The 230,686-nt window shown below is 61.1% G+C and carries 204 protein-coding genes and 1 other RNA gene (1 of these 205 only partly in view); 104 read left to right on the forward strand and 101 right to left on the reverse strand.

Annotation, left to right across the window (positions count from 1 at the left end):
• Positions 1–37: 37 nt before the first annotated feature.
• From NSJP_RS04490 to NSJP_RS04525, 9 genes are all read right to left on the reverse strand, one after another.
• Positions 38–910, reverse strand: coding sequence for an SDR family oxidoreductase (locus tag NSJP_RS04490; protein ID WP_080885734.1), 873 nt, complete (start codon positions 908–910; stop codon positions 38–40).
• Positions 907–1,581, reverse strand: a complete 675-nt coding sequence (locus NSJP_RS04495; RefSeq protein ID WP_080885735.1) for an SDR family oxidoreductase — start codon at positions 1,579–1,581, stop codon at positions 907–909. The genes NSJP_RS04490 and NSJP_RS04495 overlap by 4 nt, the downstream gene beginning before the upstream one ends.
• A gap of 9 nt (positions 1,582–1,590) precedes the next feature.
• On the reverse strand, positions 1,591–3,273 hold the full coding sequence (gene ettA / locus NSJP_RS04500; protein WP_080885736.1) for an energy-dependent translational throttle protein EttA: 1,683 nt from the start codon (positions 3,271–3,273) through the stop codon (positions 1,591–1,593).
• Between the two features lie 84 nt (positions 3,274–3,357).
• A complete protein-coding gene (locus tag NSJP_RS19145) occupies positions 3,358–3,528 on the reverse strand; it encodes a hypothetical protein (protein WP_155969879.1) in 171 nt (56 codons plus the stop codon).
• A gap of 15 nt (positions 3,529–3,543) precedes the next feature.
• Complete coding sequence (locus NSJP_RS04505) at positions 3,544–4,293, reverse strand: alpha/beta hydrolase (RefSeq protein ID WP_080885737.1); 750 nt, start codon at positions 4,291–4,293, stop codon at positions 3,544–3,546.
• Positions 4,290–5,009: an alpha/beta hydrolase gene (locus tag NSJP_RS04510; RefSeq protein WP_080885738.1), complete on the reverse strand. Its 720-nt coding sequence runs from the start codon at positions 5,007–5,009 to the stop codon at positions 4,290–4,292. Before NSJP_RS04510 ends, NSJP_RS04505 begins: the two co-directional genes overlap by 4 nt.
• Before the next feature lie 9 nt (positions 5,010–5,018).
• Complete coding sequence (locus tag NSJP_RS04515) at positions 5,019–8,243, reverse strand: hypothetical protein (RefSeq protein WP_080885739.1); 3,225 nt, start codon at positions 8,241–8,243, stop codon at positions 5,019–5,021.
• Positions 8,244–8,348: 105 nt separating this feature from the next.
• A complete protein-coding gene (locus tag NSJP_RS04520) occupies positions 8,349–9,824 on the reverse strand; it encodes a protein adenylyltransferase SelO (RefSeq protein ID WP_080885740.1) in 1,476 nt (491 codons plus the stop codon).
• A gap of 149 nt (positions 9,825–9,973) precedes the next feature.
• A complete protein-coding gene (locus NSJP_RS04525) occupies positions 9,974–10,318 on the reverse strand; it encodes a DUF2294 domain-containing protein (RefSeq protein WP_080885741.1) in 345 nt (114 codons plus the stop codon).
• Positions 10,319–10,691: 373 nt separating this feature from the next.
• Here NSJP_RS04525 and NSJP_RS04530 point away from each other — a divergent pair, with 373 nt between their 5' ends.
• The 6 genes from NSJP_RS04530 to NSJP_RS04555 all read left to right on the forward strand — a co-directional run bounded on the left by NSJP_RS04530 (position 10,692) and on the right by NSJP_RS04555 (position 19,471).
• Positions 10,692–12,392: an NADH-quinone oxidoreductase subunit 5 family protein gene (locus NSJP_RS04530; RefSeq protein WP_080885742.1), complete on the forward strand. Its 1,701-nt coding sequence runs from the start codon at positions 10,692–10,694 to the stop codon at positions 12,390–12,392.
• 57 nt (positions 12,393–12,449) lie between these two features.
• Positions 12,450–14,150 carry an NADH-quinone oxidoreductase subunit 5 family protein gene (locus NSJP_RS04535; RefSeq protein ID WP_080885743.1) on the forward strand — a complete coding sequence of 567 codons (1,701 nt, stop codon included), beginning with the start codon at positions 12,450–12,452 and terminating at the stop codon, positions 14,148–14,150.
• Between the two features lie 8 nt (positions 14,151–14,158).
• Positions 14,159–15,457, forward strand: coding sequence for a proton-conducting transporter transmembrane domain-containing protein (locus tag NSJP_RS04540; RefSeq protein WP_080888506.1), 1,299 nt, complete (start codon positions 14,159–14,161; stop codon positions 15,455–15,457).
• On the forward strand, positions 15,445–18,645 hold the full coding sequence (locus NSJP_RS04545) for a DUF2309 domain-containing protein (RefSeq protein WP_172834161.1): 3,201 nt from the start codon (positions 15,445–15,447) through the stop codon (positions 18,643–18,645). The genes NSJP_RS04540 and NSJP_RS04545 overlap by 13 nt, the downstream gene beginning before the upstream one ends.
• Before the next feature lie 130 nt (positions 18,646–18,775).
• On the forward strand, positions 18,776–19,117 hold the full coding sequence (locus NSJP_RS04550; RefSeq protein WP_080885745.1) for a P-II family nitrogen regulator: 342 nt from the start codon (positions 18,776–18,778) through the stop codon (positions 19,115–19,117).
• An 84-nt stretch (positions 19,118–19,201) separates the two neighbouring features.
• A complete protein-coding gene (locus NSJP_RS04555) occupies positions 19,202–19,471 on the forward strand; it encodes a hypothetical protein (protein ID WP_080885746.1) in 270 nt (89 codons plus the stop codon).
• 315 nt (positions 19,472–19,786) lie between these two features.
• On the opposite strand, the gene NSJP_RS04560 is transcribed toward NSJP_RS04555, so the two are convergent.
• From NSJP_RS04560 to NSJP_RS04575, 4 genes are all read right to left on the reverse strand, one after another.
• A complete protein-coding gene (locus tag NSJP_RS04560) occupies positions 19,787–20,188 on the reverse strand; it encodes a type II toxin-antitoxin system VapC family toxin (protein WP_080885747.1) in 402 nt (133 codons plus the stop codon).
• Entirely contained in the window at positions 20,185–20,427 is a 243-nt protein-coding gene (locus tag NSJP_RS04565) for a FitA-like ribbon-helix-helix domain-containing protein (protein ID WP_080885748.1), read from the reverse strand. The genes NSJP_RS04560 and NSJP_RS04565 overlap by 4 nt, the downstream gene beginning before the upstream one ends.
• A gap of 178 nt (positions 20,428–20,605) precedes the next feature.
• Positions 20,606–21,643 carry a tetratricopeptide repeat protein gene (locus NSJP_RS04570; RefSeq protein WP_080885749.1) on the reverse strand — a complete coding sequence of 346 codons (1,038 nt, stop codon included), beginning with the start codon at positions 21,641–21,643 and terminating at the stop codon, positions 20,606–20,608.
• Positions 21,644–21,662: 19 nt separating this feature from the next.
• On the reverse strand, positions 21,663–23,150 hold the full coding sequence (locus NSJP_RS04575; protein ID WP_197685478.1) for an FAD-dependent thymidylate synthase: 1,488 nt from the start codon (positions 23,148–23,150) through the stop codon (positions 21,663–21,665).
• 158 nt (positions 23,151–23,308) lie between these two features.
• On the opposite strand from NSJP_RS04575, the gene hisS reads away from it, so the two are divergent.
• The 6 genes from hisS (at position 23,309) to NSJP_RS04605 (ending at position 33,641) form a co-directional block, all read left to right on the forward strand.
• Positions 23,309–24,565: a histidine--tRNA ligase gene (gene hisS, locus NSJP_RS04580; protein WP_080885750.1), complete on the forward strand. Its 1,257-nt coding sequence runs from the start codon at positions 23,309–23,311 to the stop codon at positions 24,563–24,565.
• Between the two features lie 652 nt (positions 24,566–25,217).
• Positions 25,218–26,579 (forward strand): chromosomal replication initiator protein DnaA, encoded by a 1,362-nt coding sequence (gene dnaA / locus NSJP_RS04585; RefSeq protein WP_269457712.1) that lies wholly within the window; start codon positions 25,218–25,220, stop codon positions 26,577–26,579.
• A gap of 33 nt (positions 26,580–26,612) precedes the next feature.
• Positions 26,613–27,740 (forward strand): DNA polymerase III subunit beta, encoded by a 1,128-nt coding sequence (gene dnaN / locus NSJP_RS04590; RefSeq protein WP_080885752.1) that lies wholly within the window; start codon positions 26,613–26,615, stop codon positions 27,738–27,740.
• 54 nt (positions 27,741–27,794) lie between these two features.
• Positions 27,795–30,284, forward strand: a complete 2,490-nt coding sequence (gene gyrB, locus NSJP_RS04595; RefSeq protein ID WP_080885753.1) for a DNA topoisomerase (ATP-hydrolyzing) subunit B — start codon at positions 27,795–27,797, stop codon at positions 30,282–30,284.
• Positions 30,285–30,551: 267 nt separating this feature from the next.
• Positions 30,552–33,029 (forward strand): DNA gyrase subunit A, encoded by a 2,478-nt coding sequence (gyrA, locus tag NSJP_RS04600; RefSeq protein WP_080885754.1) that lies wholly within the window; start codon positions 30,552–30,554, stop codon positions 33,027–33,029.
• Between the two features lie 39 nt (positions 33,030–33,068).
• Positions 33,069–33,641, forward strand: coding sequence for a hypothetical protein (locus tag NSJP_RS04605; protein ID WP_080885755.1), 573 nt, complete (start codon positions 33,069–33,071; stop codon positions 33,639–33,641).
• Here NSJP_RS04605 and NSJP_RS04610 read toward each other — a convergent pair.
• A complete protein-coding gene (locus NSJP_RS04610; RefSeq protein ID WP_080885756.1) occupies positions 33,638–34,105 on the reverse strand; it encodes a DUF721 domain-containing protein in 468 nt (155 codons plus the stop codon). The genes NSJP_RS04605 and NSJP_RS04610 overlap by 4 nt on opposite strands.
• Before the next feature lie 57 nt (positions 34,106–34,162).
• On the opposite strand from NSJP_RS04610, the gene smpB reads away from it, so the two are divergent.
• From smpB to NSJP_RS04805, 40 genes are all read left to right on the forward strand, one after another.
• The gene (gene smpB, locus NSJP_RS04615) at positions 34,163–34,630 is read left to right on the forward strand and encodes an SsrA-binding protein SmpB (RefSeq protein WP_080885757.1); all 468 of its coding nucleotides are present in this window, start codon (positions 34,163–34,165) and stop codon (positions 34,628–34,630) included.
• Positions 34,631–34,856: 226 nt separating this feature from the next.
• A complete protein-coding gene (locus tag NSJP_RS04620; protein WP_080885758.1) occupies positions 34,857–35,300 on the forward strand; it encodes a DoxX family protein in 444 nt (147 codons plus the stop codon).
• Between the two features lie 43 nt (positions 35,301–35,343).
• Positions 35,344–36,093, forward strand: coding sequence for a pirin family protein (locus NSJP_RS04625; RefSeq protein WP_197685479.1), 750 nt, complete (start codon positions 35,344–35,346; stop codon positions 36,091–36,093).
• 28 nt (positions 36,094–36,121) lie between these two features.
• Positions 36,122–36,586 carry a DUF5069 domain-containing protein gene (locus NSJP_RS04630; RefSeq protein WP_080885759.1) on the forward strand — a complete coding sequence of 155 codons (465 nt, stop codon included), beginning with the start codon at positions 36,122–36,124 and terminating at the stop codon, positions 36,584–36,586.
• A 43-nt stretch (positions 36,587–36,629) separates the two neighbouring features.
• Entirely contained in the window at positions 36,630–37,526 is an 897-nt protein-coding gene (locus tag NSJP_RS04635; protein ID WP_080885760.1) for a pirin family protein, read from the forward strand.
• The gene (locus tag NSJP_RS04640) at positions 37,523–38,203 is read left to right on the forward strand and encodes a DsbA family oxidoreductase (RefSeq protein WP_080885761.1); all 681 of its coding nucleotides are present in this window, start codon (positions 37,523–37,525) and stop codon (positions 38,201–38,203) included. The genes NSJP_RS04635 and NSJP_RS04640 overlap by 4 nt, the downstream gene beginning before the upstream one ends.
• A 3-nt stretch (positions 38,204–38,206) precedes the next feature.
• Positions 38,207–38,623, forward strand: a complete 417-nt coding sequence (locus NSJP_RS04645) for a VOC family protein (RefSeq protein ID WP_080885762.1) — start codon at positions 38,207–38,209, stop codon at positions 38,621–38,623.
• A 13-nt stretch (positions 38,624–38,636) separates the two neighbouring features.
• Positions 38,637–39,329, forward strand: a complete 693-nt coding sequence (locus NSJP_RS04650; protein WP_080885763.1) for an SDR family oxidoreductase — start codon at positions 38,637–38,639, stop codon at positions 39,327–39,329.
• Between the two features lie 18 nt (positions 39,330–39,347).
• Positions 39,348–39,770 carry a hypothetical protein gene (locus NSJP_RS04655; RefSeq protein WP_080885764.1) on the forward strand — a complete coding sequence of 141 codons (423 nt, stop codon included), beginning with the start codon at positions 39,348–39,350 and terminating at the stop codon, positions 39,768–39,770.
• Positions 39,767–40,213: a VOC family protein gene (locus NSJP_RS04660; protein ID WP_080885765.1), complete on the forward strand. Its 447-nt coding sequence runs from the start codon at positions 39,767–39,769 to the stop codon at positions 40,211–40,213. The genes NSJP_RS04655 and NSJP_RS04660 overlap by 4 nt, the downstream gene beginning before the upstream one ends.
• Before the next feature lie 51 nt (positions 40,214–40,264).
• A complete protein-coding gene (locus tag NSJP_RS04665) occupies positions 40,265–40,906 on the forward strand; it encodes an NAD(P)-dependent oxidoreductase (protein ID WP_080885766.1) in 642 nt (213 codons plus the stop codon).
• 219 nt (positions 40,907–41,125) lie between these two features.
• Positions 41,126–42,760 carry a YbaL family putative K(+) efflux transporter gene (gene ybaL / locus NSJP_RS04670; RefSeq protein WP_080885767.1) on the forward strand — a complete coding sequence of 545 codons (1,635 nt, stop codon included), beginning with the start codon at positions 41,126–41,128 and terminating at the stop codon, positions 42,758–42,760.
• A gap of 133 nt (positions 42,761–42,893) precedes the next feature.
• Positions 42,894–43,052, forward strand: coding sequence for a hypothetical protein (locus NSJP_RS04675; protein WP_155969881.1), 159 nt, complete (start codon positions 42,894–42,896; stop codon positions 43,050–43,052).
• The gene (gene pqqB, locus NSJP_RS04680; RefSeq protein ID WP_080885769.1) at positions 43,049–43,972 is read left to right on the forward strand and encodes a pyrroloquinoline quinone biosynthesis protein PqqB; all 924 of its coding nucleotides are present in this window, start codon (positions 43,049–43,051) and stop codon (positions 43,970–43,972) included. The genes NSJP_RS04675 and pqqB overlap by 4 nt, the downstream gene beginning before the upstream one ends.
• Positions 43,969–44,730: a pyrroloquinoline-quinone synthase PqqC gene (pqqC, locus tag NSJP_RS04685; RefSeq protein ID WP_080885770.1), complete on the forward strand. Its 762-nt coding sequence runs from the start codon at positions 43,969–43,971 to the stop codon at positions 44,728–44,730. The genes pqqB and pqqC overlap by 4 nt, the downstream gene beginning before the upstream one ends.
• On the forward strand, positions 44,699–44,980 hold the full coding sequence (gene pqqD / locus NSJP_RS04690) for a pyrroloquinoline quinone biosynthesis peptide chaperone PqqD (protein WP_172834162.1): 282 nt from the start codon (positions 44,699–44,701) through the stop codon (positions 44,978–44,980). The genes pqqC and pqqD overlap by 32 nt, the downstream gene beginning before the upstream one ends.
• Positions 44,977–46,077, forward strand: a complete 1,101-nt coding sequence (gene pqqE / locus NSJP_RS04695; RefSeq protein WP_080885772.1) for a pyrroloquinoline quinone biosynthesis protein PqqE — start codon at positions 44,977–44,979, stop codon at positions 46,075–46,077. Before pqqD ends, pqqE begins: the two co-directional genes overlap by 4 nt.
• Before the next feature lie 82 nt (positions 46,078–46,159).
• The gene (locus NSJP_RS04700) at positions 46,160–47,290 is read left to right on the forward strand and encodes a PQQ-dependent sugar dehydrogenase (RefSeq protein WP_080885773.1); all 1,131 of its coding nucleotides are present in this window, start codon (positions 46,160–46,162) and stop codon (positions 47,288–47,290) included.
• A gap of 52 nt (positions 47,291–47,342) precedes the next feature.
• Positions 47,343–47,768 carry an OsmC family protein gene (locus NSJP_RS04705; RefSeq protein WP_080885774.1) on the forward strand — a complete coding sequence of 142 codons (426 nt, stop codon included), beginning with the start codon at positions 47,343–47,345 and terminating at the stop codon, positions 47,766–47,768.
• Between the two features lie 127 nt (positions 47,769–47,895).
• The gene (locus NSJP_RS04710) at positions 47,896–48,813 is read left to right on the forward strand and encodes an MBL fold metallo-hydrolase (protein WP_172834163.1); all 918 of its coding nucleotides are present in this window, start codon (positions 47,896–47,898) and stop codon (positions 48,811–48,813) included.
• A gap of 37 nt (positions 48,814–48,850) precedes the next feature.
• Positions 48,851–49,534, forward strand: coding sequence for an HAD family hydrolase (locus NSJP_RS04715; protein ID WP_080885776.1), 684 nt, complete (start codon positions 48,851–48,853; stop codon positions 49,532–49,534).
• 135 nt (positions 49,535–49,669) lie between these two features.
• On the forward strand, positions 49,670–50,641 hold the full coding sequence (locus NSJP_RS04720) for a hypothetical protein (RefSeq protein ID WP_080885777.1): 972 nt from the start codon (positions 49,670–49,672) through the stop codon (positions 50,639–50,641).
• A 147-nt stretch (positions 50,642–50,788) separates the two neighbouring features.
• On the forward strand, positions 50,789–53,371 hold the full coding sequence (locus NSJP_RS04725) for a sigma 54-interacting transcriptional regulator (protein ID WP_080885778.1): 2,583 nt from the start codon (positions 50,789–50,791) through the stop codon (positions 53,369–53,371).
• A gap of 251 nt (positions 53,372–53,622) precedes the next feature.
• Positions 53,623–54,579 carry a VTT domain-containing protein gene (locus NSJP_RS04730; protein ID WP_080885779.1) on the forward strand — a complete coding sequence of 319 codons (957 nt, stop codon included), beginning with the start codon at positions 53,623–53,625 and terminating at the stop codon, positions 54,577–54,579.
• Between the two features lie 45 nt (positions 54,580–54,624).
• A complete protein-coding gene (locus NSJP_RS04735) occupies positions 54,625–55,587 on the forward strand; it encodes a tellurite resistance TerB family protein (RefSeq protein WP_080885780.1) in 963 nt (320 codons plus the stop codon).
• Positions 55,588–55,823: 236 nt separating this feature from the next.
• Positions 55,824–56,141 (forward strand): hypothetical protein, encoded by a 318-nt coding sequence (locus NSJP_RS04740; RefSeq protein WP_080885781.1) that lies wholly within the window; start codon positions 55,824–55,826, stop codon positions 56,139–56,141.
• 17 nt (positions 56,142–56,158) lie between these two features.
• Positions 56,159–56,293, forward strand: a complete 135-nt coding sequence (locus NSJP_RS19845) for a hypothetical protein (RefSeq protein WP_269457713.1) — start codon at positions 56,159–56,161, stop codon at positions 56,291–56,293.
• Positions 56,294–56,311: 18 nt separating this feature from the next.
• Positions 56,312–57,499 (forward strand): efflux RND transporter periplasmic adaptor subunit, encoded by a 1,188-nt coding sequence (locus tag NSJP_RS04745; RefSeq protein WP_231989491.1) that lies wholly within the window; start codon positions 56,312–56,314, stop codon positions 57,497–57,499.
• 6 nt (positions 57,500–57,505) lie between these two features.
• Positions 57,506–60,676, forward strand: a complete 3,171-nt coding sequence (locus NSJP_RS04750; RefSeq protein WP_080885782.1) for a multidrug efflux RND transporter permease subunit — start codon at positions 57,506–57,508, stop codon at positions 60,674–60,676.
• A 1-nt stretch (position 60,677) separates the two neighbouring features.
• The gene (locus NSJP_RS04755; RefSeq protein ID WP_080885783.1) at positions 60,678–62,105 is read left to right on the forward strand and encodes an efflux transporter outer membrane subunit; all 1,428 of its coding nucleotides are present in this window, start codon (positions 60,678–60,680) and stop codon (positions 62,103–62,105) included.
• 50 nt (positions 62,106–62,155) lie between these two features.
• Entirely contained in the window at positions 62,156–62,359 is a 204-nt protein-coding gene (locus NSJP_RS04760) for a DUF2934 domain-containing protein (protein WP_080885784.1), read from the forward strand.
• A gap of 22 nt (positions 62,360–62,381) precedes the next feature.
• A complete protein-coding gene (locus NSJP_RS04765; protein WP_080885785.1) occupies positions 62,382–62,984 on the forward strand; it encodes a nitroreductase family protein in 603 nt (200 codons plus the stop codon).
• A gap of 6 nt (positions 62,985–62,990) precedes the next feature.
• Positions 62,991–63,620: a DNA-3-methyladenine glycosylase family protein gene (locus NSJP_RS04770; protein WP_080885786.1), complete on the forward strand. Its 630-nt coding sequence runs from the start codon at positions 62,991–62,993 to the stop codon at positions 63,618–63,620.
• 24 nt (positions 63,621–63,644) lie between these two features.
• Entirely contained in the window at positions 63,645–64,523 is an 879-nt protein-coding gene (locus NSJP_RS04775; RefSeq protein WP_080885787.1) for an MBL fold metallo-hydrolase, read from the forward strand.
• Between the two features lie 55 nt (positions 64,524–64,578).
• Positions 64,579–65,310, forward strand: coding sequence for a glucose 1-dehydrogenase (locus NSJP_RS04780; RefSeq protein ID WP_080885788.1), 732 nt, complete (start codon positions 64,579–64,581; stop codon positions 65,308–65,310).
• Positions 65,311–65,320: 10 nt separating this feature from the next.
• Positions 65,321–66,271 carry an NmrA/HSCARG family protein gene (locus NSJP_RS04785; protein ID WP_080885789.1) on the forward strand — a complete coding sequence of 317 codons (951 nt, stop codon included), beginning with the start codon at positions 65,321–65,323 and terminating at the stop codon, positions 66,269–66,271.
• A gap of 18 nt (positions 66,272–66,289) precedes the next feature.
• Positions 66,290–66,676, forward strand: a complete 387-nt coding sequence (locus tag NSJP_RS04790; protein WP_080885790.1) for a RidA family protein — start codon at positions 66,290–66,292, stop codon at positions 66,674–66,676.
• A gap of 13 nt (positions 66,677–66,689) precedes the next feature.
• On the forward strand, positions 66,690–68,321 hold the full coding sequence (locus NSJP_RS04795; RefSeq protein ID WP_080885791.1) for an MFS transporter: 1,632 nt from the start codon (positions 66,690–66,692) through the stop codon (positions 68,319–68,321).
• 276 nt (positions 68,322–68,597) lie between these two features.
• Positions 68,598–68,945: a transfer-messenger RNA gene (gene ssrA, locus NSJP_RS04800) on the forward strand.
• Positions 68,946–69,268: 323 nt separating this feature from the next.
• Complete coding sequence (locus NSJP_RS04805) at positions 69,269–70,300, forward strand: hypothetical protein (RefSeq protein WP_080885792.1); 1,032 nt, start codon at positions 69,269–69,271, stop codon at positions 70,298–70,300.
• A 27-nt stretch (positions 70,301–70,327) separates the two neighbouring features.
• Here NSJP_RS04805 and NSJP_RS04810 read toward each other — a convergent pair whose 3' ends face one another.
• Positions 70,328–70,813 (reverse strand): hypothetical protein, encoded by a 486-nt coding sequence (locus tag NSJP_RS04810; RefSeq protein WP_155969883.1) that lies wholly within the window; start codon positions 70,811–70,813, stop codon positions 70,328–70,330.
• A 225-nt stretch (positions 70,814–71,038) separates the two neighbouring features.
• Between NSJP_RS04810 and NSJP_RS04815 the strand changes: the two genes are divergently transcribed.
• From NSJP_RS04815 to NSJP_RS04830, 4 genes are all read left to right on the forward strand, one after another.
• The gene (locus NSJP_RS04815; RefSeq protein WP_080885794.1) at positions 71,039–72,172 is read left to right on the forward strand and encodes a formylglycine-generating enzyme family protein; all 1,134 of its coding nucleotides are present in this window, start codon (positions 71,039–71,041) and stop codon (positions 72,170–72,172) included.
• A gap of 226 nt (positions 72,173–72,398) precedes the next feature.
• On the forward strand, positions 72,399–73,217 hold the full coding sequence (locus tag NSJP_RS04820; RefSeq protein ID WP_080885795.1) for a polyphosphate kinase 2 family protein: 819 nt from the start codon (positions 72,399–72,401) through the stop codon (positions 73,215–73,217).
• Positions 73,218–73,305: 88 nt separating this feature from the next.
• Positions 73,306–74,130 carry a DUF4412 domain-containing protein gene (locus NSJP_RS04825; RefSeq protein ID WP_172834164.1) on the forward strand — a complete coding sequence of 275 codons (825 nt, stop codon included), beginning with the start codon at positions 73,306–73,308 and terminating at the stop codon, positions 74,128–74,130.
• Positions 74,131–74,172: 42 nt separating this feature from the next.
• Positions 74,173–74,820 (forward strand): DUF4412 domain-containing protein, encoded by a 648-nt coding sequence (locus tag NSJP_RS04830; protein ID WP_172834165.1) that lies wholly within the window; start codon positions 74,173–74,175, stop codon positions 74,818–74,820.
• Positions 74,821–75,428: 608 nt separating this feature from the next.
• Here NSJP_RS04830 and NSJP_RS04835 read toward each other — a convergent pair.
• Positions 75,429–76,787, reverse strand: coding sequence for an APC family permease (locus NSJP_RS04835; protein ID WP_172834166.1), 1,359 nt, complete (start codon positions 76,785–76,787; stop codon positions 75,429–75,431).
• An 85-nt stretch (positions 76,788–76,872) separates the two neighbouring features.
• Here NSJP_RS04835 and NSJP_RS04840 point away from each other — a divergent pair, with 85 nt between their 5' ends.
• The 3 genes from NSJP_RS04840 (at position 76,873) to NSJP_RS04850 (ending at position 80,233) form a co-directional block, all read left to right on the forward strand.
• Entirely contained in the window at positions 76,873–77,871 is a 999-nt protein-coding gene (locus NSJP_RS04840; protein WP_080885799.1) for a ParB N-terminal domain-containing protein, read from the forward strand.
• Between the two features lie 118 nt (positions 77,872–77,989).
• Positions 77,990–78,340: a 4a-hydroxytetrahydrobiopterin dehydratase gene (locus tag NSJP_RS04845; RefSeq protein WP_080885800.1), complete on the forward strand. Its 351-nt coding sequence runs from the start codon at positions 77,990–77,992 to the stop codon at positions 78,338–78,340.
• A 39-nt stretch (positions 78,341–78,379) separates the two neighbouring features.
• Positions 78,380–80,233, forward strand: coding sequence for a RiPP maturation radical SAM C-methyltransferase (locus tag NSJP_RS04850; RefSeq protein ID WP_080885801.1), 1,854 nt, complete (start codon positions 78,380–78,382; stop codon positions 80,231–80,233).
• 118 nt (positions 80,234–80,351) lie between these two features.
• Here the strand turns inward: NSJP_RS04850 and NSJP_RS04855 are convergent, their stop codons facing one another.
• The 10 genes from NSJP_RS04855 to NSJP_RS04900 form a co-directional block, all read right to left on the reverse strand.
• Positions 80,352–80,633: a hypothetical protein gene (locus NSJP_RS04855; protein WP_080885802.1), complete on the reverse strand. Its 282-nt coding sequence runs from the start codon at positions 80,631–80,633 to the stop codon at positions 80,352–80,354.
• Between the two features lie 146 nt (positions 80,634–80,779).
• Positions 80,780–81,559: an inositol monophosphatase family protein gene (locus NSJP_RS04860; protein WP_231989492.1), complete on the reverse strand. Its 780-nt coding sequence runs from the start codon at positions 81,557–81,559 to the stop codon at positions 80,780–80,782.
• Between the two features lie 819 nt (positions 81,560–82,378).
• Positions 82,379–83,329, reverse strand: coding sequence for a UDP-3-O-acyl-N-acetylglucosamine deacetylase (gene lpxC / locus NSJP_RS04865; protein WP_172834167.1), 951 nt, complete (start codon positions 83,327–83,329; stop codon positions 82,379–82,381).
• A gap of 203 nt (positions 83,330–83,532) precedes the next feature.
• Complete coding sequence (locus NSJP_RS04870) at positions 83,533–84,399, reverse strand: universal stress protein (protein ID WP_080885805.1); 867 nt, start codon at positions 84,397–84,399, stop codon at positions 83,533–83,535.
• 25 nt (positions 84,400–84,424) lie between these two features.
• Complete coding sequence (locus NSJP_RS04875; protein WP_080888510.1) at positions 84,425–85,483, reverse strand: zinc-binding dehydrogenase; 1,059 nt, start codon at positions 85,481–85,483, stop codon at positions 84,425–84,427.
• Positions 85,484–85,522: 39 nt separating this feature from the next.
• Positions 85,523–86,911, reverse strand: a complete 1,389-nt coding sequence (locus NSJP_RS04880) for a hypothetical protein (protein ID WP_080885806.1) — start codon at positions 86,909–86,911, stop codon at positions 85,523–85,525.
• Positions 86,912–87,039: 128 nt separating this feature from the next.
• Positions 87,040–87,972: a universal stress protein gene (locus tag NSJP_RS04885; protein ID WP_080885807.1), complete on the reverse strand. Its 933-nt coding sequence runs from the start codon at positions 87,970–87,972 to the stop codon at positions 87,040–87,042.
• Positions 87,973–88,031: 59 nt separating this feature from the next.
• On the reverse strand, positions 88,032–88,451 hold the full coding sequence (locus tag NSJP_RS04890) for a cupredoxin domain-containing protein (protein WP_155969885.1): 420 nt from the start codon (positions 88,449–88,451) through the stop codon (positions 88,032–88,034).
• Between the two features lie 926 nt (positions 88,452–89,377).
• A complete protein-coding gene (locus NSJP_RS04895) occupies positions 89,378–90,010 on the reverse strand; it encodes an adenylyl-sulfate kinase (protein WP_080885808.1) in 633 nt (210 codons plus the stop codon).
• A complete protein-coding gene (locus tag NSJP_RS04900) occupies positions 89,994–91,085 on the reverse strand; it encodes a phosphotransferase family protein (protein ID WP_155969887.1) in 1,092 nt (363 codons plus the stop codon). Before NSJP_RS04900 ends, NSJP_RS04895 begins: the two co-directional genes overlap by 17 nt.
• A gap of 663 nt (positions 91,086–91,748) precedes the next feature.
• Here NSJP_RS04900 and NSJP_RS20035 point away from each other — a divergent pair.
• From NSJP_RS20035 to NSJP_RS04915, 4 genes are all read left to right on the forward strand, one after another.
• Complete coding sequence (locus tag NSJP_RS20035) at positions 91,749–91,889, forward strand: cold-shock protein (protein ID WP_080885809.1); 141 nt, start codon at positions 91,749–91,751, stop codon at positions 91,887–91,889.
• A 40-nt stretch (positions 91,890–91,929) separates the two neighbouring features.
• Positions 91,930–92,088, forward strand: coding sequence for an FmdB family zinc ribbon protein (locus NSJP_RS20040; protein ID WP_407938648.1), 159 nt, complete (start codon positions 91,930–91,932; stop codon positions 92,086–92,088).
• Between the two features lie 70 nt (positions 92,089–92,158).
• Positions 92,159–92,455: a c-type cytochrome gene (locus tag NSJP_RS04910; RefSeq protein WP_231989530.1), complete on the forward strand. Its 297-nt coding sequence runs from the start codon at positions 92,159–92,161 to the stop codon at positions 92,453–92,455.
• A 235-nt stretch (positions 92,456–92,690) separates the two neighbouring features.
• Positions 92,691–94,130 (forward strand): pentapeptide repeat-containing protein, encoded by a 1,440-nt coding sequence (locus tag NSJP_RS04915; RefSeq protein WP_080885811.1) that lies wholly within the window; start codon positions 92,691–92,693, stop codon positions 94,128–94,130.
• Between the two features lie 276 nt (positions 94,131–94,406).
• On the opposite strand, the gene NSJP_RS04920 is transcribed toward NSJP_RS04915, so the two are convergent.
• The 4 genes from NSJP_RS04920 to NSJP_RS04940 form a co-directional block, all read right to left on the reverse strand.
• Positions 94,407–94,919, reverse strand: a complete 513-nt coding sequence (locus NSJP_RS04920) for a hypothetical protein (protein WP_080885812.1) — start codon at positions 94,917–94,919, stop codon at positions 94,407–94,409.
• A gap of 1,197 nt (positions 94,920–96,116) precedes the next feature.
• A complete protein-coding gene (locus NSJP_RS04930; protein ID WP_080885814.1) occupies positions 96,117–96,413 on the reverse strand; it encodes a hypothetical protein in 297 nt (98 codons plus the stop codon).
• Between the two features lie 213 nt (positions 96,414–96,626).
• Complete coding sequence (locus NSJP_RS04935; protein ID WP_080885815.1) at positions 96,627–97,265, reverse strand: response regulator; 639 nt, start codon at positions 97,263–97,265, stop codon at positions 96,627–96,629.
• The gene (locus NSJP_RS04940) at positions 97,258–98,979 is read right to left on the reverse strand and encodes a PAS domain-containing sensor histidine kinase (protein WP_172834169.1); all 1,722 of its coding nucleotides are present in this window, start codon (positions 98,977–98,979) and stop codon (positions 97,258–97,260) included. The genes NSJP_RS04935 and NSJP_RS04940 overlap by 8 nt, the downstream gene beginning before the upstream one ends.
• A gap of 732 nt (positions 98,980–99,711) precedes the next feature.
• Here NSJP_RS04940 and NSJP_RS04950 point away from each other — a divergent pair.
• From NSJP_RS04950 to NSJP_RS04965, 4 genes are all read left to right on the forward strand, one after another.
• The gene (locus NSJP_RS04950) at positions 99,712–100,656 is read left to right on the forward strand and encodes a glutathione S-transferase family protein (RefSeq protein WP_080885818.1); all 945 of its coding nucleotides are present in this window, start codon (positions 99,712–99,714) and stop codon (positions 100,654–100,656) included.
• A 240-nt stretch (positions 100,657–100,896) separates the two neighbouring features.
• Positions 100,897–101,454 carry a response regulator gene (locus NSJP_RS04955; RefSeq protein ID WP_172834170.1) on the forward strand — a complete coding sequence of 186 codons (558 nt, stop codon included), beginning with the start codon at positions 100,897–100,899 and terminating at the stop codon, positions 101,452–101,454.
• Between the two features lie 161 nt (positions 101,455–101,615).
• The gene (locus NSJP_RS04960) at positions 101,616–102,284 is read left to right on the forward strand and encodes a phosphoribosyltransferase (RefSeq protein ID WP_080885820.1); all 669 of its coding nucleotides are present in this window, start codon (positions 101,616–101,618) and stop codon (positions 102,282–102,284) included.
• 42 nt (positions 102,285–102,326) lie between these two features.
• Entirely contained in the window at positions 102,327–103,184 is an 858-nt protein-coding gene (locus NSJP_RS04965) for a universal stress protein (RefSeq protein WP_080885821.1), read from the forward strand.
• Between the two features lie 73 nt (positions 103,185–103,257).
• Here NSJP_RS04965 and NSJP_RS04970 read toward each other — a convergent pair whose 3' ends face one another.
• The 4 genes from NSJP_RS04970 to NSJP_RS04985 form a co-directional block, all read right to left on the reverse strand.
• Positions 103,258–103,635, reverse strand: coding sequence for a c-type cytochrome (locus NSJP_RS04970; protein ID WP_155969890.1), 378 nt, complete (start codon positions 103,633–103,635; stop codon positions 103,258–103,260).
• A gap of 42 nt (positions 103,636–103,677) precedes the next feature.
• The gene (locus NSJP_RS04975) at positions 103,678–104,097 is read right to left on the reverse strand and encodes a c-type cytochrome (protein ID WP_172834171.1); all 420 of its coding nucleotides are present in this window, start codon (positions 104,095–104,097) and stop codon (positions 103,678–103,680) included.
• Positions 104,098–104,402: 305 nt separating this feature from the next.
• A complete protein-coding gene (locus tag NSJP_RS04980; RefSeq protein WP_080885824.1) occupies positions 104,403–104,741 on the reverse strand; it encodes a hypothetical protein in 339 nt (112 codons plus the stop codon).
• Positions 104,742–104,775: 34 nt separating this feature from the next.
• Positions 104,776–105,021, reverse strand: a complete 246-nt coding sequence (locus NSJP_RS04985) for a DUF2934 domain-containing protein (protein WP_080885825.1) — start codon at positions 105,019–105,021, stop codon at positions 104,776–104,778.
• 552 nt (positions 105,022–105,573) lie between these two features.
• On the opposite strand from NSJP_RS04985, the gene NSJP_RS04990 reads away from it, so the two are divergent.
• Positions 105,574–108,204 carry a GNAT family N-acetyltransferase gene (locus NSJP_RS04990; RefSeq protein WP_231989493.1) on the forward strand — a complete coding sequence of 877 codons (2,631 nt, stop codon included), beginning with the start codon at positions 105,574–105,576 and terminating at the stop codon, positions 108,202–108,204.
• Here the strand turns inward: NSJP_RS04990 and NSJP_RS04995 are convergent.
• From NSJP_RS04995 to NSJP_RS05035, 9 genes are all read right to left on the reverse strand, one after another.
• A complete protein-coding gene (locus NSJP_RS04995) occupies positions 108,188–108,769 on the reverse strand; it encodes a superoxide dismutase family protein (protein WP_172834172.1) in 582 nt (193 codons plus the stop codon). The two genes, NSJP_RS04990 and NSJP_RS04995, sit on opposite strands and share 17 nt — an antisense overlap.
• Before the next feature lie 128 nt (positions 108,770–108,897).
• Positions 108,898–110,304: a c-type cytochrome gene (locus tag NSJP_RS05000; protein WP_172834173.1), complete on the reverse strand. Its 1,407-nt coding sequence runs from the start codon at positions 110,302–110,304 to the stop codon at positions 108,898–108,900.
• Positions 110,305–110,336: 32 nt separating this feature from the next.
• A complete protein-coding gene (locus NSJP_RS05005) occupies positions 110,337–110,960 on the reverse strand; it encodes a c-type cytochrome (protein ID WP_080885829.1) in 624 nt (207 codons plus the stop codon).
• A gap of 85 nt (positions 110,961–111,045) precedes the next feature.
• The gene (locus NSJP_RS05010; RefSeq protein WP_080885830.1) at positions 111,046–112,248 is read right to left on the reverse strand and encodes a sulfite oxidase; all 1,203 of its coding nucleotides are present in this window, start codon (positions 112,246–112,248) and stop codon (positions 111,046–111,048) included.
• Entirely contained in the window at positions 112,245–112,661 is a 417-nt protein-coding gene (locus tag NSJP_RS05015; protein ID WP_080885831.1) for an OsmC family protein, read from the reverse strand. The genes NSJP_RS05010 and NSJP_RS05015 overlap by 4 nt, the downstream gene beginning before the upstream one ends.
• A 61-nt stretch (positions 112,662–112,722) precedes the next feature.
• Positions 112,723–112,941, reverse strand: a complete 219-nt coding sequence (locus NSJP_RS05020; RefSeq protein ID WP_080885832.1) for a YgaP family membrane protein — start codon at positions 112,939–112,941, stop codon at positions 112,723–112,725.
• A 208-nt stretch (positions 112,942–113,149) separates the two neighbouring features.
• A complete protein-coding gene (locus tag NSJP_RS05025) occupies positions 113,150–114,355 on the reverse strand; it encodes an acetate/propionate family kinase (protein ID WP_080885833.1) in 1,206 nt (401 codons plus the stop codon).
• Positions 114,356–114,538: 183 nt separating this feature from the next.
• Complete coding sequence (locus NSJP_RS05030) at positions 114,539–115,027, reverse strand: DUF4149 domain-containing protein (protein WP_080885834.1); 489 nt, start codon at positions 115,025–115,027, stop codon at positions 114,539–114,541.
• A 134-nt stretch (positions 115,028–115,161) separates the two neighbouring features.
• The gene (locus NSJP_RS05035) at positions 115,162–115,431 is read right to left on the reverse strand and encodes a hypothetical protein (protein ID WP_080885835.1); all 270 of its coding nucleotides are present in this window, start codon (positions 115,429–115,431) and stop codon (positions 115,162–115,164) included.
• Between the two features lie 619 nt (positions 115,432–116,050).
• Between NSJP_RS05035 and NSJP_RS05040 the strand changes: the two genes are divergently transcribed.
• Positions 116,051–116,425, forward strand: a complete 375-nt coding sequence (locus tag NSJP_RS05040; RefSeq protein WP_155969893.1) for a cupredoxin domain-containing protein — start codon at positions 116,051–116,053, stop codon at positions 116,423–116,425.
• 147 nt (positions 116,426–116,572) lie between these two features.
• Here the strand turns inward: NSJP_RS05040 and NSJP_RS05045 are convergent, their stop codons facing one another.
• From NSJP_RS05045 to NSJP_RS05085, 9 genes are all read right to left on the reverse strand, one after another.
• Positions 116,573–117,742 carry an ABC transporter permease gene (locus tag NSJP_RS05045; protein WP_080885837.1) on the reverse strand — a complete coding sequence of 390 codons (1,170 nt, stop codon included), beginning with the start codon at positions 117,740–117,742 and terminating at the stop codon, positions 116,573–116,575.
• The gene (locus NSJP_RS05050) at positions 117,739–118,893 is read right to left on the reverse strand and encodes an ABC transporter permease (RefSeq protein WP_080885838.1); all 1,155 of its coding nucleotides are present in this window, start codon (positions 118,891–118,893) and stop codon (positions 117,739–117,741) included. Before NSJP_RS05050 ends, NSJP_RS05045 begins: the two co-directional genes overlap by 4 nt.
• 35 nt (positions 118,894–118,928) lie before the next feature.
• Positions 118,929–120,893, reverse strand: a complete 1,965-nt coding sequence (locus NSJP_RS05055; protein WP_080885839.1) for an ATP-binding cassette domain-containing protein — start codon at positions 120,891–120,893, stop codon at positions 118,929–118,931.
• A 46-nt stretch (positions 120,894–120,939) separates the two neighbouring features.
• Complete coding sequence (locus NSJP_RS05060) at positions 120,940–122,043, reverse strand: HlyD family secretion protein (protein ID WP_155969896.1); 1,104 nt, start codon at positions 122,041–122,043, stop codon at positions 120,940–120,942.
• A gap of 308 nt (positions 122,044–122,351) precedes the next feature.
• Complete coding sequence (locus NSJP_RS05065) at positions 122,352–122,825, reverse strand: cytochrome c (RefSeq protein ID WP_080885840.1); 474 nt, start codon at positions 122,823–122,825, stop codon at positions 122,352–122,354.
• A gap of 119 nt (positions 122,826–122,944) precedes the next feature.
• Complete coding sequence (locus NSJP_RS05070; protein WP_080885841.1) at positions 122,945–123,925, reverse strand: formylglycine-generating enzyme family protein; 981 nt, start codon at positions 123,923–123,925, stop codon at positions 122,945–122,947.
• Positions 123,926–123,969: 44 nt separating this feature from the next.
• Positions 123,970–124,908 carry a formylglycine-generating enzyme family protein gene (locus tag NSJP_RS05075; RefSeq protein ID WP_080885842.1) on the reverse strand — a complete coding sequence of 313 codons (939 nt, stop codon included), beginning with the start codon at positions 124,906–124,908 and terminating at the stop codon, positions 123,970–123,972.
• 25 nt (positions 124,909–124,933) lie between these two features.
• Positions 124,934–125,860: a carboxypeptidase regulatory-like domain-containing protein gene (locus tag NSJP_RS05080; RefSeq protein WP_080885843.1), complete on the reverse strand. Its 927-nt coding sequence runs from the start codon at positions 125,858–125,860 to the stop codon at positions 124,934–124,936.
• Positions 125,861–125,979: 119 nt separating this feature from the next.
• Positions 125,980–130,914, reverse strand: a complete 4,935-nt coding sequence (locus tag NSJP_RS05085; RefSeq protein ID WP_080885844.1) for a cupredoxin domain-containing protein — start codon at positions 130,912–130,914, stop codon at positions 125,980–125,982.
• A 506-nt stretch (positions 130,915–131,420) separates the two neighbouring features.
• On the opposite strand from NSJP_RS05085, the gene NSJP_RS05090 reads away from it, so the two are divergent.
• Positions 131,421–131,990 (forward strand): hypothetical protein, encoded by a 570-nt coding sequence (locus NSJP_RS05090; RefSeq protein WP_080885845.1) that lies wholly within the window; start codon positions 131,421–131,423, stop codon positions 131,988–131,990.
• Between the two features lie 9 nt (positions 131,991–131,999).
• On the opposite strand, the gene NSJP_RS05095 is transcribed toward NSJP_RS05090, so the two are convergent.
• The 6 genes from NSJP_RS05095 to NSJP_RS05120 form a co-directional block, all read right to left on the reverse strand.
• Positions 132,000–133,361, reverse strand: coding sequence for a sigma-54 interaction domain-containing protein (locus NSJP_RS05095; RefSeq protein ID WP_080885846.1), 1,362 nt, complete (start codon positions 133,359–133,361; stop codon positions 132,000–132,002).
• A gap of 44 nt (positions 133,362–133,405) precedes the next feature.
• Positions 133,406–133,804, reverse strand: coding sequence for a response regulator transcription factor (locus NSJP_RS19480; RefSeq protein ID WP_172834175.1), 399 nt, complete (start codon positions 133,802–133,804; stop codon positions 133,406–133,408).
• Between the two features lie 205 nt (positions 133,805–134,009).
• Complete coding sequence (locus NSJP_RS05105; protein WP_080885848.1) at positions 134,010–135,587, reverse strand: two-component system sensor histidine kinase NtrB; 1,578 nt, start codon at positions 135,585–135,587, stop codon at positions 134,010–134,012.
• Positions 135,588–135,619: 32 nt separating this feature from the next.
• Entirely contained in the window at positions 135,620–137,032 is a 1,413-nt protein-coding gene (locus tag NSJP_RS05110; protein WP_231989494.1) for a sigma-54-dependent transcriptional regulator, read from the reverse strand.
• 194 nt (positions 137,033–137,226) lie between these two features.
• Complete coding sequence (otsB, locus tag NSJP_RS05115) at positions 137,227–138,057, reverse strand: trehalose-phosphatase (protein ID WP_080885849.1); 831 nt, start codon at positions 138,055–138,057, stop codon at positions 137,227–137,229.
• Positions 138,054–140,306, reverse strand: a complete 2,253-nt coding sequence (locus tag NSJP_RS05120; RefSeq protein WP_080885850.1) for an alpha,alpha-trehalose-phosphate synthase (UDP-forming) — start codon at positions 140,304–140,306, stop codon at positions 138,054–138,056. Before NSJP_RS05120 ends, otsB begins: the two co-directional genes overlap by 4 nt.
• 49 nt (positions 140,307–140,355) lie before the next feature.
• Here NSJP_RS05120 and NSJP_RS05125 point away from each other — a divergent pair, with 49 nt between their 5' ends.
• On the forward strand, positions 140,356–142,140 hold the full coding sequence (locus NSJP_RS05125) for a glycoside hydrolase family 15 protein (RefSeq protein WP_080885851.1): 1,785 nt from the start codon (positions 140,356–140,358) through the stop codon (positions 142,138–142,140).
• 29 nt (positions 142,141–142,169) lie between these two features.
• On the opposite strand, the gene NSJP_RS05130 is transcribed toward NSJP_RS05125, so the two are convergent.
• The 3 genes from NSJP_RS05130 to NSJP_RS05140 all read right to left on the reverse strand — a co-directional run bounded on the left by NSJP_RS05130 (position 142,170) and on the right by NSJP_RS05140 (position 143,588).
• Positions 142,170–142,592, reverse strand: a complete 423-nt coding sequence (locus NSJP_RS05130) for a hypothetical protein (RefSeq protein ID WP_080885852.1) — start codon at positions 142,590–142,592, stop codon at positions 142,170–142,172.
• A gap of 91 nt (positions 142,593–142,683) precedes the next feature.
• Positions 142,684–142,938 carry a hypothetical protein gene (locus NSJP_RS05135; protein ID WP_080885853.1) on the reverse strand — a complete coding sequence of 85 codons (255 nt, stop codon included), beginning with the start codon at positions 142,936–142,938 and terminating at the stop codon, positions 142,684–142,686.
• A complete protein-coding gene (locus tag NSJP_RS05140) occupies positions 142,935–143,588 on the reverse strand; it encodes an OmpA family protein (protein ID WP_080885854.1) in 654 nt (217 codons plus the stop codon). Before NSJP_RS05140 ends, NSJP_RS05135 begins: the two co-directional genes overlap by 4 nt.
• 408 nt (positions 143,589–143,996) lie before the next feature.
• Here NSJP_RS05140 and NSJP_RS05145 point away from each other — a divergent pair, with 408 nt between their 5' ends.
• Positions 143,997–144,662 carry a response regulator gene (locus NSJP_RS05145; RefSeq protein WP_080885855.1) on the forward strand — a complete coding sequence of 222 codons (666 nt, stop codon included), beginning with the start codon at positions 143,997–143,999 and terminating at the stop codon, positions 144,660–144,662.
• Between the two features lie 84 nt (positions 144,663–144,746).
• On the opposite strand, the gene NSJP_RS05150 is transcribed toward NSJP_RS05145, so the two are convergent.
• On the reverse strand, positions 144,747–145,472 hold the full coding sequence (locus tag NSJP_RS05150; RefSeq protein ID WP_080885856.1) for a response regulator: 726 nt from the start codon (positions 145,470–145,472) through the stop codon (positions 144,747–144,749).
• A gap of 139 nt (positions 145,473–145,611) precedes the next feature.
• Here NSJP_RS05150 and NSJP_RS05155 point away from each other — a divergent pair, with 139 nt between their 5' ends.
• The 7 genes from NSJP_RS05155 (at position 145,612) to NSJP_RS05185 (ending at position 151,523) form a co-directional block, all read left to right on the forward strand.
• Positions 145,612–146,187 carry a CBS domain-containing protein gene (locus NSJP_RS05155; RefSeq protein WP_080885857.1) on the forward strand — a complete coding sequence of 192 codons (576 nt, stop codon included), beginning with the start codon at positions 145,612–145,614 and terminating at the stop codon, positions 146,185–146,187.
• Positions 146,156–146,689, forward strand: coding sequence for a ferritin-like domain-containing protein (locus tag NSJP_RS05160; protein WP_080885858.1), 534 nt, complete (start codon positions 146,156–146,158; stop codon positions 146,687–146,689). The genes NSJP_RS05155 and NSJP_RS05160 overlap by 32 nt, the downstream gene beginning before the upstream one ends.
• A gap of 152 nt (positions 146,690–146,841) precedes the next feature.
• Positions 146,842–149,013: a glycogen debranching protein GlgX gene (gene glgX, locus NSJP_RS05165; RefSeq protein WP_080885859.1), complete on the forward strand. Its 2,172-nt coding sequence runs from the start codon at positions 146,842–146,844 to the stop codon at positions 149,011–149,013.
• 192 nt (positions 149,014–149,205) lie between these two features.
• A complete protein-coding gene (locus tag NSJP_RS05170; protein ID WP_080885860.1) occupies positions 149,206–149,436 on the forward strand; it encodes a CsbD family protein in 231 nt (76 codons plus the stop codon).
• A 182-nt stretch (positions 149,437–149,618) separates the two neighbouring features.
• The gene (locus tag NSJP_RS05175) at positions 149,619–150,722 is read left to right on the forward strand and encodes a DUF1207 domain-containing protein (protein ID WP_080885861.1); all 1,104 of its coding nucleotides are present in this window, start codon (positions 149,619–149,621) and stop codon (positions 150,720–150,722) included.
• 167 nt (positions 150,723–150,889) lie between these two features.
• On the forward strand, positions 150,890–151,057 hold the full coding sequence (locus NSJP_RS05180; RefSeq protein ID WP_080885862.1) for a DUF1328 domain-containing protein: 168 nt from the start codon (positions 150,890–150,892) through the stop codon (positions 151,055–151,057).
• Between the two features lie 55 nt (positions 151,058–151,112).
• Positions 151,113–151,523 (forward strand): hypothetical protein, encoded by a 411-nt coding sequence (locus tag NSJP_RS05185; RefSeq protein ID WP_080885863.1) that lies wholly within the window; start codon positions 151,113–151,115, stop codon positions 151,521–151,523.
• Positions 151,524–151,539: 16 nt separating this feature from the next.
• On the opposite strand, the gene NSJP_RS05190 is transcribed toward NSJP_RS05185, so the two are convergent.
• The 4 genes from NSJP_RS05190 to NSJP_RS05205 form a co-directional block, all read right to left on the reverse strand.
• A complete protein-coding gene (locus NSJP_RS05190) occupies positions 151,540–153,903 on the reverse strand; it encodes a PAS domain S-box protein (RefSeq protein ID WP_172834176.1) in 2,364 nt (787 codons plus the stop codon).
• Between the two features lie 116 nt (positions 153,904–154,019).
• Entirely contained in the window at positions 154,020–156,938 is a 2,919-nt protein-coding gene (locus tag NSJP_RS05195; protein WP_080885865.1) for a response regulator, read from the reverse strand.
• 181 nt (positions 156,939–157,119) lie between these two features.
• Positions 157,120–157,524, reverse strand: coding sequence for a hypothetical protein (locus NSJP_RS05200; protein ID WP_155969898.1), 405 nt, complete (start codon positions 157,522–157,524; stop codon positions 157,120–157,122).
• A 29-nt stretch (positions 157,525–157,553) separates the two neighbouring features.
• Positions 157,554–157,826, reverse strand: coding sequence for a hypothetical protein (locus tag NSJP_RS05205; protein ID WP_080885867.1), 273 nt, complete (start codon positions 157,824–157,826; stop codon positions 157,554–157,556).
• 204 nt (positions 157,827–158,030) lie between these two features.
• Between NSJP_RS05205 and NSJP_RS05210 the strand changes: the two genes are divergently transcribed.
• The gene (locus NSJP_RS05210) at positions 158,031–159,134 is read left to right on the forward strand and encodes a class I SAM-dependent methyltransferase (RefSeq protein ID WP_080885868.1); all 1,104 of its coding nucleotides are present in this window, start codon (positions 158,031–158,033) and stop codon (positions 159,132–159,134) included.
• Between the two features lie 201 nt (positions 159,135–159,335).
• On the opposite strand, the gene NSJP_RS05215 is transcribed toward NSJP_RS05210, so the two are convergent.
• A complete protein-coding gene (locus NSJP_RS05215; RefSeq protein ID WP_080885869.1) occupies positions 159,336–159,548 on the reverse strand; it encodes a hypothetical protein in 213 nt (70 codons plus the stop codon).
• Positions 159,549–159,778: 230 nt separating this feature from the next.
• On the opposite strand from NSJP_RS05215, the gene NSJP_RS05220 reads away from it, so the two are divergent.
• The 4 genes from NSJP_RS05220 (at position 159,779) to NSJP_RS05235 (ending at position 163,846) form a co-directional block, all read left to right on the forward strand.
• Positions 159,779–161,377 carry a two-component system sensor histidine kinase NtrB gene (locus tag NSJP_RS05220; protein WP_080885870.1) on the forward strand — a complete coding sequence of 533 codons (1,599 nt, stop codon included), beginning with the start codon at positions 159,779–159,781 and terminating at the stop codon, positions 161,375–161,377.
• On the forward strand, positions 161,377–162,732 hold the full coding sequence (locus tag NSJP_RS05225) for a sigma-54-dependent transcriptional regulator (protein WP_080885871.1): 1,356 nt from the start codon (positions 161,377–161,379) through the stop codon (positions 162,730–162,732). The genes NSJP_RS05220 and NSJP_RS05225 overlap by 1 nt, the downstream gene beginning before the upstream one ends.
• A 150-nt stretch (positions 162,733–162,882) precedes the next feature.
• Positions 162,883–163,329, forward strand: a complete 447-nt coding sequence (locus tag NSJP_RS05230; RefSeq protein ID WP_172834177.1) for a response regulator — start codon at positions 162,883–162,885, stop codon at positions 163,327–163,329.
• 4 nt (positions 163,330–163,333) lie between these two features.
• The gene (locus NSJP_RS05235; RefSeq protein ID WP_080885873.1) at positions 163,334–163,846 is read left to right on the forward strand and encodes a hypothetical protein; all 513 of its coding nucleotides are present in this window, start codon (positions 163,334–163,336) and stop codon (positions 163,844–163,846) included.
• 434 nt (positions 163,847–164,280) lie between these two features.
• Here NSJP_RS05235 and NSJP_RS05240 read toward each other — a convergent pair whose 3' ends face one another.
• The 3 genes from NSJP_RS05240 to NSJP_RS05250 form a co-directional block, all read right to left on the reverse strand.
• The gene (locus NSJP_RS05240; protein WP_080885874.1) at positions 164,281–165,318 is read right to left on the reverse strand and encodes an ATP-binding protein; all 1,038 of its coding nucleotides are present in this window, start codon (positions 165,316–165,318) and stop codon (positions 164,281–164,283) included.
• A 25-nt stretch (positions 165,319–165,343) separates the two neighbouring features.
• The gene (locus NSJP_RS05245; RefSeq protein WP_080885875.1) at positions 165,344–166,000 is read right to left on the reverse strand and encodes an HAD family hydrolase; all 657 of its coding nucleotides are present in this window, start codon (positions 165,998–166,000) and stop codon (positions 165,344–165,346) included.
• 140 nt (positions 166,001–166,140) lie between these two features.
• Positions 166,141–166,836, reverse strand: a complete 696-nt coding sequence (locus NSJP_RS05250; RefSeq protein ID WP_172834178.1) for a PRC-barrel domain-containing protein — start codon at positions 166,834–166,836, stop codon at positions 166,141–166,143.
• A gap of 423 nt (positions 166,837–167,259) precedes the next feature.
• On the opposite strand from NSJP_RS05250, the gene NSJP_RS05255 reads away from it, so the two are divergent.
• From NSJP_RS05255 to NSJP_RS05295, 9 genes are all read left to right on the forward strand, one after another.
• Entirely contained in the window at positions 167,260–167,637 is a 378-nt protein-coding gene (locus tag NSJP_RS05255; protein WP_080885877.1) for a sensory rhodopsin transducer, read from the forward strand.
• Between the two features lie 97 nt (positions 167,638–167,734).
• The gene (locus NSJP_RS05260) at positions 167,735–167,917 is read left to right on the forward strand and encodes a hypothetical protein (RefSeq protein ID WP_080885878.1); all 183 of its coding nucleotides are present in this window, start codon (positions 167,735–167,737) and stop codon (positions 167,915–167,917) included.
• 62 nt (positions 167,918–167,979) lie between these two features.
• Positions 167,980–169,047 carry an SDR family oxidoreductase gene (locus NSJP_RS05265; RefSeq protein WP_080885879.1) on the forward strand — a complete coding sequence of 356 codons (1,068 nt, stop codon included), beginning with the start codon at positions 167,980–167,982 and terminating at the stop codon, positions 169,045–169,047.
• Between the two features lie 78 nt (positions 169,048–169,125).
• On the forward strand, positions 169,126–170,424 hold the full coding sequence (locus NSJP_RS05270) for a cytochrome ubiquinol oxidase subunit I (RefSeq protein WP_080885880.1): 1,299 nt from the start codon (positions 169,126–169,128) through the stop codon (positions 170,422–170,424).
• A gap of 57 nt (positions 170,425–170,481) precedes the next feature.
• Positions 170,482–171,489: a cytochrome d ubiquinol oxidase subunit II gene (locus tag NSJP_RS05275; protein ID WP_080885881.1), complete on the forward strand. Its 1,008-nt coding sequence runs from the start codon at positions 170,482–170,484 to the stop codon at positions 171,487–171,489.
• A 336-nt stretch (positions 171,490–171,825) separates the two neighbouring features.
• Positions 171,826–172,428 (forward strand): D-glycero-alpha-D-manno-heptose-1,7-bisphosphate 7-phosphatase, encoded by a 603-nt coding sequence (locus NSJP_RS05280; protein ID WP_172834179.1) that lies wholly within the window; start codon positions 171,826–171,828, stop codon positions 172,426–172,428.
• 153 nt (positions 172,429–172,581) lie between these two features.
• Positions 172,582–172,854, forward strand: a complete 273-nt coding sequence (locus NSJP_RS20045; protein WP_407938649.1) for a four-helix bundle copper-binding protein — start codon at positions 172,582–172,584, stop codon at positions 172,852–172,854.
• A 106-nt stretch (positions 172,855–172,960) separates the two neighbouring features.
• Positions 172,961–173,230 (forward strand): hypothetical protein, encoded by a 270-nt coding sequence (locus NSJP_RS19605; protein WP_080885883.1) that lies wholly within the window; start codon positions 172,961–172,963, stop codon positions 173,228–173,230.
• A 76-nt stretch (positions 173,231–173,306) separates the two neighbouring features.
• Positions 173,307–173,702 carry a hypothetical protein gene (locus tag NSJP_RS05295; protein WP_080885884.1) on the forward strand — a complete coding sequence of 132 codons (396 nt, stop codon included), beginning with the start codon at positions 173,307–173,309 and terminating at the stop codon, positions 173,700–173,702.
• 5 nt (positions 173,703–173,707) lie between these two features.
• On the opposite strand, the gene NSJP_RS05300 is transcribed toward NSJP_RS05295, so the two are convergent.
• Both NSJP_RS05300 and NSJP_RS05305 read right to left on the reverse strand, forming a co-directional pair.
• Entirely contained in the window at positions 173,708–174,448 is a 741-nt protein-coding gene (locus NSJP_RS05300; RefSeq protein WP_172834180.1) for an endonuclease/exonuclease/phosphatase family protein, read from the reverse strand.
• Between the two features lie 7 nt (positions 174,449–174,455).
• The gene (locus NSJP_RS05305; protein ID WP_172834181.1) at positions 174,456–176,630 is read right to left on the reverse strand and encodes a VTT domain-containing protein; all 2,175 of its coding nucleotides are present in this window, start codon (positions 176,628–176,630) and stop codon (positions 174,456–174,458) included.
• Positions 176,631–176,977: 347 nt separating this feature from the next.
• Here NSJP_RS05305 and NSJP_RS05310 point away from each other — a divergent pair, with 347 nt between their 5' ends.
• The 6 genes from NSJP_RS05310 (at position 176,978) to NSJP_RS05335 (ending at position 181,292) form a co-directional block, all read left to right on the forward strand.
• Complete coding sequence (locus NSJP_RS05310; protein WP_080888516.1) at positions 176,978–177,841, forward strand: SDR family oxidoreductase; 864 nt, start codon at positions 176,978–176,980, stop codon at positions 177,839–177,841.
• Positions 177,842–177,925: 84 nt separating this feature from the next.
• Positions 177,926–178,540 (forward strand): hemerythrin domain-containing protein, encoded by a 615-nt coding sequence (locus NSJP_RS05315; protein WP_080885887.1) that lies wholly within the window; start codon positions 177,926–177,928, stop codon positions 178,538–178,540.
• A gap of 33 nt (positions 178,541–178,573) precedes the next feature.
• A complete protein-coding gene (locus NSJP_RS05320) occupies positions 178,574–179,329 on the forward strand; it encodes an ROK family protein (protein WP_080885888.1) in 756 nt (251 codons plus the stop codon).
• Between the two features lie 435 nt (positions 179,330–179,764).
• On the forward strand, positions 179,765–180,178 hold the full coding sequence (locus NSJP_RS19610; RefSeq protein ID WP_197685482.1) for a TraR/DksA family transcriptional regulator: 414 nt from the start codon (positions 179,765–179,767) through the stop codon (positions 180,176–180,178).
• Positions 180,179–180,262: 84 nt separating this feature from the next.
• Positions 180,263–180,790, forward strand: a complete 528-nt coding sequence (locus NSJP_RS05330; protein ID WP_080885889.1) for a hemerythrin domain-containing protein — start codon at positions 180,263–180,265, stop codon at positions 180,788–180,790.
• Positions 180,741–181,292 (forward strand): hypothetical protein, encoded by a 552-nt coding sequence (locus NSJP_RS05335; RefSeq protein ID WP_197685483.1) that lies wholly within the window; start codon positions 180,741–180,743, stop codon positions 181,290–181,292. Before NSJP_RS05330 ends, NSJP_RS05335 begins: the two co-directional genes overlap by 50 nt.
• Here the strand turns inward: NSJP_RS05335 and NSJP_RS05340 are convergent.
• The 6 genes from NSJP_RS05340 to NSJP_RS05365 all read right to left on the reverse strand — a co-directional run bounded on the left by NSJP_RS05340 (position 181,280) and on the right by NSJP_RS05365 (position 186,017).
• Positions 181,280–183,091 carry a glycoside hydrolase family 15 protein gene (locus NSJP_RS05340; protein ID WP_080885890.1) on the reverse strand — a complete coding sequence of 604 codons (1,812 nt, stop codon included), beginning with the start codon at positions 183,089–183,091 and terminating at the stop codon, positions 181,280–181,282. The genes NSJP_RS05335 and NSJP_RS05340 overlap by 13 nt on opposite strands.
• Before the next feature lie 37 nt (positions 183,092–183,128).
• A complete protein-coding gene (locus tag NSJP_RS05345) occupies positions 183,129–183,479 on the reverse strand; it encodes a rhodanese-like domain-containing protein (RefSeq protein WP_197685484.1) in 351 nt (116 codons plus the stop codon).
• On the reverse strand, positions 183,430–184,032 hold the full coding sequence (locus NSJP_RS05350) for a hypothetical protein (RefSeq protein ID WP_080885891.1): 603 nt from the start codon (positions 184,030–184,032) through the stop codon (positions 183,430–183,432). Before NSJP_RS05350 ends, NSJP_RS05345 begins: the two co-directional genes overlap by 50 nt.
• Positions 184,029–184,835 carry a nucleotidyltransferase family protein gene (locus NSJP_RS05355; protein ID WP_080885892.1) on the reverse strand — a complete coding sequence of 269 codons (807 nt, stop codon included), beginning with the start codon at positions 184,833–184,835 and terminating at the stop codon, positions 184,029–184,031. The genes NSJP_RS05350 and NSJP_RS05355 overlap by 4 nt, the downstream gene beginning before the upstream one ends.
• Entirely contained in the window at positions 184,813–185,610 is a 798-nt protein-coding gene (locus NSJP_RS05360; protein ID WP_080885893.1) for a metallophosphoesterase family protein, read from the reverse strand. The genes NSJP_RS05355 and NSJP_RS05360 overlap by 23 nt, the downstream gene beginning before the upstream one ends.
• 71 nt (positions 185,611–185,681) lie before the next feature.
• Positions 185,682–186,017, reverse strand: coding sequence for a YtxH domain-containing protein (locus NSJP_RS05365; RefSeq protein WP_080885894.1), 336 nt, complete (start codon positions 186,015–186,017; stop codon positions 185,682–185,684).
• 617 nt (positions 186,018–186,634) lie between these two features.
• Here NSJP_RS05365 and NSJP_RS05370 point away from each other — a divergent pair.
• Positions 186,635–187,753, forward strand: coding sequence for a glycosyltransferase family 4 protein (locus NSJP_RS05370; protein WP_080885895.1), 1,119 nt, complete (start codon positions 186,635–186,637; stop codon positions 187,751–187,753).
• A gap of 25 nt (positions 187,754–187,778) precedes the next feature.
• Here NSJP_RS05370 and ligD read toward each other — a convergent pair whose 3' ends face one another.
• The gene (gene ligD / locus NSJP_RS05375; protein WP_080888519.1) at positions 187,779–190,373 is read right to left on the reverse strand and encodes a DNA ligase D; all 2,595 of its coding nucleotides are present in this window, start codon (positions 190,371–190,373) and stop codon (positions 187,779–187,781) included.
• Between the two features lie 162 nt (positions 190,374–190,535).
• Here ligD and NSJP_RS05380 point away from each other — a divergent pair, with 162 nt between their 5' ends.
• The 3 genes from NSJP_RS05380 (at position 190,536) to NSJP_RS05390 (ending at position 192,652) form a co-directional block, all read left to right on the forward strand.
• Positions 190,536–191,300 (forward strand): Crp/Fnr family transcriptional regulator, encoded by a 765-nt coding sequence (locus NSJP_RS05380; RefSeq protein WP_080885896.1) that lies wholly within the window; start codon positions 190,536–190,538, stop codon positions 191,298–191,300.
• A gap of 135 nt (positions 191,301–191,435) precedes the next feature.
• Positions 191,436–192,236, forward strand: coding sequence for a Crp/Fnr family transcriptional regulator (locus tag NSJP_RS05385; protein WP_080885897.1), 801 nt, complete (start codon positions 191,436–191,438; stop codon positions 192,234–192,236).
• 20 nt (positions 192,237–192,256) lie between these two features.
• Entirely contained in the window at positions 192,257–192,652 is a 396-nt protein-coding gene (locus NSJP_RS05390; RefSeq protein WP_080885898.1) for a response regulator, read from the forward strand.
• A gap of 38 nt (positions 192,653–192,690) precedes the next feature.
• On the opposite strand, the gene NSJP_RS05395 is transcribed toward NSJP_RS05390, so the two are convergent.
• The 5 genes from NSJP_RS05395 to treZ form a co-directional block, all read right to left on the reverse strand.
• The gene (locus NSJP_RS05395; RefSeq protein WP_080885899.1) at positions 192,691–193,968 is read right to left on the reverse strand and encodes an MFS transporter; all 1,278 of its coding nucleotides are present in this window, start codon (positions 193,966–193,968) and stop codon (positions 192,691–192,693) included.
• Between the two features lie 74 nt (positions 193,969–194,042).
• On the reverse strand, positions 194,043–196,187 hold the full coding sequence (locus NSJP_RS05400) for an amylo-alpha-1,6-glucosidase (RefSeq protein WP_080885900.1): 2,145 nt from the start codon (positions 196,185–196,187) through the stop codon (positions 194,043–194,045).
• A gap of 60 nt (positions 196,188–196,247) precedes the next feature.
• Positions 196,248–197,999: a thiamine pyrophosphate-dependent enzyme gene (locus NSJP_RS05405; RefSeq protein WP_080885901.1), complete on the reverse strand. Its 1,752-nt coding sequence runs from the start codon at positions 197,997–197,999 to the stop codon at positions 196,248–196,250.
• 88 nt (positions 198,000–198,087) lie between these two features.
• Complete coding sequence (locus tag NSJP_RS05410) at positions 198,088–200,115, reverse strand: amylo-alpha-1,6-glucosidase (protein ID WP_197685485.1); 2,028 nt, start codon at positions 200,113–200,115, stop codon at positions 198,088–198,090.
• A 30-nt stretch (positions 200,116–200,145) separates the two neighbouring features.
• Positions 200,146–202,071 (reverse strand): malto-oligosyltrehalose trehalohydrolase, encoded by a 1,926-nt coding sequence (treZ, locus tag NSJP_RS05415; RefSeq protein WP_080885903.1) that lies wholly within the window; start codon positions 202,069–202,071, stop codon positions 200,146–200,148.
• A 258-nt stretch (positions 202,072–202,329) separates the two neighbouring features.
• Here treZ and NSJP_RS05420 point away from each other — a divergent pair, with 258 nt between their 5' ends.
• A complete protein-coding gene (locus NSJP_RS05420) occupies positions 202,330–202,803 on the forward strand; it encodes a DUF3015 family protein (protein ID WP_080885904.1) in 474 nt (157 codons plus the stop codon).
• Between the two features lie 3 nt (positions 202,804–202,806).
• Here the strand turns inward: NSJP_RS05420 and NSJP_RS05425 are convergent, their stop codons facing one another.
• The 17 genes from NSJP_RS05425 to treY form a co-directional block, all read right to left on the reverse strand.
• A complete protein-coding gene (locus NSJP_RS05425; RefSeq protein ID WP_197685486.1) occupies positions 202,807–203,097 on the reverse strand; it encodes a DUF5985 family protein in 291 nt (96 codons plus the stop codon).
• Between the two features lie 6 nt (positions 203,098–203,103).
• The gene (locus NSJP_RS05430; protein ID WP_197685487.1) at positions 203,104–203,367 is read right to left on the reverse strand and encodes a DUF5985 family protein; all 264 of its coding nucleotides are present in this window, start codon (positions 203,365–203,367) and stop codon (positions 203,104–203,106) included.
• Entirely contained in the window at positions 203,364–203,759 is a 396-nt protein-coding gene (locus NSJP_RS05435) for a hypothetical protein (protein WP_080885906.1), read from the reverse strand. The genes NSJP_RS05430 and NSJP_RS05435 overlap by 4 nt, the downstream gene beginning before the upstream one ends.
• 4 nt (positions 203,760–203,763) lie before the next feature.
• Positions 203,764–206,214 (reverse strand): response regulator, encoded by a 2,451-nt coding sequence (locus tag NSJP_RS05440; RefSeq protein WP_080885907.1) that lies wholly within the window; start codon positions 206,212–206,214, stop codon positions 203,764–203,766.
• Entirely contained in the window at positions 206,186–207,394 is a 1,209-nt protein-coding gene (locus NSJP_RS05445) for a sensor histidine kinase (protein ID WP_080885908.1), read from the reverse strand. The genes NSJP_RS05440 and NSJP_RS05445 overlap by 29 nt, the downstream gene beginning before the upstream one ends.
• Positions 207,391–213,576: a HAMP domain-containing protein gene (locus tag NSJP_RS05450; protein WP_407938650.1), complete on the reverse strand. Its 6,186-nt coding sequence runs from the start codon at positions 213,574–213,576 to the stop codon at positions 207,391–207,393. Before NSJP_RS05450 ends, NSJP_RS05445 begins: the two co-directional genes overlap by 4 nt.
• Before the next feature lie 256 nt (positions 213,577–213,832).
• Positions 213,833–218,329, reverse strand: coding sequence for a response regulator (locus NSJP_RS05455; RefSeq protein WP_172834183.1), 4,497 nt, complete (start codon positions 218,327–218,329; stop codon positions 213,833–213,835).
• Positions 218,330–218,419: 90 nt separating this feature from the next.
• Entirely contained in the window at positions 218,420–220,159 is a 1,740-nt protein-coding gene (locus NSJP_RS05460; protein ID WP_080885911.1) for a response regulator, read from the reverse strand.
• A gap of 24 nt (positions 220,160–220,183) precedes the next feature.
• Positions 220,184–220,645, reverse strand: coding sequence for a response regulator (locus NSJP_RS05465; RefSeq protein WP_080885912.1), 462 nt, complete (start codon positions 220,643–220,645; stop codon positions 220,184–220,186).
• Positions 220,642–224,712 (reverse strand): PAS domain S-box protein, encoded by a 4,071-nt coding sequence (locus NSJP_RS05470; RefSeq protein WP_080885913.1) that lies wholly within the window; start codon positions 224,710–224,712, stop codon positions 220,642–220,644. The genes NSJP_RS05465 and NSJP_RS05470 overlap by 4 nt, the downstream gene beginning before the upstream one ends.
• Before the next feature lie 313 nt (positions 224,713–225,025).
• The gene (ku, locus tag NSJP_RS05475) at positions 225,026–226,039 is read right to left on the reverse strand and encodes a non-homologous end joining protein Ku (RefSeq protein ID WP_197685488.1); all 1,014 of its coding nucleotides are present in this window, start codon (positions 226,037–226,039) and stop codon (positions 225,026–225,028) included.
• The gene (locus NSJP_RS05480) at positions 225,960–226,904 is read right to left on the reverse strand and encodes a YihY/virulence factor BrkB family protein (protein WP_172834184.1); all 945 of its coding nucleotides are present in this window, start codon (positions 226,902–226,904) and stop codon (positions 225,960–225,962) included. Before NSJP_RS05480 ends, ku begins: the two co-directional genes overlap by 80 nt.
• A 1-nt stretch (position 226,905) precedes the next feature.
• Complete coding sequence (locus tag NSJP_RS05485) at positions 226,906–228,492, reverse strand: DUF748 domain-containing protein (protein ID WP_080885916.1); 1,587 nt, start codon at positions 228,490–228,492, stop codon at positions 226,906–226,908.
• On the reverse strand, positions 228,489–229,184 hold the full coding sequence (locus NSJP_RS05490; protein WP_080885917.1) for a hypothetical protein: 696 nt from the start codon (positions 229,182–229,184) through the stop codon (positions 228,489–228,491). The genes NSJP_RS05485 and NSJP_RS05490 overlap by 4 nt, the downstream gene beginning before the upstream one ends.
• Positions 229,148–229,561: a phage holin family protein gene (locus NSJP_RS05495; RefSeq protein WP_080885918.1), complete on the reverse strand. Its 414-nt coding sequence runs from the start codon at positions 229,559–229,561 to the stop codon at positions 229,148–229,150. The genes NSJP_RS05490 and NSJP_RS05495 overlap by 37 nt, the downstream gene beginning before the upstream one ends.
• A gap of 39 nt (positions 229,562–229,600) precedes the next feature.
• On the reverse strand, positions 229,601–230,071 hold the full coding sequence (locus NSJP_RS05500) for a hemerythrin domain-containing protein (RefSeq protein ID WP_172834185.1): 471 nt from the start codon (positions 230,069–230,071) through the stop codon (positions 229,601–229,603).
• 162 nt (positions 230,072–230,233) lie between these two features.
• Positions 230,234–230,686, reverse strand: partial view of a malto-oligosyltrehalose synthase gene (treY, locus tag NSJP_RS05505; RefSeq protein ID WP_080885920.1) — the 3' end only. The gene runs 2,448 nt beyond the window's last position; the window shows 453 of its 2,901 coding nt (coding positions 2,449–2,901); its start codon lies beyond the right edge, outside the window; the stop codon is at positions 230,234–230,236.

Below are 230,686 nucleotides of genomic sequence, written 5' to 3' on the forward strand. Positions count from 1 at the left end.
TACGTCCCCGCCGAACTGATGAACCGGAATGGCTCGGTCATGACGCGGGATAGTCCCACGGATCTCCGTCCGATCCCCGCCGCTCCAGCCACTGTGCGAACCCGGGAAGCCGAAAGGACAGGAGCGTTTGAATCTTGTCGCAGCAAAGGGACAGATCCGCCGGCCGTGGCGCCCCGACATGATCGCGCCCTGAGCCTCGGATCAGCCGTCCCGATAGGACCGGATAGTAGGGAAGTAGCTTCTCGCCGATCTCCCATCGTGACAGACGATCCGAGCCGCCGAGGTGATAGAGACCGGGCCGCCCGGCTCCGAGCAGATCCCACACGGCCCGCGCAATGGCCCCCGCCGGCAGCGGACAGCGGAATTCGTCCGCATAGAGTCTCACATCCTTGCCCGCGCGGGCGGCTCGGCACATGTCTTCGACGAAGCTCCGATCCCCTGCCGCCGAGGTGCCGGCGGTCAGCACGATCCGGACGACCGAGTGTTTCGGATTGCCGAGCACGATCCGCTCCGCCTCGAGCTTCGTCCGGCCGTAGACATTGATCGGGACGGCCTCATCCGCCTCTTCGTACCACCCCCGTCGGCCGTCGAAGACCTCTCCGCTGGAAAGAAAGATGAAGGGAACGTCGCGCGATAGGGTCGAGAGGTGTGTCGTGACCAGCACGTTCGCCAGGCGAGCAGCTCCCGGGTCTTGCTCGCAGTCCTTGGTCCGGCTCAACGCGGCACAATGGATGACGGCATGAGGATTGAGCGTCTCCCACATCGTCTCCACTGCCGGAACCTGCGTGAGCTCGAGGTCGCGCCGCGTCAGGCCTCGGACCTCCCAGTCGGGCGCCCAGCGGGGAGCGGTGCGGACCAGATACTGGCCGATCAATCCACCGGCGCCGGTCACCACGACGACCGGTTTCACCGGCCCCCGCCGGTCAGCCGCCGGATGTCGGGCACGTTCATCTCTCGAATTGTTTCCGCCGGATGCTCCACGGACCAGACCAGCGCATTCAGCATGTCTTGAATGGTCAGCAAGCCCAGACGGCCGGCCGCCTCGCTGGTGGAAGGCCACTGTTCCGCGATCCGGTAGGCCGGCGCAAGGAGGATCGGCCACCAGTGGCCGGGGCCCAGCACGTACCAAGGACGCAGGATCGTCGCCGGCATCCCGCTGCCCACCAGCGCGGTTTCACACTCGGCCCGTACGGCGATGTAGTCCTTCATGATCGGGGCCGGATGAGCCACACTGATGTAAATGAAATGCGGTCGCCCGCTCTGCGTCGCGGCAGCGATCGACGCCAATCCCGAGACGCGGTCGACGTTCCGAAACTGCGCCCCTTTCCAGGGCGCCGGTTTGGGGGTTCCGACGAGTTGGAGGAAGGTGTCGCAGCCCCTGATTCCGTCCTGAAACGTGGCGCCGTCCAACGGATCGCCCCACAGGCACGTGCAACCCGCCGGCGGCCGGTGTCGCGAGGACGCCCTCAGAAGGGCGTGGACGCTGTGCCCCGCGTCCAGAAGAAGGGGAATCAGGCGACTCCCGAGATAGCCCGAGGCGCCCGTCATGAACACCCGCCGCTTTGAGAGCGCAGCGGTCACAGCCGTCCCTTATTGACGGGTCAATTTGCGATATCGAATCCGATGCGGCTGGTCCGCTTCCTTGCCGAGACGTTTCTTGCGGTCCGCTTCGTATTCGCTGTAGTTGCCTTCGAACCACACGACCTTGCTGTCGCCTTCGAACGCGAGAATATGCGTGGCGATGCGGTCGAGGAACCACCGGTCGTGGCTGCTGATGACGGCGCAGCCGGCAAAATTTTCCAACCCTTCCTCCAGGGCGCGCAACGTGTTCACATCGAGATCGTTGGTGGGCTCGTCGAGAATGATTAGATTCGCCCCTTCTTTCAGCATCCGGGCCAAATGGACGCGATTGCGTTCTCCACCGGACAAGTCTTTGACCTTCTTCTGCTGGTCCGTCCCGGCGAAATTGAAGCGCGCACAGTAGCCCCGCGCGTTGACTTCGATCTTGCCCAGCTTGATCGTGTCGTGGCCGTCGGAGATCACCTCGTAGACGGTCTTGCTGTTGTCGAGGCTGCGATCCTGATCCACGTACCCCAGCTTGACCGTCTCCCCGATCTTGATCGTACCGGCGTCCGGCTTCTCCTTGCCGATGATCATCTTGAACAGCGTCGTCTTGCCGGCGCCGTTCGGTCCGACCACCCCCACGATGCCGCCCTTCGGCAGGTTGAAGCTGATGTTCTCATAGAGGAGGCGGTCGCCGAAGGCCTTCGTCACGCTTTTCGCCTCTACCACGACGTCACCCAGTCTGGGGCCGGGCGGAATGAAGATTTCCAAATCTTCGGTGCGTTGCTCCTGCGCCTGATTGACCAGTTCTTCATACCGGTTGAGCCGCGCCTTGCCTTTCGACTGGCGGGCCTTCGGAGACATGCGGATCCACTCCAGCTCGTGCTCCAGCGTCTTCTTGCGTTTGGATTCCGCCTTCTCCTCCTGAGCCAGCCGTTCCTGCTTCTGTTCGAGCCACGAGGAATAGTTGCCTTGAAACGGAATGCCATGGCCGCGGTCGAGCTCCAGAATCCAACCGGCGGCATTGTCGAGAAAATAGCGGTCGTGCGTCACGGCGATCACGGTGCCCTTGTACTGCTGCAAGTGCTGCTCCAGCCATTGCACGGATTCCGCGTCGAGATGGTTCGTCGGCTCGTCCAACAACAGGATGTCCGGCTCCTGGATCATCAGCCGGCAGAGGGCGACCCGACGCTTCTCTCCGCCCGACAGCGTGGAAATCTTTTGATCCGACGGAGGACATCGGAGTGCATCCATCGCAATCTCGAGCTCGTTCTCCAATTCCCATCCGTTTGCCGCCTCGATCTGCTCCTGAAGCTGCGCCTGCTTGTCGAGGAGCTTCTCCATCTCGTCCGGCGACGCCTCGCCGATTTTGTTGCTGACGTCCTCATAGGCTTTCAAGAGCGCCACCAGCTCGTGCTTGCCTTCCTCGACCACCTCTTTGACCGTCTTGTCCTGATCCAGCCCGGGCTCCTGTTCGAGAAGTCCCACGCTGTAGCCTTTCGACCTGGTGATCTCGCCCGTGTAATTCTCATCCACGCCCGCAATGATCTTCAGCAGCGAACTCTTGCCCGACCCGTTGAGCCCGAGCACGCCGATCTTCGCCCCGTAGTAAAAGCCGAGATAAATCTCCCGCAGGACCTGCTTCTTGGGCGGGTACACCTTGCCCACGTTGACGAGAGAAAAGATGACCTGTTTATCGTTGGTCGCCATAGGCTCCTTTGCCGGTTGATCAAAAGGGTTCTACCTTAGCAGACCGACCGACGGAAGCTCAATTCACGCCGATCGTGCGAGCGTTTAGATGCCCAGCTCTTCGGACAGCCGCACTTCGGATTCGTCGAGGATGTCTTCCAGGCAGGTGAAACAGGGGAAGGGAAACCGATCGACAGGGAGCGCGCACACTTCCCCGACGGCCGTATTGGTTTCGAGCGCCGGGCCTCCGCATTCTCTATGGATGAGCGTCAACATGGCGGCACCTCACGGTTATTCGACGAGCAGCCGGCGCAAGAGCTCGATATGCTCCGGACCGCTCAATCGGTGGTCTCCGGAAACAAATTGAAGCTCGACAGGAAACGACGGCACCCGCATGCGAAGTTGTTCAACGAACCGCCGGCTGCCCTCCGGCGCGATCGCCGTATCCTCCAATCCGTGCATGATGCTCGTCCTCACCGGTCTGAGCCGGTCGAAATTCGTGTTCCACAAGGCCTCGCTCTCCTCCACCCACTTCCAGGAGAGTGGCCAGTCTTTGTGCAGAGGGTCGTCATCCCACGGCATCGAGCCCAGCCTGATCCAATCGCGTCGACGTTGATCGGGGATGTCCCTTGCGCGGATGCCCATCATGTTGAAGGCCGGCGCGATAAGAATCAGCCGATCGATACGGTCGAACTCCCGGGCCATCAACCAGGCGATCCAGCCGCCCAACGAATTGCCGACGATCGTGACGGGCGGCCCCTGCTTGAGCATGGACAGCACGACGCGGGCATCGTCCAACCAATCCGAGAGACTGTAGTCCGTAAACGTCCCTTCCGACTCTCCGAATCCTCGCACGTCATAGCAACAGAATCCCCAGCCCCGTTCCATGCACCACTGGGCCAAGGCTTTGCTCTTGCCGCCCCAACGTCTGGAAAGAAATCCCGTAATGAAGAGGACTTGGCGTTCGGCGCCTTCCGCGACATCCCCGCGGATCGATCTGCCGTCGGCGCCCTTCACGTCGAATTCTCGCATGGTCTTCATGGCCGATTCAGCAGGTTCGTCAGGAAGGCGCTCAATTGACGCATGACCGGCTCGGGAATTTCGTGTCCCCCTCGGAAACTGTGCCAGGCGACCGCAAGCCCCGCCTGCGTCAGCGCGTCCCGCAGCCGTTCGGCCATCCCGTAGGGAAGGATCGGATCCTGCGTGCCGTGGCTCTGAAATACGGGAAATCCGGACCGCTTCGCAACGGAGGGCCGCCATTCCTGGCGCGCGAGCAAGGTTCCGGATAATTGCACGAGTCCGGCAAACGGATGCGCCGTCCGCATGGCCAGGTCGCACGTCAACATGGCGCCCTGGGAAAATCCGCCGATCACGGTCTTCTTGTAATCGACCGGCAGCACGCGGGGCAATTCGACCAGCAGTTGTTCCAGCGCCGCTCGCGCCTGTGGCAGCCCCCTGGGCACCTCCGTCGAGAGGTCCCGGACACGGCCCGCCGCGCGGTCCGCCTCCAGCCGCGCCATGTCGATCAACCACCAGGCCCGGGAGTCTCCGTACCCGAAGCTCAACGAGAGCGGGCCTTCGGGAAAGATGAATCGCGTCCCCGGCGGCACCGCCAAGGCGTCGCCGATCGGGACCAGGTCGTTTCCCGGCGCGCCGAAACCGTGCAAGAGGATCACGGCAGGTCCCGAGCCTCCACCCCGTCCGTCCGTTCCACCCGTCAGTCTGATCCTGAGTCCGCCCGCGCGTTCTTCGCGCATAAATTCCCGCTATCTCATATACAGATATTGAAGCAGCGCGATGATTCCGTAGAGCGACGACTCGATGACCGGCTGCTGATACAACGGCACGAAGGCCCCCTGCTCGTTGGCTTCCACCTCGCCGATGATGTGCTGGATCTGCCTCGTCCGGACATCGTGGTCCTTTCCGACTCCGAGCGTCTGTACCATCTGCCGGCTCAACCCGGCCAACATGGCCGCTTTCGCGCTGTTGGCCGCCTGATAGAGCAAATAGGCGCCCATCAGCGCGAGCAGGATGTTCACTGACCACATGAGCAGCAACAATTTGGGATAGTTCCAGACGTCGAAGTAGTCGTTGCGGGCGGCGATCATGATGAGCAGCGCAATGAAGGGATACCGGATGATGCGGTTCACGGCCTCCGTCCTCAGGCCGATCAGGTCGATCACCGCCAGATACTTCAGCTTCTGAAACTCGGTCTTGTGCGTCTCGCCGAGACCGTAGTCTCGGAGGTACTCGTCCTGCACCTGATCGGACCACCCGCCGGTCGAGGTCGTGACCCAGCCGATCCAGCGTCGGCACAGCATCACTGCGTCGAAGACGGCCAGATTCAGGAGGACGACGATGGCGGCCGTTGCCAGCGTCATGAACGAATCCACGGCGCAACTCAGCGTTCCCCGGCAGGGATGGATCATTTCTTCGTCGAGCACCCATCGTTTCAACGACCACATGACGCCCAGATACAGCAGGAACAGGAGAACCGTCCGCGCGACGCGCTGGGCCGGCCTGCCGGCTTCGCGATACCAGGACCAGGTTTGATCCATCGTGGTCGGAATCCTGGTTGCAGACGGATGATAGACACGCTGGAGGTTCGCCCAAAACGAGGCGGCCCCGAACGCTTGCGGCCGTGAGTCGGCCTTGAATCGAAATCGCCGGTCGAGCCGGTCGCTGTTGTGCGTGAGGTCCCGCGCACCCTTGGCCAGGAACACGACGCTCATGACGACTACGACGAGCCGCAGCAGCTCGCTCGGCCAGATGCTCACCCCGTCCGTCCAGGAAAACGGCTCTCCTTCGTCGTGCCCGGCCAGGAGAGCGGGCGCGCCCCCCAATGCCAGGAACGCCGAGAAGGACGCCAGGACCAGCAGGGCCAGTGCGCCGACCTGTTTGGGTTTTTCGGACGCCCAGTTCCAGAGTCGCTGGTTGCTCCAGACCACGATGGTCATGATCAGAAGGCCCACGATCCCCGATACCGCCACCGCCGTGTCGTTAAACCCCGTCCCCTGCTTGAGCTGACCGTGGTCGTCCCGGTACGCGAGATCACCCCGCAGCGGATGGATGGTCCGAACGCCTTCTTTTTCCACGACGCTCAAATCGACGGCACCGTTTCGCCCCACCTCGAAAAGCCTGGGATGCACGCCCGGATCGTACACACGATCGTCCGGCGTCAACGAGACATGGTAGGAGGAGGTACAGTGGCCGGGCTGCGGCTGTCCCCCGGGCAGGCACACGATGTGTCCCACCGCCTGCAGGGCGGCAAAATACGTGGCGGCCTGGTAGCTGCTGCGAAACGGGGGCACATCGCGCTGCAGCCCTCCTTCCAATTGCAGCCCGAACCGCGAGGCTACGACCAGATTGCGGGTCGACCGGTATTCGCTGGGATGCAGGTGACGCCCGTCCAGATCGACGGTGAAGAAAATGGCATGAGGGAACGACGGTCGGAGCGCTTTGATGATCAGCAGGGCGTCGTAGGGATCCGTGCCAAGGATGCCGATGGCCCTCGCCCCTTCTCCTTCTTCATAGATCCTCGCGGTCAACGCCCGCACGTAGTCGAGCTGACTCGTTCCTTCCGGCCGATCGGCGGCCGGATCCTTCGATTGATCGGCGCTCGCCCTCGCGGCCCGGGCGCGGGCCCCGTCGTCGCCCGGCACTTCCCCGTCCAAGCCGCTGAGATAGCTGTAACGAAAGACGTTGAGCCGGAGGTCTTCATAGTCGGCCGGACGCTGGACCTGGAGGTCGACCGCGCGCGGGACCGTGGGACAACGCTCTTTGATTTCGGTAGGGACGAGGATCCGTTTGAGCTCCTGCTCGGGGAGCGCGGCAACCCTGACGCAGGCGGCGGCGCGGAATTCGATGGGCAAAGCCCGGCCGTAGAAAGAATCCCACTCTCCGATGAGGATGACGGCATCCCAGCCCAACCTCACCTGCCGCCGCTCTAATTCCGCGACCAGCGCTTCGAAGAGCACATCGTCGGATCCGATTTCATAGACCAACCGGATACGGGCGTCCTTCAGCCGACGATGGAATTCATGCTCGCAATCTTCGTACGTCCTGCAGGCCGCTCCCCGCCCGGATTCCGCCTTGAGTCCGTACGCCAGAAGTCCCTTCATCGCGCTGGCCCATGGCGAATAGAGTTCGACGGTGCCGTCGGCGTTCGGCCAGAATCCGATCCCGTCTCGGGACTGCCCGGCCAATTGGCCGGCCTCGTCCAAAATGGACCGGAAACCGGACGAGCTGCGCGGGCCCATGATCTTGACGGTCACGGCTCGTTGCAGCGCGGAGCGAATCCGCACCAGTTTGGGAGATTGTTGGGTGAGCAGGCACTCGCCTTGCGCGGAGTCTTCGCAGACCAGCGCCTGCGAGAAGGACGTCAAGGTCGCGAGAAATCCCCGCCTCAACGCCTCGTCGGCAAACCAGACCACGAGTACGCTGTCCGCGCGCGCATCCTCCGCCCCGCACAGCCGCGTCCTCCTGAGCCGGTACCATTCATAGGGAAGCCCCGGTATCGCGCCGCGAGGCTCCCATTCGACGAAGGAGAGGTACCCTTCCCCCTCCGGAGCGTAGCAACCCACACCGAGCGCCGTGCCGATGGCATACCGGTCGCGGATGCGGGATTCGACGTTGTCGACGTAGGGTCCGCCGCTGGTCGTAACCAGCAGCACTGTCACGCGCTGGCCGCTCTCCACCCGTTCCGTGATGGTCTTTCGCAGCGGCATGAGCCGGTGCGCCAGAGACGCGTCCGCGCCGGACGACGGTTTGGACCCGGACTGGCGGATCGCCCGCTCCACCGCGGCGATGGGATCCTCCCATAGGCGCGCCCGGACGACCTGCTCGGTTGAGCCGGGCCGCAGCTCGAGCGTGGATCCGACCGGTCGCGAGCTGCGTAACGGTTCCTTGACCAGGAGGACGCCGCCGATGGCGAGCGCGAGCGTCAATGCACCCGCTACTGCAAGCTTCGAATCACTGCGCGTCTTGGCCACCGGTCCTCCCCCCTGGCGTGAGAAGGCCACTCTACAACATTCTACGAGGGGACCTGCAAGGCGGGAACGTATCTCGGACTGCGCGCTCGAGCCTTCACGGGCCGGTCACGACGAACAACTCACCGCCAGATGTTTGCCCCAGTTGGGAGGCGCAGCGGCATAGGGTTCCATCCCGGGTCGCTCGCGGTAGGGATCGCGCAACAGATCGAACAGCCGCTCGATCTCGGAAAAATCCTTCCGCTGCGCCTTCTCGATGGCCGTCTGGGCGAGATAGTTTCGCAGCACGTAGCAGGGATTGACCCGGTCCATCCGCTCGCGCCGGTCGTCATCGGCGTCGCCTTCGTCCCGCAGCCGCTCCCGGTACCGCACCGCCCAGGCCGCGAAGCGATCGCGGTCCAGAAAATACTCGCGCAGAGACTCGTTCGTCGCGCCCGGTGCGCTGTCGAACCGGCCGAGCTCTCGGAACAGACGCGTATAGTCCGCGTGGCTCTCCTGCAGCATGGCGAGGAGTCCGCCGATCAATTCGTCGTCGCCGCTCCGTTCTTCCCGCAGTCCCAACTTCAGGCGCATGCGTCTCCGGAACTCCGACTCCACGATCGGGGTATAGCGGTCCAGCGCCTCTTTCAAGGCTTCCTTGGGCGCCAGAGGCAGCAGCGTCTGAGCCAGACAACTCAGGTTCCAAAGTCCGATGTACGGCTGCTGGTTGAAGGCATAGCGTCCGTTGTGATCGGAGTGATTGCAGACGAACGCCGCGTCGTAATCATCCATGAACCCGAACGGTCCGTAGTCGAGGGTGAGTCCGAGGATCGACATGTTGTCCGTGTTCATGACGCCATGGGCCCAGCCGACGGTCTGCCATTGCGCGATGAGCGCGGCCGTCCGCTCGACCACCTCCAAGAACAGGCGCGCCACGGCATCCGCCGTTCCTCGCAGATGCGGGTAATGGCGGTCGACGACGTAGTCGGCCAGGACCCGCAGCCGATCGTACTGCTTCCGATAGTAGAAGACTTCGAACGTGCCGAAACGGACATGGGACGGGGCCATCCTCAGCAGCATGGCGCCGGTTTCGACATCCTCCCGGTACACCTTGTCGTCACTGCCGACCAGGCACAGGGCCCGCGTCGTCGGGATGCCCAAGCCGTGCATGGCCTCGCTGCACAAATATTCGCGTATCGTCGACCGCAAGACCGCCCGTCCGTCACCGTCCCGTGAAAACGGTGTCATCCCCGCTCCCTTGAGATGCAGTTCCCATGTCCCGCCTCGCTCGTTGACTGCCTCTCCCAACAGGATGGCCCTCCCATCACCCAGTTGCGGCACATAGACGCCGAACTGGTGGCCGGCATAGAGCATGGCCAACGGATCCATGCCCGGTGCCAACAGACTCCCGCCAAACGTTCCGGCAAATTCCGGACGGGCAAACTGCTCGGGGTCCAGGTCGATGAGCGCCGCGGCGGCGGGATTCCCGTGGATCAGTCGGGGCGGAGCATTGAACGGCGTCGGGTTCAGCTTCGCGAAGAAGGCGTCGGGAAGGCGTGCGTAGCTGTTGTCGAAACGGAGTGTCTCAAGAGTACGATCGGCCATGGTGCAGCATGCCAGGACGAACGATCGTCTTTCAACCGGGATTCGGCGTCGCGAGCCTATTCGGGCTCTTCCGACGGGATGTCTGTTTGTTCAAGCCCCGGCAGAGATGTTGAAAAAGTCCTCCGGCTGCGTTCTCGCGTCGACGGCTGCTAGCGCGGGCCGATCTGAATGTCCCGGTCGGCGGTGAAGACGAAGACGCGTTCCCCCAGCGGTACGTCGATGTCCGTAAAGAGGCCGATGATTTTCGCCCCCGTGATGTCGCTGACCTGTTCGCAGAGTTTGTCGCGGCCTTGGGCGATCAATGTCTGACGGATCCGCTTCACCATGTCCACTCCTTCGGGCGTCTTGGCCAGTTGGCGCTCGGCGGGTGTCAGCACGCCTTTCAACCGCACCACCACCAGATCGCGAACGATGAATGCCCGCACGTCGTCGGGACCGCGCCCCATGAATTCCTGTTCGAACTTGATGATGGCGTTTCGTAGAGCGTTTTCCATGATGTGATGTTCGACAACGGCGCGCCGCGTGCCTCCGGATTATAGAATCGCCCGGCGGCTCGAACAAGCAGCCGGGCGTGCATGGGATTCATAGGTCTTTCGGACCATCGGATGGCTGTTGAGTGGACTCATGCCGCGATTCCTGCTTGACGCTGGTCCGAACACCGTATTAATGATGGGCGACGATCGGTCGACCGACAGTGTTGCTCGTCCCGGATGTGGCGTCGCAGGCGAGCAGGATGTCACGGTCGGCCGTCAGGGCCGTAGGGTGGCCGGCAGTTCGTCGAACGGCCGGTCGCAGTGCAAGCCAACGCGGGGCTCGATCAACGCGTCGAGAGACCCGGTTGGCTTTTTGTCTTTTTGCGGGTGTGAAATGTGGACGTTTGCCGTGCTGCTCGTGCCGTTGCTTCCGCTGCTCACCACGCTCATCGTGCTGGCCGGCGACGAGGCTGCGGTGCGGACCAGACTGACCGTGGCCGCATGGCCGATCGGCGTCGCCTGCGCGGGCGCCCTGGCGACCCTCTACCTCGTCGCCACGCAAGGGCCGATCACGATCCGCCTGTATGATCCCGCCGGCGCCTTCCCCCTGCCGCTCGGTTTCTACGTGGACCGTCTCAGCGCGGTCATGATGGTGCTGATTTCCGCCATCGGGACGATCATCTATACCTACTCCATCCAGTATATGAGTCAGGAGCCGCACGAACGCCGGTATTTCGCGCTGCTCGGCGTCGCCGTGTGTGTGTTGCTCTGCATGGTGTCCAGCAGCAACCTCCTCATGCTGTTCGTCTTCTGGCAGCTGCTTTCATATCTGCTCTATCTTCTCATTCACAACCATACGCACACCGCGACACTGGAAAGCGCCTTCCGGACCTTCGCCTTGCTGCGGACCGGAGACGTCGCCTTTCTCGCGGGCACGGCCCTGGCCTATGGGCTCTACGGTACGCTGGAGTTCCCCGAATTGTTTGCCGCCGCCGTGCAGTCGGAAGCCGTCATCGAGCTGTTCTCCGGTGTGGAGTGCAGCGGCGCCACGGCGGTCACGCTGCTCCTGCTGATCGGAGCCATGAGCAAGTCGGCGCAGTTTCCCTTTCACATCTGGCTTCCTCGGTATCTGTACGCGCCGACCCCCGTGACCGCGCTGTTGCACGCCGGCATCATCAACGCCGGCGGCTTCCTGATCAATCGGCTCGCGCCGCTGTTCGGGCTCAGCTCCACGACCCTGCACATCGCCTTTCTCATCGGTACCCTGACCGCCGTCCTCGGCGCCTCCATGATGCTGGCCCAGAACGACATCAAGAACATGCTGGGGTTTTCGACGATCGGGCAGATGGGCTACATGATCATGGAATGCGGCCTCGGCGCCTTCTCGCTGGCGGTGTTCCATCTGATCGCCCACGGCCTCTTCAAGGCCACCGTGTTCCTGAATTGCGGCAACGTCATCGGCAAGGCCCGGCTGGAGCCGCATGTCCCCCACGTCGAACAGCGGACGGATGAGGAAAGCTACTCGCGCCTGACTTGGGCGACCGGATTCGTCACGACGTTGCTGATTCCGTTGCTGATTCTGCTGCTGACGCACGGCGTGCTGCGCATCCCCCTGCTCGAAGCGCAAGGCACCGTAATCTTCCTGTTTTTCATTTGGATCACGTCCTCGCAGGCCATCTTGACCCTCACACGCCTGCGGGCCGTCGCGTCATGGAAAGTGTCCGCCGCGATGCTGCTGACCCTCTTGTTCGTCGTGTTCGTCTACCTGTTCGCCGTCGAGTCGTTCACGGCGTTCCTGTATCCCAATCCGGACGAAGTCGCCTCCTACTTCAAGGCGGCGGAGTTGCCGAGCCGTCTCTTCGACATCATGATCGGCGTGGCGACACTCATGACCGGTCTCGGTTGGTGCTATCTCTATCTCAGGGCTCACGGCCGATCCCTTCCGATGCCCTCCTGGGTCTACGGCATCCGTCTCCGGCTCTATGTCCTCTTCCTGAATCGGCTCCACATCGACGAAGGCGTCCAGCGTCTCAGCCAAGCACAGGTCGCCGCGGTCCGGCGATTCGAAGAGCTCGCGCAGGGCCGGACGTCCTGATCGCGCTTGACGACGGTCCGACGGTCGTATTAATGGTTAGCCCCTGATGAGGGAGTCGTGACGCTCATCCTGTTGGTACCGCTTCTCCTGCTCGCAGCCGCCTGCCTGGTGGTCTGCGGACCGGCCGGCTCCGAGCATGCTCGGGCCAAGGCAGCCGCCTATCCCATCGGAGCCGCATTCCTCGGCTCCGTTGCGACGTTGTATCTCGTGACGACCGCCGGGCCGGTCTCGATCCGGTTCTATGACTTGTCCTCGATCGCGTCGTTCGCGATTCCCATCGGATTCTACGTCGACCGCCTGAGCGCGGTGATGATGACGCTGATTACCGGCGTCAGCGTCATCATTTACACCTATTCGACGGTGTACATGTCGCAGGATCGGCACGCGCGCCGGTATCTGGCCATGATCTGCCTTACCGATTTCGTGCTGATCTGCATGGTGTCCAGCGCCAATCTCATGATGTTGTTTCTCTTTTGGCAGGTGCTCAGCTACCTGCTCTACGTCCTCGCCCACAATCACGCTCATGCGGGAACCCTGGCGGGGGCCTTCAAGACCTTTACCCTCCTGCGTGTGGCCGATACGGCGTTTCTCGCCGGTATTGCGCTCGCCCATCAGTTGTACGGCACACTCGAATTTCAGGAACTGTTCGCGCGAGCCGCCGATACGCCGGTCATGTTGTCCTTGTGGCCCGGTCTCGAGATGCGCGGGGCCACGGCCGTCACGCTGCTGCTCTTCGTCGGGGCGATGGGCAAATCGGCCCAGTTTCCGATCCATCTGTGGCTGCCCGGCTCGCTCTTCGCGCCGACGCCCGTGCACGCGCTGCTGCACGCCGGCATCATCAACGCCGGCGGCTTCCTGATCAACCGGCTCGCGCCGCTGTTCGGGCTCAGTTCCACGACCCTGCACGTCGCCTTTCTCATCGGTACCCTGACCGCCGTCCTCGGCGCCTCCATGATGCTGGCCCAGAACGACATCAAAAAGACGCTCGGATTCTCCACGATCGGGCAGATGGGCTACATGATCATGGAATGCGGCCTCGGCGCCTTCTCGCTGGCGGTGTTCCATCTGATCGCCCACGGCCTCTTCAAGGCCACCGTGTTCCTGAATTGCGGCAACGTCATTCACAAGGCCCGGCTGGAGCCCCATTTCCCGCATGTCGATCATCAGGACGAGGAACCAGGCCTGTCCCGTCTCACGTGGTTCACCGGCTTCGTGACCACCCTGTTCATCCCGCTTCTCATTCTCCTGGTTACGCACGGCATCCTGCGCATCCCGTTGCTGGCATCCCAGGGAGCGGTAATTTTTCTGTTCTTCATCTGGATCACCTCGTCGCAGGCGATTCTGACGTTGACGCGGCTGCGCCAGGTGGCATCCTGGAAGGTCTCGGCCGCGATGCTGCTGACCCTCTTGTTCATCGTGTTCGTCTATCTGTTCGCCGTCGAGTCGTTCACGGAATTTCTGTACCCGAATCCGGAGGAAGTCGCCGCGTACTTCCGGGCCGCCGATCTTCCGGACTGGCTGTTCGACCTCATCATCGTCACCGCCACGATTCTGACCGTCGCCAGCTGGGCCTATCTCTATATGAGCGCCCATGGGATGACGCTGCGGATGCCGGCCTGGGTCGAGAACACGCGGGTACGCCTGTATCTGCCGTTCATGAACCGGCTCTATGCCGACGAATGCTATGCACTGGTCGGACAGACCATCATGCGTCTGGTCCATCAGGTCGATAAACGGGAACGAGGGTGGTCGCGGTGACGGGCGGCATGATGATACCGTCGCTCCTGGCCGGGATACCGTTGCTGGGCGCGCTTGCCAGCCTGCCCTTCCGCTCGGACCCCGAACAGCTGAAACGGTCCTGCGTCACCTGGGCCGTGCTCAGCCTCGCGTCCATCGCGGGATGCGCCAACAGAATCGAGGTGCCGACCGAAGGCCTGCTCCCGCTCTATCTTCTGCCGTTGGCCGCCACGATCTCGATTTTGGGGCAGCCGGTTCACGAGCAGCATCGGCTCTCGTGGTTGTCCACGTTGGTATTTCTTGGGATCGGCTTGTCGGTCCTGAGCGGGCCGCCCCTGATTGCCCCGTTGACCGTGGCGCTCCTCTCGGCGTTGATCGCGGGCTTGCTCTATCAACACCACAGCGCCCTCTGGCCCAGATCCTGGTGGGGCATCGGCGCCTACGGTTTCGGCGCCTTGTGCGCCGCCCTGTCGGCCGCCGTCGGTGATCCTCTGTCCTCGCTTGCGTCCTTGCTGGCCTGCGGGGTTTTGCTTCCGCTCCTGCCGTTTCACGACGGCTACCTGACGGCGCTGACGCGGCTGCCCGGCAGCCTGCCCTCGTTCATCGTCGTCCTCCTTCCCCTTGTCGGTCTTCATTTGTTGGCGGCTGCCATGCCCACGGTTTCGGACAGCGTGGCCTGGACGGTCGGCTTCTTCGCCCTGGCGGGAGCCTCTTACGGCGCATTCAAAGCCCTGGCTCAATCGCGGGTCCGTCTCCTGTTGGCGTACGGCAGCCTTTCCTTCTTTTCCATCTTCTGGTGGTTCGCCGCCGCCTCGCGAACGGCCACGCCACGGGCCGCCCTCCTGGTCGGGACGGTAGGCCTCGCCACAAGCGGCCTCATGGTCGCCTGGCAAGTGGTCCGAACCAGATACGGCGACGACGTGGATCCTCAGGCGATCAGCGGCCTGGCGACGGGCATGCCGCAGTATGCCGTACTCCTCTCCCTGCTGGCGCTGGCGGCAATGGGCCTGCCACCCTTCGGCGTCTTTGCCGGATTCATGGGACTGTTGCTGGGCTCGCCCTTTCCGTCTTTGGCCGGCCTGTTCGTCACGCTCCTGGCATGGCTCGCCGCATCTTGGTACATCATGCAGATGGTGCAGCGGTTGCTCTTCGGGATCCGACGGCCGGAACTCCGATACACCGATCTGCTCCAAGCCGAGCTGGCTTCACTATTGATCGTCGTACTGGTTCTGCTCGCATTGGGACTGGTGCCGTCGACCCTGTTTGCCTCCGAACCAGCCGCACTCGGGATCCCCATTCTCGGAGAATCATTCACGTGGAACCGGTAGACCAGGCCCCCGACATCGAAGCGAGACGGATGGAGTTGCGCGGGGTCGTTCGTCTCGCCGGGGAGGTCATCGCGCAATATTGGCCGATGCGGACGTTCGTCCATCACAATCCGCTCCATAGCCTCGAATATCTTCCTTTCGAGGAGACAGTCCGCCGCGGCAAGCAATTCATGGGCGGGAGCGGCTATCTTTCCGGCGAGTTGTATCGCCAATACGTCCGGTCCGGTCGGATCAGGGTCGAACACCTGGATGACGTCATCCGCCCGCTGACGCAGAACGCCCGCGTCGCGGTCGGCCCTCGCACCGTCTCGCACGGCGAGGTACTGCGCGCCTGTCTGACCGGCGGACTGGGATCGCCCTCCGTCGAACCGCTCGACAGCCAGTTGCCCGATCCCTCGCATGCGTTGATCGATCGGCTCGCGGCCCGACTCGAGTCGGTGCTGACGTATCCGGACCTGCTGACACGCATACGTACGATCGCGGAAGCGGATGAAGCCTCCCTGGGACGATGGCTCACCCTGTCGCACTGGTGCGACGACACGCTGGGCACGCAGATCGTCCGCCAGATCAACGAGCAACTCATCAAATGGTGCGAGGCGTTCCTCGACGAAGGACACGCCACCTGGGCCATGCCCGAACGCGAGAAGGGCCTCTACCAGGCCTGGAAGACGATCGCGGCGCACGAATGGTCGCCCTGCGGGATTGCCGACAGCGGGCGAAAAATCGCCGCTCTTCCCGACTATCCCGAGGACGCGCTCTTGGAGAGCCTCGATCGGCTCGGCATTCCATCCGAGCTCCGCCAGGATTATCTCTCGCTCCAGTTGACCGCCCTCCCCGGTTGGGCCGGTTTCATCAAGTGGCGGGGCGAAGAACGTGACTATCCCTGGCAACAGGCCTATCCGGCCGGGCTCGTGAAGTTTCTGGCCATCCGCCTCTGGTACGCGCGCGAGCTCGTTCAGAAAGCCTGCCGGACCGAGCTAGGTATCGACGGCCGCTATGCGGCCGTGACCGACTACATGCGCAGCCATCCGAATGAGTATTACCTGCGCAAGCAGCGGGTCGCGGGACGTCTGCCCGCCTTGTACGCGGAAGAAGTCGATCGTCTGGCCCATCAGAGAGGCCGCGGGTGGCAGGCGGTGCTCGATCGCTATCAGATCGAGGTGGTTCCCCGACAGGCGGCGGCCGCTCGTCGAGGTGCGGCCAGAACGCTGCTGGCGCTGGCACGGTCACTGGAGCTCGACCCGGAGCACCTTGCCGCAACCGACTCAGACGCGCTGAAGCAACTGGTCGACTGGATCGAGGCGTTCCCCGAGCCCACCCACGGCCCGGTCTGGCTCAAGGCGCTCGAAGCGAGCTATCAGCACTCCCTCCTGGGGCAGCTCCGGTCCCGAACGACGGGAACCGACTCCGCGGCTCAAATCCGTCCCTACTCGCAGTCGGTCTACTGCATCGACGTGCGATCGGAACCGTTCCGCCGGCATTTGGAATCGACCGGCGCCCATGACACCTACGGTTTCGCCGGATTTTTTGCCGCGTTCATCCGGTTTCGGGCTTGGGATAAGGAACACGACACGGAACAATTCCCGGTCATCATGCGCGCCAAAAACGAGGTTCGGGAGATTCCCCGCAGCTACCTCGACCACAAGGTTTCCACCCATGAGGCCCGTACGAAATGGGTTCATGCCGGCCATACGCTGCTTCACGATCTGAAAGAAAACGTCGTCACGCCCTACGTCATGGTTGAATCGTTGGGATGGGTCTATGCGATTCCCATTTTCGGCAAGACCCTCTGGCCGTCGCTGTACCGGCGATGGACGTCCTGGTTGCGCCGGTTGTTCGTCCCCTCTATCGCCACGACGCTCACCGTCGGCAAGATGGCTCCCGACGAAACCGCCGAGATGGTGGCGGCGCAGCAGCAGGCCAGGATCAGAGCCGCGCTCGAAGAACACACGGGGCTGCGCAAGTCCCGCATCACGCCAGTGCTCGTCGAGGGGTTGCGGCAACGGTCGTTGAGCGGCACCGGGGAAACCGATCAGATGCTCTTGGACGCGGCCGCGCAGGCGGGCCTTACGGCTGAGACGGTCGACCGGCTCGTCGGACTCCTCCAGCGGCAGTACGGCATCAGCGCGCGCGCCGCGTCCCATCAACGGGAGCGGATCACGCGCACGGGCTTCACGCTGGACGAGCAAGTCCTGACGGTCGATACGGCATTACGCATGATGGGCTTGACGAAAAACTTCGCAAGACTGGTGCTGTTCTGCGCGCACGGCAGCACGTCCGAGAACAATCCCTATGAATCCGCGCTCGACTGCGGGGCCTGCGGCGGCAACGAGGGCAAGCCCAATGCGCGGGTCCTGGCCATGATGGCGAACAATCGCACCGTCCGGGAACGCCTCGCCAAGAACGGCCTCGACATTCCGGCCGATACCCATTTCCTGGCTGGACAGATGGATACGACGACGGACCAGGTGACGCTGTTCGACCTCGAAGACGTGCCGCCAACCCACCGCGCCGATCTGGCCCGGCTCCAGGAAGATCTTCAGGAAGCGGCCGAATTGACGAGTCAGGAACGCTGCGCGCGCTTTCCGGATCTGGAGCCGCCGCTCGTCGGCCAGCAAGCGGTCGCGCACGTGCAACAGCGCAGTGCGGATTGGAGTCAGGTGCGGCCCGAATGGGGACTCTCAGGCAACACGGCCATCATTTTCGGACGCCGGGAGCTGACCAAGGGTCTCGACCTCGACGGCCGGGTCTTCCTGCACTCCTACGACTACCGGGAAGACCCGTCCAATCGGTTGTTGGAGGTGCTGCTGACTGCGCCTCAAGTGGTGGCCCAGTGGATCAATATGGAACACTATTTTTCCATCACCGACAACGAGGTCTACGGGAGCGGGAGCAAGATTTACCACAACGTCGTCGGCCGGCTCGGGATTATGTCGGGCCCCTGGAGCGATCTTCGCCTGGGGCTCGCGCGGCAGACCGTCATGAACGGTGAGCGACCGTATCACGAACCGATGCGGCTCCTGACGATCATCGAGGCTCCGCGCGAGCGCATCGACAAACTGATCGGGCGACACGAGGTGTTGCAGCACTTTTATCACAATGAGTGGGTCCATCTCGTCGCGCTCGATCCCCAGGACGCGGTATGGTATCGGTATCGCCCCACCGGGGGATGGCAACGAATCGAGTAGGAGTACGGCACGTGTGCCGGAGAGATTCGCGCAGAGCACGCTGTCCGAGAAATGACCGGCATCGGCGGCACCGTCCGAGCGCGAACATTGGGAACATCGAGCAATCAACAGCCGGGAAAGGAGACCTTAGATGGGCGAGCTAGTCCTGCATCCGATGAAGGAAATTCGTGTGATCGTCGCCGGGGAGCACCGGGCGTTCGTGACGGAGCTGCTCGATCGCGTCAATGCGAGCGGCTATACCATCATCGGTAACGTGTCGGGTAAGGGCCACCACGGGGTGCGCGAAGCGCATTTCATGTTCAGCGAGCAGGAAAGTCTGGAGATGATCATGACCGTGGTGCCCGAGGACAAGGTCGAGCCGATTCTGGCCGGCCTCAGGCCGTTGTTCGAACGGCATTCCGGCGTCATGTTCGTGGCCGACGTGGCGGTGAGCCGTCAGGAGTATTTCGGCAAGAAAAGCAAAGGGGTCTGACCGGTCATCGTCTCCGCGTTCGGCCTTGTCTTTCTCGTGACGGATTGTCTAGAATGGCAATCCGTCCACGGTCAGGAGCCTAGCGTGAAGGGTTTGCGGTTCGAACGAATCGGGCAGGGGCGCTACTACAATGTGGTCTTCCACTTGGGAAGCACGTATGTCCCGGTCAGCGATGAGACCGTCGACGAGCTCAAAGCCCAGAGCCTGCTCCCGGCGGAGCGGTTTCTCGACCTGCTGCTCGACCGTGTCGGGTATTCCTCCTACCTGAAAGATCAGATTCGATCAGAACTGCGAAGCTCCGGAGATCCGGTGACGCAGATCACGGTGCTGCAGGGCGCCATCCGCGAACTGTAAAGCCCGCTGAAACTGTCCTCTAGCTGCGTTCTCAGTCGTTTGTCCACCTCGACGTACCGCGAATAGTACGCCTCGGCGCTCAAACTCATTGCGGCCTTGCTAGAAAAACAGTTTGAGCGGGCTCAGAGTCGACCACCGCCAATCCTCTGCGTCGCTGCGGCCTCGCCGGCGACGCTTTTGAACCCCCCGCAAAATCTCAAGTCTCTGCCCTTAGGAGTTAAGCGGACTGAACATTGCTTCTTTTGACATTTCGATTGGTCTCGTGTGCCGCGTTCCGAAAGTGGGGAGAACGATCAGATCACTTCTTCTTCATCCCTAAGACGCGAAGGATGATGGTGAGATCGCAACAGCCGGAAATGCTTTTAGGACGTGCCGGTCGGCTGTGACTAGGGGCACTCGCAAGTCTTGAGCGAGAGCGACGAACTCACAATCATACGCCGAGCATCCGGACTGCTCCGCCAGTGTCAGCACATTGCGAGAGATCACGCTGTACTCGTGTCCGTCCAACCACCGTTCGACTTCGTCGACCATAGAAATCGCCTCGTTGAGTGCTAGCACGTCGTTTCTCACGAGACCGATTAACACATTGCGGAATTCGGACCGCCACAGCAATGGGGCTGCCCATATGGCATCACGACGCAGTACGGCTTCGCTTTCCTCTGTTCGCTGACCCTGGACATAGAGGTAGATCAACAGATTCGTATCGGCCACGATCATGACCGGCCGGCCACCTTGAGTTCGTCAAGGATGCGATCGGTCAGTTTCATCCCTTTCGGAGTTCGGCGAAGGGCCCGGGCTCGCGCCAATAATGCATCGGCATCGATAGGGATACTGTGGGTCATCTGTTCGAGATAGGAGATGACCTGAAAATTCAGACTCCGGCGATGAGCAGCAGCCTGTTGCTTGAGGCGTTTCACCAATGGCTCCGGAATATTCTTGATGGTCAAGGTTGCCACGCGTTCCTCCGAATGGTTCCATAATGATTCCGTTATGGATACTACCGTGGTTGACGGACCTCGTCAAGCAATGCGAGCGCTTCACTCTCGTGGTCGCTTTAGGTGCGTGCTTGAGAGGAGGAGAATTCGTTAGAAGATCCGGGAGTGCAATCCCTCGCCACAGTCAATGAGAGCCGCGCTAGTCCCCGACCCGCCCTTCCTGAAACAGTTGGTTCATGATGGTGTTTTTCATGTCGGGATCCTTATAGTATTTGAGGGCCTTGGCGTAATTGTCCATCGCGCTTTCCGGTTTGCGCCGCTGAGCATAATACTCGGCAATCCCGTGGTAGGCGCGGGCGTCCTGCTCGTTGGTTTTGAGACCCCGATTGAAGGCTTCATAGGCGTCCTGCAAGTGGCCCTTTCGCAGGGCGATCCAGCCGAGCGCCGTATGCGCCGGTCCGAAATCGGGATTGGACCGGAGCGCCTCGCTGTATTCCTTCTTCGCCAGATCCATCCGGCTGCGCGTTTCATACAGGCTGCCCAGCGCGAAGCGCACTTCGGCATCGTGCGGATTCAACCTGAGGGCCTCTTTATACGCCTGCACGGCCGCTTCCTGTTTACCCTGTTCCGCCAAGGCACAGGCCAGGTTCGCATGGGCCACGCTGTCGTCAGGGTTGAGTTTGATCACTTCCCTGTACTGGGGAATCGCCATTTCCAGCCGGCCTTGTTCTTGATAGGCCACACCCAAGTTGGTCCGGGCCGGCGCAAAGCCGGGATCGAGCCGGACGGCCTCGCGATATTCTTTGATCGCCATGTCCGGACGATCGGCTCGCTCATGGATCTGCGCCTGAAAGTAGTGCGGATAGGCGGACGCCGGTGCGAGCTTGGCGGCTTCCTTGTAACTCTGCTGGGATTGTTCCGATTGGCCCGACTGCGCCAGGAACAGACCCATGATGAGATGGGCGGAGGTCTGATCGCCGTGCGTCTCGACCAGATCCTCTGTCCATTCCTTGATCTGTGCGATGTCCTCCGCCTCTTGGAGACACTCGGCGTGGCTGGCCCAGGCCTCGGCGAATCGCCCCTTGAGGAGATGGGTGACGTTCAGTACGAAATGCGGACGGGGGTCCCGTTCCTCGGCGACCGAGGGATGTCGAACCCAATCCATTGCCGCCTGGGCGGCGCGCTCCCAATCTCCTTCCAGGAGAGAGGTTTCGCATGTGGTTCGATGGTCGCTCATGGCGAGAAGGATGGGCCGTCTATCTGGTCAAGGTGTCTTCAATGTCCGGCGACGTCGCCTGCATATGTCGGCCGAGGGACGGATAGCGCTCCGTCACCTTCTCCTTGATCAGCCAGGCGATGGACCGGTAGGACCAGTGTCCCTTCACACCGGAGCGCAGCTTGGCGATGTACTCGGCCTCCGCAAAATCCATCTTGAACAGGCACCGGACTTTGAAGCCGAACGGAATCGCATAGAGCGCGGCTTCCGCGTTGACTTTCCTCAGCTGCTCGATATCGGCCTGCACGGCATCCATCGCTTGCCGGTACTCTCCGTCGAGACCCGCCTGCACGAGCGGCTTGGGCGTCTCATAGCCGTGGCGGGTCGTGAAGTTCTGCTGGATCTGCTGGCATCGGCGATGCCGATGGAGATCGCGCCAACCGCCGATGTCCATGAGAATATCGAACGTCAAGGGATAGCCGCTGCGGAACTCCCTGATGAGTTCGTCGTACGGCCCCCTCCGGCTGAGCGCGATCTCGATCGTTTCCTGCTTCTGCTTCTCGGTCCAGTCGCGGACGACGGACAGGATGTGCCGATAGGGGGCTTGGGAGACACGGTAGAGGAGCGTCGCGACCACTTCGTCGCAGGGATCGTGCGGTTCGACCAGTTCGACCGCCTCCTGACTGCCCCACGAAGCGGCATCGTCTAGCCCGTTCCCTCGCAGCGCCTCTTTGGCGTACCGCGCGAGGTCTGTGTAGACGGCCCCTTGATACTCGCTGGACTTGGCGTGACGCGCCAGCGTGGGTGCCAGGGGTTCATAGGGGCCGGGTGCCTGCCCGGTCAACTCTCCCCAGACGTTCATCGGTGGCCGCTGGCAGGCGTCTTTCAAATCCTCTCCGATCATACGGAGCTCCGGCAATTGGGACGATAGCAGCCGCGTGATCTGCTTCTCCAGCGTCCTGATGCTGACGACTTGGCCGACGTTGGTACGGGAGGCAAGGGGCAACAGGTAACGCGTGACGTCGAAGGCCCTGGCGGCAATCGTGCGCTGATAGTCGCCGGGCTTCATCGCTTCCGGGCGCGGATCCCGCTCCGAGAGAAACTCCACGAGCGGACCATGCAGAAGGCGGTAGATCTCTCCGAGGCTTCTCAGAATTCCCTGATAGGTTCCTTCCGTTTCACTCCCGTGGATCGCGTCCGGCACGTACCACCCGCTCGAGGCGAAGTTCTGATACCGGCTGGATTTCGCCTGCCCGTCCCACACGGGTTCGTCCTCCAGGCGGATCGCCGCCAACTCGGTGATGTCTTCGAAGCAGACGATCACGTGACCGAGATCGGCAATGGACGCGTGACCGTAATCGAAGTAGAACTGCTCCCAGAATTTTTCAGACGAATGACCGTGGACCCATGCGATGCTGCTTTCGATGGAGTCGGGAGACCGGCTGTACCGGGCCAAGGCGTAGGCGGACTTTTCAGGCGGCATCGGGGCCACGGCGATCACGCGGCGGCTTGGACGGTCTGCACTCATGCGACGCTCCGGTTCAGGAAGAGACGGAAGTGGAAGGGAGCCACTATAGCGCTCCCCGTCCGCCCTCCGCAAGCGCATCGGCGTCCGCTCGCGCGTTGACTTGGCGGCGGAGCCGTCGCTATAGTCCGCTCGCAACGACGGAGAGCCACAGTACACGCATGATCAAAGGCATCAGAGGCGTCAAAGACATTTTGCCTGAGGAAACTCCTCGGTGGCGGTTCATCGAAGAAACCGCCCGCCGCTGGGCGGAGCGGTGCGGGTTTCACGAAATCCGCTTGCCGATTTTCGAGGCCACCGCCCTGTTCGCCCGCAGCATCGGAGCCACCACGGACATCGTCGAGAAGGAGATGTACACGTTTCCCGACCGCGACGGCACGCTCCTGACCTTGCGGCCCGAGGGCACGGCCGGTACGGTTCGCTCGTTCGTCGAACATAATCGGGGTGCCGATCCGCTCCCTCAGAAATACTATTATCTCGGGCCGATGTTCCGCCACGAGCGGCCGCAGGCCGGCCGACTCAGACAATTCCACCAGTTCGGTGTCGAATATTTCGGCACACAGGATGCCAGGGCCGACGTGGAAGTCATGTCGCTACTCTGGCGCTTCCTGTCCGACTTGACGCTGCCGGACCTGACGCTCGAGGTCAACAGCCTGGGCACCGCGGCGGACCGGGCCGCATATCTTCCGGTACTCGTTGCGTTCCTGAAGGGGCGTACGGACCGTCTCTGTGCCAACTGCCTGCGGAGGATAGATACCAATCCCCTCCGGGTCCTCGACTGCAAGGTGCCCGAATGCCGTGCCGCGACGGACGATGCGCCTCGTCTAACGGATCACCTTTCACCGGAAGCCAGGACCCATTTCGCCGAGGTGCTGGCCGGTCTGACGTCGCTCGATATCCCCTATCACCTCAACGCACGCTTGGTTCGCGGGCTCGACTACTATTGCCTGACGGCTTTCGAGGTGACGTCGTCCCACTTAGGCGCGCAAAACGCCGTCGGCGCCGGCGGCCGTTATGACGGTCTGGTCGAGACCCTCGGAGGACCCCACACTCCCGCCATCGGATTCGCCGCAGGCCTTGAACGCATCTCTTTGATGTTGCCGGATACGACGCAACCGGTTACGGTTCCCTCAGTGTACGTCGCCTCATTCGGAACGGACGGAGCGCCAGCCGGTATCCGGGTGCTGGATGCGTTACGGCGAGCGGGGCTTGTCGCTCAAACGGATTACCGCTCCACGACGCTCAAGGCCCATCTCCGCCAGGCTGATCGCGCACGGAGCCGGTGGGCCGTCCTCCTTGGAGACGACGAGGTTCGCCGCGGATCCGTCATCGTTCGGCACATGGGGACGAAAGCACAAGCAGAGGTGCCTTTCTCGGAGATCCCTCGCCACATTCTGGCTCAACTTTCACATTCCTAAGAGTCCTATTTTTTGGGTTGACTTCCTCTTGAAAACCCCGTACCCTCGCCCTTGTCATATCGTTATAAGCTTTTGAATAATAAGTGAAGTTATCTCTTCTGTTTTAAATTTTCCCGATGGCTGCTTAGAAGCTGGCTTACTTGTTATCCACACCCCGTCAGCCTCCGGTGTCCAGATAGTTTCTCATCGGTGATTTCAGATGATTCTCGTGATGTCCACGATTCCATCGGCGCTCTTCGTATGGTCCGTGCTCTGTATCCCCAAGCATGCGGTAACGAGGTGAGAGACAGATCGGTTGCATTTGGATTGGCCGATGATCTTTTCGATCGATGTGCAACTGGAGCAAGGGCTCTTACTTCCGAGATGTTCTCAGAAAGAAAAAATTCGTCGTCGGAGTCGGAGTAAGAATAGGTCCTGTGGACGACGAGGAAAAGAGATAAGTATCGACTGTGCAACGAGAGTTTGATTGAAGAGCCTGGTGATGAAGTTGGGGATTGACTCTGAGTTGACGGTGAGTGCAGAGTCAGCAACCTCTGGACCTGATACCCAGGGTGGTCATCTGCGTTCCTGTGATCGTGTATGTGAGAGAGACCGCATAGGTCGAATCAGCAGGCAAATATGTGGTTATCCACAGGTGTGAATAAGCCTGTGTATGGGTGATATCGCAGGGATTATGACTGTCGCGTCCGTGTGGCAAGAGGCCCTGGCCTATATCCAGGGAAAAGTCCCAAAACAGGTGTACGACACGTGGTTTACACCAGTCCACCTGGAGCGGATCGAAGACAGTACGGCCCAAATCGCTGTGCCGAATAAGTTCTTCGGAGACTGGCTGAGTCAGCACTACGGACCTCTGCTGGAAGAGGCGGTTTCCACGGCACGCGGCGGCGGGGAAACAGCCGTCTCATTCGTGGTATTCAACCGTTTGGCAGCCAAGCCGATAGACCCGACCGTCATCGAACAGGCCAGAGCCGTCGCTGGGTCCAAGCCCAAGCGCGGCATCCAACTCAATCCGAAGTATACGTTCAAGAACTTCGTCGTCGGCGCCGGGAATCAATTCGCCCACGCTGCCTGCATGGCGGTGGCCGAGCAACCGGCGAAGGCCTACAATCCATTGTTCATCTACGGAGGGGTCGGCCTCGGGAAAACCCACCTCCTCAATGCGATCGCGAATCACGTCGCAGAACGGACGGACTTGCGGATCGCCTATCTGACAACCGAGCAGTTTACGAACGAAGTCATTAACTCCATCCGGTACGACAAGATGATGGACTTGCGCAAGCGGTACCGGCACATCGATATGTTAATGATCGACGACATTCAGTTCCTGGCGGGAAAAGAACGGACGCAGGAAGAATTCTTTCATACGTTCAATTCCCTGTATGAGGCTCACAAGCAGATCGTGCTCTCGAGCGACCGCTTCCCGAAGGACATGCCCGACATCGAGGAGCGGTTACGGTCCCGGTTCGAATGGGGGCTGATCGCCGATCTCCAGCCGCCGGACGTCGAGACACGGATCGCGATTCTGCGCAAGAAATCAGAGGACGAGGGAGTCAGGCTGCCCGAGGACGTCATTCAGTTTCTCTCGACGACGATGAAGAGCAACATCAGGGAACTCGAAGGCTCATTGGTACGTCTCGGCGCCTATGCGTCGCTGACCGGCCAAGTCATCACGTTGGACATGGCCAGAAACGTTCTGAGAGATCTCATCGGCGACAAGAAGAAGATCGTGTCCCTGGAAGACATCCAAGAAGTCGTGAGCACCTGGTTCCATGTGAGAATTGCCGATCTGAAGTCCCGGCGGCGAAGCAAGACGCTGGTTCATCCACGGCAAATTGCCATGTATCTCTGTCGGGAGTTGACCGACGCGTCATACCCGGAGATCGGACGGCATTTCGGAGGGAAGGACCACACGACGATCATTCACGCCTGCCGGCAGATCGGCAAGGCGCGGGACACCGACAGCTCGCTGCAGGCGACGCTGGATGGACTCAAGGACAAGATCCTGCGCGGCTGATAGCCGCCCGGAACACTCGGGGAGAAGGGGATCATGAAGGTACGCATCGGACGCGACGAACTGCTGACGGGCCTGCAACGTGTCCAGGGGGTCGTCGAGAAGCGCAACACCATGCCGATTCTGTCGAACATTCTCCTGGAAGCCAAACAGGAAGGCGCCGAGATCATCGCCACGGATCTCGAGATCGGCATGCGCGGGCTCTACAAGGCGACGGTACAGAAAACCGGCGGCATTACCCTCTCCGCGCGAAAGCTTTACGAAATCATCAAGGAATTGCCCTCGGGCGACATCGAGATCACCAGCGGGGAGAACAACTGGACGAGCATCCAGGCCGGCAAGAGCCAGTTCAAGATCGTGGGATTACCCAGTGCCGATTACCCGGCCCTGCCGACCATCGAGCGCGAAGGGCTCATTCCCTTGGCCGGGGCGGGTCTCCTGGAACTGATTCGAAAAACTCTCTTTGCCGCCGGGGACAATGATGCCCGGTACATTCTCAACGGATTGCTGGTCATGCTGATCTCCGCCGACCGGAAGACGACGCTTCGGCTGGTCGGGACCGACGGCCACCGGCTCGCCGTGGCGGAGCAGGAGCTGGGTAAGCCGGAGGGCAAGAGCGTGCCGCAGGAGATCAAGGCCATTATTCCCAAAAAGGCGGCCCATGAAATGCGCCGGCTACTGGAAGAAGGCGGAGATGGGGAACCGCTGATTGGGTTCACCAAAAACCTGATGATCTTTCGGAAAAGCGGTCTGTTGCTGACGTCCCGCCTCATGGAAGGCAACTATCCGAACTACCAACAGGTGATTCCCAAGGAGAGCAACAGGCGGATCAGCGTGAATCGGCTGGAGTTTGAGAGCGCCTTGCGGCGCGTGTCGGTGCTCTCCAGAGACAAGGCCAACGCGGTCAAACTGTCGTTTACGGCGGGACGGCTGTCGCTATTCTCCAGCAGCCCCGATTATGGGGAGGCGACTGAGGATCTGTCGGCCCAGTACGAGGGGGAGGCGCTGAATACCGGCTTCAACGCGCGATACTTGTTGGACGTGCTCGGCGTCATGGACGGCGAGACGCTGTCGCTCCAAATGGACAATCCGTTGAGCCCGTGCCTGATTCAAGAAGCGGAAAGTCCCGGATTCAAATGTGTGGTGATGCCGATCAAGATCTGAGTCCGGCACAGCCGGCTCAGTGGGATGCAAGGAACCGGGGGTCTAGGACAGGGGATGGCCACGAAAGAATCTGACGAGATAGCAGGCGAACCGAGCTCGCGGAAGTCCGACAGTTACAGCGCGGACCAGATCAAGGTCCTGGAAGGCCTCGACGCAGTCCGCAAGCGTCCGGCGATGTATATCGGCAGTACCGGGCCGGATGGGCTGCATCATCTGGTCTACGAGGTCGTCGATAACAGCGTCGACGAACATATGGCCGGGTTCGGGGAAGCGATCGAGGTCACGGTGCACATCGACGGCAGCGTGACCGTGGTCGACAACGGGCGCGGTATTCCCACCGGCATGCATCCCACCCAAAAGAAGTCCGCCGCCGAGGTGGCGCTCACGGTGCTCCACGCGGGCGGCAAGTTCGAGCAGGGTGCCTATACCGTATCCGGAGGATTGCACGGCGTCGGCATCTCGGTCGTGAACGCGCTCTCAGAATGGCTCGAGCTGGAGATTTGGCAGGACGGCCAGGTCTTTGAACAACGCTATGAACGAGGCAAGCCCGGCGCGCCGCTGAAGGACACGGGGAAAACGAAGCGCCGGGGCACCAAGGTCCGGTTCAAGCCAGACGGACAGATTTTCGAGACGCTGGAGTTCAGTTTCGACGTGCTGGCACAGCGACTGCGCGAACTCGCCTTCCTCAACAAGGGTCTTTCGATCGCCCTGAAGGACGAGCGCAAGGAACCGGCCAAGGAACAGACCTTCCTGTACAAGGGCGGCATCGTCTCGTTCGTCGAGCACTTGAACGAAGCCAAGACCCCCCTGCACAAGCCGATCTATGTGAACGTCGAAAAAGAGAAGATGATCCTGGAAGTGGCGCTCCAGTACAACGACAGCTATGCGGAAAACCTCTTCTCCTTCGCGAACAACATCAATACGAAGGAAGGGGGCACCCATCTGGTCGGGTTCAAGGCCGCGCTGACGAGGACGATCAACAACTACGCCAATGCCAATGACCTTCTCAAGAAAGAGACGGAGTCGCTCACGGGCGATGACGTGCGCGAGGGCCTCACGGCCGTCGTGAGCGTGAAGGTCCGTAATCCCCAGTTCGAAGGGCAGACGAAAGCCAAGCTCGGCAACAGCGAAGTGAAGGGGGTCGTCGAAGCCGCCGTCAATGAGGCACTGGGAACCTATTTCGAGGAAAATCCTCCGGTCGCCCGCAAGATCATCGGCAAGGCCATCGACGCCGCCCGTGCCCGCGAGGCTGCCCGAAAGGCGAAGGATCTCATCCGGCGCAAGAGCGCGCTCGACGGAGGATCGCTGCCCGGCAAGTTGGCGGATTGTTCAGAAAAAGACCCGTCGGTCAGCGAACTCTACATCGTCGAGGGTGATTCGGCCGGCGGCTCAGCCAAGCAAGGCCGAGACCGGAAATTCCAGGCCATCTTGCCGTTGAAGGGGAAGATCCTCAACGTCGAAAAGGCGCGCTTCGACAAGATGCTCACCAGCGACGAAATCCGCACGCTCATCATGGCTTTAGGCACCGGCATCGGGCGCAAGCGGGAGGAGAGCGACAAAGCCGACAAGGATACCTTCGACATCGCGAAAGCCCGATACCACAAGATTATTCTCATGACCGACGCGGACGTGGACGGCAGCCACATCCGGACGCTGCTGCTGACGTTCTTCTTCCGACAAATGCCCGAGCTGTTGGAGCGGGGCTACGTGTACATCGCACAGCCGCCGCTCTTCAAGGTGAAGAAGGGCAAGGCCGAGCGGTATCTGAAAGACGAGGGGGCACTGAACGAGCATTTGGCGGATCTTGCCGTCGAGGACGTCGAGCTCTATTTGGAAGGGGCCCAGGGTTTCGTCACGGGGCGGCGCCTGCTGCCGATTCTCAAGAAGATGATCGCATTCGAAACGTTGCTCGCGCGGTTGAACAAGAAATCCCATGAAGCCGCGATGCTCCGGGCCTTCGTCGACGAGCCTGGGCTGGATCGGGATTTGCTGAAGAACCAGGAGACCCTTGTCCAGGTCGTGGCGAACGTGAAGAGGGCGCTTGCCCTGATCTTTCCCAAACTCGCGCCCACGCTCGACATCCTTCAGGACGAGGAACATCAATCGAACCGGGTGTCCTGCCGACTTCAGGCCAGCGGGATCGCCCATGCTCTCGAAGTGACCCATGAGCTGGTCGGCTCCGCCGACTTCCGGGAACTGCAGAAGCTGGCGCCCTCCGCCATCGGCCTCGGCCGTCTGCCCTACCGACTCAAGTCCAAGGGGCAGGAGCAGCAGCTCCATTCGACGGCCGATTTGGTCAAGACCATCCTGGATCTCGGAAAACAGGGGCTCAGCATCCAGCGGTACAAAGGACTGGGCGAAATGAACCCGGAGCAGCTCTGGGAGACGACGATGAACCCGGAAGTGCGCACGCTGCTCAAGGTCAAGCTGGAAGACATGACCGGCGTGGACGAGATCTTTACCATTCTCATGGGCGACGAGGTGGAGCCGCGCAGGAATTTCATTCAGGCGCATGCGCTCGAAGTGCGGAATTTAGACGTGTAAGGGGCGGGTCCTGTCGGCGGACAGCGCCGACAGGCTCGCTCCCCGGCCGGCTCACCATCTCGCCGGCGCGCACAGACGTGACGCTCTTTATTCATCGCGTCGTGCGCCCCAGTCCCCAGTGGGGTGACTTTCCTGCGCGTGCTCGGTGAAAGCCGCGTCTCGGCGAGGCGGGGTGGGAGGGTGAGAAGATCGCCCGTCCGCCGCCACCCGCGTCACGTCATTGAGGGAAGAAAGAAAAAGAATAGGAAATAGGAGTGGAAACCAAACATGCCGCCGGATGAACGATTAGGTCAGATCGCGATCGAAGACGAGATGCGGTCGTCGTACCTCGACTACGCCATGAGCGTGATCGTGGGACGAGCCCTTCCGGACGTCCGCGACGGCCTGAAGCCCGTGCATCGCCGCATCCTGTACGGCATGAACGAGATGGGCCTGGTCCACAATCGGGCCTATCGGAAATCCGCCAAGATCGTCGGCGAGATCATGGGCAATTATCATCCGCACGGCGATTCCGCCATCTACGACACGCTCGTGCGCATGGCCCAGGATTTCAACATGCGTTATCCCCTGGTCGACGGCCAGGGCAACTACGGGTCGATGGACGGCGATTCTCCCGCCGCGATGCGGTATACCGAAGCCCGGATGACGCGGCTGGCCGAAGAAATGCTGGCCGACATCGACAAGGAAACGGTCGATTTTGGTCCGAACTATGACGAGTCCCGCGTGGAACCGCTCGTCCTCCCGACGAAGGTTCCCAACCTTCTCATCAACGGAGCCGGCGGCATCGCCGTCGGCTACGCGACCAATATCCCGACGCACAATCTGGGCGAGGTCGTAGAAGGGCTGCTGCTGCTGTTGGAAAATCCCGACGTGACCGTGGCGCAGCTGATGAAGAAAATCCCCGGACCGGATTTTCCCACCGCCGGCTTCATCTACGGGATGAGCGGCATCAAGGACGCCTACGAGACCGGCCGGGGCCTGCTGAAGCTGCGGGCGAAGGTCGTGGTGGAATCGGAACAGCGGACGGACCGGGAGCGGCTGATCGTGACCGAAATTCCATACCAGGTGAACAAGGCGAAGCTGATCGAGAAGATTGCGGAGCTGATTCAGGATGACCGGATCAAGGGGATTTCCGATCTGCGCGACGAATCCTCGGCTCGGGAAGGCGTCCGTATCGTCATCGAGCTCAAGCGCGGGGAAATCCCGCTGGTCGTGTTGAACAATCTCTATAAACACACGCAGCTGGAGACGACCTTCGGCGTGATCATGCTGGCGCTGGTGAACAACCGGCCGGAGGTGCTGAACCTCAAACAGATCCTGCACTACTTCATCGAGCATCGCCGCGAAGTGGTGGTGCGGCGAACGGCCTTCGATCTGCGCAAGGCCGAGGAGCGGGCTCATATTCTCGAGGGATTGAAGATCGCCCTCGACAACCTCGATGCCGTCATCACGTTAATCAGGCGATCTCAATCGCCGGACGAAGCCAGGGCCGGCCTGGTGCGGCAGTTCGCGCTGAGCGAGATTCAGGCGAGTGCCATCCTGGACATGCGGCTCCAACGGCTGACGCAGCTGGAGCGCACCAAGCTGATCGAGGAATACGCCGAGGTGTTGAAGCAGATCGAATATCTCAAGTCGGTCCTGGGCAGCGAGGCTCTGGTGCGCAAGATCATCAAGGACGAGCTGACCCAGATCTACGAGACCTATCGCGACGAGCGGAAGACGCAGATCGTCAAGGAAGAGGCCGAGATCAGCATTGAGGATCTGATCGCGGAAGAGGAAGTCGTCGTCACGATTTCCCATGCCGGCTATATCAAACGCAACGCCGCCTCGCTGTATCGGGCCCAGCGCCGCGGAGGAAAAGGCAAGATCGGCATGGGCATCAAGGACGAGGATTTCGTCAAGACGCTCTTTACGGCTTCGACGCATGACGCGCTCCTGTTCTTCACGGACGCCGGGAAAGTCTATTGGCTGAAAGTGCACGAGATTCCGGAAGCGAGCCGCGCCGCCAAGGGGAAGGCGCTGGTCAATCTGCTCGCGCTTTCGGGAAACGAAAAGGTCACCGCCACGCTGCCCGTCAAGGAGTACCGCGACGACCGCTTCGTGGTCATGGCCACCAGGCGGGGCATCATCAAGAAGACCGAGCTATCCGCGTACGGCAATCCCCGTCAGGGCGGGATCATCGCGTTGGGGTTGGAAGAGGGCGACAAGCTCATCGCCGTCCATATCACGGACGGCCAGCGGGAGATTCTGCTGGGGACGAAACAAGGCATCACGATCCGCTTCAAGGAGGACGAAGTCCGGCCGATGGGGCGGACCGCCTACGGGGTAAAGGGCATCACGCTCGAAGAAGGCAACGAGGTGATCGGGATGGAGACGATCACCCCCGATTCGACCACCGCCATCCTCACCGTGACGGAGGGAGGCTACGGGAAACGGACGCCGGTCACGGAGTATCGGGTGCAGGGGCGCGGCGGCAAGGGGATCATCAGCGTGAAGACGACCGAGCGGAACGGCTTGGCCGTGGGATTCCTCCAGGTGCGTGACGACGATGAAATCATGATGATGGCGGCGCAGGGTAAAGTGCTGCGGTGTAAAGTCGACGACATCCGTGAGATCGGCCGCAACACGCAGGGTGTCCGTGTTCTCGATCTCGACGGCGAAGACGACCGTGTCGTGGCGGTAGCCCGACTTGCCGAGAGTGCCGAACGGGACGACGCGGCTGCAGACGACGGCGCACGGAACTGACGACCGGACCGTGACGCCGCTCGCGCCGCTCCCCCGCCCATGAACGATCCAAACCCACAGGTCATTCCCCCGCCTCGTAAAAAGAAGCCTCTGGACACGGTCGTAAAACTGGCACTGGCCGTGTTCTTCGGCTCCTTCGGGCTCATCTGGGGCGGGATGTATCTCAGCCGACCAGACCGTTCGATCCCGCCGTACAGCGTCGGTTCACAGGAAGGCACCGCCGTGGCCGTGCATGTTCCGGCTTGGACCAGCGACACGGAAATCGAGACGCTCATCCAACGGTTGCGAAAAGTCGGTCGCGAGACCCGAAACTTCGGCCCCATGAAGATCAGGCCGACGACGCCCGACGATCCGACGAGCCGCTATCGCCGGATCACCGTGTACATCTTCACGCACGACGCGTGGGCCGAGGCGCCGATTCTCCATGGATACCTCAGCGGGGAGGACCGCGAGATACGCGACGGATTCCGGCGGGCAATGCGGGGGTACTATCAATTGACCGACAGTGAGGACGAAGGACGGATCGGACCTCTGGTCGACGGGCCGGATACGGCCGCCACCGCCGCCTATTCGCGTCAGCTCTTCAAGGAGCCGCTTCGGCCTGGATCCTAGCGCGGGCCGGCACGGGACAGGGCGTCGGCCATGACCCGCGTGAGGCGCTGCCGAAGGTCTTCATCCTGGACGGCAGCCGCGTGAGCTGTAGCCTCGATCAAAGCCGCCTCGGTGGTGGGAAGCGGGTTGGTGGAAGACGTGGCGTCCACGGCGCTTCGGCTCGAAGGAATTTCGCCGACGCGCAAGGAGAGGTCCGTGATCGACCCGTCCACTTGCTGGAGTTTGGCCAGCAGCGCCGGCTTTAAGAACGTCAGCTGCTGCATCCAGACGGAGCTCCGGACGATGAGGTAGAGTTTTTTGAAGCGAATCTGATCCGGCCAGGTGTGGGAGGCGATCGGCTCCCCGACGATCCGGCCCCACTCCCGCTGAACGCGCAATTCCAGCAGGCGGGACTCCAGGCCCAACCGTTTGGCCAAGCCGGATAGGATGGTTCCAAAGGAATCGACTGGCCCCGGACCTCGCATCGTCGAATCTTAGGCGCGGGGCCCGGTGGGGTCAAGCCGGGAAGCGGAGTACATGGCATGGGACAACAGGACACGGAACGGGCGGTGGCGACGAATCGAAAGGCCTTCCATAATTATTTCATCGAAGAGCGGTTCGAGGCAGGCATTCAACTGCAGGGCACCGAGGTCAAGTCCTTGCGTGAGGGAAAGGTCAATCTCCTAGATAGCTATGCAAGCGTGAAAGACGGGGAGATTTTCCTCCACCACTGCCACATCAGTCCGTACAGTCACGGCAATATCATGAACCATGATCCGGTAAGGGTACGGAAGCTGCTCCTGCACCGGAAGGAAATCAACAAATTGCTCGGCAAGACGCAGCAGAAAGGGTTGACGCTCGTCCCCCTCAGGATTTACTTCACCAAACGCGGCTTTGCCAAGGTCGAGTTGGGATTGGCGAAGGGGAAGAAGCTGCACGACCGCCGCGACTCCCTCAAGGCGCGTGAGGCCGGCCGCGAGGTCGAACGGGCGATCAAAGAGAGAAAATAGATTCGCGATCTTCCCTCCTCTCCTCGTAGCATTCCAGACCCAGCTATCTGACGGTCCTTCAAGTTGCCAATTTAATAGGCTTATTTTGATTTTTATCAGCGCCCAAAGACTAACACTTGACTTAGTTCTAGCTAGAACTATCATAGTGAGTCATGGATGTCATATCGGATGGCGATAGGCTGGAACGCCGACTCGCTCGCGGCATTAATTGACGAGGAGGTGCGAGATGAAGGCACTCTTTCAAACCAGCGAGGACTGGACCGGCATGATCCTCCGGCTGACGTTGGGATTGGTCATATTCCCCCACGGCGCGCAGAAGTTGCTCGGCTGGTACGGCGGGTTCGGATTCTCCGGCACGATGGGGTTCTTCACGGAATCCATGCACTTGCCGTGGATCATCGGTTTCCTCGTCATCATTGGTGAATTCTTCGGCAGCCTCGGATTGCTGGCCGGCCTCCTCACCCGCTTTACAGCCGCGAGCCTGAGCGTCATCATGCTGGGAGCGATCCTGACGACCCATTTGCCGTACGGGTTCTTTATGAACTGGTTCGGCAAGCAACAAGGTGAAGGCTACGAGTACCATCTGTTGGCGATCGGCACCGGACTCGCGCTGCTGGTGACCGGAGGAGGCCGCTGGTCCCTGGATCGTGCCATCGCCGAGCGGGTATGAAATGAAGAAGGCGCAGGGCTCTGCGCAGGAAAGGGAGGCAGTCATGATGGAAGTGCGCAAGACCGTGACTCCGTCCGTCGACATTCGACGGGCCGCCGACCGGTTTCATACCCGGATCAGTTGGCTCGATTCGTGGCACAGCTTCAGCTTTTCCACGCACTACGATCCGGCCAACACGCACCATGGGTTGCTGTTGGTCAGCAACGACGACCGGGTTTCGGCCGGGACTGGCTTTCACACGCATCCGCATCAGAACATGGAGATTGTCACGTGGGTGCTGGACGGCGAGCTCGAACACAAGGATTCTGAAGGTCACAAGGGCATCATCTATCCCGGGCTGGCACAACGGATGAGCGCCGGCACCGGTATCTGGCATTCTGAAATGAATCCGCAGAAACAGAAGGACGTGCATTTCATTCAAATGTGGGTGGTTCCGGACACGACGGGTCTCGCTCCCGGATATGAACAGCTGGATATCAATGATCAGCTGGCCAAGGGAGGCCTGGTCCCTATTGCGTCCGGGCGGGGGCATGATGCGGCAATCAGGATTCATCAAAAGGGAGCCGTGCTCTGGGGCGGACGGCTGAAACCGGGCGAGACCGTGGAGGTGCCCGACGGCCTCTACAGCCACATCTATGTTGCCAGAGGGGCTGCGCAACTGGAAAAGGCCGAGCCCTTGCATACCGGGGACGCCGTCAGACTGACGGCGGCGGGAGCCCGCAAGCTGAGAGCCGACGATACGATCGGAACCGAAGTGCTGGTGTGGCAGATGGACGCGCCTGCTGATCGTTGAGCCGGGCCAGCCATTCGAGGAGGAAACGATGAAGGCGAATCTTGCAAAGGTGAAGCAGCTGGCCAAGGATCTTCGGAAAGACTATCCCCGGAGCCCGCGCGAAAAACTGGGTGGATATGTGATAGCGGCTCGCTCCGCGGATAAGTGCCGGGCATTTCTGCTGGACATGAACGGCGAATACAACTATTGGCCCTGCTCGCTGGCTTCCCAATGGTTTTCGTTTACCGGGATCACGCCCGAGCAGTTCAAGGAGGTCGTGGCGACCGGCGCGACGGACGAGGAACTTTCAAAATGGATCGAAGGCGCATCCGCGGTCAAAGACCCTGATGCGGTGCTGAAGTGGAACAATACGATGCGGGACATGAAGCTCAGCGAGATGAGTCTCCAGGCTCAGCGTTATCTGGAGGAATACATTCCACAATTCGTGCCGCCGCCGCGTCCGGTCTATGTCTGGTTCGACGTGTACGATCTGGAGGAACGGCGGTTCTCATGACCGCGCGCGCAGACCGGCAGTGGAACGGAGAAAGGAGTCAACGATGAACAGGCCAGCCGCGATCACGACTGCTCAGACAAAGGAACTCCGCGGGATCTATCACGCGGGGTCCCAGCATATGGTCGGCGACGGGTTTCCTGTGCGGAACATGATTCCGGGCGCCGGAGTCGAGGAGCAATTGTCACCCTTCCTGCTCCTGGATTACATGGGACCGGAGTATTTTCCGCCGACCAACCGGCGGCTGGGCGTGGGGGAACACCCCCATAGGGGATTCGAGACCGTGACGATCATGTATCAGGGAAAGGTCGCCCATCGCGACTCCACCGGAAGCGGGGGCGTCATAGGTCCCGGCGATGTCCAGTGGATGACCGCCGCGTCCGGTATCGTGCACGAAGAATTGCACGAAGAAGAGTTTGCCAAGCGCGGAGGCACGCTGGAGGGCATCCAGCTCTGGGTCAATCTGCCGAAATCGTTCAAGATGTCGCAACCCCGGTATCAAACCCTGGTGAGCGGGGAGATTCCGGCGGTCGATCTCGGAGGAGGCGCCGGCCGCCTGCGCGTCATCGCGGGCGAGTTCCGCGGACAGCGGGGACCGGCCAAGACCTTCAGTCCGGTGCATCTCTATGATCTGCGACTGAACGGGGGACACTCGATCGATCTGTCGCTGCCCGAAGGGTTCAATACGTCGGTGTTTGTGTTGCATGGACGGGTCGTGATCAACGGGACGCGACCGGCGGGAGAGGCCGAACTGGCTCTCTTCGGTCATTCGGGCGAGAGGATCACACTGGATGCGACGGAGGATTCGGTCATTCTCATCCTCGGCGGAGAACCGATCGAAGAACCGATCGCCCGCCATGGTCCCTTCGTCATGAATACCCAGGCCGAACTTGTGCAAGCGGTCAACGACTATCGCGCAGGAAGAATGGGACATTTGTCGTGAATAATCGGCCGCTGACCATCGAAGTCTATTCGGACGTCGTCTGTCCCTGGTGCTATGTGGGGAAACGTCGGCTGGAGCGGGCGCTGGCGCAACGGCAGGGCTCGGTGAAGGGTGAGATCATCTGGCGCCCGTTTCAGCTGAATCCGACGATGCCGGCGGAGGGTGTGGAACGAACGGCCTACCTCGAAGCCAAGTTCGGCAGCATGGAGGCCTTCAGGCGATTGGAGGAGCACGTCACGGATGCGGCGCGCGAGGAGCGGATAGCGTTTGCCTTTGAGAGAATTGCCAGGACGCCGAATACGTTTTTAGCCCACCGGTTGATCTGGTATGCCGCACTTCGGGACCGCCAGGATGAGGTGGTGGAATCGCTGTTCAAGGGCTATTTCCAAGAGGGTGAAGAGATCGGATCGCAAGCGTCCCTCGTGCGATTGGGCCGGCATGCCGGACTTGACGGTGCGGACGTCGAACGTTTCTTCCGGACCGACGAGGGAACCGTGGAGGTCAAAGAGGAAGAGGCAGCCGGTGGCCGACTCGGAATTCGGAGCGTCCCCTACTTCGTGGTCAATCGGGCGTACGGAATCTCCGGCGCCCAACCGGTCGAGCGGTTTGTGGCCGCGATCGATACAATCCAGGCGCAGCCGGTCACGGCCGGTGATCATGCGCCGGACGAGAGGTGAATCATGGCGGTCCAGGTCTACGGATGCAATCATGTGGTCATCGAGGTCACGGATGCCAAGAAGGCCGTGAAATTTTATTCGGACGTGTTCGGGTTGAAGATGTTGCGAGGCGGAGAAGGCGCCGCATGGTGCAAGCTCGGGGAACACCAATTTATGGCCATCTTCGAGGTCGAACGATTGCAGCCGGATCGTGTGAAGCATTTCGGCTTAATGGTAAGTGACGCGAAACAGATCCGAGAGGTCCGTCGCAAGCTGACGAAGAAGTACAAGCTGAAACTCCAGCCGAACTTCCGCTGCGACTTTCACGATCCCTGGGGAAACCGGATTCAGGTTGGCGACCTCAGCGACGAGTCTCTCGTATGGCTCCTCCCCTACCAGGAAGTTCAAAAGGCCGGCATTACGTTCGGCCGTTCAAGATAGGAAGGCCGTCTGCATGCCGACGTCATTGAGCGGGAAAGTCGTCCTGATTGCCGGAGGAGGAGGCGCGCTGGGCGGGACCATTGTACCGGCGTTCGTGCGATCGGGCGCGCGGGTCATTTCGGCAGACCGCAATCCGCCGCCGGAGCAGGTGATCGAAGGAAAGGCGATGAAGGCTGATGTCGCCGACAAAGCAGCCGTCCACCGTCTTCTGGAGGATGTGATCAGGACCGCCGGCCGTCTCGACGTCCTAGTCAATTTGGTCGGCGGCTTTGCCGCTGGTCGCATCGCGGACACGGATGTATCGCTCTGGCACCGCATGTTGGCCGTGAATCTCACGCCGGCATTCCTGCTCTCGAAGGCCGCGCTGCCTCACATGACGGCCCGTGGAAGCGGCCGTCTCCTGCATGTGGCGGCCTGGGCGGCCGTTGAGCCGTTCGACGGAGCCGGAGCCTATATCGTGGCCAAATCCGGACTGCTCGCACTGATCAGGGTGTTGGCGCTCGAGCTGAAGGGTTCGGGGGTCACGGTCAACGGCGTGCTGCCGACCACCATCGATACTCCGGCCAATCGCGCCAATATGCCCGAAGCCAATCCCTCTAGCTGGACCAAGCCGGAATCCATTGCCGAGCTGTTGACCTTCCTGGCTTCCGACGGAGCCGGCCAGATCAGCGGCGCCGCCATTCCGATCGGCGCACACGCGCCGTAGATCAGGGAGATACCGGTCATGTCATACGAACGTCGTGCCAACAGCCCCCTCGCCGAGATGTCCCGCGTCCTGCTCCGTCTGCATAAGGCGTTGCTGGACGACGAGCGGCTGGCCTACGAACGCGTGCACGGCCGGATCGCCTCCAACGGCGCATTCTTGCAGTTGGTACTGGGAGATCCCTGGTTCGCCTGGCTCAGGCCTCTGTCCCAACTGATGGTCAGGGTCGACGAACTCGACGAGAGCCGCGAACCGGCGGCGCCGGATGACATCGCCACGCTGGTCGCCTCGGCGCGGACGCTGCTGACGCCTTCGGAGGAGGGAGAAGGATTCGGCCGGCATTATTACGATGCGCTGCAGCGGAGTCCGGACGTCGGATTGGCGCATGCCGAGGTCAGAGCGCTGCTCGCGCGGCCGGCTTCGGGAAAGGAGTGTATCAAATGAAAGCCCACTATCTTGGCCATGTGGTGTTCTATGTCAAAGATCTGCAACGTTCGCTCACGTTCTACCGGGACCTCCTTGGGTTCAAGGAAGTGGGACAGATCTTCGACGGTGCGGCTGCCGCCCTCACGTCGGGCCGCACGCATCACGAGTTGCTGTTGATCCAGGTGGGCGACGCGCCGGGGCCTCCGTCGGGACGACGTCGAGGCCTTTATCACATCGGTATTAAAGTCGGCGACAACCTGGCTGAACTCCGGGCTGCAAAACAGGAACTGGAGCGGGCCGGTATTGCCATCGAGGGGATGAGCGATCATACGGTGAGCCAGAGTCTCTATCTCCGCGATCCTGACGGCAATGAAGTGGAACTGTACGTGGATGCCGATGAATCCCTTTGGAAGAACGACCCTGCGGCGGTCGTCTCGCCGATCAAGCCGCTGAGATTATGACGTGATACAAGCAGGTTTGGTACGCTTGGACGTAGTGAGGAGGTGATTCGGATGAAGATTGCTGTGATCGGGGCAACAGGCTTTGCCGGTTCGGCGATTCTGAAGGAGGCATTGGATCGCGGGCACGAGGTGTCGGCTATTGCCAGGCATCCCGAGAAACTGGCGCCGCATCCGAAGCTGCACCTCCGAAAGGGAGATGCGTACAACGAGGACGAAATAGCCGGCCTGGTCTCCGGACATGATGCCGTCATCAGCGCGTTCAATCCCGGCTGGACGAATCCGGACATCTTCCATCAACAGGTCAGGGGCATGAAGGGCATCATCAACGGCGTGAAGAAAGCCGGCGTAGCTAGATTGCTGGTCGTGGGCGGGGCCGGCAGCCTTGAAGTGAAGCCCGGCGTACAGTCCGTGGATCTTCCGGAATTCCCCGACGAATACAAACAGGGCGCGCTGGCCACACGCGAGGCGCTCCATCTACTCCGGAATGAACCGACCCTCCAATGGTCCTTCCTTTCTCCTTCGGCGGATTTATCGCCGGGAGCGCGCACCGGCGTCTTTCGCCTGGGAACCGACCAGCTATTGCGCGATGCAAACGGCGCGAGCCGCATCTCGGTCGAGGACTATGCCGTGGCGATGATCGACGAACTGGAACGGCCCGCCCATATCCGGAGCCGCTTCACCGTCGGCTATTAGGCCGTGGTTGCGCGCCGTGTCCGGCCTGCCGGCGTGAGAGTGTCGAGCAACCACGACGAGAGTCAACGAATCAAGGTCTTGCTCGCGAGCCCCCTCCTCTTTATCATCGCCTCAAAGTGATCATGAACGTCCCTCCGGTCGACCGGCGGACGTCGTATCCCCCTGAAAGGAAAAGATGAACACCATCGGCATGCCGTGCCACACGCCCGGATCGGGCACATGAACCCACATCCCCTCATTTCCATCTTGGTCGGCGGCTTCGTGGTCGCGTTCGTGTTCGGCGCCATTGCAAACCGCCTGCGCATCGCTCCGATCGTCGGATACTTGCTGGCCGGCATCGTGATCGGCCCGTTCACACCCGGATTCGTGGCGGACGGGTCGCTGGCGCCGGAACTGGCCGAAGTCGGCGTGATTCTCCTGATGTTCGGCGTGGGCCTTCATTTCTCAATCAGCGACCTGTTGTCCGTGCGCAAGATCGCGATTCCCGGCGCCATCGCGCAGATCATCATCGCCACTGCGCTCGGATGGGCGTTGGGGTACGCGATCGGATGGTCTGTCGGCACCGGTCTGATGTTCGGCCTGGCGCTGTCCACGGCCAGCACGGTCGTCTTACTTCGAGCCCTGGAAGATCGGCGCTTGATCGACACGTCCGAAGGCCGTATCGCGGTCGGGTGGCTGATCGTCGAAGACATCGCCATGGTCGTGGCACTGGTGATCGTGCCCGCACTGTCGGGTGCGCTGAAGGACTCGTCGGGGACCTCGGCGCAGCTCGGTCCCCTCCTCTTCACGCTGGCGGTGACGATCGGCAAAGTGGTGCTCTTCGTCGCCCTGATGCTGGTCATCGGCAAGCGGCTGATTCCCTGGGCCTTGGAGCAGGTGTCGAAGACCGGATCGCGAGAATTGTTCACCCTGGCCGTGCTGGCCATCGCGCTGGGGGCGGCATTCGGATCGGCCGTCCTCTTCGGCGTCTCATTCGCACTGGGCGCGTTCTTCGCCGGACTGATCCTGAACGAATCCGAGCTCAGCCACAAGGCGGCCGCCGAAACGCTCCCGTTGCGGGACGCCTTCGCGGTGCTGTTCTTTGTGGCGGTGGGCATGCTGTTCAATCCGAGCGTCCTGATCCGTCAGCCCTGGGCGGTCGCAGGGACACTGTTGATCATTCTTGTGGGAAAGTCGCTTGCCGCCTGGGTCATCGTGCTGCTGTTCGGACATCAGCAGCGTGTGGCCCTGATCATTTCGGCCAGCCTGGCTCAAATCGGCGAATTTGCCTTCATGCTGGCGGAACTTGGCGTCAAATCAGGTCTGTTACCGCACGAAGGCCGGGATCTCATCCTGGCGGGGGCGATCTTCTCCATCGTTATGAATCCCGTGTGGTTCATGATGGTGGACTGGCTTCAGCCGCGCGGTCGGCGGGCCGGGCATATGGCCCTTCCGGTGGTGTCGGCCGAAGATCATGTGATTTTGGTCGGACACGGCCGGGTCGGCAAACTGGTGAATCAGGCGATGAGGGACGGAAACCAGTCGGTGGTGGTCATCGAGAATAACGCCGAACTCGTCAACGCGCTGCGCGGACAAGGCGAACGGGCGATTCTCGGCAATGCGGAGGCCCCCGGAATACTGGAGGCCGCCCGGATCGACCGGGCTCGGATGCTGATCAGCGCGATTCCCAACGTGTTCGAGGCGGGCCAGGTCATCCTGCGCGCCCGGGCCCTCAATCCGTCCATTGAGGTGGCGGCTCGGGCGCATTCCGACGCGGAAGTGGAGCACCTGCGGCTCCGAGGCGCCGAAGTCGTCATCATGGGCGAGGAAGAAATCGCGCGGCGCATGATCGAGTACGTGGTCGAACGGCGATAAGCGCTCCCGCCCGGACGCGTCCGGAGTCCAACTGTCGGGCAAACCTCTGGTGATCCGGAGGGGATTTCCGTGTACGATGGGATTTGATCAATTCATGGTGCGGCCGCCTCATCGTCGGCCGAAAGGAGGGATCATGCGCAAATGGGAAGCGCCTGCCTTCTCGGAAATCAGGATGGACGCCGAGATCAACGGCTACCAAGAAGATCGTGACGACATCCCCGACCTCGGCCAAGAGCCGCACGCGCCGGGCATCGCGGCTGCGCAACAGGAACGCCCAGCGGCGGCGACGTGATCCTGAGGATTCTGGGCTCCGCGGCCGGCGGCGGCTTTCCGCAGTGGAATTGCGCCTGCACCAATTGCAGCGGCCTGCGGCAGGGCTTGATCGTTGCCAGCCCCCGGACGCAGGAATCGAGTTGTCTGAGCGTGGACGGGCGCGCCTGGTTCCTGATCAATGCATCGCCCGACATCCGGGTACAGATCGAAAGCTTCGGCCCTTTGCATCCGGCCATTGGGCGGGCGACGCCGATCGAAGCCATCTTTCTGACAAACGGAGATCTGGATCACTGCCTGGGATTGCTCTCGCTGCGAGAGAGTCAGCCGGTGGTCATCTATGCCACGGACACGGTCCGACGCGGATTCACGGAGGGCAATGTGCTGTACCGCACGTTGGAACGGTTTCCCGGTCAGGTCACCTGGCGAAGGCTTGTGCTCGGAGAAGAGGACGCCGTCCGGCATGCCAACGGGGTTCCGTCCGGCTTGGCGGTCACGGCATTCGCCGTGCCGGGAAAGCCGCCGGTCCATTTGGACGGGATGGTCGATAGGGAACAGCCCGAACTCAACGTGGGACTTCGATTCCGCAACGTGGAGAATGGACGAGTGCTGGCCTATGTGTCGTCCGTCGGGCGTATCACCGAGGCAGTACTCGAGGGGTTGGCCGGAGCCGAAGGTATCCTGTTCGACGGAACGTTCTGGTCGAGCGATGAACTGTCGGGACCAGGTTTTCTTCGAAAGTCGGCCGAGGAGTTGGCCCATTGTCCGATCGGAGGGATGGACGGCAGCCTGGCGCGCCTGACTGGTCTTCCTGCCCGGCACCGGATCTTCATTCACATGAACAACACGAATCCGATCCTGCGCGAGGACGCCCGCGAGCGGACCATGGTTGAGGCCTCGGGATGGCAGGTCGGGCGCGACGGAATGGAAATCCACGTATGAACCGGCGGTCAGACGCGCGACCCCTCTCGAACGAGGCGTTTCTTGCCAAGCTGCGCCGGGAGGGTGCCGCGCGCTACCATGATCGGCATCCGTTTCACCTCCGCATGCACCAAGGGAAATTGACCAAGCGGCAGCTCCAGCAATGGGTGCTGAACCGGTATTACTATCAAACGCGTATACCCATCAAGGATGCCTTGATTCTCTCGAAGTCGGAGGATCCGGCGTTCCGACGGGTCTGGATCCGGCGCGTCCGGGATCAAGACGGTGATGACGCCGCAACGGGGGGGCTCGACTCCTGGCTGATCCTTGCGCGTGGCGTGGGTCTCGACCCAGACGAGGTACGCAGCCTGCGGTCGGTGCTGCCGGGGGTTCGGTTGGCTTGCGACGGGTACGTACAGTTCGTGCGGGAGGCATCGCTGCTCGAAGCGGTCGCCTCCTCGCTGACCGAGCTGTTTGCGCCAACCCTTATGAGCAGGCGGTTGGACGCCTGGGGGCGTCATTATCCCTGGGTCGGTTCCGGGGCGCTGACCTATTTCCGGATGCGCGTGTCGCGCGCCGATCTCGATGCGCGGCACGCGGTGTCCTTCGTCATGCGGGAGGCGACCACGCGCGAGCGTCAAACGGCTTGCATCGAGGCCTTGATCAAGAAGGCGGCGATTCTGTGGCATCTGCTCGATTGCATCCAGGCCGACTGCGTCAGACCGTCGGCGAATGGAAGGAATGCCCATGCCCGATTCCCTCGTCAGGCCTCGGCTTAATCCGAAGGTCCGGCTTCGGCTGGACCGGCATACAGGCCGGTACTTGCTGCTGTACCCTGAAGCCGGATTGGACCTCAATGACACGGGGTCCGGCATCCTGCGCCGGTGCACGGGCGAATACACAACCGAGGACATCATCAGCGAGCTGGCCGCCGTTCACGCCGGGACGTCTCGCTCCGAGATCGCACGCGACGTGCGGGCCTTCGTCAGAACGCTCGCAGACCGTGGATTGATTCAGGACGCCGCATGACGTCGCCCTATCGCCCGTACACGCTGATTGCCGAACTCACCCACCGCTGTCCCCTGCGTTGCCCCTATTGCTCGAATCCCGTGGAATCGCCCGGGCCGGGAATCGAACTCGACACGGAAACTTGGCTGCGGGTGTTTGACGAAGCGGACGCGCTCGGTGTGGTTCACGTCAATCTCACGGGCGGCGAGCCGTTGTTGCGGGAGGATCTCGAGCGGCTCGTCGAGCGGGCGGCGGAGCGGGACGTGTATACCAACTTGATCACGAGCGGGATTCCCTTGACCGTCGAACGGCTGCGCCGGTTGAAGGCGGGCGGATTGAACAGTGTCCAGGTCTCGGTGCAGGGCGCCAGACAGCCGGGGGCTGACGTCATCGCCGGCGGGTCTTTCTTCAACCGGAAACTGGAAGTGATGCGATGGGTCAAGGCGGTCGGATTGCCGCTGACCATGAACGTGGTGCTTCATCGGGAAAATCTGGACGAGATTGAGGACGTGATTCGGCTGGCCGAGCGGATGGAGGCGGACCGTCTTGAATTGGCGAACACGCAATATCTCGGCTGGGCCCTGCACAACCGGACCGCGCTCCTCCCGACTCGCGAGCAGATCGAACGGGCGAGAGCCGTCGCGACCGAAGCCAAACGGCGGCTCCGTGGCACGATGGATGTCTGCTTCGTCCTCCCGGACTATTATGCGGACCGGCCCAAAGCTTGTATGGACGGCTGGGGCCGTCGCTATCTCGTCGTGAACCCGGAAGGGCTGGTCTTGCCCTGTCATTTGGCTCATACGCTTCCGGGTCTCAGCTTCGACAATGTCCGGCAGCGGTCGCTGACCGAGATTTGGGATGCATCCGCCGGATTCAACCGATTTCGCGGGGAGGAATGGCTCCCGGATCCTTGCCGGTCCTGTCCGAGCCGCAGCGAGGATTTCGGAGGCTGCCGATGCCAGGCCTATCATGTGACAGGAAAAGCGGACGCCGCCGATCCGGCCTGTGCATTGGCGCCGGATCATCGGCTGATCGAAGCTGCGAGGACCGGCGCCGTCCAGTCCGGGACGCCGGTGGTCTTCGCGTATCGTGAACTGCGGCGATCAGTCCATACCTGAGATGCCCGAGGCGGCACCGTTCCGTCTCTGCCGATGGAGGTTGCCTATGCAAAAGGATCGGGACAGGAGGAGATATCGGGACATGGCAACGGTCCGAGTGACCGCCGGCTCACGGCGGCGGTCCGGCTGGTGGATGCTCTGGTTGTTCCTACTCATGACTCCAGCCGAGGCCGCATCCCTTCCGCTGGACCACATCACGCTGCCACCGGGTTTTACGATCTCCATTTATGCAGACGATGTGCCGAATGCCAGGGGCATGGCCCTAGGACGGAACGGCGTCCTCTTCGTGGGCAGCAAAGAGAAAGGGAACGTCTATGCGGTCGTGGACAAGGACGGGGATCAGCGGGCCGATCAGGTGTTCACGATCGCCGGCGGCCTTCAGATGCCCGTGGGTGTCGCCTATCGAAACGGCGCGCTCTACGTGTCGTCCGTCGATCGTATCCTGAGATTCGACGGCATCGAGGAACGGCTGGCAAATCCACCGCCGCCGGTGACGGTCACGGACCGCTTTCCACACGACAAGCAGCACGGGTGGAAGTTCATCGCCTTCGGACCGGATGGGAAACTCTACGTACCGGTCGGCGCGCCCTGCAACATCTGCGAGCCGGACCCGGACCGGTACGCGCTCATCGCGCGCATCGACGCCGACGGCGGCGGCCATGAAGTCGTCGCCCGCGGCGTCAGAAATTCGGTTGGCTTCGATTGGGACCCGGCCACCCGTGAATTGTGGTTTACGGACAACGGCCGCGACTGGCTCGGCGACGATCAACCGCCGGACGAACTCAATCACGCGCCGAAGGCCGGCATGCATTTCGGCTATCCCTATTGTCATGGGGGCACCATTGCCGATCCCGAGTTCGGGAAACGCCCCTGCCGAGAATTCACGCCGCCCGCCGCGACACTCGGGCCCCACGTGGCTTCTCTCGGCATGCGTTTTTATACCGGCGCGATGTTCCCGTCCGAATACCGGCGCCGGATTATCATTGCGGAGCACGGCTCGTGGAATCGGACTGAAAAAAACGGCTATCGGCTCACGGTCGTCTCCCGGGACGACAACGGCACGCTCTCCTATTCCGTGTTTGCGCAAGGATGGTTGCGCGGCCAGCAGGCCTGGGGGCGTCCGGCCGATGTCCTGGTCATGCCCGACGGCGCGCTCCTGGTGTCGGACGACCTGGCGGGCGTCATCTACCGTATCAGCTATCACGAACCGTAATCCGCCCGCCGAAGGTCGGGCGAAATCTGTTCACTATCCAAAGGAGGAGAAAATGAAACGAAGCGCATCGGCCGTCTGGCAGGGAGATCTGAAGGCCGGCAAAGGAACTGTTTCCACCGAGAGCGGAGTCCTGTCACAGGCCCAATATTCGTTCGGGACCAGATTCGAGAGCGGCAAGGGCACGAATCCGGAAGAACTCATCGCGGCGGCGCACGCCGGCTGTTTTACCATGGCGCTGTCGGCCCAGTTGGGCAACGCGGGATTCGCGCCGGAGAAACTCGAAACGACCGCCACGGTCCACTTCGAGAAGCTGGACGCGGGGTGGACGGTCACCAAGATCCACTTGGACGTCAAGGGCACGGTGCCGAAGGCCGACGCGGCCGCATGGGAAAAGGCGGCGACGGCGGCCAAGACCGGCTGCCCGATCTCACGCCTGCTGAACACGACCATCACGATGGACGCAAAGCTCGGAGCGTGAATTCTTGTCCGGACTTGAGTCGGAGGGGATTTCTCCGGGACGGTCCACGACCTCGTGACGGACGATCTCGTCGTAATGGAGGACGAGGGCCTCGATCGAGTGCAATCGTAAAGGAGCAGCGATGGAGATGAGTCGGGGAGTAAAGACAGTTGGTCAGGGTCGTGCAATCGGACCGTTCGGCGGGTTCACACGAATGATCATGACCCTCCTGCTCGCGGGTCTGCTGGGGCAGAGCGTGGCCGCTTTGGGCCAGGAAAGCCGTCCGGAAAACGAGATCACCAGCCTGGGCGAGGGCTCGTATCTATTTCGCCATCAGTTCCATCAGGCGATTTTCATCACCACTCCCAAAGGTGTCATCGTCACGGATCCCATCAGCGCGGAGGCGGCGACCTGGCTGAAGAAAGAGATCAAACACTATTCCGACCAGCCGATTCGCTACGTCGTCTACAGCCATCACCATGATGATCACATCACGGGCGGCAGTCTGTTCGCCGATACGGCGGTATTCGTCAGTCAGGCGGGGGCCAGAGCGAAGATCCGTGAAGCGGCGGATCCTCTCACGCCCCTGCCCGACCTTACCTTCACGGATCGCATGTCCATCGACCTCGGCGGCAAGCACGTCGAGCTGATCTATGTCGGAAAAAATCATTCGGACAATAGCCTGGTCGTCCTGCTGCCGGAGCAACGGCTGCTCTTCGCCGTCGATTTCATCCCGGTCGAGACGGTCGCGTACCGCACGATGAAGAGCGACTACCCGGACGACTGGATCGAATCGCTCAAGCGCGTCGAGCAATTGGATTTCGATCGGCTGGTGCCGGGTCACGGCAAGATCGGGAACAAGGAACACGTACGGATGTTCCGAGGCTATCTGGAGGATCTCCGGGCGGCGGTGCAGGAACAGGTGCAGAAAGGGGCGAGCCTCGAGGAGACGAAGAAGGCCGTTCAGCTTCCCAAATACGAACGATGGCAGCGCTACGGCGACTGGTTTCCCGAAAATGTGGAAGGAATGTACCGGTATCTGACCCAGCGACGCGAAACGCGGTAACGGAAAGGCTTCGAAGGACCCCGGTAAGGAGTGCACCATGCCGCCTGGCAAGATCGTCGTGCTTTTCGATGTGGACAACACGTTGCTCGACAATGACGGAGTGACGGAGGACCTGCGCCGGTATCTGGAGCAGGAAGTCGGAGCGGAGCCACAAAAGCGGTATTGGGTGCTGTTCGAAGAGTTGCGGCAAGAGCTGGGCTATGCCGATTATCTGGGGGCGCTCCAACGATACCGAATCGAACACCCGCGCGACCCGCATCTGTTGGCAGTATCCCATTTCTTGATCCAGTACCCGTTCGCCGACCGCCTGTACCCCGGCGCGCTCGACGTGATCGCACAGGCCAAACGAGCGGGCACGGCCGTGATCCTGTCCGACGGGGACGTCGTGTTCCAACCGAGAAAGGTGGAGCGGTCCGGACTACATCACGCCGTCGACGGGAACGTCCTGATCTACATTCACAAGGAACGGGAACTCGAAGACGTGGAACGGCGGTTTCCGGCCGATCGTTACGTGCTCATCGACGACAAGGTTCGGATCCTGTCGGCGGTGAAACGTGTGTGGGGTTCCCGCGTGACGACGGTGTTTCCCCGGCAGGGTCACTATGCGCTGGATTTGCAGGATGTCGCCCAGTTTCCGGTCCCGGATGTGACCGTGAGTGCGATCGGCGATCTGCTGGTTGGAGACCGCTTCGCCCGGGTCCTCAGCGGCGCCGGGCCCTGAGCCGAACCTCTTGGTCTCGCCAAGTCGCCGGTTGTAGCTAGAAGGCCGTCTGTCATATAACTAGCAGGGCCAATGAGATGGGCCGGTCCGTCATGCGGGAGCGCGTTCGTCCACCAATTCAGGAGGAGGCATATCGTGAAGGGTTTAAGTCGTGAGAGCCGAAAACTGACCGTGAAATCCAGGAGAGGGGGCGCGAGCGCGAGCCGCAATCTGATCCTGCTGGGATCCCTCGTCATGAGCGTGTTTCTGGCGCCGTACGGATTTGCAGACGAAGGCCACAGTCAGGGTGCGGCCACTCACTTGAAGGTCAGCGGCGTCGTCGCCAAGGTTCAGGCGACCCACGTGGTCATCAAGACGCCGTGGGGACAGATGAAGATCGCCTCCCAAGTGCTCCCCAAGGGCCTCGAAGTGGGAGAAGAAGTCGACATGTGGGTGAATGAAAACAACGCCGTGATCGACGTGCACCGCAAGGGTGATCCGTCCCACTCGCATAAGTTCGTCACAGGCAGTCTCGCGTATACTTCCACGGACAAGACGGAAATCAAGCTGCAGACCCCCGAAGGGGAAAAGACCTTCGACGTGCAGACTGGCAAATCGAAGCTCTCCTCCATCGCGGAAGGCAGTCCGGTCACCGTCGAAGTCAACGAAGAAGGCAAGGTCATCGACGTGCATCGGTTCGACGTGGAGATGACCTTCAACAAGCAGCCGCGCACCAAGGCCGGGTATCACATTACCGCGCACGGCGTCGTGGAGAAGATTCAATCAGGGGTCGTGGCCGTCAAGACTCCGTCCGCGATGTATCGACTGAATCAGAAATCGATGCCGTCCGGCATCAAGGTCGGCGACGAGATCACCCTGTGGGTGAACGAAGAGAATATGGTCATCGATCACCATATGAAGGGTCATACCCAAGCGCATAGACTGATCTCAGGGAAGCTGATCTATGTCGGTAAGAGTAAGAAGGAGATCAAGCTCTGGACGCCGGAGGGCGAAAAGGTGTTCCCGCTGGATCGATTGGAAGTTAAAGCCAAGCCGATCAAAGAAGGGACGCCGGTGACCGTGGAACTGAACGAGCAGGGTGTGGTTATCAACCTCTGGAAGTCCTAATTCCGGTTCCTGCAATGCTTCCGGGATGATGCGGGATCGCGTCTCCCGGAAGCCCCTCCCCGCTCTCATATCCCTCTGGGTGAGCCAGGAACCCCGGCCGTCTGCGGTACTTGAGCCCGTCTCGGACGATGGGCCATACTGGGGGCCATGGAAGAAGCCGGCTCCCCTTGCGAAACCCTCTCGGAGCGATACCAGGCCCTCTTGGAAGTCTCTGAAGCGATCTCACAACACCGGGATCTTCACGATCTTGCGCGTGATCTGGCCCGACGACTCCCCCGCGTCATTCATGTGAATTTCGTCGCGCTCTCCCTGCACGATCCTGAGGGCAAGACGATGCGCTTGCATACCATCCAGGCCAATGTGCCCGCCGATCTGATCGGCGGCCATGTAGAACCGGTCGACGAGACGCCCACCGGCCTGGTCTGGCAGACTCAGGAACCGGTGCTCGTGCCGGACCTTGCCCAGGAAACACGATGGCCGGACGTCGTCGGACGGATGAAGGAGGACGGCACGAAGTCGTTTTGCGTCGTCCCGCTGACTACTGCGGTCCGGCGGTTGGGCGCCATGGGATTTGCCAGCTTGCGCACGGGCGCATACGGCGAAGCGGACCTGGAGTTTCTCCTCCAGGTGGGCAAGCAGGTGGCCGTGGCCGTCGATAACGTCCTGCATCATCAGGATCTGGCGCTCGAGCGCGACCGCTTGAGGTCGCTGCTGGAGGTATCCGAATCCATCGCCTCCCATCGTGATCTCGAGGAGCTGTTCCGGGATCTGGCGAGGAATCTCCCGCAGGTGGTCCCGTTCGATTACATCAACGCGGTCCTGCACGATGCGGGACGCAACGTCATGCGACTGTGGTTGTTGGTGACGGCGCAGCCCAGTACGATCAGGCCGGGCCTGGAACTCCCGATCGACGAGTCCCCGGGTGGATTGGTCTGGAAGACCCAGCAATCGTTGATCGTCAACGATATCGCGCAGGAACGGCGTTTTCCCAAGTTGATGGAGCTGCTCAGGGAGAATGGCGTGCAATCCTTCTGCGCGGTCCCGCTCACGACGGCGCAGCGCCGGCTGGGCGCCATGGGGTTCGGCAGCATGCGTCCGAGGGCCTACAGCGAGCACGAGCTGGGGTTCATGCGGCAGGTGGCCAAGCAGGTGGCGGTGGCGGTGGACAACGCACTCAACTCTGAAACCGCGCTGGCCTACCAGCGGCAATTGGCTCGCGAACGGGACCGGCAGCGGTTACTGCTCGAAGTGAACAATGCCATAGTGGCCCACTTGGAGCTCCGGGAACTGCTGCAAGCGATTTCAGCCTGCCTGAGCCGCGTGATGCCACACGATCTGGCCGGGTTCGCCCTCTACGATTCCTCGACCGGACAGCTGGTGGCACACGCCCTCGACTTTCCCCGCAATCAGGACTTCGTGGAGAAAGGGGTTTCCATTCCTCTGGAGGGAACTCCGGAGGGCCGGGCCGTGACGACCCGCCGTACGGTGCTCATTCGGAACCTGGATCCGGCGGAATTTCCGGCCGAAGTTGTCAAAAGGGCGGTGGCCGAGGGATTGAAATCCGGCTGCGCCGTCCCGCTGGTGTCTCATGGGCATGTGCTGGGAACATTGAGCGTCGGCAGCCTTCGCCACGAGGCGTTTACGCAGGACGATGCCGAACTGCTCGGACAGATCGGCGCACAGGCCGCGATTGCCGTCGAGAACGGTCTGGCCTATCGGGAGATCGCGGATCTGAAAGACCGCTTGAGCAAGGAGAAACTCTATCTCGAGGACGAGATCCGGACCGAATACAATTTCGAGGAGATCGTCGGCGACAGCACCGCCTTGCAAAAGGTCCTCAAACAGGTGGAAATCGTGGCGCCGACGGATTCGACCGTGCTGATTTTGGGCGAGACCGGTACGGGCAAGGAATTGCTGGCTCGCGCCATTCACAACCTCAGCGGGCGACGGGAACGAACGTTCGTCAAGATGAACTGCGCGGCGATTCCCACGGGATTGCTCGAAAGCGAGTTGTTCGGGCACGAGAAAGGGGCGTTCACCGGAGCGATTGCCACCAAGATCGGACGCTTCGAGCTGGCGGATCAGGGAACCGTCTTTCTCGACGAGGTCGGAGAGATTCCGCTGGAGCTTCAAGTGAAGTTGTTGCGCGTACTCCAGGAGCAGGAATTCGAACGGCTGGGGAGCACCCGCACCGTTCGCGTCAATGTCCGGGTGATCGCCGCCACGAATCGTGACCTGGTCAGGCTGGTGGACGAGAAGGGGTTTCGCAGCGATCTTTATTACCGGTTGAATGTGTTTCCGATTACCGTGCCGCCGTTGCGCGAGCGGTCAGAGGACATTCCCGCATTGACCAGACACTTTGCCCAGAAATTCGTCCAGCGGATGAAGAAGCGTATCGAGACGATTCCCTCCGATGCCATGAAGGCGCTGCAGGCCTATCCCTGGCCCGGTAACGTGCGCGAACTGGAAAATTTCATCGAGCGGGCGGTGATTCTGACGCACGGTCCCGACTTGGTTGTGCCGATTGGAGAACTGAAGCGCTCGCCCGCGGCGGTCAATCACTCCGCTCCGACGACCCTCGAAGAAGCCGAACGGGAGCACATCCTGAAAGCGCTCCGGGATGCCCGCTGGACGATCGGAGGGCCAACGGGCGCCGCTGCGAAGCTCGGAATGAAGCGGACGACCCTCCAGTCCAAGATGCAGAAACTCGGCATCGCCAGGCCTGCCTAAGCACAGGTTTCTCTCTCAGTCGCCCCATATCCGCCTCTGCCGAATCTTCGGCAGGTGCCGACATCTCGGCGGCGTCACATCAAGAACCGGATTCTTCCTCTCGCAAATTCACAGTGGATTTCCGCCCGATCCCTTCATGGTTTCCAGCGGTTGAATCTGCCCCGTCGGTGGTCCGCTTCTCTGGAATGGTCATTGCCATGCCGGACGATGGCGGCCGATTCGATCGCAATTGACGCATACGGGAGATCACCATGAATGAGATCGTCGGATTCTTGATGGAACACGGAGCGCTCGTCGTGTTTGCCACCGTCCTGGCGGAACAAATCGGTCTACCGGTGCCCGCCGTGCCGTTTTTGGTCGCGGCCGGTGCCCTAGCGGCTGCCGGCCATCTGAATCTGGCCGTCGCCGCCGGCGCGGCGGTGCTGGCGTCGCTCGCAGGCGATCAGGTGTGGTTCGAGTTGGGCCGCCGCCGCGGTCGTCAGGTATTGGGCTGGCTCTGCCGGATCGCGATCGAACCGGATTCATGCATCCGCCGAACCGAAGACTTTTTCAGCCGGCACGGTGCTCGATCTCTGATCGTGGCGAAATTCATTCCGGGATTGAGCACGATCGCCCCTCCCCTTGCCGGTATCGTAGGGCTACGCTTGTCCCAGTTCCTGCTGTTCAACGGTGTCGGCACGATTCTCTGGGTGGGATCCGGACTGGGTCTGGGCTATCTGTTTGCCGACCAACTTGAACGGGTGTTGGCCCTCAGCGCCAGTGTTGGGCCCACCATCGGTATGCTCGCAGTGGGGGCAGCGGCCGGCTATGTCGCCTGGAGAGTCCTCAGCCGATACCGCGGCGACGATCCGGTTCCTCACGTCACGCCCCGGGTGGTGCGGGAAAAACTTCGGGCTGGCGAGCGGCCGGTCATCGTGGATTTGCGGCCGCTCGGCGCGCGTCGAGAGAAGGCGGGGATCCCCGGAGCCCTGCCGATGTCGGCCGACGAGATCGTCGCCGGACAGCGCGACCTGCCTCGCGATCGAGACGTGATTCTGTATTGTGATTGCCCGGGCGATGCGGGAAGCATCGCGATCGCGCGGGTCCTCCGTTCGAAGGGTCATGCCAGGGTATGGCCGCTTGCGGGGGGTATCGAGGCCTGGCGTGCCATGGACGTCGAGGAACGCGAGACCGAACGTGCGTCGGCCAGTCACCCCATGGTGGCGTGAGGACGACGCGCTCACCACTACGATGTAGAGAGGGGGCAGGACGAAATGGAACTGAAAATTCCGAGCCGCGAACAGGCGTACTGGGGATTGCGGGCCATGAAGACGGTCGCCATGGCGGACGGCGCGCTCGATGATGCAGAGGTGCATTTGATGACCGCGGTCCAGCGAGTGTTCGGAACCGATCATCCCCTGGAGCAGTTGGAACCGATTACGCCGGCCGAATTGGCCGCGGCATTGCCTGATCGGCAGATCCGGCGCCAATTGGTGAACGGGTTCATTGTGATGTCACTGATCGACCGCGATGCCAGTAAGGCGGAAGCCGACCTCGTCAGTCAGTTCGCGCATGCGCTGGAGGTCAGTTCTCCGGAAGTGAACGATCTGCGGCACGTCGTAGAACGAGAGATGTTTCACCTCCGCCTCGACCTCGCCCGCAGGGTCTGGCTCAGAGAGAAAGTTAAAGAAATTTGGGAGACAAACGGCATCCGTGGAATCTATCGATTCATGCGAGGCATGGTCGGACGATACGAGGATGCTGCGCTCGCGGGCCGCTACAAGGCCCTTGAACAGTACCCGACGGGCTCTCTGGGCCGCGCCTATTGGGAATACTGCAGAACGAACGGGTTTGCCTTTCCCGGCGAGAAAGGCGGAGCCGCGGAACCGATTCTCTTTCACGACTGCGCACACGTCTTGTCCGGCTACGGAACCGACCCTGAAGGGGAAGTGCAAGTGGCCTGCTTCAGCGCCGGTTTTCAGCGGCGCGATCCGTTTCTCTTTGTCTTCTTCGTCCTGCTGCAGTTTCACGTCGGTGTCCGGATGACGCCGATCACCAAGGCCAGGACTGGATTTTTTGATCCGGAGAAGGCGCTGATCGCGCTGAGGCGAGGGGCGGCGATGAATGTGGATCTCAACAATGGGTGGGACCCTTGGCCAGTGCTGCGAGACCAGGTGGAGGACCTCAGACGGCGATACAATATTCCTCCTAAGGAATCATTCCAGCCGTTCCGGTAGTCCTCTGTCGCGCAAACAGACCCTCAATGAGTTCACTCATGCGACGACAATGAACTCGCTGCCTGTGCCGAAGTCTCGGCGTCTGCCGGAATATCGGCAGGCAGACAATCGTCACAGCCGAAGAGGAGTGAGGAGAGATGAGTAAGGGTTAGATAAACCAAGAGGTTACGAAGTGTGTTCGTGCACGGTTAGAGGAACGGCCCTTGCCATGAGTGAACATAGAAAAGGAAACGACCATGTTGAAAATCACCGAGCAGCGAGTCGAGGAATCTGAATCGATGTTGCTTGTCCTGGAAGGACGCTTGGTTGGTCCCTGGGTGGGAGAGGTCGATACCTGTTGGAATCGGATGGCACCCGAGCAGCAGAAGCGAACGGTGATCGACTTAAGCAGCGTCACGTTCGTCGATGGCGAAGGGAAGGCGCTGCTGACGCGAATGTGGAAGACCGGCGCAACTCTTCGGGCGACAGGATGTTTAATGCGGTGTTTGGTTGAGGAGATTACTGGAGTGGAGCAACGGAAAGCCTCCTGTAAGATGGATGAACACGTCGGGTGATCGGAAAGGAGCGGCATATGCAACATTTAGCCTTGTCGATGAGTACCCTGTCGGTGTTCCTGGCGATCGTTCTGATCCCTGCCCTGCCGAGGCTCCGGCCCGCCAGAAGATTGGCCGCATCGAAGATCAGAGCAGCGATCCGGCGAACGTAACGAACGGAGTGTATTGCCATGACATACATGAATAATCGACCGATCGGACTCATTACGGTGTTGGCGGCTGGCCTGGTCATGGCCGCGGCGTCGGGATGCAAGGAGCAGGCGGATTCGGCTCCAGCTCAACAATTGCCTCAGGTCGAGGTGATCGCGGTTTCGACCCAAACCGTCCCGGACGAGCCGGAATTCATCGGGCAGGCCGAAGCCTCCCGTCCTGTCGAGATTCGCTCGCAGGTGACGGGCATTCTCAAGGCCGTGATGTATTCGGAAGGTCGTGAGGTCAAGAAGGGAGATCGGCTCTACCAGATTGATCCCGTTCCCTTTCAAGCCGCTGCTGCCAGCGCGAAAGCCAAGATTGCGCAAGCCGAAGCCAAGGTCGTGCAGGCGAAGCAGGACCTGGCGCGGGTGAAACCGCTGCTGCTCGAGCAGGCGGTGAGCCAAAAAGACGTGGATGACGCGGTCGCGGAAGATCTTTCGGCCAAGGCGGCCCTGCAGGGCGCCAAGGCCGATCTCATCAAGGCGCAGTTCGATCTGGACAACACGCTTATCACGGCTCCGATCGACGGCATGATCGAGCGGAGTCGGTATTACGAGGGCCGTCTGGTCTCCGCTCAAACGGATTTATTGACCGTGGTTCACCGTGTCGACCCGATGTATGTGGTCGTGAGCGTGCCGGAAACGTTTTTTCTCAAGCGTTCACACGACATCGAAGCGAAAAAGATCAACCATCCAGGCGCCTACGAATTGCGCGGTGCCCTGACCTTCATGGACGGGACGGCCTACCCCTATGAGGGAGTTCTGGATCTCATGGAACCGGGCATGCGGACCGAGACCGGCTCACGCATCGAACGCATGACCTTTCAAAATCCTCAGCGAACCCTGCTGCCGGGACAGTTCGTGAAGGTGAAGTTTAAAGGGGACGCCAAGCCGAACGCCGTCCTGATACCTCAGCGGTCCGTCTTGCAAGGCCCTCAGGGACCGTTCGTGTATGTCGTGGGATCGGAGGAGCGGATCGAAATACGGCCCGTGGAAGCGTCTGTTTGGCAAGGGGATCAGTGGCTGATCGACTCCGGTCTCAAGGCCGGTGAGCGAGTCGTCGTCAACGGTCTGATGAAGATCGGGCCCGGTGCGCCGGTGAAAGCCGTGCCGATGGGAACCGTGGCCGAGCCGGATGCCGCATCAGCGCCGGCGAAGCAGGGATAACGCGTCATGATGTCGCACATCTTCATCGACCGGCCGATCATGGCGTCCGTGGTGTCCATCATCATCGTCGTGATGGGACTGCTCTCCGTCCAGTTTCTGCCGATCGCCCAATTTCCTGAGATCACGCCGCCGGTCGTCCAGATTGACGCCGATTATCCCGGTGCGAGCGCGGAAGTCGTCGCGGAGTCGGTCGCCCGCGCCATCGAAGTGCAGCTTCCCGGCATCGATAACCTCGTCTATTTCGACAGTACGAGCAGCAACGACGGGCACGTCACCATCAAGCTCACCTTCGAAATCGGAACCGATCCGGACATCGCCCAGGTCCAGACGCAGAACCGGGAAAAGCTCGCGGAACCCCAGTTGCCTCCGGAAGTCATCCGGCAGGGAGTCAGCGTCAAGAAAATGTCGCCTGATTTGGTTGGGGTCATCGCGCTGAAATCCACCGACGCCAATCACGACGCGGTGTTCCTGTCAAATTATGCGATTCTGAGATTGGTCGACAACATACGCCGCGTCAAAGGCGTGGGCGATGCGATGGTCTTCGGCCAGCAAAACTACAGCATGCGCATCATCTTGAATCCGCTGCTCATGGCCAAGCTCGGCCTGACGCCCACGGACATTGCGGTGATCGTCAGGGAACAGAATCGCGACTATCCGGCCGGCACGATCGGTCGCGAGCCGGCACTGAAGGGCACCGAGTTGACGATTCCGGTCATCACCAAGGGGCGCCTGACCGAAGTGAAGGAGTTCGAAGAATTGATCGTGCGCGCCCTTCCGGACGGCTCGCTCGTGCGATTGAAAGACGTCGCTCGCATCGAGCTGGGCGCACAGTCCTATGCTCTTGAAGGTCGCTGGAACAGCAGCCCGACCACATTCATCGTCACGTTTTTGGCTCCGGGAGCCAACGCATTGGACACCGTACGGCGTACACGGGCCGAGATGGACGAATTGGCCAAGAGTTTTCCGCCCGGCGTGTCCTACGACATTCCCTACGACACCACGCGATTCATCGAGGTGTCCATCAAGGAAGTGGTGAAGACGCTGCTGGAAGCGATGGTCCTGGTGGTGCTGGTCGTCTATCTGTTCCTCCAGAGTTGGCGTGCGACGATTATTCCCACGGTGGCGGTTCCCGTCTCGCTGATCGGCACATTTGCGGGTCTGTACGCCCTGGGCTTCTCGATCAACACCATCACACTCTTCGGAATGGTGTTGGCGATCGGTATCGTCGTCGACGACGCGATTGTCGTGGTCGAAAACGTCGAACGCCACATGCGGGAAGACAAAGTCTCGGCGAAGGAAGCGGCCAAACGCGCCATGAACGAGGTGACGGCGCCGGTTATCGCCATCGTGCTGGTGTTGGTCTCGGTCTTCGTACCGGTCGGCTTCGTCGGCGGGATCACCGGGCAGCTCTATAAGCAGTTCGCGGCGACGATCGCGATTTCAGTGACGGTTTCCGGCTTCGTCGCCCTGACGCTCAGCCCCGCCTTGTGCGCCATGGTCTTGGTCCATCAACACGGCGAGCGGGGAAAGTTCTGGATCTGGTTCGACCGGGTGTTCGGCCGGACGCAGCATGGCTATACCAGCGCTGTGGCCGGCCTGGTCGTTCGGCCTCTTCGCGTGATGCTGGTGTTCGGCCTCATCCTTCTCGTCACCTTCGGGATGTTCAGCACGCTACCGCGCAGTTTCCTGCCCGAGGAGGACCAAGGGTACTTTATCGTGGTGGCGCAGTTGCCCGACGGCGCGTCCAAGCAACGGACGGATGCGGTGCTGGAGCGAATCGAACGTTTTTTCCAGGCCAATCCTGCTGTCCATTCGACCGACGCCATGTCCGGACAGAACTTTGTGTTCGGCACCAGAGGCCCGAATTCAGCCACCATGTTCGTTCCCTTGCACTTGTGGGATCAGCGCAAAGAACCGCAGTACCATGTCCAATCGTTGATCGGCATGGCTTATGGGGAGTTTGCCAAGATTCCCGAGGCCCTGCTCCTGGCGTTCAACGCTCCGTCGCTCCGAGGCGTGGGCACCGTCGGTGGATTCTCTGCGCAACTGCAGGATCCGAGCGGCGGAGACTTCAAAAAGTTTGCCATGGTGGCCCAGCAATTCATCGAGCGGGCCAAGAAGGAGCCGGCTCTCGGCCAGGTCGGGACGAATTTCCGCGTTTCCGCACCGCGTGTCTACGCGCATGTGAACCGCGAACGGGCCAAAGCCCTGGGCGTGCCGATCTCGGACATCTTCGATACGCTACAAGCGTATTTTGGGACGTTCTACATCAATGATTTTCTGAAGTTCGGGCGTATTTATCACGTGCAGACCGAGGCGGACGCCGAATTTCGATCCAAGCCGCAGGATATTTCCAAGATCTATGTCCGTGCGCAGAACGCACAGGGGACCAACATGATCCCACTGGACACGGTCGTCACGACGGAATACCAGAGCGGTCCCGACCCGGTGAACCACTTCAATGGGTACAACACGGCGCTCGTGCTTGGTTCTGCCGCACCCGGCTACAGTTCGGGGCAGGCGCTAGAAGCGCTGGATCACGTGGCGAAGGAGGTCCTGGAACCGCAAGGGTACTCGATCGACTGGAGCAATATTTCATTTCAAGAGCGACGGGTGGGCAGCCAATCCAATCTTGTCTTCGTCATCGGCCTGCTGATGGTCTTTTTGGTGTTGGCGGCCCAGTTCGAGAGTTGGGTCGTGCCCTTCGCGGTCATTTTGGCCGTGCCGTTCGCGATTTTTGGAGCCTTGGCGGCGGTCTGGGTGCGGGGATTCTCGAACGATATCTATTTCCAGATCGGTCTCGTCACGTTGATAGGCCTCGCGGCCAAGAACGCCATTCTGATCGTGGAGTTCGCCAACACGCGGTATGAAGCCGGACGTCCGCTGATCGAGGCGGCGGTGGAGGCCGCACGCCTGCGATTCCGTCCCATCATCATGACGTCGATGGCGTTTATTTTCGGCATGGTGCCCTTGGTGTTCGCCGCCGGCGCGGGGGCCGCCAGCCGGCAGTCGATCGGCACCGGAGTCTTGGGCGGCATGCTTGCCGCTACGTTCTTGGCGATCTTTTTCGTGCCGCTGTTTTATGTGCTCATCAGGAAGTTGACCGTTCGTCGTTCGGAGGCCGCACCAGCGCATGCGCCGGCACCGGCAATGGCCTCTGCAGAGGAGGGACTCTGACATGCGGACCATTCTGTTCTTGCTGTCGGCAGTGGTGCTAGCCTCGTGCGCGATCGGGCCCGATTACCAACGGCCGGCGGATCCCGCGATCGACAAATTCCGCATGGCGGAAACCACGACCGACGCCAACTCCATCGCCAACATGCCGTGGTGGGAGCTGCTGAAGGACGAAGAGCTCCAGCGCCTGGTACGCACGGCTTTGGACGAGAACCGGGATCTCCGTCGCGCCATTGCCAGCGTCGAGGAGTTTCAATCGCGGGTGTTCATTTCGCGGATGGATTACGCGCCGCAGATGACCGGGACGTTCTACGCGCCGACGGCCAAGAACAGCAGCTTCGCCTTTCCCGGATTTCCCAATCCATTCAACTACTATCTGCAAGGGAACCTGACCTGGGAGCTCGACATCTGGGGCCGCATTCGTCGGTCCAACGAAGCCGCGCGCGCGGATCTGCTGTCCAAAGAGGAGAGCCGTCGTGCGGTGGTGCTGCAGCTGGTGAGCGGCGTGGCGGAGGCCTATTTCGATCTCCTCCAGTTCGACATGCAATTGCAGATCGCGCGAGATACCGTCAAATCCTGGGAAGAGTCCGTGCGGATCGCGCAGGCGCGGTTGCGCCAGGGTATGACCAACAAGCTCGATTTGGATCAGTTTGAGTCGGAGCGGGCCAACGCGGTGGCGAGAACGGCCGAACTGGAACGTCTCATGGTCCAGAAGGAAAATCAGATCAGCGTGCTGCTCGGTCACAGTCCGAAACAAATCACGCGCGGCCGTTCGCTCACTGAACAAGTGATTCCGCCGGAAGTGCCGCCGGGCCTGCCCTCCGACTTGCTCCAGCGAAGGCCGGATATTGTGCAGGCCGAACGGGATCTTGCCGCGTCCACGGCGCGGATCGGCATGGCGAAGGCCGATCGATTTCCGAAGGTCTCTCTCACGGGCCTGCTCGGCATCGCAAATCCGCAGATCACCAATCTCTTTACGCCAGGTAGCGACTTTGCCGCTTTGGGCCCGACCATCACGGGGCCGCTCTTGAACGCGCAAGTTCTGGGATTCCAGCAAGAGGCCGCCGAAGCCCAAGCGCGACAGAGCCTGGCGCAATATGAACAATCGGTCCTGGTGGCGTTCCGGGAAGTCGAAGACGCGCTCGTGGCCGTTCGTACGGTCCGGGATCAGCGTCAAGCGCAGATTCAACGAGTGGACGCCCTGCGCTCCGCGTTCCGGCTCGCCGAACTGCGGTACAAGGGCGGACTCGCCAGCTATCTCGACGTGTTAGTGGCGCGGAGAACGCTCTTTGAAGCGGAGCTGTCGCTGACGGAAACCCATCGGCTGCATCTCGTGTCGGTCGTTCAGCTCTACAAGGCATTGGGTGGCGGGTGGTCGCCTGAAACGGCGGGCGAGAATTCGGGCTCGACGGGTCAGAAGAGCACCGGATAAGATAGGTCCCAAGACGACCGGTTCTTCTCCCTTCACACACGGAGGCTGCCATGTCCAAGCGAACGGCGAAGCAACCCGGGTCTTCGGGGATCAAACGCGTCATCTTCGGCACCGGCGGAAACGGGCCGAATGCCCAGGACCTTCAACAGCAAATCGCCCTCCGCGCCTACGAACTCTACCTAGAGCGAGGTGCCGTCGACGGCCGGGCCGAAGACGATTGGTTTCGGGCCGAACGAGAAGTGCGCGGGCAATAAGCCCATCTTGGTGAATCCTTCGATGGAAAAGCCCGCGGAGTCACAATATCCCATCCACGATCTCTTACGTCGCCGCTGGAGCCCGCGCGCATTTTCCGAACGATCCCTGGAGGCGGAAACAGTGCGGAGCCTGTTCGAGGCGGCGCGCTGGGCGCCCTCGTCGAACAACGAACAGCCCTGGCGGTTCCTGGCCGCGAGCCTGGAAGCGGGGGCGGATTACGGCCGGCTTTTGGCCTGCCTGAATGAGGGCAATCGAAAATGGGCCTTCCGTGCGCCGCTGTTGATCCTGTCGGTGGCCGGACTGCGTTTTGAGGATGGCGACACGCTCAACCGGCATGCGTTCCACGACACGGGCTTGGCCGCGGAGAATCTCGTCCTCCAGGCGGTGGCCCTGGGATTGGCCGCGCATCAGATGGCCGGCTTCGATGTCGAAAAAGCGCGAACGAGTTGCCTGATCCCGCCCGGGTATGAACCGGTCGCCATGATTGCCGTTGGGTATCCGGGGGATCCGGCGATCTTGCCGGAATATCTGCGCGAGCGGGAAATGAAGGTCCGTGAGCGCAAACCGATCGGCGAGTTTGTGTTTTCATCGCGATGGGGTCTGGTTTCGCCTCTGGTTCGGTGAGCCGGTATGCGCCTCTCCCCGGCAATCCGGCATCTCTCGCTGGCCGATCCGGTCCTAGGTAGATTGATCCGCGACGTCGGGCCTTGCAAGCTGATCATACGACAGCGACGGTCGCCGTTCGAATCGCTGACCAGGGCCATCGCCTATCAGCAGCTTCATGCACGGGCGGCCGAAAGCATCCTCCGCCGTTTCAGGGCCTTGTTTCCGGGCCGCCGATTTCCGCGCCCCGACCAAGTGCTGGCGATCGACGCCGAGCACTTGACCGCGGCCGGTTTTTCTCGCGCCAAGGTTGCGGCGTTGCGCGATCTGGCCGACAAGGTGCTGGACGGCACCGTGCCTTCCGGCCGTCTCATCACTCGGCTCGAGGACGAGGTGATCGTCGAACGGCTGATAGAGATCCGAGGTATCGGACGATGGACGGCACAGATGCTCCTGATTTTTCAGTTGGGGCGGCAGGACGTGCTGCCGGTCGACGATTTCGGCGTGCGGAGCGGCTTCAAGATCCTGTATGACCTCGGATCCTTGCCGACGCCGGCCGAAGTCCTGCGGTTCGGCGAACGATGGAAACCGTATCGCACCGCCGCGTCATGGTATCTGTGGCGAGCAGCCGAGCGCGCGAATTTCACGAAGGTGTGACCGTCCGCCTTACCCTCATCCATCATGGCTGACCGAAAGAAACGACTTGAGTCCAACGTAGACGGGCAGTTTTTCGTCGACGCGACCTGCATCAATTGCGATGCGTGCCGTCAACTGGCGCCCGAGACCTTCCAGGAGATAGGAGACTACTCCGCCGTGATGCGACAGCCGGTCGGCGAGACACAGACGCGCCGGGCCTATCAAGCCTTACTGGCGTGTCCGGTCGGTTCGATCGGGGCCGAGCGCCCGGACAGCACGCACATGGATCACGCGAAGGCCAGCTTTCCGCTGCATCTGGAGGGAGGGGTCTACTACTGCGGGTTCAATTCGGAGAAATCGTTCGGTGCCAACAGTTTCTTCGTCCACCATCCGGAAGGGAACTGGCTGATCGATTCGCCGCGATACATCAAGCATCTGGTCGAGGCCTTCGAGCAAAAGGGCGGGATCCGATTCATGTTTCTCACACACGAGGACGATGTGGCGGACGCGGACCGCTATGCCGGGCGGTTCGGCGCCGAGTGCTTCATTCACCGTGCGGACGCGGGTGCGGTTCCCTTTGCCCGGCGGATCATCGATGGAACCGCAGCACAGCGTCTTGCACCGGATTTCCAGGTCGTTCCGGTGCCGGGCCACACGCCCGGTTCTCAGGCGTTGCTGTACAAGGAACGATTTCTCTTCACCGGCGATCATCTCTGGTGGGAGCCGCATCCCGGCCGGCTGAATTCACCGGAGACACTGGTCTGGAACCGTGAACAGTTGGATCGGTCCATCGGGATTCTGCTCGACCATCGGTTCGAATGGGTGCTCGCGGGGCATGGCGACCGTGTCCGCTTGTCCGTCGACGAGCTGCATCGTCAATTGCGCCGGCTCCTGCGGCGCAGGCAGGGAGTCGCTGCGTCTTGAGAGATCGGGTTGACCGTATGACATCGGCATCCACCGCGAGAGACAAGAGCGCGTCATGAGTGTACTCCACGGGAAAGTCGCGATCGTCACCGGCTCATCCAGCGGCATCGGCCGGGCGATTGCGGAACGGTTTGCTCACGACGGCGCCATCGTCGTCGTGAACTACCGTGAGAACGGAGACAGGGCGAAGGAGGTTGTTGCAGGCATTCAGGCCAAGGGTGGAAAAGCCATGGCGGTTCAGGCCGACGTGGGCACGGTCGCCGAGGGACGGCGTCTCGTCTCGGACACGCTCACACAGTTCGGCCGGTTGGATATTCTTGTCAACAATGCCGGACACTTTCTTCCCAAGACGCTCGCGCAGACGACGGAAGCGGAGTTCGACCGGATCATGGCGCTGCACGCCAAGGGTCCCTACTTTCTCATGCAGGAGGCGGCCCATGTGCTCAAGGAGGGAGGCCGTATCGTGAGCATCTCGACCGCGGGGACGCACATGAACTTTTACGGCGCGACGGCGCACCTGGGGAGTAAAGCCGCACTGGAGCAGTTTTCGAAGGGGCTGGCGCTGGAGCTGGCTCCGCGAGGTATCACCGTCAACGTGGTGTCTCCCGGCATCACGGACACCGGCGTGCTGACGGACCACTACAAGCGCATGGGGACGGAGTTGTCGCCGTTCAAGCGGCTGGGGACGCCCAAGGACGTCGCCGATGTCGTGGCATTTCTCGTCAGTGAAGAAGCCGGATGGTTGACCGGGCAGAATATTCATGCCGACGGCGGATTGGTCCATTAAGGAGGGTATCATGGCGGAGAAGAAAATCATCGCAGTCGTCGGGGCAACCGGCGCGCAAGGCGGCGGATTGGTCCATGCGATCGCGAACGATCCCGCGAGCGATCTGAAGGTCCGCGCCTTGACGAGAAGCACGCAGGGGGACAAGGCCAAGGCGCTGGCTGAGATGGGCGTGGACGTCGTCCAGGCCGATCTCGATGATCTCGAAAGTCTCAAGCGCGCCTTTGCCGGAGCCTATGGCGTGTTCGGCGTGACGAATTTCTGGGAGCATCTTTCGCCGGAAAGGGAGTTGAAGCAGGCCGCGTCCCAGGCGGAAGCGGCCAAGGTCGCCGGCGTGCGGCACGTCATCTGGTCGACGCTCGAAGACACCCGCCGGTGGGTGCCGCTTTCCGACTCTCGCATGCCGACCTTGATGGGAAAGTATAAGGTCCCTCATTTCGACGCGAAGGGAGAGGCCGATCGGGAATTCAGCAGCCGGGGCGTGCCCACGACGTTTCTTCTCACCTCGTTTTACTGGGACAATCTGATCTTTTTGGGGATGGGTCCCAAGAAGGGTCCGGACGGCGTGCTGCAGTTCTCACTGCCCATGGGAAATGCGAAGTTGCCCGGTATCGCGGCCGAAGACATCGGCAAATGCGCGCTTGGCATCTTCAAAAAGGGCGAGGAATACATCGGCAAGACCGTCGCGGTCGCGGGAGAGCTGTTGAGCGGCCCCGAGATGGCCCGGGCCATGACCGAAACCTTCAAGCAACCGGTACGCTATCAGGACATGACACCGGAAGCCTATCGCGCCCTCGGTTTCCCCGGCGCCGACGATCTCGGCAACATGTTTCAATTCAAGCGCGACTTCAACGAGGCCTTCTGCGGACCCCGCAATCCGTCCGTCGCCCGCGCGCTGAATCCGGCCCTGCAGTCGTTTGCGACGTGGCTGAGCCGCAATAAGAGCCGTATTCCGTTACAGTAACGCGTACAAGGAGCTGGCATGGCACGACAGAATGTTTCGACCGGAGGTCCCTGGGAAAGCAAAATCGGCTATTCACGGGCGGTGCGGGTCGGTCCATCGATATCCGTGTCGGGTTCGACGGCCATGACGCCGTCGGGTCTCGTCGGCAAAGGCGATCCCTATGCGCAGACGATCCAAACGTTCAAGACCATTGAAGCGGCGCTGAAGCAGGCCGGGGCCTCGCTGAGCGACGTGGTTCGGACCCGTATCTACATGGTGGACATCGATCAATGGCAGGAGGTCGGCCGGGCGCATGGCGAAATCTTCGGCGCCATCAGGCCGGCCACGACGATGGTCGAAGTGAAACGGCTGATCGACCCCGACATGCTCGTGGAGATCGAAGCGGACGCGATCGTCTCCGCTTGATGCGACGCACCGCATGCTGAATCATCTCACCCGTTGGGTCGATCGGAACATCCTGTCTCTCGGACGTGAGATGCGGCTGTCCTACCTGCCGCCCCTCATGGTCTATCTCGCGTACGGCATTTCCGGGCTCACCGGAATCGTCGGCACCTTTTTCGTCAAGGATTATCTGGGGCTTTCCGCGTCGTTTCTTGCGGCGCTTGGATTTTGGGCCGGCATTCCCTGGGCGTTGAAAATGCCCATCGGGCACGCCGTCGATCTGCTGTGGCGGTGGAAAAGTTGGCTGGTCGGCCTGGGCGCCGCGCTTCTGGCGCTCAGCCTCGGCATCATGGCCGCGCTGATCGGCAACCGGGAGGCCATGACGGCGGTCCTGCCGGCGGAAACGTGGTACGTCCTGAGCGTCTTGCTCGCGCCGATCGGCTACGTCATCCAGGACGCGGTCGCCGACGCCATGACCGTCGAGGCGGTTCCGACGGTGGACGAGCAGGGCCGGCCGTTCGCTGAGCAGACCCGGAAGCTGATGCATACCACGATGCAGACGCTGGGGCGCGTCGCCATCATCGGGGGCGGCATCCTCGTGGCCCTCATCAATGTGTATGTGTTCACAGGGGTCGAAGGACTGCCGCAGGCGGACATCGCGAGGCTGTACTACCGGGTCTACCTGATGGCAATGGTTATTCCCGTCGTGTCGGTGCTGGGCGTATGGGTGGCCTGGCATCTCCGTCGCAGGCAATTGCATCAGTTGATGGGGCAAGGTTTCAGTCGTGATGAGGCGCGGAGCATGACGGACGCGCGCGAAAGCAGCGAGGCGGCTGAGCCGAACTGGTGGATCCTGGGCGGAAGCCTGGTCTTCGTGGTCTTTACGCTGGCGGCCGGATTCAGCCGTCTCGACTACAGTGAGGAAATCGTCTTCCTTGGCTCGATGGGGATCGTGCTTTTTCTCATGATCAAACTCGTGCGTGAACTGGATGCGGATAAGCGCGCCACATTGGTGGGCACGGCGGTCGTGGTCTTCATCTTTCGCGCGATTCCCGGCACCGGCGCCGGAACGACGTGGTGGATGATCGACGAGTTGAAGTTCGACCAGCAGTTTCTCTCGGTATTGTCCCTGATCGGGAGCACCCTGACGCTGGCCGGCTTGTTCATCTTCCGCCGGTTCATGGCCGAACGGTCGATCGCCTATGTGGTCGGCTTTCTCACGGCGGTCGGGACCCTGCTCTCGTTACCGGTGGTCAGCATGTACTATGGACTTCACGAATGGACCGCCAGGATGACGGGAGGAATCGTCGATGCGCGCTTCATTGCCTTGATCGATACTGCGCTGGAATCTCCGCTCGGCCAGATTTCCATGATTCCCATGCTGGCCTGGATCGCCAACTCGGCCCCGGCTAATTTGAAAGCCACGTTTTTTGCCGTCATGGCGTCGTTCACCAACCTTGCGCTGTCCCTGAGCCAGCTCGGCACGCAATACCTGAACGATATTTTCGTCGTGACGAGGGAAGTGCGGGATCAGGCGTCCGGCGCCCTTCAGACCCCGGCCGACTACAGCCAGTTGGGCTCCCTGCTGATCGTGCAACTGGCGCTGGGACTCGCGCTGCCATTCGCCGCGATCGCATTCGCGAAAATCACTCGCTTCAAAAGCGCATAGCCGGGATTCAGTCATGGGTTGTTCCTCAACGGTGAGCCTGATGAGAGAGGAACATTTAGCAGGATGCCCTGGCATCAGGTTGCCCCGTGCGGTATCATGAGGGCGTAACAGAAGCTGGATCGGCCTGAAGAATCTGTCTCATGATGACAGGTTATTCAGAATGGCCGTCCATGAAGGCCACAGCGAGCGAGATGTCGAGGCGTACGTCCCAGTCCGTTGAGGCATTGAGCGAAGCGAGAACGCAGCTGGTGGTCAGTTCCATCATCCGGAAAAAAAGGGGGCGACCGGTTTCGACGGGGATACTGACGCCATCGGTGCATGTCGAGCTCTCGGGGACTCGTAAAACTCCGGGAAAATGCAACTGCCAATCAAGAACTGGCACTCGCAGCTTAATCAGCTGTGACGTCGTTCCATCTGAGGCCCGCGGGGGTGGAATGGCGCGATGCAGCGGGCTGGTCCAACGCCGGTGCTCAGCGGCGAAGGACGAGAACATTCTGGGCTAGCGGCCGTTCTAAGCCTGCCGATGGGCGTGGGTGGCCGCGAAATTTAAACTATCGGCTACACATGTAGATCCGGTGTGCCGACGATCTTCGGACAGGGGTTCAACTCCCCTCGCCTCCACCAAACCTCGCTTGCGCGTGCTACCCGCTTGGTATCGTTTTATCGCGATTGAGGCGGGCGGATAAACCCATCAAGTAAGGGTTTTGTTGCTGTCTTCGTGCGTTCCGGCGGCTCATCAGGTGAAGCCCTTTCCCATTGACGCCGCCGGATGCACCCTTTCTGATTATCCAGACCCCTTCCTCTTTCTTTCCTGTCAGACCTGTCGATTTATCCGTCGATAAGGCTTATTCTTAGCCGGTCCAAGACTGAGGTCAAACATTCCCGACACGGTATCCTCGCGGTGGCCCTGCAACAATAGTGATCGCCTGACGTATTCGTGGAACCGCGTGAAACGGTATTGGCCGGGTCATGCGGGAATGTGCGCGTATTCCAATCTGACAGAAAAAGTCGGTTGGCTTATCTGGTTCTTCCTCTTTGGATCGCTCCACCTCTCATTCGCCCAGGAGCCGGCATCGCCCTCGCTTGAAGGCGTGCGGACTCCCTCTCAAGAGCAGAGCAGAGGGCCTGCTTCGACTGAAACCGACCACGAAATTGATGCGGACAGTGGAGAGCAAGGGCCGGAAGACGAGAGATCGGTTCGATCTCGCCGGGTGGTCGGGCGATTAGGGGCTCGGCCACTCACTCTCGAGGAGCAGGAGGAAGCGAAACGCTTGTCCGCCATCGCGGCGAGAATGGGGACGGATCCGACGGCCATCATCGGGCGGGTTCAAACCCTCTTTCGGTACGATGCCTTGGAAGGAGGCAGCCGCGCCAGCAATTTGGTCGGTCGCATCGACGTGCCCTATCACAAGAATTTTCTCCTGCGGGCGGATCTGCCGTATGTCTGGTCGGATCCAAACCAGCCCGGAGCCAGTAGTCAAAATGGCGTGAGCGATCTGTTGGTGCGAGCCGGCGGACGCGTGTATTCCGACCCGGCGGATACAATTTTTGCCGGTGTGGATTTCACATTCCCGACGGCTGCTGACAAATTGGGAAGCGGGAAGTACACGGTGGGCCCCGGTGTGGCAACGGCTCATGTATTTCCTACCTGGGGATCCATCGTCTTCGCGCTGCTTCAACACCAATTCTCGGTCGGAGGTGACCCTTCCCGAAATGATGTTTCTGCGTCCCGTCTCCAGTGCTGGTTCAACACCATTTGGACGGACCATTGGTGGACTCAGATTGAAGCCGTCGCGCAAATGAATTGGGAGCAGAAAGAGAAAACCAGCATGACGTTGGAATTTGAAGGAGGCTATCGGTTCACGAAGGATTGGGCAGTCTGGCTCAGGCCGGGGGTCGGGCTCTGGGGACGGAGTCTTCCAGGCGCCTATGATTGGAATTTCGAGGTCGGAATCCGGCGCATGTTTGCAGGATTTTGAGCCCGTTCACGGCATCGCAATCGGGACTCAAGAACTCTCCAATGACCGCTCGTTCACGTATCGAATGGCGGTTCCTGACAAATATTCTGTGAACCCCGTCTCATCGGTCGGGCTTTGGGCGAAGCTCCAACGGTCGTAATAAAAAGGCCACCATCCGCCGAAGCTCCCTCCCGCCGGTCCCATCGTGGATTCGGGAGCCGATCCTGCGCCGACAGTTTCTAATACATCGGACTTTCCCATGATCACCGCATCCGCTCCCAGCGTCGCCGCGCAGGCCAGAATCTTCTCGCGCAGTTCGTCTTCATCGGCACTCTGGCTCGTCGCGATGATCCTGGCCAACTTCACGTGGGGAGCGTCGGGCTCGGATTCCAGCCACTGGAGTGATTCCGAATTCTTCTTCGGAGGATACACTTCGTGGGTCAATGGTTCGACGCGCACCGACACGCAGGCAGTCAAGAAGGAGAGAAGCAAGGAGATCACTCCGCAGAGGACAAGACGGCGTCGACTGTTCATGTCCGACCACCGGTCACGAAACTGAGCAACGGTATACGCACGGCTCGGACCGTCCCTCTTGGTACTCTTGCTGTAGGCGCTCCCCTACAATGTGTGTTAAAAGTCTTTTATTTTCCGCGTGATTCGCCAGCGACCCTAGATTTATTATAGCTGCTTTCGGTACGCTGAAGGCGTCAGACTTGTTCCGGCCGGTCGGCCGGAGAGAAGAACGACTCGGACCACACGATGAGAATGACGGCGGCCGTCATGCTGACGGCGGTGCTCTCAATCGCCTTAGTGGCCACGCCGGCGCAAGCCGACGAGGCCGCAGCTCCCAAATCGGAAGGAGCTCAGACCCCTGCTCCCGCCCCGACGCCTCCAAAACCCAAACCGCCCGAGGGAGATGCCAAGCCGCCTGCCGTGAAGCCGGCCGCTCCCGCGGAAACGAACGGAAACGGGAAAGACGCGGCTCCTGCAAAACCGGAAGCGGCCCCTGCGAAACCGGAGGCTTCACCGGCTCCCGCGCCGTCGCCTGCCCCAACTTCTCCGCCTCCCGTGAAACCGAAGGCATCGGAAGGCGAGTCCAAACCGCCGGCCAAATCCGCACCTGCCGCGAACGGATCGACCCCGTCCGCATCCAAACCGTCTCCTACGCCGCCGCTTCCGGCTGAAATCACGGGGAAGGACGGCGCGCCGATGGTCTTGATCCCTGCCGGAGAGTTCGCGATGGGGACCGACAAGGGAGATGACGACGAACAGCCGATCCACCGGGTCTTCATCGACAGTTTCTACATCGACAAGTTCGAGGTCACGAATGGGCGCTTCGCCAAGTTCGTCGAGGCCATTCAGATCGAGCCGCCCTGGGGATTCAAGGACAAGGAAACGCCGGTCGTGCACATCGATCGGCCGGTCCGGTGGGTCAACTGGATGGATGCGATGGGGTACTGCCTCTGGGCCGGCAAACGGTTGCCGACCGAAGCCGAATGGGAGAAGGCCGCACGCGGCACCGACGGTCGACTGTATCCCTGGGGCAACGATGCGCCGACGCCGGCGCATGCCGTCTTCGGATTGAAGGAAGGAGCCGACACGGTTTCGGCGATCGGCAACAGGGACAAAGGAAAGAGTCCTTACGGCGTCCACGACATGGCGGGGAATCTCTACGAGTGGACGATCGATTGGTATGACGAGCAGTTTTATTCCAAAAATCCCGCCATCAATCCGCGCGGCCCGGCGGAAGGCGCGGCCAAAGTGCAGCGTGGCGGGTCGTATACCAATGCTCCCTATCGTCTCCGCTCGACGTTCCGCACGAAGGGCGACCCGACGGAACATGATCCCAACGTCGGCTTCCGCTGCGCGCAAGACGTTCCGGCCCAGCCCTAGTGCCACCCGGGGCCGCCGTTCCAGCCGAGTCGTAGGGTCTCACCTCCAGCACCAAACTAAAGGGCGGCCGCGTCGCCCATCGAAATGGGTAAATCCTTCCTTGGCCGCGACCTTGTGCCGCCAGGTTCTGCCTCCACAGCGGCGACGGCTCAAGTACAATAGGGTTCTCACGAGCGCGCGACGCACGGGCAGTCCGCTCACATCATCCTCACAGCCGGGAGACACCATGAAACTCCATCGCGTCAAGTCCGGTTCCCGCTTGGACCTAGGTGCCTGCGACCCCGACGACACGGGGCCCTACAAGAAGAATGACGAGGACAAAGCCGCTGCCAAAGCCGAGACGCGGCAACTCATCCGAAAGCTCAGTCGATTGCAAGAGCGGCTCTATGCCAATAAGAAATGTTCACTCTTGATCGTCCTCCAGGGCATGGACACCAGTGGAAAGGACGGCACGATCCGGAGCGTGATGTCTGGCGTGAACCCGCAGGGCTGCAAGGTCGTGTCCTTCAAGACTCCCTCGTCGAAGGAACTCGCCCATGATTTCCTGTGGCGCGTGCACCAGGAAGTGCCGGCGAAGGGTTATATCGGGATCTTCAACCGGTCGCACTATGAGGACGTCCTGATCACGCGCGTGCATGGTGAGGTGTCCGAACGGGAGGTCAAGCGTCGGTTCACGCAGATTCAGGAGTTCGAAAATCTCCTGATCGACAATGGCACGACCATTCTGAAATTCTTCCTGCACATTTCGAAGGATGAACAAAAGGAACGGCTGGAGGCGAGGATTCGAAATCCGGAGAAGCGGTGGAAGTGGGAATCCGGTGATATCGAAGAACGCAAGTTCTGGAACGACTACATGAAAGCATTCGAAGACGTGATGTCCGCCACCAGCACAGACCACGCGCCCTGGTATATCGTGCCGGCAAATCGAAAGTGGTACAGAAACCTGGCGGTCGCCGATCGCGTCGTCCGGGCGATGGAAGACCTGAAGATCGGGACCCCCCCGTCGGCGAGCGACGTCGACTGGGACCGGCTGAAGATCAGTTAGCACGCTCCAGGCGGCACGGGAGATGCTTTTCCTTCATCACGAGCGTAGACTCCGGTTGTCTCACTTGTTCGACTCACAAGGAGGTTACATGCGTGCCATCGTCGCCTTGCTCGTTGCAACGGTCGCGGTCTGGCCGTCGACGGAACCGGCGTCAGCCGGGGAGTTCGAGGGCATTCTTCACATGACCACGACACACGTCGATGAAACGCCGACGAAGATGGACTGGATGATCAAAGGGGACAAGGCCAGGATCGAGCGGCCCCGAATGGACGGCAGAACGCAGGTCATGATTCTCGACTCGAAGACCAAGACGATGCTCATCCTGTTTCCGGAACGAAAAGCCTATGCGGAAATCGGTCTCGGCGGTGAACATGGCGAGCGCATCAGCAAGGCCGTGGAAGACTATGAGGTGGAGCGTACGGGAAAAACCGACAAGGTCGCCGGTCGCTCCTGCGAAGTCTGGCGCGTGAAAGAGAAGGAGGCGGATGCGGAGAAGCACGAGATCTGCGTGGCGAAGGGGTTCGGACGAACGGCGAGCTTCTGGATGGAACCGATGAAGACGCAACCGCCATGGGTGACGCAGCTCATCAACGAGGGAGGGTTCGGGCTTCGCTCGATACGGTACGACAGTACCGGACAAGCGTCCACCACGACGGAGGTGACCAACATCGAAGCAAAGTCGTTGGACGCGGCACTGTTTGCTCCGCCCGCCGGCTATCAGAAGATGGATCGCGGCGCCATGGCCATGGCGGGGGCCATGGGCGGCGAGGACGTTCAGAAGCGAATAGAGGAGATGAAAAAGCGTCGAGCCGGAAGGGACGGATCTTCGACCGGAGCCAAGCCCGACATGTCCGAGATCATAAAGCAATTCGGCGAGCGAATGAAGAAGCAGCAGCAGGAGGCCGGTCAATAGAAGATCGAAGGGGATGTGCGTTGGATGAGAAAGGATTCCATCATGAAAGGCGCCACGATCGCAATGCTGCTCATGCTCTGGTGCGGGCAGACGACTCCGTCATTGGCCGCAGCCTTTGAAGGCGTCATTACCCTGAAGGAAATCGCCGGGGAAGAAACGGAAACCCGTGTCTTTTACTTCAAGGGAGAAAAAATGAGGATCGACGACGGTGACACGGGGTTCAGCGTGTGGGACGCCAAGAAGAAGGACGGATTCTTCGTCGATCGCGACGACCAGACGTACACGACCATGAGTTGGGCCGAGATGGGCGTGATGGATCCCAAGTCGATCCTTGACGACATTACCGTGACCAAGACAGGAAAGAATGCAAAGATCGCGGGCTATTCCTGCGAGGGCTATCTGGCGAAGGACAAATCCGACGGAAGCACGAGCGAACTCTGCATTGCCAAGGGGCTCAGCAATGCGGCGTTGTTCGGGATCCTTGCCGCCGATGCCTCTGCCGGCGGCGGATATCCGGCCTGGTTTCGCGATTTTCTGAAGGAAGGAGGGTTTCCGCTTCGGCAAATCGACTATGACGAAGCCGGAAAAGAGGAGTCTCGATCAGAGGTCACGAAAATCGATGCCAAGCGGTTGGACGACAGACTCTTTCACCCTCCGGCCGGCTTCAAGAAATTGGAGCTTCGCAAGTGAAGCGACTCAAGACACGGTGGCATGCCTTATGCGTCAAACCACAGAATCGAAAAGTCGCGTGCGCCATTGACATCGTTTTCTAATAGGCGTAGGAAAAAAATTGCGGCCCGAACACTACGAAGGTCGGGAGATCGAACAGACCGCGCGGCTGTTACCCAGGTCTCCCGGTGACTTCACAAGAGAGGAGGGTGGATATGGACGACGCGACTCCACCTGGCCCGTCGGGCCCGCCGATGCAAGGGCGGGCTTCTCGTCGGTCGTGTTAGCCGGCTCTCCACGGGCTGTGCCGTATGGCACCAAAGACCAACCGGATGTGAGCCTGACTCATTCCGGAGAGCCGATCGAAACGCGAGGAACTCAGGCGTTCCGGGATTGACGCGGTCTCCCCCGACTGGAGGTTTGCATCACCTGACATCGAGCGGGTCATGCGGGCCGCACGATCTGCACAAGACCAATAGTTGAGCATACCCGGCGCCCTGAGCGCCGACCACGGGCGGCCTCCCATCAACGGATGAGGTCGCCCGTGCTGTTTGAAGTGCAGGTTCTCCGCTGTGCTCGAGCCTGTTCCATCTTCAATCGTCCATCCTTCTTCGACCTAGCCGCAAGGATCACGGTTTGGGCCGGGAGCGGGTCGTATTCCACCACCAGTAGAAGGGAATTCCCGCCGCAATCGTCGCTGCGCCGAAGAGCGATTCGGATGGACGCTGGAGTAGGCTGTAGAACACGAGGAACGAGGCTCCGCTCACGAGGACGGCCGGCAACAGGGGATACCATGGAACTCGGTACGTGTCCGGACCGGCGGGGATGCGTGACCGCAGGCGAAAGACGGACGACAGCGTCAGAGCGAGGAATAGAGACAGAACAAGCCCGCTGTAAACGAGCAGTTGCTCGAAGGTTCCGCTCATGATCAACAACGACGCCCAAAGACTCTGGGTGACAATGGCGCGGGCCGGCGCGCCGGTTGCCGGCCGCAACGCGGCAAGCCATGGACTCACGATACCGTCGCGCGCCATGGCCCAATACACGCGCGGACCGGCCCAGGTCATCGCGCTGACCGCTCCGGCAATGGACAGGCAGAGGATACCGGAAACGAACCGCCCGCCCCCGGTTCCCCACAAGGCGGCCGCGGTTTTTTCCGCCACGGGCACGATGGGTTCCCGGGCGAGCTCGGCCATCGATAAGGCCGACAGATAGACCATGTTCAGGAGCAGATATACAGCGGCGACGAACGCCGTGCCTCCGATCATGATGCGCGGAAGGGCGCGCCGGGGATCGGCGATATCGCTCGCGATATAGCCCGCGACGTTCCATCCCATGTAACAGTACGTGATGATCACGAGTGCAACGGCCGAAGCGCCGAGGGAAGGCTCGGCGCGTGCCGGTCGCTCGGTCAGGTGACCCCATTCCCCTATCGTCCACAGGCCGCCGAGAATCAGCCCGCCGATGGCCGCGACCTTGGTCGTCGTGAGCAGTAATTGCAGCCGTCCGCCCGTGCCCACGCCCCGGCAATGCATGAAGGTGACGAGCCATAACAGTGAAAGCGAGAGCCCACGGGCGATCCAGCCGGTTTCATCGTCGACCGGGACGACTTGCAATGCATAGGACGAGAAGCTGATCGAAGAGGCGGCCACGGCCGCGCCGAATCCAATGGTGAAGGACGCCCATCCGCTAAGAAAGGCCGCGACGGGTCCGTACGCCTGCTTCAGATAGACGTAATCGCCTCCCGCATGCGGAAGGAGGGACCCGAGCTCCCCATATACCATGGCGCCGCCGATCGCGAACAACGCCCCGACGAGCCACAGCGAGAGGATCAGCAGCGGATCGCCCAAGTCCCGCGCCATGATGCCGGTCGTCGTAAAGATCCCGCCGCCGATCATATTGCTGACCAGCACGCAGGAGGCGGTGAACCACCCGATGGTTTTATGAGGGCCATCGGAGGGACTATTCGAGCGCGGCGAGAGACTCATGGGCCCGTCAGTGTAGTCCGGCGGCGTCGAGATTTCGAGCCGTTCTCGCTTTTCTTTCTCCTTCGCCTCGCATACCATAGAGTCCATGGCGGCGGAGAAAAGGAAAAAAGGCTCGGGATCCACCGGGGTAAAGCGCCGGAAACGGCCGGCCGGCGCGTCGATCGGCTTGGAGCCGACGGAACTGCAGGCCGCCGCGCCTCCCGGAGTGGTTGCCGAGCTGCATCGGGCCATCGAAGAGGACGGCGGGAAGGTGTTGGCCGTCTACCGGGAGCCATACGGAGGGCGCTGGCTGGTGCTGGCGGCGCTGCCGATCGAACTCGTCGAGCCGACGCCCTATCAACGCAACCTGTCCGATACCCATGTGAGAAAGCTCGAGGCCGTCATCGGTAAGATCGGCAGCTTTCTCGATCCGATCATCGCGGTGCGCCTGACGAAGCCGGACCAGATCGCCAAGTACTGGACTCCAAACGGCAATCACCGGCTGTCCGCCATGCGGACGCTCGGCGCCAAGAGCATCGTCGCCATCGTGGTCCCGGAGCCGGCTGCGGCCTATCAGATCCTGGCGTTGAATACAGAAAAGGCCCACAACCTCCGCGAGAAAGCGTTGGAAGTGATCCGCATGTACAAGGAACTCGCACAATTGGAGGACATCGCCGAGGAAGCCTATGCCCTGGAATTCGAGGAACCCTCGCTGATCACGCTGGGACTCTGTTATGAGGACCGGCCTCGATTCAGCGGCGGCGCCTACCACCCCGTCCTCAAACGAGTGGAAGAGTTCTTGCGGCAACCGATGCGAGGGGGGCTCGAACGGCGGCGGGAGATGGCCAAGGTGCTTCTGGCGTTGGACGACGAAATCGTCAAACACGTCGAAGCCCTCAAGACGAGGGGCCTAGCCAGTCCCTATTTGAAAAGTTTCCTGGTGGCGCGCGTGAATCCGGTCCGGTTCAGACCCAAGGACGCCGCGCCTCTTTCCTTCGACGAGGCGCTCGACCGAATGGCCAAGGCTGCGGCGAAATTCGATCCTGACAAGGTCAAGCCGAACGATCTGGCTCGATCCGGCGGCGCGCCCGACGAAGCCGAATGACCGAAGCCGCGGCCTCAGGGTCGGTCGCAGGGCAGCCGAACCGACCTGAGGCTCCTTGTTTCTCTCTCGATTCCCCCTTTAGAATGTCCTTTTGACCCATCTTCCCGAGGAGGATGCCATGAGTCTTGCGGACAACAAGTGCGTGCCCTGCCGGGGCGGAGTGCCTCCGGTGCCGAACGATCGGGCGCAAGCGCTGCTCAAGGAGCTGGGCCGAGGCTGGGGAATCAATACGCAGGGCCACCTCGAACGGCTCTACACATTCGCGGATTTCGCTCAGGCGCTGACCTTCGTCAACAAGGTCGGGGCTGTCGCGGAAGCGGAGGGCCATCATCCGGATCTCCATTTGGCCTGGGGAAAATGCACGGTAGAAGTCTGGACGCATAAGATCAATGGGCTGACAGAGAGCGATTTTTATCTCGCGGCGAAGGCCGACCGTGAGTTCGGCTTGTTGAAGCCGTCAGCGAATTAGCGTCGATCGGAGGCGCTCTCATGGCGAGCGAGGCGGCGGATGAGCGATAAGGCGGAGGTGGCCCTTGTCAACATGCCGTTCAGCTACTCGAAGTACCCCTCGATTCAGCTCGGCACGCTCTCGGCTCTTTTGAAATCCCAGGGCATTCCCGTCGATTGCCACCACCTCAACGTGCGCTTCGCACACAAGATCGGGGTGGCGCTCTATGAACTGATCTGCGAGAAGCGTGCGCTCTTCGGGGAGTGGATCTTTTCGTACCTCCTGTTTCGCGACAATCCCAAGCGAGCAGAATATCCGAGGGTGTTCAAACCGGTGTTCGAGCAACTCGCCCGGGAGAGCGGGCATGCGAGCGGGTATTTCGAGGATATGGCCGTCCGCACGGCCCCGCAGTTTCTGACCCAGGCGCTCACCGCGATCGATTGGGGGCAATACCGTCTCGTCGGCTTCACGTCGACCTTCGATCAGAACGTGGCCAGCCTGACCATGGCAAAGCTGATCAAGGACCTCTACCCGTCGGTCACGATCGTTTTCGGCGGCGCGAACTATGACGGTGAAATGGGCCTTGAATATTTCCGGGCATTTCCGTTCATCGATCATGTGGTCGTCGGCGAAGGAGAGGAGAGTTTCCCGCGCCTGGTCCGCAAGGTGCTGGGCGGGCAGCCATCGGGGTATCCCAATGGCATCGCGTATCGTGAGGGAGGCGACATCCGTCTGTCCCCCAATACGTCGCTCTTTTCGGATTTCGCCAAGACGGGCCCCCCTGATTATGACGATTACTACCGTCTCCTGGCCGAATTGGGTGAAGCTTCACAGGGATTGGATCGCATCCTCCTCTACGAAGGCTCACGGGGTTGCTGGTGGGGTGAGAAGCACCACTGCACGTTCTGCGGTCTGAACGCACAGAGCATGAAATTCCGCGCCAAGTCGTCGGAGCAGGTGGCGCAGGAAATGGCCTACCTGTCGCATCGCTACGACACCGCGAGGTTCAGGCTGGTCGACAATATCATCGACATGAAATATATCGAGAACCTCTTCGGAAAATTCGCGGCGTTCCACTGTGATCTGGATGTCTTCATCGAGACCAAGAGCAATCTTCACAAGAGCCAAATCCGCACGCTGGCGGTAGGCGGGGTCAAGTGCATGCAGCCCGGACTGGAATCCTTGAGCCTCAATCAGTTGAAGGCCATGGACAAGGGCGTGACCCCGATGCAGAACATCGTATGCCTGAAATGGAGTTTTTATTATCGAGTGGCCGTGTCTTGGAACATTCTCCTGGGATTCCCCGGCGAGACGAACGAAGACTATCGCCGTCAACTCGAGGTGATTCCGTCGCTCCTGCATCTCCAGCCGCCTGAATCGACCGGAAAGCTCTGGCTGGAGCGATTCAGTCCGTATTTCATGAAACCGCAGGAGTATGGCGTGCGGATCACAGGGCCTGGGACCGCCTACGAATATGTCTACGACGCGCGTCTGGTCGACCTCAGGAAGATCGCGTACGATTTCGAATATGAATTGGACGACTGGACGGTCGATCCGCACGTCTATCAGGAACTGGTGTCGGCGATCGACGGCTGGCGACGCGTACATGCTTCGAACGACCGGCCGTTCTTGTACTATTCCAAGGCGTTGAATTACGTGACGGTGTACGATGGCCGAACTCCCGGTTCCCCCGTCCGTCGGCGATACGACGGCCTGGCGGGACAGGTGATCGAAATCTGCAATGAAGCAGCCAAAAGCATCGAACAGATTCGGTCGGCTCTCGCCCGCGATCCCGGGAGCACAGAGGATGAACCTTTGGATCCGGTGCTGGCGGAGCTGACCGCCCGGCGCATCCTCTACGAAGAGCGTGGAAAGTACTTCACATTGGCCATCCCCGAACATCCATACCTCTAGATTCCCTCTGTGGCGTCGGCAACGTGTCAGCGGCGTCCGTCCGTGCGCGGATCAACCAAATGGTTCAGCCGGAATGACTCGGTTTTCGAGGAGAAGATGCCCGACGGGGATCCCGTTCCTAGGCATTACTGGGCGGATCGGAATCGGCCTGAGAGAGAATTTGAGAAAATCGGTGCCCCACGATTCCGGCTACTTTTCCCATGAGATCAGTGACTTCCTGCCATTCATTGGGGAGCAAGTCTTGTTTCAGCTGCGGGTGAATCGCCCACTGGGCATCGACCTGTGACCCCTTGCGGCTGACCTGAACTCGAAGCAATTCGACCTCCGAGACGGTCGATTCTTCGGCGGGCGGGGACGGATTACCGTTCGATTGTCCTGAGGGAGGCACTGACCTGGCCATGCATCGCACTCCTTTCACACGAATGTCTCCGGATCATACTCCATCGTCCTCGCTGCTGTACATGATGCCCGAACGTCCGAAGAGACGAGAGCAGAATCGGGCGCGGAGCCGCCAGGTCCTGTCGTGACCGGCCGGACCTGTCGTGATCAGGAAGTGGGTCGGGTGTTTTGTCGGAGCAGTCCCAGCATCGCCGGGTGGATCAACCGGTTGCTGGCCACCAATTCTTTTCCGTAGATCGAATGGGTGCCGCCCGCGAAATTCGTGACAATGCCTCCCGCTTCGGAAAGAATGACGATTCCCGCGGCCATGTCCCAGGGGCTCAATCGCACTTCCCAGAATCCATCGAATCGTCCGGCCGCCACGTAACAGAGGTCAAGGGCTGCGCTTCCCGTTCGGCGAAGCCCCTGTGCCTTGAGGGCGAAGCGGGCAAAGTGGTCAAGATTGTTATTGGCGGTTTCCCGAATGTCATACGAGAATCCGGTGACCAGGAGCGCACGATCCAGATGATCGACGCGCGAGACGGCAAGAGGGGTTCCGTTGAGACGCGCCCCGGCGCCGGCTTGAGCCGTAAACAATTCGTTTCTGGTCGGATCGAAGACGACGCCGATGAGGCCGGTTCCATCGCGCTCTACGCCGATCGAGACGCTGTAGAAGGGAAACCCGTGGGCGAAATTGGTCGTCCCGTCCAGCGGATCGACGATCCATTGATAGCGGGACGGTATTTGGACGACCGGCCCCTGCTCTTCCGAAAGAATCCGATGGGACGGAAACCGGCTGCGGATGTGTTCGAGAATGCATCGCTCCGCCGCCCGGTCGGCGTCGGTCACGAGGTCAATCGCATTCTTGTGCTCGATGCGGAAACCGGTCTTCGCATAGCTCAAAAGCAAGGCTCCCGCCTGCTTGGCCGCTTCGACTGCCTCCGTCATCAACTGGTCCGGGGAAATGTCTTCTGACTCTGTGGGGAGCATGGATGCCCCATGATAGCACGGCAGTTCTCGAATGGTTGGTGTCCGCAGGTCACGCGGCGTGAGGTGGACCGGACCGGGATCCGCCCCGTTCCGTCGTCCTGGTGGACGCGATTCGCATTCGTTCTATTGACTTGATTCATGAGCAAGACTATAAAGCAGAGACGACGATCAAGATTCCATGAACGCATGTGCCGAAAAACGTGTTCGTGCTGAGCAGTGAAACATGATTCGGTAGGAACCGTTATCAGGAATTCAACGACAGCATTGCCGCCTGAACGAGGACGTCGCAACACTGGGCCAGTCTTGCGACCCGGCCGAAGCGTCGCCGCGCTGGTGCCGACCCCGTCGATCTCGCCGATCGTTTTCACTCACTCGATAGTTGAATCCGCTGGCGCTGCTCCGCCTGACTCGGATCGGAATCATCCGATTCGGTATGACGGCGGGGTTCCGAACGCGGTGAAGAATGCTTCTTGGATCCGTACAAACCGGAGCGCACCCGGACCGAGTGCATCATCGTGAAGGAGCGAGGAAGACGGCCCGTCAGGCTTGGCCTGAAACGAAAGGACGAAGGGAGGTGAGAGTCTTGGCGACGAAGAAAGCTGCAAAGAAGAAAAAGAAGTAAGCCCCGCCTTGATTCCAGCGTCGGGAACGAGGCCACTCGTTCCCGACGTCGACCGACGATCACTTCAACTCATCTTCATCGGGATCGACGCACGTCCGTCGACCGCCACCGAGCTGGGCGGCGGTCGTTCAGGTGGTTTCTATTGATAAGGATGGTTAGGAGGCGGCTTGGAGTGCCACAGGAGCGGCTGGCCGCGACGTGGAAACGGGAGAAAGGAATTCGGGAACCGTCAAGCTGTGGTCGATATTATGATCGGCATTAAGGAGCACCCAACAATCGGGATGATCCAAAATCTGCTTCACGAGTTTCGTATGCAGGGCGTGCCCCGATCGGTCGGCGACCAAATGACCTATGAACGGAACTCCCAGAAGCGCGAAGTCGCCGATCAGATCCAAGACCTTGTGCCGGACGAATTCGTCGGCGAAACGAAGTCCGGATTCATTCAAGACTCCGTCTTTCGACAACACGACCGTGTTGTCCAGGTTACCGCCTCGTCCAAGCCCGCGCGCCCATAAGGCCTCGACTTCTTCCAAGAACCCGAACGTCCGGGCATCGGCAATTTCGGATTCGAATGCATCCGCCGAGTATTCGTAAGTGTAGGTCTGTGTCTGAATCAGAGGATGGTTGTATTGAATGGAATAGGTGATCCTGGGCATCGATGACGGCTCGATGCGGATCCGGCGCGACCCATCCACCACTTCAAGCGGTCTCGTCATCTTCAGATATGGCTGGCGCTTGGCTTGGGAAATCAAGCCGGCCGAGCGAATCAACCGCACGAATGACGCGGAACTGCCGTCCATGACCGGCGCTTCACCCGCATCGACCTCGACGAATACGTTATCGACATTCAATCCAGCCAGTGCCGCTAAGACATGCTCGATCGTCTTGACTTGAAATCCGTTGCCGCTGATCGCGGTGCAGAGTTCGGTCGGAACCAGGTGCCTGACGGTCGCCGCGAGAGAGTCTCCTGCATGGCCATTTCGATTGACGAAGACCACGCCGGTATCGGGAGGAGCCGGCCTCATGGTCATGGTAACGGGTTGGCCCGAGTGAAGGCCGACTCCTGTACAGGTTATCGTGTTGGCTAATGTCTGTTGCAGTCTCACCGGGCACCTCCGATCTACCGATGGACACAGCAACTCACATGCCAAGGAAATGCATTGGGGGAATTCTACATAAGGTATTGTTTTATATGGAGTTTAATGAGTTCAGTTGATTCGAGTTTGTTGTTGTAAAAACCTGACACCTGTGACTTTTGCGAAGGAGCGCCATCGGCTTTTCCCTCCAACACCAATATGACAGCCGGCGATCATCTCGTTACCAATACAGAAATGGAAGATCGTTGCGCGACCCGGGTCGAGACGCTACCCAGCACCAACCTGGCGATCGCCCCCAGGCCTTGTGCTCCCATGATGATCAAGTCAGCCCGGCGGTCCACGGCTACCTTCACGATCTCATCCGCCGGCCTACCCAGCCGACAGACGGAGTCGGCGCCGAAGCCTGCATCGAGCAGTTTGCGCCGACACTCTTCAGCGAGACGACTCCCCGCCTCTTTCAATTCCGGGTACCTGAGGAAGGGCATCACATGCACGACCGTCACGTGGATCGGTGTCCGGGTGGCATCTCCGGAGGAGGAGACGGTCGGGCGGAGTTTCGTCAGGAGCCATTTCATCGCATGCCGTGACGACGTTGATCCGTCGGCCGCCAAGACGATCCGGCGGACCGTCCTGACACCGGCCTTGACGATCAAGACCGGGCGGGACGCATGATGCAGCACGTTGGTTGAGACGCTGCCGAGCATCAGACGGTCGAGTGCATCGAGTCCTTGGCTGCCGACGACGATCATGCCGTGTGTGCCCGGGGCCTCCTTCAAGATCGTCGGCGCGACGCCTCCGCGCAGTTCCTTCGCCTTCCCGTTGAGGCGGAGGGTGCGCATCTGCCGACGCGCTTCGGCAAGGGTTTCCGCCGCCCGCCGCTCCATTCGCCTCACTTCCTGTTGGATGAATCGCTGGTTCCCGGCCACCATGGACTGTGCGACGAACGGAGCGCGCAGGGCATCGATATCCAGCACGTGCAGGGCTGTCACCCGCGGCCGATCCTTCAGCGGCAACGCCGCCGCCCAATTCAACGCCTGGCGACCGAACTTTGATCCATCCATCGCCACCACGATATTCATAGGATTCTCCTCGGGATCTCTCGAGTTACGGTTTCACCGCTACCTTCAGCACGCCCTCCCCACGTCGTCCGAAGAGGTCGTAGGCTTCAGCGATGTTCTCCAGCGAAAAGCGATGGGTGAGTAACGGAGCCAGATCAATTCGGCGGTGCCGCACCAACTCCATGAGCCTGGTCATCCGCTCTTTTCCTCCCGGACAAAGTGTGGTGACGATTCGGTAGTCGCCGATCCCCGCGGCAAAAGCATCATAAGGTACATGGAGCTTGCCTGAATACACGCCGAGACTGGACAGCGTCCCTCCTGGCCTGAGACAGCGCAATGCGTTTTCGAACGTTTCTTGCAGTCCCAATGCCTCAATGGCGACATCGACACCTCCGCCGGACAATTGTTTGATGTCGGCGACTACGTCGGTCTGTTTGGGGTCCAACACGATGTCCGCTCCCATCCGCACGGCCATCCTCAACCGCAGTGGATCGGTATCCACCGCGATGATGAGCGCTGCCCCCATCAGTCTGGCGCCGATGGTCGCGCACAGACCGATGGGACCTTGAGCGAAAACGGCGACGGCATCTCCCAACCGCACACCCCCTGACTCGGCTCCGCTGAATCCGGTGGAGGCGATGTCGGAAAGGAGCACGACCTGCTCATCCGTCAACTCGGCGGGAATCTTGGCGAGGTTTGCCTGTGCATGGGGAACCAATAGGTATTCGGCCTGCGCTCCATCAAGTGTATTTCCGAAGCGCCAGCCGCCGATTGCCTGATAGCCTGCGGCGGACTGACCGCATTGCGCCTGATGTCCCGAGAGGCAGGCCCGGCATTGGCCGCACGGCGTAATGGCGCCGACCAACACCCTGTCGCCGATGTCATAGCCGGCTATTCCCGCTCCCAATTCAGCAATCACTCCAACCGGTTCATGGCCCAGAACGAGGCCCGGTTTGATTTGGTATTCCCCTCTCACGATGTGCAGGTCCGTCCCGCAGATCGTTGTGAGCGTCACTCGGATGACTGCCTGTCCGTATCCGGCCTTGGGCATGGGCGTCTCTGCCACGCCGAATTTCCCTTTGGAATGAAAGACGTTGGCCCGCATTGTCGCCATGACGCCTCCTTTTCAGCTAGTCACCGGCCGTTACAGTCCAACGTGATTACGTAAAATGCCGTAGTTGAAAGCGGTGATGCCGAGCAATCTCATCCCAGGATCGTGTCGCTCGAATCCGTCGATCAGGTCGGCGACCCTCCGTCGCAGTGTCGGTTGGGCCGCCGCATGTCTTGGCGTCTGTCCACCCAAGGCCGCAGACGGTTGATCAGCCCATTCCAAATATGCCATGTCCAGGAAACGGCTCAGGAGAGCCAGTTGCTCCTCGTCTGTCACGACGATCGAACAGGGAGACTCCTTCGCCAGTTGATCGGGCGGGATCCGACGTTCCGGCGTTGTAAGCGATTCACCTCGAAAGCGCATCGAATATCCGAAGGCGGAGGCCAGCCGATGCTTGACCGAATTCAACCGGTCCGGCGAATCGCATTCGACGAACAGCTGCAAGGGCGTCAGGGTCAGCCGTACCGCCAGGCCCTCGCATTCTTGCTCGTTCTCCCGTTGAACCCAGATTCTGACCGGAGCCGGAGAAGGCAAATGGTCTGAACCATGCAACCACGGACCTCGGGCGTCTTCGTGCAATTCCGTCATGGCCGAAAGACCTTCGGCAATCGCCCTGTACGCGTGATGGTCATACAAGGCCAGGGCATACAAATACGATGTGCCGCTGGGCGTGCGATAACGGATGCGGGCAACGGCTTCGAGAAGAGCGGTGAGCCGCAGCGAAGCTGCATTCCAGAGTAGAACGTATCCGTACCGTTTGACGAACTCCTGCCATTCACCCAGTGTAAATGAACCGGAGACGATTTCCACGCTTCGTTCCCATTCACGTGATGCCTCCAACAGGGAACGGGCCTGCTTCATGGGCAGCAGAAGGGCCCCTCCGGCAAGATGAACGTTCCTATCCGATGTTCCCTGTTCCTCAATGACGCGCGTCAGAAGAATGTCCCCCGGGCGGAGTGTCCGACCGGACAGATCACCCTGCACCTTCATACGCCTGTCGTCTCCGAGGGAGCGTAATGATAGCGGCATCTGAGCGCTGGACTCGGGAAGGACTTCCAGCAGGTCCATGGAGGAATGTTTGAGGGGGTCAAGCCACCGGCGCTCTTCTTCCGGGATGTGTTCAGTTACGATATCTCTGAGCTGCTCAACCAGAGTCAGTTGGCCGTCCTCGGGATAGAAATCGGCATATAGCATAAGCAGGGCCAGGGCCTCCTCCTGCGCCAAGGGTTGTAGGAAAGGCGAGGTGGGTTCCAGATAGGGTCTCAGAAACAGTTCCAGAGCCAGTCGGCGTTGCACCGCAAAGTTCGGTTGTCGGCTCAATGAGTCCAGTCGAGCCAACAGGCCTTCCAGCGACGGATCAAGGGCGAAGGATATGCCGACAATCGCCTCATTTACCTGCGTCACGACTGGATCCATTCCCATCTGGTCCGCCTCTTTCGCGAGCGCTCGACGAAGTTCTTTGTCGACCGGAGGGTGGGTGGATAACAATGCAAAGGATTCGGGATCAGTTTGGCAGGCCGGTCTGGTCGATGCAGCATGACGGTCTTGGCTTATCGGCTTAAACTCTGCCGAACCGAAACAGGAATCAATCGGCGATGGTCGGGATGGAACTTCGGGCTACGGATTGCCAAAATCGGACAATCGGCCTGGCGCAGGACCGCTTCGGCCACGCTTCCGTTCAAGAGGTGAGAGATCCCGCGTCGCCCGTGCGTTCCCATGACGATCAGGTCGCTCGACCATTGACGCGATTCCTCTAGGATAGCGTTACGAGGGATCCCCCCTCGAATCACGCTTGTTGTCGAGATTCCCGCGGCAACAAGCGCTGTGGCCAGTTCCTCAAGTTGCCGAAGCCTGCGTTCCCGCACCCGAGCCAGATCTGTCGCATCGCCGAGTGTAAAATCGAGTCCGTAGGACACCGGCTCCATGACGTGCAGGAGTCTGATAGCGGATCCCGACTCGTTTGCCATCTGCGCCGCGTACTCCGCTGCGTCCAGCGAACAGTCAAAAAAATCGATCGGGACGAGAATACGCTTGAGTGCCATCTCAGTTCCGCCGGTCGATCGTACCGCCAGTACGGGACATGGTGCCCGGGAGATGACACGTTCCGCTGTGCTACCCAACAGCACGTGCGCCAAGCCGCTTCGCCCGCTGGTTCCGAGCACGATGAAGTCTACGGCTTCCGTCAGCGCCGCGGCTACGATCGCTTCACTTGGCGGTCCCGTTTCGATTCTGGTCGAGGCCGAGATGCCTCGGTTGGCGATTCGTTGCTTGGCCTCGGTCAAGAGGACCGAGGCCTCCTGCATGCGTTCGGTGAGGTACTGATGGTTAACGGGATAGGCCGGATCCATTCCAGCTGCAAATTCCAGCACGCTGATGACGGTGAGACGGGCGTGCTTGCGGGCTGCGAAGAAACAAGCGTACTCTTCCGCGCGTTGCGCGGGGGACGAAAAATCTGTTGCCAGGAGCACGTGATCCAATTTCATGGCGGACGTGAGAGGACCTAAGACGGAAGAAATTGGCGGGCTTGCGCACGCCCGTTCCGTCAGACGGCCTCTGCGCTCAAGAGAAGCAACTCGCCTTTCATGTTCGGATGAATCGAACAACGAAACGTATAGCGTCCCGGTCGTTCCATATTAAAGCGAATGGTCGCATCCCGTTTGGGATCGAGCATCACGCCTTCAACTCCCCGTCCGTAGACAATGATGCCGTCCTTCTCGACCCTCGTGGGCAAGCCCTCGAACATGGAAGATCCGAAATCGTGCCGCTCGCTATCTTCATTGCGGACATAAATGACGGTCGGAAGACCTAGGCGAAGGGGCGCTTCCTTGCTTACGAGAAACGTAAAGTCTCGGATCGTCACCTCAACGGTCTGTTCAGCCTGAGATCCGACTGGCACGCCTGTGGCCAGCCAGCAGAACCCCGACAATGCGGCGACTATCATCCAACTGCGTGCAGTGATCATGAATACCTCCCTGTTGAATGCCCGACTCCTAGACCAACCGTGGGCCGGTCGGAATGCTCGATTGACCGCAAGGCTCCGAACCACATACTACGTCTCAATTGTAGTCAGGCCTGCTTCTTTGCGCCGACTCTAGCAGCTGTTCGAGCCCGAGTCGAGACGGCGTTCTCCAGGTGACATGATCATGGCCATGATCGGACAATCTCGCATGACCGAATAGGGAATATCCTCACTCCAACAGGAACAGCAAGGGCAATGCCACAGAATTTCCGCTCGATGGGGAGGTCTCTGAAAAAGAGATGTGTAAGATTCGCGCATTCAGCGCGGGCAGATATGGCAAATCTCGCTAAGGAGTGAGGGCACTGGAACGCGGCAACGTGGAGCCCTGCTACAATCGGCTGGACCGTCTGTAGCAGAAGGCGACAGCATCAAAACGGCCACGTTCATGGTATTGAAAGTAGGCCCGGTTCACACCGGTTTTGAGGGAACCTGTGTCGCAATGCGATGGTATCCGAATTGCTCGTGGAATCGGGGAGGACATTCTGTGAGGGGACGTGATGTCGAGATCAGGTAAGCGATGGTTGCTGTTGGGGGCAATTGCAGTGGGCATCGCAGTGGTGGTCTACCTGCTGCTCCTCTGTCCTACGGAATGTCATTGAGTTGCTCCGGCGGATGGTCTGATCTGCCTAAGCCCTATCTACGACAAGTTAAGGCCTCTACGCATTTGATCGCCGGTAATTGCAACGCAGCAGTCGTCGTGCTGAGTCGAGTGGTTGCCAGACTGAGGGCTTGCCGAAAGAGAATGGTCATCTTATCGGGCGCGGCTGTTCGAAGGCGCGGGACGCTCAAGCAGGTCGGCGGCGAGCCGCTGGCCTGGTACCAGGGTATCGTTTTGGCCGGTCGCAAGGAGGTCATGCGGGTTGGTGCTCTCAGTTTTCCTCCTGGGTGAACAATCTCGTCCGAACCAGGGCGATGATCCGTCGGGCGGCTTCCGCCGGAGTGACGGTGGTGGTGTCGATTCGCAACTCAGGATCGGTTGGCGGTTCATAGGGTACCTGTAAGCCGGGCACGGTCGATGTATCCCCATGCTGGCCGCGATGGTAGGTGCCCTTGTAATCCCGCTGCATGCACACTTCCAGCGGGCACTCCACGGACACTTCTATGAGACGAGGAATGAGTGTTCGAGCCAGATTCCGATACATCCGCCTCGTGGCTGTGGCATCGAACACCACGGTGATACCGTGCGCGACGAGACGCGCGCCGAGGAAAGCCAAGGCACGGTAGAACAGATCTCGCTCCGTCTCCGAATAGGTTGGGGCGGGCGTGAGGATGTGACGTACTTCGTCTGATTCAAGCACCTCCACCGTCAAGTCCAACGCTTCGAGCTCTGGCCGCAACAGAGAGACGATCGTGCTTTTCCCCGACGCCGGAAGTCCGGTGAGCCAGATGGCGAAAGGGAGGACACGATGCGTTGTTGGTGAAGTGGGATCAGGATTCAACCGTCGCCTCGCCGTGAGTTTCTCGTCGATGTACCCTCGAACACCGTCATCGGCAATACTCATTGACCCGGTCGGGCTCAAATCGCGTCGCTCCGAGAACGTTAGTAATGAAATGAAAGATGCTCCGGCGGACCGCAATCGTCAGATTTGGATACCAGACCGGACTGGCCACGACGAGGCCGCGAAAGGCGAAAAACGGCGCGGCAACGCTCATGACATCTTGATCGCCGCTAGTCTTGAGGTAGGCGTCCCAAAACCCTCGGAACAGGATTTCGAACGGTCCTTGGAGTCTCCCATACCGAATCAATGAGCTCAGCAGGTAGTTCATCGTCATTGCGGTCACGTCGTCGGCCGGCTCACCCCATTCACCGCGAGACCGATCCAGCACCGAGAAGTCAGTTCTGGTTCGGAACAACACGTTATAAGGGTGGAAATCTCCGTGCACTTGTGAGAGCCGATGCGTCTTGCCGCGGAGTCGCCATCGCCAGCGATTGCAGGAGTCCTCGATCTCGCGGAGCAACTCTTCCGTAATGAACCCCAGACGTTTGGGATAGCTGTCGGTCAGTCCCATGATGCATTCGCCGTGGCCGATGAGCTCTCGTAGCCGGCGTCTGTAGAGATCAGGGTCTCGGCGTTTCTGTGTGTGGATTCGTGCCAAATAGCGGGCCAACGCCAACATCCGTTGCCGGTCCAGCGGGCGCAATCCGTACCCCTTCGCAAGGCGCTCGAGATCCGTCTGATAGCCGGTTCCTTCCACCCATTCGTTCAACACGAAAAATTCGCGTGCCCGTGAAACCGAAAACAGTTCCTGGCCCGCCGTGAAGGCGCCTACATCGAGCGCCTTCACATGACGCGGCAACCGGCCGTATGACTCGTAATCCCATAGGATGGCTTGGGCGCGATCCGCCATGTGCTCATGGCCGAAGGGACCGGGGGTCAGGGTCGAGATCACGGCGGATCTGACCGTTTCCCCAGTCCGAAATCTGATCCTCACCGGGGATCCATAGCCGTACCGTTTGTCCTTCCCCTGAACGCTTTCCTGGCCGATTGGCCCATAGGACAGGAGAATGGTCTTCGGTCCAAAGCAATTTCGAAGGTAACTGACAAGGTTATGCGTCTTGAGTCGTGGCATCATCATAATCTTACGCAAGGCCTGTTCCAGAGGATTTCCGTCGCTGCCTTCCCTTCCATATCCTCGGTTGTCCCATTCGGCTTCAATGGCTGGAAATCACGCTGAGGAATAATGCGACAGGGAATCAAAGCGAGGAGCCGGCCAAGATCGAAACGGCAGAAATATCAACCGCTGGCCGTAATCGGTCGTCTCAAGAGTTCCCTTCGCAGAGGCATATCCTTTGCTCAGCTCTTCTGCGTGGGATATATTTCTTGAGGAGACATCATGAACTTGGAAGTGGAAAGCCGTCATGTCGAAATGACCCCGCGCTGGAAGCAGGAGATCGAAGAACGGATAGCCGCTCTACAACGGGGCACGACGATTTGGTCCATGGGCGTGTGACATTGACGAAGATTCCCCATCACAAGAAGTCTACGAACGTCGCCGAAGCGCTCGTGGTCATATCGCTGCCAGGACGGCATACGATCAGCGCGCGCAAGGATAACAAGACCTTCGAGGAAGCGATCCGCAAGGCCTTCGAGGCCGTCGGCATCGAACTCCGGAAGTTCTGCGACAAGCGGGCGAGGAAGGGAGTTCGTTCTGCTCCGCTCCCTCCGCTTCGAGGAGTTGTCTGCAAACTGTTTCCCTTAGAGGACTACGGTTTCATACTTCAAGAGGGGGGGTGGCGAAGTGTATTTCCATCGAAATGCGCTGCAAGGGCTGTCGTTTCAGGACTTGGATGACGGAAGCGAAGTGCTCTTCAACGTGGAGAAAGGCCGGAAGGGTCCACAGGCAACCGCCGTGCATCCCATGCCTGCAATGCCCCGATAAGGAAACACGTTCGACATTCGGCCGGAGGTGGACGGTGTCGATGTATGACTATAAATGCCTCGACTGTGGAAAGGAATCTCTGGTGGTCCTCACCTTGAAGGAACACGAGCACGAGAAGGTGGTTTGCCCATCGTGCAGGAGCACGAACATGAAACAGTTATACACGTCGTTTATCGCCCACACGACAAAGAAGAGTTGAGGCATCCTTGCCCAGATGGTTGTGGGGAAGCTGTGCGGTCCTCTTGATTCTCGCCACTCCTTTGGCCCTCGTGGCTCAGGACTATCCTCCCGACGTCACGCGAGGAAAGGAGGTATACGGGCGACATTGCCAGAGGTGTCATGGACCTAGTGGATGGGGAGACGGGCCTGAGGCCGCCTCGCTGAGGATGAAGCCGGCCGATTTTCACCGTTTCGGCTCCTACCTCAAGTCGGACGAAGATCTACTCAGAACGGTCGAACACGGCATTGTGTTCAGTCCGATGCACGCGTGGCGCGGGCAACTCACTGATGGTGAAATGCAGGACGTGGTCGCCTATATTCGCGTGCTGTCTCAGCAGGCACGATGACGCTCATGCGTTCCTGGGACACAGGAGACCTGGTTTCTCGATGGCAGTTCTCGGTACCGACGACGCGATTCTTCCTACGTTGCGGCTCTGCCTTGGGCGATTCCAGTACCTCCGGCTTAAGTCTTGCTGACGCGCCGATGGGCATCCGCCCGTACTTGTTCTTTTATTTCCTCCGCCCTCCCGATCTTGCCGCCCGGGTGGACCTACAGACTTCCTCAACCAAAGGAGCACGGTAATGAGCACATTCTCGAGCGTCCTTCGCGCGACGCGTTGCCTCTTGTCGTCCAGCACGGCGGGAGCTGTCCTCATCGCTATGGGCGTCGCATTCGAGGAACCGGCCTCTGCGGGGACCTTGCCTATGCCGTCCTGCTCGAGCTCGTATAAGAAGCAGGTGGTGCCCGCCAAGCAACTCCGCGCGATTGTCCGGTCGCATGGTCAGTGGCTGGAGGAGCGCCACCATCCTGGCCACCGGAAGGCCGATTTATGCCAAGCGGACCTGCGTCAGGCCTCCCTTGCCCAGGCCAATTTGGAGCGGGCCAATCTGGAAGGCGCAATCCTTCGACAGGCTGACCTGTCACAGAGCACGCTGGTCCAGGCCAGATTGGCCGAGACTGATCTCACGAAGGCGCATCTGGAGATGGCCAATCTGTCCGGCGCCGACCTGCGACGAGCCCGAATGTCCGGCGCGGATCTCACTCAAGTGGTCGGAGATGAGGCGGCTTTTCTGGGAGCCGTCTTGATCGAAGCCCGTCTGCGGGAAGCCGCCTTGGAGCGGGCCCATTTTGAAGGAGCGAACTTGACCTCCGCCGATCTCACCGGCGCCGATCTTGTGGATAGTCACTTTTATGGAGCGCTCCTGCATCGCGCGATTCTTTCGGGCGCCGATTTGCTGGAAGCGGATCTCCGTCGCACCGATCTGAGCAAGGCCCATATGAAGGGCACGAATCTGCAGAGTGCACTCTTCGACGGAGCGATCCTGCGCGGGACGCAGTTGGTTGACGCAGACCTGGAGGGGGCATACTTTGACGACGCAGACTTGACGGAAGCGAACTTGCAGGATGCGTTACTGAGGGGAGCCGATTTCCGGTTTTCGAACTTGCATGCGGCCAACTTTTACCGTGCCGATCTTGAAGGGGCCAACTTGGAAGGGGCACGACTCACCGGCGCCAATTTTCGCGCCGCCAATCTCAAAATGGCGATCATTTACCTTGCGACGGCGGACGGTGCCGATTTTCGAAATGCCCGGATGGACCGCGCGATTCTGATCGGCACCACCGGGACGGGAGCCACATTCGTCGCCGCCGAGCTGAGTGAGGCCTATGCTCCCAAGGTGTCCTTGCGAAATGCCCTGTTCAACGACGCGACTTTGGAATCCGCCTACCTGGTGTCTGCTGATCTACGGGGAGCCGAGTTCAACCGCGCGAAGCTCGCGCACGCCAACTTGCAGGAGGCTGATCTCCGCGGCGCGTCCTTTTCGAGAGCGGACTTGACCGGCACCCGGCTCGAGGGCGCGAATCTACGCGATGCGGACTTGCGCGGAGCCGACCTCAAGTCCGCGATCGGCCTCACTCAGGCCCAGCTTGAGTCCGCCTGCACAGACTCCAGCACCGTACTCCCGGGCGATCTGAATCGGCCGGGACCCTGCCGATTTCCTAGCAAGAAGGGGAGGTCATGAAGCGCGGTCCGGTTCTGTTCGGCCGACGGACTTGGGCGGACCACATCATGTAACGTCAGGTCCAGCGTATGTCGCTGCTCGGCGTGAAAGGTACTGATGCTGTGGCTCCGGACCCTTCGACGATGGGCGAGGCAATGATGTTCCCCTTGGTACCGAGCCCTACGGACTTCGGCGATCTTCCCATCACCTCCCGGACCGTCAATGATTGAAAATCGATCGACCGCGCTCGCCATGTGTTAGTCTTATTTTCATCCGCGATTCTCGGGTTGTAACGGCTCACTCTTCCGGAGTGTGGATACTGATGCCATGATCGTGGGGCCAACGCAGGTGAATGACCCGCTGCTTGCCGGGCTCGACTTTTACTTTCTTGAACCGTTGCAAATCGTTGCCGTAGCTCGCGGTGACCTCGTACAGCCCCGGAGACAAGTCCACGAACAACCATGGTCCTTCCACATGCTCTCGCGGGATGACGATCGGCTTGCCTCCGCGCGCAGGGGTGATCGTGACCGCGACGCCGGAAAGAAAGGGTTTCCCTCCCGCCGTGAAGATCAGTTTTAAGGAAAACCCCGGATAGGACGCGGACCGTTCCTCAAGTCCAATGCCTGCGCTGAAATAGCGGATGCCGCCGGTCCGATACAGGGGGAGGCGCTCCGGTTCCGAGCGACCGTCATGTTCGAACTCAAGAAAGTCGCCGGACGGCACTATCTTGGCCACGGGCGTTCCTTCGGCGAGAACCAGCGAAGCTCCCAGAAGAAGCCCCCACAAGACCAACAATCCGCGCGTCGCCATAGCCAACCTCCTTGTACGTCTCTCGGTCTTCCGGGCATCAATAGAGCGCCATCATCCGCAGAAAGGACTGCTGCGAAAGGCGAGGAGAGGGCGATGGGATTATCCTCAAGCGGCCCGGTGGTATTCAAGTCTGGGGGGAGTCACCGCTGTGGCTGCGCGCCGCGTCGGGTCTTTTCTCTCACTCGGATGTGTGCAGGGGTCTGGGTGTAGTCCACCTTCAGGGACATGCATACGCACATTCTCCGCCGTGCAGAGCCAGGGCCGTCGCCGAGTTCATCCGGTTGGATTCGGCGTCATAATCCGCTTGCGGAAGAACATGGCGGAGGGGAATCGAAAGATCGACCGGTCGGCGCTCCGACTGAACAAGGGGGGCGGGCGGAAATACATTCGGAGCTGTGTGCTGGTTTGGGCGCGTTTGATTGTTCGGGCCAATAAAGCCCGACGGCCGTTCGCCTGTTTGGGGCTCGAGCTCGATCGGTGTCGTCCAAGTCCTGAAGGTATGTGTTTTTCCGCTGAGAGGAGGAATCCCGATTTTGACGGTTGGAATGCGGGATGTTGTCTTCATCGTTCGCCGGCCTGTTGTCGCCGCGCTATTCGCCGTGATGGTGGTTCGAGAGCCCTGTCCCACAGCCGCATCGGGTGTGACGATCGCCTGATCCCGTATTCCGGCACGGGTGCTCAGGCCAGCCGACAGAGTCGGCGGTAGCCCGCATGCTGGAGCCGTTGGGAAATATTTGAGGGCATCCTGTAATGACACGATCGGCGGGAGATTCCATAGACGCAAGCTGCTCCGAGCGGGAAATGCAAGAGTTGGCCATGACCCAGTGAACTCTGCGGTCAGACAATCGGACGCCGTTGCCACGTCCTCCTGGGTTGTCGAGAATTCCAGCGTCGTCAGAACAAGGATCGCCAGGATCAATGGATGATGGTCGTGTTCCCGTCCTATCCGCCATAAGGAAAGAGGCGTCATAGAATCCTCCTCTCTTGATGTTCCCTGGCAATAGACACGGAATCGTCATGACGGTCGTTCGGACAACGGCCACATTCGATACCGGATATGGAGCGATTGGGACGTAGGAGGTCTCCTACCTCTCCGCTGAGCAGAGAAACGGCGCTCAAGCCAGCGTCACGCGGCTCGAGCGTCTCGGACGATGGCGAGTCTCTGGGGAAGGGGCGGACTGTCGTGCTCGCGGAAGCCTAGGCGCGGATTTCTGCCCGGTATGCCTCCGCTTTCGATGTCAGGCGGGCAGCCGGTTCCTTCTGGCCCTGCGGTGTGGCGAGTTGATCTTCGCAGGGCATGAGCCGCAGATGGTAGCTCAGTCCGAACCGGGAGAGTGCGATCACGTTCGTTCTGCTGAGACGGTCGACGGCGAGAAACAATTGTCCCCAGGTGAAATCCGGCCGTCCGACGATCAGATCCTCCATTGCGAGGACCTCATAGCGCTGTAGCATGTTCAGGATCGCCTCTTCCGCTTCCATCGCCTTTGTGCTCATGATCGTGCTCCTTTCGGGGTGTCGACTCGTTGCCGCACGGTACGATGTAAGCCATGCCTTCGCCGGAACGAATCGGAATAGATCCTCAATCCCTGTAGGAATTCTCCTCGAAGGCCTGTGGGAATGCTCTTCATGAACCGAAAGCCGATCGGTCGGGTTGGTCGAACCATGCAGGGCGGCGGACTGAGCGGGGGGAACGCCGGAATCGCGCGATCAGGTCAGGAGATGGTGTTCGACTGCGTAGCGTGCCAAGTCCACGTTGTTGCTCAGATGAAGCTTCTCCAGGACACGGGAACGGTACGTACTGATCGTCTTGATGCTGAGGGCCAACTGCTCGGAAATCTCGGTGATGGTTTGTCCTGCAGCGATCATTCTGAACACTTCGTATTCTCGATCGGACAGCGAATCATGGAGCGGCTGTTCGGTATCGCCGTGTCGGTCCACATAGGCGGCAAGCAGTTCGGCAGCCTTCGGCGTGATGTATTTCCCTCCCTTCCATAGGATTCTGACCGCCCGGACGAACTCCTGCGGCACGCTTTCCTTTGTCAGGTATCCGGCCCCTCCGGCTCGGAGCACACGCACGGCAAATTGATCTTCCGGATGCATGCTCAGCACGAGAATGGGAAGGTTCGGACACAGCCGTTTCAGCTCATGCAACGCCTCCAGGCCTCCTCTTCCGGGCATCGTGAGATCCAAGACCACGATGTCCCATCGCAGTTTCTGAACCTGTTCGAGCAGCTCGGGTACATTGGCCACTTCGCCGATCACCGCGCCGGGGAATTCATCCCTGAGGATTTGCATGAGGCCGCGACGGAGATACGGATGGTCGTCTGCAAGGAGAATGTTAATCATCGCCGCTCCGGTGCAGTGGTATCCGGACGATGACCGTGGTGCCGGCTCCCGGTTTTCCGCGGATCGTCAGCTCTCCGCCTTGCTGCTGGGCCCGAAGTCGCATCCCCAACATGCCGAATGCACGAGGCCCGGTCATGGCACCTTCCGGAATGCCTCGTCCGTCGTCCGTCACCTGCAATGATACGTGGTCGTCGGACTCTTCCAGCCTGATGCGCACGGTGGTGGCTTGGGCGTGCCGCGCCACGTTCGTCAGGACCTCTTGGAAGATGCGGAACAAGGCGGTGGATTGTTCGTCGCTGACCAGGATGCGATGTGGTCGCACCACGATGTCGCATGCAATTCCAGTCCGTTCCTGAAATGTTCGGGCCTGCCACTCGATCGCGGCGGCCAGGCCGAGCTGGTCCAGTACTCCTGGCCGTAGTTCTGTCGCGATCTCCCGCACGGATTGAAGCGTCGAGTCGATGAGACCGAGCGCCGAATTCACGCGGGCGTGCAGGGACTCGAACCGGGCCTGTGTTGTCGAATCGCCCAGATGTTTTGCAATCCAGCACAGATCCATTTTGAGCACGGTCAACGCCTGGCCGAGGACATCGTGCACTTCCAGCGCGATTCGGGTCCGCTCCTCTTCCCGAACCGACTGGAGCCGAGTCGCGAGCGCTTCGAGCTGGTTTCGGGAGTCGACGAGCGCCTCTTCCGCCCGCTTTCTCTCCGTGATGTCCATCGAATAACCGATGATGCCGATCGGAGCGTTCGAGCCGTCCTTCTGCAATGTGAGCGACAGATCGGCGAACCGTATGTCCCCATCCTTGGTCAACCGGCGAACCTCGACGCGATGAGTCCCTTTGGCCATCACGGGGGCAAGGACTTCGCGATCGAGATATTCCCGGTCTTCCGCCGGATACACAAAAGAGATATGCCGGCCGAGGGCTTCGGCCGTGGAATGTCCCAGGAGCTTTTCGGCGCCGTGATTCCAGCTCATCACATAGCCGTCCAGATCGATCGTGATGACGGTTTCCTCGACCTGGTTGATAATGTCGGCTTGTCTCCGAATGAGTTCCTCTGCCTTCCGTTGCATGGTGATGTCAGTCCAAAGGCCGACGATCTCCTGGAGGGCGCCGTCCTCGCGGCGAATGAGGACCGCCTCGTCTCGGAACCATCGATATTCCCCGTCGTGCGTTCGCCAACGATACTCCATGGACAGTGTGTTGTCCTGAGGCAAGGTCGTAAAATTCGCCAGGGCGCCTTCCTTGTCGAGCGGATGAAGGCGTGCGGCCCAGAGTGAGGAGTCGTTCAGGAAGTCCCGTGCGGAGAAGCCGGTCAACTCCTCGATGTTTTCGCTCACCCACAGGGCGCCGAAATCTCCCAACGGCTTCGCGGAGTACATGGCGACGGGCAAGGAACGAAGGATCAAATCCTGGTAGGCCTGCTTCACGCGTACGGCATTCTCGACCCGTCTGCGCTTGGCTAGGTCGTAAAAGACCAACGCGCCGCCCCCGACCCCGAGCACCAACGTCAACACGGATCCACCGATCATCAGCGCCATGGTGAATGAGTCCGTCCGGTCCACCTGCTTCGACGACTCGGCCAGGTTCATCTCTTCCTGCTTTCCCACGAGCGCGGTCGCGCTCCGATGGGAGCCGATACCCAATCCGATCAACAGAATCAGGGCGCTTCCGAGACCTGTCGCGATTTTCTTCTCCAGTGTCACGGACATGTTCGACATCCCTCGTGAGATCAAACGCTTGTCACGTCGCCTTGCCTCCGGCTTTACCTGATTCGGGTGCGGCGGAAGAACGTCATGACGAACGCCGCCTTCGAATGTGCCGGTAGCCGAGGCCGATGAGAATGCGGCTCATCGAGCCGTAGATCGGAGAATTCAGAGGGGAGGAGAGCGGGATGCGTGCGACGCGACAGCCAGGAATTGGGACCGAGGATCGTTCTTCCAGTCATGACCGGAATAGGAAGGAGCGATAACATCGACTGAACCGCCATTGATGACGGGAGAATCTTTCGTAGAGTCGTCTGAGGAAACCGCTTCGTCGACGGACAGGGCCTCTTCCCCGTGGGAATCGACGATTTGGGCACTGTGTGTAGGAGTCAGGTCACCGTAGTAGGCGACGTCGACGAGGTAGGGTATTGAAAGGAGCAGGACGGCGAACACAACGAACACCCTCTTGAAAAAGGGGCGTAGTCTTGGCCGCTGTGCTTTCATACGAGGCTGCCGTTGCGGTGGTCCAAGATGGATGGCTTGGAACGGAGCACGTCGAAAGGCCTGTTCACGCTAGCACCATGTCCTTTTCATGTCAACAATGTGCCGATGCCGGAGGCGCGGATGGGAAATGATTGGATCCTCGGATGAGAGACCCTCCGCTGATGCCTGCGGGTCTTTTGATCGTGTTTGTGGTAGAAGACCGGGACCGCTCATTGTGTTGTCACGAGGAGATCCATGGCCGGTCGAGCGCAATTCCCCGACGAACAGTCGGACCAGGGTGAATTCAAGCGTCAGGACGATGCCTTTCGCCAATGGATCACGGCCGACGGAAGCTCCGGATATCCGGCCGCAAGCGGCCGGTATCACCTCTACGTGTCATGGGCTTGTCCCTGGGCTCATCGCACCATAATCGTGCGTCGACTGAAGAAGCTCGAGTCCGTGATCGGCATGACCGTGGTGGATCCGATCCGGGACGAACGCGGATGGGCTTTTCGTGAAGGGCCGGGTCACTCACTCGACAGCCTCAACGGGTTTCATTTCCTGAGCGATGCGTACCGCGCGACGGATTCTCACTACAGGGGCCGCGTCACCGTCCCCGTGCTCTGGGATACCGTCGCGAAACGGATCGTCAGCAATTCGGACGACGATCTGATGCGGATGTTGAATGGGGCCTTCGATGGGTTTGCGGAGAGCCGAATCGATCTCTACCCGCAGCGTCTTCAAAGGGACATCGACGACCTGAACGAATTCATTTATGAAAACGTGAACGACGGCGTGTATCGCGCGGGATTCTCCACGTCGCAGCGGGTTTATGAACAGGCGGTGCGCCGCCTGTTTGACGCGTTGGACCAACTGGATGCCCGGCTGAAAACCAGACGCTATCTGTTTGGAGAGACGTTCGTCGAAACGGACTGGCGCCTGTTCGTCACGCTCATCCGGTTCGATGCCGTCTACCACGGCCACTTCAAATGCAACATCCGACGCATCATCGACTATCCCAACCTGTTTGCGTACCTCAAGGATTTGTATCAGACCGAAGGGATCGCCGACACGGTCAACTTCGATCACATCAAGCGGCACTATTACGTGACCCACGACGACATCAATCCCACGAGGATCGTCCCCCTCGGTCCCATTCAAGATTTGAGCTCGCCGCACCACCGCGAGCGGCTCGTATAACCGGCCCGATAAATCCATAAAAGCTGAATAAACCCCGCCCGAGCATCATTCCCGGAGATATCTGGACAATGCGCTGTATGGCGTGGTGCTGGTTCGTCCGGCCAGATTTTGTGAATGTCCTGCCAATGGTACGCATCCTGCTCTCATATCGTGGTCGCTAGGGTGTTTCCTAGTTCTGAAGGTATCTTCAACGCGCTATGGCTACACAATCGGCCTCAGCATCACCAGGAGGAACATGCCATGGCGGTGTCCATTCGCGACAACGAAACGGTGTCATACTCCGCGCCGAGGTCCATGCAGACGCAGCCATGCCTTCGTTGGCGAGCCTTGGTCGTGGACGGTCATACGGCGATTCGCGAGATGGTGAGGATCATTCTAGAGCCTTACGGCGACCTCATCGAAGTGGTCGCGGAAGCCTCGGACGGCGACGGCGCCATCGACCAAGCGCTCCTTCACAAGGTCGATGTGGTGTTGATGGATGTCAACCTGCTCTCCCCCAATGGCGTGGAAACCACGCGTTATCTGAAGCAGTCGATGCCGCATGTGGTGATACTGGGCCTCTCGGCGGACTATACTCCCCACATCTACAATTCGATGATCGCCGCCGGTGCCGTCGCCTTCGTGCGGAAACAGGATGCGGCGGATATGCTGTTTCGGACCATCGTCTATGCGATGTTCCATTACTGCCGACCGCGCGAGCAGGACCAGGGGTTCGGGAGTACCGCGCCGGGTCGCCTTGGTGACGGGAAGCCGGCGGCCGTTTCTGCTCCTCGGACGTCCCCTCTTCCACAGTTCTGAGCCGCTTCGTCACGCCACATTCGAGCCGTCCGCTCCCGCGGCAGTCGGCCTCGGTCCTTCGCCCGAAACGCGAACGATGACTCTCGCCGCTTTGCCGAAAAGAGCGATGCAGGAGGCAGCCTCTCTCTCACCGATGGTGCGACGGGCGCTCATAATAGACGATGACCAAAATCTTTCGAGATCGTGAGGAGGCCGGATACCGGCTTGGGCAGCGGCTGCTCGCCTATCGGGACAACCCTGACGGGCTTGTCTTTGCGCTGCCTCGCGGCGGGGTGATCGTAGGGTATCAGCTGAGTCTCGCGCTTCATCTTCCTCTCGAAGTCTTTATCGCCTGCAAAGTCGGCTCACCGGAGAATCCTGAATATGCGCTGGGTGCAATCACCGAGATGGGCAACCTTCATATGAATCCCATCTATGCCGGTGACCACCGGCGGCTCACGACGTCGGTCGAGGAGTTGGCGGAGGAAAAACGAGCGGAAATTCTTCGCCGCCGGCAGTTGTATCGGCAGGGGCGCAGCCTCCTGGCGCCGACGGGGCGGCTGGCCATCCTCGTGGACGACGGCATCGCCACTGGAGCGACGTTCCTGGCGGCGGTGGAAGCGCTTCGCGAGCAAGCTCCAAGCAGACTTGTCGCTGCCCTACCGGTCGGTCCGGCGGAAACGGTTGAACAGGTCCGGGGTCTTGTGGATGAATTGGTGGTTCTGGCCTGCCCGGAGCCCTTTTGGTCGGTCGGCACGCACTATGCAGATTTTTCACAGATCAACGACGAAGAAGTCCTGACCTGTCTCGATCTGGCGAACGCCAGGCATGACGGGACGGTTCAAGGTTAGAAGGCCGGAGTGCGGTGCATCGGACAGCCGGAGGATGAGCATATGAAAGTCGTCATCGGTGTCGATTGGTCGGAAGAGGCATTTGCATCGGTTCGACAGGTGTTCGAGCTGTACCGTCCGACGGAAGTCACGCTCGTACACGGCATCGACTTGGGCATCTTCGAGTATCCCGTCCTGGCCCAAACGGCCAGCGTCCCCGGGTATGAAGACTTCGCCCGCGCCGTGACGGATGCAGGGCATCAGGTCCTGGATCGTGCCGCCGATCTGCTGCCGGATGGCCTCAACACGGTCAAGAAGATCAATGAGACGGGTCAGCCGGCGGAGCTGATTCGCCGATCAGCGATCACGATGCAGGCCGACCTGGTCGTGGTCGGCGCGCGGGGCCGCTCGAGGTTGACCGAAGTCTTCCTGGGAAGCGTGTCTCATCGCGTCGTCACACAGGCCGACCGGACGACGTTGATCGTGAAAGGCGCCGTCAAACCCGTGCGGCGTATCTTGGTGGCGGTTGAAGGGCAAGAGGATGCGGCCCGCATCGTGCCATGGCTGCAGGCACACCCGTTCGTGCATCCGGTGGAGGTCTGTGTATTGAATGTCCAGGAGCCGGTCCGCCCGGTGGATCCTTACCATACCGGGATTTTTCAGGATTGGGCGGCAGCCGAGAAGACCGCGGCTGAAGATGTGGTGAAAACCGTGGGGGCCGCGCTCGTGGCGAGTCATGGCTCGGTCAGCACCAGGGTGGCGACCGGCGACGTGGCGGAAACCATCGCCGCGGAAGCGCAGGACCGGGACCTGGTCGTGGTCTCGTCCCATGGTCGCCGCGGCGTCGATCGGCTGCTCATGGGCAGCGTTTCACATGCGATTTTGCACCGCGTGACCGGATCCGTGCTGGTTGTCCGTTGAGGCGTCCGCGCTCTGTCGAGACAGACTACCAGAAAATCCGAAGCTGAATCGGAATGATTGTCCGGCGGTTCGCTTATGGAAGACTCTTGAGCCAGGCCAGAATGTCGGCGATCTGCTCATCCGTCAGGGCATCCTTTAACGGCGGCATCATATGCCTCCCCTCTTGGACGGTTTTCCGGAAGGCCTGGCCGTTGGCGAGGATTGCGTTGCCCGCCAGGCGAGGGCCGATGTTGCCTCCTGCGTCCTTTCCGTGACAGACCACGCAACTGACATTGTAGAGCTCTTTCCCTCGCACGGCGTTTCCGTCAGGAGAGCTTGGAATGGTGCCTCGTTGTACGCTGCCATCTTGGGGACCGCCGGCGCTCGACTGCAAAACGTTGCCCTGGAGGATGGCCATTACCATAACGTATAGCGAGAGGACCCGTACGGCCGATGCACGATCAATTGACACGGTCTGATTCTCCCTACAGATTCCGCCGAATTAATCGAATCACTACGGTGTTGGAGTGCCTTCCTGCCGGAGGACCGCCAGATAGGCCAGCGTGTCGGCCAGTTCCTGATCGGTGATCCTTGTGTCCGGAAACATGCCTGTACCGGGATGCCCATTCCTGATGGCACTCGTCCGCTCTCGGTCGGTTTTCAACCGGAGTCTACTGGGGACACGGAGGTCGGCCGGCGGCGGATTGAGCTGGGCGATAAGCGCAGCCGTGTCGGCTTCAATGCGGGGTAACCTGTCGCGTCGTCCGTCGACGCCGTGACAATAGAAGCAGACCCCTTTTCCGTTGAACACAGCCTTGCCTGCCTGCGCCTGTCCCGCAGCCCTTTCCGTAGAACCGGGGCCGGCACCCCCCGATGCCGGTTGTGCCGAAGCGAAGCAAAGGACCGCTGCGCCCAACACAAGGAGTCGGACCACCCTCTGAACTCGGTGTAACCGGTTAGCCGTCCTTGCTTGTTTCATGCACGGTTCTTCTCTCTATTATGAGAACGCACTGCTCTCCGCCCGGAAGCGACATCCGCCGAGAGAGATTGCGCCGGCCCGGTGAACAGTCGGATCGTATGACCGGACCGGAGAGAACGACTCAATTCACGCATGCGTATGTACCCAACGGACGATATCCTGCTGCTGGCAGAGAACTGCTGAGACTCCGGCAATGGGGACATACCAGATGCAGGACCTCGCTCATTTCAAATACCATGGTCTCTGCACGGCTCCAAATTTTATTGCATCATCCCATGGGGCACGCTTCGTTGCATTTCCTGAGCATGCTGCTCCGCCGTGTCCGCCTCAGCCCGAAGGTGCTGAGCCATCTCACGCCAATGGGCAATCATCGCCTGGTCCGGGTTCTGCTGCTTGGCAAGCACGTCTGCTTCCAATTCTCTCCGGTGCGCCATCTCGCGCAATTCCGCTGCCAATCTCCGGTAATCGACGACGGCTCTCGCCGCTTCCTGTTGAGATGGACCGCCTCCACCCGTACTTGAGGTTGTCGTCTCGCAACCCCATAGGAAGCCGGTGCTGGCCAGCGCACAGGCTATCAGTATAGATTTTTGGTCCGTCATAAGTGTTTCCTCTGCACGTATTATGATCCTTTCCTTATGCTTGATGCTTGAGGACTTCACGTTCCGCGTCGAGCCAATCGTCGAGCGCATGCCCCTGCAGATAGCCTCGCTCAGCATGAATCTCATAGGCGCGCTTGGCGATGCGGACATGCAAGTCGTTGCCGGTGGGCGATACGGACTCGCCATGAATCGCTAACGATTTATCGGATATCAGCGGTGAACTGGTCGTAGAGGCCGAAACCTTCCGCGCCGGTTTTCCCTTGTCAACTCGGACTCTCATGGAAACCGTCCTTTCATTAACCTGAATGCGTACAACCGATTCGTCATGCACTCCCAATGCCACAACACTGGTCCATTGCCATGGATGGAAATCTTGGCCCAGGATTGGATCATATGCTTGGAGACATTAAGCGAAAGCGTTGGCAGCCTAATATGAGCATGGGAATCTCTGGGTCGCTGCAAGAGCTCGAGCCGACGTTGGGTCGGCCAACCTTGCCCGGATCAGTTTTCAGTATCTGTCTCGACCATAGGGTGTTGCATGTTGCCACGGTTCCTTTTCCTGACATGCGGAGTTCTGCGACAGGTTTCGCAATGCCTCTGTGGTCAAGGAGAAGAGCCGGGCGAGAAAGAGGGCTGCGAACTGGCATTCGCCGGTCCTTCATTGCCGGTTGAAACCGGATCGGCCGGCACCGTAAAAAGGATTGATATGAGACAAGTCCGGCCGCGTTATTCACCTCCATTGATGTCTGACCAGGGAGAATCTGGTTCACTGATCCTTCGCGATGGCACGACTGCGTCGATTCGTCTCTCCACCCTGTCGGATGCGGTTTCGATGCAACGGTTTGTCGAGCAGCTATCGCCGGAGGCGAGGCGGCATCGTTTTTTTTCTGAGGGAATCCCGCAAAGCAGCCTCGTCGATGCACTATGCGACTCTTCCGATTCCCACTCGCAGCTCACGCTCATTGTCACGCGGCAATGGGGAGACGTGCCGCGCATCATCGCCGCAGGCTCATACTGGTCGAAGGATGAACAGACCGTGGAGGTGGCAATGGCCGTGCTTGATGAGTTCCATGGAAAGGGGTTGGGTACATTGCTCCTGGAACGACTCGCCTTGCTGGCCATCCGGCACGGATTCACCCGTTTATGGGCGGTTACCCATACCGACAATCTAGCCATGAGGGAGGTATTCCGGGAATCGGGGTTTACGAGCAGGGAGTTCTATGAAAGCGGCGATATGGAAGTCGAGTTGTCGTTGATTCCGACGGAGACAACCGTAACCCGTGCGGAAGTGCGGGAGCGTCTCGCCGCCACCGCGTCGCTTAGACCGTTCTTTCACCCGCGCTCAGTGGCAGTCATCGGTGCATCGCGAGATCCGCAGAGTATTGGATTCCGAATGCTTGAAGCGCTGGTCCTCAATCGCTTTCGCGGTCCCATCTACCCCGTGAATCCGAGTGCGGCCGAGATCATGGGCATTCCCGTCTCTCCCTCAATCCGTGCCGTCGCCGAGCCGGTTGATCTGGCCGTCGTGGCCGTGCCGCGGGACGTCGTATTGTCCGTCGTCGAAGATTGCGCGGCCAACGGCATCCGCGCGCTGGTTGTCATCACGGCCGGCTTTGCGGAGATTGGAGCGGACGGCGCGGCGCTCCAGGCCAAATTGGTGGAACACGTGCGTCGGCACGGCATGCGCCTGGTCGGTCCCAATTGCTTTGGCTTGTTGAACACGGATCCGAGCGTCCGGCTGAATGCCACGTTCGCGTCCCTGTTCCCTGCTCCGGGTTGCGTGGCGTTGTCATCACAAAGCGGAGCGATTGGTATAGCCACGCTGGCAGCGGCGCGGCGGTTCCACGTCGGAGTTTCTTCTTTTGTCAGCGTAGGCAACAGGGCCGACGTCTCCACCAACGATCTCCTTCAATATTGGGAAGAAGACCCCGCCACGGATGTGATTCTCCTGTACATGGAGTCGTTCGGAAATCCCCGTCGTTTCGCGCGCATCGCGCGGCGTGTCGGCCGCCGTAAACCGATCGTGGCCGTCAAGGCCGGTCGAACTGCTTCCGGGCGGCGTGCAGCCCTATCCCATACCGCATCGCTCGCCGCCAGTGATGTCGCTGTCGGGGCCTTGTTTCACCAGGCTGGCGTAATCCGCGCCGAGACGCTCGACGAGATGCTGATGCTGGCCGGCGGTTTGGCGGCGCAACCATTGCCGTCCGGCCGGCGGGTGGGGATCATCACGAATGCGGGGGGGCCAGCTATCCTTTGTACCGATGCGTGTGAAGCCGGTGGCTTGATCGTTCCGGAGTTGCCCGCCCAGACGAGAAGGAAGCTCGCGGCATTTCTTCCGGAGATCGCGGCTCTGAGCAATCCGGTCGATCTTATCGCATCGGCCACGCCAGCGCAGTACGCCCAGGCGATCGAAGCGGTGCTGGCTGCGGATGAGATCGATGCTCTCATCATCCTCTACACATCGGTGACCGACGCGGATACGGCTGGAATCGCCCAAGGAATCCAGAGCGGGATCGCGGGCGCACGCAAGACCGGAACGAGAAAACCGGTGTTTATCGGATGGATGGCGGAAGGAGATTCGGGCCGTGTATTTTCCGTTTCCACGGAAACGATCCCGACCTATGCCTTGCCGGAAAGCCCGGCGCGAGTCCTCGGCAAGGCGACGGCGTATGCGGAGTGGCGTCAACAGCCGGACGGGATGATTCAGGACTTTGACGACATAGATCTTTCAGCCGCGCGGCGCATCTGTTCCGCCGCATCAGCGGAACGCCTTACCGGCTGGTTGACGACGGAAGAGACCAGGAACCTGTTGAACGCACTAAGACTTCCCGTTCAGCCGGGTGGAATCGCCCGTACAGCCGACGAGGCCGTGCGGCTCGCCGCACAAACCGGTTATCCGGTCGCCGTCAAACTTGCCTCGCATCAGATCGTGCATAAAACGGAGTTCGGAGGCGTCAAACTGAATCTGGCCGATGAATGGGCGGTTCGGAGCGCCTTTCATTCGATCAACGACCGTGTCGCGCAATCGGGTCAGTCAAAGACAATGGAAGGAGTCTTGGTGCAACCCATGGTCACCGGCGGTGTGGAAGTCATGGTGGGCGTGGCGGACGATCCGGTGTTCGGCGCTTTGGTCGCGTTTGGCCTCGGCGGCATTCACGTCGAAATCCTCAAGGACGTCCAATTCCGCATTACGCCTCTTACGGATCGCGACGCGCATGAGATGGTCCGTGGCATCAAAGGGTATCGGCTGCTCACCGGCTATCGGGGACATCCGCCGGCCGACCTGGAAGCTATCGAAGATCTCCTGCTCCGCATCTCCCGTCTCGTGGAAGAAATTCCGGAGATCAGGGACCTCGATCTGAATCCGATCTTCGCGTTGCCGCCTGGACAGGGGTGCCGGATTGTGGACGCCCGGATACGCGTGGAGCCGCTGTCTGCCTCTTCTTTTACCTCTCCAATGTAATCACGCCGCAAGCAATCCGAGGCCCGCCCGGCGCGTCCTTCGTGGGCGGATCAGGCAAGAACTTGTCTTCCAATCCATGGATGACGATTGCGCTGCCGTCAGCGTCGAGCAGGGTGGTCAGACCGGGACTGAGCGTCACCCGGCTGGTTATCGTATACAGCCGGCCCTTCCGTCCGTCGTCGATCACGATGTTCGGCAGGTCGCCCAGATGATAAGGATGATTCCCCAAGCCCGGCGCCACTGAGGCCTCCGGATTGACCTGCGGGTCGACGGTGCCGTCGTAATGACCCTTGGCGGCGGTGAACGGATCGCAGGCTCCGGTCTCGTGGATGTGCAGGGCATGCCGTCCCGGTGTCAGCGCGCTGTCGGCCGTGCCCTCGAGCTTCAGCTTGATCCGGATGCGACCTTCATATTCTTGATAGAGATGGGCTTCGCCGGTGATGCCGTGACCGGCAATCGCGGCTTTGGCATGGAGCTTCTGTTCCAGCTTGCCCGTGTGATGATGTGCACAGCCTCCGAGCAGAAGGCCGATGGCAACGGCGGTTCCGGTGGTTTTCACGTTCATGGTGTCCTCCTTCCGACTTTCGAAGACGCTGGCTGGTGATTGCGACGCATCCATCGATGTGGGGTCCTTCTGCCGTTCATAGCGCATTCCTGTCTCCGGTGCCCCTCGGTGAACACCTTGTCCATCATTCATTTCGCCAGGCTTCGAATGTAATGGATCAATTGCCAGACTTGATCGTCCGGGAGTGCCGTGAACGACATCATGCCGGTTCCCGGCGAGCCGTTCTTAATGATCCAGAATAACTGGCCGTCCGGCAGGTCTTTCATCATCGCGCCGCACGTGAAGTTGCGCGGGGATGGTACGAGCGCGGCGCCCATGAAACCATTTCCGTCGCCCAGTTCGCCGTGACACATGGCGCAGGCGACCGGCTGTGCGGTCTTGAGGAACAGCGTTTTTCCGGCATTGATCATGTCGGATGAGGCGGGGATCGGATTGGTCTTGGAGAGGATGCCGTCCGGCGCCTTGACGGTCTTTCGAGGCTGTACGCAGGCGTCACCTTGGCTGCCGCTCGTCGCCGCGGCGAGGTCCGGCGCTCCTTTGAACGTCGCCTTCAAGTAGGCGATGACGTCCGCCACGCCTTGCTGGCCGATCGTCAGATTCCAATAAGGCATGCTCGGAGATTTGCCCATGGCTGCGCCCCCATGATTGATCACGTTGTAGAGATAGTCTATGGGTAGTTTCTCGAACGGGATATTCGCATGGATCGCCGGCTTCGGTTCCAGTCCGGAGGCGGCGGGGCCGTCCCCCTTACCGGTGACACCGTGGCACTGGGCACAATATTCCTTATAGACCTGCTTGCCGCGATCAACGCTCGCATCGGCGAATTCTCGGCTCGTCCAGGGTTCGTAATATACAAAATCTTTGACTCCTTGCACCGCCAGGTATCCGATCACCGCCCGCAGTTGAGGATCGGTCGCATCGGCGAGAAATTCCCCGGTGTGGATGATGAAGTCCTGCGGATTCTGTCCGAACCGATAGAGCCAATCCGCATTATATCGCTGGCCGGCATTCTGGAGCGCGGTGCTTTGAGGGCCGCCGATGAGTTTCCCGTTTTCTTCGATCGTATGGCATCCGAGGCAGGCGTGCGCCTTATAGGCCATGCCGCCGAACGTCATCTCGAACTTGCTCACCTTCGAGGCATCGAAGGCACCGACCTTCACGCGCGGATCTTTATTGTGCTGTTCGAAGTAATCCGCCATGGCATTCGCGTCGGTCTCGCTGACGATCGGGTGTTTCATCGCTCCTTCGTTGAGGTCCCAGCGATAGCCTTTCGCGTAAAGCGGTGCTTCCTTGCCGGTCAGCCACCGGATCAGCCAGGGGCGTTGATACTTGCTGCCGGCCCAGATCAGGTCCGGCGCCCTGAGAATGAAGCGGGACTCGGCTGTGCCTTGCAGCCGGTGGCATCCCACGCAGGCTTGCTCGATCAATTCCTTGGCGCGCTGGTGATCGCTTCCGAAAAGCAACCTGGGAGTTGAGATCAGACCCACCAGGACGAATACCACACCGCTGATCAGCATCCCGCGTGTTGCGCGCATAGTTCGACCCCCTTTCGATGCCGCACCGTTCATCACGACGGTTCCCTTGCCGACAGCCAGGCATGGACATCCGCGATGTCCTGCTGGCTGAGTACCGAGCTCCAGGCCGGCATCGGGCCTCGACCGTGCAAGACCGTCTCCCAAAAGAGGTCCTCATGCTTGAGAATGGGATTGCCCGCCAGCTTCGGTCCCATGCCTCCACCCGCGCCGGCGCCGTGGCAGGCTTGGCAATTGAGTTCGAAGATCCCGGCGCCTCGCTGCGCCACGCCGACCAGCGGACCGTCGGTCCGAGTTTCCTGGGTCAGCGGTTCGGCAGCCCCCAGTTCGATCGGCGCGAGCCGTTCCGGAGCGCCGGGGTGGTACCGGGCTGAGAGATAACGCACGAGCAGGTCCGCCTCATCCCGTGAGATCTGCGCGCCCCAGTGGTTCATCTTTTCGACGATGGCCACCCATCGTTCGCGCGGGAGCCGCTGCTGCGCAATGAGCTCCTCACTGTGACAGACGGTGCAGCGGGCGACGATCAGCCCTTCAGCCCGAGGGGCCAGGGCGACGGCAATCGAGTACCCGTCGTCTTCCTGCGCTCGGATGACTGCAGTAAAAGCCGCGAAGCCGGCGATCATGACGAACCATGCGGCTCGCCGTTTGTTACGCGTCATATGTATCCACCTCACGGGTATTCTGATCTTCACCGGTCTTCCTCACGAGGGGACGGACGCCACGCGCCGACGTGAAAGGAAGGTGTCAGCCCCCGACCGTCACGGTCACCCGATCCCAGCCGTTCCAGAGAAATCCCCCGGGATTCCACGGGGAGGCAAGCGGCTGTACCGTTCCCGTCTCGTCCGTCGCCCTGCAGAGGATCGAAACGGGACCGGGCGCGCGCGGGGTCCACACCAGCTGCCATTGTCGCCACGCGTACGGGTGCTCTTCCCCGACGAAGCGGGCCGTTTGCCAGTTTTTCCCTTCGTCAAGGGAGACCTCCACCGAGAGAATCTTGGATTCTCCGCCCCAGGCTGCGCCTTGAATCATGACTGGAGCCAAGGGCACGGTGGCGCCTTCCGGCGGCGCGGCGATCAGCGACTTCACCACCATCGCTTCGACCGGTCTGGTCCTGTCACTCTCTCCTGCCATTGCCGGCTCAATCGGATCCAGCGGAAGACGATAGGCCGTCCGCATGTAATAACCGTCCGATTCCTCCGACAGCAGGGTGATGTCAGTCAGCCACTTCGTACAGGAATCCGCCATCCAACCCGGCGTGATGACCCGGAGTGGTGCGCCGTGCAGGAGCGGCAGCGGCCGCCCGTTCATCTCGTATGCGAGCAGCGTGTCAGGATGGAGTGCTTTTCCCAACGGAATGCTTCGCGTGAACAGCGGCACCGACGGGACGGGAGGTCGATCCGCGCCTTGGAACTGCACGTGACGTGCATTCTTGCGGATGCCGGCCTGCCGGAGTATGCCGCGCAGCCGCACCCCGGTCCATTGCGCGTTGCCGACTGCTCCCCGTTCCCACTGCACACCGGGGATGCGCGGCCGGTAAAATGCGCGGCCGTTTCCGCTGCATTGCAACACCGCGGTCACGGTCACGGCCTCCATCTGCCTGATGTCCCCAAGGGTCAGCTCTTTGGCTGCTTCGACCAAGCCATCGATACGGAGCCTCCACTCGGCTTCAGCGATGCGCTCGGGGGGAGGACCGAAATGACTCCGCACGAAGAAACGATGGTTTGGAGTGAAAAAGGAGACGAACTCGCGGGCCGGGGTTTCGGCATCGAACGGCCGGGTCACGCGGATCGTGAGCGGTCCGGTATCTCTGGGTATGTCACCGACTTCGCCGGCCGCGGCGGATTTGAGCCGTGTCTCGGCCAAAAGTCTCGCTGCGGCGATGCCGGCCAGCAGCCGCTTCAACCAGGTTCGACGCGAAACGATTGAGTCCGATCCGCCAAGACTCATAATATTGCCTTGTCTTGACTTGCTTGGTGCAATGCGATGTCGATTTGAGGTCCGGTCACGATTGATTGATGCACCGTGCAGCGCTGCGCCGTCTTAAGGAGCCGCTCCTTCAGTTCGGGCGGCACGGGATGCGGAAGATGCACGGCCAGCCTAATGCGTCCGACGCGATGCGGTCCTTCCTCTGTCGCCCATTCGGTCTCGACGGTCAATCCTTCCCGTGGAATTTCGTGTCGCGCGCAGAAGCGCCCGACAAAATATGCGACACAAGCGGCGATCGAACCGACGAACAGTTCCACCGGGCTCATGCCGGCGTCTTCGCCCCCGTCCAGCACCGGCTGATCCGTTACGACATGATGCCGGCCGCTGGTGATGTCGTACCGCAGGCCTCCTCGGTAGGTCGCGCGTAATTTCATGGTCTGGACTGCCCCCTTAGTCCGGTTTCCGGTACAAGCATGCGGCCGATGCGATGCGTCCCTAGTGCTTCGCCGTCGGATTAGTCGCGCAAGTATTGAAACCCAGCACTGCCCACAGAGGGCAGAATCTGACCGCTCCGGTGACCAATGCAATGGTTCCCACGACGAGCGCCGCCCCCGTCTCTACCGGAGACAACTCAGCAAAGGCTCCGATCCCCAACAATAAGACTCCCAGCAGAATCCGTATGGATCGTTCCACGGTTCCCACGTTGCATGGCATCGTGCACCTCCTTTTACATTCTCAGTTGGGTCTGAGTCGCTTTCGATCAGAAGGATTCATCAGGTTGAAGCTGCGACGATTGTGCCAGCCCGGAGGGTCAGGAGGACGAGGAGGTTCTCGGTCTGATGGGGTTAAATTCCCCAGGAGAGCGTGCAATCGCGACGCAAGATGCCACAGTGCCTGATAACAGAATTTCGCGCAGTCTCTCTCACTCCATGCCCAACAGTTCGTGGACCGACCGGGCGATTTCAGTCTCCTCGTCGGTGGGAATCAGGCGCACGGTCACTTGCCCGTCCTGTCTGGACAGGACCGGTTCGCCGGCCTGGTTCCGCCGCGGATCGATCGTGATCCCCAGGAATTCCATGCTCTCGCAGATTCGCGCGCGTACCGGCGCCGCATGCTCACCGATGCCGCCGCTGAAGACCAGCGTGTCCAACCCGCCCAACGTTGCAGCCAAGGCTCCGACCGCCTTCCTGGCGTGGTAACAGAACAGGGCGACCGCTTCGGCGGCTCGGGGATCGCGCGCTTCCTGCGCCAATAAGTCCCGCATGTCCGGGCTCAGTTCGGATACACCGAGGAGCCCCGATTCTGCATTGACCATGCGGTGGAACCGCTCCACGTCCATGCCTTCCGTCCGTGCCAGGTATGCGATGATTCCGGGATCCAGATCGCCTGAGCGCCGACTCATCGGCAGACCCGAGGTCGGGGTGAATCCCATCGTGGTCTCGATGCTCCTGCCTCGCCTGACCGCCGTCATGCTGGCGCCATTGCCAAGGTGAGCCAGGATGATCCGGCCGTCCGCCTCTCCGGTCTTCCCGACACGCGTCAATTCCCTCATCAAAAAGGCACAGGACAGACCGTGAAATCCGTATCGGCGCAGCCCCTGCGCGTCATAGCGCCTTGGGATCGGAAGGAGCGCAGCGACGCGGGGGAGATCATGATGGAACGCCGTGTCGAAACAGGCCGCTTGAAAGAGCCCGGGACACCGTCGGCCCACCGCTTCGATCAAGGAGATTTCCGACGGCAGGTGCTCAGGATCGTATGGACTGATCCGCCGCAACTCCGCCAGCATGTCCGGCGTCACGCGTTCGGGTCGACTATAGGTCACGCCGCCGTGGACGACACGATGGCCGACCGCGCGAATATTGCCGAGACCGACCGCCTGCTCCAGCCAGTGCATGAGCAAATCCATGCCGGCCGCATGGTCGGGAACGGCGAGCGTCCGGCTCTCAGGCTTTTTCGTCGTACCGGAGACGACGGTCATTAGGCTGTCCGGGAACCCGATCCGGCTGAACAGGCAACGAACCATCGAGACCGGAGGATTCTCGTCGCGAAACAAGGCGACCTTGAGACTGGAAGAGCCTCCGTTGACCGTCAAAATGAAGGGGCCGGGACCGAATGCCGTTTGTGCCATGACATGATTAGATGAGATGTCTAGGGTCCTGTCTCAAGCCACCCTTAACATCATAGGAATCCGCGAAGGAATAGGCAATTGCTTCGGAACGAACGCATCGTCCCTTCGACGATCTTTTTCCGGGACAGGAAGACTGCTTGCTAGTACTGAAACGGCTTGGAGCGGAGGACCCTGTCGAACCGTCTAGATGCTGCGGGCTAATATGGCTGCGGCCACTAGTACCGCGAGTGCGATCAGAAGTGCAAGGCGTGGAACCACCCTCGACACGCTCAAGAGGAACAGATCCTGCGCCGTTCTAGTCGCAACCGGTTGCGATCCGATGCGGAGGACGCGGGGACCAAGAACAAGGTCGTGCAACAGGGTGAATAGAAGGAGCAGGCCGACGAGCGTGAGTTTCACGAGGAGAACGGACGGCCAGGTCGACGGATCCATGATGGACAGTCCCCTGATTTCCAGGAGCAGTGGACCGGTGCCGAGGAGGATCACGATCGCCAGCCGGACCATGGAGCGAAAGCGCCGCGCAGCCGCGCTGAATAACAGCCTGAAGGAGGATGGATCGTGGGTCTGCCGCAATAGAGGCGCCAGGATCAACGACAGGAACAGCATTCCGCCTATCCATAAGACAGCCGCGAGGATATGAAGGGAGATGAGGGGCAGCCAGGCGATGGACATCAAGAATTATGGCGCAATGTGACAACAGAGATTTTCGAGTGTGATGCTGCTGAACCGGCTCCGGACCATACGTGATTTTCGATCGATCCTCAAGAATCGAGCAATCCGGTATCGTCGGACTGATTGATCGCGCCTCACCCTTTGTCCATGATGGCCTTCAGATCTTCTCCGGTCATGACTTCCTGCTCCAGAAGAAGCCTGGCCCCTTCGTGCAAGGCGGACCGCGTTCCGGCGAGGAGCCGCTTGACGCGCGCATATTGTTCATCGATGATCCGACGGACTTCGCAATCGATTTCCCGCGCGATTTTCTCGGAATACTCGCCCTTTTCAGCGGGGGCTTGGATCTGCATGAATTGCGGCCGCCGTTCTTGTTCCAGTGTCACGGTGCCGATCTTTTCGCTCATGCCGTAGGCCAAATTGAAAAAGAGACTTTCTTATTCATCCGGCGGTTCCTTAGTACTTGCGATCCACGGACGAATGGGTCGGAGTGGGACGCTTCGGCTCCCGCCGCTAGTGATAAGATAGGCTACTGTAGCTGATCGAATCTATAGTTCATGGTGAAGACCGTGATCCCCGCGCGAAATCCCGGCTCCCCCACATCAATTCTTCGACCCTGTTTGCACCGGGAAATTGGCCACATATCACCATTGGCTGACTGTCGCAGAAGGCGACAGCAGCGGACCGATACCGATCCTAAACAGGCGGCATCTTCATATGACACTGCCATCAAGGATTCTTTCTATGCCGGGTTACGACAGGGCGTTTGCAAATGCGGTTTGAATGGAGCGAAGCGTTATTCAGGCATCTCTGTTGCACGAATGAAACTACAGACGGGAACGGAACCGGAGCGATGGCCGGACCGCTGCGAATCTGACCCGGAGGTCCAATCAACCCAAGGAGGTCGCTATGAAGGTCCGGGTGGGATCACGTAAGAGTTTGATGAGGTGTTTATGCGGAGGAGCGGTTGCGCTGGCTGCGGTCGGGACGGCAGCGGTCCCCGCTGCTCAGGCTGCAGATCCGGAAATGAAGATCGAGGTCACGATATCGGACAAAGGATACAATGTGAAGGGTCACACGATGCCGGGTTCGCTGACGGCGATTGTGGTTCGGAACGAGGGATCGATGACTCACGGGATAAGTTCCCCGCTGTTCAAGTCTGGCGTTGTGAAGAAAGAAGGGGCGGGGGTGGAAATCAGAGGGGAAAAGGGAAAAGGATTCAGAGCCTACCATCTGGAGCCGGGACAGACCATGACGTTGTACTTCCAGAAGGAGACTCACCCGGATCCAGGGACTGGAATCAGCGAAACAATGCAGGTCCCCTTCTGGTGTGACATCCACCAGCACATGAAAGGGGAGTTCTTAGTTGTCGAGACAAGAGGTGAAGTCGGCGGCGGCTAGGCTGTGCGGAATGTTGGTTAGGGGTGAGGTTGCATGGCCTCAAGGCCATGCAACCTCTAAAATATGCGTTCCCGAACGCGATTGACTACGAGACCGCTGCAGAACCCTTAGACAATCGACCCCGTCAGGAGGTCCTGCTCGGCGAGTTCAATCGAATTGTTTTCTGAATCGCCACATCCCGAAGACGAATAGTCCCCCGCCTAACAGAGCCATGGTCCCCACGGACTTCCAAAGAACGTCTAACCCCGCGCCCTTTAAGAGAACACCGTAGGTGATGTCGATGTAGTACCGAAGCGGCGAGACGGCCATGACCGTTTGCACCCACTTGGGCATGGATTCGTATGGAGTCGTGATGCCGGACAACAACATCATCGGCCCCACGAGAAACAGCGCGATCATGCCGACCTGGGCCTGGTTTCTCGTCACCGTGGCGGCGACCAGACCGAATCCCGAGGTGGTAAACACGTGCAGGCCTGTGAGGAGGAAGAAGAGCCAGGCCGGTCCCTTTATTGGCACATGAAACACCGGCCGCAGCACGCCGTATACCGCGATGGATGCGCAGAGGAGGATGACTCCGGTCATGGCCAGGACCTTTGACAGCATGATTTGAACAGGGGAAAGAGGCGCGACGAGCAGCTGCTCGAGGGTGCCCCGCTCTTTCTCTCGGACTAGGGCTACCGCGGGCAAGAGAACGGCGAATACCGTGATTGTACGCAATAGATGAGAGATGGACTGGAACCATGTCTCGTCCTGGTTCGGGTTAAACCACACGCGATGGGCGCTCACGATCATGGGTACGGAGGACGGCGTCGAGCCAAGGCCGACGGACGCAAATCCGACTTCGGAGCCGAATCGACTCACGATTTGCGCTGCATAGCCGGCAGCCGACAAGCCCTGTGGTGCATTGGTCGTATCCACGAGCAGTTGCACGGCCGTGGCTTCCCGGCCAGCCAGGGCCTCATGAAATCTGGGCGGAATGTCCAATAGCACCATGGTCGTTCCCTCATCCATGTGCCGACGCCCCTCTCGCGGATCGGCGATTTCCCCCCTAAATCGAAAATAGGGCTGCTGGAAGCGGTGAATCAGTTCGCGCGAAGACAGGCTGTGATCGGCGTCATGCACCATCAGGTCGGCGTTCCGCAGTTGCATAGTCAGCCCCACGCCGCTTACATAAACGGAGAAGGAAAACGAATACAGCAGAAACACGAGCAGCGGAATGTCCCGCCCCAGTTGCCGCACTTCCTTTTGAGTCATGGCTGCAAGGCGACGCCACCATCTAACCGTGCGATGTGCGTCCGTTCGGATGTCCCCAGTCATGCCTTCGGCCTCTTCGAAAACAAGTGATAGGTAATGAGCCCGATCACAACCGCGAAGATCGCCAGTGCCCCCACGTCAGGCCACAAGACGTCCAAGCCGACTCCTTTCAGAAAACTTCCCCGCACGATGTCCGTGTAAAACATTCCGGGGAAAATATGCGCTTGGACCCGCGCTCCTCGACTCAACGAAGCGACGGGCACGAGCAGGCCGGAAAAGAGAATGGTAGGCAGGATGGCCACGACCATTGTAATGATCAAGGCCGCCATTTGTGTTTGCACGAGCAACGAGATAAGCAGGCCGATTCCCGTCGTGCAGAGGACGAAGAAGACCGACGCGGAGTAGAAAAACAGGAGGCTCCCCTTGAACGGAACCTGAAACAGCAGAACGGCCATTAGCCACAACATTCCGACATTGAACAGGGAGATCGCGATGTAAGGCAGGAGCTTGCCGGCGAGGAACTCCGTGCGGCTCACGGTGGAGCTATAAATGTTGTAGATCGAGCCGGTTTCCTTTTCCCGTACGATGCCCAGCGCGGTGAGGAGCGGCGAGGCGAGCATCAGCGTGAACATGACGAGCGCCGGCACCGTCGACCAACTGCTGCGGACTTCTTCATTGTAGAGATACCGGATCTCCAAGGCGATGGGACGCACGGCTCTCCTGGCCTCCGCCCGCGCCACCCCGCGGAGCTTGCTGACGTATTCGCTCACGAGGTCTTCGCCGAACGCCTGATTGATGGCGACGATGTAGCCCTTTGCAATATCCGTCTGAAGCGGAAATGTGCCGTCAAGGAATGTCTGAACGGAAACCGTTTCTCCTCCGGAAAGCTGTTCTTGAAACCGTTCGGGCACGATGATCGCCGCTCGGATCTTCGTCTCAGTCAGCAGCCGGTCGAGATCCTGCATGTCGGCGACATGGCCGCGATACGAGAAATAGCGAGATTGCATGAACCGATAGATATAGTCACGGCTCATCTGACTATGGTCGTGGTCGATCACTGCAAACGGGATGTTCTCGACATCCATGACCAGGCCGTAGCCGAACACCACCAGCCACAGCACGGGCATGAGGAAGGCCAGTCCAAGGAACAACCGGTCCCTGGTCGTTTCCTTCCACTCTTTGACCGCGACGGCTCTGACGCGACGCAGATTCATGGTATGAAGCGGTGGTCTTTATCCCCGTGTCAGGCCTATCGGGCCTCCGATGCCGCCTGTTCCAAGGCGCGGACGCGCGACACGAACACGTCTTCCAGGCTCGGTTGCTTTGTCCGAATACCTTGCACGGCGATGCCGCAATCGGCGAGCGCGGTTCGGATCCTGGCTTCATCCTGGACCGGATCATGCGACAAGAGGTGGATTCTTGATCCGGCCCAAGTCATATTCGACAGGCCCCTCTTCGTCAGTTGGGCCAGCGCGTGTCCTGGTTGGTCCGTCGTGATCTCTAGCAGCGGACCGGTTTCCTGCACGAGCTGTCGCTTCAACTCCGCGGGAGAACCCTCCGCGACCAGGCGTCCCGCATACATAAGCCCCAGCCGGTCGCAATGTTCCGCTTCGCTCATGTAATGAGTCGTGATGAGGATTGCCACGGCTTCCGTGCGAACCAGGTGTGAGAGAATCTTCCAGAACCGGCGCCGACCGATGGGATCGACTCCGGAAGTCGGTTCATCCAGAAACAACACTCGTGGTTGGTGGACAAGTGCGCATCCCAGCGCAAGCCGCTGGCGCACACCCATCGGCAGCCCTCCCGTGCGATCAAATTCATAGCCGCTGAGTCCCGCCATGTCGATGATCCAGGCCATACGCTGGTTCGTGTCCTTCCGATTCAAACCGTAGATTCCGGCGAAGAGCCTGATGTTCTCGACGACCGTCAGATCAAGATAGAGAGAGAAGGCCTGCGACATGTACCCGATGCGTTCTTTGATCGCGCCGCCCGCTTGCCGCATGTCAGCGCCGGCCACCCATCCTTGACCACCCGTGGGAGGCAGGATGCCTGTGAGCATCTTGATGACGGTGGTCTTCCCGGCTCCGTTGGCACCGAGCAGTCCGAAAATTTCTCCGGCCTTCACTGCAAAACTCACTTGATCCACCGCCCGAAAATCTCCGAAGTCCCGGACGAGCTCCCGCGCTTCGATGGCGAGGCCGTCGAATTGACCCGTTGCGAAACCCTCACGAAGCGCGGCTTGGGCGTCGGGCTGGTCATTTCGTTCCCGCAGCAACAACGACACGACGACATCCTCCAATTCAGGATCATCGATATGAACATGTTCGATAGGCAGTTCCCCCAGGGTCTTTTTGATCTCGGCGAGTGCCGCTGGGGCCTCCGTCTCCGGTGCAAAGACGTGGATGGAAGAGCCAAGTGTTTCCACTTGTGAATAGCGTGTCTTGAGCCGTTCGACCGCGTCCGATTGGGGGTTCGACTCGAAGGTCACGACCAGTCCTTTGGCCAAGGATCGAATCTCAGAGGGGCTGCCCGCCGTCAACATTCGGCCTTTTGACATGAATGACAGTCTGTGAAATCGGATCGCCTCATCCATGTAGGCGGTGGACACCAGTGCCGTCATTCCCTTGGCTTCCAACCATTCCGCCAGAATAGCCCAGAAATCCCGTCGCGAGACGGGGTCTACGCCCGTAGTCGGCTCGTCCAGAATAGCCAGTTCAGGTCCATGAATCAGGGTGCAGATCAAAGCAAGCTTCTGTTTCATGCCGCCCGAAAGGTGCTTCGTCGCCCGATCACGAAATCGGTCCAGCCTGGTCATCGCCAGCAACCGGGCCTTGTCTTCCCGCAGCCGTTCCTCCGAGGCCAGTCTCACTCGTGCGAAGAAGTCGATATTTTCTTCGACCGTGAGTTCCGGATACAGGTTCAACCCCAATCCCTGCGGGAGAAAGCCAAGATGAGGCTTTACGGCTTCTGCCGCCCGCTCGGAATCGACTGTGACGCCGAAGACTTCCACGCTGCCGCTTTCATAGGACAGCACGCCAGCGATAGCCTTCATCAAACTGCTTTTCCCCGCGCCGTCCGGTCCGATCAGACCGTAAATCTCACCCTTCCTAACCGTAAGTTCCACCCCGCTCACGGCCTCGTGACGCCTGTAGCGCTTGACGAATCCTGAGACGCGAACGATCGGGGCATCGCAACGCGGGACGGTTTCTTCCATTGGCCCTCTCTACGCGTGGAAACGTCAAGGGATCGGTACGGCCTGCTTACCGAGGTCGTACCCATGCGGCGTTGTCCATCCAGCGAATGATGGCGTCGGCCGGCAACCCCGGCGTCAGGCGATGTTCCGGATTGTCTTTCACATAGAGGCGGACCGCATAAATGAGCTTGACCCGTTCATCCGGTGTTTGAACTTCCTTGGGGGTAAATTCGGCCTTGGAGGCGATGTATCGGACAGTCGCCTCGAACGGCTGATCGGGAAAGGCGTCCGTATAGATTCGAGCGGGCAAATCAAGACCGATCTTTCCGATCTGTACCTCCGGGACATAGACTTGGAGGTACAACTTGTCCAGATCGACCAATTCGAGCAATGGCGCGCCGCCTGCCACTACTTCACCGACATCCACCATGCGCGTGGTCACCGTCCCATCGGCCGGCGCCACGATTGTGAGATCCTGCAAGATGCTCCGTGCTTCGGCGAGTGCGGCATCTGCTTGATCCCGTTGTCGTTCCAACGCGGCCACCTCGGCTTCTTTGGCTCGGATCCGTTGCCACCCCAACTCGGCCTGCCCCAGCTCTTTCGTCGCATGATCCAGCGAAGCCTTCGCGACCGAAATCTCGGTGACCGCGACTTTCCACCTGGCCTCGGCTTGGTCTAGTTGCTGTTGTGAGACGGCCTGCTCCCGGATGAGAGCCCGCATGCGCCCGACGTCCTGCCGTGCTTCGTACTCGACCGCGCGGGCTTTCGCGACCGCCGCATTTGCGCTCGCCACTTTCGCCGATGCGGCTTCGATGCTCAGTGGCACCTCCAAATTCAATACGGCAAGCTGGGTGTGAGCTGCCTCGACCTGCGCCGACTCCGTATCGACCAGGCGGGCCGCCTGATCGACTTTGGCCCGCATCTGTACATCATCCAGTCGGATGAGGACGGCGCCCTTTGTCACCTTGGCCCCTTCTCGAGCGTGGAGTTCGACGATCCGTCCGGGAAATTTACTGGCCACTGTAACGTGATCGCCTTCGATGCGACCGTTCGCTTGAATCAGCCCGTCGGGCAAACTGCCTTGTCCGATGAAGCGGGCGAGCACGTAACCCGAAACACCCACAAGGGCCGCGCCGAGTACGAGGACGAGATACGTCCGAGAGATCTTCATAGACAAGAGCATCCGACGATCATGCACTGAGATACGAAACGCGCCGGGATTCTTCCCATCCGCCGGTGTGTCGCACCACATGACAGATTGCGGTTGGAACTGTAACACAAGACGAGGCGCTAAGGACGATATCGTCACCTCCGTCTCATGATCCAGGCAGGCAAGGGGTAGAGTTCACGCCCGTCGTCCGGTGATATGAAAAGACACGGTTCTCAAGGGAATTAGCTCGTACAGGTCGAGCCAATCAAATTTCGTTGGCATATTTGACGGATAGTAAGGCGCCAATTCCGTCGGAGGTAGGCTTTCCGCTATGGACGTACACTGAATTTGAACATGTCGTGGCAGGTCGTGCAGCGGGCGGTCATGCTCGACAGGCGCTGCAGTATCTGTTGAGAATTTTCCTTCTGCGCAACCGCGTCCGCCAATGCATCCATGTCTCGATGGATCGACATGCCGATCTGTTTGAACGCCAGCGGCAGTTTCTCCATCAGCGCCGGATTGACGTCTGCAGCCAGCCCCATACCGGCCGCGCGAGCCGCTTGTTCTATTTGTTGGCGATCCGCAGGCTGATCCTGGCCTCCCAGGCCAGTCACTATTCCGTGCACGGCCTTGAGGAGGTGCCGCATCTCACCGAGCACGAGGTCCCGTTCATCCGCGCCCAGGAAGATCTCGGTACGACCGTCGGTTCCCGGCTTCGTCCAGCCCACGACAAAAAACCACATGCCCGCGGCGATCGTCGCCGTCCACAATGCCAATGAGACAGTGCCGATGCTCAATTTCATTTCACGCCTCGAGAAATTCGTGAAAGCTGTGGCAACGACTCAGCGGTCCGGTTCGAGCGTTGGGTTGACGGCAGTCCGCCACTCGCTGCTGTTGCACCGCGGAACATTTCCGCCTGCTGTTACGGAGCGATGTGCGAAACCTTCGTGGCCGACGCATCCGGCGCATCCTTTGCGCAACGGAAACCCATCCAGTTGATTTTGGTATTGGGATCGGTGCCATTACGCATCGCCGCGCGCATTGTAGTCGTACTGTCCATCCAGCCGCCGCCGCGGAACGCCTTCTGGGTTCCGGTCTCCGGACCTTTGGGATTCCGGTCCGGCGCGGCAGCGTAGTAGTCTTTGTCGTACCAATCAGACACCCATTCCGACACGTTCCCCAGCATCTGAAAGGCGCCGTACGGGCTGACACCGTTCTCGTACTTATCGACCGAAATGATCGGCGGATAGAGCAGCAGCCGCTCGGGACGGTCCCGTACCGGGCCTGACAGACCCGTGCGGCCGAAGTTCACGCGGCTCAATCCGGCCGGTTGATTGCCCCAGGGGTTGATCCGGCCGTCTTCGCCTCGGGCGGCCTTTTCCCATTCCGCTTCCGTGGGGAGACGTGTACCGGCCCACCGGCAGTAGGCATCCGCGTCGTACCAGCTGACGTGCATGATGGGATGATGGGCCATCGTTTCCTGGAAATTCCCGCCGTCGTAGCGCCAATCCAGTTGCGGCGGGCGGCCGGTGACGAGCACGAACTTGAGATACTCCAGCGCCGTCACTTCGTACTTGCCGATTTCGAAAGCATCCAGATAGATGCGCCGCTGCGGAAGCTCCGACCGGTACGCGACCCGGTCGATCTTCTTGTCGCTTCCCATCACGAACTCGCCCGCCGGCACCAGGACCATCTCATCCTTGGCCTTCCAGTGCGCGACTCGTTCGGCGGCCAGCTGCTTTCCCTGTTCGGTCCATTCCACGGTGATGTCCTGCGTGTCCAGCCCCCATGTGATGTGAGAGGTCATGTGAGCCAGACCGGCTACGGCGAACGCAAGGATCGCCGCATGGATGATTCGGTGGGATATCGTCCGGCCTTTTCGAGCGACGGTCTTTTGTTCCATGGTGCGGCCTCCTTGTAACGGATCTTGAAGATTGTTTCGACGCCCTATTCGTGCTGCGTTACGCGTACAGGCGGGGAAATGGCCCCTATTTCCGATTGAACGTCATGCGTGATTCCGGATTCGGGGGTCATCCCTTTTGCACAGCGGAATCCCGTGAGGTAGCTCCGGCGGTCCGGCGCGCCGGCATTCCGGCCGGCCGAACGAGCCACTTCCGGATCCTCGTTCCAGGACCCTCCTCGAAACACCTTGTCTGTTCCCCATTGGGGACCGGTCGGATTGCGGTTCTCGTCGCTCCGGTAGTAGTCCGGGTCGAACCAATCGGCGACCCATTCACTGACGTTCCCCGCCAGCTGATGGACTCCGTAGGGGCTGACGCCGCGATCATAGCGGTTGACGTTGGCGAGAGGAGGATACTTGAATCCCCGCTTCGAGCCTGGGTGCGCGATGTTGCTCTTGAGCCAGCCGGCAGGCTCATTCCCCCATGGGAACACCCGCCCGTCTTCGCCCCTTGCCGCTTTCTCCCACTCCGCTTCCGTGGGCAGCCGCTTCCCCGCCCACCGGCAGTACGCATCGGCGTCATGCCAACTCACATTGATCACGGGGTGAAGGGCGGCCTTTTCCGGGAAGGGACTCTCGCGCCAGAACTGCGGCCAATCCGCTCCCCTGGCCAGGACATAGCGAAGGTAGTCCACGTTCGAGACTTCGTACTTGTCGATCTCAAACCCGTCCACGTACACGTTGTGCTGAGGTTGCTCCTGCGGTCCTGCCGCTCTGTCGAGCTTCGGATCGCTCCCCATGACGAACCAGCCGGCCGGTACCTCGACCATGCCTTCCGGCGTGTCCATGGAAGCCAGCCGCTCCGGTCCGTCCAGAGGCGTCCAGAGCGGCGGTTCCTTGGAGGACTCGTGATCGGCCATTGCGTGGCTGCTCATGGCGAGACAGAACAACCACGCGGCTATGAGCTGAACGGGGGTAATCCCCATACCCGTCTATCCCCTTATCCCCTCCTCAGTGGTCCTGCTTCTCGACTATCGGTTCAATTTCTTTCTGCGCTTCTTCGGTGACGTTATAACGGACATACGCATGATCCAGTACTTCGTTCGCGTACAGCCGCCCCGTGGGAGCCGGGACCGCGATACGGATTTCCGTCGTCGCCTTCGAGTCGATGGTCACGGTTTGCTCAACCGAGCTTCGAATGTAGGGATGCCAGACGACCAGCTTATAGGTACCGGGCGGCACATCGGTCATGGTGAACCGGCCTTGCTCGTCTGTCTTGGCGAAGTACGGATTCGTCGCGGCGAGCCCCCAGCTCTCCATGTAGGCGTGAAAGCCGCATTGCATGACGAAGATCCGGCGGCCCTTGCTGAGATTGACCAATTGCTTCATCGGCGCGCCGGCCATGTGCCGATGGTACAGCGCGGCGTCGCTCCGATCCTTATAATTGTGCGGGTGCTGCGGATTCATCGGCAGCGGCACGTTGAACAAGACGCGCGGACCCAGGTGCGAGGTTTCATACGCTTGAATGTCGTGCATGACCGGGTCCATGTTGACGACCGTCACCGTCTGATCGTCCCTCACGACGGTCGTGAACGGGTCGAAGAGGCAGTCTTTCGCCTCGATTTGCGGCAACCCCCTGTCATCGAACGGCTTGCCTTTGTCGACTCCCTCCAAATACACCACCACCTCACGAAACTCGCCGATTGGCCCGACCTGAAACGGTTGCAGGATGCGCCAGCCCTGTCCGTCGGAAATGCGCCCGCAATAGAACGGGTCCGGCAACGTCGTGAGGTTGTATCCTTTCGGCTTGGGGACATTCCCTTCAAGCGTCACAGCCCCGGTCAGCGTGCCGCCGTCCGCGACCGTGATCTCTTCGTAGGCATGGACGGGAGTGCCCAGGATTATCGCGATCAGTGTTACCGTAAGATATTTGATCATCGTCCTTCCTCCGGCCTTTTCGTAATTCCAACGGTGGCTTCAACCTTTAAAAAACACGATGAGGGAGCTACGTGCTACAGGCAGCTCCCCCATCAGGTATTACGACATGACCAACCGCCTTACTTCATAGCGGTTGGAACGGCCTGCGGCTGCGGCGTGATGTCAGCATGCTTGGCTCCCATGCTCGCCGCGCCCAGCGGTTGAATCCGTGAGTCGCCGACCGGCAACACCCGGAGATACCCCCATTGCCCTGATTGCGTGTAGGGCAGCCGATTGTTCGACCACACGAAGTCTCCGGCCTGGCGATACGGTCCACCTGCTCCGCCGCGGATGAAGACATCGAGGGTCTCGGATCCGGCATACTCCACCACACTGATCATGTCGGCGCCCGGCATGTAGGGCTCGATCGGCCATTCATGGCCTTCGACTCCGAACATCCCGTTTTGTTCGCTATTGGCCCCAATCACGTGGATGCGGACCGGGTCGCCGGCATGCGCCTCGATTAGAGGCGTGGACGGATCTTCCGGTTTGTCCACGACGCAGGGTTGGAAAATCTTACCCAGTGAACAACCTTGCTCTTCTCGGAGCTTGTACGGTTCGGCGCGGTAGTTCACCGAGGTCAATCCCGCCACGTTCTGCACATAGGGCATGAACGCAGTCCCGATGATGTTGTCCTCGTCCTGGAAGTAGAGGGCGACATCACGATAGTTCCGCTTGCCCACGTTCTCCGGCAGGCTGGCGTCGACGATGACGTCGGCCCTCCAGGAATTCTTTTGCGAGAGGTCGGCCCCTGTGACAGGGTCACGGTACTGCGATCCCTTCGGACCGACGATAATGGCCCCGTACAATCCGTTACGAGGATTGACGACGATGTTGCCGCCATCCCATACCAGCGACGTCGTTTCCTTGTTGGCAGGATGCGCGTAGTAGGTATAGGCACGGCTCTCGCCGGGACCCACCGTCTGATCGCCGCCATTGTTGCCGACGTTCAGGCCCTGGCTGTCTTTCGGATCGAAGGCTAATCCAGGGGCGAAGAAGGACGCCCGGCTGGCCTTCATCTTGTTCTTCAGATTCACCTTGATGCAGTCGCCCAGGTTGGCCCGCAGCGTCAGCGGATGCGGGGTCGTCCCGCTGGACACCGTCGTGGCTTCCTCTTCGAGCGCGAAGATCTTGCCATCAGGCATGGTCATTTCGATCTTCCGCTCGAAATCCACCTCGATCACGTCCGGCGCCTTCTGGTTGAGTTTCATCGGGCGGTCCAACGCCACGACGTTGAAGTTCTTTACCGGAGCGTCGGCCGGACATACGGAACTGGGAGTGGCGGGAATTCCGAGTGGATTGGTCCCCTTCGGGAGCGGCTTGAGATCCGCCACTTCCTTATCGAGGACGCGCACGATGCCCCATCCGCCTTCGGCGAAGTGGGAGCTTCGGCCGTTGAAGTGAATGTAGTCTCCCGGCATGCCCTGGAATCCTCCTGCCTTGGTCACGAGGTCGTACCGCTCGGCGATCCCGACGTGAATCGAGTTCTTCCGATTGGCGTCCGCCGCGTACCGTTCCGTGAGGAAGGTATGGCCGGAGATCGTCCAGACGTGCGATTCGTTCATCAGCTGGTGCAACAGGCGGAACACCATGGTGTCCCCCGTATATGCCCGCAATAGCGGAGTATCAGGATCCCCGTGGATCGCGCTGCTGAACAGTTTCGACGTGTCCGGGTTGTTCGAGAGGCGTTGCGCGAACGGCTCCGCGCGGAAGTTGAACCCGCTGCCGGTCGTATGCGTGCCGCCGTTGATGTACTTGTTCGGGGCGTTCATGATCTTCTCGGGCATTTGGAACGACACCGTCTTGCCCGCTTCCAGGGCCACCTCGATCGGCTGTCCGGGAGGATTGCCGGCTTCGATGATGTTGACGGTGTGCGGCACTGTGTCGTGGATGGAGACCATCAATTCACGGAAGCTGCCGCTCACGCCGGCCCCGATCGGCTCGTTGCTGTGAATGTCCGCGATCGGACCGCTGTAGACGAGCTTGCCGTTCTTCGGATCGTGATAGGTTGATCCGAACGGCTCGACCAGCGTCACGCCGAACCCGCCGTGCGGCCAGGTCGTCGCGCCGAACGCGTGGTCATGCCAGAACACGGTTCCCATGTCGACGTCCACCCACCACCGATAGCGGACGAACTCCGGCGACACGAGATCGTTGGCCGGGTGGTTGTGCTTCAGCGGTTTAAAGAATGTCACCTGATCGCCCTTGATGTCCTTGATACGGGCAACCTCGGAGCAGCTCTTGTCGCGCGGCAGCGAGGCAGTGGCGTCGTTACCGTTCTCCAGGCAATCCATGCCGACCATGACTTCGGTGTTCACATGGAACGCCGTGGCGCCCGGAGCCATCTGGATCTTGATGCTGGTGGCGCCTACTTTGGCCCCTCCGACGAGCTTGGCGACCATCGGCGCAGGCAGCCCGTGCTTTGTTTTCTTGCCGAACATGGTGAACGGGCGTACCGACATCTCATATTCGAACCCGGAGATGACGCCGTCCGAGTTCCCCGTGTCGAACTGGAAGAAATGAGGATGGATGTTGATCTTGGACGACTGGAAGTTGGTGTAATCGTCGTCGTCCCATTCGCTGGTGAGCAGGAGGTCCACGCAGTCGTACACGTTGGCACGAATGACCGCGGGAAGCTTGAGGTCGTCGTTCGCTCTGATCAGACGCTCCTCTTCGTGCAGCACGTAGATTAGGCCGTCCTTGTCCACGATCGCTGGCTCTTTGCCCTGTTTCTTGGCGAGCGTGATCGGCATCCGGGCGAAGTGAATGTTGTAGGACTTTTGATTGGCATTGTCGGGACAGAGACTCCAACGGCCCTGTTCGCCCGGCTTGGCCGGCTCGGAGGTCCGTTCACCGTTGGCGTCCTGGTGGATCGGCTCCAGCCAAGGTGCGCCGCTGTGATTCGCCGAGAAGGGCACACGCTTCCCAAAGTGCGGCTTGAAGAGCGGCCAGGCCAGTTTCCCCGTCGTCGGATCGAACAGGATGGCCGGTCTGGTACTGTCATCCCACTTGGCCGCCCACTGATACTTGGGATTCTGCGCGGTGCTCTCGCGTTCGCCACGGGCAATGTTGCCGTCCCACTTCCAGTCCCACACGGTCGAATCGTAGGACAGAATCTGGCCCTTCTCGTCGTTTGTGTGGCCCGGTTGTCCTTGTGCAGGGACGAACATCTCGACCCAATCCTTGATGTTCACGATAACCGGATCGGATTTCCAGTTGGTCTTCTGGCTCTTGTCGACGATCTTGAAGGTCTTGCCGAACCAATCCAGGGTGGTCCCGATCAGCTTGTCGGACGAGACGCCTTGCTTGATGCGGCCCTTCCGGTCAGGTAACTCCTGTAGATCCGGCATCGAATCGGTGTGGGTTGAGCCGACCTGCAGCGTATTGTAAAAGCGGCCGTAACCCCACATGCCCGCCACATAATGATGGGCAACGTGGCAATGATAGAGAAACTCGCCCGCCAAATGCTGGCAGCCGCCTCCGCCGCATTCCGGCTCCAGGTCCAAGGCCTCAGACGGCCCGATGACTTCCACATCCACGCGGTCCGACTTGGTTCGGACGACGGGATATTTCACCGGGCCGTCTTGGCCCATGGCCCAGAGATTGTTGGGTTCTGTTCCCGGGCTCCGCTGCCAGCGGATCGATCCGCTGTGGGGATGATGGGAGTGGAACACCTCGGAACCGCCGTGCACTAGCCGCCATTTGACCGGATCGCCCAGATAACCGCGCGCGATCGTGGTGGGCGTGTCGCCGAAGGTGTAGGCGCTATAGGCCATCGATTCGTCTTCAAAGCCAAAATATTCATGCTGTAGGTGCATCTGATCGATTCCGAACGGCTCGCTGCGATAGTTGATGGCGCGGCCGCCCGGACGGTAGGCATCCGTCAGCGGATCGCGTTGCGGCAGGAAGTCGCCTTTCTTGTTCAATGGGCGGAAGGCTTCGTCGCCGATCTCATGGTAGAAGAGCACGAACTCGCGAAAGTCTGGACCGCTCCCGTTGTCGATGTTGACCTGCCAGCCGCTCCTGACTGACTTGTCGGGGCCGGTACCCAGCGAATCGAGATACTTGGAGCCTTTGGGTTCGACGATGAAGGCTCCGAAGAGGCCCAAGACCGTCAATTCACGGTCATGGCTGTAGGAGTGGAATTGCCGCACGCCTTCCTGCATGTGTGGGTGGATATACCATTCAAATTCCTGGGCGTTGCCCGGCGCGACGATGGAATCAGGATTCGTCGTCGTCGCCGGCCTGCCCGTTGCGCTGACGATCATGCTGGAGGCTTGGATGAACAGACTTCCATCCTCGCTTTCCATCTGATTGCGGAGCGTCATCTTGACACAGTCGCCTTGGTTGGCGCGGAGCACCAGCGGTTGAATGACGTCGCCCTGCAGCCCCGTGGAGACGGAACCGGGATCGTATCCGTCTTGTTCGCGGGATGCCTTGTTCTTGGATTCCTCGGCGCGGGCCTTCACGAGGTCCTCAGTCAGCACATACATATAGCCGGGATAGTAGTCGAGCCAGCGGTTCAACGTGATCTCGATATTGATCATCGATACATCGTAGGTCTTCGTCGGTACGTTGGCCGGACACTTGCCTCCCGACGACATGACCGGCTCACCCTTGCTTGAATCCGTCATGAGCAGGAAGCTGCTGCCGTCCTGCCCCATGTACTGGTGCATCATGGACATGTTATTGAACGCGCCGGAGGTCTGCTGCGCCTGCGCGTCCTTCTGGGCCTGCTCTTCAAGCCGGCGCATCAGGCGATGGTGCTGAAGCTCCATCTTTTCCGATCGTTCAGGTCGTCCTTCGATCGTGTCCTCCACGACCGTCTGGCCCTTCAACTGCTGGGTCCAGCCAGGCAACGCCACTTGGGTGGCATGGCCTTCGTGCGATCCTGCATCTCCCGCAACTGATGGCCATGGCGTCGCCATGAGGCTGGCCGCCAGCAGCACGCTGTGCAGCAGAGCCACGGTGCCGGGATGTTTCCGGCTGCGTTGAGGTTGAACTAGAAAAGACATACGGCCTCCCCTGTTGTACCCGCCTCTTCGGCGGCTGGTTGAAACACGTTTCCTGTCAATCCTTCAATCAATGACTTACTCCTGGTTCCATGTAGTCAGAGCACCGGCCTCCGAGCGACCTCCGGCCAACAACCGGGAAAAGGATAGAGCTGGTGAAGGCTTCCTTCTTTCGAAGGAGGGTCATTCGGAGGCCGGTCCTAATCACCCGGGCCTTCACCAGCGCTCCGCTCATAGCGCAATAGATATGCCGATCGTCTTCTTGGCGTTGTTCTGAAGAAAGTCGCTGTGAATCGAGAGCTTGAATAATGTGATCTTGTCCGGACAGCCGATACACTTCCGGGTAGTTCTTCTAGCTTTTTGGACAAAAATCCCTAGGTCATGTGGAAATTCAAAAATATCGCCAGCTTCGGCTGTCCAATTTGTTAGACATAGAAGTAGAGGGTTTGGGGAACAATGGGGCAATCGGCACTTCGGAGTCTGCTCTGAGCACCTGATCAGAGGGAGCGATGCAGGTCGCGATCCTTATCATGTTGGTTCTTGCCATGATCGCTTCGCCCATAGCTTCCAGGCCTACTCCGGTTTGTGCCATCGAGTTCGTCGCCGATCAAACCATCCGGGCGGAAGGGCGTGTGCATCGCAGCAGCCTCTATTACCGCGACGATATGTGGAGGATCGAGCACAACGATCCTGGTTCGGTGGATATTACGATTGTCAGAAAAGATAAGGGACTGATCTGGCTGCTCATCGGGCGGATGAGGCAATTCGCCACTTTGCCCTTCGACGACTCGACCGATGTGATGCTGGACCGTACGTTGGTCAACGAATCTGGCCGCGAATTGATCGGCACAGAAATCCTAGACGGACATCCCACTGCTGTGTATCAGGTCAGCGTGCAGAACGGCGAACAAGTACTCGTGTACTACCAGTGGTGGGCTGACGACATTCAGCTGCCGCTTCGTCTCGCTCGTCAAGACGGTGCCTGGGTCGTTCAGTACAAGAACGTGAGGCTTCGTCCAGTGTCGTCCAGTTTCTTCGAGCTGCCGCTCAATTACCGCCCTGTGGAGACTCAGCCATGACTGAGGGTGTTACGTCAGTCCGTGCTCGCGCAATTTATTATAAAGGCTTGACCGGCTGATCTTCAGCAATTTGGCCGCCTTTACGCGATTCCCTGACATAGCGCTCAGTGCCTCTCCGATGCGGAGTCGTTCTGCCTGCCGCGCCGCGGACCGCAGGTCCTCTGTTTTTGGCCAGGACGGCTTGGCCGCAAGATCCGAACAGATCAGGGCTGGTCCGGCTGTCGTGACCACGGCTCGCTCGATGTAATGCTGCAGTTCGCGCACATTACCCGGCCACGCCGCTTCGCTGAGCGTCTGCAGCACTTGGGATGAAACCGTTCGCATTGGCTGATGGTGACGTTCGCAAGACGCCGCGAGAAACCGTTTGACCAGCAAGGGGATGTCCTCGCGGCGGTCGCGCAGGGATGGCAAGAACAAGGGCAGAACCGCGAGGCGATAATACAGGTCTTGGCGGAAGGCCTTGGCTCCGACGAGTTCGGCGAGGTCCTTGTTCGTGGCCGAGACGACCCGCGCGTGGATCCTGATCCGCTCGGTGCTTCCCACCGGCCGGATCTCGCTTTCTTGAAGGACGCGGAGCAGTTTGGCCTGGAACGTCGGCGTCGTGTCACCGATCTCGTCGAGAAAGATCGTTCCGTCTTCAGCCGTCTGAAACAGTCCACGTTTGTCAGAGATTGCGCCCGTGAAGGCTCCGCGGACATGTCCGAACAACTCACTCTCCAGCAGGGTCTCGGGTAAGGATCCGCAATCCACCACGACGAAGGGCCGGCTCTTGCGTTCGCTCAACTCATGAATGGTCCGTGCGACTAATTCCTTACCGGTTCCGCTTTCTCCTTGGATGAGCACGGTGGCGGAACTGTCCGCTACCAGCCTGATCATGTCGAACAACTCCCGCATCGCGGGGCTGTGCCCGACCAGGCCGCACAGGGTGTCGTGCCGGGTGTTGGAAACGGAGGGCTGGCGCGAGATCCGGCTCTGCGATTCGTTATGCTTGAACAACACCAGCATGGACGTCGTCTCTCCCAGGCTCGAAGCGAGGGGAAAGGCCCGACGCATTCCGCAAGGAGTGTCGTCCTCTTCAGGGAAGCAAACCATGGAGGCATCCGGCGTCTCGATGACCTTGAGGGCGGGGCAGGTCTCGCAGGCTTGGCGTCGATGGGCGAAGGCTTGATAGCACTTGGCGTCCGGTTGCTCGTCTGCGGACGCGGTCGACCAGGCGGCATCATTGGCATACATGACGTTGAAATGGCGGTCCATCACCGCCACGCGATCGGTCAAACCTCCGGCCAGCGATCTGATGGCGTCCAGTCGGGCATTCAGAACGGGATCGGCGATGGAAGGATTGTCGACAGAGTCTTGCTGAGATCCGGCCATCTCATTCCTTCCTTTTCCTTACTTCCATTTAGTTCCGATCTTGTTCAGCCCTGGCTTCTAGGGAGACTCTGAGCATCGAGCAGTAACTGCTCGATGCAGGCCTTCAGCTCTCCGACCCTGACCGGCTTGTCGAAGTACACGGTCGCTCCTGCCTGAAGCACGGCGGCCTTGACGGCCGGATCGCCGAAGGCGGTCATCACGACGATGGGGCAGGCGGGTGCCACCGTGCGCAGGCGACTGATGTATTCTGCCCCTCCGGCCGGCATCCGGAGGTCGGTCAGGATGAGGTCGGGTACGGATTGCAGGACCGCTTGAAACGCCTCGTCTCCGTCCCGCGCCTCACGAAGTTGATAGCCGGCGCTCCAGAATTCATCGCACAACAGGCTGCGCATCTCCCGGTCGTCTTCGACGATCAACACGACCTCCGCATGGCGGTGAAGCACGGACTCCTCCATTGTCAGGCCGTTCAGGATGCAGTCTGTAGGCCTTAACGAGCAAGGCACGTGCCTGCTACGAGAGAGCTGAAGAAGTTCGGAATTTCTCGGCGCGGTGTCGCCGAATACAAGAAGACTGACGAGAAAGACGACAGACAGCCATCCGATGCTGTCGCGAGATGCCCCACTGGCGGACCCGTTCCGGTGCTCCGAACTATGCCGGAGACAAGGCGTTGCCGCCGTCCGAGGCTTTCGGCAGGAGGATTGTAAACGTGGTGCCCTTACCGGGCTCGCTCTGTACCGTGATGGATCCCTGATGCTCATCGACGATGCCCTTGACGACCGTGAGACCGAGCCCGGTGCCTTTTCCGAACTCCTTCGTCGTAAAGAAGGGTTCGAATATCCGTCCGACAATCTCTGTCGGGATGCCTTGGCCCGTATCAGAGACGGACAAGGCCACATGGCCAGTGCGAGGCTCAAGCCCGATCCGCAAGGTGCCCTGTTCCGGCATGGCATGAAGTGCGTTCATGATGAGATTGATCAGCACCTGGCTGATCTGGTCGGCATCGGCCCACACGGCGGGGCAGAGCGGGGCAAGATTCAACTCGAGGCTGGTGTGGGTTTTCGCCAGTCGTTCATGAAACATCTCGACCGTGTTTTCCACGACAGGCTTCAGATCGAGGGGGCCGCGCATGGGTGGTTTCCGTCTGGTAAAGGCCAGAAGTTGGTTCATGACTCTCGTGATCCGTTCGACCTGAACGATGATCGTCTGGAGGCCTTTCCTGACCGGCTCTTCCCGGACGCGATCCAGTAAATATTCCGCGCGTCCGAGAATGACGTTCATCGGTGTGCCGATCTCGTGCGCCATGCCGGAGGCAACGGTGCCGAGTTCGGCAATGCGCTCGGTCCGGCGGAGCTGCTCTTCCATGCGTCGCCGCTCGGTGAGATCGCGGAGAATGACCGTGTAGAATCGCTTGCCCTCGACCGCGACTTGCGAGATCGAGGCTTCGACCGGAAACTCCTCCCCGCCGGCCTTGAGGCCCGTGACCGTTCCGAGCGCGCCCATCTTACGGGCTGTCACGCCGGATCCTCCGAAGATCTCCACATGGCGCCGGTGTGCCTCCCTGAAGCGGGCGGGAATGAAGCGATCGAGCGGTTGCCCGAGGGCGTCCGCCCTCGAACACCCGAACATCCGCTCGGCCGCGTGATTGAACATGACGATGCACTGGCCGTCGTCCAGCGTCAGGATGGCGTCCATCGCGGCTTGAATGATCCCCTCCAGCCGGAGTTGCGTGATCAGGTAGCGTTCCTCCGCTTGCCGCCGGCCGGCGAGCGCGCCCATCACGGCCGTCTCCGCATAGGCCCGTGCTTCTTGCGCGGCCGTCAGAAGCCCTTGGGTGTCTGCCCGTTCGGCCTTCATCGCCTCCAGAACCTTGTGATGTCCGATCTCCGCCGTCTCAAGAGAAGATGTCGCGCGCTTGTGCCGGTCCAAGAGCCAGGCGATCAACCAGAGCACGCCCGTGCCCAGGGTCCGGTTCACCAATGCATAGGGAGGTGCGTCGGCAGGATTGAATGCCAGATCCGCCCAGAGCAACGCAGTGGCGGCTGTGCAGACCACGACCGGGGCGCGTTCGCGGTCCGAGAAAAACGTCAGGAGGAGCGGGATGACGTAGAGTACGGAGACGGCGATGCCCGAAGGAGCCAAGCCATCGGCAAGAAAAATGCCCAGGGTCAGGACAAGGGGCATGGTCAGGGGGATGGGACGGGACAACGCACTGCCGACGTCGTTCATACGGTCCGATTCGGCCTGGACTGGCCTGGAGTTTAATCCTCCGCCTGGGCCGTCCCTTCGATCTCGTCGAGTTTGCGATAGAGGGTTTTTCGATCAATCCCCAATAGGTGGGCGGCCCGATACTTGTTGCCTCCCGTTTTTTCGAGGATCTTCCGAATATATTCCTTTTCGACTTCATGCAGCGGCAAGGTTTTTTCGGCTGCTTCGTCGAGGATGCGGCGATCACCCCGTGAGCCTTGGACCGGAGCCGGCAGGTCCTCCGGCAGGATCTTCTCGCCGCGGCTCAACGTCACCGCCCGCTCGATCACGTTCTCCAGTTCTCGCACGTTGCCGGGCCAGTCGTAATCGATCAACATGGCCAAGGCCGATTCACCCACCGCCTTGACGCCATTGCCGCGCGCGTGACCGCACTTGCGCAGAAAGGCCTCGATCAGCAGCGGAATATCTTCCCGGCGCTCTCGAAGCGAAGGCAGTTTCAATTCGATGACGTTCAGCCGATAGTACAGGTCATCGCGGAACCGCCTGGCTTTGACTTCTTCCGCCAGGTTCAGATTGGTCGCCACGATCACGCGTACGTCGACGGCGACCGATTTCGTGGCGCCGACTCGCCGGATGTCCTTTTCCTGGATGGCGCGCAATAGCTTGGCTTGCAGTATCAGCGGGAGCTCGCTGATTTCGTCCAGGAACAACGTGCCCTTCTGCGCCTCCTCGAACAGCCCGCGCTTGTCCGCCTTCGCGTCGGTGAATGCGCCCCGGACGTGGCCGAAGAGTTCGCTCTCCAGCAACTGCTCGGGGATCGCGGCGCAGTTGACCGGCACGAACGGCGATGCCTTCCGGTCGCTGTTGTAGTGAATGGCTTTCGCGACCAGTTCCTTGCCGGTGCCGCTCTCACCGGTGATGAGAATATTGCTCGGACTATCCGCGACCCGTTGGATCAGGTCGAAGAGGGTCTGCATCGGTTTGCTCTTCCCCAGGATTTGGTGAAAGCTGTATTCCTTGTGCACTTCCTTCCGGAGCCGGCTGACCTCCCGTCGGAGGGAGGCCTCGCGGATCACCCGTTCGATCACCCGCAGCAGCTCCTCCTTCTTTACCGGTTTCGTCAGATAGTCGCTCGCCCCGTGTTTCATCGCCTCGACCGCGGTTTCCACCGATCCGAATGCCGTCATCAGGACGACCCCGATGTCCGGATAGAGACGCTTGATCGCCGAGAGGAGCTCAAGGCCCTCGACGCCTTTCATGCGGAGATCCGTCAGAACCGCGGCATAGTCGGCCTCCTTCAAGCGGACCAGGGCTTCCGCTCCGTTGGCCGCCGTCGTGACTTGATGGCCCCGATCCTTCAACAAGTCGGAGACCGTTTCGCGCAGGGCCTCGTCGTCGTCCACGACAAGCACCGCTCCCCATTCTTCCGTCATGACTATCCCTTTTCGATCGAATTCGATGGGCATGCCGCGCGGGCATCCCTCAAGGCGGAAAGGGTAAGTGCTGTTGCCGTCTTTTGCAATAGCCCTCCGCTCCCTGCTTCGAGTGGGGATGCGAGGCGTTTGATTCGAGCAGTCCCCGGACCGATGCGGGCTCGGCGGGGTGGTTGCCGATGAGTGGTCGAGAGAGCACAGCCGCCGTGAAGTTGCGCGGCGGGCTGTTACGAGCCGCGTGACAGCTCGTGAATCGATCCTGCCCTGCCGGGCGAATGGGAATCTTGAAAGGTTGGGGTGAGGTCCAGGTGATGGGTCAGCAGTTTGAGGACGTCCTGCACCTCCGTCTGATGATCCAGGTAGAAGCGGGCACGAGAACCGTTTTCCGCCCCGACGCGCACTCCCATCACCAGGCCTTCGTTCAGCGAGAACACCGTTTCGTCCGTTTCGTCGTCTCCGATGTAGAAGAGACCGTCCCGACGGAGATGGGTCATGAGCGCCGAGGCCGCGGATCCTTTGCCGGACTGGCCGGGGGGCAGAACGTTGATCGAGTGCTTACCCATGATCAGGGAAGGCGCAGGGGTCAGCCGGTTGAGGATCTGCAGTGCGCGGCGGCAGGCGGCCGCGGGGTCCGGTGCGCATCGAAAGTGGATGGTGAGCGTGTAACGCTTGTCTTCGATCTCTCCGCCCGCCGCCGCCATCGAGTCGGATTGTTCGTTCGCGAGCTCGCGCCGCCAGTGTTCGCAGACCTCCTCGGCCAGGCGAAGCGTTGTGGGACTCGACAGGGGACTCTCGATGCCGTGATTGCCGATCAAATGCGGCACTGAGCCGTTCACACGCCGGGCCAGATCGGCGACCGACCGTCCGGAGATGATCGCACAGGTCGTTCGCTTGGCCAGTTCCGTCAGCCACCCGCCCGTCTCGCGCGGCAGGGTGACACCGTCCCGGTCGGCCGAGATAGGGGCGAGCGTGCCGTCGAAATCGAACGCATAGAGCAGCGGCCGGCCGGCCAGGGCGCCAAGCGCGCGTCGTCCTTCCTCCGACAGTAGATGGATCATGCCTGGCCTCTCGTGCTGATCCGGGTATCGCGCGTGCCTGTCTGCCGATCGACACGGGCGCGCTGCCGCATGCGCGCGGCGTCCATCAACATCCGGCCCGCCCAACGATAGACGTTGAACTCCTGCACGATGCCGCGCATGCTGCGCATCCGTGCGCGCTGTTCGACCGGCGGCATCTTCAACGCAACGTGCAACGCCGCGGCGCATTGATCGATGTTGTAGGGATTCACCACCAGCGCGTCCGGCAGCTCCGTCGCGGCGCCGGTAAATTGACTCAGGATCAGTACGCCTTCCTCGTCGTCCCTGGCCGCCACGAATTCCTTGGCGACGAGATTCATGCCGTCATGCAGGCTGCTGACGATGCAGAAGTCGGCGCCGCGGTAATAGGTCGTGACTTCCTGCGGGTCATGGTGCTCGATCCGCAGGTGGATGGGACGATAATCTTCATGGCCGAACCGATGATTGATGCGATCGGCCATCGCGACGACCTGCTCCGTCAGTTGACGGTACTCGTCGATCTTGGACCGGCTGGGTGCCGCGATCTGCACGAACGAGAAGGAACCGATCCATTCGGGTTCCAGCTCCAACAGCCGCTCGATGGCGAGAAAGCGCTCCAGAATGCCTTTGGTGTAATCCAGACGCTCGACCCCGACGCCCACGCGATGGGTGTGGGGCAGGCCGTTGATGGCCCTGATGTGAGTTCGGCAGCTGGGCACGGACGGCTGCTCCGGCTGTCCCCGGGTCGGCCAGGCGATTGAGATGGGATACTGCTTGACGGTCGTCAGCTTGCCGCCATGGGAAATCGTGGAGCTGTCCCAATCGATTCTGGCCTCCAGGGAGCGGTCGACCGTATTGATGAAGTTGCTGCAATGGAAACGGGTATGGAACCCTAGAATGCTGCTGCCGAGCAGGCCTTCCAGAATCTCCCGGTGCCAGGGACAGATCGCATAGCGCTCGGGGTTCGGCCAGGGAATATGCCAGAAGGTGATGATGGTCGCATGAGGCAGGTGATCCCGCACGATTTTCGGCACCAACGCGAGATGATAGTCCTGCACGAGCACGACCGGATTGTCGGTCTTGGCTTCCTCCAGTACCGCCATGGCAAAGCGCTCGTTGATTTCCTTGTACCGTTCCCAATCCGAGGTGCGGAACACGGGGCGCACGTGGGCGAGGTGGCACAGAGGCCACAGGCCTTCGTTGGCGAACCCGTAGTAATACCCGTCTTCTTCTTCGGGCGACAGCCAGATGCGGCGGATTTCGTAGGCCGGATGATCCGGAGGCACCCGGACGTGGGCGCGGGCGTCGACGACCTCGCGGTCCGCGGTTCCGCTTCCGTGCGCGATCCACACGCCCGAGCAGGCGCGCATTACGGGCTCCAGAGCGGTCACGACACCGCTGGCCGGCACCTGAACTTCCACGTGCGGTCCGTTCCACACATGAATGTAGGGCTGGCGGTTCGAGACGATGAGCACCTCGTCGCCGGCCAGATGATCGTGGAGAATCGCCTTGAGCGTGGCCGGCGTCCAGCTCATCTGGCTTTCGTCGCGCATGCGCTTGTCGGCTTCGAGGTCGTGGATCAGCGCGCGGAGATCCTGGGCCACCGGCTGCAGTTCCGAATGGTGATTCTGGTTCTTGATGAGAGCGACCAATCCTTCCCCCTGCAACATCGATTGCACGCCCGACACCCAGCCGCGCCAGCTGAGGTGCGCGACGAGCACCGTCACGAGCGAGATCACGGCGCCGATGATTGCAAAGAGATAGAAGAGGTACCATTTGGTGTCGGTGCTGCGCCGCTGCACCCAGCTCATATCGTGCACGAGCATCAAGCGGCCCATCTGCCGTCCGCTGGCTTCGATGCCCACGGCCGACACGTGAACTGCGCCGTGGGGAAGCCGCAGCATGGCGGTTTGTTCCGCCTTGATGGTCCCGGGACCGTCGCAGGGAATCGAATCGGGATACGTCAGGGTCTTATAGGCCAGACGGTTGTCGCGATCGCAGAAGCCTACGGCGAAGAGCCGCTCGTCCTGGATGATCCGATTGAGATAGTTCAACAACTTTGTTTTTGAGTCAGTGGAAGCCAATAGATCGGCCAGCGGAGCCTCGACCATGCGGCCGATGAGCTGGGAACGGATCTCCAAGTCCCGCACAAACCATTTCAAGGTGAGACTGTCCACCAAGGGAATGACCGCGTAAGCCAGAGCGGCCAACACGAGAGCGAGGGGAAAAAGAAACCTTAAAGATAGGCGCATACGTTCACCTCTCGTTTACTTCGGTCGAGAAATCGCCTATGGTGGGGGGATGTACCCCTACGGTCTTATTGGCAATTGTCAGACCTCCGCGTTGATCAGCTCGGCCGGCGCCGTGGAATGGATGTGCGCGCCGCGCCCCGACAGCCCGCCCATATTCGGACGGCTGCTCGATCCCGACGGAGGCCATTTCTCGATCACAAGTCCGATCGGGTCCAAGGAACCCACGACGACTCAGCAGTATCTGCCGAATACCAACATTTTGATCACGACGGTCACCAGCCCCAACGGCGATGCGTTTCAAATCACCGATTTTTGTCCGCGTTTCGAGCAGTACGGCCGCGTCTATCGTCCGGCTGCGCTGTTCCGATTGGTCGAACCGCTGCACGGCACGCCGGCCATCCGGGTCAGCTGTCAACCGGTGTCCGGGTGGGACAAGGTCCCCGTTCCTCCCGTGAGAGGAAACACGCATCTGCGCTATGACATCCGCGGGGAATCCCTGCGGCTGTTGACCAACATGCCGTTGACGTACCTCTGCGAGGAAATTCCGGTCGCGCTGACGCGCAAGTTCTATTTCGGCCTGACCTGGGGACTCGGCATCGAGGACGATCTCATCAAAGTCACCCATGACTTCCTCGACCAGACGGCCCGCTACTGGAGAACCTGGGTCAAGCATTGCTCCGTTCCGTTGCTGCATCAGCAGGAGGTCATCCGCTCCGCCTTGGCCCTGAAGCTTCATTGTTTCGAGGACACGGGCGCCATTCTCGCCGCCATGACCACCAGTCTGCCGGAAGAAATCGGCGCGCCCCGCAACTGGGACTATCGATACTGCTGGCTCCGCGACGCCTATTTCGCCCTGACTGCATTCAACAATCTTGGGCACTTCGAGGAGATGGAAGCCTTTCTGAACTTTCTCCTCAACATCGCCCATACGCATGAACATTCGCGCGACCGGTTGCGGCCCGTCTATACGCTCAGCCAGGGCCTTCCGCTTCCTGAAACCGAACACGCCAACTGGGCCGGCTACCGGAACAGTGTTCCGGTCCGCAGTCAGAATCAGGCCGCCGATCAGGTTCAAAACGACGCCTACGGCGAGATGATCCTGACCTTCACGCCGATTTTTTTCGACGAGCGGTTTTTTGACCTGCGCACCAAGGATCTGGACGGGCTCCTGGGCCACCTGGCGCAATTGTGCGTCCGCAGCATCGGCGAGCGGGACGCGGGTTTGTGGGAAATCCGCGACGGATGGCAGGAGCATTCCTTTACCAATCTGCTCTGCTGGGCCGGGCTGGAACGTCTCGAACGCATTCAACAAGCGGGACACCTCCGTTCGATTGCCCTGGACTTGACCGCCGGCCGACTTCGAGCGGCCCAGGCCTTGCTCCGTGGTGTGCAGGAGGGATCGCTTCGGAACGGTCCAAGTGATTCTAGCCACGACGCGGCTCTCTCGCAACTTGCCATCTTGGGCTATCCTGATCGCCATCTATGCGAATCCACCGTGCTGCACATCGTCGATGATTTGGCGTTGAAGCGCGATGGTACGGACACGGGGTTTTTCTATCGATATGTCCGCAAGGACGACTTCGGAACACCGGAGTCCGCATTCGTGATCTGCTCCTTTTGGATCGCGCAAGCCCTGGCTCGCTTGAGCCGGCTCGCCGAGGCGCGCCATATTCTGGATCGCGTGCAGGCCGCCGCCAATCACGTCGGACTATTCTCGGAACACTTCATGCCCGGATCGAACATTCAGTCGGGAAACTTTCCTCAATCCTATTCTCATGTAGGCATGATCAATGCCACTTTTGCCGTCAGCCCCCCCTGGAGCGACGTTCTCTGAGCGGTGCCGAGCGGCCATGAACGGGGCGGTCATCCACCGGTTTTTTCGACGTGGATGGTCGCGGTCGGACTGATCTCGCTTTTGGGGTTGTCCGCGTCGAACCAGACGTTGAATTGCAGGGTGCCGGACCGTATCGGACAGAGGCTGGCCGTCTCCCCAGGGGCAATCGTGATGACATCGCCGATATCCCCGAAGAACGAGCTCACACCTTTCTTGCATCCCAGTTCTTCGAGCAGACGCACGGAAAGAAATCCGATTCGCACCGGGGTGGCGCGAAGATTTTCCCAGCGAATCTCCTCCCCGGATCGTGCATAGACGGTCGTCGGCTTCACGACGTCCGAAATGCGGATCGTGCGGACGACCCCGCGGCTGTCCGAAAGCGGCGAATGGCCGCAAGCCTGGAACGTCCAGACGACGGCCAAGAGAACAAGACCGATACCTGCCCGTGCCATTCCGTTACTCCTTCGGTTGAACTGCGAACAATGGTCCGGCCAAAGTGAGCCGTCCCCTCGGGCGGGCTCGGCTTTCACATATTCGATCGGGTCAGCGAAACGGTGGAAACAGCGTTAACGCGAGGACCGGCGGGTGCAAAGACGACGACGGTTCCGCCGCCGCGTCGGCGGCGGGCGGAGGCTGAACAGCAGCCGGTGGAATCGACAGGCTTTTGAAGATCGACGTCGTAAAAAGATTGAATGACGCCGCCGGACGCATGAATGCTCCGGGCACGGCGAGAACGGCCGCCGGGACCTCATGCTCCGCGCGGGGAGCGTCGCCTATCTGGTTCGTTGCATGAATCATCGTGTCGTGAAATGCGCCCGGCGGTTTTTCTGCCAGCAACGTTCCTCGTGTTGATGACACGAGGGACGAACCTCCCCGTAGCTCACGATCTTCAGCTTTCCGGCCGGCACGCCGAGATCTTCGAGGTAATGTTTGGCCGATTTGGCGCGTTTCTCTCCCAAGACGAGATTATAGGCCTGAGTGCCCCGTTCATCGCAATGCCCTTCGATCACCACGGACTTGTCCGACAGGTTATTGATCAGCTGGGCATTCGTATCGAGGACGGAATGGGCATCGGCCCTGATTGTGTAGCGATCCAAGTCGAAAAAGATGTCGGTCAGGACAGGGTCGGCATCCCCTACCGCAGCGGCACCTGTCGATGATTCAGGCCGCGGGGAGCTCTGATGTGGTGCTGAGTCAGCCGGCTGTTCCAAGCGGGATGCGGCGACCGAAGAACCGCCGGCCGCACTAGGTGGAGCAGGCTGGTGATCGGGGAACGTCACGATCTTGTCCGGCACAATGTTTTCGACCGGGGCGGCCTTGGCGGAGGCCGGCGATTGCTGCTCGCCGGCTGAGGAAACGGCACGCTTGGCACAGCCGGCAGTCGTGCCGAGCATACCGAGGCAGAGGCATAGACAAACAAGTTTCACTGTCTGGAATCGATCGATCATCGTGCACCCATGCTGTGAGTAAATGAGGAGATTGCCCTTGCTCCAGGCTCACTTAAATAGCATGAGACGGCACGCCTTGGCAAAACCCCTCTGCTCCTCCAGCCGTCAAGGGATACACGACCTTCAGATATCTTCACGAATTGGATGGCTCCGGGGGACAGATTGTCCGTGGTGGAGGCCAAAAGGGACAGTTTGTCCCTTCAAGTGGGATCCGACCGTTGCCTGCGCAGTTCTATTGCCACCCAAAAAGATCCCTGGATTTACACCCGCATCTCCCTTGGGACGCCCTAGTGCCATTTGCCGATGCTTGGCAAGGGCTTTCACTGGTCCCTTGAGACGAGTCCTGAAGTCTGGGTACACTTCTTTCATACCTTCAACTCGACTCCACACTGTCGAAGCGAGGTGATCATGGCGGAACCCTATCGCATTCTCTTGGCGGACGATCATGTGTTGGTCGCAGAGGGCATTCAGAAACTGCTCGAGCCGGAGTTTCAATTGGTCGGCATCGTCGCAGACGGTCGCGCGCTCATTGCAGAGGCGGCGAAGCTGCAGCCGGACATTGTCGTCGTCGATATTTCCCTGCCCTTGCTGAACGGTCTTGACGCGTCGGCACAGCTCAAGAAGCACCAGCCGGACCTCAAGATTATCGTGCTGACCATGCATTCGGAGCAAAACTTCGTGACCCAGGCGTTTCGAGTGGGCGCGTCCGGCTACGTACTCAAACAGTCCGTCGGATCGGAATTGGTCCAGGCGATCCGCGAGGTCATCAAAGGCCGGACATTCGTGTCGCCGATGGTTGCGCAGAGTCTGGTCGATCAGGCGGTCAACAAGTCCTCGAGCGAGACCTCCGTCGATGCAGAGCGCGCCTTCGCGCCGACTCTGAGCTCACGTCAGCGCGAGGTATTGCAGCTCGTGGCTGAGGGTAAGGCGACCAAGGAGATCGCGTCTATCTTGAACGTCTCCGTTAAAACGGTCGAGTTCCACAAAACCAGGATCATGAAAGAGTTGCGCTTGAGGACGGCAGCCGAGTTGACGAAGTACGCCATTGCCGCGGGATTGACGTCGATCCACTAACAATACAAAATTACAAATCCGAATCTCGAAAGACGAAATTCGAAGCAGGAAATTCGGGACGGAACCCAGGAACTTGTTTTGAACTTAGAGCGACGTAATGCCCTGGGCGAGGGCAAACTTGATGAGATCGGAAGTGGTATGCACCCCGAGTTTTCTGGTGATGTTCGCCTTGTGAAACTCCACGGTCTTCATTGAAATCTTCAACTCCTGGGCAATCAGCTTCGTAGACCGACCATCCGCCAGCAGCACCAAGATTTCCCGCTGGCGGGCCGTCAGATCGCTTGAAAATCCCTCGGGTCTGAACCATTCATGCTCCATCGCCTCCCGCACCTCCGGGTCGATCTTCGACGACAGAAACCGCTTGTTGGCCAGGACGCTGTCGATGGCCGCGCGCAGCTCGTCCGAGGCAGATTGTTTAAGGACGTAGCCCGTGGCTCCGGCCCGGAACGCTTCACTGATCGAGACGGCTTCGGTCAGCATGGTCACCAGCACGATCTTGACGGAGGGCAACAACTTCTTGAGTTGCCTGGTTGCGACGAATCCGCTCATGCCCGGCATACAGGCATCAAGGAGGATCACGTCCGGCCGGCACTCTACGGCCTTCCCGATGATGTCTCCCGCGTCCTGGATGGTTCCGACAATGGTGAAATGAGGGTCGAGGAGCTGGCGAATGCTCTCCAGCACGAGAGGATGATCATCCACCAATAGCACTCTTGCCGTTTTCATGGGCTTGGCGCTTCCCAGTTCCGACGCGACAGGCGACCGTTCCGGTACACCCCCATCATCGTACAGTTCTTCCGGTCGTTTCAAGACGGGTCCTCCCAGTCTAGATAAGGAGATTATCCCTTACGGGACTGTGTGCAGAAACTAGGCCTGCCCCTAGTTCTTTCGGGAACCTGGGGAATTTCCGAGTGCCGTGCCACTGTTCCCCGGGAGTACGGTGGAAAATATGGACAGAATGACATCACGGCGGCGCCGCGGGGGACTGTACCTGGAGTCTACTGAAGCGGAACAACTGGGGGTTCTCCCCGGTGAAGAACGACGGGTAAAGGACGTCATGGATCGGCATCTCGCGGTCATCCCCCCAGCATCGGACCTGGCGCAGGCTACGGAGGTCATGCAACAGCGGCAGGTCACGTCTTTGATCGTTGGAGAAGAATCGGCACCGATGGGTCTGCTGACCGACCGCGACCTGGCGATGCAGCTCACACGCGCGGAGCCACAGCGGGCCCGGACAGTCGGAGAAGTGATCGCGGGACGACAGACCCTCGTCTGTCATGAGGACGACATCCTGGGGGATGCATTATCCGCGATGAAGGACCGGCAACTATCTTCGCTGCCCGTCGTGAACGGGCGCGGCATCGTGGTCGGCATGCTCTCGCCGCTCGAAGTCGCTTCCGCCGCCGTGCCGACGGTCACTCCGGCATGGACCGAGGGAATGCGCCAACCGGAAACCATGAGCGATCAGCGGGGGCAACGGAAAGGAGGAGACGATGAAGGACGGACAGTTCACCCTGGACATTAAATCGATTCGAGAACGGGCGCGTAAACACATCGGGGACGGCGCGGTGACGGCGGGCTACAAGGCCAAGGCGCCCGTCGTGCTCAATCTTCTCAATGACGCCCTGGCGACCGAGGTCGTCTGCGTGCTGCGCTACAAGCGGCACTATTTTATGGCGCAAGGGCTGAGATCGGAGAGCGTCAAGACCGAATTCCTGGAGCATGCCAAGGAAGAGCAGGCGCATGCGGATGCCCTCGCCGAGCGGATCGTGCAATTGGGCGGAGAGCCGAATTTTTCGCCCGATGGCCTATTGAGCCGCAGCCATTCGGAATATGCCGAAGGTCATTCCTTGGAGGATATGATCAGCGAGGATCTCGTCGCCGAGCGGATTGCCATCGACAGCTATCGGCAGATGATCGAGTACATCGGTGCGGACGATCCGACGACGCGGCGATTGCTTGAGGAGATTACGGCCAAGGAAGAAGAGCATGCCGAGGATCTCGCCAGTCTGTTGAACAAGTCTTGAACCGCCGTGTCGGTTGCGATTCCACGGGCTGAATTCAGGATTTCGATTCCGGATGCGATGTGCGCGAGCTGCGCATCCCTTGGCGAGGTGCGTCGCGCTCTTCGCTCCGCCGCCAGCGCGGCTATTCGTACACAGGACCGAGGAGGACGTGCATGACCAGAATTACCGTGCGACCCGGCCATCCCTACCCGCTCGGAGCCACGTGGGACGGCGAAGGCGTCAATTTCGCCCTGTTTTCGGAGAACGCCACCGGAGTCGACCTCTGTCTCTTCGATCGGCCCGACCAGGAAAAAGAAACTCACATCATCCGCATGGAAGAGCGCACGAACCAGGTGTGGCACGTCTTTCTTCCAGAAGCCAGACCCGGACAACTGTACGGCTACCGGGTTCACGGTCCCTATGATCCACTCGCCGGGCACCGGTTCAATCCGAACAAGCTGCTGATCGATCCCTATGCCAAGGCGCTCAACGGAGCGCTGCAATGGTCCGATTCGATGTTTGGCTACCGGATCGGCGATGCGGATGCCGACTTGTCATTCGACGAGCGAAACAACGCGTCGCAGGTGCCGAAGTCGGTGGTGATCGAAGAGTCCTTCACCTGGGGAGGCGATGCCCCGCTTCGCCGGCCCTGGAGCGAAACGGTAATTTATGAGATGCACGTTAAGGGATTCACGATGCGGCATCCGCTGATCCACGAGGCGCTGCGCGGCACGTATGCGGGACTCGCCACGAGGCCGGTGATCGAATATTTGCAGCGTCTGGGCGTCACGGCCATCGAACTCATGCCCGTGCACGCGTTCGTGGCGGACAAGCATCTGGTCGACAAGGGACTGACCAATTATTGGGGATACAACACGATCGGCTACTTTGCCCCCGATCTGCGGTACGCCGCCCAGCCGGAACTCGGCGTCAATCAATTCAAAACCATGGTAAAGACCCTGCACAGCGCCGGCATCGAAGTGATCCTCGATGTGGTGTACAACCATACGGCCGAAGGCAACCAGCTCGGTCCCACCCTTTCATTCCGCGGTATCGACAATGCTGCCTACTATCGGTTGGTGCCGGACCAGCCGCGCTATTACATGGACTACACCGGCACCGGAAACACACTCAATGTGCGTCACCAACGGACGCTGCAACTGATCATGGACAGTCTCCGGTATTGGACGCTGGAGATGCACGTGGATGGGTTCCGCTTCGACCTCGCCTCCACGCTCGCCCGCGAACTTCACGACGTGGACCGGCTTGGAGGGTTCTTCGACATCATCCACCAGGATCCCGTGCTGTCGCAGGTAAAGCTGATCGCCGAGCCGTGGGACATCGGTGAAGGCGGCTACCAGGTTGGAAACTTTCCCGCCGGATGGGCCGAATGGAACGGAAAGTACCGTGACTCCATCCGTCGCTATTGGAAAGGCGACGGCGGGCAGGTCAGCGAGCTCGGCTACCGGCTGTCCGGAAGCAGCGATTTGTACGAAGCGAGCGGGCGGCGCCCGTTCGCCAGCATCAATTTCGTGGTCGCTCACGACGGATTCACCCTCCGCGATCTGGTGTCGTACAACCAGAAGCACAACGAGGCGAATCTCGAAGGCAATGCGGATGGGTCGGACGACAACCAGAGTTGGAACTGCGGGGTCGAAGGGCCGACGGACGATCCGTCCATTCGTGAATTGAGAGTCCGCCAGCAGCGCAACATGCTGGCGACTTTGTTGCTGTCGCAAGGGGTTCCGATGCTCTGCGGCGGCGACGAAATCGGGCGGAGCCAGCAAGGCAACAACAATGCCTATTGCCAGGATAGCGAAATCAGCTGGTTCAATTGGGAAATTGCCAATGAAGAACAGGCGCTGTTCGCATTCACCAGTGCGCTGATCATGCTGCGGGCCGCGCATCCGGTCTTCCGGCGGCGCCAGTTTTTCCAAGGGCGCAGCATCTACGGCGCGGACATCAAGGATTTATCCTGGTTCCGGCCGGACGGTGAGGAAATGACGGAAGCGGATTGGCAGCAGGGTTACGTCCGCTGCCTCGGCGTGCGTCTGGCCGGAGACCGCATCGAGGAAAAAGACCATCTTGGCAATCCCATTCATGACGACACGTTTCTGATTCTCATGAACGCCCACCACGAACCCATCTCCTTCATGCTGCCCCCCCATCCGGCGAACGATCGCTGGCAACTGGTGGTGGATACCACCCAGGAGCTCATTCCCGCACGCGCGCCCCTCGTCACGGAAGGCACGCACTACGACTTGAAAGGCCGATCCCTCGCCGTGATGCAGATCAGCACGGCACTGCCGATCAAGCATCGTCCGCACCATCCGTCCGCTCTCTGAGCGTCCGGATTTCGTCGTGCATGTCCCAGCCGTCGCCCTGCAATATTCGGGGAGTTACCTAGAGAATGTCTCTTGGCGTGCCGGGGGTTTTCCCAGCCGGGTCCACGTCGCCGACAGGATAGAGTGACAGAGGAAGCAAGACGACCCCGCATCCGGCGATGCCGGATGCGATAACCGAAACCGGAGGACAGCATGAATGCCGATACTTTCAAAGGGAAATGGGGCCAGTTCAAGGGCGAGTTGAAGCGGCAATGGGGCAAGTTTACCGACGACGATCTCATGCAAATCGAAGGAAACTACGAGAAGTTTTTGGGGAAAGTTCAGGAACGCTACGGTGAGCAAAAAGATGAGATTTCCGGGTGGGCCGATACATGGTTTCAAGGACCCAAGCCGGATCAGGTTGAGAAGAAGCCGGTTCGGTAGTTTTTTCAAGGGGCTCCGTCCACTCGGGCGGATGACGGGCTGTTCCAGCGAGTGGAAATCGGCCTGTTGTCCGTCGGAGGTCGGAGTCGTTGCGGTCATATGATGACGGTCGGAATCAACTTCCATTTCTGACGGAACAGGGGTGAGTGCGGCCTTTCCGAAAGAGATAGGGAGGTGTGGGCATGGGGCGAAAGGGGCGATCGTATTGGCTGGTTTTCGGCGTTGGATTCTTTTGCCTGTTATGGCTGGCGGAGAACCGGGCTTTCGCGTCGGATGAGTACATCGCCGGGTATGCGTCGGCGATGCTCGAGCATGAGTACAGAGTCACGGACGCCGTCGTCGATGTTGTCAACGGCGAGATCGTCGTCACGGCCAGGACCTTGGGCAACGTCGACCGCGGCAAGGTCGAGGCCTCGCTTCGACGTATTTCGGGAGTGACCCGCGTGACGCTTCGTACCGGCGATCCCGCATCGGTTCCTCCGAGTCCTGAAGGCGCGCACGTCACCATTCCTGAATCGCAATCCAAATGGCTTCCCCGGGGATTATTGTTTTCCCCTCTGCACGCCGATCCACGCTGGCCTCATTTCAGCGCGAGCTACCGGCACTATACGCAGGGGCTGGATCTTTCCGGCGTAGCCGCCACCAGTTTCGGCGAGACCTTCGCGATTTACCGAAACAGGTCCTTTTTCGGCGGCGAGTGGGATATCGGGATCCAAGCCGGCGTCTTCAGTATTTTCAATGTCGATTCAGCCTCCATCGATCTGGTCAATGCCGATTACCGGGTGGGAGTGCTGAGCAGTTATCGAAACGGCCGATTTTCCCTCATGGCCCGGATCCAGCACCAGAGCTCCCATCTGGGGGACGAATTCCTGCTCGGTAATCCCGGCGTGACGCGAATCAATTTGAGTTACGAAGCCGTGGACCTGAAGCTTTCGTACGAGTTCTTCGATTGGTTGCGACTGTACGGGGGCGGCGGCGTCCTGGTCCATCGCGATCCGGATGACCTCGGCTTGGCGACGACACAGTGGGGCGTGGAGTTGGTTTCACCCCGCACGTTTCTGGACGGCTTGGTTCGTCCCGTGGCCTATGGGGATTTTCAGTGCAATCAGATGACGAATTGGGGCGTCGGGCAATCGATCATGGCCGGATTACAATTTGAAAATGCTCGTATAGGAGATCGTCGCATCCAAGTGCTGGGCGAATACTATGCCGGCCCCTCCCCTGACGGACAATTCTATCGGGAATACGTTTCCTGGTATGGCGTCGGGGTCCACCTATATTTTTGATGCATACGAGAGGGCTTCACAATCAGACCGAGGGTCGCCGGCCCGACGATCTGGGGCTTTCACGAGTTAAACGGGAAGAGGAGTCCGGCTAGGCTGAGATCAAGTATCCCGCCTTCCGTGTGGACACGATGCCGGGAGGGGTCACGGATCGGACGAAAGGAGTCCTTATGTTGAGCTGGGCGGTCACATTCTTGGTCGTTGCGATCATTGCGGGGCTGCTTGGGCTGAGCGGTGTTGCCGGGACTGCCACGCAGATCGCCTATGTCCTGTTCATCGTGTTTCTCATTTTTGCAGCCGTCAGTTTCCTGATGGGGCGCCGGCCTCCTGTCACGTGAGCACAGGTGGAGGCCCGCGAAGTCATGGAAGATTCCGATATTGCGGAGGCGAGCCATGCATGTACGAATCACCGCGACAGCCGCTGCTAACCGGTATGGCTTCTCGGCGGCAGGATTGGCTTTTGGCCTCCTGTGCGGGCTGACGGTATGGTTAGGGTCCGGCATCGCTTCGGCTGCGACGTCCGCACAAGACCCGAAGCATTTTGTTGTCGACGTCGTGGCGATTTCCGGGGAGGAGTTTGTCGTCAAGGACGAAGCGGGAACCGAGGCCAAGATTCATGTGGGGACGGACACGGAGAAGTTCGGGCATATCCAACCCGGGGATAGAATCGATGCCTGGGTACTCCCGAATGGGCACGCCAAAACCATCATGATTCTCCGCAGCGCGGCATTTCTTCAGTTGGAACGGAATGGCAGTCAACCGGGGGGGTCGTCGGGGACGGCTTCGGAGTCTCCCCGACAATGAGGAGCGCCCGGCGCGGTCAACCTTGCGCGTCGGCACCGGGGAAGGGCAGTGCTTCTTGATCGTCCTGCCCTATGACGCCGTCGGCGGCCCTCTTGATGGTGCGGTAGAGGGATTCGGTCACGGACTCCTTGGTGAGCAAGGCATAGGCCCCGGCTTCGCTCATGGAATCCCGGACCCGTCTGGATGCATTGACCGAAAGTCCGATTACCATGCTCGGCAGGCTTCGCGCGATGATCCTCGTGGCTTCGATGCCGTCCATCTTCGGCATGTTGACGTCCATGACGATGACGCGCGGGAGCAGATGTTTGGAGAGTTCGACCGCTTCCTCTCCGTTTCCCGCTTCCCCCACGACTTCGATGTCCGGATAATCCTTGAGCAGGCTGCGGAGTCCCTCACGGACCAGGGTATGGTCGTCCACCAGGAGCACACGAATCGGCTGGCGTTGGCCGGTCTCGAGGGCATTGCCATCGCGCGGTAATCGGTTGTCCCGATCGGAGCTGAGTCCGTCGCGGCTCGCCCCATCCCGGTGCCCTTCGGCGGACGGGGCCGGTGTTCTGGGCGAGAGCGGAAGCGTGAACGTGGCCAGTGTGCCGGCGCCCGGCGAGGAGTCCAGCGTAAAAGAGCCCCCCAATGCGTGCATCCGTTCCCGCACGCTGAAGAGACCGAGCTTGTCCTTGGCTTCTTGCTCCAGGACCTGGTCGAAGCCCGCTCCCTTGTCCTGGACCGTCAGGATCAGATGCCGGTCGTCGCAGTGGAGCGCTACGAAGGCCGCTTCCGTTTTGGCATGCTTCACGACGTTCATCAGCAATTCCCTGGCCGACTGAAAGAGCAAGCCGGCTTGATCCGCCGAAAGTGGAGGCGCCTCGGGCGGCGCCTGCACGGCGACGCTCAGGCCGTGGCGGTGAAATTCTTCGCCGAGCCACGACAGCGCGGCGGACAGCCCGAATTGCTGCAACACGGGAGGGGCCAGCTGTGCGACCAGGGAACGGGTATAGGTCAGGGACTCGTCCAGTACCTGGTCGGCTTCGACCAGCTGCTCGCGTGGTTCGCCCTGCCCGATCCGTTGAAGCGCTTGTCCGATCTTCATGCGCCCGACGACGAGCAACTGGGCGAGATAATCGTGCAGTTCGCCGGCCAGCCGCCGCCGTTCCCGCTGTTCGGTCAGGTTCAACTCCGACGTCAGCGCACGCAATCGACGCTGGGATTCCGTCAAGGCCTTCGTCCGCTCCGCGACCCGCTGTTCCAGATTGAGCGTCAGTCTGAGCAGCGCCGCCTCGGCTTCTTTACGCTCCGTGATGTCCTCCACGACTGCGATGGTCCGTACCGGTCCTCCCGCCGTGTTGCGGATCAGACGGGCCGACACCCGGACCCATCGTACGTCCCCGTCGTGGCGCAGGTAGCGTTTCTCGCAATGATATTCGTCGATGTCTCCGCGCAGCAGCCGCTCGACCTGCCGGTCGTCGATGGAACGGTCGTCGGGATGCGTGAGATCGTGGGGCGTCATGCCCATCAAGGCGGCGGCGGGATATCCGGCGATGTCGCAAAACCGATCGTTCACGCGGATGAATCGGCCGGTGGTGACGCTGACCTGCGCCTGTCCGACGGCGGCCAGCTCGAAGTTGATCCGGAACTGACCCTCGCTCTGCAACAAGGCCTCTTCCGACAGCTTGCGCTCTGTAATGTCGGAAAACACGCCCACGAAGCGCTGTGCGCGGCCCGGTCCGTCGTAGAGAAAACGTCCGTATGGCGCGATCCAACGGATCTCGCCGGTGTCCCGACGGATGATGCGATGTTCATGCCGATAGATCGAGCGTCCCTTCAGCGCCTGCGTGATCTCGGCACCGGCATTTTCCGCATCGGCCGGGTGCACCGCGGCACTCCACAGGGCTTCACCGGCGGCCGGTTCCGGCGGCTGATAGCCGAGAAGCTCATACGCCCGCTCGTTCCACACCGTCTTGTGCGATGCCATCTCCTGGTCCCACATGCCGAGGCCGGCGCTGTCCAGGGCCATCCGCAGGCGTTCCTGGTTTTCCAACAGCGCGGACGCCTGGCGGCGGGCCCGCACTAGCAGCAGCGTAATGATCCAGACGAGACTGATGCCGATACTTCGGTTGAGAGCCGACGTCGACGTGAAGCTTCCGGATTGTGGCAGGAGGAGATTGACGATGATGAGCGCCGTCGTGAGCCCGGCGCCGCGGTAGACGACGCGCGCGTCAAAAGGACTCAAGCGCGAGAGCAGCCATAAGGGAAAGAGATAGAGGAGCCAGACGGCGCTGCCCAGCGGGAGCATGAGGTCGAGCCATGCAATGCCTGCATAAAGAGGGCCGATGGCCGAATACGTCCAAAAGCGTCCGACTCTGCTTGTACGGGACTTGTCCATCGGAGGAAACCGGCAGGTTCCTTTCCGGGGCGAGTCTACTGCTAATCGGGGCGGATAGCGAGTGCCGCCGCCGTGCGGCTGCGCCAAGACGGGCAGCCAAGGCGGCCGCGGAGACATTACCGGCCCACTACGGCCTCGATGGTTTCGTAGAGATGATCCGCTGCGCTTTCCTTCGTCAGAAAAGCCGCGGCTCCCGCCGCTCTCATGGCGCTGACCACATGCTCGGCTTGGTTGACCGAGAGCCCGACGATCAAGGCGTCCGGCCGATCCGTTCTGATCCGTCTGGTGGCCTCGATGCCGTCGAGCCTCGGCAGGTTGACGTCCATGACGATCAGGTCCGGGTGGAGCAGTTTGGCCAGCGCCACGGCCTCTTCGCCGTCACCCGCTTCGGCGATGATGGTCAAGTCCGAATAACCGTCCAACACGCTGCGCAATCCCTGACGGACCATCGCATGGTCATCCACCAGCAGGACGCGAATGGGAGAGGGGTGGCGCGAAGGATGAGAAGGCGCCGGTTCCCTGCGGAAGGACGGCGAAATCACCGCGTCGCCACCGGCGGCGTCGCGTCGCGTCCCGGCAGGCTGCGTCGAAGGCGGCCGATTCAGGGGCACGTCGGCCGACAGGCCCAGTGTCACCGTCGTGCCGCCGCCCGCCTTGGATTCCAATTCCATCCATCCGCCGAGGGCTTCCATGCGTTCGCGAACGCTGAACAATCCGAACTTGTCGCCCCGCGACTCCATGACGGACTCCGGGTCGCAGCCGAACCCTTCGTCCCGGACGACGATCTGCAGCCGCCCTCCGTCGTCCTGCGTCATGCGGACCGCTGCCGCCTTCGTTCCGGCATGTTTCAGCACGTTGAACAGCAATTCGCGGACGCATTGATAGAGGAGTGCGGTATGGTCTTCCGGCAAGGGCGGTGTCATCGCCGGCACGTCGACCTCCACGCGCAGGCCTTGATGTTCCATCTGTTCGCCGAGCCAACGCAACCCCGGGGCCAGGCCGAACTGCCGGAGCGTCGGCGGCATGAGTTCGGCCACCAGCGTCCGCGTATAGGTCAGGCATTGATCGATGAGACGGTCGGCCTCGTCCAGCACGCTGGAGGCCGGCTCCGCCGAGACCATCTTGTCGGCCTGCCGAATCTTCAGGCGGATGACGACGAGCATCTGCGCCAGATAATCGTGCAGTTCCTCCGCGATGCGTTGTCGCTCGCGCTGTTCCGTCAGCGTCAGGTCGTGCGCCAAGGCGCGGAGGCGGTCATGGGTGTGCACCAGCTCCTTGGTCCGTTCGCCGATCCGCCGCTCCAACTCGCGCGTCCATTCAAGCCGCTGGGTTTCGGTTTCCCTCCGTTCGGTCACGTCGAACGCCGCGCCGGCGAACCGCGACGGATGACCAGCGTCGTCGTAATGAATACGGCCGAACGAGGCCAGCCAACGGGTTTCTCCCGTATCGGCCCGAAGGATGCGATGTTCGCAGCGATAAAAGCCTCGGCTATCCCGGGCGGCGGCCACGGCTTCGCGGACGGCAGACCGGTCGTCCTTGTGTACCAGGTTCCACCACTGCCGGGCGGACGACGTGCAACCGTCCGACGCATATCCCAACAGCCGCGCATTCTGCCGGTCCCAGACCACCCGGCCTGTCTTGAGATCCACGTCCCAGGTGCCCATGCCGGCGCCTTCGGTCGCAAAGCGGAGCCGTTCCTCACTTTCGGTGAGCTGGGCAGCCCGCTGGCGGGCTTCCTGAAGCAGGCGTCGGCGCTCCTTGGCCATCGCCACGGAGTGGGAGACCGCTTCAAGCAGATCGAGCTCGTCGGATTCGAAGGATGAGCGGCGGCTGCTGGCGAACGCGAGTGTTCCGAGCAGGCGGTCTCCGACGATGAGAGGAAAACACACGTAGGCATTGGAACCGGTCGCCTGCACCCGGAGTGCCTTGGGATCGGAAACGGACTGCAAATGGTCGACGACGATCGGCTGCCGTGAGGCGGCGGACGTGCCGCACAGGGCTTGGCCGAACTTCAGAAGCCGGAGCGGTGCCAGCGCCTGTTCGGGGATGCCGGCCCAGGTGGACAGCTCGATGGAGTCCAACTCAGGCCGTGCGTCATAGTCCAAGAAGATGTCGAGTTCCAGTGTCGAACGCAACGAGGCAAAGATCTCGTGCATCACCCGCGCAGGATCGTCCACGCGCAAGAGCCGGTCCATGGCCTCGCTGAGGAGCTGCTGCCGCACGGCATGATTGCGTAATTCCAATTCTGCCCGCTTCCGCGCGTCGATGTCTTCAACGACGCCGATCAATGATTGAATCCGTCCCCCCGCATCCCATTGGATCGAGAGCGTCAAGGTGGTCCAAATCGTCCGCCCGTCCGGTTGCAGGAGACGTTGGTCCAAGGAGACTTCCGTGAGCCTTCCCAGAAGCAGTTTGCCGACTTGCGAATCGTGTTCTCTCCGGTCCGCCGGGTCAGTCAGATCGCGAAGCTCCCGATCCATGAGTTCCCGCTCGGTCCGTCCGGCGATGACGCCCAGTCTCTCGTTGACCCGCAGGAATCGCCCGTCCGGACCCAACACGCACATGCCGACCGCGGCCTGTTCGAAGAGGCCCCGGAACTGTTCCTCGCTGCGCCGCAGCCGGGCGAGGAGGCCTTCATTTTCCCGTTGCCGTGCCCGCAGCCGCAGCAGGGATCGCACGCCCGCGAGCAGCTCCTGTTCCTCGATCGGTTCGACCAAATAACCATCCGACCCCATTTCAAGACCAAGGGCCCGGTCCGATCCGCTGAATTCTGCGGCCGAGACGTGCAAGACCATCGTGTCGGTCAGCTCCGGGCGGTTCTTGATCTGCCGGCAGAGGTCGAAGCCGCTGATGTCGGGCAGGTCGATGTCGAGCAACACCAGTTCAGGGCGCACGTCCTGGAGCACGCGCAGCACATCCGCTCCGCAGGCCGCGTCGAGCACCCGGTAACCGGCGCGTTCGAGCATGCTCCGCCGTTCGTACCGTTGCCCGTTGCGTTCGTTGACGTTGAGGATGGTGGCCTGGACGTCGCTCATAACGGATATGGCTTCACCCACGATGCGTCGGACGCGAATCGCATCCCGCAGCCTAATCTATCGACACGCAGAGGAGAGCGAGTAACAGTAAAAGTCGGCTAGTCTCTCTGCCTACTGGTGGAATCCCTAGGTCGCGGGGGCTCTAAGTCATCGGGCCATACGTCGGCGAATTCCGACGGCTTCATTGTTGAGGAGGGGGGAGATTATTCGGCGGCGGCGGCGGCTCATGAACTTCAGCCGGAAGAGCTTCGATGACCTTTACAGCCCGGCCTTCCTCATCCAATTGAATGGTGACGCGGTCTCCGATAGACAACCGCTCGAACAAGTCGGGTCTGGTCAGGCGAAAGAAAACAGGTTTGTCGAGATCCGTCGTGAGCGTACCCTTTCCCTCTTTCACGTCCAACATGCTGAGCGTGCCGGAAATGGTATGGATGCCCGGAGGCGTGTCCAGTGCCGCATGCGTCCCGCCCGCCGCATAAGCAGACTCACCCGGTGCGATGATCCAGACGCCTGCGACAAGAATGAGGCAACCGACGGCGCCGAAGACCGTGCGTAGGCGATTTCGCGACCCAGCGGCGATGATCATATCAAGGTCACCGTACGCATCCGGCATCCTCATGCGGCCGGCAGCGTCACGGCGTAGATGCCGCCCTGCTTCGGCAACAAGCGGAGCTCACCCGTACGGCTCAGGCGGTCCACTTCAAGGAAAACTTGGTTCCAGGTGTACGAAGAACAGGCTTGAACCAGATCCTCCATCTCACACACTTGTGTCCGCCGTACTGTCTCGAAGATGCGATCGGTAATGTCGGACTTCAATCTCGTCGTCACGGACGCCATGGAGGATACCGCAGGAGATATGACCGAAACCGATGAAGCAGATTGGTCCATGTTAAGTCCTCCCTCTTCGCGCGCCGAGGGTTATTTTCTAAGGTGTACGCTACGCCGATCATAGGTATAGACCTACTGGGAAGACCCCTAGCCTGTCGCAGGGCAATTCCATCCGTCCATGATAGAGTCCTGGCGGGATTATTGCTGCGTGTCGCAAGAGAGTTTTGATGTCTGCTGGCTCGGATCCATTGAACGGATTACTTGATGAGTCGTCAATCGGAAGGGCCTCGTCACCCGCTCTCGCAGGCTGCCCGTTCGGACGCCGATCGCATCTCCGAAACGAGTCTCCATGAACGGCCGAGGCCGTCGGCCGGATGTCACGTCTGTCATGCCACGCAATGGACCCTCGTCTGTTCGTCCGGTGAAATTTTCTCGCAGCGACGACAGCTGGAACGGTTTTATCGTCGTCGCTGGCACGCGCAGCCTTCAGGGACGTCGGAAGATCGATGGATCTTCACGCAGAATTATCTGACCAGTATCGTAGCCTGCCTGGAGTGCGGATTGCTGTATCGCAATCCCCGCCCTCGCCCCGAAGCCATCACGCGTGCGTACCTGGCCACGCGGAACGATCACGAGAGTGTTCGGACGGAATTCGAGACCCAGGGCCGATGGTTTCGTTCAAAAGCCGGAATGTTGTGCGGGTATCTGCCGGTTCGGTCCCGTACCGCGCCGCGGGTTCTCGAGATCGGCGGCGGCACGGGCGGATTCCTCGCTGAAGGACAAGCGCTGGGCTGGGAGATGCTGGACCTCGATCCGGATCACGCGCTGACGGACCTTGGCCGCCGGCGAGGATCGGCAACGCTGCAAAGCACGATCGAGGACGCAGGATGGTCGGGAGAGACCTTCGATGCGGTCACCATCTGGAACTCCTTTGGCCAGCTCTCCGATCCTCATCCCTTGCTGAACTCCGTCGTTCCACTCATACGGAGCGGCGGGATGCTGGTGATCCGAATTCCGAACGGCGCCTGTTTTGAATGGGCGATGGCTCTCCGGGCGAAGCTACCCAAGCCATGGCGACGGCCGCTCGATGCCGCGCTGGCATGGAACGACCTCCTGACCTTCCCTTATCTTTATGGGTATTCTCCCGTAGGGCTCACCAGTTTTATGAGCAGCTTCGGTCTCACGTTGCGTGCCTGCCACGCGGATACCCTGCCGTCCGTTCCCGCCGCTCGTCTGAAATGGTGGGCCGGTTTGGAAGAGCGAATGGTCAAGGGTGGGTGTCGCACCGCCTGCGCGGTTTCTCGGCAACCGGTCAGAGGAGATTTTCACCTGGCGCCCTGGCTGGATGTCTATTTCGAACGGCCGTAATCCTCGCACGAACAGGGTTACGTCCATTGCTCCCTGCTAGGGCTTCTCCCAGTGTACGATTCCCGGCTTTGTGAGTCAGACTGCTTCGTATGGCCGCGAATTCATACTTCTCTTTCCGGATACCATCGGTCGGCCGAGACAGGATTTAAACTCGGGCGCCGGCCGGTGGAGCGCCGGCGCGTCCGAGCGTGGAGCACGAATTCATGGCTGTCGGTTGGCTGAAGCCACCCCCGCCATCGCAAACAACGGCGTACGGCCGAGCTTCACGCGGGTTCTGGACGCCGGCTCCCGACGAGGCGTCAGAATTCGCATGTCGGTAATCGCGCCGCAATTGACGCAGCGAAATCCATCGCATTGCAACGGACCATAGAAGTAGTCGAAAACTTTGAAACCGCCGCATCGTTCACAATTCATGCTGGAGTCTCCTCTTCAAAAAGGTGCGGTGCTCGGCAAGGTCCTCGATCGGAGCGGAAGAGTCTGCCGCCGATCGGGCGCTACGCCCTGTATATCGGCGGTAAGCACAAAGACTGCCACAAGTATGAATCGACGGAAATTCTGCAACTTACGTCGGATCATCCTGTCGGGTAGTGAATGGTCGAGCCTTCCAGAGCGGGACAACTTGTCCCGAGAGAGGGCATAACGTAATGGAGAAATCCGAGCCGGCCCATTCGATATTGTTTTCCGGCACGGCGACGACCGTTGTCCTGTTGGTCGTGATGACGGTCGCGACGTTTGCGGCGGACCGATATTTCTCGCTCGGCGCGGCGGTATGGGTTCTCTACTTCGTACCGGTCGTCCTGACGACACAGTTGTTACCGCAGTACACGGGGATCGCCTTGACGGTCGGGGGAAGCCTGCTGCTGGCGGGTTTAATCGATTCGAATGGAGGCCTGTCCTACGAAACGGCGGTCGCCAGTCGCGGGCTGGGACTTCTTGTGCTGGTCTTTACCGGTCTCTTCCTGTTGCAGCACCGCCGTACCGTGGCAGCGCTGCAGGCCAGCGAGGATCGGTATCGGCTTCTCCTGGCCGAGCACGCTCGCGCCAGGGCGGAAGCGGCGCTTCAAGCGGTGCAGGAGCGGTTCAAGAGCATTTTCCATTCATCCCACGACGCGATTGCCTATGCCACGTTCGAGGGAACCTTCCTGGAGGTCAACGATGCGTTTGTCCGCTTGTCAGGGCAGATGCGTGAGGAGTTGATCGGGCCGGGGCCGGCGTCTGCCTCCCTCTGGGCGGCTCTGGAGCTTCCGGCCGAGCGGCTGCACCGGCTGCAGGAAACCGGCATCCCTATCTCTTATGAAACGCTGTATCGTCCGGACGAGCGTGCGCCCGAATACCTGAACGTTCATGCCTTCGCGGTGGCGGCTCCCGACGGCTCGATGTCGGGCCTCGCATTGATGATCCGCAACATCACCGCAAGACGGCAGGCGGAAGCGGATTTGCAGCGTGCGGGAGAAGAATTGCGTGCCAAGAACGAAGCCCTTGCGCGCACCAATGAAATCCTTTCGGCCGTCCAACGGGCCGCCGCCAGGGCGCAGCGGTTGTCGGCCGTGGGGCAGTTCGCCGCTACCGTCGCCCACAAAATCGGCACGCCGTTGACGGCCTTGTCCGGGCACGTGCAACTGCTCATGGAGGACCTCTCCCTGCCGTCAAAAGTGCGCGGGCGGCTGCAGATGGTAGAAGCGCAAATCGAACGGACTTCGTGCATCATCCAGGATCTGTTGCTGTACGCGCGCCGCGAACCGCCGGTCCGGACGCGGACCGACGTGAACGAATGCCTTGAGGACTGCGTGTCGTTGTTCAAGACCGAATGCGAACGCCTGCACGTCGCCTGCATCACCGAATTGGCGGCCGATCTGCCGCCGGCCGAAGTGGACCGCCAGCAGATACAGGAAACCGTCAACCATCTGATCGAGAACGCGCTGCAGGCGATGCCCAACGGAGGATCGCTGTGCTTGCGGACGCGGGCGGCGGAGGGCGCGGCCACCTGGCGCGGATCGGTCCGATCGACTGGAGTCGCGATTGAGATCGTCGATACGGGCCAGGGCATCAATCCCGATCATCTGACGCAGATTTTCCAGCCGTTTTTCACCACCAAGCAGGCGGGCCGCGGCACCGGTTTGGGACTGGCTATCGTGCAGGAAACGGTGCGGGCCCACGAAGGGCGCATTACAGTCGAAAGTGAGCCGGGAAAGGGAACCAGCTTCGTGATTTTCCTTCCCACGGCGGAACAATGGAGAAACTGATGGACGTTCATTCTCATGTGCTCGTGGTGGACGATGACGAAGATACCAGGGGGTTGCTGAGCGAGATTCTGGCGAAGGAGGGCTACGACGTGGAAACCGCCTCGGACGGCAAGACCGCCCTTGAACGGATCACGGACCGGCCGCCCGACCTCGTGATGTCGGACATCCACATGCCGAGCCTGGACGGCATGAGTTTGTTGGAAGAGTTGCGGAGCCGTAACCAGGATGTACCGGTGATCCTGATGACCGCCTTTGGTTCCCTGAAGACCGCCGTCGACGGGCTCAGGTCCGGCGCGTTCGACTACCTCAGCAAACCGTTTATCGTCGACGATATCCGGTTGGTGGTTCGGCGCGCGCTGGAGCACAAGCATCTTTCCCGCCAGAACCAGGCCCTCAAGGAGCAGCTGCGCGATCGCTATCGGTTCGACAACCTGGTCGGCAGCAGCGCCGGCATCGTCTCGGTCTACAAGTCGATCGCCCGTGTGGCCCATACCGACAGCACGGTGCTGCTTCAGGGAGAAAGCGGCACGGGAAAGGAATTGATCGCGCGGGCGGTCCATGCGAACAGCGCGAGGAGCGCCGGTCCGTTCGTCGCCGTCGACGGCGGGTCGTTGGCGGAGACTCTGCTCGAATCCGAATTGTTCGGACACGAGCGCGGCTCCTTCACCGGCGCGGTCGCTTCCAAGAAGGGCCTGCTGGAGAAAGCGCACCAGGGCACGTGCTTCCTGGACGAAGTCGCAGACCTGTCTCCGGTTCTGCAAGGAAAGCTGTTACGGGTGATCCAGGAGCGGGAGATCCGGCGCGTGGGCAGCAACGCGCCGATGAACATCGACGTCCGCATCATCGCCGCGTCCAAGAAGGACCTGGATCAGCTTGTCAAAGCCGGCACGTTCCGCGAGGATCTGTATTATCGACTGAACGTGGTGACGATCCAGATTCCGCCGCTTCGGGAACGTGCGGAAGACATCCCCTTGCTGACCCAGTATTTCATTCAAATGTACGGGCAAAAGAAGTCCCCGCCGGTCACCGGCATCGCGCCGGAGGCCATGTCGCTGCTCACCCGGTATTGGTGGCCGGGCAATATCCGGGAGTTGGAGCATGCGATCGAACGGGCCATCGCCCTGACGCCGCAGTCCGTCATTTTCCCCGAGGATCTGCCGCAGTCGATTCAGACCGCCACCGTGCAGGCGGCGGCTCAGGCCCGCGGATGGGTGACACTGGCCGAATTGGAGAAAGACCATATTCTCCGCGTACTGGAGGCGCACAACCAGGATCTCGGCCGCGCCGCCGCCATCCTCGGTATCCACCGTAAAACGCTGCTCAGAAAGTTGCGCTATTTCGGGTACCCCTGCTGAGGACAGGTTGTCGAGGAAAGGACAGGCCGTCCTACTTGCCGGTGCAAATCGGGACGATTTTCCATCGAGATCTTAAGGCCCGATCCTTGCTCATCTACCCCACGGGCGGATTGTCATTACATTCATATGTCGTCATGCAGGAGGTGTCACATGGCGGAAGGGTATGGAAAACGGATTCTTGTGGTCGATGACAATGCCGATGTGCGGTTTATTCTGTCCACGGTACTGGAGGCGGCAGGATTCAATGTGTATGGAGCCGGAGACGGGCTCGAGGCCGTCGAATGCTTGAAGCGTCGGCGGTACGACGTCCTGCTGACGGACTATCGTATGCCCAAGATGGACGGATTGGAGCTCTTGGACATGGTACGAGCGATGTGGCCGGATCTTCCGGTGATCATGGTCACGGGCGACAGAGCTTCATTCAAGCATGATCGTCTCGGCGCGGAAGCATTTGCCGTCGTGGACAAGCCGTTCGACCGGGCGCATCTGTTGAGTCTGGTCGCCATCGCCGCAGCCAAGGGAGCCGGTCCCGGCGTCATTCAACAAGGCCGTCGTCGTCCGGAGGCTGCTCCGATCGCTTCGGCATGGATGGGATGACACCATGGCACCGAGGATCGAAGTCGCGCATTCCGTCATTTCCCGGAGGCCCATGCAGAGCCCGCGGATCAACTGGTTGGAAATGGCGGCAGGATGGGCGCTCGCCGTCGCGTTGCAGATGGTTTTGCTGTTTCTGGGATTCGGCTTGGGTGCCGGTGCGATCGACTTGCGGTCGGCGGGGGAGGAATTACGCCAGCAACTCGCGTCGGCGCTCATGGCTGATCGATCCGCGGTCTCTCCCACGTGGTCGATTCCGGCCGGAGATCAAATAGGCGAGGCCGCATTTGAGCAGACGGGTGCGACCGATGCGGCACTGGATCGAAATATGGGGCCCGCCCGCGTCGCCAATGTCTTGCCCGACCTGAGGGCTGAGAAGACGAGTCCTATTCCTTCGATTGGAGGGCAATTGCTCGATCACGCGGGCCCCGTCGTATTTTGGCTGGCCATATGGGGGGCGATCACTTGGCTGGCGTCGATCTTCACCAGCGCCCCTCGAACCCCTTCCTCCGTCGAGTAAGCCGGACGTTCGCGCGGGTTGAATCTGGTAGACACGTACGGAGATGACGATATACGAGACCACGGTTTCCACGGGAGGAGGATCGGCATGCGCTTGATGATCGGATTCATGCTCCTGGGGCTCTTAGCCGTTCTCACGGTGCCGGTTGCCGCCTCGTCCTCAAGGGATGGGCGAACACCCCGCCGGTCCGCGTCGCGGAAGCGGATCAAGCGGGCAACGCGTTCAAGGCGTCCGGCCTCGAAATCGCGGCTCTCTCGCCGTGAGCCGGCCGCTTGATGACGCTGGTTCGAAACCCTTCGGTTCCCCCCTGCGGACCGTTCGCTTCTCCGACATGACTTCGGTTCATCTTCGCCCGTTCGGTGCCGGTTCATGGGGGGCGCGAACGGACGTCTCTCGATCATTCCAAAGTCACGCGACAGTCAAGAGCGGATATGTCAGGATTGGGCGCCGGAGGCGGGCAGCGTATAACGGGCTTCGATCGCTTGAGCGATCCGGAGGCGACTCTCCCTCGCGGACAAGGACGGAAGGGATTCGACGTCCCTGACGATCCCGGCCAGATCGGAATCCTTGATCGATCCCTCGATCCAGTTGGAATAGTCGTGCCGCTGAAGATGGTAGAGCCACGTGGCATCGTCGATGCCGTCAGCCAGCTGGCAGAACAGCATGAGATTTTGCGCTCGCAAATTCAACTCTTCCCGCGGCCCGCGAAAGTAAAAGCTGCGATCCTGAGGCAGTTCGCCTTCCGCATACTTCCTGAGGTGCCGACGTCTTTCGCCGCGTGACGGTGCGATGCCGAATTGCTCCGGCATTCCGCCGGTCCTGACCGGCCATACGACCGCCTCTCCTTGGTCCAGGGTCCAGGAACCGGCCGGCAGCGACAACCCGACTCGTTCCGCATAAGCGCCCAGCGTACGTGCCGGGTCCTCGCCCATCGCGACGGCGGCGTCGACCGACCGTAGGACGCCGGATGAGACTTCCTCCGGGTGGACGGTCACGAAGATCATCCCGGTCATGCGTCCGGTGAGCTCCGAGGCAGGTTCCCATTGCTTCGGCATGAGGTGATGGGCCTCGTCGATCAAAATGCGGTGCGGCCGGCCGATTTGCGCCTGCCGCTCCTGGATGCGGGGCAACAGATCGGAGAAGAACGCGGGCCGGTCTTTCAAAGGCAGTCCGACAAGATTGACGGCTACCTGCGCCGTGGGACTGTCGAGTGCCGTCAGGACTTCCTCGATCGAAGGTCCTCGTTGCGGGTTTCCGAAGACGATGACCTGATCGACGGAGGCGTAGTCGCCTTCCGGATCGATGATGCAGACCTGATAGCCGCAGTCCGACAGCCGTTCCAGCAGACCGTGGGCCAGGCTGGATTTCCCGCTTCCGGAGGTCCCGGCGATCAGGAGGTTTGAGCCGACAGGTGGAATGCGAAGCTCGGTTCCGTCCGCCCGGAAACCGAGGGGAATATCGCGCCGGGTCATGGCGGCGGCGTGCTTCGCGGCGTCGTCATCCCACGAGGGCGGAGAAAAACCATGCGGTCCCGCGTCCGTTGTCCTCCGGCGTGACCACGTCAGCCGCCTCCCGAAGGGTTGGGACCGCGCCGCTCACCGCCACCGCCAGTTCGGCGGCCTGCAGCAGCGCATGGTCATTTTCCGAGTCGCCGATTCCCACCACATTGTGGGCCGAAAGCTGAAGGTCGTCCAAGGCCGCCTGCAACCCGCTCGCTTTCGTCACACCGGGAGGCAGAATCATGACGGAACCGCGGTTGAACACCACATGATGAGCCAGGCCAAGGTCGCGAATGGTTTCCAGCGCCGCCACTTCATGCGGCCGAACCGTGGCCAGGATCGCTTCGCCCTGCTGAAACGGGATATCCTTCCGCCGCAGAACCTCGACAAGAGGACCGGGCACGGCCCCGCCCAGCAGGCGTTGCTCCCGCGTCGCCGGATGATAGAGGAGCGCTCCGTTTTCGGCCACGATTCTGGAGCAGAGGACGGCTTGAGGAAAAAGGTCCAGGAGTTCCTGGAGCAACCGGCCGGTCACGATGATGAACTTGCGCCCCGAAGAAAGCAGTTGCTCCACCGCCGCAAGGGTGGACGGCGCGACTTTCCCGTCCATGGCAAGCGTCCCGTCAAAGTCGATGGCAGCCGCTACGAAACGCATAGCAAGTCGCTGGTCGGTGGTGTGTGGCGAACATGTCGTCTGCAATCACCGGCTGTCACGGCAAAGCGGCCGGCAGGAGAGTCCTTGGCCCCTCCTTCCGGCCGCCGAGCGGTTCCGATTACAGAATCAGCACGCCGTCTTCAGTGCTTCTTCTTGGCATCGTTCTCGAAGCCGGGAGCCTGGCCCGGAGGTCCTCCCCGGTCGCCCAGGTTGCCGGCGGCGGAATCCTCGCCCATAGAACCGCTCGAAGGCGCGACTCGCTGCGTTCCACGCCCGTCGCCAGGCCCGACGTAGGGTTTCGTCTCCTCACGCTTGTGCTCGATTTCTTCCATGTACATGGCTAGATCGGGCGAGAGATCTTTCGATTCCGAACGGTCCACATTCGGGAGCAACTGCTCCTTCGACATGTTGAGGACGAGCTTGTCGCCTTTCTGTTCGAAGCTGCTCCATTTCATCGGACGCGCATAACGCGAATCCGTCACCTCGAAGAATACGTACTCGATATCCTGAGTCTTCTCGTCCTTCAGGACTTTCTTGATCGTGCCGAGCTTTTCTCCCTGCTTGTTCGTCACGGTTTGATTGAGCCATTTACTGTCCGTGATCTCTTTCAGTTTGCCCTGACGAACCGGCGTGGTCGAATATTCATCAGGAATGCCGGATTTTCCACCTGTCAGATCCGTCTGCTTGTCACGCGGCACACTGTCCGGCGACGGCATCCCCCCGCCGACCTGGGATGACGCATTCGAGGAATCCGCGCGCACCGGCGTCATGGTGCCGGTACAAACCAATACGGCCGCGGCTGCTCCGATAATGATCGTAACCTTCGCTTGTTTCATTGCATGCCTCCTGTTAAACGGTGAATGCTCGGAAATTTCCAACTCTGGACGGCGCCATGGCGCCCAGCCGTCGCTCCGGCGTCGCTCACGAGAGCATTTGTGCAAGTCACAGGCCGCAATCGTCACCCATCCCCCACTCCGCACGAGTTCCGCCATTGTTCCGATAGTTGTGACGACGATGGCGACTCCCCGCCGGTCTTTGAATCGGAACGCCCGGCACGACAGGTTGTCCGGGAGCCGGGACAGAAGGTCTCCATCAACCGATAGTCAGTTGCGCGATTCCGCCTACAATCCTTATCGCGTAGACGGCGCAGCTTGACCGATGAAGGCACTGGGCTTGCAGCCGCGAAGACCCATGCTGCCCTCATGGAGCGAGCGACACACGAGCATGAGCACGGAAGACAGGCCAATAGGAAAGAGATCATGACGAGCATCGGCAAGCGACGATGGGCGGTTGCGGAAGGCTATATTCCTGCCACCAGTACCGGCCCGCATCCGCAGATGACGAGCCATGAGACGCTCTGTCTGCTCAATGCCGGGAATCGCGATGCGCACGTGCAAGTGACCGTGTTCTACCGCGATCGGGAACCCGTGGGGCCATACCGGATTATCGTACCGGCGAGGCGTACCCTCCATTTGCGCCTCAACGATCTGAGCGATCCGGCGCCGATTCCGGTCGATACGGATTTTGCGACCGTGATCGACTCCGACGTCCCGATCGTCGTACAGCACACGAGGTTGGACTCGCGCCAGGCCGAGAACGCGCTCATGAGCACGGTGGCGTTCGCATGCGACGAATGAGATCCGTGGTGAGTCCGCAGAACCTCGCCAGGCGCAACAGACGGGCTGGCTATGTGGTCCGATCGTGATTGAAACACCGGACCGATCGGAGGTATGTATGATCACCCTGACGACCCTGGTGCTGTTTCTGTGCGCGATGGTGATGGCCCTTTATGCATTTGGTTTCATCAATGCGCCGTCTCGCGGCACGTTCCGCACGTTTCAATGGACCTTTTATCTCCTTGCGGTTCTCACGGTGCTGTCGGTGTGGTTTGGAATCACCGATGAACCCTCCTTCTGACGGTGGCGCGGATCGCTCGCAACGGTTGCGATGGGAACGTGTGAAAACGTGTGGGTGTAGGGATGACCGGTAACCATCGATCCGAAGTCGTCGTCGTGACCGGCGCGTCGGCCGGCGTCGGCCGGGCGATCGCCCGCCGCTTCGGCGCTCAAGGCGCATCCGTGGTGCTGCTGGCCCGCGGCTTAGACGGTCTGGAAGGAGCCAGAGCAGACGTCGAGCAGGCCGGCGGCCGCGCCCTGGTCATCCCAACCGACGTGTCGGACGATCGCCAGGTCGAGGCGGCCGCGGAGCAAGCGGAACGGACCTTCGGCCCCATCGACGTCTGGATCAACAATGCCATGGTCTCCGTCTTGTCGCCGGCGCTCGACATGACGTCCGGGGAATATCGGCGCGTCACCGACGTGACCTATCTCGGCTACGTCTTCGGCACGCTTGCGGCGTTACGCCGCATGGTCCCGCGGGACCGCGGAGTGGTCATCCAGATCGGCTCGGCGCTGGCGTATCGTGCCATTCCGCTGCAATCGGCCTATTGCGCGGCGAAACACGCCATACAGGGCTTTACCGAATCCCTGCGATCGGAACTCCTGCACGAAGGCAGCCGTGTGCGCCTGACTGCCGTCCAACTTCCGGCCGTCAATACGCCGCAGTTTTCCTGGATCAGGACGCGCATGCCTCGACATCCCCGCCCCGTGCCGCCGATCTATCAGCCCGAGGTCATCGCGGAGGCCATCTACTGGGTGTCCCATCATCATCGGCGGGAATTTGCGATAGGATATCCCACCGTCCAAGCGATCGTCGGTGACAAATTCATTCCAGGCCTGTTGGATCATTACTTGGCACACGTCGGTTACGAGTCGCAGCAGACCGACGTTCCAGTCGATCCGGACCGGCGCGACAATCTTTACGAACCGCTGCCGGGCGACTATGGTGCGAGAGGGCGATTCAGCGAGCAGGCCTGTGACTATAGCGCGCAGGTCTGGGCCAACCGTCATCGCGGTTGGCTGGCGGCTGGAGGGGTCGGCCTTCTCGCCTGGTGGTGGAGCAGACGCTATGGATCCCGTCGCCGCCAGGCGCAAGGCCGGTCGGCCGCTCGTCTTCGGCGTCCGGTCAAACCGGTTTGGGCGCTCTAGCATGGCACAGCCCGTAGCGACCCTTCGTGAGACACATCTGAACCGGGGCATCTTTTTCCGGCTGTCCGCCGAATCGCCATGACCGACCTTCTTGCCGCGCGCTCCCAGATGGCGGTGTCCCTGGGTTTTCACATCATCTTTGCCGCCCTCGGCATCGCGATGCCCCTGATGATCTCGATCGCGGAATGGCGGTGGCTCCGGACCGGGGACGAAGGCTATTTGTCGCTGGCGAAGCGCTGGTCCAAAGGCACCGCGATCCTGTTTGCCGTCGGCGCCGTGTCCGGCACCGTGCTCTCCTTCGAACTGGGCCTGCTGTGGCCCGCGTTCATGAAACTGAGCGGACCCATGATCGGTCCGCTGTTCGCATTGGAAGGCTTTGCCTTCTTCACCGAGGCGATTTTTCTCGGCATCTATCTGTACGGGTGGTCCCTCATTTCTCCCGTCAAGCATTTCATTGCCGGATTGATGGTGGCGGCCAGCGGAGCGGCCTCTGCCGTGTTCGTCATCGCGGTGAACGCCTGGATGAACGAACCGATCGGATTCACGAAATCCGGTGAGCATCTGACCGAGCTCGAACCGCTGGCCGTTCTGGCCCAGCCGCTCGCGCGGCATGAAACGATCCACATGCTGCTGGCGGCGTTCGCAGCCACCGGACTCCTCGTCGCGGGGCTTCATGCCATGTGGCTCCTGCGCGACAACCGCAGCCTCTTCCATCGACGTGCGTTGGGCATCGCGGTGGCCATGGGCGGCGCCGCCGCCGTGTTGCAGTTGGCAAGCGGGCATCTCATCTCGCTGACCGTGGCCGACCGCCAACCGACCAAGCTGGCCGCCATGGAGGCGCACTTCGCCACGGCCGCCGGCGCCGACTTCCTTCTCGGCGGGTTGGCGGACAATGAGACGGCCTCGGTGCGGTACGCGGTGACGATTCCCAAGGGGCTCAGCCTGCTGGTGCACGGGGATCCGTCGGCGGAAGTGACGGGCCTCGATCGAGTGCCCAAAGCCGATTGGCCTCCCGTGGCCGTCGTGCATCTCGCGTTTCAGGTGATGGTCTTGTGCGGACTGGTCATGGCCGGCTTGGCGCTGTGGAGCGCGTGGCGTTGGCGCCGATCTGGCGGCCTGGAGCGGGATACCTGGCTGCTGCGCGGGTTGTGTGTCGCCGCGCCGGCCGGCTTCATCGCCATCGAGGCGGGATGGGTGGTGACGGAGGTCGGGCGCCAGCCGTGGATCATCGATCAGGTGATGAGGACCTCAGAGGCCGTGACGCCGATGCCGGGCCTGTGGATTCCATTCGCGACGTTTTCCCTGTTGTATCTCGTGCTCGGGGCCGTGGTGGCTTGGGCGATGTGGCGCCACGTGGCGGCGACCGAGCACGTATGATCCCGCGCTAGCGGACCGGTCGATCCTGCGGGATCGGCGAGCGAGTGAGGGTCGTCTATGCTCGAATTATTGCTTGGCGCGGCATTGGTCGGCTCGCTGACCTTCTATCTGCTGCTTGGCGGAGCCGATTTCGGGGCCGGGATCTGGAGCTTGTTCACCTTCCACCACCGCGGGAAGGCACAGCGGGCGCTCATCGATCAGGCGATCGGTCCCATCTGGGAAGCAAACCACGTCTGGTTGATCGTGGCGGTGACGATTCTCTTCACCGCATTCCCCGAGGCCTATACCGTGATTGTGGTCGGCCTGCATATTCCGCTCTCGCTCATGCTCGTCGGCATCGTGCTGCGGGGAACGACGTTCGCGCTGCGTACGCACGATGTCGCTTCCAGGCAGAGTGGCAGCGGTCCGTCTGAGCTCTGGTGGTATCTCTTCGCCGGTTCAAGCCTCCTGACTCCGGTGCTGCTCGGCATGAGTTTGGGGGCGATCGCGTCCGGACGCTTGCGGGACCGGACGGGCGAATCATTCTATGAGACCTTCGTCGCTCCGTGGCTCTCGAGTTTTCCATTCAGCGTCGGCCTCTTGACGGCCTTGTTGGTGGCGTATCTTGCGGCGACCTATTTGATAGTCGAAAGTCGGGAGGCGGGCCTCAAACATCTGTTTCGCCGCCGTGCCGTCGCGGCCTGGGCGGTGGTCGGTGTGGCTGCGCTCGTGGCGCTCTACCTGTCCCGGACCGGCGCTCCGGAAATCTATCGAGGGTTGACGGGTACGGGGATGGGACTCGCGACGCTTGCATTGACGGCGACGGGACAGGCGGTCGCCCTGCTCTCTCTTCTACGAGGACGCGATCGGATGGCCCGGCTGGGTGCAGCCGCGGTGAGCGTGCTGATGCTGTGGGGATGGGCGCTCTCCCAATTTCCCTTTCTGGTCGAACCGGATGTGACGATCTACCAGTCGGCCGAACCGGCGACCCTGCGTATCTTGCTCGTCAGCCTTGCGGCCGGCTCGGTCTTGCTGATCCCTCTCCTTCGTTATCTCTATATGATCTTCAAGAGCAGGGTTCTCTAGGCAGCCGTTTCGCCCTCCATCTTCGAGACAGACTGTCGAAGGAAGGACAGGCTGTCGGACAGAATCGCCATCCGGAGCCCACTTGCCGGCGTAAAAGGCCCCTCCATTCCTCATATAAATCGCACTTCTCGCACCGGGCCGGCAGGTCTGTTCTTTGCAAATTACGAGAAACGTCAAAGGTCGGCTCTCACCTGTCGGAGTGTCATGGCTATGACGCCTGGGTCGGAGCGGCGAGTGAAGGCGATGAAATGGCATGGCGGTGCTGTGGCGGGTTCCCGGTCATGCCGCGATTCACCAACTGTTCACAATATCCATTCGCAGGAGGAGTTACACGTCATGATTCGTGCCGTATTTCTGGACCAGGGCGGGGCGCTCGAAAGTCCATGCTATGGCACAGAGCCCTCCCGTCTGATGTCCGATACATTCGAAGGACTGCGGTTGTTGCAGCGCGCCGGATACGCGGTCGTCGTCGTGACGCATCAAGGCGGCGTGGCAAAAGGATTTCTGGGCGAACCGGACGTACATCGAATGAAGGCATATCTCGAAGCCCGCCTGATCGAAGAAGATATTCCATTGGGAGGGTTCTATTATTGCCCTCACCACCCCGACGGCAAGGTCCGGAGATATGCGGTTCATTGTTTGTGTCGCAAGCCCCAACCGGGGCTTCTGATTCGTGCCGCATCCGAATTGAGGGTCGACATGGGTCAATCGTGGATGGTCGGAGCGACTCTCGATGACATCGAGACGGGCCGCTGGGCCGGTTGCCGCACGGTGTTGCTGACGAACGGCCATGAAACCGAGTGGAATCTAACCGAGCCGCGCTGGCCTGACTATATTGCGGGGACTCTGCTGGAAGCCTCGCAATTGATCGCACTCTCAAGCCCGCGCGGAGTGACCCAGGTTCCGTTGGATCGATTGAGCCGTCCGCCTCTTCTCTAGTAGCCGTGAGGACCGGATCGACCGGCCTCGACGGCGGAAAGGAGTTCCATGCATCAGGACGATAGAATGACTACCGAATCCATGCAGCAGTGCATCGATGCCTGCGTGGCGTGCGCCCAGATCTGCGACCGCTGTGCGGACGACATGATTGGGATGGCCGGAGGGGGTAAGCATGATCAGCACCTGCAGCAGCTGTGTATCAGGCTATGCCAGGATTGCGCTGATATTTGCGCACTCTCGACGCGGTGGATGAGCCGGTTCTCGCCGTCCGCCGAATCATTGTGCCGAGCCTGCTCGGACATCTGCGATCGTTGCGCCGAAGTCTGCGAACGGCATGCTTCCCATCACCCGTTGTGCCGGACTTGCGCCGAGGAATGTCGTCGCTGTGCGGGAATCTGTCGCGAGATGGCCTCCGCAGCGGCCTGAAATCCGGGGTCGCCGTAGGGGTTTTCCTAGTCGTCGTATGAAGCCGCCGTGTCATCATAGGAACAGTGAGTATCGGGAGAGAACGGATTTGGTTGCAAGAGGCGATATGATGCGCAGACGAACGGCGGAAGGGGCGGGAATGACGTTGGCGATTTTGTATTGGCTGCTTACCGGGGAATCGGTGGCCGCGGCATCCTCGGATCCCCAACTTGACCCGAAAGCAGGAGAAACCATGGCGGACCCCCGTCCGGCGCCTGGCACCGGTCCCACGTTTCCGAATCCTCCTGCACCGGAACCGCCGACTCCCGTGCCTCCGGCGCCCCCTCCGCCATCGCCACAGCCCAATCCTCCTCCCCAGCCGCGTCCGCAGCCGTAACACCGTTCGGAATCGATGGGAGAGGCCGGGTTGCCGACTCCTCCGAAATTTCAGAGATTGGGGAAGGAGGTTCCATATGGTTCGCGCCATGTCCATGTGGGTCGCCGTGACACTTGTCGTGGGCGGTTCATTTCTGTCGCTGGAGCCTGTCGGCCAAGCAGAGCCTGCCGACGCGGGACTGCACTTAGTTGCGGGAACCTTGTCGAAGCTGGATCTCCCAAACGGCCGGGGGGTTCTGACGACGGATCTGGGGCGTCCGATTTATTTCGACGTGCCGAATGCGTATCTGTTTGAGAACGTCACGGTGGGAGCGAGAATCGCCATACGTCTGGACCGATACGCCCATGCGATTCGAGTCATGGATACGTCCGTGGCGGATGTCGTCCCGCCGGAGGGCTCCACCCCGGAACAGTCGTCTGCGGACACCTTCTCATCCGATTCGACCGACACTGGAGGAACGAACCCTCCATGACGGTCTCATTGTTCGGAGGCCGGCGCATGAGTCGAACGCTGCTCCTCAGGCACCGGTTCGGTTTCCCGGAGGGGCCATTCCACGACGGCCTTGAGAGGCAGATGATCGGACGCGATCGCCGATAAGCGCGTCCGATGAACTCCCAGCGAAACAAAAGAGGCCGGCGGCTTGATCCAGATTCGGTCCAACGCGAAGACCGGTCTGGCTGAAGGAAACGTCGGCAGCGCGGGCGAACTGGCGAAGGCCGCCTTGATCCGTCGCAGCGGGAATCCCCACAGCCACCATTCATTGAAATCCCCCATCAGGACGCAGTTCTGTCCGACCCGTTCAAGCAACCATTGGACTTGAACCCGGCGTTCCTTTGTCTGGAGGCCGAGATGGGTCGCGATCACCTGTATCGTCGCTCCGCTGCACCGTAAGTCCAAATCGATCGCGCCTCGCGGTTCGCGATGCGGGCGGCTCAGGTCCACCAGACGGATGTCGTCATACTGGCAGCGGGTCAGCACGGCGTTGCCATGGTGGCCCTTGCGCTCGAGCAGCGTCGGTCCGGCGATGACACGCAGCTTCGATTCCTTTCCCAGCCAGTAGGCCAGTTCGAGCCCGTGTCGCTCGGGCGCGTCGATCTCTTGGATTGCGACGACGTCGGCGTCGAGTTCGAGGATGACGTCCCGAATGCGTTCCGGCGCATAGCGCCCGTCTCGCCCGATGCACCCGTGGATGTTATAGGTGGCCAGCGTGAGACGCATGCGCCGGTTAGGGCTCCCTGTATCCATGCGTCTGCGCCGACACCCATCTGCTGATGCCCGTGAGAGCCAGGATGAGGAGACCTGCAATGGCGGCAAGCATACCGAGACTGCCGAGGCCCGGATGGCGGATGGTGTCGAGGACCTGTTCGACGAACAATGCCAGACTCACCAGGCCGGGCAATTCCCCGATCAACGTGCCGAAAAAGAAATCTCTGAAACGGATGTGCGACGCGCCGGCGACCGCGTTCACGATGGAAAACGGCGCCACCGGAAGGAGCCTGAGGACCACGACGGCCAGCACGCCTTTGGCGGCGAGTGCCCGGCTCACTTGATAGAGCTTGGATCCGGACAAGTGGTCCATCAGCGTGCGCCCCAGCAAGCGCCCGATGCCGAACGTGACGACGGCGCTGAGCGTCATGCCGATCAGCGCGTAGATGAATCCCCACCACGGCCCGAATGTGAGGACGGAGACGGCGATGAGCAGGACCACCGGTACGACGAGCAGGCCGCCCGCGACGAATCCCGCGACGGCGGCGACCGGCGCGGCGGGCCCGGCGGCGAGCTCGTTCAGATAGGCGGCTGCGTACCGAACGTCCAGCCATTCCCGGACCGGCGCCCATTGCCACAGGGCGGCCAGCAGTACCATGACCAACAGGCCGATCACCGCCTTGACGACATGCCGCAGGGCGGGCTTGCGCCGTTCCATCGGAAAGAGCCGCGCTTCGTACGGAAGCCTGGGATCGACGAATTCGGCGTCTGGCACGATGTCGGCGATATCGTCAGCCCCTGTATCGTCGAAGCTGTCTAGTGACCGTCCGGCACTGCGAAGCCGCTCCACTGTTCCGATGAGCGAGCCGTCCCGCTGGAACTCCTGCCGCACCGCCTCACGCGTGACCCCCAGATGTTCGCCCAGCAGGGCCTCGCGAAATCCGGCGATGCCTCGACGAATCGCCGCCCGTCCTTCGGCTTCGATCGCCAGGTCGCATTCCGTGTCGACTCCCATCGAGCGGTTGCTCAGATTTGCGGATCCCACACGGACCAGTTCGTCGTCGATGACGCACACCTTGCTGTGCACATTGATGCCTTCGTGCAAGCCCGGGATTTTCGGATAGTACAGGCCGAGCCGGTGGAACCGATCGGAAGAGCGCAGACGCTTCACGATCCGGCTGCGGAGGACGTCCATCGTATGTTGCTCGAGCCAGCCGTCGCTGTTCGGATGGAGGATCATGACGACTTCGGGGCCCATGGGATTTCGCAACAGCTCCATTAGACAATTCGCGATGGTGCGGGACGTCAGATACTGGGTCTCGATATAGATGTGGCGACGGGCGGCGCGCAGGCTGTCGACGAACAGCGCTTCCACTTCCGTGACGGGCCTCCGGCGGCCGAATTTCGGATCGGTGCGCGCGATGGCGACGCGGACGTCGGTCAAATCTGGCCGTACTCCTGGCGGCCAGGCCTCGCCCGATCCCGGCGGAGGGAATGGAATCGAGGTGCCCGATGCCGTCCGCCATCGATCGCGGGCCAGTTCCCCCAGCGCGGCAGCTGCGGATCCGTCCACCATCATTTGCACGTCATGAAACGGTCGGCAGGGCGGATCCCCGTCCGACGGCCGGCGCGCCGGATGGCCCGGTTCGTGTCCGGCCGTGTCCCAACGGCACGCGGCGAAGTCCATTCCACCGACGAACGCGACCGTATCATCGACGACGACGATCTTTTGGTGGTGTGAAGCCCCGACCGGATGCGCGCCGTCTCGAAGAAAATGAAGCCGACGGTGTGCCGACAACTTGGAGGGCAGCCACCACTCCCGTTCGCGCCAATAGATCATATGGAAGTCCCAGGTCAGCACATATACATGCAGTTGTTTTCGCCGAGCCAGGAGATGGTGAAGAAACTCACCCAAGCGATCCGGAAACTCGTGGGTCCGGCCGTCGGGAAGCGTGCGGATTCGACTGTCAAAATCCCATCCGAGGATCAGGATGCCATGGCGGGCACGAATCGCAGCCTCGCGGAAGGCGGAAAAATACGCGGCGCCATCGACAAGGAAGGATACCCGGTCGGCCCGTTCGACTTTCCAGCAGTTGCGGCCGACATCGAATTGCGAGTCGGACCACGGGGAATGAGGCACAGTCGGGAAGCGACGGGTCGAACTGTGAGGATCGTCGGCCTGAGAGAGAGTCATGGCGGCGCTGATGGTGCAAAGCGAATGCCCCGGGCCACAGGCGCCAAGGAAACGGGATGGATCATGCACCCGTGATAAGACAGACAGTCTGTCCTTTCGGACCGGCGAACCAGCCTGTCCCGCGCAGAACATTTTGTCCGGCCGGGATTGCGGCGGAGCTGCGAGTTGTCGCTTCAGCGCGAGGCGGCCTGTCGCCGAAGAGGAGGTGGCTGAAGGCAGTATTGATGGAGAGAGCAGAACGTTCGTCGGCAGCGGACAAGGGTGTGAGCCGGTCTGTGTCTTGCAGCCGATGTAACGAACGAATACTCATTCGGTGAGCGCTTAGGAAGCCCGCTGGAGTCATGGTCATGACAGAGACAAAAAAGATTCAACGGCCGCCTCAGCGCCAAAAAGGTCAGCCCGGGCAAGAGGACGAGATGACGCCGCGGCCGGCCAGCGACCGGGAAACTCGCCATGGGAGCGGTAAGCTGCGTGACAAAGTCGTGTTGATTACCGGCGGGGACAGCGGAATTGGCCGGGCAGCAGCCATCGCCTATGCCCGAGAGGGAGGCGACGTGTCGATCGTGTATCTGAATGAGCACAAAGACGCGGAGGATACCAAGCGCCTCGTCGAACAGGAGGGCCGCCGATGTTTGACGATTGCCGGGGACATCGGTGACGAGGCGTTTTGTCGGAGCGCCGTGGAACGGACTGTCAAGGAGTTCGGCCGGCTCGACGTGCTGGTGAACAACGCAGCGGAACAACATCCTCAGGATCGTCTCGAAGAAATCACGGCCGAGCAGCTTGAGCGCACCTTTCGCACGAACATCTTTTCATTTTTTTATATGAGCAAGGCGGCGTTGCCGCACTTGAAGGAGGGAAGCGCGATCGTCAACACCACGTCGGTGACGTCCTACAAGGGCAGTGCGCACCTGCTCGATTACGCCTCGACCAAGGGGGCGATCGTGGCGTTTACCCGCTCCTTGTCGCAAGCGCTGGCGGATCGCAAGATCAGAGTCAATGCCGTCGCTCCCGGCCCGATCTGGACGCCTCTGATTCCCGCGACGTTTCCGGCGGACAAAGTCGCCACTTTCGGATCCGACGTGCCCATGAAGCGAGCGGGTCAACCGGAGGAAGTCGCGCCGAGTTTCGTGTTCCTGGCCTCGGAGGATTCCTCGTACATGACAGGACAGGTTCTGCATCCCAATGGGGGCACCATCGTCAACGGATAGCCGGAGCCGTCGAGTGCGTCGTTATTCACGACAAAGAAGCCAATAAGAAGCCAAATGGAAAGAAGCCAAAATGGAGGAGAAGTCATGGCCAAGCGGATGCCGAAGCAGTCACCGGACGAGCAACGGAAACCGTCGCAGCCGGTCAATGCGGTTCAGCTGCTGAAAGCGGATCATCGCCACGTTCAAAAATTGTTCGAGCAATTCAAAGCGGCTCCGGCCGGGGACAAGGCGTCCCTGGCCGCCCGCCTGTTCGTCTTTCTTGACGTTCACGGCCGGATAGAGGAAGAACTCGTCTACCCCGCAGTGCGGGCAAGCATGGAATCGTCGGCTTCTATCCAGGCGCATGACGCTTCGGACCAGGGCGACGACGGAGAGGACGCGGAGATGGCCCCGCTCAACGGCGTGGAACTGGATCTTCCCGAAGAAGATGACGAGGAATCGGATGGGGCGGTCGCGATGGCGTATGAGAGCCATCAGATCATCAGGGATCTCATCCAGCAACTCCGTTCCATCGAGACGGATCACGACGATTATCATGAACTGTTCGACGAACTGGAGGAAGTCGTGATCGAACACGTCGCGGAAGAAGAGAACGAAATTCTTCCGCTGTTGGCCGATACGTCCGACATCCGCGCATTGGGTTCTGAACTGCAGCGACGCAAAGACGAGTTGACGTCGCGCGCATCTCTCGCCGCCTAGTGCGGCGCCGTCTCCGAGAGGAGGAAGGGTCGCATGACCTGCGTCGCACCCGTTCCGTCGGTCGCCCCCAAGTCTCTATCGGCTGCCTCGGCATCCGATGACGAACGCCCCCATACCTTGTCCGTCGATGTGGGATCGACATGGATCAGGGCGCTCGTACTGGATGGACGGGGGCACCCCGTCAGGCCGTTGCATGAGGTGGGGTTCGCCAAGACTCCATCGCATCCAACGCCGGAAGCACTCATGGAAACCGTGGCGAGCTTAGGAACACGCGCCGAACCGTTTGGGCGGGCATCCATCGGATTTCCCGGCGTGCTGCACGACGGAATCGTCTGCCGCTCGGCGGTGTTTGGACCGGAGTGGATGGAAGTCCCGCTCGCACCTCTCATGGAACTGCGCTTGCGTTGCCCTGTGAAGGCGGTTCGCGCGATCGATCTGCACGGGTGGGGAGTGATTCATGGGCGCGGTACGGAACTGCTGCTCGCCGTGGGCTCCCGCATGGATGTCGCCTTGTTTCGTGACGGAGTTCCGGTTCCGAATATGACGCTGGGAAAATATCGGCCGGACCCCGCTCGATTCGAACTCGACGGACCCGCCGCATGGACGAGACGATTCTGGAAAATGGCCGCGGATTTGCGCAAACGATTCCACTACGACCGGCTGTACATAGGCGGTCCTTATGCGGGACGGATGGGAATGATACCGTTGCCGTCCGACGTGACGATCACGGCGTCACTGAACGGCCTCCTTGGAGGGGTGGCACCGTGGGATGGTCGGAGATACTGTTAAGAGACCGTTGTCTTTCGTTGACGCACGGGCCGAGGAAAGGAACGTAGTCGGACGCGCCCCCGTTCGAACCGTTTCGTCGCGGACGTGAGAGTTGCCCACTGCTCACCCCGCGACTCTTTTGCACCGGCGAGTTCAACGAGAGATGGCGCAAGGCAGAGGAGATCCGTCTCCTCTGCCTTTTTCATAACGTCCGTCCGCAATCGGCGGCGTGCATTCCACCCACCTGACGGATTGTCCCCGTTCGAGACAACTTGACCCACACGAGTCGATCTCAAAATGGGACGGGAGCCGTCCGTCTCCGCCTCCACTGCAGGAAAATCAAACAAAACCCTCGGTCGATCGTGCGGAGGCGTGCGGGGTCTCTCGCGGCTCCGGACTTGCACGAGGCTATCGAATCATGCTGAACGGTCTCACTTTTTCATCCAAGGAGTTGCCATGAACAAGACCACAACGGAAACCGAGCGGCAGTCGGACGTCCTGCGGGCCCTGCTCCTCGAGCGACGTGCGACCTTGCAACGAGAGATCGATCGGTTGATCGCCCAACATCGGGATCAGCACGGTCATTTTCAAGACAGCTCGGTACTGGATCTCGAAGACATGTCGTTACGGGATGCCACGGCGGCGCAGCAGATCGCCTTGCTGGAAGCCAGAACGCGGCAGCGGATCCAACTGGATGAAGCTCTGCGGCGCCTGGATGAAGGCACCTATGGCGTCTGTGAAGACTGCGAGGAGCCGATCTCCGCAGGCAGGCTGCGGGCACTCCCGTTCGCGCGCCGCTGTGTGGCCTGTCAGGAGCAATTCGAGGTGTTCGAGCGCATCGTGCAGCGCGAGGATCGCGAGGAAGCTTGAGCCGGATCCGTCTGCGGAACAGAAGGTTCCGCCACTGAGACATGTCGAATCCGAGGCATATGAAAATCGATAAGGAGAACGCCCATGCGTCACGATACGTCGGATAAAACCCAGGAACAGGACGTCGAGGAAACGACGGATGTGTTCGAGAGCTTGAAAGCCGATCATCGGATGGTCAAAGAGTGGTTCGCCAAATTCGAAGAAGCGGACAAGCCCACCAAGTCGTCCATCGCGGAGGACACACTCGCGGCATTGGAGGTCCATACGGCGATCGAGGAGGAACTCGTCTATCCCGCCATCGCCGAGGTGATCGACGACGAGGATGGAATAAAGGAAGCCATCGAGGAACACCACGTCGCCAAGCTCTTGATCAAGGAACTGCGCCGGATGAAACCGGGCGAGGACGCCTTTGCGACGAAGTTCAAGGTGTTGGGCGAACTCGTGTCGCATCATATCGAAGAGGAGGAAGGCGAAATGTTTCCCCAGGCCGAGGAGGCCGGCATTGACACGGAATCTTTGTCGCGCGACGTCATGAAGCGAAAGGCGGCGCTGATGCGGCGGCATGGGGGAGGAAAAAAGTCTTCCGCGCCTCGCCGCCGAAAGGCCGCATGAGCGGTCCGGACGGAAGACGGACATCGTGATTCATGCCGGGGACATGTTGCTGTGGGGCCTGCTGGCGACAGGATTGTTGACGACCTTGTTGCGCGCCGGTCAAGCACTGCATCTCACTCGCATGGATCCCACGCTGCTGCTGGGTACGATGGTCACGCCGGACCGCGACCGGGCCAAGATGATCGGATTCGTGATCCATTTTCTGAACGGCTGGTGGATCGCCCTCGTCTATGTCCTGTTCTTCCATGCATTGGGGTTCGCGGAATGGTGGTTGGGGGCGCTGCTGGCCGTCGCCCATACGGCGTTTGTCTTATTGGTAGTCCTTCCCAGTTTGCCGGGCATTCATCCCCGCATGGCCTCCGACGAGAGTGGGCCCACCCCGACGCGCATGCTCGAACCTCCGGGATTTCTGGCGTTGAACTATGGCGTCCGCACGCCGGCGGCGGTCCTGATCGCCCACCTCGTCTACGGTGCCGTGCTGGGCGCCTTCTACAACGTCTGAGCGTCGGTCGCCAAGCCCGCCGTCGCTCGATCCCCCTCGACCATCAATAGCGCGCGCAGGTGCGCGACATGGGTCAACGCCAGGGGAAAGTTTCCGAGAAATGCCTCGTTATCGTCCTGGATTTCCTCGGGGAATAACCCGACGTCGTTGGCATACGCGCGCATCTGTGACAGCAGTTCCTCGGCTTCGGCCGTGCGTCCCGCCGCTGCCAGTGCCTCGGCCAGCCAGAAGCTGCAGGCCAGGAACCGGCCTTCCTTTCCGCCGGAGGCCGCTTCCGGAAGATAGCGATACACGAGCGGACCTCGACTCAGCGCCCGCTGCACCGAGGCGATCGTCGACCGCATGCGGGGATCCTGACTATTGATGAAGCCGTAGGTTCCGAAGGTGAGTGCGGACGCGTCCACACTCGTACCGCCCAGCACTTGGACGAAGCTGCGACGGCTGACCGAGTACCCGGATCTGAGCACGACGTGCCGGATCGCGTCGCGAGTCCTGCTCCACGTATGGACGGAAGCGGCCAGGCCGAGGCGGGCCGCGAGCCGTTCAAGCCGCTCGAGCGCGACCCAGCACATGACCTTGGAATGGACATAATGCCGACGGCTGCCGCGGATTTCCCAGATTCCATGGTCCGGTTGCGCCCAGTCCGCCACCAAGAGGTCTCCGACCCGAACGAGCCAGCGTTTGGTGTCGCGGTCGACCGGATGGCCGCACTCCACGTAGAGGAGCAAGGTATCAAGAACCTCTCCGTAGACGTCCAGCTGGGACTGTGCCGCCGCTTCGTTGCCCAGCCGGATCGGCCGGGATCCCCGATAGCCTTCCCATCGGGTCCATACACGCTCCGGAACCGAGGCTTCTCCGTAGAGGCTGTACAACACTTGGAGGGCCGGGAAGGTCAAGGTCGTCGCGTGGGTCATCCAGTGTGTAAAGGCGACCGCCTCCTGCTCGAAGCCCAGCCGAAAGAATGCGTGGGCTGTAAAGGAGGCGTCGCGCAGCCAGCAGTACCGGTAGTCCCAATTGAGGTCCCCTCCGATCCGTTCGGGAAGGGACGTCGTCGGTGCCGCCACGATCGAGCCGGAGGGTGCATGACTGAGCAGTTTGAGCGTGATCGCGCTGCGGACCACGTCATCGCGCGACGGGCCGACGTGCCGGCAGCGTGCCGCCCAAGCAGTCCAGTACGAGACCGTGTCGTGGATGGCATCCTCGGCCTCGGCCAGTCTGGGATAGACCGCCGGGGCGTCTTCGGCATATACGATCCAGAGCGTGACCGATTGTCCGCGCGACAAGCGTACCTGTGCCGACAGCTCACCGGCCTCCACCAGCACGGGAGCATCGACCGCCACACACAGCATGCGGCCGCCGATGTCGGCGCAGTAACCGGCCTGGCCGCGCCGTTTGAAATCCGGAATCTTCTGCCCGTCGTCCGGCCTCGGCTTGACGACCAGCGCCATCTCCATCGTCCCGTCCAGGATCTGGAGCCGTCGTAACACCTGTCGCAACGGAAATCGTCCGTCGTCGGAGACCGGCATGAGATCCGTGAGGCATGCCACGCCGTCGACCGTGTGAAACTCGGTCGTGAGCACGGCGGTATTGGGCCGATAAGACCGGGTGGTGCGGTAAGTAGAGGTTGGGCGGACGGAACAATAGCCGCCCTCGTGGCGATCCAATAGGCGATTGAAGCAGGAAGGGCTGTCGAAATGAGGCAGGCAAAGCCAATCGATCGATCCGTCGCGGGATACAAGCGCGCCGGTTCGGCAATCGCCCACCAAGGCATAATCGGAGATGGGCGGATAATTGGTCAAGGATACAGCGTGTGGTTATTTCTCGACGGAGAATCCGTCATCCTTCCACCAGCGCCATCCGCCGTCGAGTTCCATCACGGGAAAACCGCGGCCCGCGAACTCGACGGCTGCCGTGGCAGCCAGGTGGCAGACGATTGAATAGCAGTAGAGCACGTTGAGGCAATCCCTGCGTACGTAACCCCTGCGCCGCCGACCATCCCTCCTTGGGCAGGTTTATCGCGCCGGGAATGTGGCCTTCGGCATAGTCGTCTGCGGCACGGACATCGACGACGTTGACCTCGCCGCTCTTCATCAAGCGTTCCAGTTCGACGGGACCGATGGTAAAGGCCATCTTGGCCTCAAAAAAGTCCTTGGCTCTTGATAGATCTTGAATCGATGTGAGCGGCATGGCTGTCCTCCGAAGAATCGTTGGGATTGCTACAGGCGAACCGATCCCAACGGTTCGGCCGATCGGTGGACGCGACGTCCCCGTACCGTGGATTCGTGATGCGTGATCCCGGTGGAGCTCCGGGCGCCGATCGTCGCCTGGTTGCCGCTATTCGCCGATCCGGGTGATCGTCGAAGCGTGCCGGATGGGCCGCTCCGATTCGAGCCGGCCGAACTGTGGAATTGCGTCTCCCGCGCTCGGGCGACAGTGAGGACTGTGTCCTCGCGGCATGGGCGAGCGACAGCAGGACCAGTCCCAATCCGCCGGCGGCGCATAGGAACACGATCGCGCGCCGGCTCAGCGACAATCGTGCGCGGGTTCGCTTGCCGACTGTCGCAGGCTGCACCCGTTCGCGGTCTCCGTCCGGCACCATTGAGGCCAGATCGATGGAGCGTCTGACGGTGTGATAAGGAAACGAGTCCGCGTCCCACGGTACCGATTCACTGGAGCCGAATCCATCGGCCCGACGCCTCGAACGTCCTGACCTGGCCATGAGGGTTGAGAAGAGAGTCATGGTGCGTTCATCTCCTGGGTCAATACTTGGGTCATGTGGCGCGTTTCGGCCCACGTCAAGCTGCCGCGGGGAGGGTGCCGCGCGTCTTCGTATCCGCCCGGGTCCATGTCGACCAGATACTGGGACCATGAGAGCAGCGTCCCTTGGCACACGCGAGGATCGGAGGGAAGGCTTTGCATGTCGAGCGTAATGCGCCGCAGCATCTCTTGCATGAACCACTCGGGAACCCGGAGGCGATGCGCGGGGTAAATGTATCCGAACAGCAATACATGGCTGAACAGGACCCGCCAATGGACGTTGAAACGGCGGAGCAGCCTGGCCCAGTCCATCAGATGGACTCGCGCACGCAAGAGATGCGCAATGTCTCCGCCGTCATACCGGTGTCGTTCCATCACGAACGCCTTGGACCACAACATTTCTTCCGCCGGCACCACCTTGACGCTGTGACCAAGAACGACTGATGGCATGGCGTGCTCGAACCACAGGTCGTCGACCACGCAGAGCCCGTTTCCGGAATTGAAGATGACGTCGACGCTATACTCCCCCTGCCAAGCTTTGCCCAACCAATGGGTGAACCGCCATTCGGTCTGAAAGCCGGCCCGACCGAGAGCATCCATGAGCCGGTGACGGTCCGCCGATCGAACGAAAAGGTCCAAATCCTTGGTACGGCGGACCAACCCGGTATAGCTTTCCAATGCGAAAGCGCCGCCGACAAGAAATGGCACCCCGCAGGCCTCAAGGGTGGCCAGCGCCTGCCGGTAGACGTCATGAGCCCGGTCTTCAAGCATTCCGTTGGACTGCATGAAAGTCCTCCCTGCCTGCGTTAGGCGTCTCGGACGAGACAGGCAGCGTGAGAATGCGGACCGCCCGTCCATCGGGAAAATGTCGGCGCAGCAGCGGAAACGCCACGTTGTAGACCGGCACTCCTCCCATTGTTCGACCCTCCAGGCTCCCGTGATGCGCATGGCCATGAAACAGCACGCTTGCGCCATACCGGTTGACCGGTTCTTCGAGGCGGCTCGAACCCAAGAACGGAAAGATCTCGGGCGGTTCTCCCCGGACCGTCTCCGCGACCGGCGCGTAATGCGTCACTACGACGCGCGACGGGGCTCGCAATTTGGCCAACGCCGATTCCAGCTTCAGGGTTTCGTCCACGGACTCGCGGACGAAGTGTTTCAGTATGCTTTCACCCCATGGCTGCAGGGCCCGCTCCCCGAACCCTCCGCAGAATCCCTTCACGCCGGCGAAGCCGATCCCGTGTACTTCGACCGCCGTGCCGTCGAGGATGGTCACGCCCTGATCCGTCAGTACGCGTGACACCTCTTCCTGCTGTCCGGACTCGAATTCATGGTTTCCGAGGACCGCCAGGATCGGCAACGGCCGCAATGCCGCCAGATGCTCTCCCAGCCGGCGCGCCTCCTCCACCCGCCCGAATTCCGTCAGATCGCCGCAGAGCAATAAGATGTCGGCCTCCTCCGGGAGCCGGTGAAAGAGTCCGCGCAGTTCTTCTTCGGACGTGCGGGGACAATGGAGGTCTCCCACAGCGGCGATGCGAACCGTACCGTGCTGGGCCCCCATGGACTCACCCCGCCGGCTTTGCCGCGGAGTTCCCCTTTCTCGTTCGAGGCCGAGCCGACGACGTCATCGACTCATCCCCGATTGTGCGAGGATTCCCTCGCTTCACGAAGCGCTTCTTTACCGCTTTGGGCGTACTCCTTCGCGGTCCTGCCCGCTTCCTGCACGGCCTCTTGTCCTTGCTCATAATATTCTCGGCCGCGCTCGACCGCCGTATCCCATGCAGCCCTGCCTTTTTCCATCGCCTCGTCCTTCGCCCGCGAGGCATAGTTTCGCAGCATGCCGCGCAACTCGGATCCGGTCTGCGGTGCGAATAGCAGCGCTACCCCGGCTCCGATCAATGCTCCCGCGATGAAAGCGGACCAACCGGTCGCGTCGTCTTCGTAGTACTCGTAATCGCCATTGCGCATCGCATCCTCCTGGTTTGTTGTAGGACGGTGTTGGAACACCTACTCACGGATCAGATGAGTCTTGTGCAAACCTCAGACCCGCGGACGGGGGCAGCATTTCGGAATATTCAGGAGAATGCCGAACCGAAATCGATGCCGATGACGACAGATTGTCCACCCAGAGATAGAATGTCCGGCCTTAAACGCCTACCATAGGTGCTGTTTCTAGGTCGAGAATGTGGACTGACCAGGGTGCGCTCGCTGCGAGGGCCGTATAGCCGGTAAAAGTCGTGATATTTATCGGCCAACATCATCGGTCTCCGGTTTCTGGGGGTTCGTCAGAGAAAAGCCGGTATGTCGGCGCATCCACATGCATCACTAGAGTGGGCTTGAGAGTGGGCTTGCCGAATGGGGGCTTAATTTGGCAGGATCATGGGTCGGCATCGAAATGGGCATCGACGCAGGTCGCGGATCCGGAACGAAGTTGTCGGACCGGTTCGCTGGGGCTTTCCCTAGTTCGATCGGTACCCGGCACCTCATACGATGGGGCTGATCGAGGAAAGACCCTGATCCCACTGGTTCATTGCCGCGAAAATATCACGCCATTAAATAAATAAAAAAGAAGAAAGGATGAGGACATGAAGATTGCGCAGATTTCTCCGCTCTGGGAAAGTGTACCGCCAAAACTTTACGGAGGCACCGAACGGATCGTTTCCTATTTGACGGAAGAATTGGTCCGCCAGGGCCACGAGGTGACGCTCTTCGCAAGCGGGGATTCCAAGACCAAGGCGAAACTACAGTCCTTCTGTCCCCATGCCTTACGGTTGCATACCGGCCTGGTGAACCGGGACGCGCCGCTGGTGCTCCAACTCGAACGGGCTCTGGGAGCCGCCTCGGCTGAATTCGACGTCGTGCATTCGCATCTCGACTTCCTGGGATTCCCGATGAGCCGGCGTGCGCACGTGCCCGTCGTCACGACCATGCACGGGCGACTGGACCTGCCGGAACTCGGCCCGATTTTCCAGGAGTACGCCGAGATGCCGGTGGTCTCCATTTCCAACGCGCAACGGACTCCCTTGCCCGGTGCGAATTGGGCGGATACCGTCTATCACGGCATTCCGGCCGATCTGTATCGGCCTCACGACCGGCCCGGTTCCTACCTTGCGTTCCTCGGGCGCATTTCTCCCGAAAAATGCCCGGATCAAGCCATCGAATTGGCCAAGCGCGTCGGTATGCCGCTGCGAATCGCCGCCAAGGTCGATCCGGCCGACCAAGATTATTTCAAGCAAAAGATCGAACGGTTGCTCAACCATCCGCTGATCGAATATGTGGGCGAGATCAACGATGCGGAGAAAGATGATTTCCTCGGCCATGCAGCGGCGCTGGTCTGTCCCTACGATTGGCCGGAACCCTTCGGCCTCGTCCTGATCGAAGCCATGGCCTGCGGAACGCCCGTTCTGGCCTATCGACGCGGATCCATTCCTGAGGTCATCGACCATGAGGTGACGGGATTCGTCTGCGACAACCTGGACGAGATGGTCGCGGCAGTTCCCCGCATTGCATCGATCGACCGCCGGCGGTGCCGCCAAGTGTTCGAATCGCGTTTTACCGTCGAGCGCATGGTGCACAATTACGTGGCGCTGTACGAGCGGATGATTGCGCAACCGGTTCGGACGAAGCCGCATGCGCACGTCCGGGCCGGCGAGCATGGGCTGGTGGGGGCTGGAACGACATTGACGAAGACGGACGCGGCGTAGCCGCAGCTCGCGACGGTGACCCGGGTCACCGTCGCGACAGTCTGGCTTTCATCGCGTTCGTCACCGTCCGCGCGGATTGCGCATAGTCCTCCCACGGATCGCGCGTCCGATCCTTGAGCCGCTCCTCTATATTCAATACGGTGAAGTGATCCGATTTCAGCCTCGCCGAGTGTAATTCTTCCCAGGCGATCGGCATCGACACCGGTGCGCCGGACCTGGCTCTGGGCGAATAGGCGGCGATCGCCGTCGCGCCCCGCCCGTTGCGCAAGTAATCGATGAAGATCTTTCCTTTCCGCGCCCGCTTCGCCATGACGGATATGAATCGTTGCGGAATCGTGGCCGCCATGTGATCGGCGACCGATTTTGCGAAACCTTTCGCGTCCTCCCAATCCATGTTGCGCTGGATTGGCGTGACGACGTGCAAGCCGTGTCCGCCCGTCGTCTTCAGAAAACACGCGAGCCCGAGTTCGGTGAGCAATTCCCTCATCAGTTGCGCCGCTTCGACGACCCGCGGCCATGGCAATGAAGGATCGGGATCCAGGTCAAAGGTCAAACGGTCGGGCCGGTCCAACCGGTCTCGCGTTGCGCCCCACGTGTGCAGTTCCAGCGCGTTCATCTGCACGAGGCCCTGCAATGCCTCGAGCGAGTCCGCCGTCATATACATGGCACGGCCGCCGTCTTCCTCGATCGGAACACGACCGATGCCCGGCGGCATGCGTTCGTTGACGTGTTTCTGATAGAAGCAATCCTGGTAATCGCGCGGACAACGAACAAGGGTCAACGGACGTCCGCGCAAGTGTGGAAGGATCCGATCCGCTACCAACTCGTAATAGCGAGCCAGGTCCTTCTTGGTCAGGCCGACGTCGGGATACAACACGCGATCGGGATGGGTCAGCCGGATGGTTTCGGTCGTGCCGCGGACTGCTGCTCGCGCGGCGTTCGGCTCGGGTGAGGCTGGTGACGTCGCCGTGTCTTCCGAAGCGGAACGTTCCCGCCCGATTGAACGAGGCGCCTTGTCCGTTCGAAGCCCTTGAAAACTGGGTTGCCGGAGCAGGCCGTCCTTGGTCCATTCCGAGAAGCGGACTTCCGCGACCAGTTCCGGGCTTACCCAGCGGATCCCGTGCGCCTCGCGACCGGTCGGCGGATCGGCGAAAGGCGGCCGCGACTGTTCGAGAGATGTCAATCTGCGTCGCAGCGTACGCAGGGACGTCATGGAGAATCCGGTTCCGACCCTTCCCGCATAGCGGAGCCGTCCCTGCTCGTAGTAGCCGACCAGCAATGCGCCGAACCCGGACCGGGACCCGGCCGGCTCCGTAAATCCGCCGATGACGAATTCCTGGCGTCGTTCGCATTTGACCTTGAGCCAGGACCGGCCTCGTCCGGACCGGTAGACGGAATCCGCTCGCTTGGCGATCAGCCCTTCGAGGCCGCGGCGGCAAGCCTCTTCGAAAGAGGTTTCGCCCTGTCCGGTAATGTGATCGCTGTAGCGCAAGACTGTCTGGCCGGCGTGCCGCTGGCGTGAGCGGGAGCCGCGTCCCCGTCCCGGCCGCAATGGATCGAGGAGCGCCGCCAGCAGGCGTTTGCGCTCGATGAGCGGCGCCGCCCGCAAGTCATAGCCGTCCACGTACGGGATATCGAACAAGCAGTATGCGATCCGGCCGGTGAAATTGGCGTCGAAGGCATTTTGCAGGGCCTGGAAATCTGTCTTGCCCTCTTCGGTAAAGACGACCACCTCTCCGTCGAGCCAGGCATCGGTCAACCCCAGCGATTCGACAGCCTGTACCTGAACTGAAAGCTTCTCGGTCCAGTCGTTGCCGTTGCGCGTGAACAGCTGCGCCTTTCCGCGCCGGATCCGGCAGAGGATGCGATAGCCGTCGTACTTGATTTCATGAATCCAACCTTCGCCGGACGGCATCGCGTCGACGAGTGTGGCCAACTGGGGCGACAGTCGTTCCGGTAGAGGCGCCTGTCGAGCGCCGGTAAGGTCGCCTGCTTTCAAAGATGGGACGTGAGATTCGGCGACTTCCTCCAGTTGCCGGCCGCTCTTGACGCTTTCGGTCGATCGTTCGACGATCTCCGCCCGGCTGCCCCGTTCGGCACTCTCGTCTTTTTCCTTGATGAGCAGCCAGTTATCATTCTCATCCCCTTTCCGATCGGATTTCCCTCGAGGATGCATGCGCACCAACGCCCATGCGCCATGCAATTTCCTCCCGTCCAGCCGAAACTTCAGAACTCCTCGGCGGTACCCGTCGTGTGGGTCTCCGATGGGTTGCCAGGTCCCACGATCCCAGATGAGGACCGTGCCGGCTCCGTACTGTTTCGACGGAATGGTCCCTTCGAACTCGGCATAGTCGAGCGGATGGTCCTCGACATGGACGGCCAATCGCTTCTGCGAGGGATCGAGACTCGGCCCTTTGGGGACCGCCCAGCTTTTGAGCGTTCCGTCGAGTTCCAGGCGAAAGTCATAGTGCAAACGTGTCGCCGCGTGTTTTTGAATGACGAAGAGGCGGTCTTCAACGGAGCGTTCCTGAGCCCGTCGTCCGCTCGGCTCCGGAGTCCGTACGAAGTCGCGCTTGAGGCGGTAGCGTTGAAGCTGCCGGGCGACATTGCCGCGTTTCATGACTGGCTGGACTCCTCGGTGATCATCCATGATCCTCCGCCGGGCGTGAGTCTTCCGGACAAGAATTTCACAGAAGATTGAACCGGCGATACTAGGGGTTTTTCCAGTACAAGGCGTGCGGGATCGTCAGGGATAGTTAAAAATAAGCAGGTCAGGTACTCAATGCCTACGCAGACGGATGTGGAAATGGAGCGAATGGACCGAAGTATGGAACAGGATCGGGTGGAAGGCCGCAATGCGATCTTGGGCGCATTGCCGGAGGAGGAATGGCAGTTGGTTCGCGAGCGCTGCCAGCGGGTGTCCTTTCATGAGGGCAAAATTCTGCAGCCGGCCGGCGCCCCGTGCGAGTGGCTGTTCTTTCCCACCGGCGCGGCCCTCTCATTGATGGCGGTGACGCAGGAAGGTCTCTCGATCGAAACCGGGCTGATCGGCCAGGAAGGGATGGTTGGCCTTCGCCAGTTGTTTGGGTATCAAAACCAGTCGCTCGAATGCATGGTTCAGCATGGGGGAACGGTGTGCCAACTCTCGTTGTCATGGCTGCGTCGGGCGTCATTGCCCGTTTTTCATGAGCTGGTCCTGCGCTATGCGGGATATCGGTTGGGAGAACTGGCGCAGACCTCAATCTGCAACAGGTTTCACCTGGTACGGCAGCGGTTGAGCCGGTGGTTGTTGACGGCCGGTGATCGCACCGGCAAACAGGAATTGGAGTTTACACAAGAGATGCTGTCCGCCATGGTCGGTGCCAGGAGGCCGGTCGTCACGTCGTTGATCGGGAGAATGCAGAGCGAAGGGCTGATCGAGTATCGGCGGGGGTGCCTGATCATTCAGGATCGGTCCGGACTGGAAACGGCGTCGTGCGAATGTTACGCCATCTTGTGCGATGCGTTGGCCGAATATCTCCGGGGTTTGCCCAGCCGTCAATCGTAGCCACCGGTCATCACTTTTCATCGCCTTGCCATGGTTCAGCAAAAGAGTTTCTGCGTTCCCCCTATCACGGATCCGCAATCGCCCGGCCATCGTCAGCCATATTACAGACAGGAGTATGCCGGTCAGGTAGTGTGAATGATCCACGTGGATTCGATCAACTACACCCAGCCAGACACAGTCGGCGCGGACTCACGGACGGACAATCGCATTCTTGGCTCTCTGGGCCAGACCGATCGTCGGTTACTGTGTGCCTCGATGGAACTGGTGTCGCTCGCCCGCGGGACCATCCTCGAAACGACGCATGAGCCGACGGCCTATGCATACTTCCCCGTCCAGGCGGTCCTCTCGTTGTTTGGCACCATAGGGGACGGGTGTAAGGTCGAGATCGGCATGATCGGGCAGGAAGGCTACCTCGGCATGCCGATTTTTTCCGGTCAGGCCGTCTACCGCGGTCATGCGATGGTGCAGCATGCCGGAACAGCCTGGCGCATGCCGGCCCACCTGCTGGATCAGGCGTTCCACGTCAGCGAGCCCCTGCGCCGCCGCCTGTTGACCTATGCGGCCGTCTGCGTATCGCAGTTCACACAAACCGCCGTGTGCCATCGATTCCATTCCCTGGAGCAGCGGTTGTGCCGGTGGCTTCTGGCCATGCATGACCGGTCCGGCATTTCCGAGATTCGATTGACGCATGAGGAACTCGCCCAGGCGATCGGCGGGCGTCGGCCGACCATCAACGCCATTACGAACAATCTCAAGCGGGCCGGGGCCGTGGCCTCGCGCCGTGGGTCCGCCATCATTCTTCAGCGGCAGGAACTCGAACGGCGGACCTGCGAGTGCTACGGCATTCTCGCCAGGCATATCCGGGAAGCGCCTCTTGCCCAGATTCCCGATCCATCCCCGGACCGTCCGGCGGGCGAGCCGGGCTCCGACTATTGAGACGACTGCATGAGAGGCACATGACTGCGCATCCGGTCACGGTGCTGCTGATCGACGAACAGAAGGAGGATCGTGCCTCCCTTCGCCGATGCTTTCTGGACGTCGGGTCTCATGTCCGGGTGTTCGAGGCTTCCAGCGGGGAAACCGGACTGGATTGGGTCAGGGCCGTGCAGCCGGATTGCATCGTCCTCGAATTGCGGATGCGGGACGTGATCGGCATGGAAGTGTTGGGACGCATCCAGGACGAATTGGCCGGAAGGCGGGTCCCCGTCGTCATTTGGACCGTACTGAGCCACGTCGCGCTCCGCACGACGGCGTCGGCATTGGGCGTCCGCGCGTACATCGAGAAAACCAGGGGAAGTGAGCAGGCCGTGGTCGAAGCGGTACGGGAATGTCTGACGAGCCCGGCCGGATGACGTGCGCGGCCTGTCGTTCATGATCTCCGTGGTCCGTCCTACCCGCGAGGATCTGACGCCGCCAGCCGGCGGCACCATGGAATCATCGTCACCGAGAGTCCGGCCGCGATCAACTTGATCGATCCGATGGCCACCAGCGCGGCCACCGCTCCGAAGCCGTCGGCCAGCCAGCCGGACAGGGTCATGCCGATCATGGCAAACGCCATGGTGCCGGTATTGAATACCCCGAAGACGCGTCCCAGCAGGTTGCGAGCGGTCCGTTCCTGCAGCGAGGCCGAGATCAGCGGCGTGATCAGGCCCGATCCCGCCCCGACTGCCGCGATCAACACCGCCGCCAGGCTCGTCGATCCCGACTGGGGCAACGCCAGCACGGCGACGCCGCCGATCGCAGCGGCGCCCGCGATGAGCCGCAGGCGCACGCAAACCTCGGGTTGTTTGGCCCAGAACAACCAGAGGGTCGACGCGAAGATCCCCAACCCCAGCGAAGACCAGAGCCATCCCAGCGTGGTCGGCCCGACGTGCAGCAGTCGGTCCCCGATGAGGGGAAGCAGGGCGACGAACGAGGTCTCTCCCAGAGAGAAGACGGACGCGATGATCATGAGCAGAAACAAGAGGCGGCGGCGCACGAAGATGAACGAAACGCCTTCGCGCAGATCTTCGAGGATCTGGGCGACGGCGCGCCGACCCCGCCGGCTCTGCGCGGCCGACGGCAAGCGGAGCGGCAGCTTGCACAGCGCGGACAGGAAAAACGCCGCGGCGTTCACATAGAGGGCGTTCTGTGCTCCGATCGCGGCAATGAGCAAGCCGCTCAGTGCGGGGCCCAGCAGCTGGCCGATCGTCATCGCGCTTTGCATGAGGGCGTTGATGCGCGTGAGCTGCTTCTCCTCCACCATCAAGGGAAGGGTCGAACTCAAGGCAGGCCCGAAGGCCACGGCAAACATCGCGACGGCGAAGACCAGCGTGTAGAGGCCCGCCAGGCTCAAGAAGCCCCATGCATAGAGGGCCGGAATCGACGCGAGCAGGACGGTGCGCGCCAGGTCCAGGACGATCATGAGCGTCCGTTTGGACACGCGATCGACGATGATGCCGACGAACGGTCCGAACAACAAGGGCGGCAACGTCTGCAGCACGCCGATCAGCGTCATCTTGAGCGCGGAGCCGGTCAGAGCATAGACGAACCACAGCAACGCGACTTTGCTCACACCGTCGCCGATCTGGGAGATGAGCTGGCCCGCGTAGAGCCAGCGCACGTTCGGCTCGCGCAGCATGTGTTGCCGGTCGTCCACCTTGTGTCTGTCCCTGTGTGAGGTTCGCATGATCCGATGCGAGAGCCGTGAGCCGGCGGCATGGTCGGGCGGCTATCCGGCGTGGCCGGAGTACGGGCGCCCGCTTAGGCAGGGGAATTCAGAATATCGACGGACAGGTCGCCGGCGACGCGGCTCACGTATGTTTCCAGAACGCCGTCCCGATTGCGCTCGAAGCGCAGATCGACGGAACCTTTTCCTACCCGCAGACGCCTGATTTCCGCGCGGCGGACGAAGTCGGGAAGACACGGGCGCACGATTTCCAGCCGCTTCTCGAACGCCTTCGGGGTCAATCCCAGCGAGATTTGGACCAGATACGGCACGGAGGCAGCCGCCCAGGCTTGCGGGTGACAGGCGACCGGATAGCGGACCGGCACACCGTATTCGCTGCGGGCAAATCCGGTGAACAGTTCGGGCAGCCGGTGGTCTTCGAATTCGATGGCGGCGTCGAGCAATCCGACGAATATGCGCCGGGCCTCCTCATCGAATCCATAGCGGCGGAATCCCGCCGCGATCATCGAGTTGTCATGCGGCCATACGGTGCCGAGATGGTAGCCCATCGGGTTGTACCGGCGCTCCTGAAGGGACAGCGTTCGGATTCCCCACCCGCTGAACATGTCCGGTTGCATGAGCCGATTCACGACGCGGCCCGCCTGGCGCTCGTCCACGATGCCGGCCCAGAGCGCTTGCCCCGCATTGGAGGAAATGACGCGGCAGGGCCGGTGGCCCGCTTCCAGCGCCAGGGCGTAGCACCCCTCGTCCTCCATCCAAAAGTCCCGGTTGAACCGTACGCGCAGGGCCTCTGCCTCCGCGCGCAGGCGTGCCGCTTGCCGCGGCTCGCCGGACCGCTCGAACAATTCGGCGATCGACGCCTTGGCGAGGTACACGTACCCTTGCACTTCCGCCAGCGCGATCGGCGGACGGGCGAGCCGCCCTTCGGACGTCATGACCGCGTCGCCGGAATCCTTCCATCCTTGATTGAGCAATCCGTTCTTCGTATTGCCGGAGTAACTGACGTAGCCGTCTCCCGCCTCGTCGCCGTAGCGGTCGATCCACTCGAGCGCCCGCTCGACGGAAGACCGGAGTTCCTGGAAGAGGGCGAGGTCTCCGGTCCATTGCCCGTGCTGGCTGAGAAGAATCAGAAACAGTGGAGTGGCGTCGATTGTGCCATAGTACGGCGTGTGGGGGATCTTGTTCGTTCTCGCCAATTCCCCGACCCGGAGCTCGTGCAGGATTTTTCCGGGCTGTTCGTCCCGCCATCCATTGACTTCGGCCCCCTGGTACCGGGCCAGGAGCCGGAGCGTGTGCGCGGGCGTCTCCGGCCAGAAGGCCAGCGCCTGCAGCGATGCGATCAGACTGTCCCGTCCGAACAGCGTAGCGAACCAGGGGATGCCGGCGGCGAAGAATTCGTCGCCTCCCAGCGAGGTCTTCAGCATCTGCAAATCCATCAGCGAACGGCGCATGACCCGGCTCAGCAGCAGGCTGTCGCAGTCGAATTCCGTTTCCGGTTTCGTCCACTCGTCGCGGGACGCATGGCTGACAGGCAGATTGACGGAAGAGCGGAAGTGAGCGGCCGGCCGCTTGACGGGTCTCTCGACTTCATCGATCGCCAGCGCGGTCCGGAGCTGCTTGCTTTCTCCGGGCTTGAACGCGAGGCGGAATTCAACGCCGGCGCCCTTTACGGCCGTGGGGAGCGGATCGAAGTGAATCGCCAGGCTTCGAAGGACCCCGTCTCCCCCCGAATAGGAAAAGACCAGGCGTTTGTCGATCCACCGGGGCCGCCAGCGCTTTCCTTCGGACTCCGTGACGATGCCCCGGATGGCGAAAACGTCTTCGAATCCCGCGCGAAAGCGCATCCGCAGGATGAACTCGACCGGCTCGAATCCGAAATTCTGAATGTCGAGGCGCTCGTGCATGACGCAGGCCTCGGCGTCGATGACGCGTTCCCACTTGAGGCCGATGGTTTCCCGGTCGATGGTTCGACCGTCGACGGATTGGAACTCGGGCGTGGTCAACTGAAAGACCGCCCGGGCCCCTTCCGAGGAGCGGGCCGCCAGCGGCTCCGGATGCTCGTCCCCCACCATCAGTTCATAGCCATTGAGATAGCGGCAATCGTGATAATAGAGTCCGAAGCCGTGCTCCCGGGTCAACGGCACGTGGCCTTCCGGCTGCGACAGAAAAAACACATTGCCCTGCTTGATGACGACGGCTTTGGCGATGCTGTATGCCACGGTATTCTCGTCCTCTCTGTTCTTTGCGTCAGCCCGTTGCGCCGGGAGCCACCGTTTCGGTCAGACCACTTCCCGGATTTTGTTCTCCACGACCGTTCGAATGATGTCCCAGCGGTCCGGCTGCCCTTTGGCCAGTGCCTTCACGAACTGCCAGGCCTGATCGGTCGTGAGTTTTCCCGGCAGCGGCGGCTCGTTGGGATCGACCTCCGCTTCGACCAAGGCGGGGCCGGGCTGGTCGAACGCTTCCTTCAGGACGCCGCGCGCCAATCGGGGATCGGCCAGGTGCCACCCCGGAACCCCGCATGCCCGCGCCACTCCCGCGAAGTCGATGGGTTGTAACTGCACACCGTACTGCGGATTGCCTTCAAACGCCAGCTGTTCCCACTTAATCATGCCGAGTTGGTTGTTCTTGATGACGATCACTTTGACCGGTAGTCGGTATTTGGCGATGGTCGCCAGCTCGCCCATCAGCATCGTGAGTCCTCCGTCCCCCGCGAAGCAGACCACCTGGCGTCCGGGGAATGCCACCGCTGCGCCGATACTGTAAGCCAATCCGTTACCCATTGTCGCCAGGGTGCCGGAGGCGGAAAATTCCATGGCGCCGCGGATCAGAATATGCCGGGCCGCCCATGTCGTCACCGTCCCGGTATCGCAACAAATGACGGCGTCGTCCTGGAGGAATTCGTTCAGAGTCCGGGCGACGACCTGTGGTTTCATCGGCAGATCGTTGCGGGTGGCCCGCGTCTCCATCAACTCGTTCCACTGCGCCATGCGCTGCTGCGCCTGTGTCAGAAAGCTGCGGTCGGACTTGTCTTCGATTAAGGGTAACAGTCCCCTCAGGACATCCCAGCAATGTCCGGTCAATCCGATCTCGACGGGATAGCGCAGGCCGATGCGGGACGGGTCGAGATCGATTTGCACCGCCCTCGCCTGGTTCGGGCGCGGGTAGAATTCGAGATAAGGAAAGCTGCTGCCGGCAATGAGCAGCCGGTCGCATCCTTCCAGGACCTCCTGAGAAGGCGCCGTTCCCAGCAATCCGATGCCTCCGGTCGTGAGCGGATGATCGTCCGGCACGACGGCCTTGCCGAGCAGCGCCTTGACGATCGGCGCCCCGAGTTTCTCCGCCACGGCCAGGAGTTCCTTCCGCGCGGTCAGGCAGCCGCGTCCCGCAAGGATCGCGACCCGCGACCCGCTGTTGAGGAGATCGGCCGCTTTTTGCAGCGCCGACTGCGGCGGCAGCGGCATGGCGTCCGCATACAGATCGCCGCTGTGGCGCGCGACGTTGGCCTTGGACCGCGGTCCCGACGAGGGCCAGTCCTGAATGTCTTTCGGTACCGTGATGTGCGCCACGGTGCGCCGTGCGATGGCCGTCTTGACCGCCTCGTCGACCACGTTGCAGACGTGGGACGCGCTCATCACCCGTTCGCTGTAGGCCGCGACGTCCCCTAACACCCGCTCCAAATCCACGTCCTGCTGATAGCGGGTACCGATCAGATCGTGATACGTGTGGCCGGTGATGGCGAGGACCGGTTGACCGTCCGACTTGGCGTCGTACAGGCCGTTGACGAGGTGGAGGCCGCCGGGACCGGACGTCGCCAGGCAGACGCCCAACCGCCGGGTGAACTTGGCATATCCGCAGGCGGCGAGGGCCGCCGCCTCTTCATGTCGGACCTGAACGAGTTTGATACGATCCTGGCGACGGCGCAAGGATTCGAACAGGCCGTTGATCCCGTCCCCGGGCAGACCGAAAACGGTATCGACTCCCCAGTCGATCAACCGGTCGATGAGCAGGTCCGCGACTGTGTCGGCCATGAGGCTCCTTCCGTGCCCGTGGTTTCCGTCCGCCGGACGGCAGCCTCCCATAATATGGTGCCGTCCATTGATTCGTGCCGGGTTTGAGTCATGCGCTCCGTGTCTTGAGGTGGGCTCTCAGGACCTCCGCCACGCTCCAGGCTTGGGCGATGCACCCGCGCGGCCGATACGGAGGGTCGGCGTCGAAAATTTCGCTGATCGTTCCGATCCCGGCATCTTGAAGATGCGTATGAAACGCGGCAAGGAGGCCGTGGACCGCCGCCTTGTCGCCTTCGACGAGCAAGCGCGCATCGATATAGTGACCGATGAGCCAGGCCCATACCGTCCCCTGGTGATACGCGGCGTCGCGCGCGCGCAGGTCGCCGGCGTAGGTCGACTTGTAGTCGGGGTGCGTCCGCGAAAGGGTGCGCAAGCCGAAGGGCGTGAGCAAGTGCTCGGTCACGGCCTCCACGACCGGCCGCCATCGCTCCCGACGGAGCACCGGGAACCTGAGCGACAGGGAAAGGATCTGGTTCGGGCGCAGACTGGCGTCGTCGCCCTGCTCGCCGTCGATCACGTCGTACAAGTGCCGGCCCGGTTCGTACCAGAAACGGCGGTGAAAAGAAGCTTCCACCTCGGCAGCCAGGCCGCGCCACGAATCCGGCGACTCTCCCTGGCGTTCGGCCCAGTCCCCCATCAGCTGCAGCGCGTTATACCAGAGCGCCTGAATCTCGACCGGTTTTCCACGTCGCGGCGTGACCACCCAGTCATCCACTTTCGCGTCCATCCACGTCAGCTGATAACCCGCCGCACCCGCGTGGAGAAGCCCATCCCGCGGATCGACGCCGATGTGAAAGCGGGTGCCTTCCCGGTGCCGCTGAAGGATGTCCCGCAGCAGCGGATACAGCAGCGACAGAGTCTCATGATCGTGCGTCACCGAGAGATATCGATCCAGGGCATGGAAATACCAGAGGGTCGCATCGGCCGTATGGTACAAGCCCTCACGCGCGCCTTCCGGAAACAGGTTGGGGATCAAGCCATCTTTGACATGCCGCCCGAACGTGCGAAGGATCGCCTTCGCTTCCTGATGCCGTCCAGTGCACAGCGTCAGCCCTTCCAGGCTGATCATCGTGTCGCGGCCCCAATCGCCGAACCAGTGGTAGCCGGCGATGACGGTCCGGGCTTCATCGCCCGATGCGTGAGCCAGCATCTGTTCCTGGGGCCTCGCCCCCGGCATGACGATGAATTGGTCCGCTGCCAGCATCAGCTGTTCGGCGTCATGGTCCGGGTGTCCCTCCTGCGGAGACGGTAGCAGCTTCTCCAGCCGGCGCCGCTCAGTGTCGAAGATCTCCGAGGCGTCCCCTTCCAGTCCCTCCCAGGGTTCCACGCTGAACAGGATGGCCACCGGGGCCTTCGTCTGAAGATCAACGGAAAAATATCCCGGGCTGAAGAGATCTTCGACATGGTCCGACCCACGGTCACGATCCACCCGGTAAGAGACGTTCGCACTGACGAGGGCGTCGGCCGTGAAGAGTCCGGGCTCTCGTTGCAGGCGCAGCTTCAAGGCGGGCATCCCGTCAGGCAGCGCGATCTCGTACCGCCCGTCCATGATCGTCAGGGGGAGGGGCATCGCCGCGTGATTGGACAACGGCGCGTCGTGTAACCGGCAGGTGATGAAGGGGCGCAGCCGGAGCCGCACCGCCGGTCCCTCACGCAACCTATAATGGAGATAGACCGTGTTTTGCCCGTGAGGCGCGACCACCCGCTTTTCGACCACCGACCCCTTGATATTGAACGTCCACACCGGAACCTGGCGCTCGCGGTGGAAGGTCTCGAGACAGCGGAGTCCGTCGCTGTCGATGGTGCCGTCGGCGTATTCCGCCCCGGCCAATAGCCGCGCCTCTCCTCCCTGCTCGATCGTTTCATCCAGGCGCGGAACGATCACGATGCGGCCTCGTCTCGGGATATCCGGGATGAACAGGCCGTGGTAGCGGCGGGTCGCGATACCCAGAAGGGACGTCGACGCGTAGCCGCCTATACCGTTCGTCACCAGCCATTCCTTGCCGAGCCAGGACGATACGTCGTCGTGCGACGATATGGAATGAATCGGTTCATGGGCCGTCATGGTCATAGACATGTGCGTGGCGTGAATATGGATGATGCGCGATCAGGGTTGGGACTTCTCCGATTTCGCGGCGAGAAACAGCGTGGCCGTCGCGCTTGGCACCACCCAGCCCTGTTCCGATAACGGATTGACGGTACCGGACCCTCCGTAATGCGGATGCTCACTCGACCAGTGCAGCATCCACGACCCGCCCGCGACGGGAGCCAACAGCGGCTCGGGCGCCGGGATGAACGGCAGATCCTCCCCGAGATTGACGACCAGCAGACGATCCTCGTCGGAATCGGTGAAATAGCGCAGCACCAGCGCCTGTGGACCGAGTACCGCCCCGTCGATGGATCGGCGATCCTGGCGGGACAGCACGCCGTCCTCCCGGCGCAGGCGCAGCAGGTCCCGATGGAGGCGATACTGCGCGGCGTGGCGCGACCGTTCGGACAGGTCTAGGCGCGAGCGTTCGAACGTGGCGACGTCTCCGGGATCCGGCATCGCGTTCTTCGCCTCTACCGTGGCATAGGGTGGAAACTCGGACAAGAACGTCTTGCGCCCGTCGCGGACTTTCTCGGCGAGTTCGGGCACGTGATCGGCAAAAAAGAGGAACGGGGCGGATGCGGCGAATTCCTGGCCCATAAACAACAACGGCGTCTCCGGGGCGAGCAGAAAGAGCGTGACCAGGGCCCGGTAACGAGCCGGCGACGCGAATGCGTGGACGCGGTCTCCCCGCAAATGGTTCGCGATCTGGTCGTGATTCTGCAAATAGAAGACGAACCCTTGGGCAGGCTCGTCCTTCACCACGGTTCCCCGGGGCACCCCCTGCCAGGCATACCGCTGACCCTGATACAGGAATCCTCGCTTGATTATGGATAACAGCTCCTGCGCGCCCCCCCGGTAATCGGTGTAGTAGGCCTCGCGCCGACCGGACAGAGCCACGCGGCACGTATGATGGAAGTCGTCGCTCCAAATCCCGTCGAGTCCCCATCCGTTCCGCTCGACCGGATGCAGCGCCTCGATTCGCTGCGACTCGCACTCGGCGATCAGGACGATCGAGCGTTCGGGCACCGCCGCCCTGGTTCGTTCGGACAGCTCGGCCAGAATGTGACGCGGCCCGTCGTCATAGATGGCATGGATGGCGTCCAGGCGCAGGCCGTCCAGACGGAACTCGTCGATCCAGTAGCAGGCGTTCTGCAGGACGAAATCCCGCGTACCGTGTGCGTTCGGTCCGTCGAAGTTGACCGCCTGCCCCCAATCGTTGGGATGCCGATCCGTGACGTAATCGTCGCTGTACACCGGCAGGTAATTGCCGTCGGGACCGAAATGGTTGTAGACCACGTCCAGAATGACTCCAAGTCCCCGCTCATGCGCGGCATCCACGAAGCGCTTCAACGCCTCATGGTCGCCGTAGCCCCGGTAGGGAGCAAACAGCGAAACCCCGTCGTACCCCCAATTGAAGCGGCCGGGGAACTCGGCCAGCGGCATCAGCTCTATCAGGGTGATGCCGCAATGCTTGAGCTCGTCCAGTTGATCCGCTGCCGCATCGAGCGTGCCTTCCGGCGTGAATGCGCCGACGTGAAGCTCGTACAGTACCTGGCCGCGCAGTGTCATCCCGCGCCAGGCTGACGTGCGCCACGCATACGCCGATGGATCGACGATCAATGACGGACCGTGGGGTCCTTCGGGTTGAAATCGCGAGCAGGGATCGGGAAAGCGGTCCCCCCCGTCCACGCAATAGCGGTACAGCATGCCGGCCGCGGCGTCAGGTGCCGTCCCGGAAAAATATCCCAGCCGGTCTTTCGTCAAGGGCAGGCTTCCGCCCGATTCGAATACCACCTCCACCCGTTCCCGCTTGGGGGCCCAGACCCGGAATTCGACTCCCGTCTCCTGAACTTGCGCGCCGAGCGTCATGGTCCCCTGCCGATGCCGCTGGTGTCGGGAAGGAGCGACGTCATGGGATGATAGCGACCTGGCCGTAGTCATCAATGGTCCTCAATTTCAGCGTCCTTCACATGTAGCATTTACGGTCCGCATTTCAAGACTGGGGAAGACCCTAGCGCCGGATAATGGCCGATTCCTTGCGCGGATTCTGGGATGCGAAGGCCGATTTCACACGACTGAGTTCGTTCGGGATCATGTCGTCATGGCCCAGGGCTTTTCCCAGGCGCGGGCGGCAATTGCACCTAGTATCTGTACGAGGAGGGCAACGCGACACCGGAAAATCTCTGGGGAGGCATCATCATGGAGCGAGGCAGATACAAGGGGCGTGGGTACTGGATCTCGTTGTGGGGGCTCGCGGCCGCCTTGTCCGGCTGCGACGCGACGGTCGAGTTGACGAAAGCTCCCTTCGACGCGACCTCCGATTTGACGGACGGAATCTCCAATGCCAGTTCGGAATTCCTCGAGCCGACCAAAGAGTTCTCCTCGAGCACGACGCCGGGTTCCGTCGCCGGCGTCAACCGGGCCAAAGCCAAGCGAAAGCTCGAAGTCTTCACCCTGTACACCCGGGATAATCTGCGGACGGACATTTCCAAGGGACAGGGGGAATATCTCAGCTCGCTCGCCTCGATTGCCGGCGTGCCGCAGGATCAGCGCGGCGAGTTCGGCCGGCACATGCAGCAGTCCTACGCCACGTTGTTCGACGAGACGCTCGCCGCGAAGGAATCCACGGCTCGCCTTGTGGACGCGGCCTGGGTCGCCGGCTACGGGCGCTGAGGATCAGGGTGGCCCTGACAGCGCTTTCGCGATCTTTGCGCGGTTCTTATCGAAAATGCCCGCCAAGATCACGCCGTAGGACAGCAGGCGGAACACGTAGACCAGGGGTTCGGATTCCGAGTTGGCCGTGGTGCCGATCAGGAGCATCCGGCAGACCATCTGAATCGCGAACGCCGCGGCGAAATACAGGAAAAATCGGTCCTGCGTGACGATCCAGTACCGGAGAAAAAACAAACCGGCTATGAGATCTCCCATCGCGAGCCCGCCGAGCAGAAACACGCCGACATCGTGCATGCGGGGCTATTCCTCCTCGAAGATCAATCCGCGAAACAGAACCCCGAGCGCCAGGAACGCGATCAGATAGCGGGGTATGCTGAGGTCGATCGTCACGGGAAAGACGATCTTGTCGATCATCAGGAGCAGGTTGTTCACCGTCGAGACCACGAAGAACATGCCGGTCCACAGCAGGAGTTTGTAGGCGGTTCGCGCGTAGGCCTGGAGCAGCAACCACGCGCACAGAAAGGAGGTCAACGCGCACAGACCATAGATCATCATTCCCATCATGGATCCTGTGTCTCCGGAAGTTCGAAGGCGCGGGAGAATTCTTTGATGCGGCTCTTGGATTTGTCATGCACGAGGTTCGACACGGGCACGAGATGCTTCGTATAGTAATAGGCGAGCCGGTCGACCATTTCGCGCAAGTCTCCCGACTGCGGCCGGTACCGCCAGCGTCGACCCGGGGCGTCGTCCTGTGAGATCAACAACTCGGCGGCCTCCAGCCTGATCAGCACCGCGCGTCCCTGTTCGGCTCCCAGATACAAACGCTGGGCGGCGGCCGCGTCTTCCCACCACGTGTCCGGGCTGTTCCGCAACAAGAGCAATGCTTCCAATTCGGCGATCGAGTCGATGCGATCGAGGACGAACCGTCTGATGTCGGGCGGAATGATCGAATCCATCGGATCACTCCGCATGGGGAAATGTCTGTGAAGCCGGCTGGGAAGGCGACACTTCGTCGGCCGGCATCGGGGATTCCGTCCCGGGTGTCGGCCGCTGCCCGAGGCTGGCGGCGAGGATCGTCTGCTTCAATTGGTCGGAGACCGACCCCTTCGTGAGATAGGCGAAGGCCCCCGCGTCTTTCAGCGCGTCGCGGTGATGGGCGCTCGTATGCATCGAAAGTCCGATGACCACGGTCGATGGCAGGCGTTTTTTGAGGCGTCTCGTCGCCTCGACGCCGTCCATTTTGGGCATGTTGATGTCCATGATGACGACTTCGGGGCGCAGCGTCTCGGCGATGGCGAGGGCTTCCTCTCCGTCGGCCGCTTCGCCGACCACCGTCATGTCGGTGCCGTCCTCCAGAAGGCCTTTCAGTCCCTGCCGCATCAAGGCATGGTCGTCCACCAGCAACACGCGGATGGGAGGCCGGACGGGGGAACGCGTCTGCAGCGGATCCGCCGCGGCACGATCCGTCTCGGGCGACCGGCGTAGTATGGTTTCCGGCCCGCTGTCCGGATGCTCGATCCACGCGTCCCGGTCGTGCGGTTCCGTCCGTTCGCGCAAGGGGAGCGTAATGGCGGCGACCGTTCCCGTCTCCGGCGTGGAGGCGATGGTGAACCATCCCCCCAGGGCCTTCATCCGCTCCTGGATGCTGAACAGACCGAACCGCGCCGACTGTTCGAGTTCGGTGGAATCGTCCTTCGACGGCTCTTGGCCCGCCGAGTCGAGGCCCTTGCCTTCATCCCGTACCTCGATGCGCAGGATGCCCTCGGCGACCGTCAGGCGGACGGTCGCGCGATCGACGCGCGCATGCTTGGACACATTGATCAGCAGTTCCCGGACCGATTGAAAGAGAAGAATGGCCTCGTCTTCGGCAAGCGGCAGGGGGTCGGCTGCCTGGATCTCCACGTCCACGGTCAACTGATGCTTGTGCATTTGCTCGGCCAGCCATCTAATGGCCGAAGGCAGGCCGAATTCATGCAGGACCATGGGGGTCAGCTGCGCGACCAACGACCGGGTATAGCTGAGCGCCTGTTGGAGCACTTCCGCGGCTTGGTCCAGCCACCCCTCCGTTTCCGAATTGCCCTGCTTGGGGCGCGCTTGCGACACCTTGAGATGCGCGCAGACCAGCAGCTGGGCCAGGTAGTCGTGGAGCTCGGTCGCCACCCGCCGCCGTTCCCGTTGTTCCGTGACGGTCAATTCGGACGCGAGCGCGCGCAGCAGATCCTGGGAGGTTACCAGTTCTCTGGTCCGTTCCGCGACCCGCTGTTCCAATTCTTCGGCCAGCCGGCAGACTTTCTCGTGAATGGTGTGACGGTCGGTCACGTCGCGGTTCGCTTCCAGCACCAGCACGTCCTCCGGACCGTCCGGGATGGGGACCATGCGCGTTTCGACGACGACGGTCCTGCCATCCTTCGTCCGCTGTCGGACTTCCCCGTACCAATGACCGGCTTCGAGCAGCCGCCGGTCGAAGTCTGCCGGGGGGCAAGGCAGCGCGGACTCGAGCAGACGATGCACGGACCGTCCCGTCGCCTCCGCGACCGTCCACCCGTAGAGTTCGGTCGCGCCGCGGTTCCAATACAGGATGCCGCCCCCCATCCGCCAGACGATGACGGCCTCGTGCGTTTGTTCGAGGAGGTCGGCCCGCCAACGGAGTTCCGCTTCGGCGCGCTTCCGCTCCGACACATCGCGCAGAATGCCCATGTAACAGGCTTCCCCGGCGATGGACGAGCGGCTCACGGCGACTTCGAGCGGAAATTCCGCTCCCTGCCGCCGCTGTCCCGTCACGTCGCGGCGAAGGCCGTCTCGCGGAGCCCGGCGACTGTCGATCCGGTCGGGTTCAGGCTCGCGACGCTCGAACCAGGCCGGGATCAGCATCGTCACCTTGCGACCCAGGAGATCCTCGCGGCGATAACCGAACATCCGTTCAGTGGCGGCGTTGCAGGAGAGAATGACGCCTGCGGCATCGAGCGTGATGATGCCGTCCGTCGCCGTTTCGACCAGCGTACGATACCGCTCTTCGCTTTCACGAAGGGACTTCTCCGCTTCGTGTTTGTAGAGCACGATCTCGATCTGGGTGGTGATGTCGCGTTCGTCGAAGGGTTTGAGAATGTAGCCGAACGGCTCCGTCATGCTGGCCCGTTGCAGCGTGCTCGCATCGGAATGGGCCGTCAAATAGATGACGGGGATGCTGCGTGCCTCCCGGATCCGCTCCGCGGTTTCGATGCCGTCCATCTGGCCGGCCAGCCGGATATCCATCAGCACCAGGTCCGGCAGTTGCGCGGCCGCGGTTTCGAGGGCGTCCTCCCCGTCCGCGGCGATGCCGACGACTCGATAGCCCGCCCGCTCGAGCTTGCCGGCCAGGTCCGCCGCCACGACCGCTTCGTCTTCAACGATGAGAATGTTGCCCTTTGGCATCTTCGACCGCCTTGGTTTCTGACGAGGGACCTCGGGAGCCCGCCGGGAGATTGAATTGCAATTCGAACGTAGTGCCGGATCCGTTGCGGAGCGCGATGTCCGCGTTGAGTTGCCGGCTCAACATCCGGATGAGCCGCAATCCCAGCGAACCCGCCGCCTGCCAGTCGAGCCCTTCCGGAAGTCCGCGGCCGTCGTCATGGAACACGAGCCTCACCGCGTGGCTCTCGGTACAGATCAACTGAATCACGATGGCGCCTGATTCCCTGCCGACGAACGCGTGTTTCAGACTGTTGGTCGCCAATTCGTTCAGAATCAGGCCGCACGGGATCGCCATGTCCACGGGAAGCAGCACGGGATCGAGCTCCATGCGCAAGCGGACCTTGGACGAGGTCGCCCCGTGGGCCAGAAAGAGCTCGTCCATGACGTTGCGAATGTACGCGCCGAGTTCGGCATGGGCCAGATCGGGCGATTGGTACAGCTTCTCGTGGACCAGCGCCATGGACCGCACCCGGTCTCGCGCGTCCTTGAAGAGGGCGCGGACGACCGGATCGGTGAGCCGGTCGGCTTGCAGGTCGATGAGGCTCGAGATCACCTGCAGGTTATTCTTGACCCGATGATGGATTTCCTTGAGCAGGATTTCCTTTTCGTGGAGCGACGCCTTCAACTGCTTCAACCGTTCCTCGATCTCCGCTTCCATGGCGCGGTTCATCGTTGCCAGCGCGCGCGTCTTTCGGAAGAGGTCCACGAAGACGCCGACCTTCGACTTGAGAATGAGGGGATTGACCGGCTTGCTCAGATAGTCCACGGCGCCGGCGCCGTAGCCTTGCAGGATGTCCGCGTCCTCCCGGTAGTAGGCCGTCAGAAACAGGATGGGAACGTGTTGAGTCCGTTTCCGCTGTTTGATCAGCTGGGCCAGTTCGTAGCCGCTCACCTCCGGCATTCGGACGTCGAGCACGATGACGGCGAATTCCTCGGCGATGAGGGACAGCAATGCCTCGTCGGCCGTTCTGGCGCGGACGAGCCGGTGGTCCGGGGACTCGAGAATGCTCTCGAGCACGTCGAGGTTCCTGGCATCGTCGTCCACCAGGAGAATGTTGGCGCGGTCTTTGATTCCGCCTTTGGCGTCCATAGACAGTCGGACCGGTCGGTCCCCTTGCGGTTCGTCGGTGTGGCGCGTCATCGGTACAGCCACACCCTCAGCATCGAAAGCAGCTGGTCCGTGTTGACGGGCTTGGCCACGTAATCCGACGCTCCGGCCTCCAGGCACTTTTCCCGATCGCCCTTCATGGCTTTCGCGGTCAACGCCAGGATCGGCAGCGACCGGAACTGCGGATGCTTGCGGATCTCGCGGATCGTCGCGTAGCCGTCCATTTCGGGCATCATGATGTCCATCAAGACGACGCTCAAATTCGAGGCGTCGTGGATGATGTCGATCGCCTGGCGCCCGTTGGTGGCGCTGACGACGTCCATCTCTTGGTTTTCCAGCACCGTGGTCAGCGCGAAAATGTTTCGCGCGTCGTCGTCGACGACCAACACCTTGTGGCCGCGCAGGACTTCGTTGGAGTCGTGCAGGCGCGCCAGTAATTGCTGCTTGGGTTCCGGAAGATCCGCGACCACCCGGTGGAGGAACAGCGCGGTTTCGTCGAACAGGCGCTCGGGCGACTGGACGTCCTTCATCACGATGCTTTTGGCGACGGCCTTGAGCCGGCGCTCTTCTTCCGGGCTCAGATCCTTTCCCGTGAAGACCACGATCGGCACATTGCCCAGCTCCGGATCGGTCTTGATCTGATCAAGGAGATCGAAACCGCTCATGTCGGGCAGGCGGAGATCGAGCACGCAACAATCGAACGGCTGGGTCCTCAGGCCTTGGAGGGCGGCGGCGCCGGTGCCCGCCTCGACGATCTCGATGTCGTCGTGCAACAGCAGTTCGCGGATGCTGCGGCTTTCCAGCTCATTGTCCTCGACGACCAGCAGCCGCTTGAGGTGGGGGGTGATGAAGTTGCGGATCCGGTCGAAGCACGATTCGAGCCCCTCGGTCGTGACCGGTTTGACCATGTAGGAGAAGGCGCCGTGTGAGAGGCCGTGCTGCCGCTCCTCTTCGAGCGAAATGATCTGCACCGGAATGTGACGGGTCTTGGGATCCATCTTGAGATTGTTCAGGACCGTCCAGCCGAGCATGTCCGGAAGAAAAATGTCCAACGTGATGGCGGCGGGACAGTATTCGGCGGCCAAGGCCAGGGCCTGGCCGCCCTTGGTGGCGACGATGCCCTTGAAGCCTTTGTCGCGCGCGAGGCCGAGGAGGACTCTCGCATAGTGCGGGTCGTCCTCCACGATGAGCAGAACCGCATCGCCGGGCGTCACCGACTCGCGATCGTCAGGAATCTTGTCGTCCGACGAAACCGGCAGAATCGGCAGCGACGGGGTCGCATGGCCGAGGGGCGTGGGCGCGCCGGCGGGTCGGAGTTCCGACGACGACGGCCCCGTATAGATCAACGGCAAGTAGAGGGTGAAGGTGCTGCCCTGCCGGGGCTCGCTGAACAAGCGGATCTCTCCGCCGAGCAGCGTCGCCAACTCCCGGCTGATGGCGAGCCCCAGCCCTGTCCCTCCGTACTTGCGGCTGGTCCCGGCGTCCGCTTGCTGGAACGCTTCGAAAATGAGTTTCTGTTTTTCGGGCGCGATGCCGATGCCCGTGTCGGCGATCGACAGGGCCACGACCGTCTGAGCCCGGCTCAGCACGGGATGATCCGCCGTCCATCCTTCCGCCGCCAACCGCACGTTCATCGCCACCTGTCCGTGCGCGGTGAACTTGAAGGCGTTCGACAGGAGGTTTTTGAGGATCTGTTGCAGCCGCTTCGGGTCGGTCGTAAAGGCACGCGGCAGGCTCGCGTCGAACTCGACATAAAACGGCAGATTCTTGGAGTCCGCGACGTGTCGAAAATTCCGTTCGACGCTGTCACGGAGCGACGGAAACGTCATCTCCTCGGCTTCGACCGTGACCGTGCCGGATTCGATCTTCGAGAGATCCAGGATGTCGTTGATCAGATTGAGCAGGTCCGACCCGGCGCTGTGGATGTTTCTGGAGAATTCCACCTGTTTGGGAGTCAGGTTCCCGCTCGTGTTCTCGCCGAGCTGCTGGCCCAGAATCAGAATGCTGTTGAGGGGCGTGCGCAACTCGTGCGACATGTTGGCGAGGAACTCCGATTTGTACTTGGACGTCAGCGCCAACTCCGCCGCCTTTTCCTCCAGGGCCCGCCGAGCCAGCTCGACTTCCTTGTTCTTCCGCTCGACCTCCGTGTTTCGCTCGGCCAGCTGCTTGGCCTTGCGCTCGAGCTCCTCGTTGGTCTGGGTCAGCTCCTTCTGTTGGGACTGGAGCTCGATCGTGAGCTGCTGCGACTGCTGCAGGAGGTTCTCCGTCCGCATCGTGGCTTCGATCGTATTGAGGACGACCCCGATGCTCTGCGTGAGTTGTTCCAGGAAGGTCAGGTGGGTGACCGTGAAGGGGCGCAGCGAGGCCAGCTCGATCACCGCCTTCGTCTGTCCTTCGAAGAGCACCGGCAGAACCACGATGTTGGCCGGCGTCGATTCTCCGAGGCTCGAATGGATTACCGCATAGGAAGCGGGCACGTCGGTGAGGAGCATGCGCTGTTTCTCCAGGGCGCACTGCCCGACGAGGCCTTCGCCCACGGCGAACCGCTCGGCCTGTCCCCGCTGCCGCGCATAGGAGGCCAGAAGCCCCAGGGACGGATGCTGGCCCTCTGCGGCGTCCATTTGATAGACGGTGCCTTCCTGCGCTTCGACCAGCGGGGCCAATTCGGACAACAGCATCTGGCCGACGGTGAAGAGGTCGCGCTGGCCCTGCAACATGCGCGTGAATTTCGCCACGTTGGTCTTGAGCCAGTCCTGCTCCTTGTTGCGCTCCGTCGTCTCGCGCAGATTGTTGATCATCGTGTTGATATTGTCTTTGAGCTCGGCCACCTCGCCGCGGGTCTCCACCTGAATGGAGCGGGTCAAGTCCCCCTTGGTCACGGCCGTGGCCACTTCGGCGATCGCCCTCACCTGGGTCGTCAGGTTAGCCGCCAGCAGATTGACGTTTCCGGTGAGGTCCTTCCAGGTACCGGCGGCGCCGGGCACGTTGGCTTGCCCGCCGAGCCGTCCTTCCACGCCGACTTCCCTGGCGACGTTGGTGACCTGGTCGGCGAACGTGGCGAGCGTGTCGGTCATGTTGTTGATGGTCTCGCCCAGCGCGGCGACTTCCCCCTTGGCTTCCACCATGAGCCGCTGCCGGAGATTCCCGTTCGCCACCGACGTGACCACCTTGACGATGCCGCGGACCTGGTCGGTCAGATTCGTCGCCATGACGTTGACCGAGTCCGTCAGGTCCTTCCAGGTGCCGGCCACGCCCGTGACCAGAGCTTGTCCGCCCAGTTTGCCTTCGGTGCCGACTTCGCGGGCCACACGGGTGACTTCGGCCGCAAAGGCGTTGAGCTGGTCCACCATCGTATTGATGGTGTTCTTCAACTCCAGAATTTCGCCTTTCACGTCGACGGTGATCTTGCGGGAGAGGTCGCCGCGGGCGACCGCCGTGGTCACCTCGGCGATGTTGCGGACCTGTCCGGTCAGGTTCGCACCCATGGCATTCACCGAGTCCGTGAGATCTTTCCACGTGCCGGCCACGCCCGGCACCACGGCTTGGACGCCCAGACGGCCCTCGGTGCCGACTTCGCGGGCCACGCGGGTGACCTCGGAGGCGAAGGACCGGAGCTGTTCCACCATGGTGTTGATGGCTTCCTTGAGCTGGAGGATCTCGCCGCGGACGTCCACGGTGATCTTGCGGGACAGGTCGCCGTTAGCGACCGCGATCGTGACCTCCGCGATGTTGCGGACCTGGGCCGTCAGGTTGGAGGCCATGGAATTGACGTTGTCGGTGAGATCCTTCCAGGTGCCGGCGACGCCGGGGACCAGGGCCTGGCCGCCGAGCTTGCCTTCGGTGCCGACTTCGCGGGCCACGCGGGTGACCTCGGAGGCGAAGGACCGCAACTGTTCGACCATCGTATTGGCCGCTTCCTTGAGCTGGAGGATTTCGCCGCGGACATCCACGGTGATCTTTTTGGACAGGTCGCCGTTGGCCACCGCGATCGTGACTTCGGCGATGTTCCGCACCTGGTCGGTCAGGTTCCCGGCCATCTGATTGACGGAATCGGTCAATTCCTTCCAGACGCCGCTGACGCCCTTGACCTGGGCCTGGCCGCCGAGCTTGCCTTCGGTGCCGACTTCGCGGGCCACGCGGGTGACCTCGGAGGCGAAGGACCGCAACTGTTCGACCATGCTGTTGGCCGCTTCCTTGAGCTGGAGGATCTCGCCGCGGACGTCCACGATGATCTTTTTGGACAGGTCGCCGTTAGCGACCGCCACCGTGACTTCGGCGATGTTGCGCACCTGGGCCGTCAGATTCCCCGCCATTTCGTTGACGCTCTCGGTCAATTCCTTCCAGACGCCGCTGACGCCCTTGACCTGGGCCTGGCCGCCGAGCTTGCCTTCGGTGCCGACTTCGCGGGCGACGCGGGTGACTTCGGAGGCGAAGGACCGGAGCTGCTCGACCATGACGTTGATCGTCTCTTTCAACTGGAGGATCTCCCCGCTGACGTCGACGGTGATCTTGCGCGACAAATCACCGCGCGCGACGGAGGTGGCGACTTCCGCGATGTTCCGGACCTGGGCGGTGAGGTTGTTGGCCATCGAGTTGACGTTGTCGGTGAGATCCTTCCAGGTGCCGGCGACGCCGGGGACGACGGCTTGCACGCCGAGCTTGCCTTCGGTGCCGACTTCGCGGGCGACGCGGGTGACCTCGGCGGCGAATCCGTTGAGCTGGTCCACCATCGTATTGAGCGTGTTTTTCAACTCCAGGATTTCGCCCTTCACGTCGACGGTGATCTTGCGGGAGAGGTCGCCGCGGGCCACGGCGGTTGCGACCTCGGCGATGTTGCGGACCTGGGCGGTCAGGTTCACGCCCATCGCATTGACCGAATCGGTGAGGTCTTTCCAGGTGCCGGCGACGCCGGGGACGGCGGCCTGCACGCCGAGCTTGCCCTCGGTGCCGACGTCGCGGGCGACGCGGGTGACCTCGGCGGCGAATCCGTTGAGCTGGTCCACCATCGTGTTGATCGTGTTTTTCAACTCCAGGATTTCTCCCTTCACGTCGACGGTGATCTTGCGGGAGAGGTCGCCGCGGGCGACGGCGGTCGTCACTTCCGCGATGTTCCGCACCTGGGCGGTCAGATTGTTGGCCATGGCGTTGACGGAGTCGGTCAGGTCCTTCCAGGTGCCGCCGACGCCGGGGACGGCGGCGTTCACGCCGAGCTTGCCCTCGGTGCCGACCTCGCGGGCGACGCGGGTGACCTCGGAGGCGAAGGACCGGAGCTGCTCCACCATCGTGTTGATCGTCTCTTTCAACTGAAGAATTTCGCCGCGCACGTCGACGGTGATCTTGCGGGAGAGGTCGCCGCGGGCGACAGCCACGGTGACTTCGACGATGTTGCGGACCTGGGCCGTCAGGTTGGAGGCCATCGAATTGACGTTGTCGGTGAGATCCTTCCAGGTGCCGGCGACGCCGGGGACGATCGCCTGGCCGCCGAGCTTGCCCTCGGTGCCGACCTCGCGGGCGACGCGGGTGACCTCGGAGGCGAAGGACCGCAACTGTTCGACCATCGTATTGATGGCTTCTTTGAGCTGGAGAATCTCGCCGCGCACGTCGACGGTGATTTTTTTCGAGAGATCGCCATTGGCCACCGCGATCGTGACCTCCGCGATATTGCGGACCTGGGCGGTGAGGTTTCCGGCCATCTGATTGACGGAATCGGTCAATTCCTTCCAGACGCCGCTGACGCCCTTGACCTGGGCCTGGCCGCCGAGTTTGCCCTCAGTGCCGACTTCACGGGCGACGCGCGTGACTTCGGAGGTGAACACCGAGAGTTGCTCGATCATCTTATTGAGCAGTTTGGCGCTCCGGAGAAATTCGCCTTCCAGCGGCCGGCCGTCTTTTTCGAGGGCCATGGCCTGGCTGAGGTCCCCCTTGGCCACGGCGCCGACTGCGCGGGTGACTTCTGTGGTCGGAGAGACGAGGTCGTCGATCAATTGGTTCAGGGAGTCGATCTCGTCCGCCCATCCGCCGGTCACGCCGGGGACGGACAGGCGTTGTCTCAATCGCCCTTCTTTTCCAACGACGCGGCAGACCCGCACGGTTTCGTTGGCCCGCCGTTCACTGACGTCGAGGATGCCGTTCATCGTGTCCGCCATCTTGCCGAGCATGCCGGTCCACGTGCCGGGCAGCCGCACGGAAAAATCTCCATTGCGATATGCCGTCATGACATCCAGAATCTCGCCGAGCTGTTGGTTGACGTTCTGGCGAAGATGGCCGTTTTTCATGGAGGCCTTCGATGTCTTCAAGTCCACGGCAGTGCCCTTCATGCCGGCCTCCTTCGAATAGGGACGATGGGGTGGAAAACGGCGTAGGATCGACCCGACGGAACATACGCCCAGGCGGAGAATTGCCAACTAGGGGAACCCCTAGCAACGGGAGAATGGCACAGAAAACCCGCAGGAATAGCCGCTAAAATCCGGATCAGATCCGCCGCATGTGCCCGGCAGCGCCCGTCGTCTGGTGAACCTGAATGGCGCTGTAGAGTTCGTCGACCGCGGCTTCCTTGGTCAAGAGGACGGCGGCGCCCGCCTGCTTCATGGCCTGATCGTTCTCGGTGCCGGCATTTACCGACAAGCCGATGACGATCGTGTGCGGATGGGACGCCCTGATCCGTCTGGTCGCGTCGATTCCGTTCATCCCCGGCATATTGACGTCCATGACGACGACGGAGGGCTGCAGACGATCCACGCACGCGAGGGCTTCGAAGCCGTCCCGGGCCTCCCCGACGACCTCGACGTCGGCGTAGGTTTCCAGGACACTGCGCAGACCCTGGCGTACCATCGCGTGATCGTCGACGAGCAGCACCCGAATCATCGTCTTCTGCCGCGGCATAAGCCTGGCGAGCCGCGATTCCCTCAGCAGGTCTTCCGGCTGGGTCATAAGAAGGGGTGGGGCGACATGGGGCAAGGAGTCCACGCTGCCGTCGGACGCCGGACTCAGGGCTTCCGCCTTTTCCCTCAACGGCAGCACCAGCCGCGCCTTGGTCCCATTGCCGGGCTGAGAGACCAAATCCAGGCGTCCACCGAGCGCAGTCATCCGTTCGCGAATGCTGTAGAGGCCGAACTTCGACGACAGGGCCGTCGGCACTTCGACGGCGAAGGCGGTGCTGGGATCGAATCCCTTTCCATCGTCTCCGACCTCGATGCACAGGCTTCCGGGCTGCCGCTCGATCGACAGGAGCGCACGGCCGGATTGACCGTGCTTGGCCGCATTGATCAGCAACTCCCGCACCGATTGAAAAAGCAGGACGGCTTGATCTTCCGCGAGCACCACCTCGCCGACACCGTCGGCTCGGACGTCCACCTGAAGGCTGTGGCGGACCATGCGGTCGGCGAGCCATCGAAGCGCGGCGACCAGGCCGAACTCATGCAGCACGGGCGGGGCCAGATCGGCAACCAGGGTTCTCGTATAGGTGAGCGATTCGCTCAAGACGTCCTGCGTCTGCTGGACCAACTCCGCTCCCTTGTCGTCCAATTTCGTCGACCGTCTCAGTTGTCCCAGGTTGAGACGGCACAGCACCAGCATTTGCGCCAGATGATCGTGCAGTTCCATGGCCATCCGTTTTCGTTCCCGCTGTTCGGCGAAGTTCAACTCCGTCGCCATGGCCCGCAACCGTTTTTGCGACTGCATCAGCTTGTCGGTTCGGTCTGCGACCATCTGCTCCAGCTGTGTGGCGAACGAACGGAGCCGGTCTTCGCTTTCCCGTAAACGGGTTTCCGCCGTGCGACGGTCGATGCCGGTGGCCAAGGTTCCTCCGATCGCCTGGGCCAGGGCGAGCTGGTTCGGATCCATGATCCGGGGCCGATCGAAATACACCATGAACTTTCCAAGGAGCCTTCCGCCGTACATCAGCGGGATAAAGCTCAACGCGCGGATACCCTCCGCGACGATCGTCGCCTTCAGTCCCGGTTCGAGATCGGCAGCGGCAATGTCCCCGATGGTAATCGGCCGGGGATCCGTTTCATCGGCCTTCCAGGGGGAATGCCCTTCCACGGCTCGCCGATACGCCTCCGACAGGCCCCTCCAGGCTTTGAACCGGATGACGCCGTCGTTCTCGAGGAGGAGGATGGACGCCCGGTCGGCGTCCAGCGTCTGGATGATCGAGTCGAGCGCTTGTTCGTACAGCTGGGGGAGCGCGTCCGCATGGTTGACGGCTTCGGCCAACTCGAACAGCAAGCGCTGCTGCCGGCTGCGGGCGAGTAATTCTTCCTGGGCCTGCTTGCGTTCGGTAATGTCAGTCGCCACGCCGATGATCTGTTTCACCCGTCCGTCCGGGCCTCGTTCGAACGCCGTCGCTCTCGAAAGCAGCCAGCGATAGGACCCGTCCACGTGCCGGATCCGGTGCTCATGTTCCAGGGCTTCTCCTTCCTCGACTCCGTCGAACCGTGCGAACCATTCACGCGTCGTCCGAAGGTCGTCGGGATGGACGATCTGATCAATCACGTCACCGGACATTCCCCGAATCTCCGCCGAGTTGTAGCCGAGTATGGTGTCGACACGTTTGTTCGAGTAAATGTTGCGGCCTTCCTGGATGTCGTGGACAAACAGGATGTCAGGGGTGGCCGCCGCCATACGTTCGAGAAACAGCTTGCTGCGCGCGAGCTCTCCCTGCATGTCTCGACGCAGGCGCGCCAATTCGTAGTGGCTTTCGACCCTCGCGAGAAGCTCCCGCGCGCTGAACGGCTTGATGAGATAGTCGTCCGCGCCACGCGCCAGCCCTTCGATGCGGGATCCCTCGCCCGCCCGGGCGGACAACAGAATGATCGGAATGGCCCTGGTCGAGGGCTCGGCGCGCAGCGCGCGCACCAAACCGAACCCATCGAGCGAGGGCATCATGACGTCGCTCAGGATGACGTCGGGCGGCCGGGCTCGCGCGGCGGCCAGCGCGGCGGATCCGTCCGTCACGGCGTCCACGTCGAAGTAGGGATCCAGCAGCCGGGTGAGGTACGTTCGCATATCGGCATTGTCGTCGGCCAACAGCACGCGGGGCCGTGGTTGATCCGATGCTCCATGAAGAAACCGGAACGACGGTTCCGGATCGGCCTCCGGCTCCGACGTCGGTTGCCCGTCACCCTGCTCGTCCGGAAGCCAGCGGAGCGCCTCTTTCCAATAGAGATCGGCCTTCGCGCCGCCGGACTCGAGAGAGCCGACCGGTCCGACTTGGTCCGCGGGTAAGTGGGCGGTACCGAAGGGAATCCGGACCGTGAAGACGGATCCTTCATTCAGGATACTGGTGACGGTCAGTGAACCGCCGTGGAGCTGCACGAGTTGCTTGACCAGCGCCAGACCGATCCCGCTGCCCTCGATCGTCCGCCCTCCCGCGCCCTGCACGCGATGAAATCGCTCAAAGATCTTCGACAACTCTTCGTCGGGAATCCCAACCCCCGTGTCGCGGACGTCCAGGACCGCGCCGGACCCGTCTTGCCGCAGCACGACGGTGATGCTTCCTTGCAGCGTGAACTTGAAGGCGTTGGACAAGAGATTCAGGACGATCTTTTCCCACATTTCCCGGTCGATGTAGATCGGCTCGGACAAGGTCGGGCAATCGACCGTCAGTCTGAGCTGCGCCCGTTCGACGGCGGACCGGAAGACCGCGGCGAGCTGGACGGTCAATGCCGCCAAATCGGTCGGCTCGTAGCGGGCAAGGGCCCGGCCCGCCTCGATGCGGGCGAAATCCAGCAGGGTATTGACCAGCTTGAGGAGGCGCCGGCTGTTTCGGTACGCGAGGCCGAGGCGATCCCGATGGATCGGAGCCAAGGGTGTGGTCTGGTCGTCCAGGCTGTCCCGCAAGGGTTCGATCATCAGCGTGAGCGGCGTGCGGAACTCATGGCTGACATTGCTGAAAAATGCGGTCTTGGTCCGGTCGAGCTCGGCCAAAGCCTCGGCGCGTCTCCGTTCTTCCTCGTAGGCCCGGGCAGAGGCAATGCCTGTGGCAATTTGTGTGGAGATCAATTCCAGGAAGCTTCGATATCCGTCGTCGAATTGGAGGCGGGGGCTGAGACCGGCCACGAAGAAGCCGGCCAGCTCGTGCGCGACGTTCGACCGAATGGGGACGACGACTGCTCCGGCTGATGGTTCCGTCCCCGGCCCCGGAACAGTCGGAAACCGGGAAGTCGACCCCGGAAGCAAGAGAAGAGTTTCGGTGGCCATGACTTCCGCCAAGGGCCAGGGGACCGTGTCATCGTGGCGCTTCAAAGAAATGGAGGATGGTGCGACGGGCCCGTCCGGAGCCGCGCCCGCAACACCGACGAGTCGGGCGCAGTCCCGCGGCGTATCGACGAGATAGAGCAACGCAAAAGGAATGTCTTGCGGATGTCCGGACAAGACGTGTGCCGCGATGGCGCAGGCCTCCTCAGGGGTCTTGGCATCCAGGGCTCCCATGCCGACGTCTTTGAGCACATTGAGCCGGCGCTCACCCACAACCTTGTCGGTGATCTCGTGGACGGTCGCCAGGACTCCACCGATGCCGTTCGGCACGGTGTCGTCCGGAACGGGGCTGTAGGCAATCGTGAAATGCGTCTCTTCGATGAAGCCACGGCGGTTAATTTCCAACATGAGGTCGTCATTCCACGTCGGAGGGCCGCCGTGAAACGGCGTATCGATCAACGGCTGAAGAATGTGCCAAATCTCGCTCCAGCAGTCGCGCACCGGTTGTCCGAGGGAGTTGGGGTGTTTCGCTCCGAGGATCGGCCGATACGCATCATTGTAGAGCGAGACGTAGTCGGGGCCCCACCAGAGCAAGAGGGGAAATCGGTTGGCGAGGAGAAAGTTTACCATTGTGCGCAGCGTCGGCGACCAAGACTCGACGGCGCCGATCGGTGTCTTGGACCAGTCGAACGCTCGGACGCGACGGTCCATTTCGCCGTCGCCGTCAAAGGGGGCTTGGGAGCCGGTCTGGTGGTGAGAACGTTCACTCATGATGAGATTGCCGTCCTCGCCGAAGCCGCACCCGGTCCCGCCCGATGCGCTCTTGACCATCAGGTGTGGGCTTGGATCGTTGCATGCACGTCACGACAGACGTTCGGGCTGGACGAATCCTTCGGAGCGATCGGTGCGTCCTGCGGCGAGAATCACGTCATGCAGGTGCTCGGCCGCGGCGTCCTTGGAGACGAACATCGTCGCGCCGGCCGCCGTGATCGCATCCCGCGTGTGCGGCTGGTTATCGATGGACAGGGCGATGACCGGAGTCTCCGGCCACTCCTGCTTGATCCGCTTGGTCGCCTCGATGCCGTCCATCCAGGGCATGTTGATGTCCATCAGCACGAGATCGGGAGCCAGCTCCGCCACTTTTTCCACGGCCTCGCGCCCGTCTCCCGCCTCACCGACGACCGTAAGATCGGGAAAGCCTTCCAAAATGACCTTGAGGCCCCGGCGCACCATGACATGGTCATCGACCAGCAGCACGCGAATGCGGGGAATATCGGTATCCGGCGGTGTGTCGGATACAAGGGGTGCGGCATCCGCGGGCTGCAGATCGGCGTCGACCCGCTTGGCTTCCGGGGCGGGGAGCAACGGCAGACTGAGCGTGGCGGTGGTCCCCACGCCCGGTGCGCTCGTGACGTTGAACCATCCGCCCATTGCCTGCATGCGTTCCCGCACACTGAACAGGCCGAAGTGCGAGCCGGCCGGCTTGGACTCGGGAGCGGCGGGATTGAATCCGCGGCCCTGATCCTGCACTTCGAGACGGAGGCGGCCAGAGTCCTCGACCTCCAACGTCACCGTGGCGCAGTCGGTGGCGGCATGCTTGGCGACGTTGAGCAGCAGCTCCCGCACGGATTGAAAGAGCAGGACCGACTGATCGTCGGGCAACGCGACCTTCTCCGTTCCGAGCCGCACGTCCACCTTCAGGCCGTGCAGCGGCATTTCGCTTGCGAGCCACGTCAGCGCCGCCGGAAGTCCGAGTTCGTCGAGCACGGGCGGGCTCAATTTCGCCATCAACGACCTGGTGTACTCGGCGGCTTTCTTGAATAGATCGTCGATTTCCGTCACGTGCGGCTCGATCCGGCCTCCCTGAGACAGTTTCGAGCGGAGCTGCGCGACCTTCATCCGTCCCAACGCCAGCATTTGTGCGAGATAGTCGTGCAGTTCAGCGGCCAGGCGTTTGCGCTCGCGCTGTTCCGCCAGCGTCAATTCGGAAGCCAGTGCCTGGAGCCGGTTGTGCGAGGCGATGATGTCCCGCGTCCGCTCCTCGACCCGCTGCTCCAGTTCGCTGTTCAGCCGCAGCAACGCCTCTTCCGCGCGTTTGCGCTGCTCGAGTTCCTGCTCGAGGGAATGGTTGGCCACCCGCAGTTCGGCCGTCCGCGCGGCGATCCGGAGCGCCAGTTCTTCATTCAGGGTCACGATGGACTGCCGGGCGGCCGCGTGCTCCTCCCGCAGCCGGCGCTGCTCGAGCGCGTGGCGTACCGACTCGCCCAGGCGGCCCAACCGGTCCTTCAACAGATAGTCCGCGGCGCCGGCCCGCATCAGGGCCACGGCGTCCTCGTCACCGATCGCATGCGAGACGATGATGAAAGGAATGCCTGCCCCGTGCTCCTGTGTGAGCCTCAAGGCTTCCGCCGAGCTGAATTGCGGCAGGTTGTGGTCGTAAATGATGAGGTCGGGCCGATGCTCGACGAGGCCTTGCAGAAAGGCGTCCCGGCCGGTCACCGGCAGACAACAGGGTTCATAGCCGCTCTTCTTGAGTTCACGGACGACCAATTCGATGTCGGCCGCGTCATCCTCGACGATCAGCAAATTCAATGGTGCCATGGCCCGCGCTCCTATCGCCTAGGGTTATTGCGATTGATGCTGCCCCGGTAATTCGGCCGGGATCTGATTCAGGAGGATCCAATACATGCCCAACTGCCGGACCGCGTCGCTGAATTGCGGAAAGTCGACGGGCTTGACCACGTAGCTGTTCACGCCCAGGTTGTAACTGCGAATCAGATCCTGTTCTTCCCTCGAAGAGGTCAGAACCACGACGGGGATGTTTTTCGTGCGCGGATCGGCCTTGCACCGCTGGAGAATCTCGAGGCCGTCGACTTTCGGCAGCTTGAGGTCGAGCAGGATCAGCCGCGTTTGATGACAGGTGCTGTGCTCGCTGTATCGCCCCGTGCTGAACAGGCATTCCAGCGCCTCTTCGCCGTCCCGCACGACGTGGATTTTGTTCGTGAGGTTGTTTTTGCGGAATGCGCGCAAGGTGATCTCGACGTCCTCGGGATTGTCTTCGATTAACAGAATCTCCACATCGTTCATGGTCTCAACGCCTTTCGCAGAGAGAAATAAAATGTCGCGCCGCCCTCCACTTTGCCTTCGGCCCAGACGCGGCCGCCGTGCCGATACACGATGCGGTGGACGATGGCCAGCCCGACTCCCGTGCCGTCGAAATCCTCCTTCAAATGCAAGCGTTGGAAGACCCCGAAGAGTTTGTGCACATACTTCATGTCGAACCCGACCCCGTCGTCCTTCACATAGTACACGACGGCGTCGGACTGCTGGTCGTCCGGAAGCCAGCCGACCGTCACGTGGGCGGTGTCCCGGGTCTTGGTGTACTTGAACGCGTTCGACAGGAGGTTGGTCCAGACCAGCTTGAGGAGCCGCCAGTCTCCATGACAGGGCGGCAGATCCGCGATCATCAGCTCGATGGTCCTGTCTTGATGGAGGACGCGCTGCTCCTCCGCCACGTCGCGCGCCAAGTCGGCCATGGCGACCGGACGGAAATCCATGCCGAGACGGCCGAGACGCGAAAATTCCAACAGGTCATCGATCAATTCGCCGGCCCGTCCGGCGGCCTGCCGGACAATCCGCATGCAGCGCAGCGCTTCCGCGTCCAGCTGCGAGCTGTGGTCTTCTTCCAGAATGCGGATGAAGGCATCGATCGTGCGGAGCGGCGCCCGCAAGTCGTGCGAGACGGAGTACGAGAAGCTTTCCAGCTCCTTGTTGGCCTCGGCCAGGGCGGCCTTCTGTCTCGTGAGCGCTTCATTGGAGACGGTCAGAGCCAGGTCCCGTTCCTGCAACGCCTCCTCGGCGCGCTTCTTCTCGGTGATGTCCCGCGCAATCGAAGAGGCTCCGACCACGGTGCCATGGATGTCGACGATGGGAGAGACGGCCAATGAGATATCCAACATGGTGCCGTCTTTGCGGACCCGGACGGTGTCGTAATGGCTGACCGGTTCGCCACGGCCGATCTGCGTGAGAATCGTGTCCTCCTCGTCGTGGCGGTCGGAAGGAATGAGCCGATAGATCGATTCGCCGAGCATTTCGCCGGAGGTGTAGCCGAACAGTTTCTCCGCTCCGCCGTTCCAGCTGGTCACGATGCTGCGCAGATCCTTGCTGATGATGGCGTCGTCGGAGGACGTCACGATGGCCGCCAACTGGCCGATGGCATGGCCGGCGCGTTTGCTTTCGGTGACGTCCACGAGCATGTTCACGGCTCCGATGACCGCGCCCCCGGCGTCCCGGATCGGTTCCGGGTGCGGGAGGACGTGCCGCTTCGTCCCGTCCGGCCGTTCAATGACGATCTCCCGGCCTCGGATCGCGCGGCCTTCGCGCAAGCTGACCGCCATGGGGCATTCATCCGGCGAAAGCGCTTGGCCGTCCGGTTGGTACATCTTCCAGGACCCGCACCACAAGTCTTTGCCGACCTCCGGTTCCCGGCCCCAGAGCTCCACGGCCGCCTGATTGTAGAGGGTGATGCGGCCCCGCTCATCGCACGTGTAGACGGCCGCCGGCAGGGCCTGAATGAGATCGCGATAGCGTGCCTCGCTGTGCCGCAACGCCTGTTCCTGCCAGAGTCGCTCGGTCACGTCGCGCAGGATGATCGTGTAGAACTTGCCGGCCGCGGTTTGCAACTGTGAAAAAGACGCTTCGACGGGGAACTCCTCGCCGTCGACGCGACGCCCATGGACGGTGCCGTGGGCACCCTTGCGCCGTTCCGAGGTGGCGCCCTTGGCGAACGCCTTGAGTTCCCGGGCTTGGAGCGCCTGGAAACTTTGGGGCAAAAATCGATCGATCGGCTGCCCCAAGGCGACGTCGGCTGAACAGGCGAACATGGCCTCGGCCGCATTGTTGAAGTCCGTGATCCGCTGCTGGGCGTCGATCGTGACGATCGCATCCATGGCCGACGTGATGATGCCGCTCAACCGCTGCTCATTGTCCCGCAAGGCATCCTGCGCGTGTTTCAAATCGGTGATGTCGACGCAGGAGCCGACGTAACCGAGGAAGGTGCCGTGCTCATCGAAACGCGGCACTCCTCTATCAAGGATCCACCGGTAGACGCCGTCAACCCGCCGGAGGCGGAACTCGGTTTCGAAGGGCTCCCGCCGGTCGAACGCCTCGGTCTGCAGATGGAAACATCGCGCTTCGTCGTCGGGGTGGGCGCCGATGGTCCAGCCCATGCCGGTTTCCTCTTCCAACGTGCGGCCGGTGAAATCCAGCCATCCCTTGTTGAAATAGGTGCGGTGCCGGTCGAGGTCCGATACCCAGATCAGCACCGGGGAGGCGTCCGCCATCAGGCGGAATCGGGCTTCGCTCTCTCGCAGGGCCTGCTCCACGCGTTTTTGGTCGGTCACGTCACGGGTGAAGCAACGGGTATGGATGAACTGCCCGTCCTGGAACCGCACGTTGGAATTGATCAGCACGTCACGGATCGATCCGTTTTTGCATCGGAGCCTCGCGGGGTACTCCCGCAGGGTTTCTCCGCAGGTGAGCCTGGAAAGGATGTCGTCGATGACGGGCTGATCGACGTGGAAGCCGGCGATGTGCCGGCCGACGTATTCGTCCCTGTCATAGCCCAGCAGGTCGAGTTCGGCTTGGTTGACACGGAGAACCGTCCCGTCCGAGCCGACCCAATGGATGCCGAGACTGGCGTTCTCAAAAAATTCCGCCAACTCGCCTTCGCTGGCGCGCAAGGCCTCGTCGGTCTGCTTGCGCTCGGTGACGTCGATGTTGACGCCGGTGAGCCGCAAGGGACGGTCGTCCTCATCGCGGAACACCTGCCAGCGTCCGGACATCCAACGCACCGCTCCGTCGGGACGCACGATACGGAATTCGCACCGCACGACCGCGTGGTTGTCCAGCGATTCGTGCACCTGGCGCAGGGCTTCCCCCCGATCGGCCGGATGGAGAAACTGCGACCAGCCTTCGAACGTGCCGATGAAACCGCCGGGTTGAAGGCCATAGAGGGCCTCGAGTTCCGGGGTCCAGGTATTGACGCCGGTGCGGATGTTCCAGTCGAACGTGCCGATGCCGCCGGCTTGCTGGGAGAGGCGCAGGCGCTCCTCGCTCACCCGGAGCGCTTCCTCGACGGCTTTACGTTCGGAGATGTCGCTGTTGACCTCGAGGATCGCCGTGGGTCTGCCGTTCTGGTCCCGTCGCAGCAGCCATTGACTGTCGATGACGAGCAGTCGTCCGTCCTTGGTTTGGTGCTTCAGCTCCCCGTTCCATTTTCCGTCGCGGAACAATGCGGTGCGAATCCGCTCAAGCGGTTCCGCAAAACGCGTTCGCAGCAATTCATGGGAGATCCGCCCGATCGCCTCCGATGCGTCGAACCCGTACAGCCGGCTTGCTCCGTCGTTCCATTGAACGATCCGGTCGTCCGTATCGCGGATCAGTACGGTGGCCAGGTTCAAAATATGCGCCTGTTCCTGCAGCATGGCCGCTTGCCGATGCTTCAATCCGATCGCGTCCTCATAGACGGCCGAAATGCGTGTGATGCGCCGATGTACGACCCAGGCGATGAGCAGGCCGATTCCCAACAACGCGGACAGGGTCATGCCCCTGAACAGACGGGCGCTCTCGGCCGCCTCGACGCTGCGGGCGTCGCGCAAGGATTGCTCGGTGGTGAGGAGGTCGTTGACGTGCTTCCGCATGGCGTCGAACAGTCTCTTCCCTTCGACGCTGAGCGCGGAATTATGTTGCCTCTCCGTCGAGGGCTCCGAGGCCATCGTGCGCTCGGCATAGCGACGCCAATCTGCTACCCCGTGTCGCAGGGCTTCGAGCGTGGCCGTTTGAGCGGGATTGTCGTGGACGAGGGACTGAACCAGACTCAACACCGGATCCAGATCTCGGGACCCGACGCGGTATGGCTCGAGGAATAGACGCTCGCCGGTGAGCAGATAGCCTCGCACACCTGTTTCCATGTCGACCAGCAGACCCATCGCCCGGTCCGTTTCGCTGATCACACGATCACTGTGGGCGACCTGACTGTTGGCCTCGGTCATCCGGGCCAATTGCCACATCAGCATGCCGGCGACGAGAGCCAGCGCAATCACCGGAAGGGTGACGATACCCCATAGCCCTGCCCGGATGCGTTCTTGGTTCATCCCGTTACATCTCTATTCGTCATCGTCCGTTGGAAGACGGTACAGAAGGTGGAGAACCGAGGACGGAAGCAGGAAGAGTTGAGTGCAGGGCGATGCGTCGCGGGGACATTCGTGCTGATGAAGGCCGATGCGATGCGGAACCATTCATGGGGTCCTCCAACGCGGCGAAGCCGGAACTTCAGTATGCGCGCCCATTCTGAGGGATTGCCAGTGGCAGGGAGAGTCTAGATGATCGTGCGGCATTGACCACTGGGGAGACCCCTAGAGATAGGAATTCCGCTAGAAGAATGAATGGGTTGTGGAGGCGAGCAGGTCAAGCTGCGCTTCGGCCCGCCTTTCGTCCGCGGCTTCCGGACGGCCCCGCCGGTTTACCGGATTTTCCTCTAGTTTCCACGCTCCGCTTCAACAGCGCCATCAGGTCGATGACCTCACCTTTGGGCGAGGGTTGTTCTTCCTCGACCGCCGGCTGTTCGACCGCTTCCGTTTGGCCTGCTTGGACACGCTTTTCGATCAGCGCCAGCAGGTCGCCGTGGTAGGTATCCCGGTATGTCTCGGGTTTCCAGTCTTCGCTCATTTCGTCAACCAGCCGCCGGGCCATGTCGATTTCCCTCGCATTGACCCCGACGGCCTTCAGGTTTCCGGACGGAATGTCCAACTCGTCGGAAGGCCGCAATTCGTTGGGATATCGGAGGGTGTTCATGACGATGACGGAGCCGACCGGCAGAAGCGCCGCGACATGCTGGCGGGTGCGAATGACGACGTTGGCGATGGCGACCTTTCCGGTTTGCTTGAGGGTTTCGCGCAGCAAGACGTAGCCTTTCTCCCCGCGCTTGTCCGGCGCCAGGTAGTAGGGCGTGTCAAAATACAGGGGGCTGATCGCCTCCTGCGGGACGAAGTTCACGATCTCCACGGTTTGGGTGGCCTCGATGTTGGCCCTCCTGAAATCTTCGTCGGTGAGCACGACATAACGGCCCTTTTCGTACTCATAGCCCTTCACGATGTCGTTCCACGGCACATCTTCGCCCGAGTCCTTGTTGTACCGCTTGAAGCCGACCGGGTGCATGGAGCGACGGTCCAGCATCGTGAGGTCGAAGCTGCTGCGGTTCTCCGCCGAATACAAGCCGACCGGAATGTGCACCAGTCCGAAACTGATGGCGCCCTTCCAGAGCACACGGGATGCGGAGGCCTCGTTGTCCGTGTGATCGGCCGTACCGTCGGGGTGAGCGGGCCGATGGGCGCCGGCTCTGTTACGCCGGGTGCGGGGCACCGTGGAGGCCGGTGGGTGGGCGGCCCTGCCGTTCCGTCGCTGCATCTTCGATTTCCGCATTGATCTCACCTCCGATCAGAAGCGCCAGTCCGCTCCAATACAGCCAGAGCATCAGCACGATCACGCCGGCGATCGACCCATAGACCTTGTTGTAGTCGCCGAAGTGTTCGACATAGGCTTTGAATCCCAACGACATGACCACCCACATCGCGACGGCGAAGACAGCGCCGGGGGTGACCCACCGCCAGTCCTGCTTGATGTCGGGGCACGTGTAGTAGATGACCGCCACCACGAACAGCATCAGGGTGACGACGACCGGCCACTGCAGCACGGTCCACATCCACGTAAAGATCATTCCGACACCGAGAGCATCCGCGATCCATCGTCCGATGGACGGGCCGTACAGCACGAGCGCGATCGAGAAGATGACGAAGCCGGCCAAGCCGACGGTCAACAGCAAGGCGGTCAGGCGGATTTTCCAGAACGGCCGCGAGTCCTGTCGCACGTCGTATACGACGTCGAGCGCGTCGATGATGGCCGTCATGCCGCTGGACGACGCCCACAAGGCGCCGAGCGCTCCCAAGGAGAGAAGATTCGCGCCGCTGCCCTCGGCGACCTGGATCAGGAACCGCTCCACCATGGACAAGGCGTCCGTCGGGAGCACGTTGCGCAGATAGCGCATCAGCTCGGGCATGAAATCCTCGACGGAGAACAGCCCCATCAAGGCCGTCAGAAACATCAGAGCGGGAAAGAGCGCCAGCAGAGCGTAGTAGGACAGTTGCGCGGCGCGGCCCAGCAATTCGTCCTCTTGCGCCTCGCGCCACAGCCGCCGTCCCAGATCGGTCAACGTCAAACCGCCCAACTTCCACGGATTGTACGCGGCCGAGGAACTGGTGACGGACGCCATGTCGGAAGTGCGGCTCATATCAACCCGTTCCGTGCTCGAATCCTGGAAGAATGGCATTGAAGAAGGCGTTTTGAACCAGTTTTTGGACGACCTGCCAGGTGCTGGCCTGAGGATTTTCGACGGGGCCGGAGAGGTCGGTGACGGTCACGACCTCATCCCGCGGTGTATTTTCCATCAGGCCCAGGACTTCGCCGACGACCGCTTCGTAGATCTTCCGCGTCAGCGCCTTGTCTTTGTCCTGCGCCGGGTCATACACCTCGACGTCCTTCAGCAACGGTTTGACATAGCCCTCGATGCGCTTGTTCTTCACCGACAGTTCGCTGAAGAACGCAAAGGTGCCGGCTTTCGTGTCGGCATCTCCGTAGGCGCGAAGCATGTCGTTGAAGGCCACGACCCTCGTCTTGGTGATTTTCACGTCCAGATCGAAATCGGGGTTCGGCTTTTCCGGTCGAAAGATGCCCTTCATCACGGTCGGCCCGCTGCCCATGAACTTGCCGGTCACCTTGACCGTGCCGGCGCCCTCCTCGAGCCGGTTGCTGAAGTTGTCCATTTCGAGATTCATCTCGCTGATGTACAGGCGGTAATCAGGTGAAGTGGCTTGATTGACGAACCCCATTTCGCTGTTCTGCACCGTGCCGTGCACGACCAGGACTTTCACCGACGGGTCCCGGTGCACTTCCGCGGCTTTGTCCACGACCTTTTTGGCCCGCCGCTTTTCTGCACGGCTGGTCGCGGCCGAATGCACATAATCGATTCGGGCTCTGTCGAGCAGGAGTTCCTCGATCGAGACGATCGTCGCACGGTTCGAATGCTCGATTCGCCCCGTCAAATCGAGCGCCCCGGCGCGGACTTGGAGGTTGTAACGCTGCACGACCGGCAGGAAATTCTTGAGCTCCAAGTGTCGGATCTTCAGGTCGGCCTCGACCGCCGGCAGCGGCTTCGTCAGCAGATCGGCCCGGCCGGTGAGTTCGATGTGGGATTCGTCGGGTAATAGCGCGCTCAGGCGAAGCGCGGACGGACGGGTGTCACCGTCGGCCGGCCGGTTCGTCAGATTCACGACCTCAAGGTCGAATCGCTGGATGCGGACCGGCACGGAATCGGGTTTCCCTTCGTCGTAGGCGAAATGGCCGTTGGTCAGGTATAAGGCCGCCTCAAAGGCGATAGTTTCCCGGAGCTGCTCCTGCCAGCCGTCTGTTCCTTCCTGCACCAGTGGTTTGTTGAACCTCCGCAGCGCGCCGTTCACCTGCTGTTTCGTGGCCGAGAAGACCGGCTGATCGATGCGCACCGCCGCCGCGAGCTTCCCGGAGAGCAACGGCGAGAGCCGGGCATCCGCAGTGATGCGTGGCATGGCCGCAATCGGCGGATCAGGATGGATGTCTTGGCGGACCAGCACCTCGTGGAGATCGACCGATAACGTGAGCGGGTGCACGGCCAGCCCGCCGATCGTGACGTGATAACCCTTGATTCGGTCGTTGACGGTCCGTTCCGTCCATTGGCGAAGCGGCTCATCGACGAGGAATGCGGCCAGAATGCCGAGCGCAAGCAACAGACCGAGCCCGGCACCGATGAAATGCCAGGCATGCCGTCGTTCCGCTGGAACGGTCATGTGAGCCGTCTCATCTCCGGCAACCGATCCACATGATCATCACGGCTGCGCCCGGATGGACGGCTCAACTGCGCAATCAGCAAGGCGCCGGCGGTTTGGGCCAGGTCGCGGAACAGGGAGCGACTTGCGCAAAGTGCCGCCTCACGCAGTCTGACACCTTCGTGCCGCAACTCTTCGGTCAAGTCCTCCCCGACCGTGCGTAAGAGGGAACGGGGTTGACGTCCCGATCCAGGCCCCGGCTCGCCGGTCGTCCGGCGGTGGTTGAGTCGTCGGGATTCCACGGACGGAAAAAACGGATACACGCCGCGTCGAGTCCTCGCATGCCCGTCGTCCGGCATGACGTCCGCGCCTCTGATAGTGGAGGGAAAATAGGGATAGATGCCGCCGTTGCTCCGGCGGCGGCGATCAATCCATGCGGCCAGCAAGCCGAGCGCGACGACCCCGCCGACGAGAGCCAAGGGCTGCCGGGTGGCACGCGAGACCAGGTAGGGAATCGGTCCGTGCCTCATGGTCTCGACGAGATGCGAGACCTTCTCGCCGGCGCTCTCGAAGACCTCCAGGGTTGCCGCTTTGGTTTCCCGGACCGTGTCGTCGATGCGGCGGTCGAGTAACTGGAGCTTTTCGTCCAAGGCGGCGCGGGTGCGGTCGATCTGTTTCAGATCCTCTTGTACGTCACGCGTTCTTTGATCCATTGCACGTTTTCCTTTATGGCGAAGAGACTCCGACGCGGCATCAGATGAACGCGTCCTGCCATGGATTGGGCTCTGACGAGACAGACGACGCTCAGGCCGGCCAGAAGACCGCCGACCACACCATAGGAGGCCCACAGCGAAAGGCCCGCCCACACGGTCAGACCGTGCACGAGCATCAGCAGGAGAAACAGTGCGGCGATCGCCGCGCATAGAATGCCGATCCCGAATCCGGACGCGGCTCGTCCGGTCTTGGACAACTCCAGTCTGAACTCATCACGCAACAGCTGCGCTTCCTGGCGCATCAACGTTTGAAGGTCTTCGAGAATGCCGCCGAGGAGAGTCACGACTCCGATATGCCGGGGCGTTGTATCGTTCATCGATCACCTCATTGAGAGGTCGGTTGGAGCGGCAGGTGGCTAAGCCGCGCGTCTCGGATCCTCTTCTTTCATCCGATGGATATCGTCCGCCACTTGCATGAGCTCGGCGGCGCTGAGCAACGTGCGCGCCAGCGGAAAGATGCGCTGCTCTTCTTCTTCGAAGTGGCGGGACACGTCGGCCATCAGCCGGTCGATCTCGGCCTGGAATTCCTCGTCGTGCGCCAGCACGTCCCTGACCTGCTCGATACGCTTGTGTAACTGTTCGTGGTCCCTGGCGGCGGACGCAAGAGCCTTGGCTCCGGGGTCGGCGGTCGACATGTGCGCTGCCAGGACCGGATAAAACAGCTCGTTCTCCATCTGGCCATGTAGTTCCAGGATCCGTAAGATGCGGCTCGCGATGAAGTAGCGATCGTCCCCGCCGGCGGTTTCAAACGCCTCGTATAGTGTGCGAGCCCGCTCGTGGTCCCGTAGCAGCAACGCCAAGGCGTCTTCCCGTTTTTTTACCTGCATGGTGAACAACCTTCCCTTTCGGGTCGTCCGACTATCGGAATCGACCTTAGCAATCATGATCCGTGCACACCAACTGGGAGCCTCCCTAGCGAGGGATGAGAGAAGAGGAGAAGGAGGAGGGTATTGCGCTATAGGCGTTTTGCCGCGCGGCTTGCCGGACGTTCAGGACAGCCGTTCCAACAGAGCCACGGGGCAATGGCCAAATACCTGACTCAACGGAAGGACCCGTCGGCCGTTCACCGACTCTGCGGTAAAGATTTCGCCGGTCAGAACGTGGCGGTACTCGCCGAGCGTCGGCCACGGCGGCACGGTCACCCAGCTATCTTCCCAGATGGACGTGCCTACCGGGAGCCGTTTCTCGTCGGGAGCCAATGTGGCGACCAGGCGGGGCACGACGGTCATGACGGCCTGTCGGTCTCGCACCCGAGCGAAGGCGCAGAGATGCTGTTTCTTGCTGCCGCCGCATTCCAGAGGAAGGTAATCGCCCTGCTGGAACAGCTCGGGATGACGCCGACGCTGGTCCAATCCGAGCATCAGCGCCAGTAACTTCACCCGTCCGTCTTCCGGCTGTTCGAAAAGCGACCGCACAAAGGCCGCGCGGTCCGGGCCGGCTCG

Origin of the sequence: Nitrospira japonica, from assembly GCF_900169565.1 — a bacterium.
GTDB lineage: Bacteria > Nitrospirota > Nitrospiria > Nitrospirales > Nitrospiraceae > Nitrospira_C > Nitrospira_C japonica_A.

Bases quoted from the DNA above. Each gene is read 5' to 3' on its own strand.
- NSJP_RS04965 (WP_080885821.1), top strand. From the start codon at position 102,327: ATGAAAGTCGTCATCGGTGTCGATTGGTCGGAAGAGGCATTTGCATCG.
- NSJP_RS05305 (WP_172834181.1), bottom strand. From the start codon at position 176,630: ATGACTCTCTCTCAGGCCGACGATCCTCACAGTTCGACCCGTCGCTTC.
- NSJP_RS05200 (WP_155969898.1), bottom strand. From the start codon at position 157,524: ATGATCATCGCCGCTGGGTCGCGAAATCGCCTACGCACGGTCTTCGGC.
- NSJP_RS05015 (WP_080885831.1), bottom strand. From the start codon at position 112,661: ATGAAATTACGCGCGACCTACCGAGGAGGCCTGCGGTACGACATCACC.
- NSJP_RS04530 (WP_080885742.1), top strand. From the start codon at position 10,692: ATGTGGACGTTTGCCGTGCTGCTCGTGCCGTTGCTTCCGCTGCTCACC.
- NSJP_RS04950 (WP_080885818.1), top strand. From the start codon at position 99,712: ATGGCCGGTCGAGCGCAATTCCCCGACGAACAGTCGGACCAGGGTGAA.
- gyrA (WP_080885754.1), top strand. From the start codon at position 30,552: ATGCCGCCGGATGAACGATTAGGTCAGATCGCGATCGAAGACGAGATG.
- NSJP_RS05010 (WP_080885830.1), bottom strand. From the start codon at position 112,248: ATGAGTCTTGGCGGATCGGACTCAATCGTTTCGCGTCGAACCTGGTTG.
- NSJP_RS04890 (WP_155969885.1), bottom strand. From the start codon at position 88,451: ATGATCACTGCACGCAGTTGGATGATAGTCGCCGCATTGTCGGGGTTC.
- NSJP_RS04525 (WP_080885741.1), bottom strand. From the start codon at position 10,318: ATGGAAAACGCTCTACGAAACGCCATCATCAAGTTCGAACAGGAATTC.
- NSJP_RS04840 (WP_080885799.1), top strand. From the start codon at position 76,873: ATGGCGGCGGAGAAAAGGAAAAAAGGCTCGGGATCCACCGGGGTAAAG.
- NSJP_RS04930 (WP_080885814.1), bottom strand. From the start codon at position 96,413: ATGAGCACAAAGGCGATGGAAGCGGAAGAGGCGATCCTGAACATGCTA.
- NSJP_RS04955 (WP_172834170.1), top strand. From the start codon at position 100,897: ATGGCGGTGTCCATTCGCGACAACGAAACGGTGTCATACTCCGCGCCG.
- NSJP_RS05030 (WP_080885834.1), bottom strand. From the start codon at position 115,027: ATGTCCATCGCCTGGCTGCCCCTCATCTCCCTTCATATCCTCGCGGCT.
- NSJP_RS05025 (WP_080885833.1), bottom strand. From the start codon at position 114,355: ATGGCACAAACGGCATTCGGTCCCGGCCCCTTCATTTTGACGGTCAAC.
- NSJP_RS05155 (WP_080885857.1), top strand. From the start codon at position 145,612: ATGGACAGAATGACATCACGGCGGCGCCGCGGGGGACTGTACCTGGAG.
- NSJP_RS05270 (WP_080885880.1), top strand. From the start codon at position 169,126: ATGACCGACCTTCTTGCCGCGCGCTCCCAGATGGCGGTGTCCCTGGGT.
- NSJP_RS05095 (WP_080885846.1), bottom strand. From the start codon at position 133,361: ATGGCCGGATCTCAGCAAGACTCTGTCGACAATCCTTCCATCGCCGAT.
- NSJP_RS05370 (WP_080885895.1), top strand. From the start codon at position 186,635: ATGAAGATTGCGCAGATTTCTCCGCTCTGGGAAAGTGTACCGCCAAAA.
- NSJP_RS05045 (WP_080885837.1), bottom strand. From the start codon at position 117,742: ATGACTGGGGACATCCGAACGGACGCACATCGCACGGTTAGATGGTGG.
- NSJP_RS19605 (WP_080885883.1), top strand. From the start codon at position 172,961: ATGATGCGCAGACGAACGGCGGAAGGGGCGGGAATGACGTTGGCGATT.
- NSJP_RS04705 (WP_080885774.1), top strand. From the start codon at position 47,343: ATGAAACGAAGCGCATCGGCCGTCTGGCAGGGAGATCTGAAGGCCGGC.
- NSJP_RS04675 (WP_155969881.1), top strand. From the start codon at position 42,894: ATGCGCAAATGGGAAGCGCCTGCCTTCTCGGAAATCAGGATGGACGCC.
- treZ (WP_080885903.1), bottom strand. From the start codon at position 202,071: ATGACTACGGCCAGGTCGCTATCATCCCATGACGTCGCTCCTTCCCGA.
- NSJP_RS04790 (WP_080885790.1), top strand. From the start codon at position 66,290: ATGGCACGACAGAATGTTTCGACCGGAGGTCCCTGGGAAAGCAAAATC.
- NSJP_RS04770 (WP_080885786.1), top strand. From the start codon at position 62,991: ATGCGCCTCTCCCCGGCAATCCGGCATCTCTCGCTGGCCGATCCGGTC.
- NSJP_RS05330 (WP_080885889.1), top strand. From the start codon at position 180,263: ATGCGTCACGATACGTCGGATAAAACCCAGGAACAGGACGTCGAGGAA.
- NSJP_RS05175 (WP_080885861.1), top strand. From the start codon at position 149,619: ATGGGGCGAAAGGGGCGATCGTATTGGCTGGTTTTCGGCGTTGGATTC.
- NSJP_RS04715 (WP_080885776.1), top strand. From the start codon at position 48,851: ATGCCGCCTGGCAAGATCGTCGTGCTTTTCGATGTGGACAACACGTTG.
- NSJP_RS04655 (WP_080885764.1), top strand. From the start codon at position 39,348: ATGTCATACGAACGTCGTGCCAACAGCCCCCTCGCCGAGATGTCCCGC.
- NSJP_RS05360 (WP_080885893.1), bottom strand. From the start codon at position 185,610: ATGGGGGCCCAGCACGGTACGGTTCGCATCGCCGCTGTGGGAGACCTC.
- NSJP_RS05295 (WP_080885884.1), top strand. From the start codon at position 173,307: ATGGTTCGCGCCATGTCCATGTGGGTCGCCGTGACACTTGTCGTGGGC.
- NSJP_RS05430 (WP_197685487.1), bottom strand. From the start codon at position 203,367: ATGATGGGAATGATGATCTATGGTCTGTGCGCGTTGACCTCCTTTCTG.
- NSJP_RS19145 (WP_155969879.1), bottom strand. From the start codon at position 3,528: ATGTTGACGCTCATCCATAGAGAATGCGGAGGCCCGGCGCTCGAAACC.
- NSJP_RS04635 (WP_080885760.1), top strand. From the start codon at position 36,630: ATGAACAGGCCAGCCGCGATCACGACTGCTCAGACAAAGGAACTCCGC.
- ybaL (WP_080885767.1), top strand. From the start codon at position 41,126: ATGAACCCACATCCCCTCATTTCCATCTTGGTCGGCGGCTTCGTGGTC.
- NSJP_RS05240 (WP_080885874.1), bottom strand. From the start codon at position 165,318: ATGACCCGGCGCGATATTCCCCTCGGTTTCCGGGCGGACGGAACCGAG.
- NSJP_RS05110 (WP_231989494.1), bottom strand. From the start codon at position 137,032: ATGCCCATCGAATTCGATCGAAAAGGGATAGTCATGACGGAAGAATGG.
- NSJP_RS04725 (WP_080885778.1), top strand. From the start codon at position 50,789: ATGGAAGAAGCCGGCTCCCCTTGCGAAACCCTCTCGGAGCGATACCAG.
- NSJP_RS04870 (WP_080885805.1), bottom strand. From the start codon at position 84,399: ATGAATATCGTGGTGGCGATGGATGGATCAAAGTTCGGTCGCCAGGCG.
- NSJP_RS05410 (WP_197685485.1), bottom strand. From the start codon at position 200,115: ATGTCTATGACCATGACGGCCCATGAACCGATTCATTCCATATCGTCG.
- NSJP_RS04855 (WP_080885802.1), bottom strand. From the start codon at position 80,633: ATGGCCAGGTCAGTGCCTCCCTCAGGACAATCGAACGGTAATCCGTCC.
- NSJP_RS05460 (WP_080885911.1), bottom strand. From the start codon at position 220,159: ATGGCACCATTGAATTTGCTGATCGTCGAGGATGACGCGGCCGACATC.
- NSJP_RS04825 (WP_172834164.1), top strand. From the start codon at position 73,306: ATGCGTGCCATCGTCGCCTTGCTCGTTGCAACGGTCGCGGTCTGGCCG.
- NSJP_RS05465 (WP_080885912.1), bottom strand. From the start codon at position 220,645: ATGAACGATGTGGAGATTCTGTTAATCGAAGACAATCCCGAGGACGTC.
- NSJP_RS05335 (WP_197685483.1), top strand. From the start codon at position 180,741: ATGGGGGAGGAAAAAAGTCTTCCGCGCCTCGCCGCCGAAAGGCCGCAT.
- NSJP_RS05275 (WP_080885881.1), top strand. From the start codon at position 170,482: ATGCTCGAATTATTGCTTGGCGCGGCATTGGTCGGCTCGCTGACCTTC.
- NSJP_RS05490 (WP_080885917.1), bottom strand. From the start codon at position 229,184: ATGGATCAAAGAACGCGTGACGTACAAGAGGATCTGAAACAGATCGAC.
- NSJP_RS04700 (WP_080885773.1), top strand. From the start codon at position 46,160: ATGGCAACGGTCCGAGTGACCGCCGGCTCACGGCGGCGGTCCGGCTGG.
- NSJP_RS05425 (WP_197685486.1), bottom strand. From the start codon at position 203,097: ATGCACGATGTCGGCGTGTTTCTGCTCGGCGGGCTCGCGATGGGAGAT.
- NSJP_RS04780 (WP_080885788.1), top strand. From the start codon at position 64,579: ATGAGTGTACTCCACGGGAAAGTCGCGATCGTCACCGGCTCATCCAGC.
- NSJP_RS04505 (WP_080885737.1), bottom strand. From the start codon at position 4,293: ATGAAGACCATGCGAGAATTCGACGTGAAGGGCGCCGACGGCAGATCG.
- NSJP_RS04740 (WP_080885781.1), top strand. From the start codon at position 55,824: ATGTTGAAAATCACCGAGCAGCGAGTCGAGGAATCTGAATCGATGTTG.
- NSJP_RS04575 (WP_197685478.1), bottom strand. From the start codon at position 23,150: ATGAGTGCAGACCGTCCAAGCCGCCGCGTGATCGCCGTGGCCCCGATG.
- NSJP_RS04775 (WP_080885787.1), top strand. From the start codon at position 63,645: ATGGCTGACCGAAAGAAACGACTTGAGTCCAACGTAGACGGGCAGTTT.
- NSJP_RS05495 (WP_080885918.1), bottom strand. From the start codon at position 229,561: ATGAACGATACAACGCCCCGGCATATCGGAGTCGTGACTCTCCTCGGC.
- NSJP_RS20040 (WP_407938648.1), top strand. From the start codon at position 91,930: ATGTATGACTATAAATGCCTCGACTGTGGAAAGGAATCTCTGGTGGTC.
- NSJP_RS05205 (WP_080885867.1), bottom strand. From the start codon at position 157,826: ATGGACCAATCTGCTTCATCGGTTTCGGTCATATCTCCTGCGGTATCC.
- NSJP_RS05265 (WP_080885879.1), top strand. From the start codon at position 167,980: ATGACCGGTAACCATCGATCCGAAGTCGTCGTCGTGACCGGCGCGTCG.
- NSJP_RS04795 (WP_080885791.1), top strand. From the start codon at position 66,690: ATGCTGAATCATCTCACCCGTTGGGTCGATCGGAACATCCTGTCTCTC.
- gyrB (WP_080885753.1), top strand. From the start codon at position 27,795: ATGGCCACGAAAGAATCTGACGAGATAGCAGGCGAACCGAGCTCGCGG.
- NSJP_RS04510 (WP_080885738.1), bottom strand. From the start codon at position 5,009: ATGCGCGAAGAACGCGCGGGCGGACTCAGGATCAGACTGACGGGTGGA.
- NSJP_RS05310 (WP_080888516.1), top strand. From the start codon at position 176,978: ATGACAGAGACAAAAAAGATTCAACGGCCGCCTCAGCGCCAAAAAGGT.
- NSJP_RS04815 (WP_080885794.1), top strand. From the start codon at position 71,039: ATGAGAATGACGGCGGCCGTCATGCTGACGGCGGTGCTCTCAATCGCC.
- NSJP_RS05350 (WP_080885891.1), bottom strand. From the start codon at position 184,032: ATGACTCTCTTCTCAACCCTCATGGCCAGGTCAGGACGTTCGAGGCGT.
- NSJP_RS05145 (WP_080885855.1), top strand. From the start codon at position 143,997: ATGGCGGAACCCTATCGCATTCTCTTGGCGGACGATCATGTGTTGGTC.
- NSJP_RS05315 (WP_080885887.1), top strand. From the start codon at position 177,926: ATGGCCAAGCGGATGCCGAAGCAGTCACCGGACGAGCAACGGAAACCG.
- NSJP_RS04645 (WP_080885762.1), top strand. From the start codon at position 38,207: ATGGCGGTCCAGGTCTACGGATGCAATCATGTGGTCATCGAGGTCACG.
- NSJP_RS05300 (WP_172834180.1), bottom strand. From the start codon at position 174,448: ATGCGTCTCACGCTGGCCACCTATAACATCCACGGGTGCATCGGGCGA.
- NSJP_RS04660 (WP_080885765.1), top strand. From the start codon at position 39,767: ATGAAAGCCCACTATCTTGGCCATGTGGTGTTCTATGTCAAAGATCTG.
- NSJP_RS05190 (WP_172834176.1), bottom strand. From the start codon at position 153,903: ATGGACAAGTCCCGTACAAGCAGAGTCGGACGCTTTTGGACGTATTCG.
- NSJP_RS04610 (WP_080885756.1), bottom strand. From the start codon at position 34,105: ATGCGAGGTCCGGGGCCAGTCGATTCCTTTGGAACCATCCTATCCGGC.
- NSJP_RS05000 (WP_172834173.1), bottom strand. From the start codon at position 110,304: ATGCGCGCAACACGCGGGATGCTGATCAGCGGTGTGGTATTCGTCCTG.
- NSJP_RS04520 (WP_080885740.1), bottom strand. From the start codon at position 9,824: ATGGCCGATCGTACTCTTGAGACACTCCGTTTCGACAACAGCTACGCA.
- NSJP_RS04915 (WP_080885811.1), top strand. From the start codon at position 92,691: ATGAGCACATTCTCGAGCGTCCTTCGCGCGACGCGTTGCCTCTTGTCG.
- NSJP_RS05085 (WP_080885844.1), bottom strand. From the start codon at position 130,914: ATGTCTTTTCTAGTTCAACCTCAACGCAGCCGGAAACATCCCGGCACC.
- NSJP_RS04540 (WP_080888506.1), top strand. From the start codon at position 14,159: ATGATGATACCGTCGCTCCTGGCCGGGATACCGTTGCTGGGCGCGCTT.
- NSJP_RS04765 (WP_080885785.1), top strand. From the start codon at position 62,382: ATGGAAAAGCCCGCGGAGTCACAATATCCCATCCACGATCTCTTACGT.
- NSJP_RS05405 (WP_080885901.1), bottom strand. From the start codon at position 197,999: ATGGCCGACACAGTCGCGGACCTGCTCATCGACCGGTTGATCGACTGG.
- NSJP_RS04560 (WP_080885747.1), bottom strand. From the start codon at position 20,188: ATGATCGTGGCCGATACGAATCTGTTGATCTACCTCTATGTCCAGGGT.
- ettA (WP_080885736.1), bottom strand. From the start codon at position 3,273: ATGGCGACCAACGATAAACAGGTCATCTTTTCTCTCGTCAACGTGGGC.
- NSJP_RS05395 (WP_080885899.1), bottom strand. From the start codon at position 193,968: ATGCGAACCTCACACAGGGACAGACACAAGGTGGACGACCGGCAACAC.
- NSJP_RS04665 (WP_080885766.1), top strand. From the start codon at position 40,265: ATGAAGATTGCTGTGATCGGGGCAACAGGCTTTGCCGGTTCGGCGATT.
- NSJP_RS04630 (WP_080885759.1), top strand. From the start codon at position 36,122: ATGAAGGCGAATCTTGCAAAGGTGAAGCAGCTGGCCAAGGATCTTCGG.
- NSJP_RS05040 (WP_155969893.1), top strand. From the start codon at position 116,051: ATGAAGATCGAGGTCACGATATCGGACAAAGGATACAATGTGAAGGGT.
- NSJP_RS05135 (WP_080885853.1), bottom strand. From the start codon at position 142,938: ATGATTCATGCAACGAACCAGATAGGCGACGCTCCCCGCGCGGAGCAT.
- NSJP_RS05130 (WP_080885852.1), bottom strand. From the start codon at position 142,592: ATGGCACGGGCAGGTATCGGTCTTGTTCTCTTGGCCGTCGTCTGGACG.
- NSJP_RS05420 (WP_080885904.1), top strand. From the start codon at position 202,330: ATGGAGCGAGGCAGATACAAGGGGCGTGGGTACTGGATCTCGTTGTGG.
- NSJP_RS05480 (WP_172834184.1), bottom strand. From the start codon at position 226,904: ATGAGCCGCACTTCCGACATGGCGTCCGTCACCAGTTCCTCGGCCGCG.
- NSJP_RS04745 (WP_231989491.1), top strand. From the start codon at position 56,312: ATGACATACATGAATAATCGACCGATCGGACTCATTACGGTGTTGGCG.
- NSJP_RS04850 (WP_080885801.1), top strand. From the start codon at position 78,380: ATGAGCGATAAGGCGGAGGTGGCCCTTGTCAACATGCCGTTCAGCTAC.
- NSJP_RS05235 (WP_080885873.1), top strand. From the start codon at position 163,334: ATGGCACCGAGGATCGAAGTCGCGCATTCCGTCATTTCCCGGAGGCCC.
- NSJP_RS04935 (WP_080885815.1), bottom strand. From the start codon at position 97,265: ATGATTAACATTCTCCTTGCAGACGACCATCCGTATCTCCGTCGCGGC.
- NSJP_RS04730 (WP_080885779.1), top strand. From the start codon at position 53,623: ATGAATGAGATCGTCGGATTCTTGATGGAACACGGAGCGCTCGTCGTG.
- NSJP_RS04880 (WP_080885806.1), bottom strand. From the start codon at position 86,911: ATGGGAATGGATCCAGTCGTGACGCAGGTAAATGAGGCGATTGTCGGC.
- NSJP_RS04710 (WP_172834163.1), top strand. From the start codon at position 47,896: ATGAGTCGGGGAGTAAAGACAGTTGGTCAGGGTCGTGCAATCGGACCG.
- NSJP_RS05080 (WP_080885843.1), bottom strand. From the start codon at position 125,860: ATGATCAAATATCTTACGGTAACACTGATCGCGATAATCCTGGGCACT.
- NSJP_RS04940 (WP_172834169.1), bottom strand. From the start codon at position 98,979: ATGTCCGTGACACTGGAGAAGAAAATCGCGACAGGTCTCGGAAGCGCC.
- NSJP_RS05075 (WP_080885842.1), bottom strand. From the start codon at position 124,908: ATGGGGATTACCCCCGTTCAGCTCATAGCCGCGTGGTTGTTCTGTCTC.
- NSJP_RS05070 (WP_080885841.1), bottom strand. From the start codon at position 123,925: ATGGAACAAAAGACCGTCGCTCGAAAAGGCCGGACGATATCCCACCGA.
- NSJP_RS04570 (WP_080885749.1), bottom strand. From the start codon at position 21,643: ATGAGCGACCATCGAACCACATGCGAAACCTCTCTCCTGGAAGGAGAT.
- NSJP_RS05500 (WP_172834185.1), bottom strand. From the start codon at position 230,071: ATGCAGGTAAAAAAACGGGAAGACGCCTTGGCGTTGCTGCTACGGGAC.
- NSJP_RS05090 (WP_080885845.1), top strand. From the start codon at position 131,421: ATGCAGGTCGCGATCCTTATCATGTTGGTTCTTGCCATGATCGCTTCG.
- NSJP_RS04620 (WP_080885758.1), top strand. From the start codon at position 34,857: ATGAAGGCACTCTTTCAAACCAGCGAGGACTGGACCGGCATGATCCTC.
- NSJP_RS04995 (WP_172834172.1), bottom strand. From the start codon at position 108,769: ATGAACGTGAAAACCACCGGAACCGCCGTTGCCATCGGCCTTCTGCTC.
- NSJP_RS05170 (WP_080885860.1), top strand. From the start codon at position 149,206: ATGAATGCCGATACTTTCAAAGGGAAATGGGGCCAGTTCAAGGGCGAG.
- NSJP_RS19610 (WP_197685482.1), top strand. From the start codon at position 179,765: ATGAACAAGACCACAACGGAAACCGAGCGGCAGTCGGACGTCCTGCGG.
- NSJP_RS04625 (WP_197685479.1), top strand. From the start codon at position 35,344: ATGATGGAAGTGCGCAAGACCGTGACTCCGTCCGTCGACATTCGACGG.
- NSJP_RS05230 (WP_172834177.1), top strand. From the start codon at position 162,883: ATGGCGGAAGGGTATGGAAAACGGATTCTTGTGGTCGATGACAATGCC.
- NSJP_RS05050 (WP_080885838.1), bottom strand. From the start codon at position 118,893: ATGAATCTGCGTCGCGTCAGAGCCGTCGCGGTCAAAGAGTGGAAGGAA.
- NSJP_RS04820 (WP_080885795.1), top strand. From the start codon at position 72,399: ATGAAACTCCATCGCGTCAAGTCCGGTTCCCGCTTGGACCTAGGTGCC.
- NSJP_RS05435 (WP_080885906.1), bottom strand. From the start codon at position 203,759: ATGGATTCGATCATTCCGCCCGACATCAGACGGTTCGTCCTCGATCGC.
- NSJP_RS05220 (WP_080885870.1), top strand. From the start codon at position 159,779: ATGGAGAAATCCGAGCCGGCCCATTCGATATTGTTTTCCGGCACGGCG.
- NSJP_RS05390 (WP_080885898.1), top strand. From the start codon at position 192,257: ATGACTGCGCATCCGGTCACGGTGCTGCTGATCGACGAACAGAAGGAG.
- NSJP_RS05355 (WP_080885892.1), bottom strand. From the start codon at position 184,835: ATGCAGTCCAACGGAATGCTTGAAGACCGGGCTCATGACGTCTACCGG.
- smpB (WP_080885757.1), top strand. From the start codon at position 34,163: ATGGGACAACAGGACACGGAACGGGCGGTGGCGACGAATCGAAAGGCC.
- NSJP_RS05185 (WP_080885863.1), top strand. From the start codon at position 151,113: ATGCATGTACGAATCACCGCGACAGCCGCTGCTAACCGGTATGGCTTC.
- NSJP_RS04885 (WP_080885807.1), bottom strand. From the start codon at position 87,972: ATGAAATTGGATCACGTGCTCCTGGCAACAGATTTTTCGTCCCCCGCG.
- NSJP_RS19845 (WP_269457713.1), top strand. From the start codon at position 56,159: ATGCAACATTTAGCCTTGTCGATGAGTACCCTGTCGGTGTTCCTGGCG.
- NSJP_RS05005 (WP_080885829.1), bottom strand. From the start codon at position 110,960: ATGACGCGTAACAAACGGCGAGCCGCATGGTTCGTCATGATCGCCGGC.
- NSJP_RS04900 (WP_155969887.1), bottom strand. From the start codon at position 91,085: ATGATGATGCCACGACTCAAGACGCATAACCTTGTCAGTTACCTTCGA.
- pqqD (WP_172834162.1), top strand. From the start codon at position 44,699: ATGCCCGATTCCCTCGTCAGGCCTCGGCTTAATCCGAAGGTCCGGCTT.
- NSJP_RS05120 (WP_080885850.1), bottom strand. From the start codon at position 140,306: ATGCGCCTATCTTTAAGGTTTCTTTTTCCCCTCGCTCTCGTGTTGGCC.
- NSJP_RS04750 (WP_080885782.1), top strand. From the start codon at position 57,506: ATGATGTCGCACATCTTCATCGACCGGCCGATCATGGCGTCCGTGGTG.
- NSJP_RS04830 (WP_172834165.1), top strand. From the start codon at position 74,173: ATGAAAGGCGCCACGATCGCAATGCTGCTCATGCTCTGGTGCGGGCAG.
- NSJP_RS05380 (WP_080885896.1), top strand. From the start codon at position 190,536: ATGCCTACGCAGACGGATGTGGAAATGGAGCGAATGGACCGAAGTATG.
- NSJP_RS05125 (WP_080885851.1), top strand. From the start codon at position 140,356: ATGTACCCCTACGGTCTTATTGGCAATTGTCAGACCTCCGCGTTGATC.
- NSJP_RS05225 (WP_080885871.1), top strand. From the start codon at position 161,377: ATGGACGTTCATTCTCATGTGCTCGTGGTGGACGATGACGAAGATACC.
- otsB (WP_080885849.1), bottom strand. From the start codon at position 138,057: ATGATCCATCTACTGTCGGAGGAAGGACGACGCGCGCTTGGCGCCCTG.
- NSJP_RS05245 (WP_080885875.1), bottom strand. From the start codon at position 166,000: ATGCGTTTCGTAGCGGCTGCCATCGACTTTGACGGGACGCTTGCCATG.
- NSJP_RS04650 (WP_080885763.1), top strand. From the start codon at position 38,637: ATGCCGACGTCATTGAGCGGGAAAGTCGTCCTGATTGCCGGAGGAGGA.
- NSJP_RS05440 (WP_080885907.1), bottom strand. From the start codon at position 206,214: ATGCCAAAGGGCAACATTCTCATCGTTGAAGACGAAGCGGTCGTGGCG.
- NSJP_RS05195 (WP_080885865.1), bottom strand. From the start codon at position 156,938: ATGAGCGACGTCCAGGCCACCATCCTCAACGTCAACGAACGCAACGGG.
- NSJP_RS05455 (WP_172834183.1), bottom strand. From the start codon at position 218,329: ATGAGTGAACGTTCTCACCACCAGACCGGCTCCCAAGCCCCCTTTGAC.
- hisS (WP_080885750.1), top strand. From the start codon at position 23,309: ATGATCAAAGGCATCAGAGGCGTCAAAGACATTTTGCCTGAGGAAACT.
- NSJP_RS05210 (WP_080885868.1), top strand. From the start codon at position 158,031: ATGAGTCGTCAATCGGAAGGGCCTCGTCACCCGCTCTCGCAGGCTGCC.
- dnaN (WP_080885752.1), top strand. From the start codon at position 26,613: ATGAAGGTACGCATCGGACGCGACGAACTGCTGACGGGCCTGCAACGT.
- NSJP_RS05255 (WP_080885877.1), top strand. From the start codon at position 167,260: ATGACGAGCATCGGCAAGCGACGATGGGCGGTTGCGGAAGGCTATATT.
- NSJP_RS05470 (WP_080885913.1), bottom strand. From the start codon at position 224,712: ATGAACCAAGAACGCATCCGGGCAGGGCTATGGGGTATCGTCACCCTT.
- NSJP_RS04810 (WP_155969883.1), bottom strand. From the start codon at position 70,813: ATGAACAGTCGACGCCGTCTTGTCCTCTGCGGAGTGATCTCCTTGCTT.
- NSJP_RS04845 (WP_080885800.1), top strand. From the start codon at position 77,990: ATGAGTCTTGCGGACAACAAGTGCGTGCCCTGCCGGGGCGGAGTGCCT.
- NSJP_RS05345 (WP_197685484.1), bottom strand. From the start codon at position 183,479: ATGCCGCTCACATCGATTCAAGATCTATCAAGAGCCAAGGACTTTTTT.
- NSJP_RS05060 (WP_155969896.1), bottom strand. From the start codon at position 122,043: ATGAAGATCTCTCGGACGTATCTCGTCCTCGTACTCGGCGCGGCCCTT.
- NSJP_RS05320 (WP_080885888.1), top strand. From the start codon at position 178,574: ATGACCTGCGTCGCACCCGTTCCGTCGGTCGCCCCCAAGTCTCTATCG.
- NSJP_RS04735 (WP_080885780.1), top strand. From the start codon at position 54,625: ATGGAACTGAAAATTCCGAGCCGCGAACAGGCGTACTGGGGATTGCGG.
- NSJP_RS05180 (WP_080885862.1), top strand. From the start codon at position 150,890: ATGTTGAGCTGGGCGGTCACATTCTTGGTCGTTGCGATCATTGCGGGG.
- NSJP_RS04550 (WP_080885745.1), top strand. From the start codon at position 18,776: ATGGGCGAGCTAGTCCTGCATCCGATGAAGGAAATTCGTGTGATCGTC.
- NSJP_RS04980 (WP_080885824.1), bottom strand. From the start codon at position 104,741: ATGACGGACCAAAAATCTATACTGATAGCCTGTGCGCTGGCCAGCACC.
- NSJP_RS04605 (WP_080885755.1), top strand. From the start codon at position 33,069: ATGAACGATCCAAACCCACAGGTCATTCCCCCGCCTCGTAAAAAGAAG.
- NSJP_RS05140 (WP_080885854.1), bottom strand. From the start codon at position 143,588: ATGATCGATCGATTCCAGACAGTGAAACTTGTTTGTCTATGCCTCTGC.
- NSJP_RS04985 (WP_080885825.1), bottom strand. From the start codon at position 105,021: ATGAGAGTCCGAGTTGACAAGGGAAAACCGGCGCGGAAGGTTTCGGCC.
- NSJP_RS05065 (WP_080885840.1), bottom strand. From the start codon at position 122,825: ATGAAATTGAGCATCGGCACTGTCTCATTGGCATTGTGGACGGCGACG.
- NSJP_RS05280 (WP_172834179.1), top strand. From the start codon at position 171,826: ATGATTCGTGCCGTATTTCTGGACCAGGGCGGGGCGCTCGAAAGTCCA.
- NSJP_RS04755 (WP_080885783.1), top strand. From the start codon at position 60,678: ATGCGGACCATTCTGTTCTTGCTGTCGGCAGTGGTGCTAGCCTCGTGC.
- NSJP_RS05055 (WP_080885839.1), bottom strand. From the start codon at position 120,893: ATGGAAGAAACCGTCCCGCGTTGCGATGCCCCGATCGTTCGCGTCTCA.
- NSJP_RS05035 (WP_080885835.1), bottom strand. From the start codon at position 115,431: ATGAGCGAAAAGATCGGCACCGTGACACTGGAACAAGAACGGCGGCCG.
- NSJP_RS05260 (WP_080885878.1), top strand. From the start codon at position 167,735: ATGATCACCCTGACGACCCTGGTGCTGTTTCTGTGCGCGATGGTGATG.
- NSJP_RS05105 (WP_080885848.1), bottom strand. From the start codon at position 135,587: ATGAACGACGTCGGCAGTGCGTTGTCCCGTCCCATCCCCCTGACCATG.
- pqqC (WP_080885770.1), top strand. From the start codon at position 43,969: ATGAACCGGCGGTCAGACGCGCGACCCCTCTCGAACGAGGCGTTTCTT.
- glgX (WP_080885859.1), top strand. From the start codon at position 146,842: ATGACCAGAATTACCGTGCGACCCGGCCATCCCTACCCGCTCGGAGCC.
- NSJP_RS04920 (WP_080885812.1), bottom strand. From the start codon at position 94,919: ATGGCGACGCGCGGATTGTTGGTCTTGTGGGGGCTTCTTCTGGGAGCT.
- NSJP_RS05365 (WP_080885894.1), bottom strand. From the start codon at position 186,017: ATGCGCAATGGCGATTACGAGTACTACGAAGACGACGCGACCGGTTGG.
- ku (WP_197685488.1), bottom strand. From the start codon at position 226,039: ATGCGGAAATCGAAGATGCAGCGACGGAACGGCAGGGCCGCCCACCCA.
- NSJP_RS05215 (WP_080885869.1), bottom strand. From the start codon at position 159,548: ATGAATTGTGAACGATGCGGCGGTTTCAAAGTTTTCGACTACTTCTAT.
- NSJP_RS05160 (WP_080885858.1), top strand. From the start codon at position 146,156: ATGAAGGACGGACAGTTCACCCTGGACATTAAATCGATTCGAGAACGG.
- NSJP_RS05450 (WP_407938650.1), bottom strand. From the start codon at position 213,576: ATGACGGCATATCGCAATGGAGATTTTTCCGTGCGGCTGCCCGGCACG.
- NSJP_RS04860 (WP_231989492.1), bottom strand. From the start codon at position 81,559: ATGACGGAGGCAGTCGAAGCGGCCAAGCAGGCGGGAGCCTTGCTTTTG.
- NSJP_RS04785 (WP_080885789.1), top strand. From the start codon at position 65,321: ATGGCGGAGAAGAAAATCATCGCAGTCGTCGGGGCAACCGGCGCGCAA.
- NSJP_RS04990 (WP_231989493.1), top strand. From the start codon at position 105,574: ATGCAACGGTTTGTCGAGCAGCTATCGCCGGAGGCGAGGCGGCATCGT.
- NSJP_RS05385 (WP_080885897.1), top strand. From the start codon at position 191,436: ATGATCCACGTGGATTCGATCAACTACACCCAGCCAGACACAGTCGGC.
- NSJP_RS04760 (WP_080885784.1), top strand. From the start codon at position 62,156: ATGTCCAAGCGAACGGCGAAGCAACCCGGGTCTTCGGGGATCAAACGC.
- ligD (WP_080888519.1), bottom strand. From the start codon at position 190,373: ATGAAACGCGGCAATGTCGCCCGGCAGCTTCAACGCTACCGCCTCAAG.
- NSJP_RS05250 (WP_172834178.1), bottom strand. From the start codon at position 166,836: ATGAAACAAGCGAAGGTTACGATCATTATCGGAGCAGCCGCGGCCGTA.
- NSJP_RS20045 (WP_407938649.1), top strand. From the start codon at position 172,582: ATGGCCGGAGGGGGTAAGCATGATCAGCACCTGCAGCAGCTGTGTATC.
- NSJP_RS05445 (WP_080885908.1), bottom strand. From the start codon at position 207,394: ATGACGCGCCACACCGACGAACCGCAAGGGGACCGACCGGTCCGACTG.
- NSJP_RS04835 (WP_172834166.1), bottom strand. From the start codon at position 76,787: ATGAGTCTCTCGCCGCGCTCGAATAGTCCCTCCGATGGCCCTCATAAA.
- NSJP_RS05485 (WP_080885916.1), bottom strand. From the start codon at position 228,492: ATGACCGTTCCAGCGGAACGACGGCATGCCTGGCATTTCATCGGTGCC.
- NSJP_RS04960 (WP_080885820.1), top strand. From the start codon at position 101,616: ATGACCAAAATCTTTCGAGATCGTGAGGAGGCCGGATACCGGCTTGGG.
- NSJP_RS04875 (WP_080888510.1), bottom strand. From the start codon at position 85,483: ATGCGGGCCAACGTCTTTCATTCCAAAGGGAAATTCGGCGTGGCAGAG.
- NSJP_RS04895 (WP_080885808.1), bottom strand. From the start codon at position 90,010: ATGAGTATTGCCGATGACGGTGTTCGAGGGTACATCGACGAGAAACTC.
- NSJP_RS05020 (WP_080885832.1), bottom strand. From the start codon at position 112,941: ATGCCATGCAACGTGGGAACCGTGGAACGATCCATACGGATTCTGCTG.
- dnaA (WP_269457712.1), top strand. From the start codon at position 25,218: ATGGGTGATATCGCAGGGATTATGACTGTCGCGTCCGTGTGGCAAGAG.
- pqqE (WP_080885772.1), top strand. From the start codon at position 44,977: ATGACGTCGCCCTATCGCCCGTACACGCTGATTGCCGAACTCACCCAC.